General features: G+C 70.9%; 242 protein-coding genes, 2 tRNA genes and 1 riboswitch (2 of these 245 running past the window's edge). Of the genes, 85 read left to right on the forward strand and 159 right to left on the reverse strand.

Features of this window, described 5'->3' with window-relative positions; translation table 11 throughout:
- The 3 genes from O7624_RS13390 to O7624_RS13400 all read right to left on the reverse strand — a co-directional run.
- Positions 1-629, reverse strand: the 5' portion of a protein-coding gene (locus tag O7624_RS13390) for a GPP34 family phosphoprotein (protein WP_282240229.1). 73 nt of this gene lie to the left of the window's left edge; the window shows 629 of its 702 coding nt (coding positions 1-629); it begins with the start codon at positions 627-629; its stop codon lies beyond the left edge, outside the window.
- A gap of 131 nt (positions 630-760) precedes the next feature.
- Positions 761-1,480, reverse strand: a complete 720-nt coding sequence (locus O7624_RS13395; protein WP_093404089.1) for an ABC transporter permease — start codon at positions 1,478-1,480, stop codon at positions 761-763.
- Positions 1,481-1,506: 26 nt separating this feature from the next.
- The gene (locus O7624_RS13400; protein WP_093404087.1) at positions 1,507-2,388 is read right to left on the reverse strand and encodes an ABC transporter ATP-binding protein; all 882 of its coding nucleotides are present in this window, start codon (positions 2,386-2,388) and stop codon (positions 1,507-1,509) included.
- Between the two features lie 107 nt (positions 2,389-2,495).
- Between O7624_RS13400 and O7624_RS13405 the strand changes: the two genes are divergently transcribed.
- The 3 genes from O7624_RS13405 to O7624_RS13415 are packed head-to-tail and all read left to right on the forward strand — an operon-like array spanning position 2,496 to position 4,670.
- Positions 2,496-3,647, forward strand: a complete 1,152-nt coding sequence (locus O7624_RS13405; RefSeq protein ID WP_282240230.1) for a histidine kinase — start codon at positions 2,496-2,498, stop codon at positions 3,645-3,647.
- The gene (locus O7624_RS13410; protein WP_282240231.1) at positions 3,644-4,249 is read left to right on the forward strand and encodes a response regulator transcription factor; all 606 of its coding nucleotides are present in this window, start codon (positions 3,644-3,646) and stop codon (positions 4,247-4,249) included. The genes O7624_RS13405 and O7624_RS13410 overlap by 4 nt, the downstream gene beginning before the upstream one ends.
- 28 nt (positions 4,250-4,277) lie before the next feature.
- Positions 4,278-4,670, forward strand: coding sequence for a DUF4260 domain-containing protein (locus O7624_RS13415; protein ID WP_282240232.1), 393 nt, complete (start codon positions 4,278-4,280; stop codon positions 4,668-4,670).
- Between the two features lie 72 nt (positions 4,671-4,742).
- On the opposite strand, the gene O7624_RS13420 is transcribed toward O7624_RS13415, so the two are convergent.
- The 6 genes from O7624_RS13420 to O7624_RS13445 form a co-directional block, all read right to left on the reverse strand.
- Positions 4,743-5,384, reverse strand: a complete 642-nt coding sequence (locus tag O7624_RS13420) for a hypothetical protein (RefSeq protein WP_282240233.1) — start codon at positions 5,382-5,384, stop codon at positions 4,743-4,745.
- Positions 5,381-5,896, reverse strand: a complete 516-nt coding sequence (locus O7624_RS13425) for a SigE family RNA polymerase sigma factor (protein WP_282240234.1) — start codon at positions 5,894-5,896, stop codon at positions 5,381-5,383. Before O7624_RS13425 ends, O7624_RS13420 begins: the two co-directional genes overlap by 4 nt.
- A 337-nt stretch (positions 5,897-6,233) precedes the next feature.
- A complete protein-coding gene (locus O7624_RS13430) occupies positions 6,234-6,581 on the reverse strand; it encodes a hypothetical protein (RefSeq protein WP_282240235.1) in 348 nt (115 codons plus the stop codon).
- Positions 6,582-6,712: 131 nt separating this feature from the next.
- Positions 6,713-7,672, reverse strand: coding sequence for a hypothetical protein (locus tag O7624_RS13435; protein ID WP_282240236.1), 960 nt, complete (start codon positions 7,670-7,672; stop codon positions 6,713-6,715).
- A 209-nt stretch (positions 7,673-7,881) separates the two neighbouring features.
- Complete coding sequence (locus O7624_RS13440; protein WP_282240237.1) at positions 7,882-8,286, reverse strand: GntR family transcriptional regulator; 405 nt, start codon at positions 8,284-8,286, stop codon at positions 7,882-7,884.
- 64 nt (positions 8,287-8,350) lie between these two features.
- Complete coding sequence (locus O7624_RS13445; protein WP_282240238.1) at positions 8,351-8,578, reverse strand: winged helix-turn-helix domain-containing protein; 228 nt, start codon at positions 8,576-8,578, stop codon at positions 8,351-8,353.
- A gap of 195 nt (positions 8,579-8,773) precedes the next feature.
- On the opposite strand from O7624_RS13445, the gene O7624_RS13450 reads away from it, so the two are divergent.
- Entirely contained in the window at positions 8,774-8,938 is a 165-nt protein-coding gene (locus O7624_RS13450) for a hypothetical protein (RefSeq protein ID WP_282240239.1), read from the forward strand.
- Positions 8,935-9,117 carry a hypothetical protein gene (locus O7624_RS13455; protein ID WP_282240240.1) on the forward strand — a complete coding sequence of 61 codons (183 nt, stop codon included), beginning with the start codon at positions 8,935-8,937 and terminating at the stop codon, positions 9,115-9,117. Before O7624_RS13450 ends, O7624_RS13455 begins: the two co-directional genes overlap by 4 nt.
- Before the next feature lie 52 nt (positions 9,118-9,169).
- On the opposite strand, the gene O7624_RS13460 is transcribed toward O7624_RS13455, so the two are convergent.
- A complete protein-coding gene (locus O7624_RS13460; protein WP_282240241.1) occupies positions 9,170-9,937 on the reverse strand; it encodes a GntR family transcriptional regulator in 768 nt (255 codons plus the stop codon).
- 111 nt (positions 9,938-10,048) lie between these two features.
- Between O7624_RS13460 and O7624_RS13465 the strand changes: the two genes are divergently transcribed.
- The 6 genes from O7624_RS13465 to O7624_RS13490 all read left to right on the forward strand — a co-directional run bounded on the left by O7624_RS13465 (position 10,049) and on the right by O7624_RS13490 (position 15,644).
- Positions 10,049-11,257, forward strand: a complete 1,209-nt coding sequence (locus O7624_RS13465; protein ID WP_282240242.1) for a hypothetical protein — start codon at positions 10,049-10,051, stop codon at positions 11,255-11,257.
- 70 nt (positions 11,258-11,327) lie between these two features.
- Positions 11,328-11,465 (forward strand): hypothetical protein, encoded by a 138-nt coding sequence (locus tag O7624_RS13470; RefSeq protein ID WP_282240243.1) that lies wholly within the window; start codon positions 11,328-11,330, stop codon positions 11,463-11,465.
- Between the two features lie 107 nt (positions 11,466-11,572).
- Positions 11,573-11,941, forward strand: coding sequence for a hypothetical protein (locus tag O7624_RS13475; protein ID WP_282240244.1), 369 nt, complete (start codon positions 11,573-11,575; stop codon positions 11,939-11,941).
- Positions 11,942-11,956: 15 nt separating this feature from the next.
- The gene (locus tag O7624_RS13480; RefSeq protein WP_282240245.1) at positions 11,957-12,430 is read left to right on the forward strand and encodes a hypothetical protein; all 474 of its coding nucleotides are present in this window, start codon (positions 11,957-11,959) and stop codon (positions 12,428-12,430) included.
- Between the two features lie 7 nt (positions 12,431-12,437).
- Positions 12,438-13,637, forward strand: a complete 1,200-nt coding sequence (locus tag O7624_RS13485; protein ID WP_282240246.1) for a hypothetical protein — start codon at positions 12,438-12,440, stop codon at positions 13,635-13,637.
- Positions 13,638-13,727: 90 nt separating this feature from the next.
- The gene (locus O7624_RS13490) at positions 13,728-15,644 is read left to right on the forward strand and encodes a hypothetical protein (RefSeq protein ID WP_282240247.1); all 1,917 of its coding nucleotides are present in this window, start codon (positions 13,728-13,730) and stop codon (positions 15,642-15,644) included.
- Between the two features lie 109 nt (positions 15,645-15,753).
- Here O7624_RS13490 and O7624_RS13495 read toward each other — a convergent pair whose 3' ends face one another.
- Positions 15,754-16,137: a hypothetical protein gene (locus O7624_RS13495; protein WP_282240248.1), complete on the reverse strand. Its 384-nt coding sequence runs from the start codon at positions 16,135-16,137 to the stop codon at positions 15,754-15,756.
- Between the two features lie 22 nt (positions 16,138-16,159).
- Between O7624_RS13495 and O7624_RS13500 the strand changes: the two genes are divergently transcribed.
- A complete protein-coding gene (locus O7624_RS13500; protein ID WP_282240249.1) occupies positions 16,160-16,420 on the forward strand; it encodes a hypothetical protein in 261 nt (86 codons plus the stop codon).
- 6 nt (positions 16,421-16,426) lie between these two features.
- Here the strand turns inward: O7624_RS13500 and O7624_RS13505 are convergent, their stop codons facing one another.
- The 3 genes from O7624_RS13505 to O7624_RS13515 all read right to left on the reverse strand — a co-directional run bounded on the left by O7624_RS13505 (position 16,427) and on the right by O7624_RS13515 (position 18,019).
- Entirely contained in the window at positions 16,427-16,735 is a 309-nt protein-coding gene (locus tag O7624_RS13505) for a hypothetical protein (protein WP_282240250.1), read from the reverse strand.
- Between the two features lie 183 nt (positions 16,736-16,918).
- Positions 16,919-17,212, reverse strand: a complete 294-nt coding sequence (locus O7624_RS13510) for a hypothetical protein (protein ID WP_282240251.1) — start codon at positions 17,210-17,212, stop codon at positions 16,919-16,921.
- Positions 17,213-17,218: 6 nt separating this feature from the next.
- The gene (locus tag O7624_RS13515; protein ID WP_282240252.1) at positions 17,219-18,019 is read right to left on the reverse strand and encodes a hypothetical protein; all 801 of its coding nucleotides are present in this window, start codon (positions 18,017-18,019) and stop codon (positions 17,219-17,221) included.
- A gap of 99 nt (positions 18,020-18,118) precedes the next feature.
- On the opposite strand from O7624_RS13515, the gene O7624_RS13520 reads away from it, so the two are divergent.
- Complete coding sequence (locus O7624_RS13520; protein ID WP_282240253.1) at positions 18,119-18,523, forward strand: hypothetical protein; 405 nt, start codon at positions 18,119-18,121, stop codon at positions 18,521-18,523.
- Here O7624_RS13520 and O7624_RS13525 read toward each other — a convergent pair.
- From O7624_RS13525 to O7624_RS13565, 9 genes are read right to left on the reverse strand one after another with little or no spacing between them, the layout of a single operon-like run.
- Entirely contained in the window at positions 18,520-19,269 is a 750-nt protein-coding gene (locus O7624_RS13525) for a hypothetical protein (protein WP_282240254.1), read from the reverse strand. The two genes, O7624_RS13520 and O7624_RS13525, sit on opposite strands and share 4 nt — an antisense overlap.
- Positions 19,269-21,704 carry an alkaline phosphatase D family protein gene (locus tag O7624_RS13530; RefSeq protein ID WP_282240255.1) on the reverse strand — a complete coding sequence of 812 codons (2,436 nt, stop codon included), beginning with the start codon at positions 21,702-21,704 and terminating at the stop codon, positions 19,269-19,271. Before O7624_RS13530 ends, O7624_RS13525 begins: the two co-directional genes overlap by 1 nt.
- Before the next feature lie 4 nt (positions 21,705-21,708).
- Positions 21,709-22,803: a hypothetical protein gene (locus O7624_RS13535; RefSeq protein WP_282240256.1), complete on the reverse strand. Its 1,095-nt coding sequence runs from the start codon at positions 22,801-22,803 to the stop codon at positions 21,709-21,711.
- A 1-nt stretch (position 22,804) separates the two neighbouring features.
- Complete coding sequence (locus tag O7624_RS13540) at positions 22,805-23,665, reverse strand: hypothetical protein (RefSeq protein ID WP_282240257.1); 861 nt, start codon at positions 23,663-23,665, stop codon at positions 22,805-22,807.
- A 2-nt stretch (positions 23,666-23,667) separates the two neighbouring features.
- Positions 23,668-26,409, reverse strand: coding sequence for a phage tail tape measure protein (locus O7624_RS13545; protein ID WP_282240258.1), 2,742 nt, complete (start codon positions 26,407-26,409; stop codon positions 23,668-23,670).
- Positions 26,410-26,418: 9 nt separating this feature from the next.
- Positions 26,419-26,667 (reverse strand): hypothetical protein, encoded by a 249-nt coding sequence (locus O7624_RS13550; RefSeq protein ID WP_282240259.1) that lies wholly within the window; start codon positions 26,665-26,667, stop codon positions 26,419-26,421.
- 44 nt (positions 26,668-26,711) lie between these two features.
- Positions 26,712-27,293 (reverse strand): hypothetical protein, encoded by a 582-nt coding sequence (locus tag O7624_RS13555; RefSeq protein ID WP_282240260.1) that lies wholly within the window; start codon positions 27,291-27,293, stop codon positions 26,712-26,714.
- Positions 27,294-27,295: 2 nt separating this feature from the next.
- Positions 27,296-27,796 carry a hypothetical protein gene (locus O7624_RS13560; protein ID WP_282240261.1) on the reverse strand — a complete coding sequence of 167 codons (501 nt, stop codon included), beginning with the start codon at positions 27,794-27,796 and terminating at the stop codon, positions 27,296-27,298.
- Positions 27,797-27,805: 9 nt separating this feature from the next.
- Positions 27,806-28,201 (reverse strand): hypothetical protein, encoded by a 396-nt coding sequence (locus tag O7624_RS13565; protein WP_282240262.1) that lies wholly within the window; start codon positions 28,199-28,201, stop codon positions 27,806-27,808.
- 76 nt (positions 28,202-28,277) lie between these two features.
- On the opposite strand from O7624_RS13565, the gene O7624_RS13570 reads away from it, so the two are divergent.
- On the forward strand, positions 28,278-28,598 hold the full coding sequence (locus O7624_RS13570; protein WP_282240263.1) for a hypothetical protein: 321 nt from the start codon (positions 28,278-28,280) through the stop codon (positions 28,596-28,598).
- Here the strand turns inward: O7624_RS13570 and O7624_RS13575 are convergent.
- The 16 genes from O7624_RS13575 to O7624_RS13650 form a co-directional block, all read right to left on the reverse strand.
- Positions 28,595-29,059 carry a hypothetical protein gene (locus tag O7624_RS13575; RefSeq protein ID WP_282240264.1) on the reverse strand — a complete coding sequence of 155 codons (465 nt, stop codon included), beginning with the start codon at positions 29,057-29,059 and terminating at the stop codon, positions 28,595-28,597. The genes O7624_RS13570 and O7624_RS13575 overlap by 4 nt on opposite strands.
- A gap of 6 nt (positions 29,060-29,065) precedes the next feature.
- On the reverse strand, positions 29,066-29,329 hold the full coding sequence (locus O7624_RS13580; protein ID WP_282240265.1) for a hypothetical protein: 264 nt from the start codon (positions 29,327-29,329) through the stop codon (positions 29,066-29,068).
- Positions 29,326-30,165: a hypothetical protein gene (locus O7624_RS13585; RefSeq protein WP_282240266.1), complete on the reverse strand. Its 840-nt coding sequence runs from the start codon at positions 30,163-30,165 to the stop codon at positions 29,326-29,328. Before O7624_RS13585 ends, O7624_RS13580 begins: the two co-directional genes overlap by 4 nt.
- The gene (locus O7624_RS13590; RefSeq protein ID WP_282240267.1) at positions 30,165-30,881 is read right to left on the reverse strand and encodes a hypothetical protein; all 717 of its coding nucleotides are present in this window, start codon (positions 30,879-30,881) and stop codon (positions 30,165-30,167) included. Before O7624_RS13590 ends, O7624_RS13585 begins: the two co-directional genes overlap by 1 nt.
- Positions 30,874-31,512, reverse strand: a complete 639-nt coding sequence (locus O7624_RS13595; protein ID WP_282240268.1) for a hypothetical protein — start codon at positions 31,510-31,512, stop codon at positions 30,874-30,876. The genes O7624_RS13590 and O7624_RS13595 overlap by 8 nt, the downstream gene beginning before the upstream one ends.
- The gene (locus tag O7624_RS13600; RefSeq protein ID WP_282240269.1) at positions 31,509-32,171 is read right to left on the reverse strand and encodes a glycosyltransferase family 2 protein; all 663 of its coding nucleotides are present in this window, start codon (positions 32,169-32,171) and stop codon (positions 31,509-31,511) included. Before O7624_RS13600 ends, O7624_RS13595 begins: the two co-directional genes overlap by 4 nt.
- Positions 32,164-32,529, reverse strand: a complete 366-nt coding sequence (locus O7624_RS13605) for a hypothetical protein (protein WP_282240270.1) — start codon at positions 32,527-32,529, stop codon at positions 32,164-32,166. Before O7624_RS13605 ends, O7624_RS13600 begins: the two co-directional genes overlap by 8 nt.
- Before the next feature lie 72 nt (positions 32,530-32,601).
- Positions 32,602-34,047 (reverse strand): phage major capsid protein, encoded by a 1,446-nt coding sequence (locus O7624_RS13610; RefSeq protein ID WP_282240271.1) that lies wholly within the window; start codon positions 34,045-34,047, stop codon positions 32,602-32,604.
- A 13-nt stretch (positions 34,048-34,060) separates the two neighbouring features.
- Positions 34,061-35,035 (reverse strand): HK97 family phage prohead protease, encoded by a 975-nt coding sequence (locus O7624_RS13615; RefSeq protein ID WP_282240272.1) that lies wholly within the window; start codon positions 35,033-35,035, stop codon positions 34,061-34,063.
- Positions 35,032-36,393 carry a phage portal protein gene (locus O7624_RS13620; protein WP_282240273.1) on the reverse strand — a complete coding sequence of 454 codons (1,362 nt, stop codon included), beginning with the start codon at positions 36,391-36,393 and terminating at the stop codon, positions 35,032-35,034. Before O7624_RS13620 ends, O7624_RS13615 begins: the two co-directional genes overlap by 4 nt.
- A 25-nt stretch (positions 36,394-36,418) precedes the next feature.
- Positions 36,419-37,948 (reverse strand): hypothetical protein, encoded by a 1,530-nt coding sequence (locus O7624_RS13625; RefSeq protein ID WP_282240274.1) that lies wholly within the window; start codon positions 37,946-37,948, stop codon positions 36,419-36,421.
- On the reverse strand, positions 37,893-38,336 hold the full coding sequence (locus O7624_RS13630; RefSeq protein ID WP_282240275.1) for a hypothetical protein: 444 nt from the start codon (positions 38,334-38,336) through the stop codon (positions 37,893-37,895). The genes O7624_RS13625 and O7624_RS13630 overlap by 56 nt, the downstream gene beginning before the upstream one ends.
- Positions 38,337-39,048: 712 nt before the next feature.
- Complete coding sequence (locus O7624_RS13635) at positions 39,049-39,327, reverse strand: hypothetical protein (protein ID WP_282240276.1); 279 nt, start codon at positions 39,325-39,327, stop codon at positions 39,049-39,051.
- A 120-nt stretch (positions 39,328-39,447) separates the two neighbouring features.
- Positions 39,448-39,789, reverse strand: coding sequence for a hypothetical protein (locus O7624_RS13640; RefSeq protein WP_282240277.1), 342 nt, complete (start codon positions 39,787-39,789; stop codon positions 39,448-39,450).
- Between the two features lie 16 nt (positions 39,790-39,805).
- Positions 39,806-40,465: a hypothetical protein gene (locus O7624_RS13645; protein ID WP_282240278.1), complete on the reverse strand. Its 660-nt coding sequence runs from the start codon at positions 40,463-40,465 to the stop codon at positions 39,806-39,808.
- Positions 40,466-40,474: 9 nt separating this feature from the next.
- Complete coding sequence (locus tag O7624_RS13650; protein ID WP_282240279.1) at positions 40,475-41,170, reverse strand: DNA cytosine methyltransferase; 696 nt, start codon at positions 41,168-41,170, stop codon at positions 40,475-40,477.
- On the opposite strand from O7624_RS13650, the gene O7624_RS13655 reads away from it, so the two are divergent.
- A complete protein-coding gene (locus tag O7624_RS13655; RefSeq protein ID WP_282240280.1) occupies positions 41,163-41,612 on the forward strand; it encodes a hypothetical protein in 450 nt (149 codons plus the stop codon). The genes O7624_RS13650 and O7624_RS13655 overlap by 8 nt on opposite strands.
- Here O7624_RS13655 and O7624_RS13660 read toward each other — a convergent pair.
- From O7624_RS13660 to O7624_RS13750, 19 genes are all read right to left on the reverse strand, one after another.
- A complete protein-coding gene (locus O7624_RS13660) occupies positions 41,515-42,018 on the reverse strand; it encodes a hypothetical protein (protein ID WP_282240281.1) in 504 nt (167 codons plus the stop codon). The two genes, O7624_RS13655 and O7624_RS13660, sit on opposite strands and share 98 nt — an antisense overlap.
- A gap of 312 nt (positions 42,019-42,330) precedes the next feature.
- Complete coding sequence (locus tag O7624_RS13665) at positions 42,331-43,914, reverse strand: hypothetical protein (protein WP_282240282.1); 1,584 nt, start codon at positions 43,912-43,914, stop codon at positions 42,331-42,333.
- Positions 43,911-44,261 carry a hypothetical protein gene (locus O7624_RS13670; RefSeq protein ID WP_282240283.1) on the reverse strand — a complete coding sequence of 117 codons (351 nt, stop codon included), beginning with the start codon at positions 44,259-44,261 and terminating at the stop codon, positions 43,911-43,913. Before O7624_RS13670 ends, O7624_RS13665 begins: the two co-directional genes overlap by 4 nt.
- Positions 44,262-44,362: 101 nt before the next feature.
- Positions 44,363-45,226, reverse strand: coding sequence for a hypothetical protein (locus tag O7624_RS13675; RefSeq protein ID WP_282240284.1), 864 nt, complete (start codon positions 45,224-45,226; stop codon positions 44,363-44,365).
- Positions 45,227-45,229: 3 nt separating this feature from the next.
- Positions 45,230-46,045: a hypothetical protein gene (locus O7624_RS13680; protein WP_282240285.1), complete on the reverse strand. Its 816-nt coding sequence runs from the start codon at positions 46,043-46,045 to the stop codon at positions 45,230-45,232.
- Positions 46,042-46,905 (reverse strand): PD-(D/E)XK nuclease-like domain-containing protein, encoded by an 864-nt coding sequence (locus O7624_RS13685; RefSeq protein ID WP_282240286.1) that lies wholly within the window; start codon positions 46,903-46,905, stop codon positions 46,042-46,044. Before O7624_RS13685 ends, O7624_RS13680 begins: the two co-directional genes overlap by 4 nt.
- The gene (locus O7624_RS13690; protein ID WP_282240287.1) at positions 46,902-47,168 is read right to left on the reverse strand and encodes a WhiB family transcriptional regulator; all 267 of its coding nucleotides are present in this window, start codon (positions 47,166-47,168) and stop codon (positions 46,902-46,904) included. The genes O7624_RS13685 and O7624_RS13690 overlap by 4 nt, the downstream gene beginning before the upstream one ends.
- Positions 47,165-47,536 carry a hypothetical protein gene (locus O7624_RS13695; protein ID WP_282240288.1) on the reverse strand — a complete coding sequence of 124 codons (372 nt, stop codon included), beginning with the start codon at positions 47,534-47,536 and terminating at the stop codon, positions 47,165-47,167. The genes O7624_RS13690 and O7624_RS13695 overlap by 4 nt, the downstream gene beginning before the upstream one ends.
- A complete protein-coding gene (locus O7624_RS13700) occupies positions 47,533-47,796 on the reverse strand; it encodes a hypothetical protein (RefSeq protein ID WP_282240289.1) in 264 nt (87 codons plus the stop codon). Before O7624_RS13700 ends, O7624_RS13695 begins: the two co-directional genes overlap by 4 nt.
- Positions 47,793-48,764 (reverse strand): phage Gp37/Gp68 family protein, encoded by a 972-nt coding sequence (locus O7624_RS13705; RefSeq protein ID WP_282240290.1) that lies wholly within the window; start codon positions 48,762-48,764, stop codon positions 47,793-47,795. Before O7624_RS13705 ends, O7624_RS13700 begins: the two co-directional genes overlap by 4 nt.
- On the reverse strand, positions 48,761-48,922 hold the full coding sequence (locus O7624_RS13710) for a hypothetical protein (protein ID WP_282240291.1): 162 nt from the start codon (positions 48,920-48,922) through the stop codon (positions 48,761-48,763). The genes O7624_RS13705 and O7624_RS13710 overlap by 4 nt, the downstream gene beginning before the upstream one ends.
- Positions 48,915-49,166, reverse strand: a complete 252-nt coding sequence (locus O7624_RS13715; protein WP_282240292.1) for a hypothetical protein — start codon at positions 49,164-49,166, stop codon at positions 48,915-48,917. Before O7624_RS13715 ends, O7624_RS13710 begins: the two co-directional genes overlap by 8 nt.
- Positions 49,159-49,440, reverse strand: coding sequence for a hypothetical protein (locus O7624_RS13720; RefSeq protein ID WP_282240293.1), 282 nt, complete (start codon positions 49,438-49,440; stop codon positions 49,159-49,161). Before O7624_RS13720 ends, O7624_RS13715 begins: the two co-directional genes overlap by 8 nt.
- A complete protein-coding gene (locus O7624_RS13725) occupies positions 49,437-50,042 on the reverse strand; it encodes a ParB/RepB/Spo0J family partition protein (RefSeq protein WP_282240294.1) in 606 nt (201 codons plus the stop codon). The genes O7624_RS13720 and O7624_RS13725 overlap by 4 nt, the downstream gene beginning before the upstream one ends.
- Position 50,043: 1 nt before the next feature.
- Complete coding sequence (locus O7624_RS13730) at positions 50,044-50,361, reverse strand: hypothetical protein (protein WP_282240295.1); 318 nt, start codon at positions 50,359-50,361, stop codon at positions 50,044-50,046.
- Positions 50,358-50,489 carry a hypothetical protein gene (locus tag O7624_RS13735; protein WP_282240296.1) on the reverse strand — a complete coding sequence of 44 codons (132 nt, stop codon included), beginning with the start codon at positions 50,487-50,489 and terminating at the stop codon, positions 50,358-50,360. The genes O7624_RS13730 and O7624_RS13735 overlap by 4 nt, the downstream gene beginning before the upstream one ends.
- Before the next feature lie 162 nt (positions 50,490-50,651).
- Positions 50,652-50,837, reverse strand: a complete 186-nt coding sequence (locus tag O7624_RS13740; RefSeq protein ID WP_282240297.1) for a hypothetical protein — start codon at positions 50,835-50,837, stop codon at positions 50,652-50,654.
- A 96-nt stretch (positions 50,838-50,933) separates the two neighbouring features.
- Positions 50,934-51,362 (reverse strand): hypothetical protein, encoded by a 429-nt coding sequence (locus O7624_RS13745; protein ID WP_282240298.1) that lies wholly within the window; start codon positions 51,360-51,362, stop codon positions 50,934-50,936.
- Positions 51,359-51,598 carry a helix-turn-helix domain-containing protein gene (locus O7624_RS13750; protein WP_282240299.1) on the reverse strand — a complete coding sequence of 80 codons (240 nt, stop codon included), beginning with the start codon at positions 51,596-51,598 and terminating at the stop codon, positions 51,359-51,361. Before O7624_RS13750 ends, O7624_RS13745 begins: the two co-directional genes overlap by 4 nt.
- A gap of 217 nt (positions 51,599-51,815) precedes the next feature.
- On the opposite strand from O7624_RS13750, the gene O7624_RS13755 reads away from it, so the two are divergent.
- On the forward strand, positions 51,816-52,238 hold the full coding sequence (locus O7624_RS13755) for an XRE family transcriptional regulator (RefSeq protein WP_282240300.1): 423 nt from the start codon (positions 51,816-51,818) through the stop codon (positions 52,236-52,238).
- Positions 52,239-52,240: 2 nt separating this feature from the next.
- Positions 52,241-53,485: a site-specific integrase gene (locus tag O7624_RS13760; protein WP_282240301.1), complete on the forward strand. Its 1,245-nt coding sequence runs from the start codon at positions 52,241-52,243 to the stop codon at positions 53,483-53,485.
- Positions 53,486-53,579: 94 nt separating this feature from the next.
- Here the strand turns inward: O7624_RS13760 and O7624_RS13765 are convergent.
- Positions 53,580-53,652: transfer RNA gene (locus O7624_RS13765), tRNA-Thr, on the reverse strand.
- Positions 53,653-53,780: 128 nt separating this feature from the next.
- Here O7624_RS13765 and O7624_RS13770 point away from each other — a divergent pair.
- Positions 53,781-55,568 (forward strand): metallophosphoesterase, encoded by a 1,788-nt coding sequence (locus O7624_RS13770; protein ID WP_282240302.1) that lies wholly within the window; start codon positions 53,781-53,783, stop codon positions 55,566-55,568.
- Positions 55,569-55,691: 123 nt separating this feature from the next.
- Here O7624_RS13770 and ricT read toward each other — a convergent pair whose 3' ends face one another.
- The 6 genes from ricT to tmk form a co-directional block, all read right to left on the reverse strand.
- Positions 55,692-56,531, reverse strand: a complete 840-nt coding sequence (ricT, locus tag O7624_RS13775) for a regulatory iron-sulfur-containing complex subunit RicT (RefSeq protein ID WP_282240303.1) — start codon at positions 56,529-56,531, stop codon at positions 55,692-55,694.
- Between the two features lie 368 nt (positions 56,532-56,899).
- Entirely contained in the window at positions 56,900-57,604 is a 705-nt protein-coding gene (locus O7624_RS13780) for a hypothetical protein (protein ID WP_093404213.1), read from the reverse strand.
- Positions 57,604-57,909: a hypothetical protein gene (locus tag O7624_RS13785; protein ID WP_093404079.1), complete on the reverse strand. Its 306-nt coding sequence runs from the start codon at positions 57,907-57,909 to the stop codon at positions 57,604-57,606. Before O7624_RS13785 ends, O7624_RS13780 begins: the two co-directional genes overlap by 1 nt.
- A gap of 1 nt (position 57,910) precedes the next feature.
- Positions 57,911-58,240, reverse strand: a complete 330-nt coding sequence (locus tag O7624_RS13790) for a YbaB/EbfC family nucleoid-associated protein (protein ID WP_282240304.1) — start codon at positions 58,238-58,240, stop codon at positions 57,911-57,913.
- 177 nt (positions 58,241-58,417) lie between these two features.
- Positions 58,418-59,632, reverse strand: coding sequence for a DNA polymerase III subunit delta' (locus O7624_RS13795; RefSeq protein WP_282240305.1), 1,215 nt, complete (start codon positions 59,630-59,632; stop codon positions 58,418-58,420).
- Positions 59,632-61,728, reverse strand: a complete 2,097-nt coding sequence (gene tmk, locus O7624_RS13800; RefSeq protein WP_282240622.1) for a dTMP kinase — start codon at positions 61,726-61,728, stop codon at positions 59,632-59,634. Before tmk ends, O7624_RS13795 begins: the two co-directional genes overlap by 1 nt.
- Positions 61,729-62,110: 382 nt before the next feature.
- On the opposite strand from tmk, the gene O7624_RS13805 reads away from it, so the two are divergent.
- Positions 62,111-63,319: an amino acid deaminase/aldolase gene (locus O7624_RS13805; RefSeq protein WP_282240306.1), complete on the forward strand. Its 1,209-nt coding sequence runs from the start codon at positions 62,111-62,113 to the stop codon at positions 63,317-63,319.
- Positions 63,320-63,390: 71 nt separating this feature from the next.
- Here the strand turns inward: O7624_RS13805 and O7624_RS13810 are convergent, their stop codons facing one another.
- The gene (locus O7624_RS13810) at positions 63,391-64,044 is read right to left on the reverse strand and encodes a TetR family transcriptional regulator (RefSeq protein ID WP_282240623.1); all 654 of its coding nucleotides are present in this window, start codon (positions 64,042-64,044) and stop codon (positions 63,391-63,393) included.
- Between the two features lie 224 nt (positions 64,045-64,268).
- On the opposite strand from O7624_RS13810, the gene O7624_RS13815 reads away from it, so the two are divergent.
- Together O7624_RS13815 and O7624_RS13820 are read left to right on the forward strand one after the other, a co-directional pair.
- The gene (locus O7624_RS13815; protein WP_282240307.1) at positions 64,269-65,585 is read left to right on the forward strand and encodes a D-arabinono-1,4-lactone oxidase; all 1,317 of its coding nucleotides are present in this window, start codon (positions 64,269-64,271) and stop codon (positions 65,583-65,585) included.
- Positions 65,586-65,935: 350 nt separating this feature from the next.
- Complete coding sequence (locus tag O7624_RS13820) at positions 65,936-66,823, forward strand: DUF559 domain-containing protein (protein ID WP_282240308.1); 888 nt, start codon at positions 65,936-65,938, stop codon at positions 66,821-66,823.
- Positions 66,824-66,886: 63 nt separating this feature from the next.
- On the opposite strand, the gene topA is transcribed toward O7624_RS13820, so the two are convergent.
- From topA to O7624_RS13850, 6 genes are all read right to left on the reverse strand, one after another.
- The gene (gene topA / locus O7624_RS13825) at positions 66,887-69,703 is read right to left on the reverse strand and encodes a type I DNA topoisomerase (RefSeq protein ID WP_282240309.1); all 2,817 of its coding nucleotides are present in this window, start codon (positions 69,701-69,703) and stop codon (positions 66,887-66,889) included.
- Between the two features lie 301 nt (positions 69,704-70,004).
- Complete coding sequence (locus O7624_RS13830; RefSeq protein WP_282240310.1) at positions 70,005-70,772, reverse strand: hypothetical protein; 768 nt, start codon at positions 70,770-70,772, stop codon at positions 70,005-70,007.
- Complete coding sequence (locus tag O7624_RS13835) at positions 70,763-71,305, reverse strand: hypothetical protein (RefSeq protein ID WP_093404071.1); 543 nt, start codon at positions 71,303-71,305, stop codon at positions 70,763-70,765. The genes O7624_RS13830 and O7624_RS13835 overlap by 10 nt, the downstream gene beginning before the upstream one ends.
- A 116-nt stretch (positions 71,306-71,421) precedes the next feature.
- Positions 71,422-73,800, reverse strand: a complete 2,379-nt coding sequence (locus O7624_RS13840; protein ID WP_282240311.1) for a sodium-translocating pyrophosphatase — start codon at positions 73,798-73,800, stop codon at positions 71,422-71,424.
- A 305-nt stretch (positions 73,801-74,105) separates the two neighbouring features.
- Positions 74,106-74,540 (reverse strand): ATP-binding protein, encoded by a 435-nt coding sequence (locus tag O7624_RS13845; RefSeq protein WP_282240312.1) that lies wholly within the window; start codon positions 74,538-74,540, stop codon positions 74,106-74,108.
- The gene (locus O7624_RS13850; RefSeq protein ID WP_093404068.1) at positions 74,540-74,881 is read right to left on the reverse strand and encodes an STAS domain-containing protein; all 342 of its coding nucleotides are present in this window, start codon (positions 74,879-74,881) and stop codon (positions 74,540-74,542) included. The genes O7624_RS13845 and O7624_RS13850 overlap by 1 nt, the downstream gene beginning before the upstream one ends.
- A 140-nt stretch (positions 74,882-75,021) precedes the next feature.
- On the opposite strand from O7624_RS13850, the gene O7624_RS13855 reads away from it, so the two are divergent.
- From O7624_RS13855 to O7624_RS13865, 3 genes are all read left to right on the forward strand, one after another.
- A complete protein-coding gene (locus O7624_RS13855) occupies positions 75,022-77,439 on the forward strand; it encodes a DEAD/DEAH box helicase (RefSeq protein WP_282240313.1) in 2,418 nt (805 codons plus the stop codon).
- Positions 77,440-77,545: 106 nt separating this feature from the next.
- On the forward strand, positions 77,546-77,752 hold the full coding sequence (locus O7624_RS13860; RefSeq protein ID WP_093404067.1) for a hypothetical protein: 207 nt from the start codon (positions 77,546-77,548) through the stop codon (positions 77,750-77,752).
- A 70-nt stretch (positions 77,753-77,822) separates the two neighbouring features.
- Positions 77,823-78,401 carry a hypothetical protein gene (locus tag O7624_RS13865; RefSeq protein WP_282240314.1) on the forward strand — a complete coding sequence of 193 codons (579 nt, stop codon included), beginning with the start codon at positions 77,823-77,825 and terminating at the stop codon, positions 78,399-78,401.
- 187 nt (positions 78,402-78,588) lie between these two features.
- Here O7624_RS13865 and O7624_RS13870 read toward each other — a convergent pair whose 3' ends face one another.
- The 7 genes from O7624_RS13870 to ssd all read right to left on the reverse strand — a co-directional run bounded on the left by O7624_RS13870 (position 78,589) and on the right by ssd (position 84,075).
- On the reverse strand, positions 78,589-78,975 hold the full coding sequence (locus O7624_RS13870; RefSeq protein ID WP_232511230.1) for an Rv3654c family TadE-like protein: 387 nt from the start codon (positions 78,973-78,975) through the stop codon (positions 78,589-78,591).
- 89 nt (positions 78,976-79,064) lie between these two features.
- On the reverse strand, positions 79,065-79,433 hold the full coding sequence (locus O7624_RS13875) for a TadE family type IV pilus minor pilin (RefSeq protein WP_093404065.1): 369 nt from the start codon (positions 79,431-79,433) through the stop codon (positions 79,065-79,067).
- A complete protein-coding gene (locus O7624_RS13880) occupies positions 79,430-79,558 on the reverse strand; it encodes a DUF4244 domain-containing protein (RefSeq protein ID WP_205808979.1) in 129 nt (42 codons plus the stop codon). The genes O7624_RS13875 and O7624_RS13880 overlap by 4 nt, the downstream gene beginning before the upstream one ends.
- Positions 79,559-79,620: 62 nt before the next feature.
- Positions 79,621-80,328 (reverse strand): type II secretion system F family protein, encoded by a 708-nt coding sequence (locus O7624_RS13885; protein ID WP_282240624.1) that lies wholly within the window; start codon positions 80,326-80,328, stop codon positions 79,621-79,623.
- Between the two features lie 149 nt (positions 80,329-80,477).
- Positions 80,478-81,359: a hypothetical protein gene (locus O7624_RS13890; RefSeq protein ID WP_282240315.1), complete on the reverse strand. Its 882-nt coding sequence runs from the start codon at positions 81,357-81,359 to the stop codon at positions 80,478-80,480.
- A 416-nt stretch (positions 81,360-81,775) separates the two neighbouring features.
- The gene (locus tag O7624_RS13895; protein WP_093404064.1) at positions 81,776-82,975 is read right to left on the reverse strand and encodes a TadA family conjugal transfer-associated ATPase; all 1,200 of its coding nucleotides are present in this window, start codon (positions 82,973-82,975) and stop codon (positions 81,776-81,778) included.
- Entirely contained in the window at positions 82,972-84,075 is a 1,104-nt protein-coding gene (gene ssd, locus O7624_RS13900) for a septum site-determining protein Ssd (RefSeq protein WP_282240316.1), read from the reverse strand. Before ssd ends, O7624_RS13895 begins: the two co-directional genes overlap by 4 nt.
- 487 nt (positions 84,076-84,562) lie before the next feature.
- Here ssd and O7624_RS13905 point away from each other — a divergent pair, with 487 nt between their 5' ends.
- From O7624_RS13905 to O7624_RS13915, 3 genes are all read left to right on the forward strand, one after another.
- Positions 84,563-85,216: a hypothetical protein gene (locus tag O7624_RS13905; RefSeq protein ID WP_282240317.1), complete on the forward strand. Its 654-nt coding sequence runs from the start codon at positions 84,563-84,565 to the stop codon at positions 85,214-85,216.
- Positions 85,213-85,734: a hypothetical protein gene (locus O7624_RS13910; RefSeq protein ID WP_282240318.1), complete on the forward strand. Its 522-nt coding sequence runs from the start codon at positions 85,213-85,215 to the stop codon at positions 85,732-85,734. Before O7624_RS13905 ends, O7624_RS13910 begins: the two co-directional genes overlap by 4 nt.
- Positions 85,735-86,193: 459 nt before the next feature.
- A complete protein-coding gene (locus O7624_RS13915) occupies positions 86,194-87,000 on the forward strand; it encodes an HAD-IB family hydrolase (RefSeq protein ID WP_282240319.1) in 807 nt (268 codons plus the stop codon).
- Between the two features lie 94 nt (positions 87,001-87,094).
- Here the strand turns inward: O7624_RS13915 and O7624_RS13920 are convergent, their stop codons facing one another.
- A complete protein-coding gene (locus O7624_RS13920) occupies positions 87,095-87,838 on the reverse strand; it encodes an oxidoreductase (RefSeq protein ID WP_282240320.1) in 744 nt (247 codons plus the stop codon).
- A gap of 432 nt (positions 87,839-88,270) precedes the next feature.
- On the opposite strand from O7624_RS13920, the gene acs reads away from it, so the two are divergent.
- The 4 genes from acs (at position 88,271) to O7624_RS13940 (ending at position 94,613) form a co-directional block, all read left to right on the forward strand.
- A complete protein-coding gene (gene acs, locus O7624_RS13925; RefSeq protein ID WP_282240321.1) occupies positions 88,271-90,265 on the forward strand; it encodes an acetate--CoA ligase in 1,995 nt (664 codons plus the stop codon).
- Between the two features lie 268 nt (positions 90,266-90,533).
- Complete coding sequence (locus O7624_RS13930; RefSeq protein ID WP_282240625.1) at positions 90,534-92,942, forward strand: immune inhibitor A domain-containing protein; 2,409 nt, start codon at positions 90,534-90,536, stop codon at positions 92,940-92,942.
- Positions 92,943-93,058: 116 nt separating this feature from the next.
- Complete coding sequence (locus tag O7624_RS13935) at positions 93,059-93,547, forward strand: DUF5818 domain-containing protein (protein WP_282240322.1); 489 nt, start codon at positions 93,059-93,061, stop codon at positions 93,545-93,547.
- Between the two features lie 133 nt (positions 93,548-93,680).
- On the forward strand, positions 93,681-94,613 hold the full coding sequence (locus O7624_RS13940) for an alpha/beta hydrolase (RefSeq protein WP_282240323.1): 933 nt from the start codon (positions 93,681-93,683) through the stop codon (positions 94,611-94,613).
- 16 nt (positions 94,614-94,629) lie between these two features.
- Here O7624_RS13940 and O7624_RS13945 read toward each other — a convergent pair whose 3' ends face one another.
- Positions 94,630-94,995: a hypothetical protein gene (locus O7624_RS13945; RefSeq protein WP_093404053.1), complete on the reverse strand. Its 366-nt coding sequence runs from the start codon at positions 94,993-94,995 to the stop codon at positions 94,630-94,632.
- The gene (locus tag O7624_RS13950) at positions 94,992-97,916 is read right to left on the reverse strand and encodes an SseB family protein (RefSeq protein WP_282240324.1); all 2,925 of its coding nucleotides are present in this window, start codon (positions 97,914-97,916) and stop codon (positions 94,992-94,994) included. The genes O7624_RS13945 and O7624_RS13950 overlap by 4 nt, the downstream gene beginning before the upstream one ends.
- A 152-nt stretch (positions 97,917-98,068) precedes the next feature.
- On the opposite strand from O7624_RS13950, the gene mycP reads away from it, so the two are divergent.
- On the forward strand, positions 98,069-99,322 hold the full coding sequence (gene mycP, locus O7624_RS13955) for a type VII secretion-associated serine protease mycosin (protein ID WP_282240325.1): 1,254 nt from the start codon (positions 98,069-98,071) through the stop codon (positions 99,320-99,322).
- A 38-nt stretch (positions 99,323-99,360) separates the two neighbouring features.
- Here mycP and O7624_RS13960 read toward each other — a convergent pair whose 3' ends face one another.
- Both O7624_RS13960 and O7624_RS13965 read right to left on the reverse strand, forming a co-directional pair.
- Positions 99,361-99,654: a WXG100 family type VII secretion target gene (locus O7624_RS13960; protein WP_093404050.1), complete on the reverse strand. Its 294-nt coding sequence runs from the start codon at positions 99,652-99,654 to the stop codon at positions 99,361-99,363.
- Positions 99,655-99,680: 26 nt separating this feature from the next.
- Positions 99,681-100,001: a WXG100 family type VII secretion target gene (locus O7624_RS13965; protein ID WP_093404200.1), complete on the reverse strand. Its 321-nt coding sequence runs from the start codon at positions 99,999-100,001 to the stop codon at positions 99,681-99,683.
- Between the two features lie 373 nt (positions 100,002-100,374).
- Between O7624_RS13965 and eccE the strand changes: the two genes are divergently transcribed.
- The 4 genes from eccE to rarD all read left to right on the forward strand — a co-directional run bounded on the left by eccE (position 100,375) and on the right by rarD (position 104,093).
- Entirely contained in the window at positions 100,375-102,174 is a 1,800-nt protein-coding gene (gene eccE, locus O7624_RS13970) for a type VII secretion protein EccE (protein WP_282240326.1), read from the forward strand.
- Positions 102,162-102,548, forward strand: a complete 387-nt coding sequence (locus O7624_RS13975; RefSeq protein WP_093404048.1) for a phage holin family protein — start codon at positions 102,162-102,164, stop codon at positions 102,546-102,548. Before eccE ends, O7624_RS13975 begins: the two co-directional genes overlap by 13 nt.
- 115 nt (positions 102,549-102,663) lie before the next feature.
- Positions 102,664-103,161 carry a GNAT family N-acetyltransferase gene (locus O7624_RS13980; RefSeq protein ID WP_282240327.1) on the forward strand — a complete coding sequence of 166 codons (498 nt, stop codon included), beginning with the start codon at positions 102,664-102,666 and terminating at the stop codon, positions 103,159-103,161.
- The gene (rarD, locus tag O7624_RS13985; protein ID WP_093404045.1) at positions 103,158-104,093 is read left to right on the forward strand and encodes an EamA family transporter RarD; all 936 of its coding nucleotides are present in this window, start codon (positions 103,158-103,160) and stop codon (positions 104,091-104,093) included. Before O7624_RS13980 ends, rarD begins: the two co-directional genes overlap by 4 nt.
- Before the next feature lie 14 nt (positions 104,094-104,107).
- On the opposite strand, the gene O7624_RS13990 is transcribed toward rarD, so the two are convergent.
- On the reverse strand, positions 104,108-104,800 hold the full coding sequence (locus O7624_RS13990; RefSeq protein WP_093404044.1) for a zf-HC2 domain-containing protein: 693 nt from the start codon (positions 104,798-104,800) through the stop codon (positions 104,108-104,110).
- On the reverse strand, positions 104,797-105,312 hold the full coding sequence (locus O7624_RS13995; RefSeq protein WP_093404197.1) for a sigma-70 family RNA polymerase sigma factor: 516 nt from the start codon (positions 105,310-105,312) through the stop codon (positions 104,797-104,799). Before O7624_RS13995 ends, O7624_RS13990 begins: the two co-directional genes overlap by 4 nt.
- 226 nt (positions 105,313-105,538) lie before the next feature.
- On the opposite strand from O7624_RS13995, the gene O7624_RS14000 reads away from it, so the two are divergent.
- The gene (locus O7624_RS14000; protein ID WP_282240328.1) at positions 105,539-107,662 is read left to right on the forward strand and encodes a PhoX family phosphatase; all 2,124 of its coding nucleotides are present in this window, start codon (positions 105,539-105,541) and stop codon (positions 107,660-107,662) included.
- Between the two features lie 82 nt (positions 107,663-107,744).
- Here the strand turns inward: O7624_RS14000 and O7624_RS14005 are convergent, their stop codons facing one another.
- Positions 107,745-108,527: an IclR family transcriptional regulator C-terminal domain-containing protein gene (locus tag O7624_RS14005; protein WP_093404196.1), complete on the reverse strand. Its 783-nt coding sequence runs from the start codon at positions 108,525-108,527 to the stop codon at positions 107,745-107,747.
- Between the two features lie 154 nt (positions 108,528-108,681).
- Here O7624_RS14005 and O7624_RS14010 point away from each other — a divergent pair, with 154 nt between their 5' ends.
- Positions 108,682-109,872: an MFS transporter gene (locus tag O7624_RS14010; protein WP_282240329.1), complete on the forward strand. Its 1,191-nt coding sequence runs from the start codon at positions 108,682-108,684 to the stop codon at positions 109,870-109,872.
- Between the two features lie 83 nt (positions 109,873-109,955).
- Here the strand turns inward: O7624_RS14010 and O7624_RS14015 are convergent, their stop codons facing one another.
- From O7624_RS14015 to paaA, 25 genes are all read right to left on the reverse strand, one after another.
- Positions 109,956-111,041 (reverse strand): polyprenyl synthetase family protein, encoded by a 1,086-nt coding sequence (locus O7624_RS14015; RefSeq protein ID WP_282240330.1) that lies wholly within the window; start codon positions 111,039-111,041, stop codon positions 109,956-109,958.
- Between the two features lie 91 nt (positions 111,042-111,132).
- Complete coding sequence (gene nuoN, locus O7624_RS14020) at positions 111,133-112,683, reverse strand: NADH-quinone oxidoreductase subunit NuoN (RefSeq protein ID WP_093404037.1); 1,551 nt, start codon at positions 112,681-112,683, stop codon at positions 111,133-111,135.
- Between the two features lie 87 nt (positions 112,684-112,770).
- Positions 112,771-114,303, reverse strand: a complete 1,533-nt coding sequence (locus tag O7624_RS14025) for an NADH-quinone oxidoreductase subunit M (protein ID WP_093404034.1) — start codon at positions 114,301-114,303, stop codon at positions 112,771-112,773.
- Positions 114,304-114,382: 79 nt separating this feature from the next.
- Entirely contained in the window at positions 114,383-116,329 is a 1,947-nt protein-coding gene (nuoL, locus tag O7624_RS14030) for an NADH-quinone oxidoreductase subunit L (protein WP_282240626.1), read from the reverse strand.
- A gap of 24 nt (positions 116,330-116,353) precedes the next feature.
- Positions 116,354-116,671 carry an NADH-quinone oxidoreductase subunit NuoK gene (nuoK, locus tag O7624_RS14035; protein WP_013731028.1) on the reverse strand — a complete coding sequence of 106 codons (318 nt, stop codon included), beginning with the start codon at positions 116,669-116,671 and terminating at the stop codon, positions 116,354-116,356.
- A complete protein-coding gene (locus O7624_RS14040) occupies positions 116,668-117,438 on the reverse strand; it encodes an NADH-quinone oxidoreductase subunit J (RefSeq protein ID WP_093404033.1) in 771 nt (256 codons plus the stop codon). Before O7624_RS14040 ends, nuoK begins: the two co-directional genes overlap by 4 nt.
- Positions 117,435-118,076, reverse strand: a complete 642-nt coding sequence (gene nuoI / locus O7624_RS14045; RefSeq protein ID WP_093404032.1) for an NADH-quinone oxidoreductase subunit NuoI — start codon at positions 118,074-118,076, stop codon at positions 117,435-117,437. The genes O7624_RS14040 and nuoI overlap by 4 nt, the downstream gene beginning before the upstream one ends.
- A gap of 1 nt (position 118,077) precedes the next feature.
- Positions 118,078-119,424 carry an NADH-quinone oxidoreductase subunit NuoH gene (nuoH, locus tag O7624_RS14050; RefSeq protein ID WP_282240331.1) on the reverse strand — a complete coding sequence of 449 codons (1,347 nt, stop codon included), beginning with the start codon at positions 119,422-119,424 and terminating at the stop codon, positions 118,078-118,080.
- Positions 119,421-121,916 (reverse strand): NADH-quinone oxidoreductase subunit G, encoded by a 2,496-nt coding sequence (locus O7624_RS14055; RefSeq protein WP_282240332.1) that lies wholly within the window; start codon positions 121,914-121,916, stop codon positions 119,421-119,423. Before O7624_RS14055 ends, nuoH begins: the two co-directional genes overlap by 4 nt.
- Complete coding sequence (gene nuoF / locus O7624_RS14060) at positions 121,916-123,232, reverse strand: NADH-quinone oxidoreductase subunit NuoF (RefSeq protein ID WP_282240333.1); 1,317 nt, start codon at positions 123,230-123,232, stop codon at positions 121,916-121,918. Before nuoF ends, O7624_RS14055 begins: the two co-directional genes overlap by 1 nt.
- Positions 123,229-124,269: an NADH-quinone oxidoreductase subunit NuoE gene (gene nuoE / locus O7624_RS14065; RefSeq protein ID WP_282240334.1), complete on the reverse strand. Its 1,041-nt coding sequence runs from the start codon at positions 124,267-124,269 to the stop codon at positions 123,229-123,231. The genes nuoF and nuoE overlap by 4 nt, the downstream gene beginning before the upstream one ends.
- Positions 124,266-125,591, reverse strand: coding sequence for an NADH-quinone oxidoreductase subunit D (locus O7624_RS14070; RefSeq protein ID WP_093404024.1), 1,326 nt, complete (start codon positions 125,589-125,591; stop codon positions 124,266-124,268). The genes nuoE and O7624_RS14070 overlap by 4 nt, the downstream gene beginning before the upstream one ends.
- Positions 125,588-126,319, reverse strand: a complete 732-nt coding sequence (locus O7624_RS14075; RefSeq protein ID WP_093404022.1) for an NADH-quinone oxidoreductase subunit C — start codon at positions 126,317-126,319, stop codon at positions 125,588-125,590. The genes O7624_RS14070 and O7624_RS14075 overlap by 4 nt, the downstream gene beginning before the upstream one ends.
- Complete coding sequence (locus O7624_RS14080) at positions 126,316-126,993, reverse strand: NADH-quinone oxidoreductase subunit B (RefSeq protein WP_093404021.1); 678 nt, start codon at positions 126,991-126,993, stop codon at positions 126,316-126,318. The genes O7624_RS14075 and O7624_RS14080 overlap by 4 nt, the downstream gene beginning before the upstream one ends.
- A 13-nt stretch (positions 126,994-127,006) precedes the next feature.
- Complete coding sequence (locus O7624_RS14085) at positions 127,007-127,372, reverse strand: NADH-quinone oxidoreductase subunit A (RefSeq protein ID WP_093404019.1); 366 nt, start codon at positions 127,370-127,372, stop codon at positions 127,007-127,009.
- A 108-nt stretch (positions 127,373-127,480) separates the two neighbouring features.
- Positions 127,481-128,755 carry a geranylgeranyl reductase family protein gene (locus O7624_RS14090; protein WP_282240335.1) on the reverse strand — a complete coding sequence of 425 codons (1,275 nt, stop codon included), beginning with the start codon at positions 128,753-128,755 and terminating at the stop codon, positions 127,481-127,483.
- Between the two features lie 169 nt (positions 128,756-128,924).
- Positions 128,925-129,134 carry a hypothetical protein gene (locus O7624_RS14095; protein ID WP_093404016.1) on the reverse strand — a complete coding sequence of 70 codons (210 nt, stop codon included), beginning with the start codon at positions 129,132-129,134 and terminating at the stop codon, positions 128,925-128,927.
- A gap of 93 nt (positions 129,135-129,227) precedes the next feature.
- The gene (locus tag O7624_RS14100) at positions 129,228-129,938 is read right to left on the reverse strand and encodes a demethylmenaquinone methyltransferase (protein WP_093404015.1); all 711 of its coding nucleotides are present in this window, start codon (positions 129,936-129,938) and stop codon (positions 129,228-129,230) included.
- Positions 129,939-130,074: 136 nt separating this feature from the next.
- A complete protein-coding gene (locus O7624_RS14105; RefSeq protein ID WP_282240336.1) occupies positions 130,075-131,256 on the reverse strand; it encodes a cell wall anchor protein in 1,182 nt (393 codons plus the stop codon).
- Positions 131,257-131,728: 472 nt separating this feature from the next.
- Positions 131,729-132,919 carry a cyclic dehypoxanthinyl futalosine synthase gene (mqnC, locus tag O7624_RS14110; protein WP_282240337.1) on the reverse strand — a complete coding sequence of 397 codons (1,191 nt, stop codon included), beginning with the start codon at positions 132,917-132,919 and terminating at the stop codon, positions 131,729-131,731.
- A gap of 369 nt (positions 132,920-133,288) precedes the next feature.
- Positions 133,289-134,416, reverse strand: a complete 1,128-nt coding sequence (paaE, locus tag O7624_RS14115; protein WP_282240338.1) for a 1,2-phenylacetyl-CoA epoxidase subunit PaaE — start codon at positions 134,414-134,416, stop codon at positions 133,289-133,291.
- The gene (paaD, locus tag O7624_RS14120) at positions 134,413-134,889 is read right to left on the reverse strand and encodes a 1,2-phenylacetyl-CoA epoxidase subunit PaaD (protein WP_093404007.1); all 477 of its coding nucleotides are present in this window, start codon (positions 134,887-134,889) and stop codon (positions 134,413-134,415) included. The genes paaE and paaD overlap by 4 nt, the downstream gene beginning before the upstream one ends.
- Before the next feature lie 4 nt (positions 134,890-134,893).
- A complete protein-coding gene (gene paaC, locus O7624_RS14125; protein ID WP_282240339.1) occupies positions 134,894-135,619 on the reverse strand; it encodes a 1,2-phenylacetyl-CoA epoxidase subunit PaaC in 726 nt (241 codons plus the stop codon).
- Positions 135,616-135,903: a 1,2-phenylacetyl-CoA epoxidase subunit PaaB gene (paaB, locus tag O7624_RS14130; protein WP_093404003.1), complete on the reverse strand. Its 288-nt coding sequence runs from the start codon at positions 135,901-135,903 to the stop codon at positions 135,616-135,618. Before paaB ends, paaC begins: the two co-directional genes overlap by 4 nt.
- On the reverse strand, positions 135,900-136,961 hold the full coding sequence (gene paaA, locus O7624_RS14135) for a 1,2-phenylacetyl-CoA epoxidase subunit PaaA (protein WP_093404001.1): 1,062 nt from the start codon (positions 136,959-136,961) through the stop codon (positions 135,900-135,902). The genes paaB and paaA overlap by 4 nt, the downstream gene beginning before the upstream one ends.
- A 356-nt stretch (positions 136,962-137,317) precedes the next feature.
- On the opposite strand from paaA, the gene O7624_RS14140 reads away from it, so the two are divergent.
- Together O7624_RS14140 and O7624_RS14145 are read left to right on the forward strand one after the other, a co-directional pair.
- On the forward strand, positions 137,318-138,295 hold the full coding sequence (locus O7624_RS14140) for a hypothetical protein (RefSeq protein WP_282240340.1): 978 nt from the start codon (positions 137,318-137,320) through the stop codon (positions 138,293-138,295).
- Complete coding sequence (locus O7624_RS14145) at positions 138,295-139,230, forward strand: serine hydrolase (protein WP_282240341.1); 936 nt, start codon at positions 138,295-138,297, stop codon at positions 139,228-139,230. The genes O7624_RS14140 and O7624_RS14145 overlap by 1 nt, the downstream gene beginning before the upstream one ends.
- Before the next feature lie 18 nt (positions 139,231-139,248).
- Here the strand turns inward: O7624_RS14145 and O7624_RS14150 are convergent, their stop codons facing one another.
- On the reverse strand, positions 139,249-140,100 hold the full coding sequence (locus O7624_RS14150) for a menaquinone biosynthesis protein (protein ID WP_210940005.1): 852 nt from the start codon (positions 140,098-140,100) through the stop codon (positions 139,249-139,251).
- Between the two features lie 239 nt (positions 140,101-140,339).
- Between O7624_RS14150 and O7624_RS14155 the strand changes: the two genes are divergently transcribed.
- A complete protein-coding gene (locus tag O7624_RS14155) occupies positions 140,340-142,415 on the forward strand; it encodes an AAA family ATPase (protein ID WP_282240342.1) in 2,076 nt (691 codons plus the stop codon).
- A gap of 82 nt (positions 142,416-142,497) precedes the next feature.
- Positions 142,498-143,343, forward strand: a complete 846-nt coding sequence (locus O7624_RS14160) for a VOC family protein (protein WP_282240343.1) — start codon at positions 142,498-142,500, stop codon at positions 143,341-143,343.
- 51 nt (positions 143,344-143,394) lie between these two features.
- Here O7624_RS14160 and O7624_RS14165 read toward each other — a convergent pair whose 3' ends face one another.
- The 7 genes from O7624_RS14165 to mqnE all read right to left on the reverse strand — a co-directional run bounded on the left by O7624_RS14165 (position 143,395) and on the right by mqnE (position 150,602).
- Positions 143,395-144,198 carry an ABC transporter ATP-binding protein gene (locus tag O7624_RS14165; RefSeq protein WP_282240344.1) on the reverse strand — a complete coding sequence of 268 codons (804 nt, stop codon included), beginning with the start codon at positions 144,196-144,198 and terminating at the stop codon, positions 143,395-143,397.
- Positions 144,195-145,298 (reverse strand): iron ABC transporter permease, encoded by a 1,104-nt coding sequence (locus O7624_RS14170; protein ID WP_282240345.1) that lies wholly within the window; start codon positions 145,296-145,298, stop codon positions 144,195-144,197. The genes O7624_RS14165 and O7624_RS14170 overlap by 4 nt, the downstream gene beginning before the upstream one ends.
- A 27-nt stretch (positions 145,299-145,325) precedes the next feature.
- On the reverse strand, positions 145,326-146,261 hold the full coding sequence (locus O7624_RS14175) for an ABC transporter substrate-binding protein (protein WP_093403988.1): 936 nt from the start codon (positions 146,259-146,261) through the stop codon (positions 145,326-145,328).
- A gap of 109 nt (positions 146,262-146,370) precedes the next feature.
- A riboswitch (cobalamin riboswitch) is annotated at positions 146,371-146,431 on the reverse strand.
- A gap of 170 nt (positions 146,432-146,601) precedes the next feature.
- Positions 146,602-148,482: a M14 family zinc carboxypeptidase gene (locus O7624_RS14180; RefSeq protein ID WP_282240346.1), complete on the reverse strand. Its 1,881-nt coding sequence runs from the start codon at positions 148,480-148,482 to the stop codon at positions 146,602-146,604.
- A gap of 175 nt (positions 148,483-148,657) precedes the next feature.
- Complete coding sequence (locus O7624_RS14185; protein ID WP_093403985.1) at positions 148,658-148,948, reverse strand: DUF4229 domain-containing protein; 291 nt, start codon at positions 148,946-148,948, stop codon at positions 148,658-148,660.
- A 37-nt stretch (positions 148,949-148,985) separates the two neighbouring features.
- Positions 148,986-149,408 carry a hypothetical protein gene (locus O7624_RS14190; protein WP_282240347.1) on the reverse strand — a complete coding sequence of 141 codons (423 nt, stop codon included), beginning with the start codon at positions 149,406-149,408 and terminating at the stop codon, positions 148,986-148,988.
- Between the two features lie 24 nt (positions 149,409-149,432).
- Complete coding sequence (gene mqnE / locus O7624_RS14195) at positions 149,433-150,602, reverse strand: aminofutalosine synthase MqnE (RefSeq protein WP_093403982.1); 1,170 nt, start codon at positions 150,600-150,602, stop codon at positions 149,433-149,435.
- Between the two features lie 248 nt (positions 150,603-150,850).
- Here mqnE and O7624_RS14200 point away from each other — a divergent pair, with 248 nt between their 5' ends.
- Complete coding sequence (locus O7624_RS14200; RefSeq protein ID WP_282240348.1) at positions 150,851-152,449, forward strand: C40 family peptidase; 1,599 nt, start codon at positions 150,851-150,853, stop codon at positions 152,447-152,449.
- A 1,172-nt stretch (positions 152,450-153,621) separates the two neighbouring features.
- Here the strand turns inward: O7624_RS14200 and O7624_RS14205 are convergent.
- Positions 153,622-153,822 carry a hypothetical protein gene (locus tag O7624_RS14205; RefSeq protein ID WP_282240349.1) on the reverse strand — a complete coding sequence of 67 codons (201 nt, stop codon included), beginning with the start codon at positions 153,820-153,822 and terminating at the stop codon, positions 153,622-153,624.
- An 8-nt stretch (positions 153,823-153,830) separates the two neighbouring features.
- Between O7624_RS14205 and O7624_RS14210 the strand changes: the two genes are divergently transcribed.
- From O7624_RS14210 to O7624_RS14220, 3 genes are all read left to right on the forward strand, one after another.
- Positions 153,831-154,640 (forward strand): hypothetical protein, encoded by an 810-nt coding sequence (locus tag O7624_RS14210; protein WP_282240350.1) that lies wholly within the window; start codon positions 153,831-153,833, stop codon positions 154,638-154,640.
- Between the two features lie 197 nt (positions 154,641-154,837).
- Complete coding sequence (locus tag O7624_RS14215; RefSeq protein WP_282240627.1) at positions 154,838-156,370, forward strand: DEAD/DEAH box helicase; 1,533 nt, start codon at positions 154,838-154,840, stop codon at positions 156,368-156,370.
- Positions 156,371-156,447: 77 nt separating this feature from the next.
- Positions 156,448-157,077 (forward strand): putative glycolipid-binding domain-containing protein, encoded by a 630-nt coding sequence (locus tag O7624_RS14220; protein WP_093403976.1) that lies wholly within the window; start codon positions 156,448-156,450, stop codon positions 157,075-157,077.
- Between the two features lie 61 nt (positions 157,078-157,138).
- Here O7624_RS14220 and O7624_RS14225 read toward each other — a convergent pair whose 3' ends face one another.
- Positions 157,139-158,230, reverse strand: a complete 1,092-nt coding sequence (locus O7624_RS14225; RefSeq protein WP_282240351.1) for a PLP-dependent cysteine synthase family protein — start codon at positions 158,228-158,230, stop codon at positions 157,139-157,141.
- A 38-nt stretch (positions 158,231-158,268) separates the two neighbouring features.
- Complete coding sequence (locus tag O7624_RS14230; protein WP_093403973.1) at positions 158,269-158,727, reverse strand: Lrp/AsnC family transcriptional regulator; 459 nt, start codon at positions 158,725-158,727, stop codon at positions 158,269-158,271.
- Positions 158,728-158,995: 268 nt separating this feature from the next.
- Between O7624_RS14230 and O7624_RS14235 the strand changes: the two genes are divergently transcribed.
- Positions 158,996-159,265 (forward strand): BldC family transcriptional regulator, encoded by a 270-nt coding sequence (locus O7624_RS14235; protein WP_093403972.1) that lies wholly within the window; start codon positions 158,996-158,998, stop codon positions 159,263-159,265.
- A 27-nt stretch (positions 159,266-159,292) separates the two neighbouring features.
- On the opposite strand, the gene O7624_RS14240 is transcribed toward O7624_RS14235, so the two are convergent.
- Positions 159,293-159,922, reverse strand: a complete 630-nt coding sequence (locus O7624_RS14240) for a UbiX family flavin prenyltransferase (RefSeq protein WP_282240628.1) — start codon at positions 159,920-159,922, stop codon at positions 159,293-159,295.
- A gap of 179 nt (positions 159,923-160,101) precedes the next feature.
- On the opposite strand from O7624_RS14240, the gene O7624_RS14245 reads away from it, so the two are divergent.
- Entirely contained in the window at positions 160,102-161,073 is a 972-nt protein-coding gene (locus O7624_RS14245; RefSeq protein ID WP_282240352.1) for a terpene synthase family protein, read from the forward strand.
- On the opposite strand, the gene mqnP is transcribed toward O7624_RS14245, so the two are convergent.
- The 3 genes from mqnP to O7624_RS14260 all read right to left on the reverse strand — a co-directional run bounded on the left by mqnP (position 161,074) and on the right by O7624_RS14260 (position 164,171).
- On the reverse strand, positions 161,074-161,991 hold the full coding sequence (gene mqnP, locus O7624_RS14250) for a menaquinone biosynthesis prenyltransferase MqnP (protein ID WP_282240353.1): 918 nt from the start codon (positions 161,989-161,991) through the stop codon (positions 161,074-161,076).
- On the reverse strand, positions 161,991-163,451 hold the full coding sequence (locus tag O7624_RS14255) for a menaquinone biosynthesis decarboxylase (protein WP_210940027.1): 1,461 nt from the start codon (positions 163,449-163,451) through the stop codon (positions 161,991-161,993). The genes mqnP and O7624_RS14255 overlap by 1 nt, the downstream gene beginning before the upstream one ends.
- 174 nt (positions 163,452-163,625) lie before the next feature.
- Positions 163,626-164,171 carry a carboxymuconolactone decarboxylase family protein gene (locus O7624_RS14260; RefSeq protein WP_282240354.1) on the reverse strand — a complete coding sequence of 182 codons (546 nt, stop codon included), beginning with the start codon at positions 164,169-164,171 and terminating at the stop codon, positions 163,626-163,628.
- A 64-nt stretch (positions 164,172-164,235) separates the two neighbouring features.
- Between O7624_RS14260 and O7624_RS14265 the strand changes: the two genes are divergently transcribed.
- Positions 164,236-164,712, forward strand: coding sequence for a MarR family winged helix-turn-helix transcriptional regulator (locus O7624_RS14265; protein ID WP_282240355.1), 477 nt, complete (start codon positions 164,236-164,238; stop codon positions 164,710-164,712).
- Here O7624_RS14265 and O7624_RS14270 read toward each other — a convergent pair.
- Positions 164,702-164,896, reverse strand: coding sequence for a DUF397 domain-containing protein (locus O7624_RS14270; protein ID WP_282240356.1), 195 nt, complete (start codon positions 164,894-164,896; stop codon positions 164,702-164,704). The two genes, O7624_RS14265 and O7624_RS14270, sit on opposite strands and share 11 nt — an antisense overlap.
- Positions 164,884-165,675: a helix-turn-helix transcriptional regulator gene (locus tag O7624_RS14275; RefSeq protein WP_348774983.1), complete on the reverse strand. Its 792-nt coding sequence runs from the start codon at positions 165,673-165,675 to the stop codon at positions 164,884-164,886. Before O7624_RS14275 ends, O7624_RS14270 begins: the two co-directional genes overlap by 13 nt.
- A gap of 233 nt (positions 165,676-165,908) precedes the next feature.
- Here O7624_RS14275 and O7624_RS14280 point away from each other — a divergent pair, with 233 nt between their 5' ends.
- From O7624_RS14280 to O7624_RS14290, 3 genes are all read left to right on the forward strand, one after another.
- Entirely contained in the window at positions 165,909-166,181 is a 273-nt protein-coding gene (locus O7624_RS14280) for a hypothetical protein (RefSeq protein WP_093403960.1), read from the forward strand.
- Positions 166,182-166,327: 146 nt separating this feature from the next.
- The gene (locus O7624_RS14285) at positions 166,328-166,963 is read left to right on the forward strand and encodes an endonuclease V (RefSeq protein ID WP_282240630.1); all 636 of its coding nucleotides are present in this window, start codon (positions 166,328-166,330) and stop codon (positions 166,961-166,963) included.
- Positions 166,964-167,101: 138 nt separating this feature from the next.
- Positions 167,102-167,317 (forward strand): hypothetical protein, encoded by a 216-nt coding sequence (locus O7624_RS14290; protein ID WP_282240357.1) that lies wholly within the window; start codon positions 167,102-167,104, stop codon positions 167,315-167,317.
- Between the two features lie 32 nt (positions 167,318-167,349).
- On the opposite strand, the gene ccsB is transcribed toward O7624_RS14290, so the two are convergent.
- From ccsB to hemL, 6 genes are read right to left on the reverse strand one after another with little or no spacing between them, the layout of a single operon-like run.
- Positions 167,350-168,420 carry a c-type cytochrome biogenesis protein CcsB gene (ccsB, locus tag O7624_RS14295; protein WP_282240358.1) on the reverse strand — a complete coding sequence of 357 codons (1,071 nt, stop codon included), beginning with the start codon at positions 168,418-168,420 and terminating at the stop codon, positions 167,350-167,352.
- Complete coding sequence (locus tag O7624_RS14300) at positions 168,420-170,084, reverse strand: cytochrome c biogenesis protein ResB (protein WP_282240359.1); 1,665 nt, start codon at positions 170,082-170,084, stop codon at positions 168,420-168,422. Before O7624_RS14300 ends, ccsB begins: the two co-directional genes overlap by 1 nt.
- Positions 170,084-170,917, reverse strand: a complete 834-nt coding sequence (locus O7624_RS14305; protein WP_282240360.1) for a cytochrome c biogenesis protein CcdA — start codon at positions 170,915-170,917, stop codon at positions 170,084-170,086. Before O7624_RS14305 ends, O7624_RS14300 begins: the two co-directional genes overlap by 1 nt.
- A complete protein-coding gene (locus tag O7624_RS14310; protein ID WP_282240361.1) occupies positions 170,917-171,492 on the reverse strand; it encodes a TlpA disulfide reductase family protein in 576 nt (191 codons plus the stop codon). The genes O7624_RS14305 and O7624_RS14310 overlap by 1 nt, the downstream gene beginning before the upstream one ends.
- 1 nt (position 171,493) lies before the next feature.
- Positions 171,494-172,141, reverse strand: a complete 648-nt coding sequence (locus tag O7624_RS14315) for a histidine phosphatase family protein (protein ID WP_282240362.1) — start codon at positions 172,139-172,141, stop codon at positions 171,494-171,496.
- Positions 172,142-172,143: 2 nt separating this feature from the next.
- A complete protein-coding gene (gene hemL / locus O7624_RS14320) occupies positions 172,144-173,481 on the reverse strand; it encodes a glutamate-1-semialdehyde 2,1-aminomutase (RefSeq protein WP_282240363.1) in 1,338 nt (445 codons plus the stop codon).
- A gap of 139 nt (positions 173,482-173,620) precedes the next feature.
- Between hemL and O7624_RS14325 the strand changes: the two genes are divergently transcribed.
- Together O7624_RS14325 and O7624_RS14330 are read left to right on the forward strand one after the other, a co-directional pair.
- Positions 173,621-173,956, forward strand: a complete 336-nt coding sequence (locus O7624_RS14325) for an STAS domain-containing protein (protein WP_093403944.1) — start codon at positions 173,621-173,623, stop codon at positions 173,954-173,956.
- A gap of 186 nt (positions 173,957-174,142) precedes the next feature.
- The gene (locus tag O7624_RS14330) at positions 174,143-175,393 is read left to right on the forward strand and encodes an ISL3 family transposase (RefSeq protein ID WP_282240364.1); all 1,251 of its coding nucleotides are present in this window, start codon (positions 174,143-174,145) and stop codon (positions 175,391-175,393) included.
- Positions 175,394-175,528: 135 nt separating this feature from the next.
- Here the strand turns inward: O7624_RS14330 and O7624_RS14335 are convergent, their stop codons facing one another.
- Complete coding sequence (locus O7624_RS14335; protein ID WP_093403943.1) at positions 175,529-176,089, reverse strand: response regulator; 561 nt, start codon at positions 176,087-176,089, stop codon at positions 175,529-175,531.
- On the reverse strand, positions 176,086-180,456 hold the full coding sequence (locus O7624_RS14340; protein WP_093404188.1) for a HAMP domain-containing protein: 4,371 nt from the start codon (positions 180,454-180,456) through the stop codon (positions 176,086-176,088). Before O7624_RS14340 ends, O7624_RS14335 begins: the two co-directional genes overlap by 4 nt.
- A 154-nt stretch (positions 180,457-180,610) precedes the next feature.
- On the opposite strand from O7624_RS14340, the gene O7624_RS14345 reads away from it, so the two are divergent.
- Entirely contained in the window at positions 180,611-182,689 is a 2,079-nt protein-coding gene (locus tag O7624_RS14345; RefSeq protein ID WP_282240365.1) for a SpoIIE family protein phosphatase, read from the forward strand.
- A gap of 49 nt (positions 182,690-182,738) precedes the next feature.
- Here O7624_RS14345 and O7624_RS14350 read toward each other — a convergent pair whose 3' ends face one another.
- Positions 182,739-184,085, reverse strand: coding sequence for an FAD-binding oxidoreductase (locus O7624_RS14350; RefSeq protein ID WP_282240366.1), 1,347 nt, complete (start codon positions 184,083-184,085; stop codon positions 182,739-182,741).
- An 82-nt stretch (positions 184,086-184,167) separates the two neighbouring features.
- Between O7624_RS14350 and O7624_RS14355 the strand changes: the two genes are divergently transcribed.
- The gene (locus tag O7624_RS14355) at positions 184,168-186,264 is read left to right on the forward strand and encodes a S9 family peptidase (protein WP_282240367.1); all 2,097 of its coding nucleotides are present in this window, start codon (positions 184,168-184,170) and stop codon (positions 186,262-186,264) included.
- Between the two features lie 102 nt (positions 186,265-186,366).
- Here the strand turns inward: O7624_RS14355 and O7624_RS14360 are convergent, their stop codons facing one another.
- The 4 genes from O7624_RS14360 to O7624_RS14375 are packed head-to-tail and all read right to left on the reverse strand — an operon-like array spanning position 186,367 to position 189,637.
- A complete protein-coding gene (locus O7624_RS14360; RefSeq protein WP_282240368.1) occupies positions 186,367-187,791 on the reverse strand; it encodes an FtsX-like permease family protein in 1,425 nt (474 codons plus the stop codon).
- On the reverse strand, positions 187,788-188,489 hold the full coding sequence (locus O7624_RS14365; RefSeq protein WP_282240369.1) for an ABC transporter ATP-binding protein: 702 nt from the start codon (positions 188,487-188,489) through the stop codon (positions 187,788-187,790). Before O7624_RS14365 ends, O7624_RS14360 begins: the two co-directional genes overlap by 4 nt.
- Positions 188,486-189,022, reverse strand: a complete 537-nt coding sequence (locus O7624_RS14370) for a PadR family transcriptional regulator (protein ID WP_093403933.1) — start codon at positions 189,020-189,022, stop codon at positions 188,486-188,488. Before O7624_RS14370 ends, O7624_RS14365 begins: the two co-directional genes overlap by 4 nt.
- Positions 189,023-189,067: 45 nt before the next feature.
- Positions 189,068-189,637: a TIGR03086 family metal-binding protein gene (locus O7624_RS14375; RefSeq protein ID WP_282240370.1), complete on the reverse strand. Its 570-nt coding sequence runs from the start codon at positions 189,635-189,637 to the stop codon at positions 189,068-189,070.
- Between the two features lie 31 nt (positions 189,638-189,668).
- On the opposite strand from O7624_RS14375, the gene O7624_RS14380 reads away from it, so the two are divergent.
- Positions 189,669-190,454: an AraC family transcriptional regulator gene (locus tag O7624_RS14380; protein WP_282240371.1), complete on the forward strand. Its 786-nt coding sequence runs from the start codon at positions 189,669-189,671 to the stop codon at positions 190,452-190,454.
- 33 nt (positions 190,455-190,487) lie between these two features.
- Here the strand turns inward: O7624_RS14380 and O7624_RS14385 are convergent, their stop codons facing one another.
- The 6 genes from O7624_RS14385 to O7624_RS14410 are packed head-to-tail and all read right to left on the reverse strand — an operon-like array spanning position 190,488 to position 196,070.
- Positions 190,488-192,023, reverse strand: a complete 1,536-nt coding sequence (locus tag O7624_RS14385; protein WP_282240372.1) for a SpoIIE family protein phosphatase — start codon at positions 192,021-192,023, stop codon at positions 190,488-190,490.
- A 1-nt stretch (position 192,024) separates the two neighbouring features.
- Positions 192,025-193,374, reverse strand: a complete 1,350-nt coding sequence (locus O7624_RS14390; protein ID WP_282240373.1) for a sensor histidine kinase — start codon at positions 193,372-193,374, stop codon at positions 192,025-192,027.
- Positions 193,371-194,393, reverse strand: coding sequence for a SpoIIE family protein phosphatase (locus O7624_RS14395; RefSeq protein WP_282240374.1), 1,023 nt, complete (start codon positions 194,391-194,393; stop codon positions 193,371-193,373). Before O7624_RS14395 ends, O7624_RS14390 begins: the two co-directional genes overlap by 4 nt.
- Positions 194,381-194,800 carry an ATP-binding protein gene (locus O7624_RS14400; protein ID WP_093403926.1) on the reverse strand — a complete coding sequence of 140 codons (420 nt, stop codon included), beginning with the start codon at positions 194,798-194,800 and terminating at the stop codon, positions 194,381-194,383. Before O7624_RS14400 ends, O7624_RS14395 begins: the two co-directional genes overlap by 13 nt.
- The gene (locus tag O7624_RS14405; RefSeq protein WP_093403924.1) at positions 194,797-195,210 is read right to left on the reverse strand and encodes an STAS domain-containing protein; all 414 of its coding nucleotides are present in this window, start codon (positions 195,208-195,210) and stop codon (positions 194,797-194,799) included. Before O7624_RS14405 ends, O7624_RS14400 begins: the two co-directional genes overlap by 4 nt.
- Positions 195,210-196,070 (reverse strand): STAS domain-containing protein, encoded by an 861-nt coding sequence (locus O7624_RS14410; protein WP_282240375.1) that lies wholly within the window; start codon positions 196,068-196,070, stop codon positions 195,210-195,212. Before O7624_RS14410 ends, O7624_RS14405 begins: the two co-directional genes overlap by 1 nt.
- Before the next feature lie 164 nt (positions 196,071-196,234).
- Between O7624_RS14410 and O7624_RS14415 the strand changes: the two genes are divergently transcribed.
- Positions 196,235-196,591 (forward strand): STAS domain-containing protein, encoded by a 357-nt coding sequence (locus tag O7624_RS14415; RefSeq protein WP_093403921.1) that lies wholly within the window; start codon positions 196,235-196,237, stop codon positions 196,589-196,591.
- A 10-nt stretch (positions 196,592-196,601) separates the two neighbouring features.
- Here O7624_RS14415 and O7624_RS14420 read toward each other — a convergent pair whose 3' ends face one another.
- Complete coding sequence (locus O7624_RS14420) at positions 196,602-197,918, reverse strand: MFS transporter (protein WP_282240376.1); 1,317 nt, start codon at positions 197,916-197,918, stop codon at positions 196,602-196,604.
- A 50-nt stretch (positions 197,919-197,968) separates the two neighbouring features.
- On the opposite strand from O7624_RS14420, the gene O7624_RS14425 reads away from it, so the two are divergent.
- The 4 genes from O7624_RS14425 to O7624_RS14440 all read left to right on the forward strand — a co-directional run bounded on the left by O7624_RS14425 (position 197,969) and on the right by O7624_RS14440 (position 199,996).
- Positions 197,969-198,652 carry an FCD domain-containing protein gene (locus tag O7624_RS14425; protein WP_282240377.1) on the forward strand — a complete coding sequence of 228 codons (684 nt, stop codon included), beginning with the start codon at positions 197,969-197,971 and terminating at the stop codon, positions 198,650-198,652.
- A 38-nt stretch (positions 198,653-198,690) separates the two neighbouring features.
- Positions 198,691-199,164 carry a large conductance mechanosensitive channel protein MscL gene (mscL, locus tag O7624_RS14430; protein ID WP_282240378.1) on the forward strand — a complete coding sequence of 158 codons (474 nt, stop codon included), beginning with the start codon at positions 198,691-198,693 and terminating at the stop codon, positions 199,162-199,164.
- An 81-nt stretch (positions 199,165-199,245) separates the two neighbouring features.
- A complete protein-coding gene (locus tag O7624_RS14435) occupies positions 199,246-199,509 on the forward strand; it encodes a hypothetical protein (protein WP_282240379.1) in 264 nt (87 codons plus the stop codon).
- A gap of 127 nt (positions 199,510-199,636) precedes the next feature.
- Positions 199,637-199,996, forward strand: coding sequence for a hypothetical protein (locus O7624_RS14440; RefSeq protein ID WP_282240631.1), 360 nt, complete (start codon positions 199,637-199,639; stop codon positions 199,994-199,996).
- Between the two features lie 34 nt (positions 199,997-200,030).
- Here O7624_RS14440 and O7624_RS14445 read toward each other — a convergent pair whose 3' ends face one another.
- On the reverse strand, positions 200,031-201,131 hold the full coding sequence (locus O7624_RS14445; protein ID WP_282240380.1) for a LuxR C-terminal-related transcriptional regulator: 1,101 nt from the start codon (positions 201,129-201,131) through the stop codon (positions 200,031-200,033).
- Between the two features lie 62 nt (positions 201,132-201,193).
- Here O7624_RS14445 and O7624_RS14450 point away from each other — a divergent pair, with 62 nt between their 5' ends.
- The 5 genes from O7624_RS14450 to O7624_RS14470 all read left to right on the forward strand — a co-directional run bounded on the left by O7624_RS14450 (position 201,194) and on the right by O7624_RS14470 (position 205,107).
- Positions 201,194-201,913, forward strand: a complete 720-nt coding sequence (locus O7624_RS14450; protein ID WP_093403912.1) for a PP2C family serine/threonine-protein phosphatase — start codon at positions 201,194-201,196, stop codon at positions 201,911-201,913.
- 82 nt (positions 201,914-201,995) lie between these two features.
- Positions 201,996-202,334 carry a PadR family transcriptional regulator gene (locus tag O7624_RS14455; RefSeq protein WP_093403911.1) on the forward strand — a complete coding sequence of 113 codons (339 nt, stop codon included), beginning with the start codon at positions 201,996-201,998 and terminating at the stop codon, positions 202,332-202,334.
- Positions 202,331-203,149, forward strand: coding sequence for an ATP-binding cassette domain-containing protein (locus tag O7624_RS14460; RefSeq protein ID WP_282240381.1), 819 nt, complete (start codon positions 202,331-202,333; stop codon positions 203,147-203,149). Before O7624_RS14455 ends, O7624_RS14460 begins: the two co-directional genes overlap by 4 nt.
- Entirely contained in the window at positions 203,146-203,838 is a 693-nt protein-coding gene (locus O7624_RS14465) for an ABC transporter permease (protein WP_093403907.1), read from the forward strand. Before O7624_RS14460 ends, O7624_RS14465 begins: the two co-directional genes overlap by 4 nt.
- A 54-nt stretch (positions 203,839-203,892) precedes the next feature.
- Positions 203,893-205,107, forward strand: a complete 1,215-nt coding sequence (locus O7624_RS14470) for a hypothetical protein (RefSeq protein ID WP_282240382.1) — start codon at positions 203,893-203,895, stop codon at positions 205,105-205,107.
- A 96-nt stretch (positions 205,108-205,203) separates the two neighbouring features.
- Here O7624_RS14470 and O7624_RS14475 read toward each other — a convergent pair whose 3' ends face one another.
- On the reverse strand, positions 205,204-206,253 hold the full coding sequence (locus O7624_RS14475) for an NAD-dependent epimerase/dehydratase family protein (protein ID WP_282240383.1): 1,050 nt from the start codon (positions 206,251-206,253) through the stop codon (positions 205,204-205,206).
- Positions 206,254-206,343: 90 nt separating this feature from the next.
- Entirely contained in the window at positions 206,344-206,829 is a 486-nt protein-coding gene (locus O7624_RS14480; protein WP_282240384.1) for an anthrone oxygenase family protein, read from the reverse strand.
- 193 nt (positions 206,830-207,022) lie between these two features.
- Here O7624_RS14480 and O7624_RS14485 point away from each other — a divergent pair.
- The 6 genes from O7624_RS14485 to O7624_RS14510 all read left to right on the forward strand — a co-directional run bounded on the left by O7624_RS14485 (position 207,023) and on the right by O7624_RS14510 (position 209,720).
- Positions 207,023-207,094 (forward strand) — tRNA-Lys (locus O7624_RS14485).
- Positions 207,095-207,241: 147 nt separating this feature from the next.
- The gene (locus O7624_RS14490) at positions 207,242-207,517 is read left to right on the forward strand and encodes a type II toxin-antitoxin system prevent-host-death family antitoxin (RefSeq protein ID WP_131306469.1); all 276 of its coding nucleotides are present in this window, start codon (positions 207,242-207,244) and stop codon (positions 207,515-207,517) included.
- The gene (locus O7624_RS14495) at positions 207,514-207,771 is read left to right on the forward strand and encodes a Txe/YoeB family addiction module toxin (RefSeq protein WP_282240385.1); all 258 of its coding nucleotides are present in this window, start codon (positions 207,514-207,516) and stop codon (positions 207,769-207,771) included. The genes O7624_RS14490 and O7624_RS14495 overlap by 4 nt, the downstream gene beginning before the upstream one ends.
- Before the next feature lie 458 nt (positions 207,772-208,229).
- Positions 208,230-208,931 carry a hypothetical protein gene (locus O7624_RS14500; RefSeq protein ID WP_282240386.1) on the forward strand — a complete coding sequence of 234 codons (702 nt, stop codon included), beginning with the start codon at positions 208,230-208,232 and terminating at the stop codon, positions 208,929-208,931.
- A 193-nt stretch (positions 208,932-209,124) separates the two neighbouring features.
- Positions 209,125-209,409 (forward strand): type II toxin-antitoxin system Phd/YefM family antitoxin, encoded by a 285-nt coding sequence (locus O7624_RS14505; RefSeq protein WP_282240387.1) that lies wholly within the window; start codon positions 209,125-209,127, stop codon positions 209,407-209,409.
- A complete protein-coding gene (locus O7624_RS14510) occupies positions 209,409-209,720 on the forward strand; it encodes a type II toxin-antitoxin system RelE/ParE family toxin (RefSeq protein WP_282240388.1) in 312 nt (103 codons plus the stop codon). The genes O7624_RS14505 and O7624_RS14510 overlap by 1 nt, the downstream gene beginning before the upstream one ends.
- Here O7624_RS14510 and O7624_RS14515 read toward each other — a convergent pair.
- Positions 209,653-210,024, reverse strand: a complete 372-nt coding sequence (locus O7624_RS14515; RefSeq protein WP_348774988.1) for a type II toxin-antitoxin system YoeB family toxin — start codon at positions 210,022-210,024, stop codon at positions 209,653-209,655. The two genes, O7624_RS14510 and O7624_RS14515, sit on opposite strands and share 68 nt — an antisense overlap.
- A 115-nt stretch (positions 210,025-210,139) precedes the next feature.
- Here O7624_RS14515 and O7624_RS14520 point away from each other — a divergent pair, with 115 nt between their 5' ends.
- Genes O7624_RS14520 through O7624_RS14530 form a run of 3 tightly spaced genes read left to right on the forward strand, consistent with a single transcriptional unit; the run spans position 210,140 to position 211,574 of the window.
- The gene (locus O7624_RS14520; protein ID WP_093403899.1) at positions 210,140-210,478 is read left to right on the forward strand and encodes a helix-turn-helix transcriptional regulator; all 339 of its coding nucleotides are present in this window, start codon (positions 210,140-210,142) and stop codon (positions 210,476-210,478) included.
- Positions 210,475-210,951, forward strand: a complete 477-nt coding sequence (locus O7624_RS14525; protein WP_282240389.1) for an SRPBCC domain-containing protein — start codon at positions 210,475-210,477, stop codon at positions 210,949-210,951. Before O7624_RS14520 ends, O7624_RS14525 begins: the two co-directional genes overlap by 4 nt.
- Positions 210,948-211,574, forward strand: a complete 627-nt coding sequence (locus O7624_RS14530) for a dihydrofolate reductase family protein (protein WP_282240390.1) — start codon at positions 210,948-210,950, stop codon at positions 211,572-211,574. Before O7624_RS14525 ends, O7624_RS14530 begins: the two co-directional genes overlap by 4 nt.
- Before the next feature lie 10 nt (positions 211,575-211,584).
- Here the strand turns inward: O7624_RS14530 and O7624_RS14535 are convergent, their stop codons facing one another.
- Positions 211,585-212,610 carry a sodium:calcium symporter gene (locus O7624_RS14535; RefSeq protein ID WP_282240391.1) on the reverse strand — a complete coding sequence of 342 codons (1,026 nt, stop codon included), beginning with the start codon at positions 212,608-212,610 and terminating at the stop codon, positions 211,585-211,587.
- A gap of 141 nt (positions 212,611-212,751) precedes the next feature.
- Between O7624_RS14535 and O7624_RS14540 the strand changes: the two genes are divergently transcribed.
- Positions 212,752-213,522 (forward strand): hypothetical protein, encoded by a 771-nt coding sequence (locus tag O7624_RS14540; RefSeq protein WP_282240392.1) that lies wholly within the window; start codon positions 212,752-212,754, stop codon positions 213,520-213,522.
- Here the strand turns inward: O7624_RS14540 and O7624_RS14545 are convergent.
- Both O7624_RS14545 and O7624_RS14550 read right to left on the reverse strand, forming a co-directional pair.
- The gene (locus tag O7624_RS14545) at positions 213,503-213,949 is read right to left on the reverse strand and encodes a DUF4345 domain-containing protein (RefSeq protein WP_282240393.1); all 447 of its coding nucleotides are present in this window, start codon (positions 213,947-213,949) and stop codon (positions 213,503-213,505) included. The genes O7624_RS14540 and O7624_RS14545 overlap by 20 nt on opposite strands.
- Positions 213,946-214,767, reverse strand: a complete 822-nt coding sequence (locus O7624_RS14550) for an NAD(P)H-binding protein (protein ID WP_282240394.1) — start codon at positions 214,765-214,767, stop codon at positions 213,946-213,948. Before O7624_RS14550 ends, O7624_RS14545 begins: the two co-directional genes overlap by 4 nt.
- Before the next feature lie 147 nt (positions 214,768-214,914).
- Between O7624_RS14550 and O7624_RS14555 the strand changes: the two genes are divergently transcribed.
- A complete protein-coding gene (locus tag O7624_RS14555; RefSeq protein WP_282240395.1) occupies positions 214,915-215,898 on the forward strand; it encodes an AraC family transcriptional regulator in 984 nt (327 codons plus the stop codon).
- On the opposite strand, the gene O7624_RS14560 is transcribed toward O7624_RS14555, so the two are convergent.
- On the reverse strand, positions 215,819-216,538 hold the full coding sequence (locus tag O7624_RS14560; RefSeq protein ID WP_282240396.1) for a TetR/AcrR family transcriptional regulator C-terminal domain-containing protein: 720 nt from the start codon (positions 216,536-216,538) through the stop codon (positions 215,819-215,821). The two genes, O7624_RS14555 and O7624_RS14560, sit on opposite strands and share 80 nt — an antisense overlap.
- 95 nt (positions 216,539-216,633) lie before the next feature.
- Between O7624_RS14560 and O7624_RS14565 the strand changes: the two genes are divergently transcribed.
- Together O7624_RS14565 and O7624_RS14570 are read left to right on the forward strand one after the other, a co-directional pair.
- Positions 216,634-217,347: a DUF4386 domain-containing protein gene (locus tag O7624_RS14565; protein ID WP_282240397.1), complete on the forward strand. Its 714-nt coding sequence runs from the start codon at positions 216,634-216,636 to the stop codon at positions 217,345-217,347.
- Positions 217,348-217,493: 146 nt separating this feature from the next.
- Entirely contained in the window at positions 217,494-217,979 is a 486-nt protein-coding gene (locus O7624_RS14570) for a hypothetical protein (RefSeq protein WP_210939004.1), read from the forward strand.
- Between the two features lie 11 nt (positions 217,980-217,990).
- On the opposite strand, the gene O7624_RS14575 is transcribed toward O7624_RS14570, so the two are convergent.
- A complete protein-coding gene (locus O7624_RS14575) occupies positions 217,991-220,369 on the reverse strand; it encodes a glycosyl hydrolase family 65 protein (RefSeq protein ID WP_282240398.1) in 2,379 nt (792 codons plus the stop codon).
- 78 nt (positions 220,370-220,447) lie between these two features.
- Positions 220,448-221,245, reverse strand: a complete 798-nt coding sequence (locus O7624_RS14580) for an A24 family peptidase (RefSeq protein ID WP_282240399.1) — start codon at positions 221,243-221,245, stop codon at positions 220,448-220,450.
- A gap of 583 nt (positions 221,246-221,828) precedes the next feature.
- Between O7624_RS14580 and O7624_RS14585 the strand changes: the two genes are divergently transcribed.
- The 5 genes from O7624_RS14585 to O7624_RS14605 all read left to right on the forward strand — a co-directional run.
- Positions 221,829-222,398: a hypothetical protein gene (locus O7624_RS14585; protein ID WP_282240400.1), complete on the forward strand. Its 570-nt coding sequence runs from the start codon at positions 221,829-221,831 to the stop codon at positions 222,396-222,398.
- A gap of 89 nt (positions 222,399-222,487) precedes the next feature.
- The gene (locus O7624_RS14590) at positions 222,488-223,360 is read left to right on the forward strand and encodes a hypothetical protein (RefSeq protein WP_282240633.1); all 873 of its coding nucleotides are present in this window, start codon (positions 222,488-222,490) and stop codon (positions 223,358-223,360) included.
- 119 nt (positions 223,361-223,479) lie between these two features.
- A complete protein-coding gene (locus tag O7624_RS14595; RefSeq protein WP_282240401.1) occupies positions 223,480-224,142 on the forward strand; it encodes an SAF domain-containing protein in 663 nt (220 codons plus the stop codon).
- Between the two features lie 2 nt (positions 224,143-224,144).
- Positions 224,145-224,945, forward strand: coding sequence for a ParA family protein (locus tag O7624_RS14600; RefSeq protein ID WP_093403879.1), 801 nt, complete (start codon positions 224,145-224,147; stop codon positions 224,943-224,945).
- A protein-coding gene (locus O7624_RS14605) for a CpaF/VirB11 family protein (RefSeq protein ID WP_093403877.1) crosses the window boundary here: on the forward strand, positions 224,935-224,992 show its 5' portion. The gene runs 1,475 nt beyond the window's last position; only the first 58 of its 1,533 coding nucleotides appear in the window; it begins with the start codon at positions 224,935-224,937; its stop codon lies beyond the right edge, outside the window. The genes O7624_RS14600 and O7624_RS14605 overlap by 11 nt, the downstream gene beginning before the upstream one ends.

Below are 224,992 nucleotides of genomic sequence, written 5' to 3' on the forward strand. Positions count from 1 at the left end.
GCTTCCGCTGCGGCACCGGCCCCCCAGTTGCCCTGCTCAAGTTCCTTCGCTCGTTTGATCACGGGTGTGGTCCACGGGATGTCGCGGTAGAACTGGGGAAGAGTCCCGCTGCCCGACAGCAGTGCCGCCAGCGCAGCTACCCGGGCCGACGGTTCCGCGCCGTCCACGAGGACCTGCCTGACCTCCTCCAGCAGACGCGCGCGGCGTCCGGTGCCACCGTCGCGCAGCGCAGTCGTACGGAACAGGCCGAGCATCTTCCGATCCTCCCGGGTGATGTCGCCGCGTTCGACGAGCCGTTCCAACACCGGCTTGCGCAGCTCCGGGCCGATCGCGGCGAGCACCGTCTGAACGCCGCGGGGTTTCTCGGAGAGGTAGTCCCACGCCGACCGGAGAAGATCATCCGACGGTGCCTGACCCTCGACGATCTTCACCTTGCGTCGGTCCGCCATCGTCACCCGATCGGCAAGGGCGAGATCTGCGAGTACGGCCCCGGCGAGGACGTAGAAGAGGATGTTCTCTCCGGCGATGGTGCCCGACCTTGGTTGGAACAGCAGGAGTAGCAGATCCTCGACCAGAGTCGGCGCCGTCTCGGCAGGCGTGCCTGAGGAATTGTCGGGTTGCCGGGTCATCGGTCAGACCTCTCTTGAGATGGCTGGAGGAGTCAAGGTCACTCCTTCGGCGTACGTCTTTCTCGGCGGTGTGCGGTCTGGTCGGATCGGCGTTCGGGGAATCGCCAGGGCGCCTCACAGGGCTTGGCACCTCAGCGGCGGGGCTCCCAGTTGAAGAGACGGGTGGCCAGCACGACGGCGACGACGACCCAGCCCAACGTCGGGGCCAGCAGGAGCAGGGAGTCGGTCACCGCGACGCCACCGTTCCAGGCGTTCATCACCATCTCGGTCGCGGAACCACCGGGCAGCAGCCGCTTGAGCAGGGCGAGGTCCTCGGTGCCGCTGATGCCCACCCAGCTGGCGACACCGATCACACCGAGCATGACGGGCAGGGTGGTGACCTGGGCGTGCTCGGGTGAATTCGTCAGGCCGGCGGTGGCCAGTCCCAGGCCGATCAGCATGGCCACGGTCGCGACGATCGCTACCACCAGCAAGGGAATGTTGGCCGGCCCGCCGGCGACCATGGCCAGCGCGGTCAGGATCGCAGCCACCTGCACCACGGCGATCAACGTGGCGGGCAGCAGGAGGCCGGCGAGAATGCCGGCGTCCCCGATGGCCGTGGAGCGCAGCCGTTTGAGGAAGAGATTCTGCCGCCGGGACGCCAGGGTGGTCACAGTCGTGGCGTAGAGCCCGAACGCGGCAACTGTGAACAGCACGATCGCCGCGATGTAGCCGAGACTGCCGAGGGCGGCGAAGGTTTCGTGCTGACGGACGAAGTACGCGGAGACGACCACCGGAATGATGAAGCTGGTGACCAGCACCAGCCGGTTCCGGAAGATCTGGATCAGCTCACTGAAGGCGATGGGGAGCACGGAAAGGTTTCCTCTCGGGAAGCGAGTCAGCCACTTATGGCGCGGAAGACGTTGTCGAGGCGGGTCGGCCCGGCCTCCAGGTCCCGCAGCTCCACGGCGTTGTCCTGCGCCCAGGAGAGCAGGATGTGCAGGTCCTTCTGCAGGCCGAAGGTCTCGATCACGACCTTGCCGTCACCGTCCCTGGTCGCCTGCAACGGCAGCGCCGGGACCGTCGGTGGCAGCGAGAAGCGGATGACCGCCGGCAGGGTCCGGGTCAGTTCGGAGACGGTTCCCTCCCGGTGGAAGGTGCCCTCGTGCATGAGCCCGATCCGGTCGGCGCGCTCCTGTGCCTCCTCCAGGTAGTGCGTGGTGAGCACGATTGTCGCGCCGTTCTCCCGGAGCCGGTCCACGGTCGTCCACAGGTGGTCGCGCGACTGGACGTCCAGGCCGGTGGTCGGCTCGTCCAGAAAGATCAGCTCCGGGGTGCCGTAGACGGCGGTGGCGAAGTCCAGCCGCCGCTTCTCCCCGCCGGAGAGCTGGGAGACCTTCCGGCCGGCCTTGCTGGTGAGATCGACGACGTCGAGCACCCGGTCGACGTCGTCGGTCCGCCGGGTGAGGGTGCCGATCAGCCGGACCGATTCGCGGACCGTGAGGTCCGGGGAGAAACCACTCTCCTGGAGCATGACACCCATCCGGGGACGTACCAGCCGGCGGTCACCCGGTTGGTGCCCGAAGACGCGCACGCTGCCGGAGGTCGGCGTCCGGTGCCCCTCGATGGTCTCCAGGGTCGAGGTCTTCCCCGCCCCGTTCGTGCCGAGCAGCGCGTACAGTTCCCCACGCCGGACCTCGAAGGACAGGTCCTTCACGGCGTGGAAGTCGCCGTACCTGACGTTGAGCCGTTCGACTTCGATGACTGGTGTCGTGGACATGCCCCAATGACAGCAGCGGTCGCTCCGATCCATCAGTGGTGCCACGTCACGGGTACATGTGACGTGGTGTCACTGCCGCCGAGCAGGATCGGCAGAATACTGGGCAGGTGACCGCGAGATCGCCGGCCTTCACCAAGACGACGCAGAGGCGGCTGCGCCGGATCAATCTCCTCACGTCACTTCCGCCGGTCGTGTTCGCCGCGGTGATTCTCCTGGCCATCGACGCGCACACCTGGTGGCATCTCATCGTTCTGGCCCCGGGTGCCGTGGCTGCGGTGGTGGCCTTCGAACGCTGGACGGCGGACGACCTCGCCCGGGTCGCCCTGCCCTGCACGATCGTCGGGGCTGTGGTGTGGCCGCTCGGGGTGCTGCTGACCGGCAGCCCCAACGCCTACTGGGGCGTCTGCGCCGTGGGGTCTCTCGCCCTCCGCCAGGTACGACGCCGGGCCCTGGCAGCGGTCGGGCTGTTCAGCTACGTCGCCGCCGTCGGCGCGATGCGGTTCCTGGTCGATCAGGACGACGTCCGCGGCGTCCTGATCACCTACGTCCTCGTCCCGACGGGCCTCACCATCCTGGTGACCGTCCTGACGATCGTCGGCGAGCGGTTCTACGACCTAATCCGGGAACTCGATCACGCCCGGGAACGTGAAGCGGAACTGGCGGTCATCCGCGAACGCGTCCGCTTCGCCAGCGATCTGCACGACATCCAGGGCCACACCCTGCACGTGGTCAAGCTGAAGATCGCGCTGGCCCGGAAGCTGATGCTCCGCGACACCGATCGCGCCGAGAAGGAGCTGCGGGAGACGTACGCTCTGGTCAGCGACACCATCGCCCAGACCAAGGAGCTGGCGTACGCCCAACGCCGGCTCAACCTCTCGGCGGAACTCGAAAATGCGAAGAACCTGTTCGAGGCGGCGGGCATCCGGGTCCGGGTGACCCGGGAGGCCGAGGTGGGCCCGCGCAGCAGCGAACTGCTCGGTCAGGTACTGCGCGAGACCACCACCAACATCCTGCGACACGCACAGGCCACCCAGGTGCAGATCACGCTCTCCGAAGCCGGCATCGCGATCGTCAACGACGGCGTGAGCAGCGATACGCTGCCTGAACTCCGAGGACTGTCCAGCCTCCGACAACGGTTGGCGGCCGACGGCGGCGAACTGACCGTGCAACAGCAGGACGGGCGCTTCCTGACCGCCGCGAGCTTCCCGCCCGCTCGTGCCGATGCCGCCGCCGGCGGCGCTGCGGAGGAGGACCGATGACCACCGCCATCGTGCTCGCTGACGACGAGGCCCTGCTGCGTAAGGCGCTGGCCGCGCTGCTGCCGCTCGAAGGCGACATCGACATCGTTGCCGAGGCGACCGACGGCGAAACCGCCGTCGAGGCCACCCTGCGGCACCGGCCCGACGTGCTCGTCATCGACCTGGAGATGCCGGGCGTGGACGGCCTCGGCGCCATCACGCAGATCCGCCGCGTCCGACCGGAGCAGGTGGTTCTCATGCTGACCCGGCATGCTCGGCCCGGCGTGCTGCGAAAGGCACTGAAGCTCGGCGTCCAGGGCTTCGTCAGCAAGTCGGCCGAGCCGGCCCACATCGCCGCCGTCATCACCGACTTGCACGCGGGCAAACGGTGGATCGACCCGGACGTCTCCGCGCTCGCCATCGTCGACGACTGCCCACTCACCGAGCGCGAACTCGACGTGTTGCGGGTCACCAGCGAGGGCTACTCGGTCGCTGACATCGCCGCCCGGCTCCACCTCGCTCAGGGCACCGTCCGCAACTACCTCTCCAACGCCATGCAGAAGACCCAGACCCACACCCGTCATGAGGCCGCGCGCTACGCCCGCGAGCACGACTGGCTGTGACCCGGCAAGCCACATTAGGAGATATCGGATGTTGAACCCGGTCCAGACGCAGCGCATCGAAAGCGTTGTCGTGGCAGCCTTCGCCGTCGTGGTCATCGTCGCCGTCGGGTACGCCTGGTGGTGGTTGCTCGCCCTCTTCCTCATCTTCGACCTGTCGATGGTCGGTTATCTGCGCGGTCCGCGGGTGGGTGCCGTCTGCTACAACCTGGTGCACTCGTACGCGCTGCCGGCGCTGCTCGGCGCGGTCGCGGTGGCCTTCGCGGCGTTCCGTGACCCGATCGACTGGCTCGGCATCCTCGCCATCGCGTGGGCGTTCCACATCGCCGTCGATCGCGCCCTCGGTTACGGCCTCAAGACGACCGAGGGGTTCGAGCACACCCACCTCGGCCGGATCGGAAAGGCCAAGCGGCCCGCCCCCTGAGCCGCGCCAGCTCGGCGGTCGTCCCGCCTCACCCGCCGCGCACCTTGCGGAGTGCGCGGCGGATGACGGACGTCAACCAGCGATGCGTTCGGCCCCCGGCTGGACGTGGATGCCGTCGGCGAACTCGATGATGTCCTGCTGGGTCCACCCGCGGGCGTCCCAGATCTGCACCAGCAGCCAGACGCCGTCGGGCTGCTTGACCCACAGGTTCTTGCCGCCTTGAGTGCCATCGGCGGTATTGAGCACGCCAGGCTTGCCGCCGACCTCAAGTTGCGTACCGGTCGGGGTGGAGCGGTCGCTCGCCGACTGCAGCATGATGGCGATCTTGCCGATGAACGACAGTGGGTTCTTGTCCGCCGCGTTCTTCGGAGCGATCGTCAGCTCGCTGGTGGTGCCGCCCTGGATCTCCCAGCCCGCTGGGACTTTGTCGATCGTGAAGCCTTGAGGCTGCTCGCCCTCGTAGGCCACGAGGCGGGTAGCCACGGCTTCGGCCGGCGCGTCGTCGGGAGTGGTGGCGGTCGGGCCGGCCTGGGTGCCGATGGTGACGGCGACGGCCAGCGCGATGACCGCGAAGGCTGAGGTACCGAGCGCGCGGGCGGACCGGCGGCGGCGCAGCGCCCGGCGGCCCCGGGCCAGGTCGGCGTCGGCCTCGGCGGCCGACGGCTCGGCGACTGGGCCGGCGATCCGGTCGAGCCGGTCGTGCAGATCCATCATCGGGTGACTCCTGTCAGGGAAGATTCGTCAAGGGCGGCCCGCAACCGGTCCAGGGCGCGGGCGGTCTGGCTTTTCACCGTTCCCTCGGAGCAGCCGAGGGCGTCGGCGGTGTCGGCTACGGAAAGGTCGTAGAAGTAGCGGAAAACCACTGCGGCGCGCATCTTCGGTGGCAGGTCGCGGAGGGCCGCCCGCAGGCCGTCGTCGAGGTCGCCGCCGCTGCCCGGGTTGGCTCGGGAACGGTCCGGAGGTTCCGCGACCGAGCGTTCGTGGCGGCGCCACCACCGCCGGCGTTCGTCGGTGAGCGCGTTGACCAGGGTCCGGCGCAGGTAGCCCTCGATGTTGTCCGCCCGCTGGACCGCCGGCCAGGCGACGTACAGCTTGGTCAGCGTGGACTGGACCAGATCCTCGGCCAGATGTGCGTCACCACCGGTCAGCAGCGTCGCCGTTCGTACCAGCCCGGAGCGCCGGCTGAGCACGAAGCTGTGGAACTGCTCGTCACGGTCACATTTCACACAGTCTCTCCTTCACTCTCACAGCCCCCTGACGATTCGCGAGCGAACGGGGTTGCATGGCGGAGAGTGAATGCCCCAATGCCTCGGCCGCGCCGAACAGGTCCCCTTCGCGGGTTGTCGACCTGAGAAACGGCGAAGCCCAGGTCGTTGACCTGGGCTTCTTTACCGAGCCGCCTGACGGAATCGAACCGTCGACCTACGCATTACGAGCGTGTTGGATCTGACTGACCTTCTCTGATTGTCCCTGCTCACGGCCTTGATCCGAAGACGATTCAGGGCCAGTCAGAGAAGGTCAGTACACCGTCCGGTACACATTCTGTAGCTTACTCTCCGTGTCCTAACTGGTGGAGCGTACGACCGTCGGCGTCGCGGCGCGTCCCCGGAGGTCGCTGATCTGAATGACGTCAGCGCCGGGCTCGTCGCCGGCCACAAAACCGTCCCACCAGGCGGCGCGGCGGTGGCGCTGAATCAGGTAGCGCCCCGTCAGCCAGCAGCTGGTGGCGATGCCACAGAAGCCGATCGCTGAGTAGAGGGCGAGGCGCTCGGGAGGGATGCCGGAGAAGACGAAGTGCCCCATGCCGATCATGCCCCACACGCCGATCGTGATACCGGCGACGAGTGCGGCGGCGAGCAACAGGATCTTGCTGGGTGGCTTCGGTGCGATGTTGCAGGTGGTGGTGCCCATCGGTATGTCAGCTCCGATCAAAGGCTGATTTCTGGGGAGGGTGATCGGAGAACGGGGGTAGGTCCCGCCTCCCGCCGGTCGGATTCTCCGGCGTGTGGCTTGCTGATCATTCTGCCGCAGTCAGGCGGTGATCAGGCGGGACCTGGGTCGATGTGCTCGGCGCGTCCGGTGGCGGTGTCTGAGCGGGGCCGTAGCCGGTCGATCAGTCGCAGCACCGGGTCGACGGCGGTGCTGGTGATGGCCAGGTCGGCGGCGCCGGGTGGTGCGGTGGTGTCGCGGTCTGGGCTGCTGGGGCAGGGCGGGCCGGCGCGGTCGACGGTGGCGGGTGGGTTGGTGTGGCGGTCGCGGATGCGGCGTACGTGGCCGCGCGGGTAGCGCCGGTTGTCGCAGTCGGGTTCGTTGTCACTGGCGCGGCTGGGTGTCGTCCAGGCGACCATCCAGGCGGGTGGCGGCACAGGGGCCGGGACAGCGGTGTGGGGTGCTGTGGTGACCGGCAGCTGCATGTCGGGCGGTGTGGTGGGCTGCGGCGTGGCGAGGACGGGTGTCAGCGGCACGCCGGGGGCGAGGTCGGGTGTCGGTTGCGGCTCTTCGACGACGGGCGTCTCGGGCGGGGCGGTGATGGGTGGTACGTCGATGACGATCGGCTCGTCGGGGACCGGCAGTGGCGCCGGGAGCGGCGGCAGGATCTCCGGCAGCGGCGGGACCTCGATTTCCGGCACGTCGATGACGGGTAGCTCGACGGCTGGTGGTGCAGGCTCGGGGTTGGCCGGGGTGTCTGGTTTGGGTGCGGGCCGGTCGCGGGGCCGCTCGGGTTTGGGCTCGGGTGCGGGCTTGTCGCGGGGCTGCTCGCGCTCCGGATTGTCCGCGGGGGCTGGCTTGTCCCGCTCCGGCTTCTCGGGGCGCTCGGGCTTGGGCTCGCGCCGGCCGCCGCCAGCCTGCTCGGGTGGGTCGACCACCCGGTCGACGATGTCGACGGCGGGCCGGGGCCGGTCGTCGGCGTGGGCGGTGTCGGTGGCGGTCCAGGCGGCCCATGCGAGGCTGGCGGCGGCTGTGGTGAGTGCCGCGCGGATCGCGATCTGCCGTGCCTGCAAGACGCCTCCCCATGGCGGCCTGTGCTGCTGGAAGGGCTCATGATTGTCTACACGCAAGATTTGCGCACCCCGCCGGATGCAACTTGCATGACCGTATGGCCTTCATATGTCGGCATTGCCTTTTATGAATTCCGCAACTTTGCGTCATGTGCAAATCGCGCGTGGTGCCCGTATCCGATCGGGGTGGCCCCACCGGTCAAGATCGCCGATCAGGCGGTGGACAACAGCACCCGATCAGCCGGATACACACCCCTCACCCGGCCACCCACGCTGACCACCAGGACGTGCACACCCTCCGGGATGGCGAGGCTGGCTCGCTCGTCCGGCGTAGGCGGCCTGGCGCTGATCAGCGCCCCCCGGGGCACCGCAACCCGCTCCACCTCCACCGGCTCCCGCACCTGGGTACCCCGACCGGACGCGGCGTCCACCAGACCCTCCGCCCGCAGCAGGCTCACCGCGCGGCGGACCGTACCGCGGCCGACCTCGTACTCCTGGCTGAGTCGGGTCTCCGACGGCAGCAGGTCACCGGGGGCGTACTCGCCGCGTGCGATCCGGGCGCGCAGCACGTCGGCGAGCTGCCGGTGCCGGGGCACGCCGGAGTGCGGATCGATCACGCCCGGACGCTATGGACGCCCAGGCGGACGTTCGGCGGGCGCAACGTTCGAACGTTCACCCTGGCTACTCGGGCGGGTTGGCCGCCACGAACGATCCCTTGCCCTGGTGTGTCTCGATCCAGCCGGTGGTGTCGAGCTGCCACAACGCCCGCTTGATCGGCGTATCTGACGCTGCGTACTGCTCGCACAGTTGGGCGATCGACGGCAGCTTGTCACCCGGCTTGAGGGTGCCGGCGCGGATGGATGCGGTGATGTCGTCTATGACCTGCTGGTACACAGGCTTGCGGGGCATGGTGAGGCCACCTCTCGTCAGCCTGGTCAGCCTCGCACCAGCGGAAACGCACCGTGGGCACACCGTTGACTGTGGGTACTTAGGGTCTTAGGTTCACCCGTGAGGGCTCGTCAGCAGCGTGGCCCGTGCCGGCCAGGTGCTCCCCCCGTGGCGCCTGGCCGGACCCGTTCCTCCTACTGCTGGGGAGGTCCCGCGATGGAGCACCGTGACCCGCATGGCCGGCCGCCGATCCCGGACGGCGACCGCTACCCGGTGACGTCCGCCCCGCCGGTGCCGCGCCGGCAGCTGGTGTCGGGCTGGCTGGTCGCCGGCCTCGTCTTGGCGGTGATGGTGGCCGGGATCGCGGGGTGGCTGTCGTGAGCCGCATCGACGAGCCGGTGGATCCGGCGACGCTGTGGGAGGTCGCGAACCGGGTGCTCGACCACCACGCGGGCGGCGGCACCTGCCAGGCGTGTGGGCCGGACGACTGCCCGCAGACGCAGTGGGCGCTCGCCGAGGTCGCGGCGGCGTACGGACGGTGGGACACCGCCAGCAGGTAGAGACAGTGATGCGCCCCCGGCCACAGCGGTCGGGGGCGCAGTCCTGTGCGGGCTACAGGTCGATTACGTAGTCGAGCTCCACCCGGTCACCTGGCAGCACGATGTCGACGGCGGCCTCGACTGGGCGCCCGGCAGCCAGCATCGTTCGGGTGATGGTGAGCACCGGCACCGAGTCACCGATACCGAGGATCCGCGACTCGTCGGGTGTGGGCATGCGGGTTCGGACCTGCTCGCGGACCTGATCCACGGTGATGCCGAGGGTGGCGAGCTGGGCGATGTTGCCACCGGGCCACGGCTCGTTGGCGGGGTCGGCCACCGGGGTGCCGCCGACCATGTCGAGCAGCAGGTAAGAGGTGGAGATCTGCTGCGGCACGCCGTGGCTGCGGAACACGAAGTGCCGGCGCAGCAGGGGCGTACCCGGGTCGACGTTGAGCAAGTCGCCGAGCTGCTCATTGGCACCGACCTCGGCGTACTCCTTGTCCATGGTGTACGCGGACCAGTCGATGCCCTGGTCCTTCGTGAAGCTGGTCGCCTTTTCGGTTGGCTGCTCGTCGCGTTGCCGGGTTTCAACCCGGTAGCGGTCCATGCCGAGCCGGCGCACGGGCCAGCGGGGGCGGACGAAGCTGCCCCGCGCCTTTGCGGTGGAGATGAGGCCCTCGGCGCGGAGGGTGGCCATGGCCTTGCGGACGGTTTCTCGGGCTGCTCTGTACTCGGCGACCATCTCGGTCTCGCTGGCCAGCGGAGCGCCGGCCGGGAGGACGCCGGCTTCGATCCGACGCCTGATGTCGTCGGCTATCTGCTGGTAGCGGGGTTGAGCCATGGCGATCACGGTACCGCCTGAACGTGAGGTGGTCTGGGTTGCCGCTCAGCACATCATGTCTAGCGTTTCTTGTCTAGACAAGCGCTCCCCATAGGGGCTACGGTTGCCGGCATGAAGCCGACGACCGAGAACGCCGAGCAGCTCGCCGCTCGGCTGGCCGCTGAGCGCGCCGTCATCGACGTGCAGCGCACCGACCAGCTGGAGCGCCGCCGGCTCGACGCCAAGTACAAGGCCGACCTCGCGGACCTCGCCGAGCAGACCGGATCCCGCCGCCGCGGCCGGCGCGAGCGCGTCCTCGACGAAACCGAAGGCACCGAACTCGCCTCCCTGTACCGCCGGGCAGCCCGCTCCGGCACCCGCGCTCGGATCCGGGCCGACATCCAGCGATCCGCAGAAGTTCGCGCCCTGCGCGTGGCCGGTGTTCGCCGGTACACGCTGCTGCTCGGCTTGCCCCTGGTTGCCGGGTTCGCCGCCTACTCCACCCCGGGTGTGCAGAAGGGCATGGTGACGCTGCTGGGCTTGGAGTCGGGTTCGGCCGGCTGGTGGACCGCGTGGGCGGTGGAGCCGCTGCTGATCTCGGTGGCCGTCGGGATCATCCTGGTCAAGTCGACGCTGCGCATGTCCGGCGGAGACACCGACTGGCGGGCGACCCTGGCCAAGTGGGGCGCGCTGTCCTTCTCGGTGCTGCTGAACCTGCTCGGCGGATGGAACGGCGCCCACGGTCCGGCCGCGGTCGGTGAGGCGCTGGCGCACTCGGTGGGCGCGATCGGCGCAGCCGTAGTCGCGTGGCTGATCGGCGTGATCGTCGATTACGCCAGCAAGGCCCGCCCGTGGGATGACGCACCGCGCCTGTCCGAGCTCGACCTGACCGCGCCGCTCGTGACGCAGCCTGCGTCGGTCGCCGTTGACACACCGGTTGACGCGTCCTCGGCCTTGCCCGTGGCGCAGCCGACGACGCGGGCCGTGGCGCACGAGCCGGCGCGCACCGACGCGCCCGTGACGCAGCCCGGCGACGCATCCGCCACTAACACCACCCAGCCCGCGCAGCCTGCGGTGGCGCGCTCGCTGACGCGGGTTGACGCGCCGCAGCGACGCACCCGCGAGGTGGTGATGCGGCGCCCGGTGAGCGCCCCGCCTGCCGACCGTGACGCGGCTTTGCGCCAGGCTGCCGACGCGGTGCTGACGCAGAAGGTGTCGATGCGCGGCGCGGCCCGTGACGCGGGGGTGCCTGAGGCGACGTTGCGTCGGCACCTCGACAAGCTGCGCACAGTGGCGCAGCCGGAGACGGTCAACGGTCACTCGTTCGAGTCGGCCAACTAACAAGCCGCGGGGCCGGCCCCACCTCCTACAGCCGGACCGGCCCCGCCCACTCTCCCGAAGGAGGAGACCAGTGTCCCAGTCCACCAGCGAGCGTCAGCGCAGCGGCGACACGCCGACCGGCCGTCTGCTGCTCGTGATCCTCATCCTGATGGTGATCGCCGGCCTGTTTGGCGGTGCGCTCGGCGCCATGTCTGCGGGGTCGCTGTGACCCTGTCCGTGACTCCCCGTAACTCTGCACCCTGCAATGCAGAGTCCGCAGGGCCGGCCGCTGAGCGCGAAACCCGCGTTTCGGCCCCGGAAACTCTGCACTCTGCAATGACGGACAGTGACCGACGTCCGTGGACGTCGGCGGACTGGATCAACAAGTTCCGCGACCACTTCACCCCTCCGTCGATGCTCACCGAGCGGCGGCCGGCGGTGGAGACGATGCGGGACTACGCCCGCCGGGGCCGGTTCGCCGCCTCGAAGGGCCTGCTGCGCAACTGCGGGATCGCCTGGTGCCGGTTCATCGCCGTGCCGTCCCTGATCGGTGCCCGCGTCTGGGAGTGGCTGACGGAGCGTCCGGCCCGGTTCCTGGTCGTCGCCGCCACCGTCAAGGCGCTCACGTTCATTCCCCCGGTCGGCTGGCTGGTCGACCACGTCATCACCCCCAGCGTCAACGCGGCGCTGTGGCTGTTCCTCTGAAAGGAGGTGCCACTCGTGGCAAAGTTCCGAAGCGCCGTCCAGCCGAAGGGCGTCAAGGCGCTCGCCTGGGTGTCGTTCGGTGCGGCGATCATCGCCGGGCCGCTGGTCGCCGGCATGTTCGTCGGCGACGTCATCGACACCATCCTGGAGGCCATCCCGGGTGACTGGCTGCCGCCCGTAATGCTGTTCCTGCTCGCGGTGCTGTTCATCCGGGACCTGGTCGTCGACTGGGAGCCGAACCGGCTGGCGATCTGGTCTCTGCTGCTGGCCCCGTCGGTGGCTCGGGCTACGAACGGTGACCTCGGCGACTGGGTTGAGGAGGCGACCGGCACGGCGCTCAACGCGGTGGCGACGCCTCTTCAGGATGCCCTCGGTACCGGCGCTCCGATCGCGATGGCCCTGGCTGTTGGCGGGGCGGCGATCCTGCTGGCGCAGCGGTCCATCAAGTCGAAGGTCGGCGGCCAGGCCGCCACCGTGGACGTGTGGTGAGGCGCTGATGGAGCCGATCAGCATCATGCTCCTGGCGGCGGTGCTCACCAAGATGGTGACGACGCACCGCGAGGACCTGGAGTATGCGCGGCGGGGCCAGGAGTCGCCGCGCCACAAGATGAAGATGGCCCGGTTCCGGGCCGCGCAGCAGGCAGGGCAGGCCGGGGTGCGCGCCCCGGCCCGTCCGGGCGCGTCGGGCTACCTCGCTGAGCTGTGGTACGACGCGTGGGAGGACCTCGGCGAGTACCGCCGCCGTAAGCGTCAGGAGCGTAAGGACGGCGAGCAGGCGCAGCGGGCCGAGGAGCAGCGACAGCGTGAGGAGTCGCTGCGGCAGTGGTCGCGGCGCACCCTCAACACGCGCCGCGACGGTCGGCCGGTCGACGACATGGTTGACGTCGCCGGCGTCCGTCCCACGCCAGGACCCGGGCTTTGCCCCGTCTGCCTGATCACGGCGGTTCCGTCGGGCGAAGACTGCCCTACCTGCAAGTTCTGGCGGGAGTCGAACGAGGCGACCGACCGGAAGCTGGCCGAGGCGGAGCGTCAGCCCGGCGGACCCGCAGCCGCAGCCCAGGACGAACCGGCACCGGAGCCCCGGCGCGCATGGCGCAGCCCCGAGGAGCAAGACGAAGCAATCCGCCGCCTCCAGCAGGTGGCCAGTCAGACGCTCAAAGACGACGACCCCGAGATGTGGAAGCGGACCCACGTCGCCGACGACCTGACCGCCGACGACGTACTACCCAACCTGCTCAACGGACCCGCCGGTGCCGGCCACCCCAACTGCGACCGGTGCCTGAAGTTCTACCGCGTCGAGGACGGCCGCATGGTCTGCGACTGCACCAGCGAGCCCGCCGACACCCGGCCCCTCGCCCCCGTCATCCCCCTGTTTCCGAGTTCGAAGCACGTAGAGGAGATCGCCATGTCCAACGAGGTCACCGGCCTGTCTACCGCCCTGGCGTTCGCCGAGGCCGCCAGCAACGCCCACCAGTCGTTCGCCACCACCGGCGCTGAGGGCTACGTCGGCGCCCTGGAGAGCGGCGGCAACTCCGGCGAGGTTCTCACCTCCGCCCGGGAGGCCATGGAGGCGTCGGGTATCGCCGCCGACAAGTGGGCCGCCCACCAGGCGGTCCTGGCGAAGCAGATGAACCTGAAGGAGGGCTACGCCGACAACCCGGACGCCGCCGACAAGGGTTTCCTGCTCAACGGCTGAACCCCCGGCTCCCGCCGTCGGGCAGCGCGTCGAGGGGCGCGCTGCCCGCGCGGTGGAAGCCGGGACCACCGGACAGCACCAAGGAGAGTCATGGACACCACCGAGACGCCAACCGAGGGTGGTCTGCGCCCGCAGCTGGCCCCGCACGCCGCCGTCGGGGCCCTGGTCGTCGCGGCCGGGGCGTGCCGCCTGGCCGCCACCGTGGTCGGTGACGAGCAGACCGTCGCCGTGTGGGTGGCTGGCAGCGCCTTCGTCATCGCCGTGGTCGCCGCCACCCGCATTCGCCGCAGGGTGTTCGACAAGAAGGCCCGCCGCCGGGCACTCGCGTTCTTGACGGTCGCCGTGGGCTGGCTGACCGGGGTCACCGTCGCCGGCGTGTCGCTGGGCGCGGTCGGCCTGCTGATGGCCCTCGGGTACGGGCTGTCGATGCACTGGTGGCGGCAGCACCCCGTCGGGCTCATCGCATCGAAGGTCACCCGCACCGACTACCAGCGCCGCTGGTCGGAGAACATCGGCTGCACCGGCGGCGTACTGCCCGGCTCCCGGCTCACCAACCCGGAGCAGATCGGCGCCGGGATGCGGTACACGCTACGGTTGCGGCCCGGCAAGCAGCACCTCGGCATGGTCGACGACAAGATGAAGACCGTCCGAGGCGGCCTCAAGCTGCTCGCCGACCAGCAGCTCATCGTCGAGCAGCACCCCGACGAGCCGGAGCCCACCGCCCGGCTCACCATCATCACCAACTCGCCCGTCCGCAAGGGTGTCCTCTGGCCCGGGCCGTCCGCGTTCGACTCGACCACCGGCCGGGTCAGTCTCGGCCCGTACGCCGACGGTGAGGGCACCGCCACTTGGCGGGCGTACACCGAGAACCGTCTGTGGGGCGGCTTCATTCAGGGCGGCACCGGATCCGGCAAGTCGCGGCTCATCGACTCCCTGGCCATGTCGCTGGCATCCAGTGCCAGCCACCCGACGGTGATCTTCTACGCCGACGGGCAGGGCGGCGCGTCGTCGCCGCTGCTCATGCGCCACGCTGACCTGTTCGCGGGCACGTTCGCGCGGATCCTCGCCATGGTGTCCGGGATGTACATGGTGATGCAGCTGCGGCAGCGCGAGAACGTCGACGCCGAACATGAGGGCTTCACGCCCACCGCGGACCGGCCTGGCCTGCTCGGCATCATCGACGAATGCCACAAGGCGCTGCTGGAGGCGGAGAACCCGGAGCACTGGAAGTTGACGCAGCAGTTGTGCGCCACCATCTCCCGGGAAGGCGGCAAGGTGGGTGTGGCGTTGATCCTGGCCAGCCAGGAGCCGACGCTGAACGCGTTCGGTGGCGCCGGGTCGCGGTACTGCGAGGCGCTGCGGTCGAGCCTGCTCACCGGCAACGGCATCATGCTGGCCGGCGACGACCCGAACGCGAAGACCATCTTCGGGGTGGCGGCGAACCCGAAGACGTTCCCGATCGGCGGCGGGTACGGGTTCGTGGCGAAGCCGGCCCCGGGTGACCGGGCGGCCCTGTTCCGCAGCTCGTACCTGGACGACCGGCTCAAGAAGGTGTGGCCGCCTCGGATCACCTGGCGGTCGCTGGATGGCACCCCCGCCAGTGCGGTGGTGCAGGGCTACGGGTCGCGGGAGCGCACGTTCGAGCAGCGTCGCGCGGTGGTGAACGGTGACCTGCTGGTGCCCGGTGAGCTTCCGCTGGTGCGCCCGGCGCCGCGGCCGACGTCTGGTGGTGACGGTGCGGCCCTGCAGGTGTTCGGCGAGGTGCGGGCGTTCCCGAGCTGGGCCGAGTTCGAGGCGACCGCCAGGAAGGAGGCCACCCGCAAGCTCGGGCCGAACCACGAGAAGATCCTTGCGGCGATCCGCTCCGGCTACCGGAAGCCGTCGACCATCAAGGAGGCCACCGGCTACTCGGAGCGGCAGGTCCACAACCTGCTCGGCGACCTGGCTGAGGCGGGCCGGGTAGCCAAGGCGGGCTACGGCCAGTACGAGGTCGCACAGGCCGCCTGATCCTCCGGGCACGCAGAAAGCGCCCCACCCGCCACAAGAGCAGGTGGGGCGCTTCGTTGCTTGGTCGGCGCTGGCGGCCCGGACCCGCCGGAGCGCCGCGCGAAACAGACTACCGGCGCGGTACGACACCGATCTGGTGCTCCACCACACCGGACTCCGGGCGGGGGTCCGCCGTCGGTGTCACCTGCGTACGCGTCAGCAACGCCAACGCCGCCACCACCGACAGCTGTACGGCGCCGACGGTCTCCTGCGACACGTCCAGGCCGTAAGCGGCCACCAGCACCGCCAGCGCGGTGACCAGACCGGTGAACGCGGCCGGCGCGATCGGCCGGACGAGCGCGGCGTTGATGGCGGCGAACACCGCGCTGGTCGCGGCGACGATCGCGGCGGCCTGCGTGGCGGACAGCCCGGGCACGCCGAACGTCACGGCGACACCGAGGAACGCGGACAGGGCCTGGATCCACAGCGTGGGCTCACGACCGAACAGCTTCATGACGATCTCCTAGAGTGAGGATGTGCCTGGCCAGCCGCAGCTCCGCGAATCCGCCCTGCTCTACCGCCCCGACGACCCGGACGTGCCGGTGACGATGGTGCGGCTGGAGCAGCAGACGGACGGCGCTGGACTGTGGGTGGTGCTGCTGAACAGCCCGGCCGCGGCGCCAACGCGACGGTCCGAGCACCCGGACGAGCAGTCGGCCCGGAACGAACTGGAGCGCCTGTACGCGGAGGGCCGCCAGTACGGGCAGTGGAAGATCCGGGCCGTCGACCCGTACTGACCCCAGCTATGAACGGCGGCCGGTTGGCTCCCGGTCATCCTGGGCGCGGTGTAGCAACACCGACCGCCACACCACCTGAGCCACCAGCAGACCGAACACCACCAGCGTGATCGTGTCCCGGCCCGGATAGTCGGGCCACAGTCGGGCCGCCACGATCAGCCCCAGCAGCACCCCGAGGGTGCCGGTGAACTCCATCAGATGCCGGCCGGCCGGATTGTGCCGCCAGTCCCCACCGGTCAGCCACTGGTAGGCGGCCACGAAGTACAGGCAGGCCACGAACCCGACCATGGCCAGCACGGTGCTGGCGTGTCTCATCTCGACCCCCGTAACGCTCGTGTGATCATCGGGCCGAAGTGGTTACGTCGCCGCATCTCGTCCACCCGTGCGGCGACCTGCTCGACTGCCTCACTGTCGGCGCGGGCTGCGGACAGGGAGCGGCGGGCCTGCTCCAGGCGGCGGCGGGCCGCCAACGTTTCCGGGGAGGGCCGCTGGTTGCGTCTACTCCACCACCGCATCGCTGCCCGCCTCCCGTGCTAGGGACTGGAGCACCTGCACCGACATGTCGCCCTGTCCGAGCAGCCGTGACACCTGCTCGCTGCGTACCCGAAGCTCATCGTCGCGAGTTTTCAGCGTCGCCTCCAGGTAGGCGATCCGCTCCGTCTTGTCGCGTATCCGGTCCTCGTGCACGGTGCGGGGGATGAGCCGGCCGAGCAGGATCAGCACCACGACGAGGCTGAGCAGCCCGACGGGGCCGCCCTGGGCGACGAGAGCAGCGAGGGGCGCATCCAGCACCTCGACCTACGCCCGGTCGACGGCGACAACCTCGCCGGTGATGGCGATGCGGGTCGGTGTCGCACCGGGCGGCCCGGCGGGGCCGGGCTCGCCACGCTCACCGCGCGGACCAGCTGGACCGGCGGGCCCCTGCGGACCGGCGGGACCGCGCTCGCCCTGCTTGCCGCTGCCCTGCTTGCGGGCCAGCAGCTGGAAAAGCTGCGCGTACGCGGCCGGGGTGTACTCGTCGCCGGAGGTGGCCTGCGTGCCGACCTCCTGCCGGGCCGCGAACAGCGCACGTGAGGTGGCCGGGCCGTAGTCGCCGTCGGCACCGCCCTCCGGCGGATGCCCGGCGACCGCGAGAAGCCGCTGCAGGGCCTCGACGGTGGGGCCCTTGTCGCCTCGCTTGCAGAACATCTCGATCCCCCCTGTGCTGGCCAGCCCCCACGGACTGGTGTCGTCGTACGGGCCGGTAGAGCGCCCGTCGGGCCCGACACCGACCGACACATGGACGTGGGTCGTGTGCGGATTCGAGCCGGTGTACGTGCGCCACGTCCAGCCATAGGCGGCGGAAGCGACCCTCCGGGCATGGATCACGTACTTCGCCGCCGGGTGCCCGCTCGTACGCACCACCTCGGCGAACCGCGCCAGGTCGAGGCCCCCGTCACCGAGGACGTCGATCGCACAGACGACCCCGGCCGCGTTGGGCCGGTGGTCCGACACGACATGCGCCTCGTCGCCGATCGTCCACACCGTGGTGCCCGGATGCAGTGCCCGGATCTCGTCGCGCAGCACCTCAAGGCTGCGGGCCAACCGCCAAGACGCCACGATCAGCTCCTATCTCTGGTCAGAACCGTGTCGTGCTGCGTGGACAGCGTGTGGCTTCGGCTTACAGTCGAGCCGTCGCCCACATCGAAAGGCTTGATCATGAAGCGTGGCAGTATCGCCATCGGCGCCGCACTCGTCGCCCTCGGACTGGCCGGCGGGGTAGGCGTCGCGCAGCTCACCGACCGGCCTGAACCGCAGCCGCGGGACGTCGTGGTGCGTACCGTGTCCGACGACGACGCGACGCCGACCGCCACCCCGGACGCTAGCCCCGACAGCACGACGGGTAGCCCGGCGGCGGAGAAGACCAGCAAGGAGAGGGACACCACCGTGACCGAGCAGCAGACCACCGAGGCGAAGCCGACTCCGGCCCCGACGGCGCGGCGTACCACCGGCACCGGCACCGCCGACATCGTGCCCGACCCGCTGCCCGAGCCGGCCGAAGACATCCGCCGCTGCTACAAAGACATCGACGGGCAAGGGCCGGCCGAGGTGCCCTGCGACTAGCCGTTGAGGAAACTCGACTCCAACCCGTGCAGCGTCATCACCCGCACCCCGATATCGCCGGACCCGGCTGTGCGGCGGCCCTGAACGGCGACCGGCCGCAGCGACCCGAACGGGTACACGCCCGGCACCGCGCCCGGTCCGATCACCCGGTAGGCGTACAAGCCGGCGGTCACCGGCACCACATCGCCGACCTGTTCTCCGTCTACGACGAGCCGCACCTCACCGGTCGTCGACCCGTCCGAGGATCGGACCAGCACGTAGGCGCGTAACACCGGATGCTGGGCCGGCCACAGACCGGCCGACAGATCAACAAAATCGGCGGAGGTGGTGGTGGCTGTCGGGGGCGTCACGTCGCCCATCGGTACCGGAATGTACGGGCGGGCCAGGCCGCGACCCGACGCCACATCATCCGTCACGATGTACTGGTCGGCGAGGTCGTACATGGCCACGAAACCGGTGTCGCCGGCCACGCCTGTGCCGTATGTGGCTATCGCCAGACCGCCACCAGCCCGCCGCATCACGGTGCCGCGCACCCCGTTGCTGAGCAGCCCCGTCCACAGCAGGTAGGTGCCGTCCTCGTCGACGACCCGGATCGCGCCGCCGTCCTTGACGGTGACACCGCCGCTGCCGATCGACGCGGCCTCAAGGCGGCGGCCTGCGGTCAACTGCTCGACCAGCTTCTCCAGCTCGCGCAGCCGCCGCATGATGTCGCCGGGCGAGATGGCGTTGTCGCCGACCACACCCATCAGTTCACCTCCCCGCCCGGTGACCACAGAACCGGTCGTACCCGGCCTGCCTGCATGTCCAGCTCCCAGCCGATGACCCTGCCCGAGCCGGTTGTCCCGTCGGGGTGCCGGTGGCCGCGCAGCTCCCAGCCGACATCGTCACCGAGCCGCCAGTCGACACCGAGACGCGGGTAGGCGTCCCAGCGGGCGTCGATCTGCCACGTCTGCGCCCCATCACGGCGCAACGCCAACTCGGCGACCGCATGCGCGTCCAGGGTTGAGATGTCGCTGATCGACGTGGATGGGGTCCAGCGGTGCTCGTAGCGGGGCCAGCCGGGCAGGATGTCCTCAGCCGGCGACGACTGTGGCCTCTCATCGCCCTCACCGCTGCTGGTGGCGACGATGTGGTTGGCGCCGCGCCCATCCGAGTAGTCCTCGACCAGCGTGTACCGCGCGTCTGACGCTCCCTGGCTGCTCCACCCGGAGGTCCAGATGGCGTTGGGGGAGGTCGATGCCGCTCCGATCCGTGGCCTCAACCGCAGGATCTTGGATATGGCGGTGCGGGTCTGATCCGACCAGTCCAAGTCGACAGTCCACTCCGGGCCGCCATCAACCGCCATCAGCTCCCGCAGCCGCGCGTACACGGTGGCATCCTCATCCTGATGGTAGGTGCGGTCCCGCAGCACCCCCGTCACCGGCGCGTCCACAGCCAGGCCGATGCCGTCGACCTGTGCGTCCGCGACCAGGCCGGCGACGATCACCGCCTCGTCCTGCTGCGTCCAGGCGTGCTCACCGACGTAACGGCGGTCCAGGTACGCCTCAAGGGTGGCACACGACAGTTGCAAGGTGCCGTCGGTGCCGCCGCGTCGGGTGACCACCATGCCCGCCCACTCCGGCACATCATTCACCACGGCGACGACCATGGTGGTGCCCGGCTGGGTGGCCTCGAAAGCGGTCGCGCCGATCGCCGCCGGCCCGCCGACCGGGATCGGCACCGACAGGGACGTGGTGGTGTACGCGCCGAGGACCCGCGACACCCGGCCGGTGACGTCGGGCAGCTCGGCGATGATCTGCCCGGTGACCAGGTCGCAGCCCAGCCAGCGGACCCGATCGCTGATCGATGACGGGGTTTGCGGTGGCACCGGCTCCCCGGGGTCCGGATCCGGGTCGGGATCGGGGTCCGGGTCGGGATCGGGGTCTGTCCCTGTCAATACCGTGAAGGAGTGCGTCCGCCACAGGACCGTGTTGATGTAGCCGCTGAGGGTGACGTCGATCTGCGAACCAGTGTCGGCGATCGTCACGATGCCGTGCGAGCCCCGCGTCGCCGTGTACCCGAGGTCGTAATACTGGCTCAGGTTGGCTGGCGACGGGGTCGCATCCACCGGCGCGACCAGAAATTGGGGAAAGCCGCCAAACACCGGGTCGTTGCCGGTGTCGATGCCCATGGCGTGGGTGTCCGCGCCGAGCATAACCATCCGGTCCAGCCACCCATGGTCGCCGAAAAGTTGGATCAGCTCGTTGCGCTCGTAGCTGTAGCCGCCCCACGATTCGGTGCCCGGCAGTTCGTTCTGCGCCCAGCGAGTGGGATTCAGGACGACGAGGAATTCGGCGTCGGAGGTGGCCAGTTGTTCGGCCAGCCAGCTTTTCTGGTCCGCGCCCAGCATGGTTTTGCTGGGGCCGTCCACGTCGGCGGGAGGGCTGCGGTAGTAGCGGGTGTCCCACACCGTAAACAGCGTCCGGCAGACGGTGAAACTGTGGTACGCCGCGCCGGCTTCGGGCAGCGGATAGTGCGGCACCCGCTCCCGATACACCTGCGCGTCGACCGTCTTACCGGCGAACGTGGTGTCCCAGTCGTTGGGGCCCCGGTCGTGGTCGTCCCCGATGTAGACGAGCGGCCGGTTGGCGTACAGCTGCGCCTGGTTGGGTTGCAGCATCACGTCGTCGAGGGCGCGCCGGTAGTTCGCTGCCGACGCGCCGCCGACGATGCCGTGCTTGTCGGTCCCCAGGTCGTAGTAGTACATGTCGCCGAGGTGGACCGTGAACAGCGGATCGCGGCTGTCGACGATCGCAAACGACGGGTGGTTGGACATTCGGCCGGGCACGAGGATCGGACCCACACCCGGACTCGCCGGGGTGGCTCCCGCGTCACCGATCGCGGCGAACGTGAATGTCGCTGGCTCGCCGAGCGGTGGGTGGGTGCGGAACTTTCCGATCGGCGCTTCCGGGTTGCCGTCGAGCTCCATCTGATACCAGTAGCGGGTGTCCGGGTCGAGGCCGGTGGCCGCGATCGAGGCGACACCCTCAGCGGTCGGTACGACCGGCCCGAAGAAGCTGGGGCCGACGAAACCGGCATTATCGGCCACCATCAGCCGCACCGACGTCGCACCAGACACGCGGGCCCGAACCCACACCGAGTCCGGTGCCGCAGCACCCGACCAGATGCTGATCACCGGCATGAGGTCACCACCTTGTGACGGCGATCCGCCGGTTGGAGATCGTCCCCGTCCCGCCAGTCACCCTGTGCATCAACTGCACGTTGTAGGTGGAGCCGGGAGTCAGGCCGCTGACCCGCATCGTCCAGGCCGCCTGGATTTCCTGCACAGACGACACGGTGGTGCTGAATTTGCGGCAGCGAATGGTGTCGTTGTCGCTGGCGGCGACCAGCACCGTGCCCGACCCGACGGTGCCGCCCGAGCGGAGTTGCGCTCCCACGTAGGCGGTCTCATTGCCGTCGGCGGTGATCCGCACGAGGCTGCCGAATGTGATCAAAACCGCCCCGGACAGCGGGGCGACGAATGTGGTGCCGATCGACGCCCCGGCCACAAAGGTCGTCGAGGTGACACCGGAGTCAGTGGTGTTGGAGGCGGTGTAGCCGAGCCCCAGCGGTTCCAGCGCCGCCGCGTACGCCGCCGCCGACGCCACGGCCGTCCACGCCGACCCGGACCACCGGTAGAGGGTGTCGTCGTCCCACTGGTCCGCGTACGCGCCCTCGTGCAGGCCGGTGGTGGGCAGGTCACCCGAGACGCGCACCGGCAGGATCCCACCCGTCGCCACGAAGAACGGGGCGCTGTAGGTGAGGGTCGGGTCGCCGCCGCCGGTAGCCGGCACGTCGATGGTGCCCATTTTGACCGTCCCGGCCGGCACGGACGGTTCGACCGGCGACGACGCCGCGGTGCCCGTCAGATACACCGTGTCCGCGTCACGTTCCCCGGAGCCGTCCTCGTCGTCGTCCCGCACCCTGAGCACGACGATGTCTTTGCGGGGCTGCGCCGACGCCGCCGGCACCGTGTGGGTGTGCGACGGCAACTGCACCAGGTAGGGGCCCTGCGTGGTCGACGCGGCCGGATACACGACCGCCTGGAGGTGCTGCACCGTCAGCGTCGTCCCCGACAGCGACAGCGCTGCCGCACCCGCCGGGTGCACACCGGAGCGGGCCCCAAACCGGTCGGCGGTGCCCGCCTTCGACCCGAAGATGCCCAGCGAGCGCCGCAGCTCGGCCGCGTTGTACGACGGAGCACCACCCGACTCGTTGATGTAGAGCGGATCGCTCGGCATGTCACCACCACCCGTCCCGCCACCGCACGCTCAGCGTGCCGGCAGCCTCTTCCGCAGCCGCGAATCTGATCACGCTCGTACCTGGTTGCAGCAGCGGGAACTCACCCACCGCCTGACCGCGCCTGCTGGCGGCCGGGTCGCCGTTGAGCAGCACCGTGCGGGCCTGCGTGTCGATGTCCAGCCACTGCTCGTCCGGCACCGTTAGATCGATCCGCAGCGTCGTCGTCACGTCGTCGGGGTCGGTGACGCTGATCCGTGGCTGCGGCACCGGCCCATCCACCCGCAGCAGCAGGCCCACCTCGGCCGTACCCGCGTTCTCGATGCCGTCGTTGATCCCGCCGGTCTGCACTGCTGGCACTGTGTGCGGCACCGTGTGCGGCACGGTGAGCCCGCCCAACCATGTCGGCAGGCTGATCGGCCCCACCACGTGCTCCACCGACGAATAGATCATCGGATCCAACGCCACGAAGCCGCAGCGCACGAACGCCCGGCCGGCGCCGATCAGGTCCATGCCCGGCTCCGCCATCCGCGGTCGCCCGAACAACACGTACTCCCGGCTACCGAGCCGGAAGGTCAGCGGCAAGTCAACGTGACTGGATCTGAACGCGGCGGCCAGGGCGTGCTGCGCGTCGACCACCTCGTCGACGTCGTCGACACCGACGTCGATCAGGACGGTGATAGGCACGACCCGTTCGGCCTGCCACTCCACGCCCGACCAACTGCCGTGCGCCCACGCACGCGCCCCGCCCTGATCGGCGCGCACCGTGGTGGCGAGCGGGTTGGTGTCGTCCATGACCCGGTACACCGTGCCGGGCCCGAGGACCAGGTCACGGATCTGCCACTGCCTGTCTGCCAGCGCCACCGTCACACCGCCCCATGCATGGCCAGCTCCTGCTCCACCTGACGCAGCGAGAACCGGTCCGTCCACGCCCGGACCTCGACACGTTCGATGTGCATGCCACGTCCGCCGGCGCCGCCGTAGTCGCCGCGCATACCGGGCGACCCGACCACGGCCAGCTTCGCGCCGGCGTTGGCTGCGGCGAGGGCTGCGGCGTTGCGTCGGGTGGCATCGACCGTGGACACCCATTCGCCGCGGGTGAGCCAGGCGGGTACGGCGTCGTAGCCGTGCGGGCCGTCTACCTCCCCACCCCCGGCGTACCTGGAGCCGGCCGGCCCACCGAGGGCGTTGAACTCGCGGTGACCGCCACGGGCGGTGCGCTGCTCGGCGATCAGCCGCGTCCGGACCTCGCGGGGGATCTGCCGTAGCCAGTCCACGTAGGTCCGCACCGACGCCATCGCCCCCGACAGCCCTGGTGTCTGGATGTGGGTCTCCGCCTCGGCGGGGATGCCGTCGTACGCCTGGGCGTAGTCGCGTACCTCCGACTTGGTGAGCCCTGCCTGGGTGGCCTGGCGGACGAACTGGGCCCGCAGCTCCTTGGTCTTCGCGGCCAGTTCATCGCTGGTTGCGCCGGTCTTGGCGTACTCGATGATCTGGTCGGTGTGCGCCCGGATCAGACTGCGGACGTTGTCGCGGTTGGTGAGCGCCGCCTCTGAGTTGCCCTGGAGGGATCCCCCGTTCTCCTTCGCCGCCTCAGTCATGCGACGCATGGCCCGCTGGGCGGCGTCCTCGGCCTCCTCCAGCCCGAACATGGTGTCGAGAGCGGCCCTGAGAGCCTTGTCCAGATCGTCGACTTCGGCGGCCAGGTCGACGGCGGCGTCGGCGGTGATGCCGAGCCCGGCGGCGAGTTGGCGGGTGGCGGGGTCGAGATCCTCGACGGAGCGGGTTTGCCCCTCGGTGGCTTCGGTGACCTGGCGGTGCAGTTCACTGGCGTTGGCCAGGTCGCCACCCATCTCCTGTAGCGACTTGCGGACCTTCTGCGCCGCGGCGTTGGTGTCGTCGGAGCGTTGCGCGTAGGCGGGCGCCACACCCCCGTTGTGCTTGTCGAGTTCGGCGTTGACGCGGGCGACTGCGTCGGCTTCGCCCATCAGGGCGGCGGTCAGGTCACCGGCGGAGATGCCGAGCAGTTCGGCCTGTTCGATCACGCCTTGCTGGGCAAGTTGGTGGGCGATCCACAGCCCGGTGTCGCGGGTGACGGCCCCGGACTGGTCATCCAGGGTGTCGGCGAGTTCCCGGGCTCGGCCGCGTGCTTCGGCGTTGGCCATGGCGAACGCGGACAGGGCGACGACCGCGCCGGCGATGGCGAGGCCCCACGGTCCGGCCAAGAATGACCCGACCCTGCCCAGCGCGCTGTTCGCCGCGACCGCCGTGGCGGCGAGCCGCCCCTGGCTGGTGGCGAGGGTGTCGATGGCCGCCTTGTACGCGGCGATCTGCGGCACCGCCAGCAGCGCCGTACCACCGACCAGCAGCAGCGCCGCCGAGGTGGCCGCCAGGATCGCCAACACCGCCTGGACCGGCCCGGGCAGGTCGGCCAGCAACCCAGCCAGGTCACCGACCAGATCGGCCGCCGAACCGAGGGCGGGCAGGAAAACGTTGCCGATGTCGATCGCGAAATCATTCAGCTGGTTGCGGGCGATCGCCATCCGCGACTCGACCGTCTGATAGCGGCGCTCCGCCTCCTCCAGCAGCGCCGTGTTGTCTTCCCAGCCCCGGTTGGCGACGTCCAGGGATCGGGTGACCAGGTCACCGGCACCAGCGAGACGCAGCAGGGCGTCACGGAGCAGGATCTCCGACATACCCAGGTCGGCGAGGGTCTTGAAAACGTCCCCTCCGGCGGCCTGCATCCGGCCAAGCCCCTGGATGAAGGCCGCGGTCGCGCCTGCCGCATCCTCGCGGTACGCCTGCGCGAACTGCTCAGCGGACATACCCGCCAACTCAGCGAAGGTTTCCAGCCGCTCGCCGCCGTTCCGCGCCGCCTCTTCGATGATGATGAACGCCCGGGAGATCGCGCTACCGCCGGCCTCGGCCTGGACACCCACCGAGGACAGGGCTGCGGCGTAGCCCAGCACATCCGCCTCGGACATGCGGACGGTCTGGCCAGCACCGGCGATCCGCAGGGACATGTCGACGATCTCTTGCTCCGTCGTCGCGCTGTTGTTGCCCAGCTCCACGATGGTGGCGCCCAACCGGCCGACGTCGTCGGGAGCGGTCTGCATGATGTTCATCATTCGGGCCAGCGCGAACGCGGCCTCTTCCGACGACAGGTTGGTGGCCACGCCCAGGTCGACCATGACCCTCGTAAAGTCGACGATGTCCTGCCGGGCGATACCAAGCTGGCCAGCAGCCGCCGCCACTCCGGCGATCTCCTCATGCGTCTGCGGCAGCGTGCGGGCCAGCTGCCGAAGTTCCCCCTCCAGCTCGGCGAGCTGCTCCGGGCTGCCGTCGATCACCTTCGCCACGCCGGTCCACGCGGACTCCCACGAGATCGCGGCGCGGGTGGCCATGACCAGTCCGGCGCCGATCGCCGCACCGGCCGCCAGGAATGTGGTGCCGACCTGATCCATGGCGGCCTCGACGCGAGCCTGCTCGGCTTCGAGCTTCGCCAGTTCCCGCTCCAGCGCCCGGGCCGACGACTCTGCTGACTTGAAGCCGCGCTCGAACTGTCGAGGGTCAGCGCTGAGGCGGTAGGAGAGATCCTTCTCTGCCACGGGCCCCCCTCAGTTGCGTCGCTCCAGGCGTACGTACGTGCCGCCGCCGAGCGGCTTGTCCTTGATCCGGTCCCGCTCCGCCTCCAGGACCTCGCAGCCCCGGCAGCGGGCCACCGCCGCCCCGTACGCGTGCTGGTGGCCGCCGGCATCGGTCGCCCATTCGTCCGGGCGGGTGCCGCACGACCGGCAGGTCTGCTTGTCCCGCACGTACTGCCAGATCGCCTTGTCCCGATCATCCTTCGACCAGCCCAGGAACACGGAGTGCGGAATCTGGTAGGCCCGTGCGACGTCCAGCTCCAGCGCTAGCTGGTGGTCGTCGTCGAGCCTTTTGGGAGCACCACCGGCTCGGCAGCGCGGCCCGTGAGGTTGATGGCCAGGCAGGCTGCCCACAGGCCGCGTACCTCGCCAGCGGACATCCGCGAGCCGAGCATCTCCGACCAGTCCTCGGCGGACATGCCGGCATCCGGGGCGGACGCGGACAGCAGCGCCGGCCGGAACGTGTCGTCGTTCCAGGCCGGCCACGGCGGCACCGGATCGCCCGCCGCACGGGCATCCTCGCGGGCCTTCTTGCCGGCAGCCATCTGCTCCGGAGTGGGGGGATGCTCCGCTGTCAACGTCTCCACCGTGACCTTGCCGGTGAGCGGCAGAGCCCGCAGCACGATCGTCTCGTAGCAGCCGTCCAGCTCGGCCTGCGCCGCCTCCACCTCAGCCAGCGCCTCGGCAACACCACGGTCGGCGAGGCGGGCCTGCCGGGCTGCCGCGTTCGCCACGTCCAGGCGCTGCCGGGCCCGGTCGGCGCCGTCCTCGTCGACGAGGATCCGGTAGGGAAGTTTCGGGCGGGAGCGGCCAAGCAGCCGCTCCCGCTGCGCCTTGCTCTTGCCCACGGTCAGGACGCCGGACCCGGCACGACCGCCGACTCCGCCCAGTCGTTGATCGCGAAGTCGACCATCACACGGGCGGCCTCGGAGCCGGCCACGTCGACCGTGGGTGTCACCGCGCTGACCTCGACGGCGAACACGCGCATCGACTGGCCATCGACGTCGCCGCCATCGAGGATGACGATGTTCGTACGGTCGCCGCGCTGGATGACCGTCCGCACGTCCTCGGTGTCATCCGACGCGTAGAAAGTGATCGACGCGTCGCCTGGGTTGATGCGACCGGAGATACGGCCGGTCTTGCGGGTGGCGAGGTCGGGCACGGCAACCCGGTCGGTGGAGACCTCCCACCCGGTCATCGCCGCGATCTCCGGCGTCAGGTCCACCGACTCGGCGTCGTCCAGCTCCGACCGTTCCGGCGCGTCCAGGTCCGCGATCTCGGGCACAAGGTAGACGGTGGTGACCTCGGGGTTGATGTAGCGCTGCGTCGTCGGCAAAGGCTGCGGGGCCATGCTCTCTCCTCAGTTGAATCCGTGGCGCCGGGCAGCCTGCTCGACGACCTTGACGATTTCCTCGCGGACCGCTGCCCGCTTGGCCTGTGCCGCCGGCTCCAGGAACGGCCTCGTTCTCTGCGCGTACCAGCGGTCTCGGTTGCCGAAGTACGGATGCCGGAAGCTGCCGCGGCCGGTGATGCCCTCGTATGGGCGTGCGTGTGGTGCCCGCCGGCTGTCCACGGTGATGATCACGCCCTGCTTGGCCTGACCGAACAACACCTTGACCTTGATGGCGCGAGGAATCCGCCTCGACCACGACGCCCGGCCCCGAGCATCCTGGGCCACCTTTTCGCCGACCGCCTTAAGCGCGGGACGCAGATCCCGGCGAACTTCGCGGGGGATCTGCCGCAGGTCCACGACCACGCGACCGAACGCATCTCGACCAGCAGCAGGCATGATCACCCCCAGTGGTTGACGGGTCGCTGTAAAGTGCGCGGGCATGGATGACGCCCTCAGGCCCGGCGTGTGGCAGCACCCTGCAGGCCCGCGTATCGAAGTCACCCGCCAGGTCGACGGATGGCACGTCGCCGCCTACTCCCACCGCGCAGGCGGGCGGCCCGGCGCAGATGCCGTTTTCGTCGACAGCAGCCAGGCCGCCGAGCGGATCCGTAATCTCGAAGCGCAGGGCTACGCCCACCAGCCCGGCCAGACACCCAACGGCCCAACCGATCCGCCGTCACAGTGGACGCCTGGCAACGTGCTTGGTGCTCTGTTGCTGTTCGTGGTGATCCTGGCCGTCGGGATGTGGCTCCTCGGCTAGCTCCGGTGCTGCCAGGCGATGACGAAACGGACCTCGCACACCCGGCCCTCGCCGGCCTGACGCACGTCGGCGGTCTGCGACACCGATGACCGGGCGATCCGGACCGGCATGCCCGGCACTACTGCACCGCCGAACCGCCGGTCGGATCGGATCAGCGTCTGGATGGCGTCGAAGAGCACGAACGCGTCACGTCGAGCATCAGACGCTGCGGTGCTGCCGGCGCGGCGTACCGCGATGATCGCCGGCACCTCGACGTTCTCGTACTCCTCGCGGGACAGCTCAGCCCAGGCGCGGACCGTGGTGGTGTCCTCGTCCTCGGGCAGCACACCGAGGGCGATCATCTGGTCGGTGCGTTCGGTGGGCCACCCGTCGGAGACGGCGGCTCGGGCATCCTTGACGGCGTCGAGGGCGCGGGTCTCGCGGGCCAGGTAGTCGAGTGCGCCCGGAATGCTGCTGCCCATCGCGAATCACCCGCCTCCCTCTGGATGTTCGTCCTCGGTCAGCCGGCAGCCCGGGTGTTGGCAGGTGTTGCCGTGCTCGTTGTACTCCTGCCACGGGTGCGCGCCCGGCTCTCGCGCCTCGGCGAGGCTGGCCATCACGGCATCGGTCAGCGCGTCGATGTGACCGGCGGGGGTGTCGGCGGTTTGCTCAGCAATACGCCGATGCCACTCAACGTCGATCGCTTCACGAATCAGAGCACGCACGGCGTCTTGCTCCATCTCCTGCTTCACAGGACCACCGGACCGCGCTGGTCAGGTTGGAGTCGTTGGATCACCGTGTTGGGTACGAAGAACCCGAGCCGCAGGTTTCCCTGCAACGATGCTTCCAGGCCAGCGTTGCCGAAGTCGTCCCCGCGCCCCCCGTCGAAGCTGCTGTAGTTGCCGCCGGCCTGCGGACGCCAGTTGATCCGGATCAACTCCAACGTCGCATCCACGATGTTGTGCGGCACGACCGTCTTCCCCGCTACGTACATGATCTCGACGTTGCGCAGGCCCGACGGCCACGACCCCGACCGGCGGGCCAGCAGCCCAGACGGCGACCACGTGTAGTCGCCCGCGTCGACCGCCTGCCCGTCGGCGAGCACCTCAGCCACCTCAAGCACAGGCGGACGCTCCAAGATGATGTGCCGACTGCCACCCGACGCAGTCTCGGTGACGGTCCGCCGGGCCACGACCCCCACGACGTCCTCCACCACCGCACTCGCGGACAGGATGAAACCGCGCAACTCCTCATCGTCAGTGGTATCCGTGGCCGGAATGTTCAGATGCCGCTTCACCTCGGCCAGGCCGACGATCGCCGACCACTCCGAGTCGACCGCGTTGACCACGTCCGCGTACGCCGTAGCCGGGACGGTGGTCGACCAGGTCACCACATGCCGGCCCGGCACCGTCGCCACGAAGTCGTGCACCAGCAGCCCGGAGCCGTCCGTCGGTAGGGTCACCGGCGGCTCCGCCACCGTGCCGTCCGGCAGGCGGACTTGCAGCGTCGCCGTCGCCGGGTCGGCTGGCTCACCGGCGGCATCGCGGACGGTGTGCTGGAGGCGGACTGTGCCGCCCACGTCGACCATCAGCCCTGCCTCCTCAGCTCCCGGATTCGCCGGGCGTCATCGCGCAGCCCGTCACGCCGCCACCGGTGGTAGGCGGACCGGTCCCGGCCGTACTGCTCACGGGAGTTGACCCGCCGGTACTGGTCGTCTTGCTCGGCTTTGCCGGCCACCGGATGCATGTGCTCGATCAGCACGTCCGGCAGGTACTTGATGCAGCGTGCGGCCTGACCGAGGGCCAGGATGCTGTTGTCGCAGTACAGGTGCTCGACGGGTGCCGGCACCATGCGGTCGAGCGCCTGGACAATGTCCGACGTCATCGCCCATTGGGTGGGGAGCCCGCCGCCCTGGTAGCCGTCGTCGCCGTACACGATGCCGGTCCGCAGCCGGCGCAGCTCGTCGAGGTAGCGCTTGGCCCAACCGTGCGTGCGCGGCAGGTGATCGTCACCCATGAAGGCGACAGCGGACCAGTGGTGCACCCCGATGGCAGCCATCGCGCACTCGTTCAGCTTGTGCACCATCGGCTTCCATGCGGGTAGCTCGTGGAAGAACACCACCTCGTCCACGCCGCCCAGGGGCAAGTCCGTCACGTAGTAGTCGTCGCGTCGCGGGTCGTCGGCGTCGATGGCGAAGACGAGCTGCGCGTGTTCGTGCGCGCCCGTCTCTCGCCACGCCTTCGCCATCCGGGCCACCGACTCCGGGCGGCCCCGCGACGGCACGATCACCAGCAGGTCAGACATCGGGCACCTCATCAGGGTCGACACCAACATCCACCGCCAGCCGACGCGCTGCGTCGGCCAGCTCCGGGCGATGCACCGCCCATGCCGGCTGGTGACGCAGGCCCGTCCGTTGCCGCATCTCCTCGTGCCGGTTCATCCGCGGCGGCACCGACCGGACCGCCTCCCGAGCTGGACGACTTCGGGCGCCCGCCCACCGCAGCAGCCGGTACGCCCGCCGGGCGTCGAGGTGCTCGATCCGGACCACCCGGGTGGCGTGGGGCAGCGCCGCCCGGGTGAGGTGCAGCCACATCGACAGCGCCGCGTCAGCCGGCGTCGTCTCCTCGTACACCTGCGGAGCGAAACGGCGCAGCGGCCCGTGCGTCGGGTTGCCGGCGTCGTGGGTGAAGAAGCCGATCTCCACCCACGACCGGACCACCGCCAGAGGATGCCGCACCAGCAACACCACCGGGCACGACAGCGGCAGATGCGGCACCGCCATCCACGACGAATCAGCCCGCAGCCCCGCCGGCCACACCGGCGGCCCGTCGGCGTTGAACACCTGCTCGTGGCCGCATGGCACACCAGCAGCCGTCAGCAGCGCCGACAGGTATTTGGTGCCGCAGCGACCCGACCCGGTGACCACCAGCCTCACGACGACTCCGGATGCCACGCGAAGAACGGATGCTCGACCGTTGGCCGGGAGCCGCCCTGCTGGAGCCGCTCGGGGTGCTGCCACGCCGACCCGGCAGGCGAGTACAGGTAGTGGTACAGCACCCGGGGGATGTACTCCTCGGTCCGCAGATGGCGGCGGACCTGCGCCACCCACACCCGGTCCTCAGCCCAGCCCTTCCGCGTCTTCCGGAAGTCGCCCCGCAGCGCAACATCCCGGCGGATCGGGTCGAGGTGCGTCACATCCCGAAGCAACAGACCCTTGGCCCGGTCCCGGTACCAGCGGCGATGCCGCAGGCTGTGATCGCACACCTCCCGCAGATCTCCGTCAACGTGGTACGCCACCTGGAACCCGACGTGATCGGGCCGGGACGCGAGTGCGGCCACGATGGCGTCGACGAAGTCCGGCTCGACCAGGTCGTCGTCGTCGACGAACGACACGTAGTCGGTGCCGGCGTCCCGCATCAGCGTCTGCCGGATGTCGGTCAGCCGAGGTGTGCCGTTGTTCCACCAAGCCAGCACCCGCACCCGGCCGGCATGGGCGTCGAGCTGCGGCAGCAGCACGTCCAGCAGGCGGGCGAACAGGTCGGCGCGTTGACCGATGGTCGGGATCAGGATCGACCACGAAGGGCCGTCAGTCACCGAGCGCCTTCATGATCTCGTCCCGGCTTTTGCCCGCCCATTGCTCTGCCGGGGTGCCAGTGACCTCGGCGGCATGCTTCCGCCACGCTTCCACCCCGGAACCCGGACCCGACGTCGGCGGACGCTGCGGGCCGGCCGGCACCGGCGGCAGGTCGCGCAGTTCACCAGGGGCGGCCGTCGCCTGCTCCACGCCCTCACCTGGGAGGTCGTAGTGCACCCGCAGCGGCTCCCACAGGCGCGGATGGCCATCGACCACCGGATGCCCCTTCCGTCCGATCGTCTGCCCGCGGCGGATCGTGTGCCGCCGACCCTTGTGCATGATCACGCCCGATGTGCGGGCCACCATCAGGTCACCCACGGCGACCCTCCCTCGGAGATTGGCCCGGCCGGCATCCCCTGGGGGTGGAATGCCGGCCGGGGCGAGTGTGGGTCAGGACCCGGCGACCGCGACCCGGAACGCTTCCGGGACGAGGATCTTCGTGCTGTTGCGCCAGCGGGCGTAGATGCCCCGCTGGCCGGTCGGCATCCGGCGCGACGCGCCGAACACGTGCGGCACCAGCTCGACGTTCATGCCGACCCGGTCGACGATCAGGAACTCGGAGAAGTCCCCGAACACCAGGTACCGGCCGGTCGGCGTCGCCGACATCCGCGACGCCTCGTGCGCCGGGTAGCCGATCAGCTCCGACGGCTGCCCCGCCGCGAGCCGCACCCACAGGTCCGCGCCGTCGGTGTCACCGAACTGCCGCACCAGGTTGTAGATGGCCTTGTTCGCCAGCCAGCGGGCGTTGGCCCGCCACCCGGGGTCCAGGCCGTCCTCGCCGGCCTCCATCTCGTACAGCGTCTCGCTGGTGAAGCTGCCGCCGTCGTCGACCTCCGACCCGGCCGGCAGGCCCGCCACGATGCCCTCCGGGTTGTGGCCACCGCCGGAGATCAGCTCACCGTCGCCGTTGATGAACGACTCGGCTTCCTCGTTCTCCTTCGCCCGCTCCAGCATCCGCCGCAGCTCCGTCCGCAGCCGCGGCCAGTCGGCGTCGAGGTCCATCGAGAACGGCACGAACGCGTGCACGGCACTGGGCCGGACGGTCGGCTGGTCGAAGTCCGGCGCGTCGTCGGTGGCCTCCTGGACCTCCGGCGTACGGGTCGCCACCACGCCCTCGGACGTGATGCCCTGCCACTCCTTGCCGACGATCCGCTCCACCCGGGCGATCTGCCGCAGCGGGTTGGTGCTGCCGCCGTCGGTCAGGATGACCGTCGGGTCCAGCTGGAACGGCACCGCGTACCCGCCGTCCGCGTCCGACCCGAGCGACAGCGCCCGCTGCTCCTCACCGGACAGACCGCTCGTGGACCGGGCGATCACCGCCTTGCCGAACGCCCGCTCGTACACCGGGCTGCCGGTGGCGATGATCCGCCGGGCCAGGGTGCCCCGCTCGTCGTCGACCGTGTCGAGCAGCTCCGCCGCACGGGCCTGCGCCGCCTCCCGCTTCGACCCCGGGAACGCGCTGCGCTCGATGACCCGGCGCGCGTTGTCGTGCAGCCGGTCCCGGTACTCCTCGTCCGACCGGGACGCGAACCGGGCCGCCGTCAGGTCGAAAATCTCGTCCTCGCCGCGGCGACGGACGAACTCCGGCGTATCCACGACGCTGCGCTCCACGCCGCGCTCGGCGGCGGCCAGCCGACCCAGCCGCTCCCGGCGGGCCCGCAGCTCCGTCACCGTCGCGGCGTGCTCGTCCCGCTCGGCGTTCAGATCGTTCCACTCCTGCCGGGTGCTCTCCGGCATGAGTTCGTTGGCGTACTCCTCGTCGATCTCCGCCAAGCGCTGGTCGATCTCCTTGATGCGCGCCTCGCGGTCCTCGATGCTGCGGATCTCCTCCGGCATCGTCAGCTCCTGTTCAGTGTCGGGGTGCGAGGTACCAGCTGGCCTCTCGCAGTGGTCGGCCCGAGTGGCGCGCTACCGGCTCGGTGGAACGCTGCCGAGTGGCCGGGGCCGGCTCGGCGGTGGTCTTGCTCTGCCCAGTGACCTCGGCGGCCGGCTCGGCAGTGGTCTCGGTGTCGCCCTCAGCGGGCGGGGTAACGGCGCGGGCCGCCAGCACTTCCAGCAGCTCCGGGAAGGTGCCCGCGATCTCCTCAGCCAAGGCCCGTCGGGCGTCGGCGTCGAACACGCCCAGGTGCCGCTTGATGCAGCGGGCGTCGAGGCCGAACTGGGCGATCACGCCACGCAGCGCGAGAGCGTTCGGGTTGAACGGCGACCCAGCCGGCAGTGACGACCGCACACCGACAGAGGTCTGCTCGTAGGCGGGGAACACCACCGGCCCCAACTCGAACAGCTGCACCTCGGTGATCTCCCGCCGGATCGGGCCACGCTCGCCCGGATCCTCCAGCAGGTCGGCCAGCTCGTCGTCGCGGATCTTCTTGCCGTTGCGGTCGATCCACCGGTCCTGCATCACCCGGAACTTGAACGACATGCCGCGGATCGCGCCGACCTCGATGGCCTGCCGGATGTCCTCCACCCGGGGCGTGTCGAGCAGCCGGCCCCGCACGAACAGGCCAGCATCGTCTTCGTACAGCTCGTCGATGCTGCCGATGGGGGCGGTACCGACCCGCTTGTCGTTGCCGTGGTCGAACTGCATGACCGGCTTACGCTCCCGCAGCGTCTTACGGAACGCGCCCCGCGCCACGGTCTCCTCAAAGGTCCCGGCGTACGACTCGATGACCGTCGGCTGGTCGAAGACGGCCGCGTAGCCCTCCAACGTCCGCCCGTCGGCGCGCTCGCCGTCGCCGGGCTCAACGGCCCGGAACTCGAAGAAATGCGCCCGCACCTGCGAACGCAGCACCTGACGCGGATCCACCGCGACGTCCGTAGTCATGTCGCGCTTCCTCCCTGAGGCGCCTCCCCGGCGCTGTCGTCCCCCTCGCCGGGGGTTTGCAGCTGCACGCTGACCCGGCCGGTGTGCACGAGCCGCGACCAGTCCGAGGTCTGCACCGCCTGGATCGCGCTCTGCGCGGTGAAGCCGTCCCGAACCAACGCAGTGATGGTCAACGCCTCGGTGGACTGCACCTTCGCGGCGTCCTGGGCGTCCATGTGAAGGAACGGGATGCCCTTCGTGGCCACCCACAGGCTCGCCCCGTCGTCCGGCCGGTCGAGCAGCACCTCCAGCGACGCCGCAGCGTGCGCCCACAGGTGCTGGAGCGTGCCGTCCGACAGCCGCCGCCGTGCCGCGGTGAAGTTGCCGGCGTTCAGCGCGCTGCCCTGCAAACCCTCGCTGAATCCGACCCAGGACGGCGGCACACCGGCGGCCGACGCCAGCCGGGACTCGGCCTTGCCCTGGACGACCGCGAAGTCGAGCTGCTTCATGTCGGCGCCCACAGCCTTGGCGTCCGCGCCACCGCCCAGGTAGAGCGTCTTGTACGCGTTCCAGGCACCCTTGTGCTCGGCCTCGAAGACCTCCTTGAAGTCCTTCACGGCCTGCACCGAAATGCCCGGGTCGAACCGAACGACCATGTTCGGTGTCGCCGCGTTGCGCAGGAAAGCCCGCTTGTGGTCGGTCATCAGGTTGTCGCCGGAGATGTCGCGGATCACCGGTGTCAACCAGCTCATGCCCAGGTAGACGCCGTCCGGGTCGGGCAGGGGCGCATAGTGCGCCACCTCGTCCGGCAGCAGCACCGTCATCTGCCCGTTCGGCGGCCGGTAGGCGTAGCCGAGCAACTCGACGTCCGCCGCTTCCTCCGGCCGGTTGGCGTCCTCCTCGGAGCCGAGGATGATGTACATCCACTCCGGGCGCAGCCGCACCAACCGCGACTGCCGATTGCGGCGTAGCCGGCGGGTGTACGAGTTGCCGGCCGTCGTGATGTCCAGCTCCATGCGCGCCAGCAGATCCGCTGTCGTCGCACCCGGCCACGGCCGCTCCAGCACCGTCAGCTCCTGCGAGCCGAACAGGTCCGTCGGCGCCCCGCGCTCCCACCTCGTCCACTGGAAGCGGCCCTGAGCGAACAACTGCATCCGGGCCAACGTCAGGGCGAACACCGGCCCGTTAGACCGTGCCACCTGGCTGAGCGTCGCCCCGATCGCCTCTTCGTTGAGCGTGCCCATCGACGTCTGCAAGAGCGGGTACGCGGTGCCGCCGAAGCTGAACATGTCGGCGAAGTCCTGCATCGACAGGCTGCTCCGCACCGACTCCTCACCCTCCGGCAACCACAACCCGCGCTGATGCGAGTAGGAGGTCACGACAGATGGCCCTCCCTCTCCCTCATCAGGTCAGCGCGAACGGCGTAAACGACGGCGCATGAAGGCGCACCGTGCCCAGAGCCCACACAGCCAGCGACACAGCCACCAGCGGGCAGATGTCCACCGTGATCGACCGGCGATTCCAACCCCAGCCGTCACCGATCGGCCGCTGCGTCGCACCCGCCACCGCCGTCGACAGCGCCGGCTGACCCAGATGCCACAGATCCGGGGCCGTGCCAGCGACCGCGTCGTAGAGCGCCGCAGCAGCGGCGGCCATGTCCGCCGCCCCCGCCCGAACCACCTTGAGCTTCGTGCCGTCAGGCAGCTCGGCACCCTCCGCCTGATCGGCGACCGCCTTGTCCGAACACACGATCACCAGCGGGCCGTGCCGTGCGGCCAGCTCCACCAGCCGCGGCACCACCCAGCCGGTCCCCGGCCGGTGGTCGATCACATCGGCCACCCGGCCGCCAGCCAGGCGCGGACCAGCAGCTGCAATCGCCGCCCACGTCCGATCCGGCGTCACATCCACGGCCAGGGTGATCGGGTCACCCATCACCGCCTGCGCGTCCTGGCGGGCCAGCCAGGCGTTCTCGGCAATGACCTGCCAACCAGTGTCACCACCGGCCCGACGCGGCCAGATACCGAGCCGCTCCCGGGCGAAGTCCTCCGGCGGCATCGACCGCCGCTCCCGGCGCACATGCTCGACGCTGATCCGGATCCCCAACGACGGATTCGCCGCAGCCCACAGCAGCAGATCGTCCAGGTCGACGCCATCGAGCAAGTCGAGGCCGCCGCCCAGACCCCAGTCGCGGTAGCCGAGCGCCGGATCCTGCTCCCACGGCTCATCGTCGGCGCCGCGCGGCGCGGTCGGATCGCCGCGGTGTCGCAGCAGGTACATGACCTCGCCGGTGTCACCGGTCAGCGGCGGCGACGAGGTGTAGACGATCTGCGGGTTCGGCCGCGCGCTCATGGTGGGCATCAGCGCGGACTGCTGCACGAATGTGTACGCGAAGGTCTCGTCGATCAGGTTGACGTCACCACTGAACCCTCGGCCGCTACCCTTCGACCGCGCCACGAACTTGATCCGGGCACCCGTGTCCAACCTCTCGATGGACTCCTCGCCGTTGGTGTTGATCACCTTGAGGAGCACACCGTCCAGGTCGTACAGGTTGTCGTTGAGCTTCGTGCCGAGCCGGCCCACCAGCCAGATCACCCGACGGAACGACTCCATGGCGGTCTTGTACTCGTGCGCCGACCACATGATCAGCCGCTCACCGATCAGCAGCAGACCAGCCAGCGCCCGCGCCTCCAACAGGCAGCCCTTGCCGTTCTGCCTGCTGACCCACTCGCAGAACTCGAAGCACGCCCACCGGCCGTCCTCACGGACCGCCAGCATCGCCGTGATGGAGTCCTCCTGCCAGGTATCCAGCGGCATGCCGGCCCGGCGCATCAGCTCGATAGTCTCCGGGCCGTACGAGTCGACCGAGGCCGGCTGCGTGTCAACCCGTGGCCTGCGTCCGCCGAGCAATCCGAGCGGTGAGGTCCGTGATTCCACCGCCACCGACACCTCCCGGCTGCTCCGGCGGCTTCCTGCCGCCCTGCGGCTGCTTACTGGCCGCCCGGCCCTGCCGCAGCTCCGCCAGCAGCTGCTTGAGCGCCACCGCCTGCTGCCGGGACTCCGCCAACGCGTTGTTCAGCACCACCTTGACGATCGACCCGTCCTCGTTCGCCGAGTGCAGACGCATCCACGCGTCCTCATCGCCCCGGAGGATCCGGTCGAGCACGTCCAAGCGGTCCGCGATCCGGCACGCCTCCTCCAGCAGCACCGCCTCAGCCGGCCGCAGCTCCCCGACCTCGCCGCTGACCTGCTGCCACAGCCTGCGGCCCCGCGTTCCCAACTCCGGCACCGACGTAACGGCGTTACGCCCCTCCGCGACCGTCACGGCCGACGTAACGCCACCCTGTTTCTGCCGCTCAGCACGCCTACGCTCGCGATACCGGCGTTGCCGCTCGGCATTGGTCAGAGCCACCAGGCCGCCTCCAAGATCGAACGCGGGGGGAGATTTCCCTGAGGCGGGGGCGGGTCAGGGCCTGGTCATGATCCGTGCCGACCCCCTCCCCCTGGCCCTCCCGCTCCTGCTCACCAACGTCGCGAGTGACGCTGCGTTGGTGTGTCGCGTCGCGCTCTGCGTAGCTGCGTGCCGAGCCGCGACCCAAGCGAGCGGTTGCAATGAGCATGGAGGAAGCGGCGTGGGCCGTGGTGTCCGCCGAGCGCGCGGGGGATCTCGTGGTCGTAGTCGAGGTCTTGTCCTCGCAGCATCGGCTTGCCGCAGTGGGGGCAGGGGGTGCCGTACGCCTTGGGTAGGTCCCGGGCCCGTGCCTGCTGGTGCTCCCAGCCGAGTCCTTGCTGGGTGGTGGTGGGTTGGCTGCGGTGGGGTTTGCGTGGCGGCATTGGCTGTCACCTCGCGCTGCGTCTGGCGTGGTGGTGTGCGGGCAGGCCGTCACCGACAACAGCCTGCCCGCTTCCCACCCCGCACCCTGCACTGTCCTCGCCCTGGACGTGCGTCAGCCCGGCGGGGACCTGGGTGGTCGACCTCTACCGGGCTGTGGGCATAGTCCACCTGAGCAGTGGATGTGTGAAAGATGATCGCGCGGTCAGGCGGCCTGCGTCAACTCGACCTGCCGGGTGCGTTGCCGTCCGCGTCGTTCGAGGCGGGTGGCGCGTTCCACCTGGGCGGCGTGGTCGAGTCGGTACCAGGTGGTGCCGCGTCCTTGGCCGGGGAGGTGGTGGCCGGGCAGCATGCCAGCGAGCTTGCCCTTTCCCTTGCGGGAGCGGCGTGCCCAGTCGCGGACCCGTTCGGCGGTGATGTCGGCGCCGAGGGCTGCGGCGATGTCGGCTGCCTGGCCGTAGTCGTGCCCGTCGTGATGGATCATGATCTGCCTCCGGCCGCGCACAATAATGGTCATTATGATGCTCGTTTCCTGGTCATTTCCTGTGAATGGTTGACCTTGAAACCCGTTAATGACTGGTATCGGGTGCCATCAGACCGGCACTTACGAGGGCGTCAGTCCGTGCCGCTTCTCGATCTCCTTCGACTGCGCGAGCACCGATTCGGCGGTCCAGCCGTTGACGACAACGGTCGGCGCAGCCTCGCGTGCTAGCCGGAGCGCGGTCTCCTCGTCGAAGCGGTTCGCGGCCTTCCACTCGTCGGTGCGCTCCGACGGGATGGGCTCCCACCACCAGGTGCCGCCAGCGTCAAGGCAGCGCTTTCCGCGTAGGACGGCCCAGAGTCCGTGGCCCCGGTACGCCACGGTGATGGCGAAGATGTCCGCGTCGATGTGGTCTTCGGGGAGCGCGCAGACGGTGTACTCGGTGACTCGCGTGGTGATCTCCACGTTCGGTCCTCTCGGGTCAGTTGGTCGGGGTCGGCGTGGCTGTCGCGGCCGCGCCGATGACGTCTGCGCGCCGCCAGATGTGCGGGGCACCCTCCACCGCCGCCGCCATCCCGCACCCACAGCCGGCACCGACGCACAGCTGTCCGGTGGCGCAGACGACCGTCCACACGTCGACCGGGCCGGCGCACTGCACCTGGAGCTGCCGCTGCCCGCAGTGGGGGCAGGGCACGCCGGGCAGTGGGCGGCGGTTGGTGGGCCAGTCGCCGGGCAGGGCGCGCACCCACGCGTCTTCGTCGGCCAGGTGGCGGGCGACGATGCGGGCGGTGCCGGGCAGCAGGCGGGGGATGGTGTCGCGGATGCGGCCGACGGGGGTGGGGCCGCTGCCGGCGTGAATGGTGTCGGCGAGCCAGCTCAGTTTGCCGTCAAGCCGGCGTAGAAGTTCCAGCCACGTCGTCTCATGCGCCGAGGCCCGGGAGAGCGTCAGCGTGGCGATGACCGGGTCGGCGTGACCGCCCACGGCGTGACGTGACCCGTAGGTCGGGGACGAGATGGGCCCGGCGGCGATGAGGGCTTCGCCGCGCTGCCGGGCCTCGGCGGTGGCGCGGCGGGCGAGGACCCGTTGGGCGTCGCGGAGAGACTCGGCGGCGGCGGCGGCGGTGAGGTGGTGCGGGGTCACGGTGCTCCCTCAGGCTGTGCGGGTGGTGGCTGTGGTGGTGATGCCGGCGGCGACGGCGAGGACCGCGGCGGCGAGGCCGGGCGGGACGGCATTGCTGATCTGGCGGAACCGAGACGTCTTGTTGCCGCGCCACGGATAGTCCGGCGGGAAGCCCTGAAGGATCCCGGCCTCGCGGTAGCCGACCTGCCGGGTTTCCTCGCCGACCCAGCGGAGGTTGCCCGGCCGGGAGCACATGATCGTGGCGGCGGGCTCGTCGAGGGTGCGGGTGGTGGCGTTGGGCCGGGCGTCGTGGGCGAGCGTCCAGCCGGTGGCGTAGCTGTTCGCCTGGCCGTACGCCCAGCGCGGTGCCCGGTTGCCGGAGACGGTGCGGGCGGGCCTGTCGACACCATCCCAGCCGAGGGCCTCGCCGATGGTCACCCATGGCCGGCGAACGCCGAACAGCACGCTGGCCGGTGGGTTTGCTTCGTGGGTGGTCTCCGGCTGGTGGACGGGCCGGAGGCGGGAGGCGATGAGGATGGCCCGTTCGCGGGTCTGCGGCACCCCGTAGTCGGCGGCGTTGAGCACCCCGGTCCAGGTGGAGTAGCCCCAGCCGCGGAGGCTCTCCTGCGCGCACCGTGGGAACCGGGGCGGTGTCGAGCCGGGCCATGATCCGGTCGCGTTGCTCGTCGAGGTGCCGCAGCTCCGCCAGGGTGTCGGCGTGCCCACCGAGCCGCTGCCGGAGTCGGGCGTTCTCGGCGGTGAGCAGTTCGAGGCGGTGGCGGAGGACGTCGCGGGCTTCGCGCATCTCGTCGAGCTGCTTGGCGAGCTGGCCGGCGGTCTGTTCCCACTGGTCGCGGTCGGCGCGGGCCTGCTCCAGCTCGGTCCAGCGGGTGGCGAGGCGGCGGGCGAGGCTGTCGCGTTCCCGCTCGGCTTTCTCGGCGCGGGCGCGCTGTTGGTTGCGGTCTTCGATTGCGTCGTCTCGTTCGCCTTCGGCGGTGGCGGCTCGGGCGTCGAGCTGGGCGCGTTCGGTCTGGGTGAGGTAGGTGGCGAAGTCGGTCATGGTGGTCTCCTCAGGCGGGCAGGTGGACGGTGGTGGCGTCGATTGCCCCGGCCGGCCGGTAGGGGGCGACGGCGGGGCGGCCGTAGCCGGCGGCGCGGAGCAGGGTGATGGCGTCGGCGAGCAGCATCCGAACGGGGAAGCCGTTGGGAACGGCCGGTTCGTTACCGGCAGCCAGGCTGGCGAGCTGGAAGGCGGGCATGACCGCCCACCACCGGTGCGCGTTCTGTTCGCCGACTGCCCGGCGCTGCACCACCAGGACTCCGGCGTCGGCCTTGGCGTTGACGGTCTGGGTGGCCAGTTCGGCGAGCCAGCGTTCGATCTGGAGGTCGCTGGCGGCGCGGGCCTGTTCGCCGCCTTTCACGGACCAGCAGATGCCGGGGGTGCCGGTGAGGTCTCCGGCGTCGTGGGTGCCGCGGAGTGCTCGGCGTTCGCATTGGGGGAAGCCGTTGGCGGTGAGGATCTTGACGACTGCGGTTTCGGCGGCGGTGCCGATGTCGCGTGGGCGGCGCTTCATGGCTGCGTCTCCTTGCGGGTGCGGATGGCGGGCTTTTGGCGGCGGAGTCGGTCGAGGGCTTCGCGTTGCCGGGTGGCGAGGTCGGGGAGGCCCTGTTGCGCTGCGAGCTGGTCGAGGTATTTGGCAGCGATGGGGCCGACGGGCTCGGGCTCGGAGGGGTGGACATCGGGGGTGGGGGGTGGACAGGTGGACACGTCCACCCCCCACCCCTGGCGGGGTTGCCTCGCGCGCGTCGTGTAGTCAGGGGTTTTTTTGTTAGTTGATCTTTCTTTTATATGGTCAGGGCCGTTATGACGCTCTGTAGTCATTTCGTCACTCATCCCCCGGACCCCCGTTTTCGGCCCCCAGGGGTGGACACGTGTCCACCTGTCCACCCCCCCTGTCCACGCGCGCCGGACCCGGCGTCAGGTAGCGGTCGTCATCAATGCGGACCCACCTCAGGGCCTCGGCGTGCGCCAGGCCCGGCTCGAACCAATCCCGGTCCCGAGCAGCCAGCAGCTTGCGCAACTTGCCCTTCGCGATCCGCTCCCGCTCGCGGACCTTGTCGCAGATCCACGCCGCCACCCGCTCCGTCGACGAGTCGACACCGCGCTCCGCCAGCCGAACCGCTACGGCCTCCTGGCGGCGCCGCTCGATCTGAGCCAGCCGGTTCCGCTCCGCCTCCTGCCGACCGAACTCGATCAGCCGGTCCCGGACCGCACACGACGTCGCCCAGATCAGCCCGCCGAGCTCCCAGTCGTCCCAGGTGACCTCGAACCGCTCGTCGAGCAGCGCCAGAAGGGCGGCGAGCTTGCACCGCATCAGCGGCACATGCGAGTCCAGTTCGTCGACGACGACCTCGCCGCGCTGTCGGGCCAACTGCTCACGCCGCAGCTGCGCTCGCAGGTCCGGCGGGAACGACACCACTGCCGCGCCGGCCGGGCCGGGCTCGCCGAGAGTGATCCGGACCGGATCCGGAAGCGGCACCGGCTCGTCGGGGATGTTCGGGTCGATCGCCGACAGCCACAGGAAGCGCTGCGGGGTGCCCGGCCCACCGTCGGCGAGCAGATCCTGGGCGATGTTCGGCTGGTAGCCGATCAACAGACCCATCGAGTAGGAGCCGTCCGGCAGGAACCGGGTGTTCTCCTCGCGGGCGTTGGCCTGCCCGAGCGCACCACCGGTCCAGGCGGTGCGGATCGCCATGCCGACGGTGGTGCCCTGGCGTTCCTTCATCATCTTCGTGAGGGTCTGACCCTCGTCGGCGTAGAAGAACGCGTTGTGGCGGACCTGGGCGCGGACCTTCTCCGTCTTCGGTTCGCCCTTGCGGTCGAGTTCGCCGGTTTCCCGCTGGATCCAGCCCATGTACGCCTCGGCCATGCCTTCGCCGGTGCCGAGACCGATGCCGTCGCGGAACAACTCCGGGTCGCTGCTGCCGTCGAGGCGGGCCAGGTAGCGGGGCGGCAGCAGCAGTCGGGTGGCGGTGCGCATCGCTTCGGTCTTGCCGGCACCGGACGGGCCGATCAGGTTGACGAACGTGTTGAGCGAGCCGGTCGGGCCGCGGCCGGAGTCGAACTTGATCCGGTGGTCGACCATGGCCCCGGCCCGGGCGAGCATCGACCCGAGGACGGCGTCGGCCGAGGTGATCGACGCCCAGGCGGCCTCCCGCACGGCCTTGAACAGCGGCCGGGCGGACCAGAAGTCGTCGGGTAGGTTGACCAGCGGCACGGTGGTGGCGCCGGCGTTGAGTGCCTGGGTGGCGACGTCGGCGGCGGGTTCGTACCGCTCCCAGCCTTCGGGCCACAGTTCGGAGTCGTAGGCGGTGCCGACGATGGTCTCCTGTGCCTCGGCGGCGGCGAACGCAGCGTGGTGTGGGTCATCAGGTGGGAAGGGGTTGAACCCTTCGGCGGTAGTGGTCATGCCGCCGCCTTGAGGTGCCGCACCGGCTCGCCGGTTTCCCAGTCGACGGCGCCGCCGGGATAGATCCGGTACGGGCGGCGTTCCCGCTTGGCCCGTGCCCGGGCGGCCTGGTCCATTGCGGCCAGTTCGTCGGCGACCCGCTGCTCGAAGGTGCGGCGCAGGGTGTCGGCGTCGAGGGCGGTGCAGTGGGCACGGGCCACGTCGTCAAGGACGGTGGCGGTGCGCCCGGCGTCGTACGCCAGGTGCATCAGGTAGGCGACCTGCTCGCGGGTGAAGGTCTGTTGAGGGCCCTGTAGGGCGGCGCTGGCGGCGAGGATGCCGCCGGCGCTCGGGGCGGTGCTGGTCATCAGGTCCCCCCTGGGTGGTCGTGTGCTGGTGGTGGTGTGGCGCCCTGCCGCGACGTGAGCGCGGGTGTCCCGGCCGGTTCCGGTGTCAGGGCGGGCCGTCATCAGGCGCCCTGGTTGCGGATGCGGTTGGCGATGTGGTTGGCGGTGCTGCCGGAGATGTGCAGCCGGTCGGCGATGGCGGCGGAGGTGAGGCCGCGGGCGAGTCCGACGGCGATGGCCCGGTCACGTTCGGCGCGGGTGAGCCGCACCTGCTGGCCGGTGAGGGCCAGGTCGACGGCGATCTCGTCGATCAGGTCGTCGTCGGCGCTGCTGTTGCCGAGGTCGGGTTGCGCGGTCGGGTCGTCGATGGTGTCGTCGTCCCACACCAGCGGCCCGTGCCATCCGTTGCGGGTCGCCTCGTCGCGGGTGCGCTGGCAGGTGCCGGGGATGTGTGACAGCCGGTCGTACAGGTCACGGATGGCTTGGGCGCGGACCGCGCTGATGTCCGGGTAGCGGCGCCGCCGCCACCGGCGGACGGACTGTCCGCTGACGCCCAGCTCGGCGGCGAGCTTGACGACGGGGTGCCCGAGGGCGGTGAGCGCCTGCAACCGGCGGGCGACACCGGTGCCGTCGATGCGGTCGTATCCGGTGGGCTGGCGGGGTGCGACGGCCAGGCGCAGGATTTTGTCGCTGGTGTGGGCGTACATCTGGGTGACCAGCCCGGCGGCGAGGTTGTCGACGACGGAGCGGCCGACTCCGGCGGTGGCGGCGATGCGGCGTTGGCTCCATCCGGCGAAGAGCAGGTCGGTGACGCGTTGCCGGGCGGGTTGGGCGTCGACCATGCCGCGCCAGGTGCCGTAGGCGACGAGTCGGTGGCGGACGCGGCGGCGGTGGGCGGAGCGTTGCCGGCATCCGGTGCAGCCGCGGGTGTATCTGCTGTGCTGGTCGCAGGTTTGGCGCAGGCTGCGCTGGGCGGTGGCGGTCATGGGTCAGCCCTGCTCGGACGGGACGGTCAGGCTGCCGGCGGTGACCCGGACAGGCGGGAACGCCTCGTCCTGGCTGATCTCGCCCCGCCGCAGCGAACCGAACAGGATGTCGAGCTGGGCGTACTCTTCGCCGCCCCACTCGGGCCGGCGTACGCCGAGCTTGTCCTCCAGCTGCTGGACGGTGATGCCCCGCTTGGCGTACGCACCGACGGCGGCGTCGATCTTCTTGTCGAGGTCGGGTGCCGGGCCGGCGAGGGTGGCCCGGCACAGGTCCTGTGCTTCCTGGGTGAACCAGCCGGGCAGTACGGCGAAGATGGCCTCACGGACTCGCCGGGCGCCCTGGTTGGCGTTGTTCTCGTAGATGTCGCGCAGGTCGGTGATGTCCTTGGTGCCGCGCTGGGTGTCCTTGCGGTGCGGCACGATGAAGATCGACGCACTGCGGGTGTTGGTTTCGACGTCCCACGCGAATGCCTGCATCTCGCTGATGCCGGCGGCGTCGTCGCGGCGCAGCTCGGCGACCCCGTACTGGATGTTGCCCCAGCATCGGGCCAGCTCCCGGGCGAGGTGGATCGACGGACCGGACACTGCCTGCCCGGCGCGGGGGAAGGAGAAGAACGCGCGGCCGGCGAGGGCGGGCTGAGCGCAGGACCGGCGCATGTCGGTGATCGCCCGGTCGACGTCGCGGGGCATCTGCTTGGCGGCGACGACGGCGGCCTGGACTTCGGCGATGGCGCGGGACTGTTCGATGGCGGTGGCCTGGCCGAGATGCGCCGGGGTGGGCAGGTTCGGGGTGGTGATGCGGTCGATGGCGTTGGTCACCAGATCTCCTTGGTGTGCTGCCGCTCCACCCATGCGGGCAGGGCGATGGATTCGATGTCGTTGGAGAAGCCGGGCCAGGTGTCGGTGCGCTGGCATGCGGCGAACAGGTCGATGGCCTGCCGGTTGAGGTCGCGGCCGACACGCTCGGCGACCGGGTTGAGCTGCACGGCCCGTACGAGGTGCGGCGGGTCCTTCTCGACGAACACGAAGACGAACGCCGGGTCGGGGGCGATGCCGAGCGCCTTGACGCCGTCCAGGTAGAGGGCTCCCTGCTGGTGGTAGCCGTACCGGTCGATGGCCCGCTGCAACGGCTCGTCTTCGGCCGACTCGCAGCTCTTGAGGTCGACGACGATGACGCGCCCGGTGACCCGGTTGCGAAGGAAGTCGAGACGTCCCCGCAGCCAGGTTCCGGTTGCCTGGTCGACCCAGAACAGGGACTGCTCCGGGTCGCCCGCGCCGGGGTGGAGCAGGTTGACGGCGGCGTCGTGGTTGCGGACGGCGGCGGCCATGTTCTGGGCGGTCTGGTAGTCGGCTTCGAGCAGCGGCACCTTGCCGGCTGCGGTGAGGGCGTCGCGTTCCTCGCGTGCGGCCTTGGTGCGCCAGTTGTCGGCGGCGACGGCGACGGGTTCGGCGCCGCGGCCGAGGACGAGGGTGTGGAACGCCTTGCCGAGTTCGAACTCGGGTCGGCTGGGTGGCGGGTTGAGCTGCTGGTATCGGAATTTGGCGGGCCGGGTGCGGAGGATCTTCCGTGCGCCGGTGGACGAGAGGCTGCCGGCGGGCACCGGATCGGCGTGATAGGCAGCCTCGGGCATGTCGGGCCAAATGCCGGGTTCGGTGACGGTGATGGTCGCGGTGCTCATGCCGCCGCCCCCTGTCCGGCCTTGCGGGCGCGCAGGATCTTGTTCCGCTCCTGCTTCGTGGTGCCGCCCCAGACGCCTTCCTCGCGGTTGGTGAGCGCGTACTGGAGGCATACGGTCTTGACTTCGCAGCGCCGGCAGATGCGCTTGGCCTGCTCGGGTGAGCCGCCTTTCTCTGGGTGGAAGGCGTCGGGGTCGGTCTGGTTGCAGAGGCCGCGGTCCTGCCAGGCGAGGTCGCGGCTGCCGAGGATGAGTCGCAGGCTCACCGCACACCTCCGCGGCGGGCCGGCTTGCAGTCGCCGGTGTGGCACCAGTGGTGCAGGAGGGTGCACTTGTCGGCGATGGTTTCGTCGGCGCGTTCGGCGGCGTGCGTGGCCGGGTCTGCGTCCAGTTGATCGAGGGGGCGGGTCCAGTCGATGTGGGTGAGGTGGGTGAGGTTTTCGCGGCGGCAGGTGATGCACAGGGGGTTGCCGAAGGTGTTGCCGGTGGCGGCGTGGACGGTGATGACGAGGGGGGTGAGCTGGTTGTGTTCGTCGAGGTAGGGGACGGCGGCGAGTCCGTCGAGTAGGTGTTCGCCGAGGATGGGTGGGATGGCGGGGTCGCGGTTGAGGGTGATGGTGGTGAGGGTGCTCATCGGACACCTGCCAGGGCTTCGTAGATGCGGGCGGGCTCGGAGACGGCGATCCGCAGCACGCCGAGGTGCGGGTCGTGGACCTCGACGTGCGGGGCGGAGGCGATGGCGGGTCGCTCGGCCTGCTCGGGCTGGTTGGTCGCGCGGAGGGCGGTGATCCAGCCGGTGTCGGCGCCGGGGTGGTCGGGGCCGAACAGCCTGGTTTGCCAGTCGGCGGCGAGGTAGCGGAGGGTGCCGATCCGGGCGGGAGTCGTGGTGGTCATCGGGTCACCTCGGCGAGGTTGCGGGTCGGGTACTGGTCCCAGGTGCGGCCGTCCAGCTCGCGGCCGGCGGCCTTCTTGCCGTACCGCCGGATGGCCTCGGACTGCTCGTGCCCGGCCTGCACCTTCCAGCCGCGCCAGGGCCGACCGGCCAGCGCGCCGCCGATGCTGAGTACCTGGCACCGGTTGTCGTCGGTGACGTAGTCGAAGGGCCGCTGGATCGGCGCCCACTCGCCCCACTGCTTGAAGAAGAACGGCACCTCGGCGTTGACGCACTCGTCGCGGAGGTCACGCGCCCACTGCGGATGCATCGGCCGCGATCGGGGGCCGGACTCACCGCCGACGACAACCCAATCGATGCCGCCGTCGACGAGCGCGTCCTTGTCGGTGCGGTCGAGCTGGACCGGCCCGAGCAGCGGCTCGCAGGACAGCCAGCGGACGGCGGCCGGGGTGTCGATGAGTGCGGGGATGCGGAGGTTGGCGCGCTGCTGGTCCTCGACTGAGACACCCAGCCAGACGTTCGGCAGAGGCCAGGTAGGCAGATCGCGGGCCGGCCCGTTCAGGTCGAGGACGCTCTCCCGCAGGAGCACGGACGAACGCCACTCGGCGTTGTTGAGCAGCGAACGCATCCGGCCGTGCCGCTTCGTCAGCACCTGGTAGGTGTGCTGCGGGGTGGCGGCCATGACGGCGAACACCTTGGCGATGAACTCGTCGGGCACGTCGGCGTGGAACAGGTCCGACATGGAGTTGACGAAGATTCGCCGGCCGCGCTTCCACCGCAGCGGCTGGTCGAGGCGCTCGGGGCGCAGGACCAGGTCGAAGCCGCGCTCGAAGTGGTGGCCGGGGATGCCACGCCACCGCTCGGCGAACGTCTCGGCGTAGCAGTTGTCGCAGCCGGGGCTGACCTTGGTGCAGCCGGTGACGGGGTTCCAGGTGGCTTCGGTCCATTCGATGGCGCTGTTGTCGCTCACGGCTTGTCCTTCCGGGCTTCGGTGATGCGCAGTTCGGCGTGCCGCTCGACGTCGCGGCGTGCGGTGGCGCGGCGGCGGGCGGGTGGGGTGAGGAGTGCGGCGGCCAGGGCGGTGACGGCCTGGACGGCCATGTGGAGGCGGGTGGGCCGGTCAGCCATGGCGCACCCGCTCGAACAGCAGGTCCAGTTCGTGGCGGGCGCGGGCGGCGAGGTTCTCTGCCGGGTCGTGCCAGGTGCCGGCGGGCGCTGAGGGGCAGCGCAGTCGGCGTTGGAGTTGGCTGCCGCGCATCCAGGTGAACGGGTTGAGGGCGAGCCATTGGCGGCGTTTGCGGGACCAGGCGATGCGCCGGCCGCAGTAGTCGCATTGGGCGAGGTGGATGCTGGGGCGGTGGCGGTCAGCCATGGCGGACCGTCCGGCGCATGTCGAGGTAGTAGGCGGTCAGCCGGTCCACGGCCGCCTGGTAGCGGCGCTTGTGGTCGGCGGCAACCTGCTGCCGGTGTTCGATGGCGTCCGGTGGGATGGCGGTCAGTGATGCCTGCTGGGCGTCGAGGGCCTGCCGCAGCCGCCGGAAGTCGGCGTGGGTGCGGTGGATGGCCCGCCGGTAGCCGGCCGCGTAGGCGGCGAACAGCAGCAGGGCGGCGGCGAGTCCGACGACGACGGCGGTCAGGTACGTCACGACGCACCGCCGCAGGAGCAGGTGGAGCAGTGACGGCGGGGCCTCGTCTCGACGACTGGTGCGCCGTCGCGCTTGCGGCGGTGCTCCCGCACCGCGCCGGCCGCCTCACCGAGCGACATTCCGCCGCGAGCGACCGCCGCCTGCTCGTCGTCGGACAGTTGGAGCAGGGCGATCCGGTTGCGCACCCATGCCGGGGACTTGCCGATGAGGCGGGCGATCTGCTCCCGGCCCATGTTCATGTCCCACATCAGGTGGTGCAGCGCCTGCGCTTCGGCGATGGGGTCGAAGCTGCGAGCTTGGGTGTGCATGGCGAGCTGGCGGACGATCCGCTCGGCGTTGCCGGGTGTGCGGCGCAGCACCGCGTCGACGGTGGGCAGCCCGGCGAGCTTCACCGCCGACAGCCGGCGGTGGCCGTCGATGACCCGGTACCGGTCGGGGCCAATCTGCTCGACGATGAGCGGGATCTGCTGGCCGAGGGCGGAGATAGAGACGGCGAGTTCGGAGACGTCGCCGACCTGCCCGCGGGCGTTGGGCCCGGGGTGTACCTGCTCAGTGGGGATGCGCAGTAGCGCACCGTCGAGGATCTGGGCGTGGACGGCCATCTCAAGCCACCTCCCTCAGTGCCGGGTCGACCAGCGGCAGCAGGCCGGGCAGGTGCGGCGGCAGGGCGACAACCGGCCGGGTCGGGCGGTAGTAGCGGAGGACCTCGAGGACGTCCTCCGACTCCAGCTCGTCGCGGCGCGACCACGATCCGAGGGCCTGTGCGGCGGCTGCCGGGGTCAGGTCGCCGTAGGGGCTGAGGTGGTGGAGTGCGTGGGCGACGATGTCGCTGTCGAGGCCCAGGTCGGCGGGGGTGAGTGGGGCGACCAGCCGGGCGGTGGGGTGCCAGGGGCCTTGGGGGACGCCGTCGGGCATCGTCATGACGCACCGCCCGTGAGGATGTGGGCGGGCAGGACGTCGAGGGCGACGAGCCGCTGCACGGCCTGGCGGACGGTCGCCGCCCGCACGGTGGTCGGGTAGAAGCTGTGTCCGTCGCTGGAGCGACGCACCGTGATGGTGCTGGCGTCCCATGTGACGTTGATTCGGGCGTCGTCGAGGTCGTGGGCGTTGACCCAGCCCCAGCACTCCTTGTGCGTCCAGCCGGTGGCGCGTGCCCAGCGGCGGATGCTGACGAGCAGGTGCCGGTCGTCGGCGGGGGCTGATCGGGGCGCTCACCGGGCACCGTCCTGGGTGCGCACGGCGTCGATCGCGGCCTGCGTCTCGGCCTGTCGGGCGCGGATCCGGGCGAGGGCCTGCTCGGCGGTCATCTCACCCGCGTCGACGAGCTGACCGATCGCGACGATGGAGCCGTGTAGGGCGTTGTTCAGGGCGCGGGTGAGATCGTTGGTCCCGTTCATCGGGTACCTTCTTCCTGATCTGGCGCTCCGCTGCTTCCTTGCCGGGATGGCGGGGCGCTAGGTGTTTCCGGGGCCGGATGGCCGCCGGGGTGGTGCTCAGGCGGCGAGGTCGTGCGCCGGGTCGTACTTCCGCTGGGCGGCTACGCGGCTCGTCGTCCACTCCCACCTGTGGCGGTGAATCCAGAGCTGCACGCCGGGCAGGCGGTCGCGGACGAACAGGTAGATGCGCAGGTAGTCCGCCCGGCCAAACAGGGCGATTGCCGGTGTGAGCCGGGTCTGCCCGGCGTAGCCGAGCACCTGCCGAACCGCGGTTCGCCACTGCTTGGCTGGCTCGACCTCGAAGACGATGCGTTCGGCAACGACGTCCGCTCGGCCCACCGGCAGCTTTACCTCGCACGCACCGCGGGTCTGGTCAGCGAGGGCGGCGATGTAGGGCCCCTCCCCCGTGGTTGGCATGTTCTGCGGCCATCGGCCGTAGAGGAGCAGCCCGGTTGACGTCCTGATGGGCTTGCGGAGGGTGTTCATGCTGCGACCTCGGCCGGCTCGCCGCTGGCGGAGGCGAAGGCGGCGAGGTGGTCTCGGTGGACCAGCCGACGGCGGCCGACCTTGCGGCTCTTGAGTTGGCCCGTATCGATGAGCCGCCACACCTCGCGCTCGGAGAGACTCAAGAGTTGAGCCACCTCAGGCACCGGGTAGAGCAGTCGATACGGGATGGAGGACTCCCCGTTCTCGGGGATCTGAGGGTCTTCATTCCCGAACATGGGGACAGACTACGACTGCCAGCGTTCCCCGAACAAGGGGACACGTCAGATTTTCGGTCATCATTCGGCTAGGCATATCTGCCGTATCGTGTGACCCATGCATGCCAGTTCAGCCAGTGTCATCGACGAGCAGACTCGTCCTGAGCACCGTCGCCGAACTCGGGCATCTGCCCGATCTCGGGAGAGTCGTCCCGACTTCGGGACCTATCTTGCACCCATGGCTTCCCTCGAAGCGCGTCGTGCTGCCTTCGGCCGCTTCGTCGCCAAGGCCCTCGAAGACGCCAAGCACCGGCGTCTCAGCATCAAGGAGATCGAACGTCGCACCGGCGTGGGCTCGACCACCTTCTACCGGTGGCGCGACGGCGAATGGTCGAAGGACCCACGCCCCAGCCAGGTCGACTCCTTCTGCGAGGGCCTGGAGATTCCGTCGCGGGCTGCGTACCGGGCGCTCGGGTGGGGTGTCGACGGCAAGCCCAGCACCGAGCCGGACACCGCCTTCGAGCCGGAGCTGCGGGCCATTCAGCGGGAGCTGATGAACCCGGGAGTGCCGGACAGCCGTAAGGAGTCGATCCGGAACATGCTGCGGCTCATCATCGGCCAGGGCGGGACTAACGGCCGGAAGGCCGCAGGCCAGGACTGACCGTGCCGCGCCTCCCCTATCCCACGATCAAGCAGGGCGACGACGGCTGGTGGCACGCCTACGTCACCGTCGGCACCAAGCCGAACGGCCGGGCCGATCAGCGGCACGTACGCCGCAAGACGAAAGACGAGGCGGTCGCACGCGTCGACGAGCTGCTCGCGCAGCGGCGATCCGGAGCGGTGACGAAAGCGGGACGGGCGCCGACCGTTCAGTCGTGGATGGAGACGTACCTCGCCGACGTCGCGCCGCGCCGGTGCAACCCGGAAACCCTCTACGACTACCGGTCGAAGTGCCGCAACTGGATCTACCCGCACCTGGGCAAGACACGGCTGGACAAGTTGAAGCCGGAGCAGCTCGACGCCATGTATCTGGCGATGGAGCGGCAGGGCAAAGCCCCGAGTCACGCGTTGAAGGTGCACCGCATCATGACCCGGGCCCTGGAGGTTGCGCTGCGGCGCGGCATGGTGACCCGGAACGTGGCGAAGCTGATCGACGCCCCGTCGGGCAAGTCGCCGAAGATGTCCTACCTGACCGAGCCAGAGGCGTTGAGGGTTCTAGCGGCGACCGCAGGGGTGAGGAATTCGGCGCGCTGGTCGGTGGCCCTCGCCCTCGGGCTGAGGCAGGGAGAGGCGCTCGGGCTGCGGTGGGCGCACGTCGACCTGAAAACCGGCGAGATGGAGATCCCGAAGCAGCTGCGGCGGCGAATCTACGAGCACGGCTGTGATGGCACCTGCGGCAAGAAGCGAGGGGCTGACTGCCCGAAGCGGTCGAAGGGTGGCCTGGTGCTGGTCGACCCGAAGGGCAAGAGCGAGCGGACGCTGCCGATCCCGAAGCCGTTGATCGCCAAGTTGAAGCAGCACCGCAAGGAGCAGCGCTCGGAAAAGGAGGCGGCGGCGGAGTGGTGGCAGGACGGCGATTATGTCTTTACTCAGACTGATGGCCGGCCGCTGGATCCCCGCCAGGACTACCAGGCGTGGGTGGATCTGCTCGCCGCCGCTGGCGTGAAGAGGGTCCGCCTACACGACGCCAGGGGCACCGCGGCGACGCTGATGATTGCCCAGGGCGTACCGATCGAGGTGGTCCAGGTGGTGCTGGGGCACACGGAACTGCGCACCACGCAGGTCTACGCGAAGGTCGTCGACGAGCTGACCCGTGATGCCACGGACCGGATGGGCACCCTTCTGATGGGTGACGAGGGGGCCGATGCCACGGATGGTGACGATGACGATGAGGAAGATGAGGCGTAGTACACCACCCCGTACACTGTTGATCGTGAAGCCATAGAAAAGGGCCTCTGGCCCTCGGGCTTCCACCCGAGGCCAGAGGCCCTTTTCGTTGCCGAGCCGCCTGACGGAATCGAACCGTCGACCTACGCATTACGAGTGCGTCGCTCTGCCGACTGAGCTAAGGCGGCAACGGTGGTCAAGTGTACGGCACGCTCCGCTGTGGGGCCGAGCGGGATTGCTGCCGGGTCGAATGAACCGGGCGTCCGGGGCGTTTCCGGGGTCGTCGGGTCAGCCGGGCCGCACTACGCTGCGGCGAATGACCGACGATCACACCTCTCGCGACGAACCGGGCGATGTCGGGCCCTCGCCCGGCGATCGGATTCAGCCGCAGGGGCCGTACGCCGGGGAGGCCGCCGGAGGTCGGGCGGCGCGGCGACCCCGCAGCACCGATCCGCTGGAGCTGGGTTTCACGCCCCGCAAGCCGGTGCCGTGGCTCGCGCCGTTCCTGCTGATCAGCACCGGCCTGCGTACGCTGCTGGCGATGCTGTTCGGGGCCTACCTGGACAAGCGGGAGCTGCAGAAGGCGCTGGACGCGGAGATCTCCCGGCAGGTGGGGCCGGACGGGGGGCTCTGGCTCGACTACGTGGCCGACCTGGGTGACGGGTTCAACGCCACCTACTCGGTGGCCTACCTGCTCGCCCAGCGGGAGATCATCGTGGACGGGCACCGGCTGCCCAGGGCACAGACCCTGGTCATGGGTGGCGACCAGGTCTACCCGTCGGCGGAGTACGCGGCGTACGAGGACCGGTGCAAGGGGCCGTACCAGGCGGCACTGCCGGCCACCCCGGCGGAGCAGCCGACGATCTTCGCAGTGCCCGGCAATCACGACTGGTACGACGGGCTGACCGCTTTCCTGCGGCTGTTCGTCCGTACCCGGGACCGGCACTTCGGCGGCTGGCGTACCGGCCAGTCCCGGTCGTACTTCGCCGCCGAACTGCCGGCGGACTGGTGGCTGCTCGGACTCGACGACCAGTCCGGCTCGTACGTCGACGACCCGCAGCTCACCTACTTCGACGCGGTCGCGAAGCGGCTGGGGCCGCAGAGCCGGGTGATCCTGGCGGTGCCGGCTCCGGCCTGGGTGAAGGCCGTCGACCAGCCGACCGCGTACGACTCGATCGACTACTTCATCCGGACCATCGTCGCGCCCACCGGCGCCCAGGTCCGGCTGCTGATCTCCGGCGACCTGCACCACTACGCGCGGTACACCGGGCCGGACGGGCGGCAGCTGGTCACCTCCGGCAGCGGTGGCGCCTACCTGTACCCGACGCACAAGCTGCCCGAGCGCATCGAGGTGCCACCGCCCGACACCCTGGCCCGCCGGTCCAGCCCGTCGCAGGCGTACGAGTTGGCGGGCCGCTACCCCGACGCTGCCCGCTCCCGCCGGTACGGCTGGGGGATCTTCGCCCGGCTGCCGCGCCGCAACCCGGGCTTCTCGACGTTGCTGGGCGTGCTGCAAACCCTGCTGATGCTCTCCATGGCCGGCGTGACCGACTTCCGGTCCGAAGCCTCCGAGCAGCGGCTGTTCAGCGTGCCGTTGGTGCTGATGGTGCTGGTGACGGTGCTCGCGGCGGCGATGTTCGCGAAGCCGCCCAGTTCCAGCGGCAAGCGGCACGCCCGGCACTGGATCCTCGGCGTCGGGCACGGGTTGGCGCACGTCGGGTTGGCCGCCGTCGGCACCTGGGCCTGGCTCGCCCTGCCGTTCCACGACTGGTCCTGGCCGCTGCCGGCGGTAGCCGCGGCAGTGGTCTACCTGCCGGTGATCGGTCTGGTGGCCAGCCAACTTGTGGCCGCGTACCTGCTGCTCGCGAGCGCTTTCGGGGTGAACGTCAATGAGCTGTTCGCCGGGCAGGGAATCGAGGACGCCAAGGGCTTCGTCAGGATGCGCATCGATCCGGACGGCACCCTCACCCTCTACCCGATCGCCGTCGACCGGGTAGCCCGCGACTGGCAGGTCACCCCCGACCAGTCCCCCGACTCCTCCTGGCTGACCCCCACCACCCCCCTGACCCCCCGCCTAGCCGAACCCCCCGTAACCCTCACCTGACCACCCCGACCCGTCGAGGTGATCAAGAAGTTTGCGCCCTCCGCAGTGCCGTTCCAGGGCCAAAACTTCTTGATCACCGCGGCTGGGGGCGGGGTCAGCGTGCCGGGGTCGCGGGGGGGGTGGTCAGGGGGTGGGGGGTTGGTCGTAGGCGCGGCGGGAGCCGCAGACGTCGGCGCGGGAGCACCTGGAGCGCGAGCCGTCGGCGTCCAGACGGACGGTGACCGCGTCCCTCGGGACGCTGTGACCGACCACTCGGCCCTCCCCCTCCGGCGTGGTGACGCGGGCGCCGATCGCCGGGGCGGATTCGGCGAAGTTGGCGTACAGGGGATGTTCGTACTTCAGGCAGCACATCAGCCGACCGCACGCGCCGGAGATGCGCAGCGGGTTGAGAGGAAGATCCTGGTCCTTGGCCATCCGGATGGTGACCGGCTCGAAGTCGTTGAGGAAGGTGGCGCAGCACAGATCCCGGCCGCAGGAGCCGATCCCACCCTGCACCCGTGCGGAATCGCGGGCTGACAGCTGGCGCAGCTCCACCCGGCAGTGCAGGGTCGCGCCGAGATCGCGGACCAGGGAGCGGAAGTCCACCCGGTGCGGGGCGGTGAAGTAGATGGTGCTGCGCTCACCGCCACCCTCACCGTTGCCGAGCACGTGGTCGACCGCCACCACCTTCATCGGCAGGCCGTGCTCGCGGATCAGCCGTTTGGCCGCGACCTTCGCCTCGGCCTTGCGCCGCCGCAGTTCCTCGTCGCGGCGCAGGTCCTCCTCCTGAGCGATCCCGGCCAGCCGGGGAAAACCCGCCGTGTCGTCGGTGACCCACTGCGCCGCCCACACGCACTCCGCCACCTCGGGGCCGTCGTCGGTGGGCACCAGCACCTTGTCGCCGACCTGCGGACTCAGCTCGCCGGGGTCGAGGTAGTAGAGACGCCCGTACCGCTGAAAGCTGACCGCGCAGAGCATGCCCATCCCCTCACCCTACGTCGCGCGGGCGGGAACGCGCCGGGTCGATCGGCGGCAGCGTTCCACCAGAGCCCGCGCCGCCGGCACGCCGCGCAGCCATCCACGATTGTCGACTCGACCGACCCCCATCCCAACCACCGGTACGACGATGCCGCCCGGACGGCTGAAACCTGCGTCACGGGCGGGACAAGACCGACCCGAACGCGTTGAGTGGAGAGCAGACCTGCGGGGGGTGCAGGGAAGGTCACGGCGTCGCTGACGGGCCACTCGCAAGGGTGCCCGCGAGCGGCGCCGTGCACCCTGTGCACGCGCGAGCCCCGGCATCGGCGACGGTGTTGACGACGCCCGACGACGACCGGATGGTCTCGTCGGCCTCACCAGCCGACGCGGGTCGTCCGACCGCCAGCCGGGCCGTTACCGGTGTCCGGGCGGAACCGCCCGCCCCCCGGCCGCCACGGCGACTCGGCGAGGCTCGGTGACCACTGCCGCAACAGGGTCTCCGCGCCGTCGTACGCGACGCAGAGCACCGCCAGCAGCCGGGCGCCGATCTCGGCGGCGGCCACCCCACCCGACCCGGACGCCCCGGAGCCCGCCGCCGTCCGGTGGACCGAGGTGGCGGCGACGACGGCTACCGCCTCGGCCGAGCCGATCGCCTCGGCCAGGGCCCGGGCCACGGCGAGCCGGCTGCCTTCCACCCAGTCGGCGAGCGCGTCGGCGTAGCCGGCGGTGGCTTCCAGCCGCCCGACCAGGCTCTCGGGGCCCTCGTCAAGGTGCCGCAGGAGCGCCGCCCGGGACTGGCCGTACGCCATGGCGGCCGAGCCGGACCAGAGCAACGGGTCGGTCAGCGCGGCGCAGGCGTGGTCGTAGCCGTGCACGTGCCGGCGGACGGCGTGCCCGGCGGTGGCCAGCGGCCCCGGCCGCAGGTCGAGGAAGCCGCGCAGCGCGTCACCGGGCAGCACCTGCATCCGGCGCAGCAGCGGCCAGACCCGGTGCCCCTCGGGAGCACCCGCCGCGAGCAGCGTGTCCACCCGCCCCAGCAGGTCAAGGCCGGGCTCGGCGAGCCGGTCGAGGAAATCCATCACGCCTCACCGGCGAGCCGGCGGGAGACGGCGGAATCGATGTCAGAGTAGCGGTCGGCGGCCTCGCGCAGCGCGGCGGCCACGGACGCCACCTGCGCGGCAGCGGTGTGCGCCTCCCGGGCCCGATCACCGGTGGCGGCCACCCACTGCCTGTGCAACGCCCGACCAATCTCGCCCGGTCGGCCGGGGGCGTCGGCGCCGAACGCCACCTGCGCCGGGTCCCCGGCGGTGACCGATCGGGAGAGCGCGGTAAGCGTGGCGCTGGCCTCGTCGAGGCGGCCAGCCAGGATGCGAAGGCTGTCCATCTCAGGCCCCCGTCAGCGGTCGGTAGGCGGTAAAGGTCTCGTTGTGCAGCTTTTCCCTCGCCCACTCGGCAGCGTCGGTGGCGGCGGTGACCGCGGCCCGCACCGAGTCGGCGACGTCACGCGGTGCCCGGGTGTGCAGGGGGCCGAGGAAGCGCACGTCGGTGATCCGGCCGCCGGCGGTGACCACCACCTCGACCAGGCCGTCCGGTGAGCGGACGGTGACTTCGACCGTCGCCACGGCCTGGTCGAACTCGGCCTGGAGGGACTCGATGCGGCGGTAGCGCCGGACCGCCTCCTCGATCCACGCCTCGTCGATCTCACCCCGCGGCATCGCCGGACTCCTCCCGGTTTCATCACTGTGCGTGCCGCCACCGTCACCGCGGCACACCGGACCGTACCGCACGTGAATTGCGCCTGTCGATGCCTGTGGACAACGGTCCAGCCACGGGCTGGCCGGGGGCGCGAGGGCACGGCCGTTCGCCGAGGTGTTGCACCGGGCCGGCGGCGGTCAGCCCTTCCAGAGGGCGAGCATCATCGCCTCGACGGCGATCCGGGGCTTGACGTTGGCCTCGATCGCGGCGCGACAGGTGAGCACCGCCTCCAGGCGCCGCAGCGCCCCCTCCGCCTGCCAGCTACGAGCGCCCGCCTCGGCCAGCTCGGCGGTGTCGGAGTGCACGGGCGACACCGGCGCACCCAGCGCCATGGTCAGCGCGTCGCGGTAGAAGGCGGCGAGGTCCACCAGAGCCCGGTCCAGCGCGTCCCGCTGGGCCCGGGTCGCCCGTGACTTCTGGCGTCGTTCCAGTTCCTTCAGTTGCCCGGCGGCTCCCCGGGCGGCACCGGCCGCACCTCGACCGGTGCCGCCAGCGCCGAGCGCCGTCTCCAGCGCCGCGCGCTCCGCGGTATCGATCTCCGCGACCGACGCCTCGGCCTCCGCCTCGGCGGCCTCGATCAGCGCGGACGCCGCGTCGAAGGCGGCACCCACGCCGGTGAGCCGACGCGGCACCGCGAGCACCGCCTCCCGCCGGGCCCGGGCCTGCGGATCACGCGCCAGCCGGCGGGCCCGCCCCACATGGCCCTGGGTGGCGGCCGCCGTCCAACGCGCCACGTCGGGGGCGATCCCGTCCCGACGGACGAGTACGTCGGCCACCGCCTCGGCCGCTGGCTGCCGCAACGGCACCACCCGGCACCGCGACCGGATGGTCACCGAGATGTCGTCCGGGTGGGTGGACGGCGTGCAGAGCAGGAAGACCGTACGCGGCGGCGGCTCCTCCACCGCCTTGAGCAGTGCGTTGCCGGCCGCCTCGGTCAACCGGTCGGCGTCTTCGATGATGACGACCTGCCAGCGCCCACCGGACGGCGTACTGGCCGCGCGGAGCACCAGGGCCCGCATCTCGTTCACCCCGATGGAGAGCCCATCGGGCACCACCAGCCGGACGTCGGCGTGGGTGCCGGCGAGGGTGGTGTGGCAGCCGGGGCACTCGCCGCAGCCGATGCCGTGCACGCACTGCAACGCGGCGGCGAAGGCCCGTGCCGCGACCGACCGGCCCGAGCCGGGCGGTCCGGTGAAGATCCAGGCGTGGGTCATCCCCCCGCCCGGGTCAGCGCCGGCGGCCGCCTCGGGTTCGCCGGTTTCGCGCAGCGCGGCGGCGGCGGCCGAGGCAGCCCGGCGCAGCGTCTGCACCGCCTCGTCCTGCCCGACCAGGTCGGCGAAGGCGTCCGGCATCAGGTCCGCTCCGTCGTCACCAGCTCCGACGGGGATAACTCGGGCTGCACCGAGGTGTCCGGACCGTGCGCCCGACCCGGGTGGTCGATCCCGGCGGCGCTGCCGAGCAGTTCCTCCACCCGGCGGGCGACCCGCTCGGCGATCTCCTCGACCGAGCGGGCGGCGTCGAGGACCAGGTAACGCTTCGGGTCGGCGGCAGCGAGATCGAGGAAGGCGTACCGGACCCGGTCGTGGAAGGTGATCGACTCGGCCTCCAGGCGGTCGGCGCTCTCCGCGCGCGCCGCGACCCGGGACAGCCCGGTACGCGGGTCGACGTCGAGCAGCACCACCAGATCGGGCTTGAGCCCGCCGGTGGCCCAGGAGGAGAGCCAGGACACCTCGTCGACCGGCAGCGTCCGGCCGGCACCCTGGTAGGCCAGGGACGAGTCGACGTACCGGTCGCTGATCACGACCGCGCCCCGGGTCAGCGCGGGCCGGACCACGGTGGCCACATGATGCGCCCGGTCGGCGGCGTAGAGCAGCGCCTCGGCGCGCGGGGAGGGCGCCTCGTCGGGCGTGGTGTCCAGCACCAGTGACCTGATCCGGGAACCGACGCCGGTGGCGCCCGGTTCCCGGGTGACCACCACGTCCCGTCCCTGGCCGCGCAGCAGCTCAGCCAGCTTGCCGAGCTGGGTCGACTTGCCGGCGCCCTCGCCGCCCTCGAACACCACGAAGAGTCCGGCCGAGACGAACGGCTCGGCCGGCATCAGCGGACGGCCCCGGATCGACCCCCACAGGTCGGCCAGGACCGGCACGCCCTTCTTGTCGTCCATCTGCCCGAAGGCGCTGATCCCGGCGAAGATGCCGGCCGCGCCGGCAGCGAGCAGCAGCAGGCGGGTGGAGGAGACGGAGATGCCGAGGTCGGCGATGGTAAGCGTGCGGGAGCCACCGACACCGGCCAGCAGGCTCCCGAGCGCGATCGCCAGGATCAGCACGAGCCGGGTACCGATCTGCACCACGGCGAAGACCCGTCCGCGTACCTCGTCGGCGACCTCGCCGCCGAGCAGGGTGGTGCCGGAGAGGAAGGCCATTCCGGCGCCGGCCCCGACGAAGACCGCACCCACCAGCGCCATGGACAGGTGGATGGCGAAGGCCAGCGTCATCACCGAGGCGCTGGCCAGCACGATGCTCATGCCGAACCAGCGGCGCCGGGACATCTCCCGCACGATCATCGGCCCGAGCCCGATACCGATCGCCAGGCCGATGAAGATCGCGCCGAACAGCAGGTAGAACGCGGCGTCACCGGCGCCGAGCGAGTCGGCGAAGAACCGGGCCGTGCCGATGACGATGCCGCCGCCGGCGAAGGCACCGAGGATGCCGAGGACCAGTCCGCGCACCAGCGGGGTCTGCCCGATGAACCGCCAGCCCTCGGTGAACTGGCGCATCATGCTCTGCTCGGTGCGCTCCCGTTCGTCGGTCTGCCCCTGGCTGATCTCCTTGATGCCGAAGGCCACCACGACGGCGGTGGCGAGCCGGGAGAGCGCGTTGAACCAGAGCGCGAGTTGGGCCGGCTGCGCCCAGTCCGGCATCTCGCCGCCGGTGGCACCCCGGATGATGCCGTCGAGCGACGAGAGCACGATCGCGGCGAAGACCGGGGTCAGGCCGTACGTGGTGATCAGGGTGAGCTGGTTGGCCGTCTCCAGCCGGGCCCGCGGGATGAGATTCGGTACCGCGGCTTCCTTGGCCGGGATCCAGAGCAGGGTGACCGTCTCGATCAGGAAGGTGGCGATCGCCGCCCAACTGACCACCCGCGCGCCGCTGGCCCCGGTCAGCGCGTAGAGCGGGATGGAGGCGAAGAGCACGAACCGCAGCAGGTCGCAGATGACCATCGTCCAGCGCCTGTCGAACCGGTCGGCGAGCACTCCGGCGACCGGGCCGAGCAGCAGGGCTGGTAACAGCCGAATCGCGATCACGCCACCGAAGGCCGCGCCCTTGGCGGTGCTCCCCTCCACCTGGGCGGCGGCGAAGACGCTTGTGGCGAGCAGGCCGAGCCAGTCGCCGAAGGAGGCTGCGCCGAGCACGATCCAGAGCCGTCGGAACGGCCGGATGCGCAGCACCGAGCGGATCGCGCCGTACCCGGTCAGGTCGGGTTGGCCGCCGGAGCCGCCCGACGGGCTCGACGTCCCCGCCTTGCCGGACTGGTTCGGGGCACCGCCGGACTGGCCGGTCGCACCGGTGGGCTGCCCGGCTGTGCCGGCAGGTTGGTCCGTGGACGGCGACACGCCGGACGACTCGCCGTTGAACTCGCTTTCGATGGCCGTACCTCCACGTGCCGGCCCATCGCTGGGCACCCCCGGTGGAACACTCTAGACCCGGCAAGGACGTCCTCCCGTCCTGCACCGCCTGCTCGCCGAGCCTAGGCCGCCGTGGCCAGCCCGACCCGGGCAACGCGGACGCGAGGGTATTTCGCATTCACCGTTTCACAGTTAGCGTGCACACGTGGCTACCGACAGCGAGAATCTGCGCCACCGGCTGGACCGGGCGACCGCGCACCTCGACCCGCCGTACGCGGTGGTCGACCTCGGCGCCTTCGACGCCAACGCCGCCGCCCTCGTCGACCTGGCCGGCGGCAAGCCGCTGCGGGTCGCCAGCAAATCGGTGCGCAGCCGCGACCTGATCGCCCGCACGCTGGCCGGGCCGGGCTGGCACGCGGTGATGGCGTTCACCCTGCCCGAGGCGATCTGGCTGGTCCGCACCGGGATCAGCGCCGACGTGCTGGTGGCGTACCCCACCGCCGACCGAGGTGCGCTTACCGAACTCGGTGCCGATCCGGTGCTGGCCGCCGCGATCACCCTCATGGTCGACGACCCGGACCAACTGGACTTCTGTGACGCGGTGTCGCCCCCGGGGCGCCGGTCCGAGCTGCGCATCTGCCTGGACCTGGACGCCTCGTGGCGGCTGCTCGGCGGGCGGCTGCACGTCGGCGTCCGCCGGTCACCCGTGCACAGCGCCCGGGCGGCCGGCCGGTTGGCCGCCACCGTCGCCGGCCGCCCGGGCTTCCGCCTGGTCGGGCTGATGTCGTACGAGGCGCAGATCGCCGGCCTGGGCGACGCACCGCCCGGGCGGGCGGCGCTCGGCAGCGCGATCCGGTTGGCCCAACGCGGTTCGTACCGGGAGCTGCTGGTCCGCCGGAGCGCGGCGGTGGCCGCCGTACGCGAGCACGCCGACCTGGAGTTCGTCAATGGCGGCGGCACCGGCAGCGTGGCCGCGACCCGCGCCGATCCCGCGGTGACCGAGATCACCGCGGGATCGGGCCTGTACGGGCCGACGCTGTTCGACGCCTACCGCGCCTGGCGCCCCACCCCGGCGGCCTTCTTCGCCTGCGGGGTGGTCCGGCGCCCGACGCCCGACCTGGCCACCGTGCTGGGCGGTGGCTGGATCGCCTCCGGCTCGGCCGACCGCAGCCGGCTGCCCCGCCCGTGGTTGCCCGCCGGGCTCAGCCTGCTCGGCGCCGAAGGTGCCGGCGAGGTGCAGACCCCGCTGACCGGCGCACCCGCCGCCCACCTGCGCGTCGGCGACCGGGTCTGGTTCCGGCACGCGAAGTCGGGCGAACTGTGCGAACGGGTGAACGAGCTGCACCTGGTGGACGGCGACCAGGTGGTGGCGACGGTGCCGACCTACCGGGGCGAGGGTCGGGCCTTTCTCTGACCGTCTGGCCGGTGGCCGTCTCGGCCCGGCTTGGCCGGCCCAGGTGGGTCGGTGTCAGGCGCGGGTCGGTGTCAGGCGGGTTGGGCCGCCGGCTGCGCGGGCTCGGTGTCGGCGACGATCTGGTCGTCGGCCGGCTTCGCCGGCTGCACCACCGGCCGGCGACCGGCGTCACCCCGAGCGTTGACCTGCCGGTGCAGGTACTCCCGGATCAGCGCCTTCGCCTCGGTCAGCACCCGGTCGTCCCCGTCCGGCTTGCGCCGGAACGCCAGCTTGATCAGGGCGTCGGCCGCCTCCACCGCGATCTCCAGATGGAAACGCAGGTCCGGCACGTCGGCCAGCCCGAATCGCTCGGTGAGCACCCGGGCCAGCTGGTCGGCGATCACCCCGTTGTTGTCCCGCTGCTCATCGAGCAGATGCAGGTCGACCACGTCGCCGAAGTGCAGGGTACGGAACCCGGGAACGGTGCGGTGCATCGTGATGTATTCATCGATCCCCGCGTCGACCCCGTCCCACCAGTGGGTCAGGTCGTCCGAGGCGAAGCGTTCATCGAGCCGCTGGAGGTAGGACTCCATCGTGCGCAGCGTCAGCGCCTGCACGATCGCCCGCTTGTCCGGAAAGAACTGGTAGACCGACCCGATCGCCACCTCGGCCCGCTCGGCGAGCAGGGTGGTGGTCAGCCCCTCGTACCCCACCTCGTCGACGAGTTCGGCGCAGGCGTCCAGCATCCGCTGGACCCGCGCGACACTACGACCCTGCACTGGTACTCGACGCAGTGGCCCGGTCGTGGCGGCTGAAGTGGACACTCGCCACCCCCTCTCGACGGATGAACATATCTGCACGTCACGAGTCCGTGACTACCGGTACAACGAGCGGACCTCGATTGCGGTGTTTACCAGGGACAACGTTCCTGATATGAATTCGGTTCATATTCACCTTGAGGAGCGGGCCCATGGCCGAGAGCACCGCCACCAGGACCGCCGCCTGGTCGAACTGGGCAGGCAACCAACGCGGCGTGGCCACCGCCGTACTACGGCCGTCCTCGGTTGACGAGGCCGCCGAGCAGATCCGACGTGCCGCCGAAACCGGTGAGCGGATCCGCCCGGTCGGCAGCGGCCACTCCTTCACCCCCGTCGCGGTCAGCGACGGGCAGCGGATGGACCTGACCCGACTCGCCATCGACGTACGTGTGGACGTCGATCGACGCCTCGTCACCGTACCGGCCGCGATGACGCTGCGGGAGGTGAATGCGCTACTCGCCGGCCACCGACTGGCGCTGCCCAACCTCGGTGACATCGACGCGCAGACCGTGGCCGGCGCCATCTCCACCGGCACCCACGGCACGGGTGCGACCTACGGCGGCCTGGCCACCTTCGTCGAGGCGTTGACCCTGCTCACCGCAACCGGCGAGTTGCTGCGCTGTTCCGCCGAGGAGCACCCGGAGGTGTTCGACGCCGCCCGGGTCGCGCTCGGCTCGCTCGGCGTACTGGTCGAGGTGACGCTGCGCTGTGTGGACGCCTTCGTCCTGCTGGCTCACGAACGGCCGGCATCGCTGGATGCGGTGCTGGCGCAACTGCCCGACCTGGTCGACGCGCACGATCATCTGGAATTCTTCTGGTTTCCCTACACAGACCGGGTGCAGCTCAAGACCAATGACCGGGTACCCGTCGACGACCGCCCGCTGTCCCGCTGGCGCGGTTGGTTGGACGACGACTTCCTGGCCAACACCGTCTTTGCCGGAGCCTGCCGGCTCGGCCGCGCCGTGCCGGGCCTGGCGCCGGGCATCAGCGCGATCTCCGCGCGGGCGCTCAGCGAGCGTCGCTACACCGGTCGCTCCGACGCCGTCTTCTGCAGCCCACGCCGGGTCCGCTTCCTGGAGATGGAGTACGCGCTGCCACGCGAGGCGCTGGCCGAGGCGCTGGCGGCGGTGCGCCGCATCATCGACGGGTTGCCGTTCAAGGTGCTCTTCCCGGTCGAGGTTCGCTTCAGCGCGGGTGACGGCATCTGGTTGTCACCCGCCTACGGCCGTGATTCGGCGTACCTCGCCCTGCACCAGTACGTCGGCATGCCGTTCGAGCCGTACTTCCGAGCCTTCGAGGCGGTGGCGACCGGGCTGGGCGGCCGACCGCACTGGGGCAAGCTGCACTGGCGCGACGCCGCCTCGCTCGCCACCGCCTATCCCCGCTGGCCCGACTTCCAGCGCATCCGCGCCCACCTCGACCCCCACCGCACCTTCACCACCCCCTACCTCACCAGCCTCCTCGGCTGAACCCACCCCGGATCTTGGTCCGAATCCGCCCCCTGAGGGGCGTTCTCGGACCAAGATCTGCCGGCTATCCACAGGGGCAGCGCGGGGAGAAGGTGCCCGGGCAGGGTGGTCGCATGGGAAGTCGGGGTGCGGGACCAGTGGAGGGGCCATCCGTTCAAGGCGGATCAGCGGGGCACGGGGTGGGACCGGGGCACCGACGAGACGAGCGAGCGGTCCAGCGGGCACACCAACGCCGGCGTGGACGGAATCCGAGGGCTGGCTGGCGAGACGGTTGGGTCCGTGACCCGAGGGCGGCGTTCCGCGGCCGGGGGTCAGGGCTTCCGAGGGACGACGCGGATGAGCTGACCTGGTTGCTGTTCCACCAGGAGCAGGTGCTCAGCCTCGATCAGGCCCGCCGGCACCTGTCACCGAAGGCCATCCGGCACCGGGTCACGTCCGGTCGTTGGCGGCAGGTGCATCGAGCCGTTTACGTGACGCACAACGGTCCTTTGACACCTACGCAACTGCCGTGGATCGCCGTTCTGTCCGCCGGCCCGGCGGCGATGCTCGGTGGGTTGAGCGCCGCCCGGGCGTGGGGCCTGCGCAGACATGACGACGGATTCGTGCACCTGCTCATACCGGCCGGGCACCGGCCGCGTGCGATGCCACCCGGTGTCCGGGTGCACCGCACCACCATTCTGGCCGACGAGGACGTTCTCCACGTCGGGCAACCGCGTCGGACTATGCCGGCTCGGTCGATCGTGGACGCAGCGCAATGGGCGGCCGATGACCATGAGGCGTGTGCCATCATCGCGGCCGGATTTCAGCAGCGCCTCGTTGGCGGCGACGATGTCCAGCGCGTACTCGATCGCCTGCCCCGCGCCCGACGGCGCAGCCTGATCCGGCGGACGGCCGTCGACGCGGCCGGTGGCGCTCACTCCCTGCCGGAGTTGGAGTTCCTCGCCCTCGTCCGGCGCGCCGGGTTGCCCGAGCCGACCCGGCAGGCGGTCCGGCGGGATGCCGCCGGCCGGCGCCGCTACCTGGACGCGCTGTTCGAGGAGTGGGGAGTGCTCGTGGAGATCGACGGCGGCCAGCATCTCCATCCGGCCGCGGCGTGGGCGGACATGCGCCGGCAGAACGACCTGTGGCAGCGCGGCGACCGGGTGCTCCGCTTCCCGGCCTGGGCCATCCGCCAAGCGCCCACCCAGGTCATCACCCAACTCCGCACCGCCCTGACAGCGGCGGGTTGGCACCCCTGACGACGCCGATCTTGGTCCGCGAGCGCCCTTCAGGGGGCGGTTTCGGACCATGATCCGGCGAGGTCAGTCGGTGGTGCGGGCCTTGGCCGGGGTGGACTTGGTGGCGGGGGTCTTCTTTGCCGCTGCCTTGGTGGCGGTGGTCTTCGTGGCCTTGGTGGCGGTGGACTTGGTCGCCTTCTTCGCCGTCGCCTTCTTGGCCGGGGCCTTCTTCGCCGCGGCCTTCTTCTTCGGGGCCGGACCCTTTGCCCGCTTCTCGGCGAGCATCTCGGAGGCCTCCTCAAGGCTCAACGCCTCGGGGGTCTGGCCGCGTCGCAATGAGGCGTTGGTCTCCCCGTCGGTGACGTACGGGCCGAACCGACCGTCCTTGATGACCAGGGGCTTCTCGGTCAGCGGGTCGTTGCCCATCTCCCGCAGCGGCGGGGCGGCGGCCCGCCGCTGGCGGGTCTTCGGTGCGGCCAGCAACGCCAGGGCCTCGTCCAGCGTGACGGTGAACATCTTGTCTTCCGAGTCCAGCGACCGGAACTCGTCACCGCGCTTGACGTACGGGCCGTAGCGGCCGTTGTTGGCGAACACCTCCGCGCCATCCGGGCCGACCCCGACCAGCCGGGGCAGGCTGAGCAGCTTGAGTGCCTGATCGAGGGTGAGCGAGTCGGGCGACTGGGAGCGCAGCAGTGAGGACTTGCGCTCGCCGCTGGCCACGTACGGACCGAACCGGCCGGACTTGAGCAGGATCGGCTCGCCGGTCGCCGGGTCGTCGCCCAGCTTGCGTTCGCCCCCGCCGCCGAGGAACAGCTCGTGCACCTTCTCCGGGGTCAGTTCGTCCGGCGCGAGCCCTTCCGGGATCGGCGCCCGGTCGCCCGGGGTGGTCGCCTCCTCGCCCTCCGCGGCGGGCGCCTGCTCCTCGCCGGGCACCGAGCGTTGCAGGTACGGCCCGTACCGGCCGACCCGCACCACCACCTCACGCCCGTCGTCGTCGGTGAACAGCGGGATCGAGTTGACGCTGCGCGCGTCGATCTCGCTGAGGTTCTCGGTGACCAGCTTCTTCAGCCCGCCCGCGTGCGCGATGGCCTGGTCGCCGGTGCCGTTGCTGCTGCCGAAGTAGAACGCGGTGAGGAAATCGACGGCGGCGTGGTCGCCACCGGCGATCTCGTCCAGCTCGTTCTCCATGCTGGCGGTGAAGTCGTAGTCGATCAGACGCGGGTAGTGCCGCTCCATCAGCCCGATCACCGCGAAGGCCAGGAACGACGGGATCATCGCCTGGCCGCGCTTGAAGACGTACCCGCGGTCCTGGATCGTCTGCATGATCGACGCGTAGGTCGACGGGCGGCCGATGCCCAGCTCCTCCAGGGCCTTCACCAGCGACGCCTCGGTGTAGCGGGCCGGCGGCTGGGTGTGGTGGCCCTGCGCGGCCAGTTGGTCGGCGGTCAGCGGCTGGTCCTTGACCAGGTTCGGCAGCCGACGCTCGGCGTCCTCGGCCTCGGCGTTCTCGTCGTCGCTGGACTCGACGTACGCCCGCAGGAAGCCCGGGTCGGTGATGGTCTTGCCGGTGGCGCCGAAGTCGGCCTCCTCGCCGCCGGAGGTGGTCGCCCGGATCCGCACCGAGACACTGGAGCCGACGGCGTCGGTCATCTGCGAGGCGATGGTGCGCCGCCAGATCAGCTCGTAGAGCTTGAACTCCTCGGCCGACAGCTCCTTGGCCACATCGCCCGGGGTGCGGAAGTTGTCGCCCGCCGGACGGATCGCCTCGTGGGCCTCCTGCGCGTTCTTCACCTTGCCGGTGTAGCGGCGCGGCTCCGGCGGCACGCTGCGCTCGCCGTACAGCTCGACGATCTGCCGGCGGGCCGCGGCGATGGCGGTGTCCGACATGTTCACCGAGTCGGTACGCATGTAGGTGATGTAGCCGTTCTCGTAGAGCCGCTGCGCGGTGCGCATCGTCTGCTGCGACGAGAACCGCAACTTCCGGGCCGCCTCCTGCTGGAGCGTGGAGGTGATGAAGGGGGCGTACGGGCGGCGTCGGTACGGCTTCTCCTCGACCCGGGTGACGGCGAACGGCCGCCCCTCCAGGCGGGCGGCGAGCCCTCGGGCGCCGCCCTCGTCGAGGTGGACCACACCGGCACCGGGCCGGACCCGGCCGGTGGTCGGCTCGAAGTCCTTGCCGGTGGCGATCCGGTCGCCGTTCAGCGCGACCAGGGTGGCGTTGAAGCTGCGCGGCCCCTCGCCCGGGTTGGTCACGGCGAGCGTGGCCAGGATGTCCCAGTACTCGGCGGTGCGGAAGGCCATCCGCTGCCGTTCCCGCTCGACCACGATCCGGGTGGCCACGGACTGCACCCGGCCCGCCGAGAGCTTCGGCATGACCTTCTTCCACAGCACCGGGGAGACCTCGTAGCCGTAGAGCCGGTCGAGGATGCGCCGGGCCTCCTGGGCGTCGACCAGATCCCGGTCGATCTCCCGGGGGTTGGCCACCGCCGCCTGGATCGCCGGCTTGGTGATCTCGTGGAACACCATCCGCCGGACCGGCACCTTGGGCTTGAGCGTCTCCACCAGGTGCCAGGCGATCGCCTCGCCCTCGCGGTCCTCGTCCGTGGCCAGGAAGATCTCGTCGACCTCCTTGGCCAGCTTGGTCAGCTTGCTGATCTGCTGCTTGCGGTCGGCGGAGACGACGTAGAGGGCGTGGAAGCCGTTGTCGACGTCGACGCCGAGCCGCGCCCACGACTCGCCCTTGTAGCGGGCTGGCACGTCGGCGGCGTTGCGGGGCAGGTCACGGACGTGCCCGAAGCTGGCCTCCACGACATACCCCGGGCCCAGGTAGCCCGAGATCGTCTTGGCCTTCGCCGGAGACTCGACGATGACCAGACGGGTGGTTCCAGCGTTGCTCGGCACGTCTGTATCGACCTCATTCCCACTCAATGGCCGCGCCTGGCCGGCTTGGGGCGCACTCGGCCCACCGGTGCCCGGCGGTCCGGATGTCCAACGTAACGCGCCGTCCGTGTTTCGGGTTTCGCGGGCGGCAATCCGCCCCGGACGATCCGTGGTCACGCCAGACGGCGTCACCGTACACCCTGGGTAGGGTGACGAGCGGGCCGCTGTGACCATGGCAGCCCCTCAGTGGAGGTCAAACCCGGCCGATTCTCCCTGTGTTCCCCGACACCTGGCTGTCTCCGATCGGACAGCCGCCCGACCGTCAGGCCCGGGTCGGCCAGGCCGACGGCGGGCTCGCGGGCGGGCGCTCACCGACCAGCTCGGCCAGCCGCTGCGTCCCGCGACGGCCCGCGATCCGGTACGCGGGGCCGCCCGGTCCGGCCTCGACCAGCTCACCGGTCAGCCCGGCCGTGGCCAGGGCCGCACCGACCGCGGCCCACCGCGTCGGGTCACTACCGCCGAGGTGGAGCAGAAAATCGGGCGGATCGGCCACGCCAGCCGCGGCGAGCCAGAGACGCAGCCGCCGGCCGTCGAGCTGGAACCCGGGCGGCGGATGCTGCGTCGGGCCGCGCAGCCAGGCCGCCGCGAGCGGCACGATCGTCCGGGTGTACGCGGTCCGCACCGCGTAACGCTGGTCCTCGGTGGGTGCCCAACTGCTCCGGACACCCCGCTGGGCCAGCTCAGCGATGAGCACGTGCACCCGCCACGCCGCCTCCACCACCACCGACAACCGGGCCGTGCCGCCCATCCGGTGCACCTCGCCCGGGCCGGCGAGCAGCCCGGCCAGGTCGGCCACGGAGGGCTCACCGGTCTCCGCGCCGAAGAAGACCAGTTGCCGATCGGCACCGGTGACACCGCCCGGCACCGGTGTCGGCCGGTCCGCAGCGTCGTGGTCGGCCGGCGGGTCGACGGGGGCGGATCGACGGCCGGTCGGCCGACGACGGCGCACCGGTGAGGTCTCGTCGGGCGGTGGGAAGGACACCGGCAGCGGTTGCGCCGCCGGTGTCTCGCCGGAACCGCTCAGCGGCATTCGGGTACCTCGTCGAAGGCGCGCTTCAACTCCTCGGAGTCGAGCCGGCTGGTGTCCAGCGCGCTCGCGTCGTACTCCTGCTGGAGGGTTTCCACGGCGGCCTGGACACCTTCGTAGAAGGTGCTGGCCTCACCGGTGCCCAGGCCGTCGATGGTGGTCCGGGCCCGGCCGTAGGCGTCCCGCATCGACGCGAGCGAGGCGCGGAAGCCGGCGGAGACCTCCTCGCCATGCTCGACCTCGGGCACCCCGGCCTGCTCCACCTTGCGCCGGGCGGTCTCGCTGGCCTGCTCGGCGCCGCCGAAGAGCCGGACCAGGTTCTCCTTGGCCTGCGCCGGGGTGGTCTGCGCGGTCATCTGCTGGTCGGTGCTGTTGGTCAGCTTGCTGATCTCGGCCCGCCAGGGAGTGAGCGCCGAACAGACCGAGGCGGCCCAGGCCCGCGGACTGGGGCCATCGGAGCCGCAGGCGACCAACATCATCAGCGTGGCCAGGACCACCGTGAACTTTCCGGCGGCTGCCGCCCGGCACGTACGCATGCGTTGCAGCGTACGGCTTCTCTCCCCGGTCGGCACCGGTCATCGGTACCGGGTCCGGACAGGCGACGGCCCCGGCCGGCAGACAGCTGCCGACCGGGGACCGTTTGTGCCACGCGTCAGGCCTTGATCTCCTCCGGACGCGGGTCCGCGCTGCCGGAACCGCTGTCGGCGTCGTCGCCCATCGCGATGCTCTTGCGCTTGCTGAACACCACCGCCGCGACGACGATCAACGTCGCCACCACCGCGATGGTGACCCGCAGGCCGACGTTGCGGTCGTCGCCCACGCTCCACGCCACCACGGCCGGCGCGATCAGCAGCGCCACCAGGTTCATCACCTTGATCAGCGGGTTGATCGCGGGGCCGGCGGTGTCCTTGAACGGGTCGCCGACGGTGTCACCGATGACGGTCGCGGAGTGCGACTCGGAACCCTTGCCGCCGTACGCGCCGTCCTCGACCATCTTCTTGGCGTTGTCCCAGGCACCACCGGAGTTGGCCAGGAAGACCGCCATCAGGGTGCCGGCACCGATCGCACCGGCCAGATACGACGCCAGCGCGCCAGGCCCGAGGCCGAAGCCGACCGCGATCGGTGCCAGGATCGCCAGCAGGCCGGGGGTGAGCAGCTCACGCTGCGCGTCGCGGGTGCAGATGTCGACGACCTTGCCGTACTCCGGACGCTGGGTGCGGTCCATGATCCCGGGCAGCTCGCGGAACTGCCGACGGACCTCCATCACCACGGCACCCGCCGAACGGGAGACCGCGTTGATGGCCAGACCGGAGAAGAGGAACACCACCGCCGCGCCGATGATCAGGCCGACCAGGTTCTGCGGGTTCGACACGTTCAACGCGTTGAGGATCTCGGCACCCACGTCGGTCACCCCGGCGTCGGCGTACGCGGTTCGCAGCGTGTCGGTGTAGGAGCCGAAGAGCGCGGTCGCGGCCAGCACCGCGGTGGCGATCGCGATGCCCTTGGTGATCGCCTTGGTGGTGTTGCCGACGGCGTCCAGCTCGGTGAGCGTACGGGCGCCGTGCTCGTCGATGTCGCCGGACATCTCGGCCACACCCTGGGCGTTGTCGGAGATCGGGCCGAACGTGTCCATCGCGACGATCACGCCGACGGTGGTGAGCAGTCCGGTACCGGCCAGCGCCACGGCGAACAGCGACAGGGTGATGGAGCCGCCACCCAGCAGGAAGGCGCCGAAGACACCGGCACCGATGAGCAGCGCCGAGTAGACCGCCGACTCCAGGCCGACGCTGATGCCGGCCAGGATGACGGTGGCCGGACCGGTCTGCGAGCTCTTGCCGATGTCCTGCACCGGGCGCCGGTTGGTCTCGGTGAAGTAACCGGTCAGCGCCTGGATGGCGGCGGCCAGCACGATACCGATGATCACCGCACCGATGACCACGCCACGGGGGCCGAAGAGCGGGTCGCCGCCGTTGACGCCGAGGGTGGTCCGCCAGTCGTCGCCGAGCTGCGCCGTCCAGGACGGCTGGAGGTAGGCGAACGAGGCCACCGCGACCAGCACCGCAGAGATCAGCGCGGAGAGGTAGAAGGCCCGGTTGATCGCGGTCAGGCCGTTGCGGTCGGAGGCGCGCAGCCGGGTGATGAAGACGCCGATGATGGCGACCAGCACACCGATCGTGGAGATGATCAGCGGCAGCACCAGGCCGTCAGTGCCGAACGCGGCCCGGCCCAGGATGAGCGCGGCGACCAGGGTGACCGCGTACGACTCGAAGAGGTCGGCGGCCATGCCGGCGCAGTCGCCGACGTTGTCGCCCACGTTGTCGGCGATGGTGGCGGCGTTGCGCGGGTCGTCCTCGGGGATACCCTGCTCGACCTTGCCGACCAGGTCGGCGCCGACGTCGGCGGCCTTGGTGAAGATGCCGCCACCGACCCGCATGAACATGGCCAGCAGCGCGGCGCCGAAGCCGAAGCCCTCCAGCACCGTCGGCGCGTCACCCCGGAAGATCAGGACGACGAGCGCGGCGCCGAAGAGGCCGAGACCGACGGTGAGGAAGCCGACCACGCCACCGGTCCGGAAGGCGATCTTCATGGCCGACTCCCGGCCGCCTTCCCGCTCCCGGGCGGCGGCCGCCACCCGCAGGTTGGCCCGGGTCGCCAGCCACATGCCCGCGCCACCGATGAAGGCGCTGAACAGGGCACCGACCACGAAGAAGAGCGAGCGACCGATCTTCACCGCGACTTCGCTGCCGTCGGTGTCGTGCACCGGCAGCAGGAACAGCAGCACCACGGCGATCACCACGAAGATCGCCAGGGTCCGGAACTGCCGGAACAGGTAGGCCGAGGCGCCCTCCTGCACGGCCCCGGAGATCTCCTGCATGTTTGTGGTGCCCTTGCCGGCGGCCAGCACCGTTTTCGTCAAGGCGGCGGCGAAGGCGAGCGCGACCAGCGCGATCACCGCGGCGATGACGACGTACGTGACATTGGCTCCGGTGAGGGAGATCCCGCCGCCCTCGGCGGCCAAGGTGTCGGACATCTGTGTCCTCCTGTGCCGAACAACGCGCCGGCCGGTGGAGACGCACCGTCCGGCGCCTGGATGCGAATTCGCAAGCGCGCGCCGATCCACCCGACGAACCAGCGCTCCACGCCCATCTGCGCTGGGTGCCGGGTGGATCACTTGCTGACAACCCGCGTACTCTAGCCGCCCCCAGTGTTCGAGGTCACATCGAGGTGGCGGCGGGTCTGGATGATCTCCGTCGCTGTGTTATGAACCGAAATCTGATATAGGAAGCGGTCCATGGTGATCCGGCAGCGGTCGTCCGGGGCGGCCAGGCCCTCGGTTCAGTGGTTGACCGGCCAGACCATCCGCACCTCGGTGCCGACGCCCTCGTCGACCGGACGGACCTGAAGATCCTCGACGAATCCGGCGAGCAGAGCGAAGCCGACACCGGTGGTCAGGTCGTCCTCGTTCAGCGACTCGTTGGCCAACTGGTCGGCATCGAGCGCGGCCAGACCGATGCTCGCCTCGATCGGCGCCCGATCCACCACCCGCACCGAGTACGCCCCCGAGTCGGACATCTCCACCAGCACCGGCGCGGCGACCCCGTACTGGCGGTGCAGGGCGACCGCCCGGGTGCACGCCTCGCCGATGGCCAGGCGGACCTCGTCGAGCAGATCCTCGCGAACGCCCGCCCGCCGGGCCACCGCGACGCCGACCAGGCGGGCGGTACGCACGTGCACCGGCGCGGGCGAGAAGGAGAGCCGGACCGTGGCCATCACTGGTTGGCGCCGGTCGCTGCTTCGACCGTCGGATAAAGCGGAAACACCTGATCCAGCGCGGTGATCCGGAAGATCTTGAGCAGCGGCTCCTTGTCACAGACCAGGGCGAAGGTGCCGTCCGCGGTACGCAGCCGCTTGAGCGCGCCGACCAGCACACCCAGCCCGGTGGAGTCGAGGAAATCCACCCTGCCCAGGTCGACGACCACGTGCCGGGCCCCGGCGTCGATCAGTTCCAGGAGCCGTTCGCGCAGCCGGGGGGCGGTGTAGACGTCCACCTCACCGCCGACCTCGAGCACCGTGTGCTCACCCACGGTCCGGGTCGCCAGTGACAGCTCCATCCGTCCTCCTCAGGCAGCCGTAAACTCTCTTGGCATCTAACCACTACCCCAGGGTCCGGCCGACGACTCACCGGGGCAGGTCCATCCGTACCCGGCACGCCGATTTCCCATTTCCGAACACCAGTGCGAGAGTGCAGGACGTGACCTCGGCAGCCACCGTATCCGCCGGCAGCGGCCCCGAGCGACCGACCGGTGCGGTCCCGACCGGTGCGGTCCCGCCCGGCGCGGTCCCGGTCGTGTCGCCGGGGGAACTGCTGCGCCGGCTACGCCAGCGACACCCCGCCGATCCGGTCACCCACGTCGAGCGGGTACCGCCCCGGGCCGGAGCGCCGGCACCGTGGCCGTCCTGGGTTCCGGAGGACCTACGCGCGGCGTACGCCCGACACGGAGTGGCGACACCGTGGCGGCACCAGGCCGAGGCGGCCGACCTGGCGTACGACAGCCGGCATGTCGTGGTGGCCACCGGCACCGCGTCCGGCAAGTCCCTGGCGTACCAGCTGCCGGCGCTGGCCACGCTGCTCACCGACCCGCGCGCCACCGTGCTCTACCTGGCACCGACCAAGGCGCTCGCCGCCGACCAGCTACGCGCCGTCGCCGCGTTGGAGATCGAGGGCGTACGCCCGGCCTGCTACGACGGCGACACCCCGCGCGCCGAGCGGGAGTGGATCCGGCGGCACTCCCGGTTCGTGCTGACCAATCCCGACATGCTGCACCACGGCATCCTGCCCGGGCACGCCCAGTGGTCCGGTTTCCTGCGTCGACTGGCCTACGTGGTGGTCGACGAGTGCCACGTCTACCGGGGCGTGTTCGGCTCGCACGTCGCCCACGTGCTGCGCCGGCTGCGGCGGCAGTGTGCCCGGTACGGTCGCGCCGCCGGACCGACGTTCGTGCTGGCCTCGGCGACGTCGGGCGATCCGGCCGCGGCGGCCGGCCGGTTGACCGGCCTCCCGGTGACGGCCGTCACCGAGGACACCTCGCCCCGGGCAGGGGTCACCTTCGCCCTCTGGGAGCCGCCGCTGCTCCCGCCGGACCCGTCGGCCGCCGGGTCCGACGAGCCCGCTGCGGCGTCCGATCTGACCCAGGTACGCCGATCGGCGCTGCGGGAGACCGCCGACCTGCTCGCCGACACCGTCGCCGCCGGGGTACGCACGCTGGCCTTCGTCCGCTCCCGCCGGGGCGCCGAGGTGGTGGCGACAAGCGCCCGGCGCAGCCTCGACGAGGCGGTGCCGGGGCTCGGCGACCGGGTGGCCGCCTACCGGGCCGGCTACCTGCGCGAGGAGCGTCGCGAGCTGGAGCGGGCGCTGCTGCACGGCGAGCTGCTGGGGCTGGCCTCGACCAACGCTCTGGAGCTGGGGGTCGACCTGATCGGGCTGGACGCGGTCATGATCTGCGGCTATCCGGGCACCCGGGCGTCGCTGTGGCAGCAGGCAGGCCGGGCCGGACGCTCAGGTCAGGAGGCCCTCGCGGTGCTGGTGGCCCGGGACGACCCGCTGGACACCTACCTGGTGCACCATCCGGAGGCGGTCTTCGGTGCGCCGGTGGAGGCGACCGTGCTCGACCCGGCCAACCCGTACGTGCTCGGCCCGCAGCTGGCCTGTGCGGCGGCGGAGGCTCCGTTGACCACGGCCGACCTGGAGCTTTTCGGTGACGGCGCCAAGGAGGCCGTGGCGGCGCTTGTCGAAGCGGGTGCGCTGCGCCAACGGCCGACCGGCTGGTACTGGCGGCACCGGGAACGGCCCGAGGTGGATCTGCGCGGCGAGGGCGGCGCCCCGGTGTGCGTGGTGGAGGCGGCGACCGGCCGGCTGCTCGGTACGGTCGACGGCGGCTCCGCGCACTTCCTGCTGCACACCGGCGCGGTCTACCTGCATCAGGGCGTGTCGTACGTGGTCGACTCACTCGACCTGGACGACGGATGCGCGCTGGTGCGCCCCGAGGAGCCGGACTGGTCGACCCATGCCCGCGACGTCACCTCACTGTCGGTGGTCTCGGTGCGCTCCTACGTCGACGCCGGCCCGGTCGGGCTCTTCCTCGGCGAGGTGGACGTCACCAGTCAGGTGGTCTCCTACCAGCGGCGACGGATCGCCACCGGCGAGGTGATCGACACTCGTCCGCTGGACCTGCCGGCGCGTGAGCTGCGTACCGTCGCGGTCTGGTTCACCCTCTCCCCCGAGTCGCTGATCGCCGCCGGGGTGGATCCGGCCGACGTGCCGGGGGCGCTGCACGCGGCCGAGCATGCCGCGATCGGGCTGCTGCCGCTCGTCGCCACCTGCGACCGGTGGGACATCGGCGGGCTCTCTACGGCGGTGCACCCGGACACCGAGGCCCCGACCGTTTTCGTCTATGACGGCCATCCGGGGGGAGCGGGCTTCGCCGAGCGGGCCTACGGCATGGCGGCGTCCTGGCTACGGGCCACCCGTGACGCGATCGCCGAGTGCGGCTGCGAGGCCGGCTGCCCGTCCTGCGTGCAGTCACCCAAGTGCGGCAACGGCAACAATCCGCTGTCCAAACCGGATGCGATTCGGGTGCTCGACGTGGTGCTCACCAACCTGCCGGAATGACCGGGTCGGGTATGAAAACCGGGGCGGCCGGGCAATGATGGTGGGAGCGCTTCCATAGAGCGCCGTCCTTGCCGTTCACCGTCCTTGCCAGCATGGAGGAGAGGCCGTGGCCGACACCATCGCCGAGACCGTCGACCTGCTCTACACCATCGACCAGGAGAAGCTCGACATCAACCAGCAGATCGCGCTGGGGACCGCGCTCGCCACCCTGGCCCAGGCCGAACGGCTGGATCAGATCAACGAACGTCTGCGCACCATCCATCTGCTGTTGACCACCATGACCCACCGTTCGGGCGTCGACGGCGTCCGCTGACCGGCGGACCCTGGACGGAGCCGTTGTCCGACTGTGCGACACTCCGGCGCACCACAATCGAGGAGTTCTCATGCAGCTCGACAGCTTGCAGGCGCAGCATCAGTTCCACATCCGCCAACGAGTGCGGTTCATGGTCAACCAGTACGAGGTGCACAGCGTCGCACCGGACGGATCCGAGGGCGGGGTGTTGGCGTTCGCCCAGCAGAAGCGTCTCGCCTTCAAGGAGCAGGTGACGATCTACACCGACGAGTCCAAGCAGCAGCCGCTGCTCGGCTTCAAGGCGCGCCAACGCCTCGACCTCGGTGCCACGTACGACGTCACCGACGACGCCGGCAACCCGATCGGCCTGTTCCGGAAGGACTTCGCGCAGTCCCTGCTCCGCTCGACGTGGCACGTCGAGCAGGCCGGCCTGCCCAACGTCACCGGTCAGGAGCGCAGCATGCCGGTGGCGCTGCTGCGCCGTTTCGTCGACTCGCTGTCCTGGTTGCCGTACCACTTCGACTTCGTCGCGGACGGCCAGCCCGTCTTCTCCGTGGTCAAGAAGTGGGGTCTGCGCGACCGGTACATCGTCGAAATCCAGCACCCGCAGATCGACCGCCGCCTGGTGATCGCCATGGCCGTCGCCCTCGACGCCCTCCAGGGCCGCTGACGCCGGCCCCGACCTGCGATCCACCTGGCCCCCGGGTCGGCCCGCTCGACCACCACGCCGAGCGAGCCGGCCCACCGGGACAGGTGGGGTCGCAATGCGAGGCGGCCGGGACAGCGCCAGGTTCGCGTCCGGCCGCCCGCTTCACGCCACGCAGCCACCGCACCGACCGCCATCTGCCGGTACCCGGTCAGCCGCGCAGCGGACCGGCCCGGCTGGTTGCCCTGGCGGACCGGGTCATCCCCGGCAAGGGGCTCACGATCACCTCAGCGGTGACCAGCACGTCCAGCCCATCGATCCGACACTGCACCATCCGGGCAGCGTTCGCGGCCACCAACTCAGCTGCCCGCGCGCACGTCACCGGCTCGTCCTGAAGGACCCGAGCCGCACCCGCGAGAGCGCCGAGATCGGCGGCCACCCGGGCCTGCTGTCGCGCCACCCGGGCCGCGCCCGCCCCCGCGCCGAAAAGACCCGCCACGACGAACAGCAGCCCCACGCCGAGCAGGCAGATCGTGGCGCCACCCCGCTCACCCCCTCCGGTCGCCCGCCGGGTCAGCCAGCTCAGCTTCCACCCCAGCCAAAGCTGCCACCGGGTAGGACGGCGCAGCCGGCGGGTGTCAAGGCAGCGTCCGGGGGCGGTGCCGGCGGGACGAGCTGCGACGACGCTCACGGTTGCGGCTCCGGCGCACCCGGTTCGACCGCGGCGACGACCGTCGCCACGACGTTGATCGTGGGCAGATCGGTACCGAGGGCGCGGACGGAGGCCCGGACCGTCGCCCGGACGTGCTCACCGTCCGACGCGACGACCACCTCCGCACCGGCCGGTGCGTGCCGGCTGCCGGCGGCGGTGCCCGGCTCTCCCCGGGAGGCGGCCAGCGCCGCCTCCCGGGCCGCATCCAGGCACGCCGCCTTGGTGCTCACCGCGTTGATCGTGGTCAGCCCGGTGAGTAGGAGCAGCACCAGCGCCGGCAGGCCGGCCGCCATCTCGGCCGTGAACGATCCCCGGTCGTGGCCGGCCGGCCGGCGCCCGGTCACTTCAGTGCCCGGTCGATGACGGCGGTCAGCGCGGACTGCACTCCGTCGGAGGTCAGCACCTTGAGCAGGACTCCGCCGAAGGCCACCGCGGCGAGCGTTCCGACCGCGTACTCCGCCGTGTTCATCCCAGCGTCCCCGCGAAGGCGGGCGAGGATTCTGCGCACGTGTTCGTCCTTTCTCGATGGATTCACAGCACGTCGCCAAGGACAGCGACGATCACCGGCACCAGACCGGCGAGAATGAAGGCGGGCAGGAAGCAGAGCCCCAGCGGCAACACGATCAGCACGCCCGAACGGCGAGCGGCCGCCTCAAGTGCGACGGCCCGGTCTGCCCTCAGGTCGTCGGCGAGCCGGGTGAGCGCCCCGGCCAGGGCAGCGCCACTGCTCGCCGAGCGGATCGCGGCCGTGGCCACGCGGTGCGCTCCCGGAACCGCCGCCAGATGTCCCCACGCCTCCTGGGGACCACCTCCGAGTTGCAGGGTCCGACCGACCCGGGCAAGTTGCCGGCCCAGCGGCCCGCCGAGCGCGTCAGCTACGGCGAGCAGCGAGCGTTCCACGGGTGCCCCGGCCCGCAGCGCCGCCGCCAACAGGTCAGCGGCGAGTGGTAGGTCGGCTGCGGCCCGCAGTCGGCGACGGCGTACGGCCGGCGGCTCGATCCGCCGGAGCAGCCGGTCGAGCAGCACCGCCGTGGGCAGTGCCGCCACCGTGCCGGCCCAGCCTTCGACCACTACCGCCACCGCCAGCCCGGACAGCCCAGCGGTCAGCCGGACCAGGTCAGGCCGCCACTGGCTCGAACCTCGTGACTCGGCTGCCGAAGCCTGCGCCGGGTGCTCGCCAGCTGACCCGTACCGCTGGACGGCCGCTGGCACCCGGCGTGACCTGGCCGGTCGGGGCATCGAAGGCCAGAACCGCTGACCTGTCCGGCTGGCCGTCACGTGGCTGGACAGCCGGCGCAACCGACGCCGGGGCCGGTACCGGCCGACCGCGAGCGCGGCGACCAGGGTTGCACCGGCCAGACCACAGACGACCAGTGGCGTCCCGGACATCAGCTGTCTCCGGACGAGGTGACCGCGAGACGCTCCGCCCAGAGCAGCCCGATCACCTGAAGGCCCACGGCAGCGATCGCGCAAGCGCCGCCGACCGGGGTGTGCAGCAGCACGTGAAGTGGGTCCGCCCCGATTCCGTAGCCCAGGCCGATCCCGCCCAGCGGCAAGGCAGCCAGCAACCAGGCGGTGGCGCGGGCACCGGAAGCCTGGGCCGTGGCCGCAGCCAACCCTCGGTCCGTCGATCGGGCATCGGCCTCGATCCGCTCCACCAGATCGGCCAGCGGCGCTCCCGTACGCTCGGCCAGCCGTACCGCAGCCCCGGCCAGTCGCCCGAGGCGGTCTCCCGCCGAACCGGGCACGGCGCTGTCGGAGAGACGCTGCTCGGGCCCGACCGGCTGGCCTACGTCGCTGACGGCCTCGTCCGGCTGGCTCAGTTGCGCCACACCTGCGACGGCACTGGGTGCCGAATTGGTAAGCACCTGCGCGGCCACCGGCACCGGCAGACCCACCCGCAGGTCCCCGGCCAGGGCACACAGTTGATCCAACCGCTCCCGGTGCTCCCGGTCGGCCCGACCCACGGTTGCCCGACGGAGCATCGCCCGCACACCAAGGGTGCCGTAACCGGCAAGCGCCGTCGCGGCCACCGGACCGGCGAGCAGCGCCCCGACCCCCGCACCAAGCAGGCAGGTCAGCACCAGGATGCGCCGCGGCGTCGCGAGCAGCGCCGGCGGTCGGCTCAGCCTCGGTGGGCGCTGGTCGGGCTGTTCACGGTGATCCGTCTGCTCGCGATGGTCGGCCGGCACCCGGTGATCGAGGCCCCCGGCGGCGATCTGCTCCTCGTCGAGCACCGCCGTGCCGAGCGGCCGTGCCGTCAGCTTCACGGCGGGGGTTGTTCTCCGTACGACCACACCGGGCACGCCACCAGGCCGATTCGGCCGCCGGCTGCCATGCGGCCCCGGCGGACGGGACGCGGCCGGTGCTGTCGGCGGCCCCGACGTGGGCCAGGCGATCGGGGAAGCAGCCGGCCTGACCGGGTGGACCACCACCGAGGACGGCCGCGCCCCCGTCGTCGGCCAACCGACACCGGTCGGCTCCGGACTGCTCCGGGGCGGGCCCTGCGGCTCCTCACCGGCACGCCAACCGCCCGCCTCCCGCAGGGCAACGACCCAAGCGACCAGCGCATCGTCGGCTGCCTTCCCGCCGTCCCCGGACCACCTCGGAACACGCCGCCCACGCATCCGGTGGGCGAGTGCCAGCAGGACCGGCACCACCGACACCGCCCACCACCACGCGCTGCTCACGACGACACCGCCGACGCTGGCCACGGCTCGCACAGGATCGGCGGCACCGGCACATCGCGGTTGCGGATCAGCGTGCCGAGTGCCCGGGCCGCCAGACCGAGCCCTCGACTGCGGATCCACGCGGGAACGGCGGTGACCAGCCGGTCGGGCCCTTCCGGCAGCAGCAGGCAGATGGACTCCAGCACGCGGCCCTGCGGCGTACGGCGGATCTGAAACACCACCTGAAGCGCCGCCGCCACCTGGGCGTGCAGCGCCGGGCGTGGCAGCCCACCGAGCAGACCGAGGGCCTCCAGCCGGGCCGGCACGTCCGACGGGGTGTTGGCGTGCAGCGTCCCCGCCCCGCCCTCGTGCCCGGTGTTGAGGGCAGCCAGCAGGTCGACCACCTCCGCACCCCGACACTCGCCGACCACCAGGCGATCCGGCCGCATCCGCAGCGCCTGCCGGACCAGCTCGCTCAGGCCGACCGCGCCCGATCCCTCCACGTTGGCCGTACGCGTTTGCAGACCCACCACGTGCGGGTGCACCGGCCGTAACTCGGAGGCGTCCTCGACCAGCACGATCCGCTCGGTGGTCGGCACCAGGCCGAGCAGCGTGTTCAACAGAGTTGTCTTGCCGGAGCCGGTGCCACCGATCACCAGATAGGCGAGCCGGGCCGCCACCACGGCGGCCAGCACGGGTGCCACCGGCCGGGCCACCGCGCCCTGTGCGACCAGTTCGTCCAACGTGAACGGCCGCTGCCGGAAGGTACGCAGGGACAGGTACGGCCCCTCGGTCGCCACCGGCGGTAGCACCGCATGCAGCCGCGTACCGTCGGCCAACCTGGCGTCGGCGCACGGCGAACCGTCATCCAGCCGGCGACCGGCCCCAGCCGCGAGCCGCTGCGCGAGTCGGCGGACGTCGTCCGGGGTGCCCACCGGCACCGGCACCTGGTGCAGCCCCTGCCCACGGTCGACCCACACCCGCGCCCCGTTGACAAGTACGTCCGTCACCTCGGGGTCGGCCAGCAGCACGGCCAGCGGGCCCGCGCCCACCAGGTCGTCGCGTACCCGGTCGGCCATCCGCAGCAGGGCATTGTCACCGAGTACGGCGGCGTCGGGTTCGGCGCGCACCGCGGAAACGATCGCGGCCGGGGTGACCGGCGTGGTGGTGGCGGCGATCCGCTGCCGTACCCGGGCCGCGAGGTTCTCCCCGGTCATGCCACACCCGCCGCGGGCTGGCCGCTGAGTTCGCCGACGATCCGCTGGCAGAGCTCGGCCAGGGGGCCGCGCCCGCCGGCCGCCGGGGCTTCGCCCCGTTCCAGTGCCCGGCACAACCCCGGCTCAGGCCGTAGCGAACCAGCCAGTGGTAGACCGAGCGCTTTGGCGACCTCGGTGGCGCGCAGCCGGCCGGGAGCGGGACCCCGGACGATGACGGACAGGTCGGAACAGTGCGGTGCGACCGCAGTGACCACTCGGGCCGCCGCGGCGGTCGCCCGCAGTTCGGCGGGTACCACCACGAACGCCCGGTCGGCCGCCTGAAGTGCGGTCACCGCGGCGTCGTCCAGGTGGCGGGGCAGGTCGACGACCACGAAGTCCCGGCCCCGCCGGGCAGCATCCAGGGTGGCGGCCACCGCCTCGGCCGGCACGGCGATCAGGTCGCCACGGTCCCAGGAAAGGACCACCAGATCGCCCCGGCTGGGCAACGCTCGCACCAGGGCCGGCGCGTCGACCCGCCCGTCGGCCCCGGTCAGCGCCGGCCACCGCAGCCCATCAATCTGTTCCCAGCCGAGCACCAGATCCAGACCACCGCCGAGCGGATCGGCGTCGAGCAGGAGGGTACGCAGCCGTGCCCGAGCGGCGGTGACGGCGAGGCCACCGGCGAGAATGCTGGCACCGGCTCCGCCCCGGCCACCGACCAGCGCGACCATCCGGGCCGAGACGGTGACCGCGCCCTCGATGCCGCATTCGGCGAACCGGTCCACCAGCCACGGCTCGGCCGCCGGCAACACGGCGACGTGTTCGGCACCGAGCAGGTCGGCCACCTGCCAACCGGACTCGACGTCGCCGGCTCGTCCCACCAGGACCAGCCCGGGACGCCGGGGAAGCCGCGCCCGCAGGCAGGGCTGCGCCTGGTCGCTGCCGACGAGAACCAGCGGGGATGGCCGCCAGCGGGTGCGGGCGGCCCCCGGATCGGCGGCGACCTCCACCTCGACTCCGCCTGCGGCAGCGAGCCGGAGCAGGTCGTCGAGCAGGTCACCGTCCGAGGTGACGACCAGCGGCAGGCGTCGGTCCGGTGGGACGGAGGTACGGGATGGCATCGCGGCCTCCAAGCGGTCGGCGCGGGTTCACTGGGTCGAACCCTGCCGCCGCTGCCGCCCCGAGCGCCGCCCCTGCCGGCCGGCCTGTGGACAACGAACCGCTCTGTGGACAACGCCCACAAGGGGCGTTGATCTGTTATGGGGACGGGCCGCACATCGCGCCTATCTCGACCGTCGCCAACCGTGGCGGAACGTGACGCGCAACACGCATAATCGACGTCCTGTGCCGTCGGCAGAGAACGGCATCCCTCGCCGGATCGAGGTCATGACGCAGTCCCCAGATCACGAACATGCCCGTGTCGAGCCGAGGCTGCGGGTCGGCCCCTGGCTGTTCGACCCACGTTCCCGCGCCCGGCAGTTGGCGGCGCGCCCGGTTCCGCGGGCACTTCCGCCAGCGCCCGAGCCACCTGGCGGGCCGGCCGTTCCGCCCCCGCCCATACGGTCAGCTGCCGTCTCCGTCGAACCTGCCCACCGCGCTCCCGGTCGCATGTCGCACCGACTGGTGCTGGCCGGCCTCGCGGCCGCCACGCTCGGGCTCATGCTCACCGTGCTGTGGCCGGCGACCGAGCCACCGACGGTCGCGGCCCCCAATGTGCCGTCGGACTGGGTACCTCCTCCTCCCGGCAGCCCCGGGTCCAACCTGGACGAGATTGCGTCCGCCGACGTGCCATCGCCGTCGGCCGCGTCGTCCGTCGGTGGGGTCTCGTCCTCCCGACCACAGCTCAGCCGCAGGGCGACGCCGGCTCCTTCACCCAGCCGGCCCGACTCGTCGACCGTGCCCGCCACACCAAGCACCCGCCCGAACCCCTCACCGAGCCGGCCGGCGAAACCGCCATCGACCACTCGGCCGCCCCAGCCGGAGCACCTGACCCCGTTACCGGCATGGCGGGAGCGCGGGCTGCGATCGGTCAGCGGCGGCAGCGAAACCAGCATCGAGTTCGTCAACCATCGCTCGCGATCGGTGATCGTGTACTGGTTGGACCACCATGGGCAGCGGAGGCAGTACGCCGTGCTGCACCCGAGCGAGTCATACCGGCAGCACACGTACGTCGGTCATCCCTGGGTGGTGACCGACCGGCGAGGTCGCGCGCTGGTCTGCTTCGAACCGAAGCGCACACCCGCCCGCGCCGTGATCGGATGACCGGGGTCTTTCCGGCCGTCCAACTGACCCGCTGCTTTCCCGAAGCCCACGGGTTCGTGCTGCTCAACCCCGCGCGCCTGGACCAGCATCTCGGCGCGAGCAGCACGGGGCGCGACCTGCTGGAGCTGTTCAGTACCACCGAGGCCGGTGACACCGTCGCCCGGGCGGGAATAGCGCTACCGCTGACGGGTGTGACTGCGGGGTACTACACCGTGCTGGTGCGACACGCCGCAGACCGTTCACCATGGTCCACTGCGGCCCTCTCCTCGCCGGGCTGGGTCCTGGGGTCGGAGACCGGCTCGCTGTTGCTCTGCGGCCTCGGCCACCTCCGCCGCTGGAGGCCCGATCATTCGCAACACCGCCGCGTGGCAGTGCCACCCGGCTGGTACGAAATTGAAGTCCGAGCACACCCACACGCCGAGGGGTCCGACGACGGCACGTACGAGTTCGTGCTGACCCCCACCCCGACCCAACCCACCTTCCGCGCCGATCCGACCCGACAGCTCGCGATCCTCTGACGCACGATCGGCCGGCCGAACCCAAGCCCGAGAGCAAACGACCGGGTAGCTGAGGAGCATCCTCGGGCGGAACGACCGCGCCTTGCACGTCGACCCCTCGGGCGGCTCCGCTACCGGAGCACTCACGGCGCAAAGGGACGACCCCCGTCGGGGGGAGACGGGGGTCGTCGGAGGTTCGGCTCCGGGGGGGTCGAGCCGAACCCGCTCAGCGGTCACGGGGGGTGCAACCGCCGAGGGTCTGCGGGTGTACGAGATATGAATGCTCGTGCTGCGAACAAGTCTGCCTGAGCGGACCTGTGTACGTCGAGTGGTGTAGCCTCCACTCCCTGCGAAATCCTGTTCGCAGCGTGTGACCGCGGTCACTGTTCGCAGGCGGGTGGGGGCGGGCCCGCAGGTCCGAGTGCACTTCAGCCCCCGGGCACCCGCCGACCATAGACCATCGGGCTAGACTTTCGCGCCGTGGGCCGAAGTGCCGCTTTCTTCGATCTGGACAAGACCGTCATCGCCAAGTCGAGCGCCTTGGCGTTCGGCAGGCCGTTCTACCGGGACGGCCTGATCACTCGGCGTGACGTGGTCAAGTCGGCGTACGCGCAGCTGATGTTCCGGCTGGGCGGCACCGACGAGCAGACCATGGCCCGGACCCGCGACTATCTCGCCACGCTCTGCAAGGGGTGGCCGGTGGAGCAGGTCCGTCAGATCGTCGCGGAGACGCTGCACGAGCTGATCAACCCTTATGTGTACGCGGAGGCTGCCGCGCTGATCGAGGAGCATCAGGCCGCCGGTCGGGACGTGGTGCTGGTCTCCGCCTCGGGCGAGGAGATGGTGCGCCCCATCGGTGCGTTGCTCGGGGTGACCGACGTGATCGCCACCCGGATGGGCGTGGTCGACGGTCGGTACAGCGGCGAGGTCGAGTTCTACGCCGCCGGTCCCAGCAAGGTCGAGGCGGTAAGCGAACTCGCCACCGCCCGCGGCTACGACCTGTCCGACTCGTACGCCTACTCCGACTCGTACAGCGATCGTCCACTGCTGGAGTGCGTGGGTCATCCGTCGGTGGTCAACCCGGACCGGCAGCTACGCCGCCTGGCGGTCGAGAACGCCTGGCCGGTGCTTGAGTTCCGGCACCCGGTACCGCTGGGCCGGCGACTGCGCGAGCGGCCCGCCGTTCCGGTCGCCGCGGCGGCGCTCGGCGTCGGCGTCGGGGTGGCGATCGGTATCGCCTGGTACGGCCGGCACCGCCGCACCCGTGCCGCCGCCTCGCCTGCCTGACCTGGTCGCAGAGGCACCGCCGCAGGCGGACTCGGTCGCCGCTCCACCGCAGGCCCGGCCCGTCGGCGCCAATCGGACGAGCAGCCGGTACCGGTCAGGCGGCCAGGATCTCGTCGCCGATCGCGGTGAGCTGGTCGGCGCCCACCTCGACGGCGGACATGTAGTGGCGGAGCCAGGAGCGCAGGCCGTCCGGGGTGCCGGTGGCGAAGGCGCCGGCCGCACCGACGTACTCCGGCTCGCGTTCCCGGTGCCCGACATCGACGGCGAGCAGGCCACGGGGGTCGAATCCGGTGGAGAGCAACACGAGACGGGCCGCGCCCCGGGCCACCACGCCCGACGGGCCGGCGAAGGGCCGCAGGTTGAGCAGTTCACCGTGCACGACGGCGGCCAGCACCAGTGGGGTGACCTGGGTGCCGCCGGCCACCAGCGTGGCCAGGGCGTCTAGCCGGGCGGCGACCACCGGGTCGTTGACCGGGCGGCCCAGCTCGGCCTCGGTGACCACCTCGCGGGCGGCGAGCACGTGCAGCTTCGCCAACGCCTGCCGGGGCGCCTTCGGCCAGAGTTCACTGAGCCCGGGCAGGACGCCGGCCACCCGCAGCGCACCCTGGAGCACCGGTTCGGTGACGGTGCCGGCGCGTACCGTCTCCCGCTCGTGGTGGTGGCCCTCCAGCCCGGCGCTGGCCACCGCGGAGCGCAGGCTCACCTCGGCGGCGACCTGGCCGCCGTGGCGCCGCAGCGCCCGGTGGCCCAGTGCCCGGTCGAACCGGTCGCGGGCATGTTCCACGGCGGCGGCGATGTCGGCGAGGTCGAGCAGCGGCGCGAGCGGATCGGCGGTCACCCCGACACGTTAGCGACGATGCCGATGGCACCGGGCGGGAGTCACCGGCAACGCGATCCCCGCCACCCACCCGGCCCGGCAGGGACCACCCGCCCGACCGGGGCCGCGCCGACCGGGGGGCCGCGCCGGGGGGCCGCAGTCGCGACATGCGGCATGTCGGGCTTTCACGTTGGCGGGAAGGCCCGACATGCCGCAACCCGGGACAGCGCACGCGACGGATCTGCCCTGCACCTCGGCGCGTGGGAGGGGCCGTTGAGCGACGGGCGCGTCGGGGATCGGTCGCCTCGCTCGGCCGCCGCGACTAACCTGCCCGGGAGAGACCCAGGTCACCCGAGCAACGAGGAGTCACCGCATGAGCGAGCGGCAGCGAGCGAATCATCAATGCAGCGCGCTGGTGCCTCAGGGCGGCACGAAGCGAAGCGGAGTGCCGGCATGAGCGAGGCATTGGCCAACCTGCTGAACGAGACGCGCCAGTTCCCGCCGCCGGCCGAACTCGCCGCTGACGCCAACGTCACCGCGGACGCGTACGCCGAGGCGGAGGCCGACCGGCTCGCCTTCTGGGAGCGTCAGGCGGCCCGGCTGGCCTGGACCAAGCAGTGGGACCAGGTGCTGGACTGGTCCCGGCCGCCGTTCGCGAAGTGGTTCGTCGGCGGGCAGTTGAACGTGGCCTACAACTGTCTCGACCGGCATGTGGAGGCCGGCCGGGGCGACAAGGTGGCGATCCACTGGGAGGGCGAGCCCGGCGACAGCCGCACGATCACCTACGCCGACCTGCACAGGATGACCTGCCAGGCGGCGAACGCGCTCGCCGACCTCGGGGTGACGGCCGGTGACCGGGTGGCGATCTACCTGCCGATGATCCCGGAGGCCGCGGTCGCGATGCTGGCCTGCGCCCGGATCGGCGCCACGCACAGCGTGGTCTTCGGCGGCTTCTCCGCGGACGCGCTCACCAACCGGATCCAGGACGCCTCGGCGAAGGTGGTCATCACCGCCGACGGCGGGTATCGGCGCGGCAAGCCCTCCGCGCTCAAGCCGACCGTCGACGAGGCGGTGGCGAACTGTCCGTCGGTCGAACACGTCCTGGTGGTCCGGCGTACCGGCGAGGACGTCGGCTGGTCCGAGCGGGACCACTGGTGGCACGAGACGGTGGAGCAGGCGTCGGCCGAGCACACCGCGCAGTCGTTCGACTCAGAGCACCCGCTGTTCATTCTCTACACCAGCGGCACCACCGCCCGCCCGAAGGGCATCCTGCACACCACCGGCGGTTACCTGACCCAGGCGGCATACACCTCGTACGCGGTCTTCGACCTGAAGCCGGACTCCGACGTCTACTGGTGCACGGCGGACATCGGCTGGGTGACAGGTCACTCCTACATCGTCTACGGCCCGCTCTCCAACGGCGCGACCCAGGTGATGTACGAGGGCACCCCGGACACTCCGCACAAGGGCCGTTTCTGGGAGATCGTCGACCGGTACCGGGTGACCATTCTCTACACCGCGCCGACGCTGATCCGCACGATGATGAAGTGGGGTGAGGAGATTCCGGCCGAGTACAACCTCTCCTCGCTGCGGCTGCTCGGTAGTGTCGGCGAGCCCATCAACCCCGAGGCCTGGATGTGGTACAGGCAGCACGTCGGGCGAGGTGAGCTGCCCATCGTGGACACCTGGTGGCAGACCGAGACCGGCAGCATGATGATCTCGCCGCTGCCGGGCGTGACCGCCGCCAAGCCGGGTTCGGCGATGACGCCGCTGCCGGGTGTCGTCGCGGACGTGGTGGACGACCAGGGTCAGTCGGTGCCCAATGGCGGCGGCGGTTACCTCGTGCTGCGCGAGCCGTGGCCGTCGATGCTGCGCACCATCTGGGGTGACGACAACCGGTTCATCGAGACGTACTGGTCGCGGTTCGGCGCCGGTGCCAGTGGCGACGCCAACGACCCGTGGATCTACTTCGCCGGTGACGGCGCGAAGAAGGACGACGACGGCCACGTCTGGCTGCTCGGCCGGGTCGACGACGTGATGCTGGTGTCGGGGCACAACATCTCCACCACGGAGGTGGAGTCGGCCCTGGTCTCGCACCCGTCGGTGGCGGAGGCGGCGGTGGTCGGCGCGACCGACCCGACCACCGGGCAGGCGATCGTCGCGTTCGCCATCCCCCGGGGCAGCACCGAGATCTCCGGCGAGGCCGGCGAGCAGCTCATCGCCGAGCTGCGCAACCACGTGGCGAAGACGCTCGGCCCGATCGCCAAGCCCCGGCAGATCATGCTGGTGCCGGAGTTGCCGAAGACCCGCTCCGGCAAGATCATGCGGCGGTTGCTGCGGGACGTGGCGGAGAACCGCTCGCTGGGCGACGTGACCACGTTGCAGGATTCGTCGGTGATGGACCTGATCGCCTCCGGCATGAGCGGCGGCAAGTCCGACGAGGACTGACGACAGGCGTACGACCTGAAGGGTGGCGGTCCGGCATCGGGCCGCCACCCTTCGTCATGTCGCGGTACGCCACAACCGGATCGGGATGTGACAGTGAAAACGCCTGCCAACAAAAAGGTGCAACAAATTTTGGCCACAACTCTTCTCACCAGCCCCAGGAGTGCCTAGGTTCACCACTGGCCCCATTCACGGGGGCCATTTTCACCGACCCGCAACCCCCGACGGGTCGGTTCCCTCAATCCGGAGGTACCACGTGCGGAAAGTCGCAGTGGGTCTGCTCGGGCTCTCGTTGACGGCGACAGGACTGACGGTCGGCTCATCCGCCGCCGCAGCCGCGCCGCAGCCGGAGACCCCGGCGGCCGCCCCGTCCATCGCGGAGCCCGCCCACGCCGAACACGACCTACCGAACCCGCTGGAGGCCAAGCGCCGCGCCCTGCGTCAGGAGGGCCTCAGCGAGGTGCTGTCGGGCCGAGCCAAGGCCGAACGGATCAACGGCAGCACGGTGGTCAAGGTCGGCGAGCGGGCAGCCCGTGGCGGTGAGGCCGGTCGCAACGCCAAGGCCACCAAGCGCGGCCGGGGCCCCACCGAGAAGCAGTACGTCGAGCTGTCCCGGGAGAAGACCGACCAGATCTTCGTGATCCTCGCCGAGTTCGGCAACGACCGGCACCCGGACTACCCGGACCAGGACACCGACCCGGAGATCCCCGGGCCGACGAAGTTCGACGGGCCACTGCACAACGAGATCCCCGAGCCGGACCGGTCGGTGGACAACTCCACCGTCTGGCAGGCGGACTACGACGCCGACCACTACCGGAAGCTCTACTTCGGCACCGAGCCCGGTGACGAGTCGGTGAAGCAGTACTACGAGGCCCAGTCCTCGGGCCGGTACAGCGTCGACGGCGTGGTCACCGACTGGGTCAAGGTCCAGTACAACGAGGCTCGGTACGGCCGCTCCAGCGGCTACCCGTGCGACGGGATCGTCTGCAACAACGTCTGGGCGCTGGTGCGCGACGCCGCCAACCAGTGGGTCGGCGACCAGAAGGCCGCCGGGCGGACCGACGAGGAGATCGCCGCTGACGTGCGGGCGATGGACGAGTGGGACCGCTACGACCACGACGGTGACGGCGACTTCAACGAGCCGGACGGCTACATCGACCACTTCCAGATCGTGCACGCCGGTGGTGACATGGCCGACGGCGACCCGATCCAGGGCGAGGACGCCATCTGGAGCCACCGCTGGTACGCGTACGCCTCCGACCAGGGCCGCACCGGGCCGTCGAACTTCCCGGCGGGCGGTACCCAGATCGGCGACACCGGCGTCTGGATCGGTGACTACACCATCCAGCCGGAGAACGGCGGTCGCAGCGTCTTCTACCACGAGTACGCCCACGACCTCGGCCTGCCGGACGACTACAACGTCATCAGCGGCGGCGACAACAACAACGAGCACTGGACGCTGATGGCCCAGAGCCGGCTCGGCGCCAAGAACGACGGCGGCATCGGCGAGCGCGGCGGCGACCTCGGCGCCTGGAACAAGCTCCAGCTCGGCTGGCTCGACTACGAGGTGATCGTGGCCGGGCAGAAGCGGACGCTGACCCTGGGCCCGCAGGAGTACAACACCAAGGAGGCCCAGGCCGCCGTGGTGGTGCTGCCCGAGCGGGAGTACACCTTCGACAACGGCGCGCCGTTCGAGGGTGAAAAGCAGTTCTTCTCCGGCAACGCGGACGACCTCAACAGCACCATGACCCGGACGTTCGACCTGACCGGGAAGTCGTCGGCGACCCTGTCGATGAAGGGCCGTTACAGCATCGAGGCGGACTACGACTACCTCTTCTTCGAGACCTCGGTCGACGGTGGACAGACCTGGACGTCGCAGCCCGGCACTGTCGACGGCGAGCCGCTGAAGGAGATCTCCCCCGGCCGCTTCGCGCTGGACGGCAGTTCCGACGACGAGTGGGTCGACATCGCGATCCCGCTGGACCAGGTGGCGGGGAACAGCGTCGGATTCCGTTTGCGCTACCAGACCGACGGCGGTGTCTCCGAGGGCGGCTTCTTCGGTGACGCGGTGACGCTGACCGCCGACGGCGAGACCGTCTTCACCGACGGTGCGGAGTCCGACGCGGACGGCTGGACGTTGGCCGGCGGGTTCGAGGTGGTTGAGGCAACGTACACGCGGAGCTTCGCGAACTACTACATCGCCGGCACCCGGCAGTACATCTCGTACGACAGGTACCTCAAGACCGGCCCGTACTTCTTCGGGTACGAGAACACCAAGCCGGACTACGTGGACCACTACGCGTACCAGGAGGGGTTGCTGATCTCGTACTGGAACACCCGGTGGGCGGACAACGACACGTTCGCGCACCCGGGCGAGGGCCGGAACATGATCATCGATGCCCATCCGCGGCCGATCTACAACCTGACCGGGCAGCCCTGGCGGGCCCGCATCCAGGTCTACGACGCGCCGTTCAGCCTGAAGAAGGCGGACTCGTTCACGCTGCACCTGAACAGCCAGCCGCAGTACATCCGTGGGCAGGCCGCGCAGCCGCTGTTCGACGACACCAAGAAGTACTGGTTCCCGGAGCTGCCGAACCACGGCGTGAAGCTCCCGGCCACCGGCACCAAGATCAAGGTGCTGGAGCACAAGGGGATCTACACCAAGGTCCGCTTCTCCTGATCCGCTGGACCGATGACGTGCTGCCCCGGGCGGACCACCCGCCCGGGGCAGCACGCTTCTCGGCACCGGCCCCGACCGGCAGGGAACCGCCGCGAGCCTGCTCACGTCGTACCTCGGTGCCCACCATCAACCGCATCCGAGTGCCGGCAGCCTGTCTCGCCATGCTGCTGGCCCTGGCCGGTTGCGGCGAGTCGGACGGAGGCACCGTGACCGCCGACCAGGGCCCCACCGCAACCGGCAGCTCACCGGCCGGCAGCCCCGACCGCCCGGCCGGTGATGCCGGCGCGCAGCCTCCCGTCGGGCGTACCGGCAGCCCCCCGTCACCCACCGAACCGCCGCTGATCGGCACCCCGACGGCACCGCCGCGCCATCCCACCGAGCTGCGCAAGTCAAACGTCCTGGCCGGCCGGCTCAGCCGGGGCGGCAGCGGCCCCTGCTACACCCTGGTCACCGACGACGGCCGGGAGTACGCGTTGCACGGCACCGACAAGGGAACCTTCGCCACCGGAACCTGGGTACGGGTGACCACCGCTCCGGCCGCGGCCGGTGTGGACTGCGGCCCGGGGATCCCGCTCAGCATCCTCAAGATGAGCCCGGTCGGTTGACCGTCCGCGCCGTTCGCTCGGACCGACCGGGCATCCACGCCGACGGCACGAACCGGCGGACGCACCGACAACGCCGCCGGGGCCCGTCGCAGCCCGGTGATGATCGACAGGACGGGGCCCTAGGCTGTCGGACATGACCGAGCAGCGTGACGAGGCCGTCGACGAGTCCTGCGTACTCACCGAGGGGCCGTGGACGCACCGGTTCGTGGGTGCCAACGGCAGCCGCTTCCACGTCGTGGAGGCGGGTACCGGGCCGATGGTGCTCTTCCTGCACGGCTTCCCCGAGCACTGGTGGGCCTGGCACCGGATGCTGCCGGCGGTCGCCGACGCCGGATTCCGCGCCGTCGCCATGGATCTGCGGGGCTACGGCGCCAGCGACAAACCACCCCGGGGGTACGACGGCTACACCCTCGCGGCCGACGTCGCCGGGCTGATCCGGGCGCTGGGCGAGCGCTCGGCCACCCTGATCGGCACCGGCGCCGGTGGCATGATCGCCTGGACCGCGGCGTCGTTCCACCCCAACCTGGTGCGCCGCCTGGTGGTGCTCGGCGCCCCGCACCCACTGCGGCTGCGGGCCGCCATCTTCGCCGATCCACGCGGTCAGTTCGCCGCGTCGACCCCCGCGCTGAGGTTCCAGCTGCCCCGGTACGAACATCTCCTCACCCGTGACAACGGCCGCGCGGTGGAGGAGATGCTGCGCCGCTGGGGCGGCCACCGCTGGGTCACCGGCCCGGACTTCGCCGACTACGCGCGGCGCTACCGGGAGGCCATGCGGATCCCGCAAGCCGCCTTCTGCGCGCTGGAGGGCTACCGGTGGGCGTTCCGATCGGTACTGCGGCTGCACGGCTACCGGTTCGTGAAGCTGATGCAACGACCGATTACCGCTCCCACGCTGCAACTGCACGGCGCGCGGGACGTGGCCTCGTTGCCGCGTACCGCCCAGGGCTCCGGGCGCTACGTCAGCGCACCGTACGAGTGGCGACTGCTCGACGAGGTCGGGCACTTCCCCCACCTGGAGGCACCGGAACTGGTGCTCGGCGAGATCCTGCGCTGGGCGAAGTCCTGACCCGCGCGGACGCGCCTCAGACCCGCTGCTCGCGTACGTCGGTGACCTCGCCGACGGGAGCCCAACCCTGGTAGACGCCGAAGTCGAACGCCTCCAGCCGCATCGCCTGCGCCACCGGCCAGCGTCCACCGGTGTACTCGACTCGCAGCCAACCGTCGTGCTCGGCCAGCACGATGAACGGCTGCCCCTTCCAGGTGCAGGTGGTGCGGACGTACGCCAGTTCCTCGATCTCGTTGGCCGGCACGACCCGGACGTGCCGGCCGGGGCGCACCTCGGTGAAACCCTCGGTCGCCTCCGGCTGGTACAGCCGAACCTCGCCGCCGTCCGGGCTGGCCTGGAACTCCCGCCCGCGCCAGCGCGCCACGTAGCCGTCGCGCATCACCGCTCGCCGACCTCCTGCCAGGAGAGCGTGTCGGCGTCGAGCACGGCGATCAGCCGCTCGGCGCCCGAGGCATCGATGCACACCAGTTGGGCACCGTGCGGCAGCCGGACGCTGTCCACCTTGAACTCGGCAAGCACCTCACTGCCGGAGCCGGGGGCGAAGCCGTTGCCCCGGAACGGGGGCCGTTCGATCACCCAACCCTCCATCGCCCGCATGGCCGCCTCGTTCTGCCCGCCGTAGGGGATGCGGTACAGGCTCGGCCGGTACGCGGGCCACCGGAGCACGTAGATCTGTTCGGCGTCCGCTGCGAAGGGCGACTCGGGATGGTTGAGGCCGAGCGCCTGGTAAAGGGCGGTCGGGGTGGTGAGGTGCGCCAACTCGCTCGCCCGGTGGACGAATCCGGAAACCCGGTCGTAGCCCCGTTCCAGGTAGTAGCCGAGCTGGCTCGGGGCGATCGCCTTCTGCATCACGATCGGCCGGGCCAGGTCACCCGAGGGGGCCGCCTGCCGTGGACTGCTCGCCGGTGCGGGGGCCTCGACGGTCGGCTCGGGCTCGCCCTCAGCGTCGTCGCCGAGGCCGAGTTCGGCCGCCCAGTTGGCCAGCCCGACGATCTGCTCACCGGGCAGCTTCGCGCCCACCGGAGTGCCGGGGTTGACCGCGAACGACCACGAAGGGTCGGGCCACCTCCGGATCAGCTGGACGAAGCGGACCTGGACCGTCTCGGCCGCCGGATCGGTGTGGTCGGCGAGGCGCTGCGGAGAGGTGTAGGCCACCACGAAGGTCTGCCCGTCCAACTGCACGGCCGGCCAGACGAAACCCGGGTCGCCGGGGCGGCTACCAGGGGCGGAGTCGGCCGCGACCGGCATGAGGACCCGGGCCAGCAGGAGCGTGGAGAGGAAGGTGTCGGTGCTGCCGGCCTCGGCGGCGGCGTACAGGTCGTCCTCCACCTCGTTGGCGGGCCGGAAGGGCGGACCGACGACGGGCGCGGTGACCGGGCCGGACGCGGGGTCGGGAACCGGGGATTCGGCAGCCGCGGGCACTTCCGTGGCCGGCGCGGTTGACGCGGGTGCCGGAGTGTGCGACGCCGCTGACGGCGGTGCGGACACCGGGGTGAACAGCGAGGGCGTCTCCGTGACCGGGGCGGCCGCCGGGTGGGCGTCGGCCGGCGGTGCCGCAGCAGCGTCGGCGTCCGTCCGGGCCTGGCTGGGCGGTGCCGGGGCGGCCGTCGGAGCTGCGGTCGCCGGTTCGGGCGTAACCGGCCGCGCCGGAACGGTCGGATCGGGCGTCACCGTCCGGACCGGAACGGGCGGCTCGGGCGTCGCTGTCGGCGCGGCCACGGTCGGCTCAGCTCCCGACGCTGTCGGCTCCGGGCGGGGCGTCGGGAAGCGTACCGTCGGCTCCGGCTCGACGGCTGTCGGCTCCGGTGCCGGCACGGGCGGAGTCGCCACCTCGGTGTCTTCAGGTGCCGGACGAGCGGACGGTGTCTCCGCCTGGGGCACGGGCCCGCTGCCGCCGTGCGGTGCCCCGCCGGTCTGACCCGGCCGACCGTTGGTCGAGGTGAGGTCCCGAGCCTCGATGATGGTGCCTTCTATGACGATCGGAGTGAATCCGCGGCGCGGCGCGGGCGGCGCGGAGATCGGCTCGGCCGCCGAGGTCGGCTCTTCCTCGACCGGCTGGCGCTGGGGCAGCGCCTGGGTCGGGTCACCGCCGCCGGCGGTCGGATCACCGCCGCCCGGTGCCGCCCAGCCCGCGGGAGTGCTCACCCGCAGCGGCCGGACCGGCCCGTCGGGCGGCGGCAGCGGTTGGGGCGCCTCCTCGTTCGCTACGGGTTGCGGCCGGGCGGTGGCCTGGTCGTTCTCGCTGAACACGAAGGCACGCGTCGGCCCGTCGGAGGGTGGCTCGCCGGCTGATCCGCGCCGGGGAAACGGCTGACCGCCCCGAAACCGGGACGGTGGCGCGGCCCGCTCGGCAAGGCGGTCACCGCGATGCGTCGAGCGACCGTTCGCGGGCTCGAAGAAGGAACGCTGGGCCGGCGGCTCGGAACCGGCCGGACGTCCGTTGCTGGGCGTTCCGGGCCGCTCCGGCGCCACGGGCCATCCCGGCCCGGCGGAGGTCGGCTCCTCGTTCCGGCCCGGCGACGGCCGCCGCGGCGGCATGCCGTCTCTGCTGGGGCCATCCGGCCGGACACCGCCGAGATCACCGGGCAGCCGGGGGCCGCCCGCACCGGCACGGCCCGTCCCGCTGCTGTCCGGCCGGGCCGGGCGGGGCGGGGCGGGTGCCCGCTCGGCGGGCTCCGGTCGGTGCGGACCGGCGACCGTGCCCGACGCCACCGACGGCACCTCGGGAACATGGAAGGCCGCCGGCACCACCGGCGGCGCCGGGGAGAGCTGTGTCGGCCGGACCGGGCCCGGTTGTCGCGGTGGGGACGGCGGGTTCAGCGGTGCCGGAGGGGGTGCCGCCGAGGCGACGTCGCGAGCCCGATTCAGCGCCTCCACCCGTTCCAACCGGGCGCGAGCGCCCACCGTACGGCCGGGTAGCCGGACGTCACCTCGGGAGAGCTGGGAGACGTACCAGGCGGGCAGGTAGCCCTCGATGGGCAGGCCCGGGTTCACCGCCAACCACCACTCGTGGTTCGGCCAGCTCGCGGCGAGTTCGGCGTAGCCGGTGCGTCGGCTGGGGCCGGCGTGCTCACCGAGACAGGCCCGCATCGCCTCGGCCGAGGTGAACGCCAGCACGTGCGTCCGGCCGCCGGTCGTCCAGGTGCCCCAGCCCACCGGTGTGTGCCCTGCGGCCGCTTGGGCGGAGACCGGCAGCAGCAGCTCGACACCGGACAGGATGCGGAAGTAAAGCTGCTGGTCATTGCCGTGCAGCGCGTCGCGCATCGCCGCCTCGGCCCCGGTGGCCGGCTCCCAGTCGGTCACGGCCACCCCTCCTCCCGGGCACAGGCCATAGGTATCGGGTACAACCTACAAGGTGATCACAAGATCACAATGCCAGGCTGGCGCTGGCCCGCCCGGTTCACCAGCTACCGATAACATCCCGTTCCGGTGTCGACACGATACGGAGGCGGTCGATGTACCGGGTACCCGGGGCGCGGTGGCACCGGCGGGGTGCTCGGCGCCTGCCGTACCTGCTCCTGGCGGGACTGGTCGCTGCCCTGCTGGCCGGCCCGATGACGCCGGGCGCGGTGACGCCGGCCCGCGCCGCGCCGGGATGTGCGTCGCCACCGGCACCGGCCAGGCCGGTGCCGGTGGCGACGCCGTGGGCCCAGCAACGGTACGCCCCGGAGCGCCTCGCCCGGCTGGCCACCGGAGCCGGAGTGACTGTGGCGGTGGTCGATTCGGGCGTGGACCTACGGCATCCCCAACTGGCCGGGCGGGTGCTCGCCGGCACCGACCTGCTCGATGTCGGCGGCGACGGTGGCCTCGACTGTGTCGGTCACGGCACCGGCGTGGCGAGCATCATCGCCGCCACACCACGCGACGGGACCAGCTTCCGTGGGCTGGCACCGGAGGCCCGGATCCTGCCGGTCCGGGTCAGTGAGCAGCAGGTGGTGGACGGGCGCGGGACGGGCCGCACGGCAGCGCCCGGCGACCTCGGCCGGGCCATCCGCTGGGCGGTCGACCAGGGCGCCACCGTGGTCAACCTCTCCGTGGTGCTCTACGCCGACCATCCCACGGTTCGCGCGGCGGTCGGGTACGCGCTCAGCCGGGACGTGGTCGTGGTGGCCGCCGCCGGCAACCTGTCCGATGGCGGCGAACGCCGCCCGTATCCGGCCAGGTATGACGGGGTGCTCGGAGTCGGTGCAATCGGCGTGGACGGGGCGCGGGCCGACTTCTCGCAGACCGGCGACCACGTGGATCTCGTCGCTCCCGGTGTCGATGTGCTTATCGCCGCCCCCGGACGCGGTCACCGCAGCGCCGACGGAACCAGCTACGCGGTGCCCTTCGTCGCCGCCACCGCCGCCCTGCTGCGCCAGTACCGCCCGGACCTCAGCGCGGTCGAGGTGGCTCGGCGGATCATCGCCACCGCCGATCCGGCACCCGGCGGCGGGTACGGCGCGGGGGTGCTCAATCCGTACCGGGCGGTGACCGAGGCCGGATCGGTGCCGGGGCACGCGCGGCCGGTGGCCGGGCTGGCCGAGGATCGGCCCGATCCGACGTTGCTGGCGCGGCAGGACCGTCGGAGCGACGCATGGCGCCGCGCACTGCTGCTTGCCGGGGTGGGGGTGCCGATGGCGGCTGCCGTCGTGCTGGCCGCGGCGGTGTTGCCCCGGGGGGCACGCCGACGATGGCGTCCGGCCCACCATGACCACGACGCGGGGTGACGCCGAGCCGCGCCACCCCGCGATCCGTGCGGAGCGGTTTACTGGAAGAGGCTGGTGTTCCGCTTCTCGGTGTCGAGATAGTCGGCCGCGGACTCGTCCACCGCGAGCTTGATGTCGCGCAGCATCACCTGGAGATCCTGCGAGGCGTTACGCCACCGAGCCTGCCGCTGTTCGTAGGCCTGCTGGGCCGCGCCGGACCAGCTGGCGACCAGTGGCGCCGCGTCGCGCTCCAACTGGCCGAGTTGGGCGTCCAGTGTGTTCAACGCCCGTTGGATGTCCGCGCTGGCCTGTTGCAGCGCAGCGAAATTGACGACCAGCACACCGTGCTCCATCGGATTCTTCTCCCTGGGGTCGTGGGCTAGAGCGGCAGTTGGATTCCGCCTCGGTTGGTGGCGGTCACCCGGGCGGCCGCCTCGGCGTCCGACGCGTCGTACCGCGTGCCGGCGGCACGGATCGCACCCGCCGTCTCCCGCAGCGCCTGTTGCAACCCGGCCTGGTCCTCCGCCCACTTCCGTTTGACCTGCTCGAACGACCGGCCACCAGCCCCGCGCCAGGCCTGCTGAAGGATCTCCAGCTGGACCAGCAGTCCACTGAGCATCGACTGCAACGACTGGTCGGTCTGCTCGAACTTCGCCGCGGTCTGCTGCATCACCGCGGCCTCTGCCTGGGTCTGGGACACCTTGGACGTCACCTCGTCTCCTCGATCGTGGCTGGCCCGACGGCGGATACGCACCACCCACGACGCCGGAGGATGAGCACGACGCGGGATGGGCCAACGAGAACTCGTCGCTGAGAGTAGCGACACGATCGCGGTTCTGCTACCCCGGCGCGTTCCCCTGTGGACAACGCGATCGTTCGCCGGTAATTACGATGGGCGGTGACAATATCGCGATGGGTGACCGGTTTCGGGGGGAGGTGTGGTGGCGGTGACACTCACTCCCACCCACCCGGATGCGGCCGTCCTCCGTCGTCCGGACGATCCGCCTGCCGGCCCCGGGCCTCGGTTCCGCTCCACCGGAGCACGGCGACGCACCGGCCGCCGGAGGCGGGCGGTGCGTCTTCGGTCGGGGCAGATCGTCGCGACCCAGGTGGTGGCGGCGACGATCGTCGCCGTACCGGGCCGGGGTTCCCTGGCGACTGTTGCCACGACACTGGTGGCGGCCGCGCTGCTCGCCGTGACGTGGTGCCGGGTTCGCCGGCGGTGGTTGCACGAGTGGCTTGTCATCGGCGTCGGCTATCTGGCCCGACGGCGGGCGACCAGAGTCCGCTCCGGTCCGACCGAGCTGCTCGACCTGGTGGACCCGCACGCCGTGATCCGTCCCGTCGAGCTGGGCGACGGTACGGCCGCGGTGTTGGACGACCCGGCCGGCCTGGTGGCGCTGCTGGAGATCGGCGACCCGGCCGACCTGCTCGGTGACGGCGAACTGGCACTACCGTCACCCGCGTCGCTGCTCCCGGTCGAGACCGACCAGGCACCACCCGTACGCGTACAACTTCTCCTGACCGGCACGCCGGCACCGGCGGTCGGTGCCGGGGGCGGCGCGGCGGCCGTCTCCTACCGTCAGCTCACCGACGGGCAGCTGGCCGGCCGGGAGCGGGCGGTGCTGGCGGTGCGGGTGTCGCGGACGCGGGGCTGGCCGGAGGAGGCACTGCGGCACGCCCTCGCGGGTACCGTCCGGCGCATCGTCCGGCGGCTCCGGCCGGTGACCGTGCGACCGATGGGCGAGCAGCCGATCCGGCGGGTGCTCGCCGAGTTCGCCCACCACGACGGACGTCCGGTGCGGGAGTCCTGGCAGGCGGTCCGATGCGGCGGCCTGCTGCAGACCACCTTCCGGTTGAGCCGGTGGCCGGGCGGGGACGCGGCCACGCTCGTGCCCCGGCTGTGGAAACTGCCGGCGACGGCGATCACCGTGTCGCTGCGCACCGGGACGGAGCGGCCGGCGGCCGCCGGGCTGCTCGTCCGGCTGGCCGCGGCGACGCCCGCCGAGCTTTCCGCGGCGGCCCGGCAGTTGCGGCGGGCGGTGGCCACCGACGGCGCAACGATGGAGCGGCTCGACGGCGGCCAGTTGGGCGGGCTCGCCGAAACGCTGCCGTTGGCCCTGCCCGGGGTGTCGCCGCTGACCGGGAAACCGGAGCGGGAGGTGCCGATCGGCAGCGAGGACCTGGCGCGCGAGCTGCCGTTCGGTGCTGCCGGGCTGATGCTCGGCGTCAACCGGCGCGGCCACGCCGTCACCGTCCGGCTGTTCCGGCCGGAGAGCACCCGACTGATGCTCGTCGGCGGGGTACCCGCCGCCCAACTGGTCGTGGCACGCGCGATGGCACTCGGTGCCCGGGTCATCGTCCAGACCGCCCGGCCATCCGCCTGGGAGCGGTTCGTCCGGGGCGTCGGCTGGCCGGGCGGGCCGGTTCGGCTGACACCACCGGACCGCCCGGTGGCCGGGGAACCCGGCACACCACTGACCCCGGTGCTCGTGGTGCTGGACGAGCCAGCGCCGGCCGGTCCCCGGCCGGGCACCGCCTGGCACACCACGCTGCTGGTCCGCGACGTGCTGACCCCGGCCGACGCGGACGCGTTGGGCCGGGCCGATCTGGCGGTGTTCCAGCCGCTCAGCCCGGCGGAAGCGACCGTCGCGGGCAACGCGCTGGGGCTCGGCGACGCGGCGAAGCTGCTGACCCGGATCCGGCACGACATGGTCGCCGTGGTCAACCGACGGGCCCTGCGTTGGGCTCTGCTCGCCTGCACCGCGATCGAGGCACAGCTCATCGGAGCCCGACCCGCCGCCCGGTTGGATGATCTCGCGGGTTCCGCCCACGCGCCCGCCGTGGCACCATGCCCGCCATGGGTTTTCTGAAAGGTCTACTGATCCGGGTCGGCGCCACGGCGGTGGCCTTCTGGCTGGCCACACTGCTTATCCCCGGTATCTCGCTCGACACGGAATCGGTCTCCGAGACGATCCTGACCCTGATCCTCGTCGCGGTCATCTTCGGGGTCGTCAACGGGGTGCTCCAGCCGATCATCAAGACCGTCGGCTGTGGTTTCTACCTGCTCACCCTCGGCCTGATCGCACTTGTGGTCAACGGCCTGCTCTTCCTGCTCACCGGCTGGATCGCGGATCAGGCCGGGCTGCCCTTCGACGTCGACGGCTTCTGGCCGGCCGCGGTGCTGGGGGCGCTCTTCGTCGGTGTCGTCACGTGGATCCTCGGCGCCATCCTCGACCGCGACTGACCGCCTCTGGAAACCGCTCGCGCCCGGCCGGCAGCCACCGGCCCGGCGCGAGCGGCGGCCATATCCCGGGAATTGGCTGCCGAAACGCCCAGGTTGAGGCACTAGCTTCGGCGGAGTGTTCACTCTCGCCCGCGATGACGGCTACACGATCAGCACCGATCCCGCCCGGCTCGACCTGGATCTCGTGCACACCTGGCTCAGCCGGGACGCGTACTGGGCGCTCGGGCGGGACCGGGAGACGGTGACGCGGGCGTTCGCCGGATCCGTCGGGTTCGGCGTGTACCGGCCGACGGACGGCCAGCAGGTCGCCGTCGCCCGGGTCATCACCGACCGGGCCACCTTCGCCTACCTCTGCGACGTCTACGTCGACCGGGTCGAACGGGGCCGAGGGCTGGGCACCTGGCTGGCCGGCGCGGTCCGTGACCACCTGGCCGAGCTTGGCGTACGCCGGATCCTGCTGGCCACCAACGACGCCCACGGGGTGTACGCGAAGGTCGGCTTCAGCGACGTACGCGCCGACCGGTGGATGGAGTTCGACCAGCGCGACCAGGTCGTGAGCCCGCTCACCAGCAAGGATCGACAGCCCAGTACGCCCCTTACGGTGGAGCCGTGACGTCGCTCCGCCTCGGATACCTCTACGGATTGGGTGCGTACCTGCTGTGGGGGTTCTTCCCGCTCTACTTCAAGCTGCTGCGCCCGGCCGGTCCGCTGGAGATCCTGGCCCACCGGGTGGTGTGGTCCGTCGCCTTCGTCGCCCTGCTGCTCGTCGCGCTGCGCAACATCGGCTTCCTGCGGGCGTTGCTACGCCGGCCCCGGACCCTCGCGGGTATCGGCGCCGCAGCCACGCTTATCGCGGTCAACTGGTTCACCTACATCTACGGCGTCAACTCCGACCGGGTGGTGGAGACCGCCCTCGGCTACTTCATCAACCCGCTGGTGGTGGTCCTGCTCGGGGTGCTGGTGCTCCGCGAGCGACTGCGCCCGGCGCAGTGGTCGGCCCTCGGCGTCGGTGCCCTGGCCGTGGCCGTGCTCACCGTCGACTACGGCCGGCTGCCGTACCTCGCGCTCATTCTGGCGTTCAGCTTCGGCGGGTACAGCCTGGTGAAGAAGCGCCTGGGCCTGCCTGCGGCGGAGGGCCTGTTCGTCGAGTCGGCCGTGCTGTCGCTGCCTGCGCTGGGCTACCTCGGCTGGCTCGCCGCCACCGGTGACGCCGCGTTCGGCCACGTCTCGGCCGGGCACACGGCCCTGTTGGTGCTCGCCGGAGCGCTGACCGCCATTCCGCTGCTGCTCTTCGCCGGTGCCGCCAACCGGCTGCCACTGTCCGCCCTCGGCATGCTCCAGTACGTGGCGCCGATCCTCCAGCTCGGCTGCGGTGTACTGATCTTCCACGAGCCGATGCCGCCGGCCCGGCTGGCCGGTTTCGCCCTGGTTTGGCTCGCGCTGATCGTCTTCACCGCCGACGCCGTACGCCAGGCGCGGCACACCCGCCGCCTGCGCCTGGACGGCACCGTGCCACCCACGCCAGCGGTCGCCACCAGCCGCTGACGCTCAGGCCCGATTCAGCGGACCTCGTAGGCGAGCACGGGAGTGCCGTCGGCACGGATCAGTTCCAGCCGGACCAGTTGGGCGTTTGTGAACCGGGTCGCCCCGGTGATCCGCAGGTCGTCGCCGGGCGCCGCCAGCCAGGAGCCGATCTGCTCCTGCGAACCGTCCCCGGCGTGCGCCACCAGTCGGAAGGCGTTCGCCTTTCCGTACCCGGCCCGCTCGTCGTAGCCGCAGTGCATGGTGACCTCGGTGCCCCAGTTGGTGCCGGTCAGGCCGATCTCGGCGTGCACCGGCACCGTGCCGGCCACCGGTTGCATCTGCACCATCCGGACCTGGGCCGCCGGCCCGTTCGGCCCCTGCCCGGGCAGGACCGTGGCCACCCCGAGGCCGACCACCAGAGCGAACGCGGCGGCGGCCAGCCCGATGACCGCGTACCGCAGCCGGCTGGCCTGCCGCTCACGGCGTCGGCGCTCCCGCGCGGCATTGAGCAGCTCGGGCACCCGGGGGTTCTCCGGCGGCGGCAGGAACTGTTCGAGGCTGGCCGGGTCCAGCCGGCCGAGCAGGCCGGGCAGTACGGCGATCTCGGAGACCGACTGCTGGCAGGCCGGGCAGTCGACGAGATGCCGTTCGTAGGCCACCCGGTCGGCGGGAGAGAGCGCGCCCAGCACGTACGCCCCGTCGTCGTACGCGAACTCGCAACGGCTCATCCGGTCACCCCCATCTCGGCCAGGACCAGCCGTAGGGAGCGCAGCGCGTAATGGGTGCGGGACTTCACCGTGCCCGGCGGCACGCCCAGCCGGGAGGCCGCCTCGGAAACCGACCGTCCCTGGTAGAAGCACTCCACCAGGACATCGCGGTGCGAGGGACTGAGCCGGTTGAGCGCCTCCGCGACCGTCCACGCCTCGACGGCCCGCTCGGTTTCGTCGACGACCTCCGGCGGCTCGGGAAGTTCATCGGTGTAGACCTCGCCGACCCGGGTGGAACGCCGCCGCCAGGCGTCGATCGCGAGGTTGCGGGCGGTGGTGAAGAGCCAGGCCCGTACCGAACCGCGCCGGGGGTCGAGCGACTCCGGATGCCGCCAGGCCCGCAGCAGCGTCTCCTGCACCAGGTCCTCGGCCCGCTGCCGGTCACCGTTGACCAGCCGCAGCGCGTGCGCGTACAGCGCCTCGGCATGCTCGTCATGCAGGGCGCGCAGCAGGTGGGCGTCGTGGTCGCTGATGGTCTTCTCCTCGCTCTCGGCGCGAGCGGGCGCGGTGTTACGACCAGAGATACGTGCTGTCACGCCGAACGGTTCATTCCCAGCTCAACCTGGGATTCCCGGGGAGGGGAGTTCATCGCTGGTTCACATCGACGCTGACCCGCGCTCACCACGCCGCCCTAGCGTCCGGCGGGTACGCGTCGGTGACCTGCACCGACGTGCACCGACCCTCAGGAGGATCCTCCCCATGAGCGACCGTCCTCGGCTGCTTCCGCTGCTGGGCACCCCCCGCCACGGCAGCCGCGACGCCATGACCTGCCTATACCGCTGCGGCAACGCCTGTGACCACCCGGTACCCAACACCTCCGACAACGCGTACTTCGGTGACGTGGTGAACGCCGAGGTCAGCCGCCGCGGCGTGGTCCGCGCCGGGGCGGTCGGCGCCCTGGTGCTCGGTTTCAGCGGCGCTGCGACCGGCGCGCTGGCCGGCGCGGCGCCCGCCGCCGCGGCCCCGGTCCCGCCGGTGCCCCCGGCCGGTCAGCCGGCGGCGGCCGGCCGTCGTCCGGGCAGCGGTGCCCTGAGCTTCAAGCCGATCCCGCCGAACACCCTCGACACCTTCGTCGTCCCGAACGGCTACGACCACGCCGTAATCATCCGCTGGGGCGACCCGGTGGTGCCCGGTGCGCCGGAGTTCAACCTGCGCCGGCAGACCGCCGCCGCGCAGGCCAAGCAGTTCGGCTACAACAACGACTTCGTCGGTGTGCTGCCGTTGGACAAGCGCGGTAAGCGGGCGCTGCTCGTGGTCAACCACGAGTACACCAACGAGGACCTGATGTTCCCCGGCTTCACCAGCCAGGACGCCCTCAGCGTCGAGCAGGTGAAGGTGGCGATGGCCGCACACGGCATGTCCGTGGTGGAGATCGAGCGGGTCGCCGGCACCGGCCAGTGGCAGGTCGTCGACTCCGGCCGCCGGCCGTACAACCGCCGCGTCGACGCGCTGAGCAGCAAGTTCGAGCTGACCGGCCCGGCCGCCGGCTCGTCGTTCCTGAAGACGGCCGCCGATCCGAAGGGGCGTACGGTCATCGGCACGCTCAACAACTGCGCCGGTGGGGTCACCCCCTGGGGCACGGTGCTCTCCGGTGAGGAGAACTTCAACCAGTACTTCGTCGGCGGCGACGCGGCGCCGGAGTCGGAGAAGGCCCGGCTGGCGCGCTACGGGATCAGCACCACCGCCCGCTACCCCAGCGGCAGCCGCAAGTGGGACCGGGCCGCCGAACGCTTCGACCTCGCCAAGCACCCCAACGAGGCCAACCGGCACGGCTGGGTCGTGGAGATCGACCCGTTCGACCCGGAGAGCCGCCCGCGCAAGCACACCGCACTGGGCCGGTTCAAGCACGAGGGCGCGAACGTCATCGTCGCGCGCAGCGGGCACGTGGTCGCCTACATGGGCGACGACGAGCGCTTCGACTACCTCTACAAGTTCGTCTCGGACAAGAAGTTCATGAAGGGTGACTCCTGGGTCGCCCGCAAGCACAACCTGACGCTGCTGGAGTCGGGCACCCTCTACGTCGCCAGGCTCGACCAGACCAGCGCCGAGGAGATCGACGGCTCCGGCACCCTGCCCAGCGACGGCGCCTTCAACGGCCGGGGCCGCTGGATCAAGCTGGTCAGCGGCAACCGCTCCTACGTGGACGGCATGACCGCCGCCGAGGTGCTGACCTTCACCCGGTTCGCCGGTGACAAGGTCGGCGCGACCAAGATGGACCGTCCGGAGGACGTCGAGCCGAGCCTGCTCACCGGCAAGGTGTACGTGGCGCTGACCAACAACTCCGCCCGTGGAGTCGGCAGCAACCCGGCGCCGGACGAGGCCAACCCCCGTGCCGCGAACCGGCACGGGCAGATCCTGGAGCTGGTCGAGGACCGGGGGGACAACACCTCCGACACGTTCCGGTGGTCGCTGCCGATCGTCTGCGGCGACCCGGCGGACCCGTCGACCTACTTCGCCGGGTACGACAAGACCAAGGTCTCGCCGATCTCCTGCCCGGACAACGTGGCCTTCGACGCCACCGGCAACCTCTGGATCTCCACCGACGGCAACGCGTTGGGCAGCAACGATGGCCTCTTCGCCACCGCGACCGAAGGCCCGGAGCGCGGCCACCTGAAGCAGTTCCTGACCGTGCCGGTCGGTGCGGAGACCTGCGGTCCGTTCATCACCGAGGACAACCGCTCGGTCTTCGTCGCCGTGCAGCACCCGGGTGAGATCACCGGTGCCACGGTGGACAACCCGGCCTCCACCTGGCCGGACGGCGACTACGCCAAGCCGGGCGTGGTGGTGACCTGGCGGCTGGACGGCGGACCGGTCGGTAGCTGACCCCGCTCCGGCATCGCGCCGGCCGCCCATCCGACGGCCCTCTCCCCACCAGGGAGGGGGCCGTCTCGGCAGGCGCCGAGGGTCAGTTGTCGGCGGCCAGGCCGTCGGCGATGGCGCGCGCGGCGGTGAGCAGTTTCGTCCGCACCACCCGGGCGGAGGTCATCATCTCGCTGGCGGGCAGCGCGCAGGCCAGCACCGTCCGCCGTTCCATGTCCTTGTCCGGGCACACCAGTACGGCGGCGCAGGCCACGCCCTGCCGGAACTGGCCCAACTCCAGCTGCATCCCGCGTCGGTCCCCCGCCGACAGGTCGGCCTCGAAGGCCTCCGGGGTGGTGAGGGTGGCGCTGGTGAACGGACGCATGCCGTACTCGCGCAGGTAACGGTGGCGCTGCTCGGCGGTGAGCGTGGCGAGCAGCGCCTTGCCGAGCGCGGTCGCATGCGCGCCCTCGTCGAACCCGGGGACGAGATCCTCCAGGTACGGCGAGCGGTGCCCCTCCGCCACTGCGGTGATCGCCACCTGGCCACCCACGAACCGGCCCAGGAAGTGGCTCCAGCCGGTCTCCAGGGCCGCCCGCCGCAGGCTCTCCCCGATGGCCGGTGAGCCACGGAAAGCGGCGACCAGCTCCCGGTACCGGTCGGCCACCTCCAGACCCACGATGTACGTGCCGTCCTCCCGACGGATCACATAGCCCTCGTAGGCGAGGGTGCGGACCAGGTGGTACGTGGTGGCCACGGTCAGCTCACAGCGGCGGGCGATCTGTTTGACCGTCAGGCCCCGCGGGGCACGACCGACCGACTCGAGCACTCGAAGCGCGCGGGAGACACTTCGGATCAGGTCCGAAGGTTCCGCCAGGGGGTCACGCACAACCACCTCCGCCACCGGGGACTTACACCATATGAAAAAGCGGCCCGGCGCGAAACGCCTGATCGGGTGGATGATCCAAGGGAATCGAATACGCGATGTGACGTACGCCCCACTTTCCGTCGCCGAGATGCGGCTGGCGTAGGTTGGCCGCACCATGACCCGCATCGCCCCTCCACACACCTCGGCGGCCGCCGCACGACCCGTCCGGGCCAGTGCGGTCGCGGTCACCGTCACGATCGTCTGTGTCCTGCCGGTCTTCCTGGTCGGCGGGCTCGCCGTACAACTGCGGGAGGAGTTGGGCTTCTCCCCCGCCGGTCTGGGACTCGTCGTGGCGGTCTACTTCGCTGTCGGTGCCCTCGCCTCGGTGCCGTCCGGTGCGCTGGTGGAGCGGTGGGGTGCCGCCGTGGTGGCTCGGACCGGCATCGTGGTGTCCGCCGGCGCCCTGCTGGCCGTGGCGGTGGCTGCCCGGTCGTATCCGGTGCTGGTCGGTCTGCTCGCCGTGGCCGGCACCGCGAACGCGCTCGGTCAACTGTCCAGCAACGCCCTGCTCGCCCGGCACGTCCCGCCCCGTCGGCAGGGGCTCTCGTTCGGCGTCAAGCAGGCGGCCATCCCGGTCTCCACCCTGCTGGCCGGTGTGGCGGTACCCACCCTCGCGTTGACCGTCGGTTGGCGTTGGGCCTTCGTGGCGGCCGCCGGTGCGGCGCTGGCCGCGCTGCCGGCCGTACCCGCGCAGGGCGCTCCGCCGGCACGGCGGCGCACTGGACGGGCCGGCGGCGCGAGCCCGGGCCTGGTCCTCGTCGGGGTGGCCGCGACGCTGGCCGCGGGCGCGGCGAACGCGCTCGGCACCTTCGTGGTCGACGCCTCGGTCGACCGGGGCCTAGGTCCGGGCATGGCCGGGCTGACCCTGACTCTCGGCAGCGCGGTCTGCGTAGCGGCCCGGGTCGGGGTCGGCTGGTTGGCCGACCGACGCACCGGCGGACACATCGCGGTGATCGCTGGTCTGCTGGTGGCCGGCGCGGTGGGGCTGGGCCTGCTCGCGGTGGCCGGCCCCGGGCCGTTGGTGGCCGGCGTGGTGCTCGGCTTCGGTCTCGGCTGGTCCTGGCCCGGGCTGATGAACTTCGCGGTGGTGCAACTGCATCCGCAGGCACCGGCCGCCGCCACCTCGATCACCCAGACCGGGGTGTACGCGGGCGGCTGTCTCGGCCCGCTCGCCCTCGGCCCGCTCGCCGCCGCAGCCGGCTATCCAACGATGTGGCTGACGGCCGCCGCAGCCATGCTCGCCGCCGCCATCCTCATGCTCACCACCACCCACCTCCTCCCCACCCCCCACCTCCCGGAAGGTTGATCAAGAAGTTTGCGTCGGGATTCGCGCGGACAGCGACCAAAACTTCTTGATCACCCCGTTGGGGTAGGGCCCGGTGGGGTGGGTTAGCTGGTGCGGTCGGCTATGTGGTCGCAGAGGGATTCGAGGGCGCGGCGGGCCGGGCCGGGTGGGAGGGGTGCGAGGTGGGCGCGGGCGTCCTCGGCGAAGCTACGGACGGTTTCGCGGGCGCGCTTGAGCGCCGGACTCTCCCGGAGCAGACCGAGCGCCTCGGCGTGCAGGGTGTCGTCGGTCAGCGGACCGGTGGCCAGGATCTCCCGCAGGCGCACGGAGGCGGCGTCCGCGTCGTCGGAGGCGAGAGCGTAGAGCACCGGCAGGGTGGGCACGCCCTCCCGCAGATCCGTGCCGGGCGTCTTGCCTGACTCCGTCGACTCGCTGGCGATGTCGAGCAGGTCGTCGGAGAGCTGGAAGGCCACCCCGATGGTCTCGCCGTACCCGGCCAGCGCCGCCACCTGGTCCGGGGCGGCCCCGCTGAACTGGGCGCCGAAATGAACGCTGGTGGCGATCAGGGAACCGGTCTTCTCGGCGATCACCCGCAGATAGTGTGCCACCGGATCATCACCGGCCCGTGGGCCGATGGTCTCGGCGATCTGCCCGTGGACCAGCCGGGCGAAGGTTCGCGCCTGCAAGCGCACCGCTTCGGGGCCCAGCTCGGCCGCGACGTCCGCAGCCCGAGCGAAGAGGTAGTCACCGACCAGAATGGCCACCGAATTGGTCCATCGGGAGTTTGCGCTGGGTGCGCCCCGGCGCACCGACGCCTCGTCCATGACGTCGTCGTGGTAGAGCGTGGCCAGGTGGGTCAGCTCCACCACCACGGCCGCCGAGACGACCTCGGCTCGCGTCGGGTCGCCGAACTGGGCGCCCAGGGCCACCAGCAGCGGCCGGAACCGCTTGCCGCCGGCCTCCACCAGGTGCCGGGCCGCCTCGGTGACGAACGGGTCGGCGCTGGCGATGCTCGCCAACAGCTCCGCCTCGACCGCCGCCAACACGCCGAGCACGGACTCCTCAGTGCGCGGATCGGCGAGGTGAAGGCCGAGCGCGCCGAACTGAGCCGCGCCGGACCGGCTCCGGCGACCACCGGAGCCGGTGACGCCTGAACCCTCGCCACCCCTAATCACCACGCCTCCAACCATGCCACACAAGTTCTACCTGCAACGGACCGGGGATACGCGGCGAGGGCCGGCCCACAGCGCGTGGACCGGCCCTCGTTCGGCAGGTCAGCCGTTACCTGACGAAGTCGGCGGCTGAGGACGCGAGGTCGAGCAGCGGCGACGGCGCGACGCCGAGAACCAGCGTGGCGAGCACCCCGATCACCAGGGCGGCCGAGGTGAGCCCGCCGGGAACGGCCACCGTCGGCGTGGAGTCACCCGGTTCGGAGAGCCACATCAGCACCACGACCCGCAGGTACGGGAAGGCCAGCACCATGCTGGTCAACACGCCCGCGATGACCAGCCACACCTGCCCGCCGTCCAACGCCGGGCCGAAGACGGCGAACTTGCTGGTGAAGCCACTGGTCATCGGGATACCCGCGAAGGCGAGCAGGACGAAGGTGAAGACCGAGGCGTAGACCGGCGACCGCCGGCCCAGCCCGGCCCAGCGGGACAGGTGAGTCGCTTCGCCGTCGGCGTCGCGTACCAACGTCACCACCGCGAACGCGGCAAGCACCGTGAAGCCGTACGCGACCAGGTAGAACATGGTGCCGGAAAGGCCCTCGCTGCCCGGTGCGAGCACACCGACCAGCAGATAGCCGGCGTTGGCGATCGACGAGTACGCAAGCAGCCGCTTGATGTCGGTCTGCGTCACCGCGAACAGCGCGCCGACCAGCATGGTGAGCACCGCCACAGCGCCCAGCACCGGAGTGAAGTCCCAGCGGGCCCCCTCGAAGGCCACGTGGAACACCCGCAGCAGGGCACCGAACGCGGCGACCTTGGTGCAGGCCGCCATGAAACCGGTCAGCGGCGTCGGCGCGCCCTGGTAGACGTCCGGCGTCCAGACGTGGAACGGCGCAGCGGCCGCCTTGAACAGCAGCCCGATGGCGACAAGCGCCATACCGGCGAAGAGCAGCACCGGGCTGGCCGTCGAGTTCGCCACGGCCGCGTTGACGGTGGCGAAGTCCACCCCGGCCGCCCGGTCGCCCAGGCCGGCGGTGAAGCCGTAGATCAGCGCCAGGCCGAACAGGAAGAAGGCCGAGGCGTACGCGCCAAGCAGGAAGTACTTCATCGCCGCCTCCTGGCTAAGCAGCCGCCGGCGACGGGCCAGGGCGCAGAGCAGGTAGAGCGGCAGCGAGAAGACTTCCAGCGCGATGAACATGGTCAGCAGGTCGTTCGCCGACACGAAGATCAGCATGCCGCCGATGGCGAACGTGGTGAGTGGGTACACCTCGCCCGCGCCACCGGCGTTCTCCGCCTGCTGGCGGTCCTCCGGCGAGTCGGCGGTCACCGCGGCCTGCGCGACGAACGCGCCGCCGCGCTCGACAACCCGCTCGCCGAGCAGCAACAGCGCCACCGCCGACAGGGCGAGGATCGCGCCCTGAAGGAACAGCGTCGGCCCGTCGACGGCGATCACCCCGATGGTGATCACCCGCTTGTCGGCGTTGACCACCACCATGGTCAACGCTGCCAGCACCGCCAGCAGCGCCAGGGGCAACTGCACTGGGTGCCGCAGTCGCCGGGGCACGAACGCCTCGACCAGCACCCCGACCACCGCCGCGCCCAACATGATCAGGATCGGCGCGATCGCCGCGTAGTCGATCGGCGGCAGTTCAAGCTCGGTCACTGGACCAGCCTTTCGTTCGCGACTGCGGGGCTCGCAAGCTCACTCCTCGCGCTCACCCAACCAGCCTTTCGTTCGCGACTGCGGGGCTCACCGACTCGCCTCCTGGACGGTGTCTGCCGACGGGGCCGGGTCGGTCCGGCCGACGTCCTCCATGGTCGCCTGGATGGCGGGGTTGATCACGTCCGTCACCGGCTTCGGATAGAAGCCGAGCAGCACGATCAGCGCGATCAGCGGCGCCACGACGACCTTCTCGCGGAGGTTGAGGTCGCGCTTCATACCGTCGATCTCGGTCAGCGCCGGGTTCAGCGTGCCCTGCGTGGTGCGCTGCACCATCCACAGCACGTACGCCGCCGCCAGGATGATGCCCAGCGTGGCGATCACCGCGACCGGCTTGTTGACCGTGAACGTGCCGATCAGCACCAGGAACTCGGAGACGAACGGCGCGGTACCGGGCAGCGCCAGCGACGCGAGACCAGCGAAGAAGAGCACCCCGGCCAGCACCGGCACCAGCTTGCCCGCACCCCCGAAGTCACTTACCAGCGCCGAGCCCCGACGCGCGATCAGCATGCCCACCACCAGGAAGAGCAGGCCGGTGGCGAGGCCGTGGTTGACCATGTACAGCACGGCTCCGGTGCCCGCCTGCGTGGTGAAGGCGAAGATGCCCACGCCGATGAAGCCGAAGTGGGCGATCGAGGTGTACGACACCAACCGCTTGAGGTCGTTCTGCCCGACGGCCAACAGCGCCGCGTAGATGATCCCGATGACCGCCAGAGCCAACGCCCACGGCGCGAACCACTGGGCCGCGTCCGGGAACAGCGGCAGGCAGTAGCGCAGGATGCCGAAGGTGCCGACCTTGTCCAGGACGCCGACCAGGAGTGCGGCGGCACCGGCGGGTGCCGCGCCACCGGCGTCCGGCAGCCAGGTGTGGAAGGGGAAGAACGGTGCCTTGATCGCGAAGGCGATGAAGAAGCCGAGGAAGAGCCAGCGCTCGGCACCGGTGGAGATGTCCACCTCCGACAGCGCCACCCAGTCGAAGGTCTTGCCGCCGACCACCCACAGGCCGATCACGGCGGCCAGCATGAACAGGCCGCCGACAAGCGAGTAGAGGAAGAACTTCACCGCCGCGTACTGCCGCTGGTGGCCGCCGTAGCTGCCGATCAGGAAGTACATCGGCACCAGCATGACCTCGAAGAACACGTAGAACAGGAAGACGTCGGCGGCGGCGAAGACGCCGAGCATCGTGCATTCGAGAACGAGCAGCAGCGCGAAGTAGACCGGCACCGACCGCTTGGACGACTCCGCGTCGTGCCAGGAGGCGAGGATCACCAGCGGCACCAGCACCGCGATCAGCATCAGCATCACCAGCGCGATGCCGTCGGCGGCGAAGGTGAAGTTGACGCCCCAGGTCGGGATCCACGGGTACGACTCGCGGAACTGGAAGCGCTGGCCATCCACCTGCCAGGTCACCCACATGACCACCGACAGCGCCAGCACCAGCAGCGACCAGCCGAGCGCGACCTGCTTCGCCAGCGTCGGCCGGCTGCGCGGCAGGAGGGCGACGACCACGGCGCCGACCAGCGGCGCCACGGTGAGCACCGAGAGGAACGGGAAGTCGGACATTATGCGGTCTTACCTCCGTCGTCACTGTGCGGTCCGCCGGCGACGGCCGCCTGTGAGGCCGACAGCCTCAAGAGGTCGATCACGCGAACCACCCCGCCTGTACGGCCAGGAAGGCGGCTACCACCAGGAGCGCACCGGTCAGGATCGAGGTGGCGTACGACCGGACGAAGCCGGTCTGCAACCGCCGGAGCCGGCCCGATCCACCGCCGACGCCTGCGGCCAGGCCGTTGATCAGCCCGTCGATGCCACGGTTGTCGAGGTAGACAAGCGCCCGGGTGAGGAAGATGCCCGGCTTTTCGAAGACCGCCTCGTTGACCGCGTCGGTGTAGAGGTTCTTGCGGGCCGCGGTGACCAGCACCCCGGCCGGCTGCGGCGAGGTCGCCGTCCCGTTGCGGAACAGGAACCAGCCCAGCGCCGCACCGAGCACGGTGACTCCCAGCGACAGGACCACGATCGCCCAGTGCGGCAGCACCGCGTCGTGGTGCGCCTCGGCCGTGCCGAGCCCGGCGGTGGTGGTCAGCCAGTCCGGCACGGACGTGGCCAGCAGCCAACCCGCACCCAGCGAGCCGATGCCGAGCAGGACCAGCGGGATCGTCATCAGCGCCGGCGACTCGTGCGGGTGCTCGATGTCCTCGGTCCACCGCTTCGGCCCGTGGAAGGTCAGCACGAAGAGCCGGGTCATGTAGAAGGCGGTCAACGCGGCGCCGAGCACCGCCGCACCACCGAACAGCCAGGCCGTCCATCCCTCCCGCTCGAAGGCGGCGGCGATGATCGGCTCCTTCGAGAAGTAGCCGGAGAAGGGGAACATGCCGATGATGGCCAGCCATCCCGCGCCGAAGGTCAGCCAGGTGATCCTCATGTACTTCGACAGACCGCCGAAGCGACGGATGTCGACCTGGTCCTTCATGCCGTGCATGACCGAGCCGGCGCCGAGGAACATGTTGGCCTTGAAGAAGCCGTGCGCCAGCAGGTGCACGATGGCCAGCGCGTACGCCGCGCCGCCCAGCCCGACACCGAGGAACATGTAGCCGATCTGGCTGACCGTGGACCAGGCCAGCACCCGCTTGATGTCGTCCTTGGCGCACCCGATGACGGCGCCGATCAGCAGGGTCAGCGCGCCGACGCTGACCACCACCAGCTGCAACGTGGCGTTGGCCGAAAAGATGATGTTGGAGCGGGCGATCAGGTACACACCGGCGGTGACCATCGTCGCGGCGTGGATCAGCGCCGACACCGGGGTCGGGCCCTCCATCGCGTCCGGCAACCACGCCTGGAGCGGGAACTGACCGGACTTGCCGGCCGCGCCGAGCAGCAGCAGCAGGCCGAGCACCAGCACGGTGCCGCCAGCCAGCGCGCCGATCCCGTTGAACACCTCGTCGTACTGCGTGGTGCCGAGGGTGGCGAACATGATGAAGATCGCGATGGCCAGGCCGGCGTCGCCGACCCGGTTCATCAGGAACGCCTTCTTACCGGCGGTGGCGGCGGCCGGCTTGGTGTACCAGAAGGAGATCAGCAGGTACGACGCCAGACCGACGCCCTCCCAGCCGAAGTAGAGCATCACGTAGTTGTTGCCGAGCACCAGCAGCAACATCGCCGCGATGAACAGGTTGAAGTACGCGAAGAAGCGACGCCGGCCGGCGTCGTGCGCCATGTACTCGACGGCGTACAGGTGGATCAGGAAGCCCACACCGGTGATCAGCAGGACGAAGACCCCGGCCAACGGGTCGAACAGCAGGCCGAAGTCCACGTGCAGGCCGCCGACCGCGATGAAGTCCCAGAGGCTCAGTTGGACCGACCTGTTCTCCAGGCCGCGCAGGCCGAGGAAGTAGCTCAGGCCGAGCAGGAAGGCGGCACCGACGGCGGCCACCCCGAGCCAGTGTCCCCACCTGTCGGCCCGCCGGCCGAGCAGCAGCAGGATCGTCGCGCTGACCAGCGGGATGGCCACCAGCAGCCAGACGCTGCTCAGCAGCCCGTCCGCCGTCGCGTACGAGACGGTCTCGGCCGGAGCAGCCTGGGCGTACGTCATGATTTCGTCCACCGGTGGGCCCCTCTAGTACTTCAGCAGGTTGGCGTCGTCGACGCTGGCGGAGCGTCGGGTGCGGAAGATCGCCATGATGATGGCCAACCCGACCACGACCTCGGCCGCCGCCACCACCATCACGAAGAACGCCATGATCTGGCCGTTGAGGTCACCGTTCATCCGGCTGAAGGTGACCAACGCCAGGTTGGCCGCGTTGAGCATCAGCTCGACACACATGAACAGCACGATCGCGTTGCGCCGGACCAGCACCCCAGCGGCGCCGATGGTGAACAGCACCGCGGCGAGGACCAGGTAGTAGTTCGGCTCGACCGAGAAGAAGTCACTCATTTCTCAGTGCCCTTCAGCGTGGTCTCCTCGGCGGTCAGCTCCCGTACCGGCAGGATGTCCGGCGTGCTGCGGTCGCTCAGCCGCCCGTCCGGCAGGCGGGCCGGGGTGGCGACCGACGAGGAGGTGGCGAAGACACCCGGGCCGGGCTTCGGGCCGGGGTAGTTGCCGGGCGCGAAGCGGGCCTTCATGGTGGCCACCTGGTCGCGCTTGTCCTCCTTGCGCCGCTCGACGTGCGCGAGGATCATGCCGCCGATGGTGGCGGTGATCAGCAGCGCCGCGGTGAGTTCGAAGGCGAAGATGTAGTCGGTGAAGAGCAACCGGGCGATGCCCTCCACGTTGCCGCCCGCGTTGGCCTGCTCCAGGCCGAGCGGGGTGCTGCCCTGCGTGGCCCGGTAGACCCCGCTGCCGAGCAGGCCGGCGAAGCCGAGCCCCAGCCCGATCGCCGCGATCCGCTGGCCGCGCAGCACCTCGATCAGCGAGTCGGACGCCTCCCGGCCGACGAGCATCAGCACGAACAGGAAGAGCATCATGATCGCGCCGGTGTAGACGATGATCTGCACCATGCCGATGAACGGTCCCGCCTGGAGCACGTAGAACACCCCGAGGCTGAGCATGGTCAGCACCAGCCACAGCGCCGAGTGCACCGCGTTGCGGGCGACGACCATGCCGATCGCACCGGCCAGTGCGAGCGGAGCGAGGATCCAGAAGGTCACCGCCTCGCCGCCGGAGACCGCACCGGAGGCGGCGAGCAGCGTCGAGGTGTTCATGCCGACTCCCCCTTCTCCGCCTCGGCCCGCGCGGCGGCCTGCTCGGCACCGGGGAAGGTGACGCCCGGGTGCTCGTCGACCTGGTAGCGGCCCGGTCCCATCGGGGAGCGCTCCGCCCCGGCGGAGGTGCCCGGGTTCGTCAGGCTCCCGACGTAGTAGTCCTTCTCGCTGTCGCCCAGCCGCATCGGGTGGGGCGGCTGCTCCATCCCCGGCAGCAGCGGCGCCAGCAACTGCTCCTTGGTGAAGATCAGGTCCTGGCGGTTGTCCCGGGCCAGCTCGTACTCGTTGCTCATGGTCAACGAGCGGGTGGGGCAGGCCTCGATGCAGAGTCCGCAGAAGATGCACCGGGCGTAGTTGATCTGGTAGACGCTGGCGTACCGCTCACCCGGTGAGAACCGCTGCTCGTCGGTGTTGTCGCCACCCTCGACGTAGATCGCGTCCGCCGGGCAGGCCCAGGCGCACAATTCACAGCCGATGCACTTCTCCAGCCCGTCCGGGTGCCGGTTGAGGATGTGCCGCCCGTGGTAGCGGGGGGCCGGCGTCGGTGGGGTGAACGGGTAGTCGGTGGTGACGACCTTCTTGAACATGTGCGAGAAGGTGACCCCGAAGCCCTTGAACGTTCCGGTGATCGCGCCCACGTCACACCTCCTCAGAGTCCTGGCCGGCGGGGGCGTTGGCCGGCTCCCGCTCGGCGACCATGCGCCGGGTACGCGGGCTCGGTGGTACCTGCAGATCCAGCGGGGGCAGCGGGAAGCTGCCCGGGGGCCGGTTGTCGACCTGCTCGGCGAGGGTCGGCTTCGGTGCCGCCTTGCGGCTCGGCCAGAACAGCGCGGCGAGCAGCACGATGCCGGCCGGGATGCCGATGGCGTACATCCGGCTCTGGGTGTCCCAGTCGTCGATGGTGCGCAGGCCGGCGAGGATCACGATCCAGACCAGGCTGATCGGGATGAGCACCTTCCAGCCGAAGCGCATCAGCTGGTCGTACCGCAGCCGGGGCAGCGTGCCGCGCAGCCAGACGAAGACGAAGACCAGCAGGATGACCTTGCCGAAGAACCAGAGCATCGGCCACCAACCGGAGTTGGCCCCGGACCATATGGTGATCGGCCACGGTGCGTGCCAGCCGCCCAGGAAGAGCGTCACGGTGAAGGCCGACATGGTCACCATCGCGACGTACTCGCTGAGCATGATCAGCGCGAACTTGAGCGAGCTGTACTCGGTCATGAAGCCGGCCACCAGCTCCGACTCCGCCTCCGGCAGGTCGAACGGCGGCCGGTTGGTCTCACCGACGATGGAGATGAAGAAGACGATGAAGCTCGGGAAGAGCAGCAGCGCGTACCAGCCCGGCGTCTGGATGTCGGCGCCGAACAGGGTCAGCTCGGTCGTGCTGCCCTGGGCGGCCACGATCTCGCTCGTGGACATCGTGCCGGCGAGCATGAACACCGCCACGATGGACAGCCCCAGCGCCACCTCGTACGAGATCAGCTGGGCGGCGGACCGCAGGCCGCCGAGCAGCGGGTAGGTCGAGCCGGACGCCCAGCCGGCGAGCACGATGCCGTAGACCGCCATCGAGGAGAGAGCGAGCACCACGAGCACCGCCACCGGCACGTCGGTGACCTGCAACGGCGTCTGGTGGCCGAAGATGCTCACCATCGGGCCGAACGGGATCACCGACAGCGCGGTGACCGCGCAGATCACCGAGATGGCCGGGGCGAAGAAGTAGATGACCTTGTCCGCCGACTTCGGGAGGATGTCCTCCTTGAAGGCCATCTTCAGGCCGTCGGCGAGGGTCTGCAGCAGACCGAACGGACCGAGCTGGTTGGGGCCGGGGCGGACGGCCATCCGCCCCACCACCCGCCGCTCGAACCAGACGCCGAGCAGGGTGCCGAGCAGAGCCACCACGAAGGCGAAGACGATCTTGCCGAGGACCAGCCACCACGGGTCGTGGCCGAAGTCGCTCAGCGACGGCGCCTGGGCGATGACGTTCATGCGACACCCCCGGAGGAGTTGAGGAGCGGGCCCGGACGGTCGGCCGCGTCGGCGGCGACCGGCTCCGTCACGCCGGGCGCGGAGATCCGCACCATCGCGCCGGAGGTCGCGCCGAGGCTGCGCCGCACCGTCGAGCCGGGCGAGTTGGTGGGTAGCCAGACCACACCGTCCGGCATCTCGGTGATCGCCGCCGGCAGGGTCACCGCACCCCGGTCGGTACCCACCGTCACCGGGTCACCGTCGGCCACACCGAGCGCCTCCGCGCTGCCCTTGCCCAGCCGGATCACCGGCGGGCGGGCGGTGCCACCCAGGTGCTCGTCGCCGTCGGTGAGGCTGCCCAGGTCGATCAGCTGATGCCAGGTCGCCAGCACCGCCTCACCGGCGCCCGGCTGCGGCACCGAGCCCGGCTGCATCGTGGGCGCGGCCGGGCGCTCAGCACGGGTCACCGGCAGGCTGCCCAGCTCACGCCGGACGGTCAGCACGTCCCCGGTGCCCAGCCGTACGTCCAGCTGGGCGGCGAGCGCGTCGAGCACCCGACCGTCGGTCATCGCGGCGGTGTCCAGCACCGCGTCGAACGGACGCAGCCGGCCCTCCCAGTCCAGGAAGCTGCCGGCCTTCTCGACCACCGGTGCGACCGGCAGGACCACGTTCGCCCGACGGGTGACCGCGCTGGCCCGCAGCTCCAGGCTGACCAGGAACGGCACCGCGTCCAGGGCCTGCTCGGCCAGGCGCGGATCGGCCAGGTCGGCCGGATCCACCCCGGCCACCACCAGCGCGCTGACCTGGCCTCCGGCGGCGGCAGCGAGGATGCCGTCGGTGTCCCGGCCGGCCTGACTCGGGATCACCCCGGCGGGGATGTCCCACGCCTCGCCCAGCTCGGCACGCGCGCCCGGCTCGGTGACCAGGCGACCGCCGGGCAGCAGGTTGGGCAGGCAACCGGTGTCGACGGCACCGCGGTCACCCGCGCGTCGCGGCACCCAGGCCAGCTTCGCCCCGGTGCGCGCGGCCACCTCGGCGGCGGCGGAGAGTCCACCCGGAACGGTGGCCAGCCGCTCGCCGACGATCAGGATCGCCCCTTCGGCGCTGAGCGCCTCGGCGACGGTGGCGTGCTCGGCGAGCACCCCGGCCTCCTCGCCCGGCACCACCCGGGCCAGCTTGGCGCCGAGCTTCTCCAGGCCACGGGTCGCGAACGGGGCGATCGCGTACACCTTCAGCTTGTTCTTCAGGTACGCCTTGCGCAGCCGCAGGAAGAGGATCGGGCACTCCTCCTCCGGCTCCAAGCCGACCAGCACCACCGCCGGTGCGTTCTCGACGTCGGCGTAGGTGACCTCGGTGCTGCCGGCGACCGTGCTGGCCAGGAAGTCGGCCTCCTCGCGGGAGACCGGGCGGGCCCGGAAGTCGATGTCGTTGGTGTGCAACGCGACCCGGGCGAACTTGGCGTACGCGTACGCGTCCTCGACGGTCAGCCGACCACCGGTGAGCACCGCGGCGCCCTGGCCGGTGTCCCGGGCGGCCCGCAGCCCTTCGGCGGCCACGCTGAGCGCCTCACTCCAGGACGCCTCCCGCAGCTCGCCGGTGTGCTCGTCGCGCACCAGCGGGGTGGTGAGCCGGTCGGCGGCGCGGGCGTACTGGAAGCCCCAGCGCCCCTTGTCGCAGTTCCACTCCTCGTTGACCTGCGGGTCGTCCCCGGCCAGTCGGCGCTGCACCTTGCCCCGCCGCCAGTCGGTGCGCTGGGCACAGCCGGCTGAGCAGTGCTCGCACACGCTCGGGCTGGAGACCAGGTCGAACGGGCGGGCGCGGAAGCGGTACTGGGTGCCGGTGAGCGCGCCGACCGGGCAGATCTGCACGGTGTTGCCGGAGAAGTACGAGTTGAACGGGACGTCGCCGTCCTCGCCCTCGGTCCCGTAGTCCTCGTCCCGGTAGATGTTGATTTCCTCGGCGGAGGAGCGGTTCATCAGGTCGATGAACTTGTCGCCCGCGATCTCCTCGGAGAACCGGGTGCACCGCTGGCAGAGCACGCACCGCTCGCGGTCGAGCAGGACCTGGGTGCTGATCGGCAGCGGCTTCGGGTACTCCCGCTTGTGCTCGTGGAACCGGGAGTCGGTGCGACCTGTCGACATCGCCTGGTTCTGCAGCGGGCACTCGCCGCCCTTGTCACACATCGGGCAGTCGAGCGGGTGATTCACCAGCAGCAGCTCCATGATCCCCTCCTGCGCCTTCTTGGCGACCGGAGAGGTGAGCTGGGTGCGGACCACCATGCCGTCGGCGACCGTCTGGGTGCAGGAGGCGACGGGCTTGCGCTGCCCCTCCACCTCCACCAGGCACTGCCGGCAGGCGCCGGCCGGAGCCAGCAGCGGGTGGTCGCAGAACCGGGGGATCTCGGTGCCCATCTGCTCGGCGACCCGGATCAGCAGCGCTCCCTTGGGGGCGGTGACCTCGACGCCGTCGATGGTGAGGGTGACCGTCTCGGTCGGCTTGGCAACGTCCGTCATTAGTGGGCTCCCACCAACTGCTTGTCGGACAACTTCGGCGCGGTACGTCCCTCGATGTAGTCGAGGTAGTCCTGCTTGAAGTACTTCAGCGACGAGGTCACCGGGCTGGTGGCACCGTCACCCAGACCGCAGAACGAGCGGCCGAGGATGTTGTCACAGGTGTCGAGCAGGGTGTCCAGGTCGTCCTGGGTGCCCTGACCGGCGAGGATGCGCCGGTAGACCCGGACCATCCAGTAGTTGCCCTCCCGGCACGGGGTGCACTTTCCGCACGACTCGTGGTGGTAGAACTCCAGCCACCGGTAGGTCGCGTAGACCGGGCAGTCCTGGTCGGAGAAGATCTGCGTGGCGGTGGTGCCGAGGATCGACCCGGCGGCGGCCACCCCCTCGAAGTCCAGCGGCACGTCCAGGTGCTCGGCGGTGAGCAGCGGCGTCGACGACCCGCCCGGCGTCCAGAACTTCAGGTTGTGGCCCGGCTGCATCCCGCCGGCCAGCTCGATCAGCTCCCGCAGCGTGATGCCGAGGCCGCACTCGTACTGGCCGGGGTTGGCGATCCGGCCGGAGAGCGAGTAGATCATCGGGCCGGCCGACTTCTCGGTGCCCATCGACTTCCACCAGTCCGCGCCGCCGAGCACGATGTGCGGCACGCTGGCGATGGTGCCCACGTTGTTGACCACGGTGGGGCTGGCGTACAACCCGTGGGTGGCCGGGAACGGCGGACGCAACCGGGGCTGACCACGGAAGCCCTCCAGGGAGTCCAGCAGCGCCGTCTCCTCCCCGCAGATGTACGCGCCGGCACCCGAGTGGACCACCAGGTCCAGGTCGAAGCCGGAGCCGAGGATGTCGCGACCCAGGTAACCCTTGGCGTACGCCTCGTTCACCGCGTTGCGCAGCCGGCGGGCGGCGTGCACCGCCTCGCCCCGGATGTAGATGTAGGCGCGGTTGGCCCGGATCGCGTACGAGGCGATGATGACCCCCTCGACCAGCGAGTGCGGGTCGTGCGTCATCAACGGCAGGTCCTTGCAGGTGCCGGGCTCACCCTCGTCGGCGTTGACCACGAGGTAGTGCGGCTTACCGTCGCCCTGCGGGATGAAGCCCCACTTGAGACCGGTGGGGAAGCCGGCGCCGCCGCGACCGCGCAGCCCGGAATCCTTCACCAACTGGATCAGGTCGTCCGGGTGCGCCTTGATCGCCTTACGCAGCGCCGCGTAGCCGTCCAGCTTCTCGTAGGTGTCGAGCCGCCAGGCGTCCGGGGACAGCCAGCGCTTGGTGAGCACGGGCGTCAACTTGGCCAGGGTCTCCGGCGCAGGCGTGGTCACTTCTGAGCCCCCTTGTCGTGCGCGGAGTCCTGGCTGTCGCCGGTGGACTCCGCTTCCCTGAGGTTGCGCTCCTGCGCCCCGGTGTCGTCACCGGCCGGCTTGCCGTCGCCCGCCGGCTTGTTGGCCGCCGCACCGGCGGCCTCCGCAGCCCGGGCGTCGCCCGCCGCAGGCGGCTGCCCGTCGACGGGGACCTTGGTGCCGGGCGCGTCCGGCACCGCGGTCTTGGCGTCCGGCTGCCGGGTCTCGGCGGTACGCACCTGCGGCGACTTGCGGTCCGGCGCCGGTACGTCGGGCGCGGTGCTGCCGGTCGGGGCGGCCTTCGCCGGGGTGGCCGGGGCGGGCTTGTCGCCCGCCTTGCCGCTGCGGATCGGGGTGTTCGGGTCGAAGCCCGGTGCCGAGATGCCGTGCTGCTGGGCCAGGCGCAGACCGCGCAGGGTCGGCTCGCCCGGCACCCCGTCGGCGACGGCGCCCTCCCGCTCGTCGGCGAAGCCGGCGAGCTGGACCGCCATCTCCTTCAACGTGCACAGCCGGGCACCCCGGCTCGGCGTGGGCCGCCCACCGGCGCGCAGCTCGTCGACCACCCCGACCGCGGTCTGCGGGTCGACGCCGTCGAAGAAGTCATAGTTGACGGTCATCACCGGGCCGTAGTCGCAGGCGGCGAGGCACTCGGCGTGCTCCAGGGTGATCTTGCCGTCGGCGGTGGTCTCGTCGTGCCCGACGCCCAGGTGCTCGGTGAGCGTGTCGTAGACCTCCTGGCCACCGAGCACGTTGCACATGGTGTTGGTGCAGACGCTGACCAGCCAGTCACCGGTGGGCCGGCGCTTGTACATCGTGTAGAAGCTGGCCACCGCGCCGACCTGGGCCTTGTTCAGGCCGAGCACCTCGGCGCAGAACGCCACGCCGGCCGGGGAGACGTAACCCTCCTCGGCCTGCACGAGGTGCAGCAGCGGCAGCAGGGCCGAGCGGGACCGGTCCGCCGGGTAGCGGGCGATGATCTCCCGAGCCCTGGTCCGCGTCTCGTCAGTGAAGACAGTCACCGGTCACAACCTCCCATGACGGGGTCCAGCGAGGCACCGCCGGCGATCACGTCGGCGATAAGGCCGCCTTCGGCCATCGCCGGCAGCGCCTGGAGGTTGACGAAGCTCGGCTCCCGGTAGTGCACCCGGTACGGCCGGGTCCCGCCGTCGGAGACCGCGTGCACGCCCAACTCGCCGCGCGGCGACTCGACGCCGACGTACACCTGACCCGGAGGCACCCGGAAGCCCTCCGTCACCAGCTTGAAGTGGTGGATGAGGGACTCCATCGACTGGCCCATGATCTTCGCGACGTGCTCCAGCGAGTTGCCCATGCCGTCGACGCCGATGGCCAGCTGCGCCGGCCAGGCGATCTTCTTGTCGGCCACCATCACCGGCCCCGGCTTGAGCCGGTCGAGCGCCTGCTCCACCAGCTTGAGCGACTCGCGGATCTCCGCGTTCCGAACCAGGTAGCGGCCCCACACGTCGCCGTCGGAGTGGGTCGGCACGTCGAACTCGTACGTCTCGTAGCCGCAGTACGGCATCGTCTTGCGCAGGTCCCAGGCCAGCCCGGCCGAGCGCAGCACCGGCCCGGTGACGCCGAGCGCCACACAGCCGGTCACGTCCAGCACCGCGACGTTCTGCGTCCGCTCCAGCCAGATCGGCTGCCCGGAGAGCAGGTCCTCGTACTCCTTGAGCCGCTTCGGCATGAGCTTGAGGAAGTCGCGGATCTTGACGATCGCCTCGTCCGGCACGTCCTGGGCGACGCCGCCCGGCCGGACGTACGCGTGGTTCATCCGCAGACCAGTGATCAGCTCGAAGATCTCCAGGATGTACTCGCGCTCCCGGAAGCCGTAGAGCATCATGTTGATCGCGCCCAGCTCCATCGCCGTGGTGGCCAGCCAGACCAGGTGCGAGGAGATCCGGTTCAGCTCCATCATGAGCACCCGGATGGTGGTGGCCCGCTCGGTGATCTGCTCCTCGATGCCGAGCAGCTTCTCCACGGCCAGCGAGTACGCCGTCTCGTTGAACAGCGGGGAGAGGTAGTCCATCCGGGTCACGAAGGTCGAACCCTGCACCCAGTTGCGGTACTCCAGGTTCTTCTCGATGCCGGTGTGCAGGTAGCCGACGACCGAGCGGGCCTCCCGGACCGTCTCGCCCTCCAGCTCCAGGATCAACCGGAGCACACCGTGCGTGGACGGGTGCTGGGGGCCCATGTTGACGACGATCCGACCCTCGTTGATCGGGTCGACGCCGGAGACGACGTCGTCCCAGTCCCCGCCGGTGACCGTGAAGACGCGGCCCTCGGTCGTCTCGCGCTCGGTGGCGTAGTTCGACGTGGTCATTGGTAAGACCTCCGCTTGTCGGGCGGCGGGATCTCGGCACCCTTGTACTCCACGGGCACGCCGCCGAGGGGGTAGTCCTTGCGCTGCGGGTGACCCTCCCAGTCGTCCGGCATGAGAATGCGGGTCAGCGCCGGGTGGCCGTCGAAGACGACGCCGAACATGTCGTACGTCTCCCGCTCCTGCCAGTCGGCGGTCGGGTAGACGGCTGTGACGCTGGGCAGGTGGGGCTCCTCGACGCTGACGGCGGCCTCCAGCCGGACCCGCCGCCGGTAGGTCATCGAGGTGAGCTGGTAGACGACGTGCAGCCGGCGGGCATCGGCACCCAGGTAGTCCACGCCGGACACCGACGAGCACAGCTCGAAACGCAGCGCCGGATCGTCCCGCATCACCTGGCAGACCTCGGCGATCCGCTCCGGGCGGATGTGCAGGGTCAGCTCGCCCCGGTCGACCACGACCTTCTCGATCGCCTCGCCGAACGCCGGGTACGCCTCCTCCAGCGCGTCCCGGACCTCGTCGAAGTAGCCGCCGTACGGCCGCGGTGAGTCCTCGACCGTGTGGTGCTGCCGGACCAGTCCGCCGAACCCGGAGACGTCGCCGCTGCCCTGGTTGCCGAACATGCCCCGGCCGGCGGGTGCGGCCGGCGGGAACTCGGCGGGGGCGCCACTCGTCGCGCCGGCCGGCGGCACCGGAACCGGAACACCGCCGGTGGTGGGCTTGTCGTCAGTCACTTGATCCCCCCGTACGGGTGGAGGTGGTTCTGGGCCTTCATCCAGTTCTCGATCCGCAGCTGCTCCTCGCGGCCCTCGCGGACGGCCTTCGTCCACTCGGCCCGCCGGGCCTTGTCGCTGCGGTACGACGACGGCATCGAGCCGTACGGCACCACCGGCACGTCACCGCGCGCCTCGCGGGCCGCCAGCATCTTGCGGCCGTTCGGGCCGAGCGGCTCGTGGCCGATCTTCTCGCGCAGCTTGAGGATCGCGTCGATGAGCATCTCCGGCCGGGGCGGACAGCCCGGGAGGTACATGTCGACAGGTACGACGTGGTCGACGCCCTGCACGATGGCGTAGTTGTTGAACATGCCGCCGCTGCTGGCGCAGACGCCCATGGAGAGCACCCAGCGGGGCTCGGCCATCTGGTCGTAGATCTGGCGCAGCACCGGGGCCATCTTCTGACTGACCCGGCCGGCGACGATCATCAGGTCGGCCTGCCGGGGCGAGGCCCGGAAGACCTCCATGCCCCACCGGCCCATGTCGTAGTGCGGACCACCGGCGGCCATCATCTCGATCGCGCAGCAGGCCAGGCCGAACGTGGCGCCCCAGACCGACGACTTGCGCGACCAGTTGACCAGCTTCTCCACCGAGGTGAGCAGGACGCCAGCGGGAAGTTTCTCCTCGATACCCATAGCCGTTCCTCCCTCAGTCCCAGTCCAGGCCGCCGCGTCGCCACTCGTAGGCGTACGCGACGAAGACGGCACCGATGAACACCAACATGGCGACGAACCCGAAGACCGGCAGGATGTCGAAGGAGACAGCCCACGGGTACAGGAAGATCATCTCCACGTCGAAGACGATGAAGAGCATCGCCGTCAGGTAGAACTTGACCGGAAACCGGCTACCGCCGATCGGCTGCGGGCTAGGCTCGATGCCACACTCGTAGGCTTCGAGCTTGGCCTTGTTGTAGCGGTGGGGGCCGGCGAACCGGGCGGCGGCTATCGAGAACAGCGCGAAACCCGCAGCGAGGGCGAACAGCCCGATGATGGGTACGTAAGGCGAGAGCGACATGTTTTCTCCTGCTCGTCCTTCCCTGCCCTCGGTGGTTGGCGAAATTCACACTATTCACATCCCACCCCGCGCCCTTCGGCGGGGGTGGACCTTGCCTGCTCCGCGCCCCTACACGGCGGGCGCGACCCGGGTCATCGCATTGATCACCCGGTCCATTGCGTCACCGCCGCGCGGGTCGGTGAGGTTGGCCAGCAGCTTGAGCACGAAACGCATGAGCGTGGGGTGGGGCATGCCGTGCTTGGTCGCCACCCGCATGATCTCCGGACGGCCGATCAGCTTCACGAAGACCCCGCCCAGCCGGTAGTAGCCGCCGAACCGGGTCTTCAGCTCCTGCGGGTACGCCATCAGGGCCCGCTCCCGCTCGGCACCGGCCGGCCGGGCGAGCGCCTGGACCGCGACCTCCGCGGCCAGTTCACCGGACTCCATCGCGTACGCGATGCCCTCGCCGTTGAACGGGTTCACCATGCCGCCCGAGTCGCCGACGAGCATGACCCCCCGGGTGTAGTGCGGCACCCGGTTGAAACCCATCGGCAGCGCGGCACCGAGGATCGAACCCTCGGCGTTTGCCTCGTCGGTCATCCCCCACTCCGGCGGCGTGTTGGCCAGCCAGTCGGTGAGCAGCCGCCGGTAGTTCGTCTTGCCGAACGCCGAGGACGAGTTGAGGATGCCGAGCCCCACGTTGACCCGGCCGTCACCGAGGCCGAAGATCCAGCCGTACCCGGGCAGCAGTTCGTTGGTGCCCTTGGCCCGCAACTCCAGCCAGGACTCCAGGTAGTCGTCGTCGTGGCGGGCCTCGGACCGGTAGTAGCGCCGGACGGCGACACCGATCGGGCGGTCCTCCCGCTTGGCCAGCCCGAGGGCGAGCGGGAACCGGCCCGAGACACCGTCCGCAGCCACCACCAGCGGGGCGTGGAAGGTGACGGGTGCCTTGTCCGGCCCGTCCTCGCCCTGCACCCCGATCACCCGGCCGTCGCCGTCCAACACCGGGCCGATGACGTTCACGCTGGTACGCAGCTTGGCACCGGCCGACACCGCGCGCTGGGCGAGCAGGTCGTCGAAGTCGAGTCGGGTACGCACCAGGCCGTAGTTCGGGAAGCTGGCCAGATCCGGCCAGTCCAGTTCCAGCCGGACGCCGCCGCCGATCACTCGCAGGCCGCGGTTGTGCAGCCAGCCGGCCTCGGGGGAGGTGTCCACCCCCATCCGGATCAACTGCCGCACGGCACGCGGGGTCAGCCCGTCGCCGCAGACCTTCTCCCGGGGGAACTCGGTCTTCTCCAGCAGCAGCACGCGTACGCCGTGCCGAGCCAGGTGGTACGCGGTCGCCGAACCACCGGGACCGGCGCCCACGACGATCACGTCGGCGTCGTTCTCCACCGCGGTCATTAGCGCCTCCTCCCCGCCCTGCTCGTGAAATGCTTCACAAGCCAGCCGGGACGAGTCTATGACCGGCACCGTAAGCTCGCCTTGTTAGGTCGACCTAACCTGCTGGACGCGGGAAAGGGCCCCGGTCACCAGAGCGGGCTCCTGCCGGTCAGCTCGCGCTGCGCAGCACTCAGGGACGCGCCGATGCGGCGCCGTCCAGGCTGGCGCGGATGGTCTCCGGCAGTTGCTCACGCAAGGTGCCACCGGCGGCCCGGTCCAGGGCCGCGAGCACCTCGGTCACCACCTGGCGGACGTCGGCGGGATCCGCTCCGGCCAGGCCCCTGAGCTGCTCGACCAGCTCCGCGGCATCTCCTATGGCCACATTCTTCGGATCCGTCATGTCGGCCAGCCTAAGCCGCAAAGGCAACATAATCGCCTTATTTCCCTAAATGGCGGTATTACCCTGGCGCGACAGGCACAGGGTAAGTAGCGCTCACGTCCGGACCGCGCGGTGCAGGGCCACCACGCCGCCGGTCAGGTTGCGCCACGCCACCCGGCCCCAGCCCGCGGCGGCCACCCGCGCCGCCAGCGCCGGCTGGTCCGGCCAGGCCCGGATCGACTCGGCAAGATAGACGTACGCGTCAGGGTTGCTGGAGACCGTCCGGGCCACGGCCGGCAGGGAACGCATCAGGTACGACAGGTACACGGTGCGGAACGCGGGATTGACCGGGGTGCTGAACTCGCAGATCACCAGCCGGCCGCCCGGACGGGTCACCCGGGCCAGCTCAGCCAGCGCGGCGTCGGTGTCGTTGACGTTGCGCAGGGCGAAGGAGATGGTCACCGCGTCGAAGCTGGCGTCGGCGAAGGGCAACCGCAGCGCATCTCCGGCCAGCAACGGCACCTGCGGGCGGGTGCGCTTGCCGGCGTACAGCATGCCGAGGGACAGGTCCGCCCCGACCGCGTACGCCCCGGACTGGGCGAGTTCCTCGGTGGAGACACCGGTGCCCGCGCCCACGTCCAGCACCCGGTCGCCGGGTCGCAGGTCGAGCGCGGCACGGGTGGCCCGTCGCCAGAACCGGTCCTGACCGAACGACAGGACGGTGTTGGTCAGGTCGTAACGGGCCGCGACACCGTCGAACATCGCGGCGACCTCGTGCGGCTGCTTGTCCAGACTGGCGCGCTGGCCCTGCGGGGTACGGCTCACCCCTTCACTCTGCCAGCCCGGTGGACGGCGGCCCGCCCAGGGTCGAGCGACACAGTGAGGGCGGGATGGTCACCCATCCCGCCCTCACTGCCGTGCGTTATGTGAACGGCCCGCGCGGGCCGATAGAGGACGAACCTCAGGCGTTCGTCTTCTCGTCACCCGGGGTCACCAGGACCACCCGGCGACGGCGGGAAACCAGGAACATGGCCACACCGGCGGCCAGCACGGCCGCGCCGACGCCGCCGATCAGGCCAACCTGCACACCGGTGACCGGCAGGCCGGGGCCGTCACCGTCGCCACCACCGGTGCCGCCCTTGGCGGCCACGACAACCGCGAAGTCGTCGGTGTTGTCGCTCGGGTCGACGTCGTTGCCCGCGACGCCGGTGGCGTTCTCCGGCAGAGCCGAGGTGGCGGCGGTCCGGAGGGCGCTGGGGGCCTCCTGCGCGCCCAGCGATTCGATGGTGACCTTGCCACCGGTCAGGCTGCTCGGCTTCACACCGTCGGCGACCTTCACCAGGTTGTAGAAGCGAGCACCGGAGTAGAGGTCGTCACCGTCCTTGTCCTGCGCGGTCGGGATGAGGACAGCCTTGGTGTACTCGCAGGTCAGCGAGGTCATCGCGGCGTTGTAGGTGCAGTCCGGCTCCTTCTCGGCGAAGGTTGCGCCCTTGGGCAGCTGCACCTCGATGCGGAGACCCCTGGCAGCCTGGTCACCCTGGTTGAAGGCACCGTAGATCAGCTGACCGGTGTTGCCCGCGTACAGGTCGCCGACCTCGGTGATCGTGCCGCCCTCGACCTTGACGGCCTTGCGGACGTCGTCGGCGACGACGGTCAGGTCCGGCCCGGTGCCCTCGACCTTGACGTCCACGGTCACGGCGTTGTCGGACTCGTCCGGGTCCGGGCCGCCGTGCAGGATCACCGCGGTGATGGAGCCGGCCGAGCCGACCTCGGCGCCTTTGCGGGTCAGCGGGAAGAACCAGTCGACGTCCTCGCCGGCACGGATGGTGTCACCCTCGATGCCACAGAGGATCCAGCCGTCCTCGCGCGGGTTGCAGCCGCTCTCGTCGATGTCGACGAGGTCGGTCTTCAGCTTGCTGATGTCGAGGGCGACGAGCACGTTCTTGGCGTCGACCTTGCTCTTGTTGAGCAGCGAGACGCTGGCGTCCTTGCCCGGTGCGCCGACCGCGATGGTGGTGCCGGTCGCCTTGATGGCGAGATCCGCGGTGTCGTCCGCCAGAGCCGGCGCGGCGAAGCTGCCGGCCGCGAGGACACCGGCGGCACCGGCACCCAGGTACGCGGCAGCCCGGTTACGGAAAATCATCTGAGGTGTCTCCCCCGTGGGGTAAAGGAAACGTACGGGCGGGGACGTTAGCGGTCAGCGATCACCCGCGCCACCCTGCATCACACCCGCCACAAGCTGCTCAGCTAATGGCAACTTAAGGATTGTCCGGATTGATGGGCCTTGCTACCTGGTCACGCCTGGGTGCATGGCCGGAGCGGCCCGACGCTTCAAACCGGATGGATGATCCACCTGAGCCGTTCGGCTGACAACCAATCGAGCCACCACTGTGACGCAACGCCCGAACCACAGTGACCCATAGTGATCCCTCGCCCGCTGGGCACCCCACCCGACGACGCCGCCCGCCCGACGAGGGCCCGGGATGCCGCAACTCGCGCCATCCCCTCGACCGGAAGGGCCAACATGCCGCAAGTCGCGCGTCCCGTCGAGCGGAAGGGGCGGGCGGTGCAGGGTGCCGATCGGCGTCGGTTCGACTGGTCGGGTTGGGCGTCGGTCAGGTTGCCTGGACCAGGGGCAGCGAACGGCCGGCACCGCCACCGGGCAGGGCGATCGACGAGAAGTGCGAGACCACCCGGTCGTCGCTCGGGTCGTCGTCGGGCGTGTGGTGCACGGCCAGTCTGTTGTAGAGCGTGTCGCGCTGAGCGGGGATCCGGCCGGCGGAACGGATCATCCCGATCAGCTCGTGCAGGTTGGACCGGTGTCGGGCGCCCGCCGAGGAGATGACGTTCTCTTCCAGCATGATCGAGCCGAGGTCGTCCACACCCATGTGCAGCGCCAGCTGACCGACGTCCTTGCCGGTGGTCAGCCAGGACGCTTGCAGGTGCGGCACGGTTTCGAAGAACAGCCGGGCCACCGCCACCAGCCGCAGGTACTCCAGGGTCGTCGCCTGGGTGCGGCCCTTGAGGTGGTTGTTCTCCGGCTGGTACGTCCACGGGATGAAGGCCCGGAAGCCCTGCGTACGATCCTGCACCTCGCGGATCATCCGCAGGTGCTCGATCCGCTCGGCGGCCGTCTCGCCGGTCCCCATCATCATCGTGGCGGTCGACTCGACGCCCTGCCGGTGCGCGAGTTCCATGACCTCCAGCCAGCGCTCGCCCGACTCCTTGAGCGGCGCGATCGCCTTGCGGGGTCGCTGCGGCAGCATCTCGGCGCCCGCACCGGCGATCGAGTCGAGCCCGGCGGCCTTGATCCGGGCGATGGCCTCGTCGAGGCTCACCCCGGAGACCTTCGCCATGTGCAGGATCTCACTCGGCCCGATCGAGTGGATGGCCAGCTGCGGGTACGCCTTCTTCACCGAGGAGAACAGCTCCTCGTAGTACTCCACGCCGTAGTCCGGGTGGTGGCCGCCCTGGAGCATGACCTGGGTGGCGCCCAGCTCGACCGCCTCGCCGCAGCGACGCAGGATCTCCTCGGTCGGGTGGGTCCACCCTTCCTTGTGCTTCGGTGCCCGGTAGAAGGCACAGAACTTGCACGCCGTCACGCAGACGTTCGTGTAGTTGATGTTGCGGTCGATCAGGTACGTGACGATGTTGTCCGGGTACCGCCGCCGACGGACCGCGTCCGCCGCCTCGCCGAGGGCGTGGAAGGGGGCGTCGGTGTAAAGCAGCAGGGCCTCCTCGGGCGTGACCCGCCCGCCGTCGGCACCGCGCTGCAGGATGTCGTCGATCTCCCGATTCACCGTCACGTACCCGAGGGTACGCCGACCACCCGCTCAGCTCTCAGCGGCGCACTTGACCTGTGATCCATCCCCCTGCCCAACCAGGAATCATGTTCGCAAGATCCTCATAAGATATGTCGTGGTCCGTTGACAATTTGCACAGGCGTGGTGCTGGGCGAAGCGGGGACGATGGCGGACGGCCGTGCAACGCATGGTCGATGAGGCACACGAGGTGTGAGTACGCGAAACCCGGCCCACCCACCGTCCGGAAGGCTGCCGGGTCCACTTCCAAGAGCTACTGCTCCTGGCAGCCACCAAGATACCGCCCCGGGTCGGATCACAATCAGTCCGGGGTTCCCGGCGGAGCAGCTTGATGACGGCCGCCGAGTCGAAGCGTCACGCGTCGTAGTCGATGGTGAGGGTGTCGGTCAGCGGGCTGGACTGGCAGGTCAGCACATAACCGGCGGCCACCTCGTCGGGCTCCAGGGCGTAGTTGCGGGCCATCTCCACCTCACCGGAGACGACCTTGGCCCGGCAGGTCGAGCAGACCCCGCCCTTGCAGGCGTACGGCAGCTCGCCGCGGACCTTCAGCGCCGCGTCCAACACGCGTTCGTCGCGGCGCATGGTGAAGCTCGACGATCGTCCGTCGAGCATGATCGTCACGTCGGTACCGCCGGACGCGTCGTCCGTCCGGCGCACCGGCTCGGGCGGCGCGTCGACGTGGAACAGCTCGGTGTGCACCGCCGGCTCCGCGACACCCCGCGCGGTGAGCACCGCACGAGCGTCCACCACCAGTCCGTACGGGCCGCAGAGGAACCACTCCTCGATCGCCTCGCCGGGCACGATGGTCTCCAGCAGCCGACCCAGCCGCTCCGCGTCGATCCGCCCCGACAGCAGCGGCGAATCGCCCTGTTCGCGGGAGAGCACATGCACCAGGTGCAGCCGGGTCGGGTAGCGGTCCTTCAGGTCTGCCAGTTCCTCGGCGAACATCACGCTGCCGGCCGTGCGGTTGCCGTACACCAGCGTGAAGGTGCTGGCCGGTTCGACGGCCAGCGCGGTGGCGACCAGCGACAGCACCGGGGTGATGCCCGAGCCGGCGACCACCGCACCGTAGCGACGAGCCCGGTCCGGTGCGAAGGCGGTGGTGAAGTGCCCCAGCGGCGGCAGCACCTCGATGGTGTCGCCGTGCCGCAGCGCCCCGCAGGCGTAGCCGGAGAAGGCCCCGCCCGGGATCTCCCGCACGCCGATCCGCAACCGCCCGTGCCGCGCCAGGTCCGCCGGGGTGGAGCAGATCGAGTACGAGCGACGCACGTCCCCGCCGCCGTCACTCTCCGCCGTACCGGCTGCCGCCGGCAGGCGTACGGTCAGGTGCTGGCCGGCGCGGAAGGCGAAGGTCTCGCGCAGTTCCTCCGGAACCGCAAAAGTGATCGCGACGGCGTCGGCGGTGAGCCGGTCCACGGCGACGACGGGCAGCGGGTGGAACACCGGCCGGCGGCGGACCGGGCGGGTGATGGTGACAGTCACAGGGCCTTCACATGGTCGAAGGGTTCGGCGCAGGAGCGGCAACGCCACAGCGCCTTGCACGCGGTCGAGCCGAAGCGGCTGAGCTGCTCGGTCTCCGGCGACCCGCAGCGTGGGCAGCGCACCGCCAGGGTGAGCGGAACGACGCCGTCGCGCCGGACCGGGGCGGGCGGGGCGATGCCGGCAGCGGCCAGCTTGGCCCGTCCGGCGTCACTGATCCAGTCGGTGCTCCAGGCCGGGCTGTGCACCGTACGCACCTCGGCGTCCGGATGACCGGCGGCGACCAGTGCGCGCCGGATGTCGGCGCGGATGACGTCCATCGCCGGGCAGCCGGTGTAGGTGGGGGTGATCGTCACCACCACCCGGCCGGTGGCCGGGTCCTCCTGGACCGACCGGAGGATGCCGAGATCGTCGATGGTGACCACCCGGATCTCCGGATCCACCACCGCCGCCACGGCCTGCCGTGCTCTGCTCATCGCGTCACCAGCGTGCCCCGGGGTGGGCGCGATGCACCACCTGCATCTCCGCGAGCAGGTACGACAGGTGTTCGGTGTGCACCCCGTCGCGCCCGCCGGCCGGCGTCCAGCCGACCTCCGGGACGGTGAGCGTCGCCTCGGCTAGCACGGCGGTGACGGTGTCGTCGAACTCGGACCGCAGGGTCGCCGGGTCGACCGGCGCGTCCGGCCGTGCGGCGAACAACTCGTCGGCGTACGGCCAGACCTGGTCGATCCCGGCCTGCATCCGGCGGTGCGACTCCTCGGTCCCGTCGCCCAGCCGCCTCACCCACAGCGCGGCGTGGTCCAGGTGGTACGCGGACTCCTTGCGGGCCTTGCCGCCGATGGCGGCCAACCGCTCGTCCGGGCAGCCGGCCAGGGCGGTGTAGAGCGGCACCTGGTACGCCGACAGGACGAGTAGCTTCGCCATTGTCACCGCGAAGTCACCGTTCGGCAGCTCGACCAGCAGGCAGTTGCGGAACTCCCGGTCGTCGCGCAGGTACGCCAACGCGTCCTCGTCCCGGCCGGCGCCCTCCATCTCGCCCGCGTACGACAGCAGGAGCCGGGCGGCACCGAGCTGGTCCAGGGCGATGTTGGACAGCGCGATGTCCTCCTCCATCTCCGGCGCCCGGGTGCTCCACTCGGCCAGCCGCTGCGCCGCGATGAGCGCATCGTCACCGAGGGCGAGGGTGAAGGGGAAGAGCTCGCTCACAGGTGTGCCACCCCGTCGGGTACCTCGTAGAAGGTGGGGTGGCGGTAGACCTTGTCGGCGGCCGGGTCGAAGAAGGCGTCCTTCTCGTCCGGGCTGGAGGCGGTGATGGCGCTCGCCGGCACCACCCAGATCGACACGCCCTCCTGCCGTCGGGTGTAGAGGTCACGGGCGTTACGCAGGGCCAGTTCCGCGTCGGGCGCGTGCAGGCTGCCGACGTGGGTGTGCGCCAGCCCGCGCCGGGCCCGGACGAAGACCTCCCAGAGCGGGGTGTGTTGCCGGCTCACGCTGCCACCTTCTCCTTTTCCTTCACCGCACGCTTGGCGGCGTACGCGGCGGCCGCCTCACGCACCCAGGCGCCCTCGCTGTGCGCGCGGCGCCGGTGCTCCATCCGCTGCCGGTTGCACGGCCCGTTGCCCTTGATCACCCGCATCAGCTCGTCGTAGTCGGGCTGGGTGAAGTCGTACGCCTGGCGCTCGTCGTTCCAGCGCAGCTCCGGATCGGGAAGGCGCAACCCGAGCGCTTCGGCCTGGCCGACGCACATGTCCACGAAGCGCTGGCGCAGCTCGTCGTTGGAGAAACGCTTGATCTTCCAGGCCATCGACTGCGCGGAGTGGGTGGAATCGCCGTCGGGTGGGCCGAACATGGCCAGGGAGGGGTACCACCAGCGGTCCACCGAGTCCTGGGCCATCGCCTTCTGCGCCGCGGTGCCGTGCGCCAGGGTGTGCAGGATCTCGTAGCCCTGACGCTGATGGAAGGACTCTTCCTTGCAGACCCGGATCATGGCCCGGGCGTACGGGCCGTACGAACAGCGGCACAGCGGCACCTGGTTGACGATCGCGGCACCGTCCACCAACCAACCGATCGCGCCGACGTCGGCCCAGCTCAGCGTGGGGTAGTTGAAGATCGAGCTGTACTTCTGCCGGCCGTCGAGCAGCAGGTCGACCAGCTCGTCCCGGCTCACGCCGAGAGTCTCGGCGGCGGCGTAGAGGTAGAGACCGTGTCCGGCCTCATCCTGCACCTTGGCCAGCAGGATCGCCTTGCGCTTGAGGGAGGGAGCGCGACTGATCCAGTTGCCCTCCGGCTGCATGCCGATGATCTCCGAGTGGGCGTGCTGGGCGATCTGCCGGATCAACGTCCGCCGGTACGCCTCCGGCATCCAGTCACGGGGCTCGATCTTCTGGTCGGCGTCGACGACCTCGGCGAAGTAGGCGGCCAGGTCGCTGCCCGGCTCGGCGGCGGCACGGCCGCGTTCCGCGGCCGCACGCAACGCCGCCTCTGCGGCCTCGACCTCACCGAGCAGGCCGCCGGGCGCGTCCTCGCCCGGGAAGTCATTGCCATACATGTCCTCAGTGTTACAGCTGAGGGTAGAAGACGCCAGGGGGTGTCATACAAATTCGAGGCACCCCACTGTTACTCCCTGTTCGCCGTCCGTGGCGCAGGTAACTATGAATTAGGTCACGAATCAGCGACAAATCCTCGCAACGACCGCATAGCGGTTCGTTATCCCGCCTTCACGGCGAGTTGCCCGGTGTCGAGTCCTGGCATAACGCCGATCCGCACGTAGACTTCCCCCGTCACACCGATCGGCTGACGACGATCGCCAGCTCAGGCCGCTTCCCCCGGCCCAGGTGATCCGCACCGGTCAGTCCTGGCAACAAGCCGGTCCCCCCGGCCCCGACATCTGGAGCTCACCCGCTCATGCGACCTCGCGTGACCATGGTGCTCGCCGCGACGGCGGTACTGCTCGGCGGCGTCATGCTGGTGCCGGCCGCCTACGCCCGACTCTCGGCCGGCGAGGCGGAGGCCAGCCCGGAGAGCGTCGCCGCGCCCACACCCGCGCCACCGCCGCCGCCGACCCTTGCCGCCGGCAAGGTCTCGGTGAACTTCAAGGGCGAGTTCTTCTCCTGGGCACTGCTGGACCGGGAGACCGACCAACTCTCCGGCTCCAAGAACATGGCCGCGACAAGCTCGACCGAGTCGATGCTCAAGGCCTGGATCGTCGCCGACTACCTGCGCCAGCTCGGCGACAAGGAGCCGCCCGCGTCGATGAAGAAGGCTGCCAGCCTGGCCATCCGGGACAGCAACGACGACGCGGCCAACAAGGTCTACGCCGCCGCGGGCGGTTCCTACCGCGCGCCCGGGAACGGGCAGCCCGGTCCGGTGCTCAAGGCGGCGATCAAGCTGTGCGGCCTCACCGATACCAAACCCGGCAACGTCAAGGGCTACGAGGGTTGGTGGAGCTTCACCCGGATGTCCCCGCGCGACGCGGTACGGCTCGGCGACTGCATCGCCGACGGCACCGCCGCCGGACCCAAGTGGACGAAGTGGCTGCTCACCGAGATGAGCAAGGTTCGCGGCAGCACCGCCGCCAAGGACCAGAAGCCCCGAGAGGGCGGCGGCCGATGGGGCATCATCGACGGCCTGCCCGAGTCGATCACCAGTCAGGGTCCGGTCAGCATCAAGAACGGCTGGACCGTCCTCAACTACGACGGCAACTGGCACGTCAACTGCCTGGCCGTGACTGAGAAATGGAGCCTCGCGGTGATGCTGCGCTACCCCCGGCAGAGCGGGCTCGACTACGGGGCGGACGTCTGCGCGAGCGTCGCGAGCCAGTTGGTGACGCCGCAGCCCGGCGGTGCCCTCAAGGTGCCCCAGCAGCCGATCGGAAAGCTCTGATGGCCGGCCGCAGCCGCAACGGCGAGACATCGCCGCTGCGTCTGATCGCCATCGCCGCCGTACTGATCGGGCTGGTGCTGGTGTCGCTGCGCCTGCTGCCCGGGTCGCCCTTCGAGTCCACGGCCGCCGCCCAGTGGGGACGCGGCGAGTCACCGGCGGCCCGGGACGGCGCGCTGACCGACCGGAGCGCACGGCCGTCGCCGTCGCCCAGTCCCTCGCCGGAGCCCGAGCCGCTGCCGTTCGAGGCGAAGGAGATCGACCTGGACATCGACGGCTGGTACGCGTGGAGCGTGCTGGACCGCCGTTCGGGGGAGATCATCGGCTCGGACGACATGGACGAGACCAGCACCACCGCCTCTCTGATCAAGGCCTGGATCGTCGCGGACTACCTGCGCCGTACCGCCGACGCCGGGCAGACCCCGAGCGACGCGAAGCTGGCCGACCTGACCCGGATCATCCGGGACAGCGACAACACCCGCACCGAGCAGCTCTACACCCAGATCGGCCGGTCGGCCTCGATCAAGCGGCTGTTGTCCACCTGCGAGCTGACCGACAGCAAGGTGTCCAGTGATCTCGGCTGGAGCCGTACCGAACTCTCCCCCCGGGACACCGCCCGCCTCGGCAACTGCATCGCCGACGGCACCGCCGCCGGCCCGAAGTGGACCAAGTGGCTGCTCAGCGAGATGCGTCAGGTACGCGGTGCCGGCGACTTCGGCATCCGTAAGGCGTTCCCGGCCGCCGAGGCGAAGAAGATCGCCATCAAGAACGGCTGGGTCGACCGCACCCGCGAGCAGGAGATGCACGTCAACTGCCTGGCGATCGGCGACACCTGGACGATGGGCGTGATGCTCCAGTACCCGATCAACAAGGGCTACGAGTACGGCATGAAGAACTGCGAGAAGATCACCGAGGCCCTGCTCACCAGCAGCCCGTGAGCCTGCCGCACCTGCGGCTCAGCGGGTGAAGAAGGCGGGACCGGTGGGGGGCAGGGGCGGGGTTTCGCCGTGGGCGGCGGCGCGGCGGGCGAACTCGCGGATGCCGGCGACCTGACGTTCGCCGAGGGAGAAGTCCAGGGCGCGGAAGTACTCCGCGAGCGTGCTCGCGTCGAACGGCTCCCACCGGGCGGCCGACTCGGCGACCTGGTCCAGCTCGGCCAGGCACAGGTCGCGCGAGCGCAGGAACGCCTCGTGCACCTCCTTGACCAACCCGGGATGCGCTGCGGCGAAGTCACGGCGGACCGCCCAGACGGCGAAGACCATCGGCAGCCCGGTCCACTCCCGCCACGCCTGACCCAGGTCGGTCACGGTCAGCCCCTGCCGGGGTGCCTCGTACATCGCCCGCAGCGCCACGTCGCCGATCAACACCGCGGCGTCGGCCTCCAGCAGCATCTGGGTCAGGTCCGGCGGGCACCTGAAGTACTCCGGGCGGACCCCGTACCGCTCGCGCAGCAGCAACTGGGCGAGCAGCACTCCGGTGCGCGAGGTGGAGCCCAGCGCCACCCGTGCGCCGTCGAGGTCGGCCAACGGCCGTGTGCTCACCAGATTGACCGACAGCACCGGCCCGTCGCTGCCCACGGCCAGGTCGGGCAGGAGCAGCAGTTCGTCGGCGTGCTTCAGGTACTCGACGAAGGTGATCGGCCCGATGTCCAGGTCTCCGGCGACGAGTTGGGCGCTGAGCCGGTCCGGCGAGTCCTTGCGCAGATCGACATCGAGCAGGGCACCGGAGCGCATCAGCCCCCAGTAGATGGGCAGGCAGTTGAGGAACTGGATGTGCCCCACGCGGGGGCGGGCGAGGCGCTCGACCATGCCCCGACCGTATCCCCACCGCCCGTGACCTGCTCAGCCGGACGTCGCGGAAGTGGCCAACCCCGCACCCGCCGCTGCCTGGGCCGGGAAGAAAACCGGTTGTCCACGGCACGCCCTCCAGTAGGCTGTTCGTTCCGCCCGACGGCCGCGGTGAGTAGCACCGCAGCGGACGTCCCCGCGCCGACCCACGAGTCGGAAACGCGAGCGGCAGCCTTCTTCCCGTGTCGAGGAGTCCGTGGATGAGCCTGCACGCCGAAAAAATCCCCCAGCCACCCGCGCTGGACGACGAACTGGCCGCCGAACGGGCGCACCTGACCCGCTCGCGGGCGGCGCTGCACCGGATGCGGGAACGCGCCGAGGCGCTCTTCGCCACCGGCGACAAGGTGGCCGGGGACGCGTACACCGCCGAGCAGCTCGGCCGGCACCTTGCCCGGCGGGTCGCCGAACTGGCCGACGACCCGCGCACGCCGCTCTTCTTCGGCCGGCTCGACTTCGGCGACGCGGATGCCGAACACGCCGGCCGCCGCTACCACGTCGGCCGCCGGCACGTCACCGACGAGCAGGGCGAACCGTTGGTGCTGGACTGGCGGGCACCGGTCTCGCGCGCGTTCTACCGGGCAAGTGCCCGCGATCCGCAGGGCCTGGCGGTACGCCGCCGGTTCGGTTTCAACGACGGCAAGCTGACCAGCTTCGAGGACGAGCACCTGGACCGGGGCGAGGAACTCGGCACGGCCAGCCGGATCCTCACCGCCGAGATCGAGCGTCCCCGGGTCGGGCCGATGCGGGACATCGTCGCCACCATCCAACCCGAGCAGGACGAACTCGTCCGGGCCGACCTGGCCGACTCGATCTGCGTGCAGGGTGCCCCGGGCACCGGCAAGACCGCCGTCGGGTTGCACCGGGCGGCGTACCTGCTCTACCTGCACCGGGAACGGCTACGACGGTCGAAGGTGCTGGTCGTGGGCCCGAACCGGGCGTTCCTCGGCTACATCGCGGCGGTGCTGCCCGCGCTCGGTGAGGTCGAGGTGGAGCAGGCCACCGTGGAGGACCTGGTCGGCCGGGTGCCGGTACGCGCGGTGGACCCGCCGGTCGTGGCCACGCTCAAGCACGACGCCCGAATGGCCGAGGTGCTGCGCCGGGCCGTCGACGCGTACGTCGGCGAGCCGACGGAACCGGTGCTCGTCTCCGACGGCTCGTTCCGCTGGCGGATCGGACTGGAGCCGCTGCACCGGCTGGTCCAGGACACCCGCGCGGAGCGTCTGCCGTACGCCGTCGGGCGGGACCGGGTCCGGGCCCGGGTGGTCGGACTGCTGCAACGGCAGGCCGAGGCGCGGCGCGCGGAGTCGCCGAGTGATGCGTGGCTGCGCCGGATGAGCCGGTCGAAGCCGGTCGCCGGGTTCCTGGACGCCGTGTGGCCCGCGCTCACGCCGGACGGCCTGCTGCACGCGCTGTACACCGAGCCGGACCGGCTCGCCCAGGCCGCTGACGGCCTGCTCAGTGCCGACGAGCAGCGGCTGCTGACCAGTGCCGGGTCCGGCCGTACCACCACCGGAACCGGATTGGGGCGGACGGCGAAGGCGACCCGGTGGACGGCCGCCGACGCCGTGCTGGTCGACGAGGCGGCCGGCCTGCTCGAACGACCGGCCGGCTACGGACATGTCGTGGTGGACGAGGCCCAGGACCTCTCAGCGATGCAGTGCCGGGTCATCGCCCGACGCAGTGAGCACGGCTCGCTCACGCTCCTCGGCGACCTGGCGCAGGCCACCGCGCCGTGGGCCGCCAGCGACTGGCGGGACAGCCTGCGCCATCTGGGCAAGCCGGACGCGACGGTGGTGCCGTTGACAATCGGTTTCCGGGTGCCCGCCGCCGTGCTGGCCTTCGCCAACCGGCTGCTTCCGGCGCTGGCTGTCGACGTGCCGCCGGCCGAGTCGCTGCGCAGCGACGGCGCGCTCGCGGTGCGTACCGTCAGCGATCTGGCGGCCGCGACGGTGGCCGAGGTGCGGACGGCGCTCACGCACGAAGGGTCGATCGCCGTCATCGCCGCCGACGACACCGTGGACGGGCTGCGGGCGGCGCTGGCCGAGGCGGGGGTGGAGACCGCGACCGCCGACGGGCCGGCAGCCGGGGCGCGCGTCACGGTGATGCCCGCGACCCTGGTCAAGGGTCTGGAGTACGACCACGTCATCGCGGTCGAACCGGCCGCCATCGCGACCGCCGAGTCACGCGGCCTGAACCGGCTGTACGTGGTGCTCACCCGGGCGGTGTCCCGGCTGTCCGTGCTGCACGCCGCGCCGCTGCCCGCACCGCTCGGCTGACCTCGACCGGCGGGAGCGGAGTCGCCGGTTCAGTTGACGTTCCCCCGGTTTCCACCCCGAACAGCGGCGGGCCGGTGCCACCATGCCGAGAAGGGCGGCCGGCCGGTGGTCGCCAGGTCGGAAAGGGGTGGCCGTGGTCAGCGTCGCACCGGGTACGCCCTGTTGGGCCGACCTGGCGACGCCGGAGCTCGACGCGGCCCGAAGGTTCTACCCGGAACTGTTCGGCTGGACCGGCCGGATCGACCCCGAGCCGGAGGCCGGCGGGTACACGGTCTTCCTGCTGGGTGGCCGGGCGGTGGCCGGGGCAGGCCCACCGGCGGTGCCGGATCAGGTGCCGATCTGGTCGACGTACGTGGCCACCGACGACGCCGATCTGGTCGCCGGCCGGGTGGAGCGGGCCGGCGGACAGGTCGTGGTGCCTCCGTTCGAGGTCTTCGACCGGGGTCGGATGGCGGTCTTCACCGATCCCGCAGGAGCCGCCTTCAGTGTCTGGCAGCCGATGGCCTTCGCCGGGGCCGAGGTGTTCGACGTGCCCGGTGCGATGAGCTGGACCGAACTGGTGACCCCCGATCCGGACGGGGCACGGATCTTCTACGAGCTGGTCTTCGGTTGGCAGCCGGAGGAGGAGCCGATGGGTCAGGTCGCGTACACCGGGTGGCGGCTGGGCGATCGGCTGGTGGCGGGCATGATACCGCCGCTGGGCGAGGAGTTCCCGACCGACTCGCCGGCCTACTGGACGCTGTACTTCTCCGTCGCCGACGCCGACGCCACCGCCGCCCGCGCCGCCGAACTGGGTGGCACCATCCTGGTACCACCGCGCGACATCCCCGCCGGCCGCGTTACCGCCCTCCGCGACCCCCACGGAGCCCTCTTCTCCCTAATCTCCCTAACCACCCCCACACCCCCACCCCCACGCCCCACGCGTTGATCAAGAAGTTTGCGTCTGGATCCGCGTCCTCCCGCGACCAAAACTTCTTGATCAACGCGACTTGAGGGTGGGGCGGGTGGGGAGGACGAGGGGGCCGTGGGGGCCGGGGATGACGCGGACGTGGGCGCGGTAGTGGCGGGCGAGCAGGTCCTCGGTGAGGACCTCGTCGGGGGGGCCGGAGGCGACGACGCGGCCGTCGGCCAGCAGCACCATGCGGTCGGCGTACTCGCCGGCGATGGAGAGGTCGTGCATGGTGGCCAGCACCGTCAGGCCGTGCGTCCGACGTAGCTGGTCGACCAGTTCGAGAACCTCCTGCTGATGGCCGATGTCGAGGGCGCTGGTCGGCTCGTCGAGCAGCAGCAGGGTGGCGCCCTGGGCCAGCGCCCGGGCCAGGAAGACCCGCTGCCGCTCACCGCCGGAGAGGGTGGCCAACTCCCGGGCGTGGAAGCCGGCGAGGTCCAGCCGGTCGAGCACCTCGTGCACCACGGCCAGGTCGGCGGCGGACTCCCGGCCCAACGGCGGGATGTACGGGTTACGACCGAGCAGCACGTAGTCCAGCACCGCCATGCCGGGCGGTACGACAGGCGACTGGGCGACCGTGGCCACCACCCGGGCCCGTTCCCGGCGACGCAGCTCGCCCAGTGGCGTACCGAAGAGGCGGACGGCGTCCGGTGCGGGGAGCAGGCCGCCGACGGCGCGCAGCAACGTCGACTTGCCCGCGCCGTTGGGGCCGATCACCGTGACCCACTCGCCGGTGGCGACGGTCAGGTCGACGCCCGCGAGGATCGGCGTACCGTCCAGGCTGATCCGCAGGTCGCGTAGGTCGACGGCGGGGGCGGCCGACGAGCCGCTCACGTCAGCACCCGCCGGGCGGAGCGCAGCACCACCACGAAGAACGGGCCGCCCAGCAGCGCGGTCACCACCCCGATCGGGATCTCCTGCGGTGCGGCGGCGGTCCGCGCCACCACGTCGGTCAGGGCGAGGAAGGCCCCCCCGAACAGCAGCGACAGCGGCAGGATCACCCGGTAACTCGCCCCGGCGAGCATCCGTACGGTGTGCGGCACGATGATGCCGACGAAGCCGATCAGGCCGGAGGCGGAGACGGCGGCGGCGGTGCCCAGCGAGGCGGCGGCGATCAGCAGGTACCGGGACCGCTGCGGATGCAGGCCGAGGCTGGCCGCCTCGTCGTCGCCGACCGACAGCACGTCCAGCTCCCGCCGGTGCAGCAGGATGATCAGGCTGGTCAGCAGGAAGTACGGCAGCACCAGCCGGACGTCCTGCCAGCCAGCGGTGGCCAGCCGCCCGAGCAGCCAGGAGTACACCTGCTGGATGCTCTCCGCGTTTCGTTGCAGCAGGTACGTCTGCCCGGCGCTGAGGAACGCGGAGACGGCCACCCCGGCCAGGATCAGGGTGGCCGGGGAGCGGCTGCGTCCGCCGGCAGAGCCGAGCAGGTAGGTCATCGCCACCGCGCCGAGGGAGCCGACGAAGGCGGCCAGCGGGATGGTGACCGGCAGCCCGCTCAACGCGCCGCCCACGCCCACTCCCAAGGTCAGCACCACGGTGACCGCCAGCCCGGCCCCGGCCGCTACGCCGAGCAGGTACGGGTCGGCCAACGGGTTGCGGAACACCCCCTGGTACGCGCCGCCGGCCAGGGCGAGCAGCCCACCGACCAGCAGACCCAGCACCGCCCGGGGCAGCCGTAGCTCGGTGACGATGGCGATCTCCCGCTCGGTCAATCCGCTGTCCAGGCTTACCCCGGGCAGCAGATTGAGCAGTTCGATCGCGACGCTGCCGGGCGGCAGGCTGACCGGGCCGAGCGAGACCCCGGCCACCAGCGCGACGAGCACGGCGAGCACTCCGGCGGCGAGCCAGCGTTTCCGCAGGCCCGCCGGCCGGGGCGGGGTGGCCGCCCCGGCCGGCGCGACGGGGCGGCCGCGCTTCAGCACGTCGTGCATGACCCGGTCAGCGCCCAGCGGCCAGCGTCACTGGGACACCTTGGCGGTGGCGTCCACGATGGTCCGCAGCAGGTCCACCACGCGCGGCCCCCAGCGGGACGCGATGTCGTCGTCGAGTTCCACGACCTGGTCCTGCTGCACCGCGGTGAGCGAACTCCAGCCGCTGCGCGCCTTGACCGTCGCGGCGCTCTGCTGGCAGCACTTGACGTCGGAGAGGAAGACGAAGTCCGGGTTGGCCTTGACGATCACTTCCTGGGACAGCTGCGGGTAGCCGCCGTTCTTTCCGTCGGCGTCGGACGCGTCGGCGATGTTCTCCAGCCCGGCGAGGCTGTAGATCGAGCCGATGAAGGTCTTGCTGGTCGCGGTGTACAGCTCCGGACCCAGCTCGTGGAAGTAGGTGGGCGCCTCGGCGCGCTGCGGCACCTCGGCCACGATCTTCGTGATGTCGTCCTTCATCCGCTGGACCACGTCGGCCGCCGCGTCGGCGTTGCCGGTGAGCGTGCCCAGCTCGGTGAGCTGCCGGTACGAGTCGTCGAGGGTCTGCGCCGCCGGAGTCAGGTAGACCGGGATCTTGAGCGTGGTGAGCTGCTCGACGATCTTGTTGCGGTCGTCGCTGAGCACCACCAGGTCGGGGTCCTTGGCGGCGACCGCCTCGGCGTTCGGCTGGTAGCCGGAGAGGTCCGTCTTCGGCGCGTCGGCCGGGAAGTTGGACTGGTCGTCCACCGCGGCGACCTGCGGACCGGCGCCGATCGCGAAGAGCATCTCGGTGGCCGTCGCCGACAGCGAGACGATCTTCTCCGGTCGCTGTTCCAAGGTCAGCGAACCGACGGTGACGGGGAAGGTGGCGGCGCTGGGGCTGCCGCTGGCGGCGGGGGTGTCGGGGGTCTGCTCGGCGCAGGCGCCGAGCGCGAGCGCAGCCGCCGCCAGGCTGGCGGCGAAGACCACGGGGGTACGTCTGAACATCGGTCCTCCTGTCGGTCGAGGATGTGCTGCTTCGCCGACAGGGAGCCGAGGCACCCGTCCGCGAGGCGCCCTTCCTCGAGAGCGCGAATCGCGACCGCGCCCCAGGCGACCTGGCTCGTCCCCGGTAACGGGGCATCACAGTTGCGGGACAGCGCCGGTGTCGCACCGGCTTCGCTGGAACGGGTCGGTAAGACCGTAGCGCACGTCGCTTCTGCGCCCCGTTGAGCTGGCGGGTCGCGCTGCCAGAGGCCCGGCGGTGAGCGCCGGGAGAAAGCCGGTCTGCCCGTTTGGTCCCTGGAACGGGGCCCCGCGCGAGGGGATGGCGGGGCCCCGTCCGATTTCAGGAGGAGGTGATGGTGACGTTGTCCACAGCCGCTTCGACGAGGCTGGCGGTCGAGGTGTCCGCGGCCTCCACCAGGATCCGGATGGACTGGCCGGCGTACGGAGTGAGGTTGAGGTTCGACACCGTCCAGGCACCGTTGCGGTTGCTGGCCGCGCCGGCCTGGGTGAGCAGCGCCGTGGTGCCGCCGCTGTGCACCACGCTGACCCGGAAGTAGTCCGCCGACGACGAGTTGGAGCCGTGCGCCAGGTACCACGCCAGCGACAAGGTCAACGTGCCGCTGGCTGGCAGCGCGACAGCCGGCGAGCGGGCGCTTGTCACCCCGCCGTCGATGTCGTAGTCACCCGCGCCGCTGCCGGCCAGGCGGCCGGTCACCAGGTCGTTGCTGCCCGCGTACGGGGTGAGCTGCTTGGCCCCACTGGAGCTGGTGGCCTGCGCGGCGCCCCGTTCCCACTGCCCGGTGGTCGCGGTGTCGGTGCCGTTGGGGTTTGTCGTCCAGCCGGTCGAGGTCTCGAAGGTGTCCGACCAGACCGTGGTCCCTCCGCCACCGCTGCCGCAGTACTGGGCCTGCTTGCCGATGGCCCGGTACGGGCAGTCGGCGTACTCGGAGAGGATCAGCACCGCCTCGCGGTTGCGCGAGGTCTGCTGCGGGATGACCTCGTCGGGCGGGTAGAAGCCGCCACCGGAGGCCGAGCCCGGATACAGCTCGAAGGTGTACGCCCAGATGCCGTGGGTCGCCCACATCCAGTCGATGCTGCTGCCGTCGGTGACGTACAGGTCGCTTGACTGCTGCGGGGTGAAGCCGTTTGTCGCCGCCATCTGCTGGCCGATGGTGGCGAAGGTGTTGTACTGGTCGGCGCTCATCCCCGGGGCGGTGTTGTTGTACGTGTAGCCGTACGGCCAGAGCACCAACTCGGAGTAGGTGTGGAAGTCGATGTTCGCCTTGATCTGCTGCACTCCGCCGACGACCCGGCTGTTGACGAAGTTGCGCAGCGCCTGCGTCTCGGGGGCGGAGAACGCCGACGGACCCCGGTAGGTGTCCGAGGAGGTGGAGCCGGACGAGCCGCCGCAGCAGCCCCAGTTGTAGCTCCAGTTCCGGTTCAGGTCGGTGCCGACGTACGACGATCCGCTGTTGGGTTGGCGGTTCTTGCGCCACGACCGGTAGGAGCCGGTGGCGATGTCGTACTCGCTGCCGTCCGGGTTGACCGAGGGCACGACCCAGATCTCCCGGTTGTTGACCAGGCTGGTGATGCGGGAGTCGGAGCCGTAGTTGTCGGTGAAGAGGTTGAGCAGGTAGAGCGCCATCTCGACGGTCAGGTGCTCCCGGGCGTGCTGCTGGGCGTTGAACAGGATCTCCGGCTCGTTCTCGTCGGTGGCGACGTTGTCGGAGATCTTCACCGCGACCAGGTCGCGGCCCTCGTACGAGCTGCCGATGCTGACCTTCCGCGCGAGCGTCGGATGATCGGCCACCACCTTGTTCACCGCCGCGATCATCTCCGGATAGTCGTGGTAGTTGGAGTCGGCCGACGGGAAGCCGAGGAGCCCGACGTCGCCTTCCGCCTGTCCCCGTTCGGTCGGCAGCGCGGCGATCGCCTCCAGCCGGAACCCGAGCCGGGTGATGGCGGCGGCTTCGGCTCGGGTGGCCGAGACGTGCAGCACCCCGTGCTCGGAGTAGTCGATGGCGGCACCCGTACGGGCGACCGCGGTGCGATCGGCGAGCGTCTTCGGGCCGAGTACCCGGTAGGGCACGGCGGCCGGTTGTTGGTCCCGGTTGGGCGCCGGTTCGGCGGAGACCGGTGGCGCGGCGATGGTGAGCAGGCCGAGCCCGGCGGCGACGATGAGCGCCAGGGCACGGCGGACGGGGATGGAACGGAAGGCCATGGACAACCTCCTGGAGGCGCGGGGATCCCCCGCTCGGTAGCGGACAGCCCACCACCTGTCACATGGTCATATCAATATTGATCGCTGTTTGGCCCATCCCAACCGGATACTCATGTCCGCGACATGTTCCCGTCGACCGCACGCCACGTAACCGGAGACCACGTCGCCGGGGCGCTCAGCCCTTCTCGTCGGTGGGCCGGTCACCCGTCGCGCCGTCGGCCTGGTCGTCGCCGGCCAGGGCGGACCGCAGCCGCTCCTTCTCCACGCGACGACGCTCGGCGGCGGCGGCCATCTCCTCGGCCATCTCGTCACGCCAGCCTTTGAGCAGGAAGAACGAGAGCGCTGCGGAGAACAGCAGCGCCAGGATCAACTTGAGGAAGATGTCCATGTCGACCGGCCAGAGGGCCGCCACCACGACCACGAACAGACCGATCCGGCCGAGTGTGTACTTGACCGCCGCACTCACGTTCGTTCGCTCCGCTCGCTCACGTCGTCACTCTGCCTCAGCCGGTCCGGTTGGCCAGCCAGCGCACGCCGGGAAACCAGATCATCGCGTACACCACGGTGAACGTGGTCGCGGCGAGCACGCCGGACAGCAGCGGCGGCAGCGTCGTGGCCACACCGGCCACCAGCAGCCCGGAGACCACCGCCATCGCCACGGCCACCAGCGCGGCCACCACCCGGGGCGCCCCGAAATCCCAGGCCCGGAAGTCCTCCCAGAACAGCCAGGCGGGCAGGATCACGGCGAGCCAACCGTTGGCCTGGCCGAACTCACCGGCACCGAACCAGGCGAAGGCCGCGTCGAAGATCACCAACACCAGCAGCCCGATGACCACCCCGGCCAGACCGACACCCACCAGGTCACCCAGGGTCCGGATCCGCCCCTCGGCGTCCCGGCGGGGAAACGCGCTCTGCTGCTCGGTCATCGTCGTGCCAGGGTACGCGTCGGATCAGGCCCAGACCTGCTGCGGCTCGGCCCGACGCTCGGCCAGCGTGGGTGCGGCGTCGTACTCGCGGACCACCTCGTAGCGGGTGTTGCGCTCGACCGGGCGGAACCCGGCGTCCCAGATGAGGTGCAGCAGGTCGTCGCGGTGCATGGTGTTCGGCGTCCCGTACGAGTCGGCGTCGTGGGTGATCTTGTATTCCACGACCGAGCCGTCCAGGTCGTCGACACCGAAGTTGAGCGAGAGCTGGGCCACCGACAGGCCGTGCATGACCCAGAAGCACTTGACGTGCGGGACGTTGTCGAACAGCAGCCGAGAGACCGCGAAGGTCTTCAGTGACTCGGCCGGCGAGGCCATGGTGGTGCGGGCCTGGATCCGGTTACGGATCTTCCCGTCCGCCGAGTCGACGAAATCGTGCTGGTAGCGCAGCGGGATGAAGACCAGGAAGCCGCCGGTCTCGTCCTGCAACTCACGCAGCCGCAACACGTGGTCGACCCGGTGCCGGGGCTCCTCGATGTGGCCGTAGAGCATGGTCGACGGGGTCTTCATCCCCTTGCTGTGCGCCAGCCGGTGGATCCGGGACCAGTCCTCCCAGTGGCAGGCGTGGTCGACGATGTGCTGGCGGATCTCCCAGTCGAAGATCTCCGCGCCGCCACCGGTCAGCGACTCCAGGCCCGCGTCCATCAACTCGTCGAGGATCTCGTCGGCGCCCAGCCCGCTGATCTTCTCGAACCACTGCACCTCGGTCGCGGTGAACGCCTTCAGCTTGACGTTCGGCAGCGCGGCCTTCAGCTCGCGCAGGACCTTGGGGTAGTAACGCCAGGGCAGGGTCGGGTGCAGGCCGTTGACGATGTGCAGCTCGGTGAGCTGCTCGTCCTCCATCTCCTTGGCCTTGCGGACCGCCTCGTCGATGCGCATGGTGTACGCGTCCTTCTCGCCCGGCTTGCGCTGGAAGGAGCAGTACGCGCAGCTCGCGCTGCACACGTTGGTGAGGTTCAGGTGCCGGTTGACGTTGAACATCACCCGGTCACCGTTCATCTCGGTGCGCCTGTGGTGGGCCAGTCGCCCCAACCAGGTCAGGTCGTCGCTGGAGTAGAGGGCGATCCCGTCCTCACGAGTCAGCCGCTCCCCCGCGTACACCTTCGCTTCGAGCTCGCGCTTGAGTCCGGCGTCCATCGAAAGCCCCGTCCCCTTCCACCTGCGGTCGCGACCGGAACACGGTCGCCACCCGAGCCTACGTCGGCCGCGTCGGCAACTCACACCGTGGTGGTCAGCAGCGAACTCTCAGCCTCCCGTTATCCGGCCAGACATCGACATCAGTGCACCGCGTGAGGTAAGACAGGGTGGGGCACGACACACACTGGTAGCGTCCCGAACCGCCGCGCCGACCGAGCGTGGCAAAGCAGCGCCGGACGGGGAGCGGAATGATCGACAGCGCGGACGGACGGCAGCGGCGACGAGGTCCGGTGGTCTCACCGGTGCTCCGGCCGGCGCTCTGGTCCGCCCTGCTCGCCGCGGTCGCCAGCACGGTCCTCGCCGCACCGGCGTACGCCGAGCCCGGCATACCCGTCACGGTGCCCGACACCGGTTCCCGGCCCACGGCCACCGGGCCTCTCCAACTACCCGGCATGCCCGCCGGAACGACCCCGGGCCTGACGCCACCGGCGCTCGGCACTCCGGGTGCCAGCGCGTTGGAAACCAGGATCACCGCCGCAGAGGCGCGGGTCGCCGAGTTGGGCACCCGACTGCTCGAACTCGAACAGCAGCGCAACGAGGTGCAGACCCAGTTCCTCACCGCCGAGCGTGATCTGGAGTTCGCCCGGGGCGCGGTCCAGCAGGCGCAGCAGCGCGCCGACCAGGTCGCCGCCGAGGCCATCAAGGCTGCCGCCGCGCTACCACCCGGTGGTTTCGCCACCGACCTGCGTGACCTGGATCTGCTCAGCCGGGCGAACCGCGGCGAGAAGGTCGGGCACGACACCGGCCCGGCCGCTGGCGAGATGGCGCGTGCCCGCGCCGACGAGCAGGTGGCGACGCAGGCGCACGCCGCCGCCCTGTCGCGACTTCAGGGCGTTCAGCAGCAGTACACCGCCACCAAGCAGGCACTGCGCGACGCCGAGGCGGAACTGATCAAGCTGCGCGACGAGAACTCGGCGCAGTTGGTCGAATTGGCCCGCCAGCAGGAGGCCGCCGAGCAGCAACTCGGCGCCGACTACGTCGACCAGTCCGCCGGTGGGCTGGCCGCGCACCCCATCGCAAAGGCCGCCGTCGCGTACGCCCGCAAGCAGCTCGGCGACCCGTACGTCTGGGCGGCCGAGGGCCCGGACACGTTCGACTGCTCGGGCCTGATGTGGGCGGCATACCGCTCGGCGGGTTACCGCCAGCTGCCGCGAGTCTCCCGGGACCAGTACCGCGCAACCAGCTCGCGGACGGTGCCGCGCACCGCTCTGCTCCCTGGCGACCTGCTCTTCTTCGCCTCGGGTAGCAATTGGCAGAGCATCCACCACGTGGGGATGTACGTCGGCGGCGGCAAGATGATCCACGCGCCGACCACAGGTGACGTGGTCAAGATCTCCACGGTTCGCTGGTCCCGGCTCTACGCCGCGACCCGGGTGGTGGGTGCGGTTCCGGCACCGACGTCCTCGCCGACCCCGTCGCAGCCACCCAAGCCCAAGCCCAAGCCGACGCCGAAGCCGACCAAGACGACGAAGCCGACGCCGAAGCCCACCAAGACGACGACTCCCTCGCCCACCCCCTCGGGCTCGACCACGCCGTCGCCGACCCCGACGGGCTCCACCACGCCGTCGGCAACTCCGTCGGCGACCGCCACCCCGTCGGCAACCCGGTCTGCGACCACCACCCCGTCGGCGACGACCTCGGCCTCCGAGGCCACCTCGCCGACCCTCGGGGCCAGCAGCGTCGCTCCGACCACGGCCGCCAGCAAGGCCGACCCGACCACGGCGGCGAGCAGCGCGGCACCGGACGAGAGCGCTTCGGCCAGCCCGTCCACGGCCAGCGGACGGTGAGCTGAGCCCGCACCCGCCGCCCGCCCGCGCCGCGCACGCCTGCCGGTCACCGGTAGTGACAGTGCAGGGTGCAGATTGCACTTGGACCGTCATGTCTCTGCGGCATTTTCATGTCTCCCTGACATGACGCTCGTGGGACAGGTGTCCGTCCGCGCAGGGCAGCCACGCCAAAGCCACGGCATAGCATCTGATCGCGGCTGGTCGATGTGTGTGCTGCCGGGCGGCCGATGACACCCGCGACGCGGTACGCACTCCGGGTGTGCCGCACGGGTGGAATATGGCACGGTGTCACTCAGGCACTCCCGGTCCGGCGACACGGTCCGGTTGCGAGCGTGGCGCGGAGGCGACGATGAGGGAGCAAGAGGTTCCGGCGGGGCTGGCGGGTCCGCCCCCCACGCCCACCGCCGAGCGAGAATCCACCGCCACCGCCCAGCCGGAACCCGCCCCCACCAGTGAGCCGGGTGCCGGTGGTTCCGCAGACCCGACGGTCGATGAGCCCGCCCAACCACCCACCGAGCGGCCCAGCGCAGACGCCGTCCAGCCAAGCGCAGACGCCGCCACCCCGCCGAGCGCGGACGCCGCCCCGTCGAACGCGGACATCCCCACCGGGCCGAGCGCGGATATCGCCGCACGGTCCAGCGCAGACGCCGCCACCCGGCCGGCGGGACCGGCCCGGGGCCGGGCAGGCGTCGCCAAGGTGACGGCACCCGGCGGCGTGAGTCACGGTCAGCCACCGGCCGGTGCCGGGCTGACCGGGGGCGGAGGGGGCACCACGTACCGGGCCACCGCCGGACCGGTGGGCACGAGCGGAGGTGTCGCCCTCGGCGGATCGACCTCGGCGGCCGGCACGGCCGGTGTACCCGGTCAGCGGGAGGCCGTCCAGCCGTACCGGAAGCCGACGGCATTGAAACCGGCGCGGGCCAGTGTCCGGGTGCCTGGGCTCAGCCGGGTGAGCGTGGACGAGGCGGAGTCCGCCGGAGGCGGCGGCAAGACGCCCGGTGTCTACCGGTCCGCTCCGGCCCAACCGGGAGCGGCCAGGCCGGCCGGACCGGAACCGGTCGAGCCACCGGAGCCCGCTCGGCCGCCGGAGCCGGCCGAACCGCCGACGCCACCCGCACCCGGGCCGGAACCGGCACCCCATCCCCCGGTGCCTGGACCGGTCCCACCTGGGCCTACCCCACCGTCGCCGTCGCCGGCACCGCCCTCCCCAGCACCGGTGCCGCCGACGCCCGGTCCGTACCCGCCGGGACCAGCCCCCGTTCCGCCGCCCGCCCCCCGGCCCGCGCCGCCGGTTCCGGGCCCGCCGACGCCGCCTCCCGGGCCACCCGTACCGCCGCCGACGCCGCCTCCCGGGCCACCCGTACCGCCACCACCGGGCCCGATGCCGGCGCCGCCGTTCCCGCCGCCACCGGCCAACGCCGACACCATCCGGCCCACACCGTCCACCGCCGTGTCCCACACCGGCTCGCCCGCCAGCCCTGGCGAGGCTGACGTGGCTCCGGTCGTGCCGGCGCCGGCGCTGCCGGTCTGGCCGCCACCGACCAACCCCGGCGGCCGCCGGGACGAGCCCGCGCCCATCTCCCCGGCGCTCGCGCCCCGGCCCTCGTCCCGTCCGGGACTGCGTCCGGGCTCCGCCGGGTCACTCGCGGGCTCCGCCGGGTCACTCGCGGGCTCCGCCGGGTCGCTCGCGGCGGTGGACGGGCCGGGCGGTGATCCAGGCGCGACGCGAACCCAGAGCAGCACGGCCGAACCGCCTGCCTGGGTCGGGACGTCCGCGACCGGATCCACGCCGGGCGTCCGGTCCCCCGGAGAGAAGGAGCAGACGGACCGCCCGGCCAAGACGGACCGCCCGGCCAAGACGGAGCGCCCGGCTGAGGTAACGCCTGCTCAGCGTCCCGGCGGCTCTGACCTGAGCGCGTACTACGCCGGGTTGGAAAGCTCGGCGACGGTGGCCTTCCCGGCCGGTGAGCAGGAGACCTCCGGCTCGTTGACCGGGCACATCCTGGCTCAGGGCTGGGCGGACACGGCGGCCGAGAGGTCGCGCAGCACGCTCCGGGTCGTGATCCTGATGGCGGTCGCACTGGGGGTGCTGGTGGCGATCAGCGTGATGGTGGTGCTCTTCGCAAACGACGCGCTGCCCAGCGCGAGCAGTGGGCTGCCGGGCGACCGCCAGCTCCCGGATCGTTGGTGAGTCCGCCCACTACCCGACTCCGGCGCGGGTGGGCACGCGCCGACCGCCGTACACTGGTCGCTGATCATTGACCTGGCGCGTGCACAAGCGCCCATGGGCGATCTTGCGGAAGATCCGGCGGCCACGGCCGCAGCGGGACATCGCGAAGATGCGCCCCGCTCGAAAGGCATTTCTTGACCACCTCCGCTGAACTCGGCATGCCCCCGTTCTCCCCCGACCTTCCCGCCACGCCGCAGCCGGCCGGCACGACCACCCCGGTCACCTTCGACTCGCTCGGGCTTCCCCGGCAGTTGGTCCGCGCCTTGGACCGACAGGGCATCACCACTCCGTTCGAGATCCAACAAGCCACCGTGCCGGACGCGCTGGCCGGACGCGACGTGCTGGGCCGTGGGCAGACCGGCTCCGGCAAGACCCTCGCGTTCGGGCTGCCGCTGTTGGCCCGGATCGCCGCCGGTGAGCGGGCCCGGCCCCGGCATCCACGGGCTCTCGTCCTGGTGCCCACCCGCGAACTGGCCATGCAGGTAAACGACGCGCTGCTGCCGCTGGGCAAGGCCGTCGGCGTGTTCCTCAAGACCGCCGTCGGCGGGGTGCCGTACGACCGGCAGATCGATGCCCTGCGGCGCGGCGTCGAGGTGGTGGTGGCCACCCCGGGTCGGCTCGCCGACCTGATCGACCGGGGCGTGTGCCAGCTCGACGACGTCGAGGTCACCGTGCTCGACGAGGCCGACCAGATGGCCGACATGGGTTTCCTGCCCGAGGTCACCGAGTTGCTGGCGAAGACGCCTGCGGATGCGCAGCGACTGCTCTTCTCGGCCACTCTGGACGGTGACGTCGACGCGCTCGTGCGGCGGTTCATGACCGACCCGGTCACCCACTCGACCGCCCCGCCCACCGCAGCCGTGTCCACGATGGACCACCACCTGCTGCTCATTCCGCCGCAGGAGAAGTTCCCGGTGACCGCGTCGATCGCCGCGCGGCAGGGCCGGACCATCGTGTTCGCCCGTACCCAGTTGGGCGTGGACCGGCTGGTCACGCAGCTCGCCGCCGTCGGCGTACGGGCCGGCGGGCTGCACGGCGGCAAGACGCAGCGGATGCGCACCCGCACGCTGGCGGAGTTCCGCGAGGGACGGACAAACGTCCTGGTCGCCACCGACGTCGCGGCGCGGGGCATCCACGTCGACGGGGTCTCCCTCGTGCTGCACGTCGACCCGCCGAAGGACCCGAAGGACTACCTGCACCGTGCGGGGCGTACCGCCCGGGCCGGTGAGGCCGGTGCGGTGGCCACTCTGGTGCTGCCGAAGCAGCGCCGCACCACCCTGGCCATGCTGGAGAAGGCCGGCGTGGAGCCGGCTCAGTCCCGGGTACGCGTCGGCGACCCGGTGCTGGCTGAGCTGACCGGGGCGCGGGAGCCGAGCGGGGTGCCGGTACGCGAGGAGCCGGAGCAGCAGCCCCGGCGCGGCAGCCGGCCGGGCGGCCCCCGTCGCTTCGGCGACCGGCCTGGCGGCGAGCGCCGCTACGCCGACCACGGTCACCGGGGCGAGCGCCGCTTCACGGAGCAGGCACCGGGCGACCGCCGGTACCACGACAACCCGCGCGGCGACCGCCGCTTCGGCAGTGACCGGGGCGGTCGGTCGGAGGGCTGGAATCGGTCGGAGGGCTGGAACACGCACGATCGGCCACGCGACGACCGGCGTGGGACGGGCGGCCGACCGCGGGCTCGCAGCTACTGACCACCGCGCTCCGCTCGCGGTGCTGATCTTCGGCGCATACGCTGCCCGGCTCCGCCGGGTGGCGTAACGTCCGGCTCATGCCGACCACGCCGAAGTCACTGCTGTGGACCCGTACGGACACCGCCGGTGCCGAGCACGCCCTGGTCGACGACGGCCACGGCTTGGCGGCGCAGGGCACCCAGTTGGCCGTCGACCCGGTTCCCTACACGTGTCGTTACCAGGTGACCACCGACACCGACTGGGCCAGTGTCCGCCTTGAGGTCGAGGTCGAGGGAGCCGGGTGGCGGCGCAGCGTACGGCTGGAACGGGCGACGCAGCGGTGGCGGGTGACCGCCGCCGAGCAGGGTGACCTCGACGCGGTCCTGACCGCCGCCGGGCACGCCCCGGCCGGGCTGCCCGGCGTGGAGGACCCGGATCGGCTGGCCGACGCCCTCGATGTGGATCTCGGTGGTTCGCCGCTGTTCAACACGCTGCCGCTGCGTCGGCTCGGCCTGAACACCGCGCCCCCGGACACCGCGCACTCGATAAGCGTGGCCTGGGTGCTGCTGCCCAGCCTCACCGTGCTTCCCGCCGAGCAGGTCTACACCGGGCTGGGCCCGAACCGGTTCCGGTACGCCAGCGGCGGCTTCAGCGCCGAGGTCGAGGTGGACGCCGACGGCTACGTGCTGCGTTACCCAGGGCTGGCCGAGCGCGCCGCCACCCGCTGACGGTCCGGCCGGGCGGTCAGGCCGGCCATGGCACTCCGGTTCAGGGACGCCGGCCGGGCGGTCAGGCCGGCCAGGAGCCGTCGGTCAGGAAGCGGTCGACGGTGGCCAGGTGCGGTGCCAGGTCGAGGCCCTGCCCGGCCACCCATTCGTCGGCGTAGTAGGTGTCGGCGTACCTGTCGCCCGCGTCGCAGATCAGGGTGACCACCGAGCCCGTCCGGCCGGCGGCCAGCAGCTCGGCGATCAGGCCGAAGGCACCCCACAGGTTGGTGCCGGTCGAGCCGCCCACCCGCCGGCCCAACACCGCCGAGGCGGCCCGCATGGCCGCCAGGGAGGCGGCATCGGGCACCTGCACCATCCGGTCCACCACCGAGGGCAGGAAGGACGCCTCCACGGTCGGGCGGCCGATGCCCTCGATCCGGGAGCCCCGGCCGGTGCGTACCGACCAGTCGGTCGCCTGCCAGGCGGGGTAGAACGCGGAGTTCTCCGGGTCGACCACGCAGAGCTTGGTGGGCAGCCGCCGGTAGCGGGCGTACCGGCCGATTGTGGCGCTGGTGCCACCGGTACCCGCGCCGACCACGATCCACGCCGGGATCGGATGCCGCTCCAGGGCGAGCTGCGCGTAGATCGACTCGGCGATGTTGTTGTTGCCCCGCCAGTCGGTGGCGCGCTCCGCGTAGGTGAACTGGTCCATGTAGTGCCCGCCGGAGTCCTCGGCGAGCCAGCGTGCCTCGATGACCACCTTCGCCGGGTCCTGGACGAGATGGCACCGGCCGCCCTGGAACTCGATCTGGGCGATCTTCTCGGGCGAGGTGGAGGCGGGCATCACCGCGATGAAGGGCAACCCGAGCATCCGGGCGAAGTACGCCTCGGAGACCGCCGTGGAGCCGGACGACGCCTCGATGATCGTGGTACCCGGCCCGATCCAGCCGTTGCAGAGCCCGTACAGGAACAGGGAGCGGGCCAGCCGGTGCTTCAGCGACCCGGTCGGGTGGACCGACTCGTCCTTGAGGTAGAGGTCGATCCCCCAGTGCCGGGGCAGCGGGAACGGCAGCAGGTGGGTGTCGGCGGACCGGTTCGCGTCAGCCTCGACCGCCGCGATCGCCTCGGTCACCCACCGCCGGCTGGCCTCGTCGCACCGGTCGAGATGAGTCACGCCCGGAAACCTAGCAAGCCGACAGGCGGTGCTCGGGCTCAGGCCGTCGGCGGAGCGACCGACTGCGGGCGGTTCTCCCACTTGGTCGACAGCGCGATGCCGGTACGGGTGGAGGCGACCCCGGGTGTCCGGTTCAGCCGTACGATCAGCTGCTCCAACTCCGCGATGGTGCCTACCCGGGCCTTGAGCAGGAAGGACTCGACGCCGGCCATGAAGTAGCAGGATTCGATCTCGGGCATGACCCGGAACGCCTCAAGCACGTCGTCGGTGTCCGCCCCGGAGTCCTCCACGATGCCGATCAGGGCGGTCACACCCAGCCCGATGGTCTCCGGCTCGACCTCCGCGCGGTACGCCCGGATGACGCCCCCGGACTCCAGCTTCCCGACCCTTTCGTGCACCGCCGGAGCGGAAAGGCCGACCTGGCGGGCCAGCTCGGCGTACGACAGGCGGGCGTTGCCGCGGAGCAGGTCCACGAGGTTGAGGTCGATGGCGTCCACGGACTGTGACCCTAGTCGGCGTGGCGTTACACCCGGACTCCGGTATCCGTTTGACCTGGCAGCGGGTGACAGTTCGCATACCCGGGGTTCGGAGGGCGCGACGCCGGTACCATTTACTAACTTCCCACTCAGTGCGTTTTTCGCGTTTGGCGGACACGCCAGGTCGCTGGTGCTGTAATTGCCATACGTCCCTCATGACGGCTCTGGGCTCGCACCGGCCGGGGGCAGTGTGTTCAGCCGGGGGCTTCGTCGACGCGAGGAGGGGGCTGTGGACACTGGAGATCGCCTGCTGACACCGGGTGAAGTCGCCGCACTGTTTCGGGTGGACCCGAAAACCGTGACGCGATGGGCGGCGGCGGGCCGGATCGGGAGCATCCGGACTCCAGGAGGGCATCGCCGGTTTCGGGAATCCGAGGTGCGAGCCCTGCTTGAAGGGGAGGGCATGCTGGACGAGGCGGACGAGATGGGTAGACCGCAAAACGCGGGCCCGGCCGCTTCGACCGGCACTGCGGGCCCGGCGAATGCCGGAATGTACTGAAGTACGGGTCGGGACGCGGGCCGGCCGTCAGGTCCGGTCCGCGTTCAACTTTCCGGCCCACCGCTTGAACAGCGTGTGCGGCACATCGAGGGCGTCGAGCACCTTGCCCGCCACGAAGTCCACCAACTGGGCCCCGGAGGCGGCGGCGCCCGCACCGTAGAAGCCGGGACTGGCCGGCAGCACCACCGCGCCGGCGTCGTGCAGCGCGATCAGGTGTTCCAGGTGGCTTCGGGTCACCGGCGTCTCCCGGGGCACCACGACCACCCGCCGACGCTCCTTGAGATTCACCTCGGCGGCACGCTGCAACAGGTCCTTGGACAGGCCGATGGCGATGCCGGCGCAGGCCGCCGTGCTGGCGGGCACCACCACCATCCCGCGTACCGGGTAGGAGCCGCTGCTCGGTCCGGCGGCGAGGTCACCGGCGGGCCAGTGGCGCAGATCCGCGGCGGCGATGTCCCGCCCGAGCCAGGCAGCCAGATCCTGAGCCCAGTGAGCGTCCCGGAACGGCCGTCCAGTCTCGTCGAGGACGGTCAGCCGGGCAGCCCGGGAAACGATCAGGTCCACCGGCTCCCCGGCGTCGAGCAGCCCACGTACGACTGCGGCCGCGTACGGCGTGCCGGACGCCCCGGACACCCCGACCACCCATGGTTCGCGCATGCCCTCAGCCTGCCTGGTCACCGCCGGCTCCGGTCGGGCACCCCGGGAAGGCGTCCGAGGTGCCCATGATCGCCGCAGGCTGAGCCGTTACGCCACCGACGCCCGGCGGGTCTGCGGGGGTCACCGCAAGCTGGCATGCTGCCGGGGACGAAAGCACAGTGGGGGCCGACCGGAAGGATGTGGGGACCATCTCGTCGTCGGCCGACTCCGCCCACCACATCCTGCCGTCGCTGCGTGCCGCCTGCCCCATCGCGCCACAGCTCTCCCGGTACGCCGACGATGTGCAGGCGTGGCTGGTGTCCGAGCTGCCGTTGGACGCGCCGACGCGGGAGCGGCTGGGGCGGGCCGGTTTCGCCCGCTACGCGGGGCGGCTCTACCCCGATGCCAGCGAGACCGACCTGCGTACCCTGACCGCGCTGTTCACCTGGTTCTTCCTGGTCGACGACGCCTGCGACGGGCCCGAACGGACCGGCCTCGACGACATCCGTGCCCTACGGGACGGCGCGGTCGCGCTGCTGCGCTTCCGGCTGCGGCACCCGGGTCTGGCCGGTCCGCTACGTCGGCTGCTGGTCAGCGCCTGGCGGGAGCCGCACCGCCGGATGCCCGCCCGCTGGCGGCAGCGCTTCGCCGACGCGGTCGCCCATCACCTCGACGGCACGTGGCAGGAGGCGGTCAACAAGGCGACCGGGTACGCGCCCGGCGTCGAGGAGTACGTCGAGCTGCGCCGGGCGACCTCGGCGGCGTACGTGTCGTATCCGCTTGTGGAGTTCGTCCACGGCCGGTCGCTGCCGGACCCGGTCTACCACCACCCACGGCTGGGCCAGTTCCGCGACATCGGCAACGACCTGCTCTCCTGGTACAACGACATCGCCTCGCTGGACCGGGACGCGGCCATCTCCGGCGGCCACAACCTGGTGCTGGCGTTGGCCACCGCACACCGCGTGCCGGTGCCCGCCGCCGTCGAGCTGGCGGCGCAGCGTTGGCACGAGTCGATGCGCCGCTTCGTCGCCCTGCGCGCCACGATGCCCTCGTTCGGTCCGGCCTTGGACCCGGCCGTCACCGCCCACCTCGACGGGGTGGCCCGAGCCGTCCGCGGCACCATCGACTGGACCATGGAGAGCGCCCGCTACGCCGTGCCGTCCAACAGATGATCAGGCGCGCAGGCCGAGCCGGACGACCAGGTCGAGCAGGGCGAAGGCGAACAGTGCGATGCCGACGAAACCGTTGGCGGTGAAGAAGGCCCGGTTGACCCGGCTCAGGTCGGTAGGCGTGACCACCAGATGCTGGTAGCCGAAGGCGACCGCCGTGAGGGCCAGCCCGATCCACCAGAGCCAGCCGAAGCCGATCAGCACGCCGAACCAGCCGAACAACGCGAAGGTGACCACGTGCGCGACCGTGGAGGCGTGCAGGGCGAAGCGCAGCCCGTAGCGGGCCGGCACGCTGTGCACGCCGATCTCCCGGTCCACCTCGGCGTCCTGGCAGGCGTAGATCAGGTCGAACCCACCGATCCACAGGCCGACGGCGGCACCGAGCAGCCAGGCCGGTCCGGAGCCGGCAAAGGTGCCGGTCACCGCGAGCCAGGCACCGACCGGGCCGACCATCTGCGCGACGGCCAGGATGGCGTGCGGCCAGTTGGTGAACCGCTTGCCGTACGGGTAGAGCACCAGCGGCACCACGGCCAGCGGCGCGAGCGCCAGAACGAGCGGGTTGAGCAGGGCGGCGGCGGCCAGGAAGACCACCAGGGCGACGCCCGCGCCGGTCCAGGCCGTCCGCAGGCTCACCGCCCCGGTCACCAGTTCCCGATTGGCGGTACGCGGGTTACGCGCGTCGATCCGGCGATCCAGGATCCGGTTCGCCGCCATCGCGAACGTCCGCGCCCCCACCATCGCCACAGTGATCAGCAGCAGGTCCACCCACCGAACCCGCCCCCCGTCCACCTGCATCGCGACCAAGGCCGACAGATACGCGAACGGCAGCGCGAACACCGAGTGCTCAATCGCCACGAGCTTGAGGAAGGACTTCACGCGCCCGGGGCGCTCGGTCGGCTGCACAGCGGCGGTGGTCGCCATCAGATGCCGTACTCCTTCCAGCGCTTGTCGACAAGCGAGACGACCTCGGGAGCCATGGTCATCTCCTCGGGCCAGCCCCGGTGGTAGCCCTCCTCGGGGAGCTTGCGGGTGGCGTCGATGCCGGCCTTGCCGCCCCAGAACTGCTGGTACGAGGAATGGTCGAGGTGGTCCACCGGGCCCTCGGTGAGCAGCAGGTCCCGGGCGTAGTCGACGTTGCCGAACGCGCGGAAGGCGACCTCGCGGTAGTCGTGCACGTCGCAGTCCTCGTCCACGATCACGATCAGCTTGGTGAGCGACATCATGTGCGCGCCCCAGATCGCGTTCATCACCTTCTGGGCGTGCTTCGGGTAGCGCTTGCGGATCGACACGATCGCACAGTTGTGGAAGACACCGGCGGCCGGCAGGTCGTAGTCGACGATGTCCGGAATCAGGAAACGCAGCAGCGGCGCGAAGATCCGCTCGGTGGCCTTGCCGAGGCCATGGTCCTCCTGCGGCGGCTTCGAGGTGACGATCGAGTGGTAGACCGGGTCGCGCTGCATGGTCATCGCCTCGACGTGCAGCACCGGGAACGGCTCGACCGGGGTGTAGAAGCCGGTGTGGTCGCCGAACGGCCCCTCCGGCAGCCGCTCACCCGGCTCCAGGTAGCCCTCCAGCACCACCTGCGCGTGCGCCGGCACCTGCAACGGCACGGTCAGGCAGTCGACCATCTCCACCCGTTCGCCGCGCAGGAAGCCGGCGAACAGGTACTCGTCGATGTCGGCGGGCAGCGGCGCGCTCGACGCGTAGCTGACCACCGGGTCGCAGCCGATGGCGATGGCGACCGGCAGCCGCTGGCCGAGTCGCTCGGCGACGGCGTGGTGCGCGGTGGAGTTCTTGTGGATCTGCCAGTGCATCCCGAGGGTGTTGTGGCTGTGCTGCTGGAGCCGGTAGAGGCCGAGGTTCCGCTTGCCGGTCTCCGGGTGCTTGGTGTGGGTCAGTCCGAAGTTGTGGAAGATCCCGCCGTCACCCGGCCAGACCTGGAGCCCGGGCAGCCGGTTCAGGTCGACGTCGTCACCCCGGTAGACCACCTGCTGGCAGGGGGCGGTCTTGACCTTCTTCGGCGGCATCGACTTGAGCTGCATGACCTTGCCCAGGCCGCCCATCATGCCGGAGAAGCCCACCGGCAGCTCCGGCTTGAGCATCTCGCCGATCCGGTTGCCGATCTCGTCAAGCGACTCGACGCCGAGCGCCATCGCGGTGCGCTTCTCGGTGCCGAACAGGTTGATCGCCAGCGGCATCTCACCCCGGGTGGGCTGCTCGAACAGCAGCGCCGGCCCGTCGGCCCGCACCGTCCGGGTGACGATCTCGCTGATCTCAAGCGTCGGGTCGACCGGGACGCTGACGCGCCGCAGTTCGCCCGCGCGCTCCAGCGCCGCGAGAAAATCCTTCAGATCGGTGTACGGGAAGCCACGAGCCGCCATGCCCGCAAGTCTGTCCTACGCTCTCTGGTCCTGCCCACGCCGGGTGGCCGTACGCCCTGTGGCGCGCCCCACCCCCGCCTGTCACGGGACACCGCGGTCGGGCGAATCCTGCGCCTGCGCCTGCGCCTGCGCCTGCGCCTGCGCGACCGTGCCTCTTCGGCGAGCTGGCTCGGCTTACGCGTACGCGGCCAGGGGCGGGTCGATCGGTGCCCGGGTGAGCCGGTTGGCGAAGGTGGAGATGGTGTACGTGCCGACGCCGAGCACCACGTCCAGGGCGTGCCGGGGCTGGTAGCCGCTGGCCAGGAAGGCAGCCAACTCCTCGTCGGGCACCGCGCCCTGATTGTCGAGCACGGCCAGGGTGAAGCGGCGCAACGCCTGAAGCCGCTCGTCGGGCAGGTCGGTGCCGGTGCGCAGCGCGTCGATCAGCTCGGCGGCAGCGCCGTGCCGGACGAGGGTGGCGGTGTGCATGGCGACGCAGAGGTGGCATTCGTTGCGGCCGGCGACCGTGAGCACCACGACCTCCCGCTGGATCGGGTCCAGCCCGCAGCCCTCGAAGTTGGCGTTCGCGGTCAGGAAACCCTTGAGCAGTTCGGGGGACTCGGCCATCAGGCCGACCGCCCCGGGCAGGTGACCGATCTTGCGGCGTACGCCGGTCATGGTGGCGCGGGCAGCCTCCGGCGCGGTGTCGATGGTGTGGGTGGTGAATACGTGCGTGGACATGGCGGCGCCCCTTGCCGTAGATTAGTCAACGTGGTTGACCAAACCGTAAACCAGGTTGTCGAAATTGCCAACACCTGAACCGCAGCGACCCGGCTTCGTGCTGCCGCTGCTGTTGCTTGCCGGCTTCCGGACGCTCATCGACGACCTGCACGCCGAGCTGGCCCGGCAGGGTCACGCGGAGCTGCGCCCGCTGCACGGCTTCGTGCTCCAGGCCGTCGGCGCCGACGGCACCACCGCCTCCGAGCTGGGCAACCGGCTGGGCGTCTCCAAGCAGGCCGCCAGCAAGACCGTGGACCGGCTGGTCGCCCTCGGCTACCTGGAACGCGCCGACGACAGCCGCGACGCCCGCCGCAAGCTGGTCCGGCTGACCCCGCACGGGCTCGACGGGCTACGCCGGTCGGCTGTCATCTTCGACGCGCTGCGACAGCGCTGGACGGAAATGCTCGGCGCGGACCGGGTGGCCGCCATCGAGGACGACCTGCGGGCCGTCACCCCCGCCAACTGGTTCCGCCTCGACATCCCCGGCTGGTTCACCGGCTGATCGGGAGCACCGCCACGAACGTCCGCCAGGCCGCCGGGCCGAAGACCAGCACCGCGCCGTCGCGGTCCTTGCTGTCCCGGACCGCGACCAGACCGGGCAGGTTGTCGGCCACCTCGACGCAGTTGCCGCCGTTGGTGCTGCTCCGGGTGCTTGTGCGCCACCGGGCGTCGGTCAGCTCCGCCATGACTCCGCCACCTCCGTCAACAACTCGATCGACTGCCGGGGCGGCAACGCCTCGCCCTGGATCGCCTCCCAGGAGGCCCGGATCGCCAGCACGTCCTCGGTGTGGTCGATCACCTGGCCCTTGAGCTGATCGTCCAGATAGGCCACATCCTCCCCACCGGGAAGGGTAGCCAGCACGAAGGCCCCGGCGACACCCGGATACGCGCCGACCGAGGCGGGCACCACGTGCAGCCGTACCCGGGCGTGCTCGGTGGCCAGCTTGACCAGCCGCCACAGTTGCTCGCGCATCACCACCGGCCCACCGACCGGCCGGCGCAGCACGTGCTCGTCCAGCACCGTGACCAGCTGCGGCGGTCGCTCGCCGGTGAGCACCGCCTGCCGGGCCAGTCGCGCCTCCACCCGCCGCTCCACCTCCGCGTCGTCGTAGAGGCCGACGCTGCGGAACAGCGCGCGGGCGTACGCCGAGGTCTGCAGCAGACCCGGCACCACCGTGTTCTCGAACGACCGAAGCACCGTGGCCTGCCGCTCGTTGGCCTCCCACTCCCGCATCCACTGCGGCGCACCGAGCCGGGCCAGCATCCGGACGAACGCGCCGCCGGTGTCGAGTGCCGCGTCCGCCAGCTCCCAGAAGTCGGGCGGCGGCTTACGCGCCTCGGTCTCCACCATGGCCACCGTCGACGGCGAATAGTTGATCGCCCGGGCCAGATCCTCCTGCGTCACCTTGCGTGCCGCCCGCATGTGTCGCAGTTCCTCGATGAGCACTCGCGACCGCTCGTCCACCCACACCACTCCTCACCAGCACGACAGGCGTTTCTCACCGCCCTCACCGGGGGACAGACCAGGCACACAGGGCGACGGGATGCCTTCCGAGCGTAGTCGGCGGCGCACCAGACTGTCCCCATCGGAACCGCCCGGATCCGGCAGAAAGGACGGGCGCAACCGAGGCGGGGCCGTCCGGCACGTCGGCGACGGACGGCCCCGCCGCCAACCGGCTGGCAGACAGGAGTACGCAGATGACGTCGCAGATCCACGTCGCGCTCCGGCCGCTCTGGCTGTGCCGGGCCTGCGCCGCACCGTGGCCCTGCGCCAACGCCCGGCTCACCCTCCTCGCCGAGTACCGGGACAGTCACGTGGCCCTGTCGATCTACCTCGCCGGGCTGCTGTACGACGCGGTCGAGGATCTGTACCGCCTCGACCCCCACAACGCGCCGAAGCCCGCCGCGCTGCACGAGCGGTTCCTCGGCTGGGCCGCCCCACGAGCCCCTCGCCCACACCCCACCGACTGACCGCCGCTTTGGTCGTACGCTCGCACCTCATGACGATCGTCCCTGCCGACCGGCCGCACTCCGACGACGAGCCGGCGGTAGTCGAGGAGCCGGGCGCGGCGGCCACCGCCGAGGAGCCGGGCGCGGCGGCCATCTCGCCGGCCTCCGTGGCCGAGGCGGAGCGGATCCAGCAGGAGCTGCGGCGGCACCTCGACCTGGAGGAATGCCTGGACGGCGCGCCGAGGCTGGTCGCCGGCGTGGACGTGTCGTACCACAAGGATTCGCCGCGGATCGTCGCCGCCGCCGTGGTCATCGACCTGACCACCGGCGCCGAGGTGGAGTCGGCCGTGGTACCCGGCACGGTGAGCTTCCCGTACGTGCCGGGGCTGCTGGCCTTCCGGGAGGTGCCGATCCTGATGGCGGCGCTGGGCCGGCTCGGCCATCGCCCCGAGGTGGTGGTCTGCGACGGGTACGGCATCGCCCATCCCCGGCGGTTCGGGCTCGCCTGCCACCTGGGCGTGCTGACCGGGCTGCCCACCTTCGGGGTGGCCAAGACGCCCTTCGTCGGTGCGTACGACGAGCCGGGCACCCGTCGGGGCGAGTGGTCGGCACTGCGCGACGGCGACGAGGTGCTGGGTCGGGTGCTGCGTACGCAGACCGACGTCAAGCCGGTGTTCGTCTCGGTCGGCCACCGCACCAGCCTCGACCAGGCGACCACGATCACGCTCGACCTGAGCCGGCGCTACCGCCTGCCGGAGGTGATCCGCCGCGCCGATTTCCTCTCCCGCGAAGCCCTCCGCTGACCGTCGACGCCTATTACATCGAGTAATTCTTGGACAGTTCCCGTTAGCGAAGAACGGGAACTGTCCAAGATCTCGACGGATTTGGGGAACATCTCACCGACCGTGGACCGGGATGCCGGGCGACGACACCATTGAGGCATGTCGGATGCGTACGTCGTCGGCGAGCCGGACGGGCTGTCGCCGCTACAGGTCGAGCTGCGCGACGCCATCGCCCGTGAGTTGCACGCGCAGCTCGGGTTGCGGTCCGAACGGATCGAGCTGGCCGACATACCGGAGGTCGCCTACCAGGTCACCCTGCGGGTGAGCGAAACGCTGCGGCGGGACCGGCCGCTGTCGGCCTCGCCTCGGAGCTGAGCTCGACACCTTGCCGGCGGTCGTCTTGCGGGTCAGAGGCCGCCGTAGGAGTGCAGGCCCTCGAAGAAGATGTTCACGCCGAAGAGGTTCATCAGCACGGTCAGGAAGCCGAGGATGGCCAGCCAGGTGGCCGTGTTCCGCCGCACGCTCGGCGTGGCGCGGGCGTGCAGGTAGCCGGCGTACACCACCCAGGAGATGAACGCCCAGGTCTCCTTCGGGTCCCAGCCCCACGGGCGACCCCAGGCCGCCTCGGCCCAGATCGCCCCGGCGATCACCGCGAAGGTGAAGATCGGGAACGAGAAGGCGTGCAGCACGAAGGTGAGCCGTTCCAGCCCGGCCGCTGCCGGCAGCCGCTTCGCCAGGGTGTACGGGAAGCTGCGCTTGCCGTTCTCGTACCCGGCCCGCATCAGGTACGCCGCAGCCGGCACCACGCCCAGCAGGAACAGGCCCGAGGCGAAGACGATCGTCGACACGTGCACGATGAACCAGTACGAGTTGAGCGCCGGCACCAGCGGCACGATCGGGGTGTAGAGCACCAGCTCGGCGGTGGCCACCAGCAGCACCATCACCAGCGTCAGGAACAGCCCGAGGCGGCGCAGGAACGGCCACTTCACCAGCACGGTCAGCCAGGCGGCGACCCCGATGAACGAGACCGTGAGCACGAACTCGTACATGTTGCCCCACGGCATCCGGTCAGCGGCCAGGCCCCGGGTGACGAGTGCCGCCAGGTGCAGCGCGGCGGCGACGGCGGTCAGCCCGACCGCGATCCGGCCGCCCAGCTCCGCCCGCCGCGCGGTCCGATCGGCCCGACCCGATGTCGCCGGGTCCACCACAGCGCCACCGACCGCCGACGACCCGTCGGCGAGATCGCCCGCGCTCCGGCCATCCATGGCGATGCCGTCCGTCGCCAGGCCGTCCCCGGCCGGACCGACAGTCACCTCGACGGTCGACGCGCCCACCCCCGCGCCGACCAGCTCGCGGGCCGGTGCCACGACGACCCTGGCGCGCGAGTTGCCGAGGGCGTACTCGACGGCGTGACTGATCATCGCCAGCAGATACACAAGCGTGGCGATCGACACCAGCTGATCGGAGAGTGCGGACATCACTCGGCTCCTTCCCGCGCCCGGGCCGACGCGCCCGGGTCGGTGCCGGCGTCACCGGATCGTCCACCGATCGCGGCGACCAGTTGGGCGAACTCGGCGGCGAACCCGGGATGCTCGGTACGCGTCAGACCAGCCACCTCGACCAAACTACTACCGCCTGTCGGAGATCCACCGTCGGGGTCACCCGGACCGGCCGGCAGACCTGGACCCGCCGGCAGCAGTCGGACGAACACCCGTCGACGCCTGACGAACAGCGATCCCATCAGCCCCAGCACCAGCCCGATCGAGCTGACCAGCAGCAGCATCGTGCCCGGGTCGTGCCGTACCGACAGCACGATGTACCGCTCCGTGCCCACGAACTCGACTGTGGTGCCGTCGTCAAGCGTCCAGCTCTCGCCTTTCCGCAGCTGCTTCGCACCGACCTCGGTGAGCCGACCGTTGCGTACCTGACGCTGATCGAGCTGGTAGACCGAGCCGGGGATACCGGCGTCGAGCCCCAGATTGCCCCGGTACGCCACCAGGTCGAGCAGCGGATTCTGCTCGGTCGGATGCTCCGAGCGGACGAACGGCGGCTGCTGCGGCGCGGTCGGCAGGTAGAGCCCGGAGAAGGCCACCTGGAGATCCGGGTTCCGCTCACCGGTCTCCGGGTCGACGTTGGCATCCGGGAAGGCGGCCAGCCCCTCGCTGGTCAGCCCGATGTCGCCGGTGGTGAGGAACGGAAGGTTGCTGGTCTGGGCCTTACCGAACCGATCGGTGTACCGGATCAACGGGACGTAGCCGTGCCCGAGCAGGTAGACGTTCGCACCGTCGAGACGCAACGGCGCGTTGACCGAGAACTCGGCCTGGCGCGGAGCGCCGCCGTCCTCGTCGACTGTCACCTTCGCGTTGAACGAGGACGCCTGACCGTTCGGCAGGAACCGCGCGTCGAACTCGTCCAACTGCATGCAGAACCGGGGCAGGTCGTCACCGACGCGCGGACCGAGCTTGGCCTCGGCGTACTGCTGGCGGGTGTTGCAGAAGACCTGGTCGGCACCGGCGACGAGCAGCCGGTTGCCGTGCCAGCCGTACCAGGAACCGAGCGCGACGCCGACCAGCACCAGCACCATCGAGCTGTGGAAGATCAGGTTGCCGGTCTCCTTGAGGTAGCCCTTCTCGGCGGAGACCTCGTCGCCGCGTACCGCCACCCGCCACCGCCGTCGGCGCAGCGTCTCGGCGACCGCCGCCGCGCCGCCCTCGGGCGCGGGCACCACCGCGTGCTGCGGCAGCCGCTCCAGCCGTTTCGGTACGGCCGGCGGGCGGGCCCACAGCGCCCGGACGTGGTCGCGCAGCCGGGGCGTGATGCACCCGATCAGCGAGGTGAACAGCAGCAGGTAGATCGCGGAGAACCAGACCGAGCTGAACGCCTCGAACGCGCCCACCCGGTCGAGCACCGGGGCCAGGTCGGGGTTGGCGGTGTAGAAGTCGCGTACATCCTCGGGGTTGACCCCGCGCTGCGGCAGCACCGACCCCGGGATCGCGGCGATCGCGAGCAGGAAGAGCAACACCAGCGCGGTACGCATGCTGGTCAGCTGCCGCCACGAGTTGCGCAGCAGCGCGAGCAGCGGGTTGGGCCGGCGCCGGGGCGCCTCGGCCGATGTGGCGGGACGGTCGTCCACGGCGGTCATCAGATGCCCACCTCGAAGTTGCCCACCCCGACCGTGGTCTGCAACCAGATCACCACGTTGGTCCAGCCACCGGTGACCAGCGCCAGCCCGATCAGGATCAGTAGCGCCCCGCCGATCCGGGTGACCCAACGGCTGTGCCGGCGCACCGCGCGGAACACCCCGAGCAGCCGGTTGAAGCCCAACCCGAAGACGACGAACGGAAGACCCAGCCCGAGGCAGTACGCCACCGCCAGCACCACCGCCCGGTCGGTCTGCCCGCTGGTGGTGGCCATCCCGAGCACCGCGGCCAGCGTGGGCCCGGTGCAGGGCACCCAGCTCAGCGCGAACACGGCACCGAGCACGGGCGCGCCGAGCAGGCCGGCGGCGGGCAACCTGTTGATCCGGAACTCACGCTGGAACCCGGGCAGCGCACCGAGATAGCCCAGACCGAGCACGACGATGAGCCCGCCGACGATGATCTCCAGCGTCCGTTCGTGGTCGAAGAAGACCCGGCCGACGCCGCTGAACAGGACCGCGGTGGCGGTGAACACGACGGTGAAGCCGGCGATGAACAGCAACGTCCCGGCCAGCACCCGGCCCTTCACCGCCGGGGCGACCCGGGTGCGCTCCCGTACGGCCGTGCCGACGCCACCGCCACCTGGTGACTCTGCGGGCGTCGGCTCCTGCCGACCTTCGAGGTCCGCGCCGGCCAGCCCGGTGACGTACGAGAGGTAGCCGGGCATCAGCGGCAGCACGCACGGAGACAGGAAGCTGACCAGACCGGCCAGCGCCGCCGCGCCCAACGCCAACAGCAACGGGCCGGACTCGGCGAGCTGACCGAAGGTCCCGCCCATCAGCGCTGACCGGCCGGCGCGGGCGCCTCGGCGGCGATCCGCTCGACGATGGGTTGCAGCCCCTCCTGCCGGACCGCCGCCCGGATCACCGTGGCGATGCGTCCCTCCCGGTCCAGCACGACGGTGGCCGGGATGGTGTTCGGCGGGATGTCCATGTCGAGGGCGAGTCGGCTGCCCGGGTCGAAGATGCTCGGGTAGCTGACCCGGCCCTCCTCGAAGGCGATGGCCTTGTCCCGGCTGTCCTGCACGTTGATGCCGAGGAAGGTCACTCCGGAGTCCTTCGTGGCCTGGTAGGTGTTCTCCAGGTCGTCGGCCTCGGCCCGGCACGGCGCGCACCAGGAGCCCCAGAAGTTGACCACCACGACCTTGCCCCGCTGGTCGACCACGTCGTAGGACCCGCCGGCCAGCAGCTCACCGGCGATCTTCGGGGCGGCGGACCGCTGCTCCGGGGCACACTCGACGATGCCGCCGGCACTGTCGCAGTCGGACTCCCGGCCGTCGCCCGTACAACCGCTCAGGAGCATCGCGGTGGTCGCGGCGGCGAGCAGGCCGACAGCCAGCCTCCGGACGCCCATCTCAGGCCCCCTTGGCCGTCCGCGCCGTCGGCGACATCGCCACCAGGTGTGCGGCCGGTTCGGAGTAGCCGATGCCGACGATCTTGGCACCGTCGAAGTGGAAGGTGGTGAGGGAAGCCAGTGCACACTGCCGGCGACGCGGGTCGTGCCACAGCCGCTTGCGCTCCACGTAGCGGCGCAGCGTCCAGATCGGTAGCTGGTGCGAGACCAGGACGGCCTCCCGGCCCTCGGCGGCGATCCGGGCGGCGTGCAACGCGGCGAACATCCGCTCGGCGATGACCCGGTACGCCTCGCCCCAGGACGGGGTGACCGGGTCACGCAGCACCCACCAGTTGCGCGGGTCGCGGAAGGAGCCGTCGCCGGGCGAGACCTTCTTGCCCTCGAACCAGTTGGCGCTCTCGATCAGCCGCTCGTCCACTCCGACGGGCAGCCGGAACTGGGCGGCGATCGGCTCCGCGGTCTGCTGGGCGCGTTCCAGCGGGCTGGCCGCCACGTGCACGACCTCGCGTTCGGCGAGCCCCTGCGCGGCGGCCTTGGCCATCTGGACGCCCAGTTCGCTGAGGCGGAAACCGGGCAGCCGGCCGTACAGGATGCCGTCCGGGTTGTACACCTCGCCGTGCCGGAGCACGTGGACCACCGTCTTACTCACCGCTACCCCCCGTGACCTGCCGCTGCCGCCGCGTTGGCCGCCGTCGGCAGCGCGCCGGCGATCTGTTCCAGGGCGGCATCGTCGATCGCCGCCGAGACGAACCAGGACTCGAACGCGCTCGGCGGCAGATAGACCCCGGCAGCGAGCATCGCGTGGAAGAACGCCTTGAACGCCGGCACCTGCTGGGTGCGGGCGCTGTCGTAGTCCACCACGTCGGCATCGGTAAAGAAGATCGAGAACATGCTGCCCGCGTACGACAGCCGGTGCGGGACTCCGGCGGCGGACAGCGCGTCGGCGGCCAGCTTGCCCACGACGGCGGCGGTGTCGTCCAGCCGGCGGTAGAGCGCGTCGTCGGCGAGCCGCAGCGTGGTCAGCCCGGCCGCGCAGGCGAGCGGGTTCCCGGAGAGGGTGCCGGCCTGGTAGACCGGACCAGCGGGAGCCAGTCGCGACATGATCTCCGCGCGCCCGCCGAACGCCGCGGCGGGCAGGCCGCCACCCATGACCTTGCCGTACGTCCACAGGTCCGCCTCGACCGGATCGAGACCGTGCCAGCCGGCGCGGGAGACCCGGAACCCGGTCATCACCTCGTCGACGATCAGCAGTGCGCCGTGCGCGTGCGCGATCCGGGCCAGTTGCGCGTTGAACCCGTCACGGGGGGCGACCACGCCCATGTTGCCCGGTGCGGCCTCGGTGATCACCGCAGCGATGTGCTGGCCCTCGGCGGCGAAGGCGGCCTCGACGGCGGTCACGTCGTTGTAGGGCAGCACGATGGTCTCGCTGGCCGCCGCGCCGGTGACCCCCGGCGAATCGGGCAGGCCGAGGGTGGCCACGCCGGAGCCGGCGGCGGCCAGCAGCGCGTCGACGTGCCCGTGGTAGCAACCGGCGAACTTGATGACCTTTGAGCGACCGGTGTAGCCGCGCGCCAGGCGGATCGCCGACATCGTCGCCTCGGTGCCCGAGTTGACCAACCGGACCTGCTCGACCGGGGTACGCGCGACGATCTCGTCGGCCAGTTCGACCTCGCCGGGGGTGGGCGTACCGAAACTGGTGCCGTTCGCGGCGGCGGCCTGCACGGCCGCGACCACCTCTGGGTGGGCGTGCCCCAGGATCAGCGGCCCCCAGGAGCAGACCAGGTCGACGTAACGGCGACCGTCCGCGTCGTGGAGCCAGGACCCCTCACCTCGAACCATGAAGCGTGGGGTGCCGCCGACCGCCCGGAAGGCGCGCACAGGGGAGTTCACCCCGCCCGGCACGATGGCGCAGGCGCGGTCGAACAGGGCCGCTGAGGCCGGCGCGTCGACCGGGTAGCGGTCGGATCCGGCGGTAAACACCTCGGTCACGATGCCGCCATTGTGTCAGCGCCCGGCTGCGGATCGGCAGCCACCCCGGCCGGGGGTTACCGGGCTCACCCCCGGCACGCTGCGCGGGGACGGCACGCCTCGACAGGCCGGTCGACGGAGATCGCGATAGGCTGACCCGGTGGATCGTGCCGAACTGTCCATCACCGTACACCGAACGGGCGACGAAGCAGTCCTCCGCCTTGCCGGTGAGATCGACATGCAAACGGCCGCCCAGCTATCGACCGTCGTCAACGAGGTTCTCACCGAGCCCCCGCCCCGGATCGTCCTCGATCTCGGCGGCGTGACGTTCTGCGACTCGCAGGGGCTGGGCACCCTGGTCGTCCTCAGCCGCAAGGCCAGTCACGCGCAGAGCCTGCTCGTCCTGACCAACGTCGGCGAGTTCCTGCTGCGCGTCCTGGACATCACCGGCCTACGCAGCGCCCTGATGATCCGCAACGACACCCCCACCCCCTAACCCATCCCCACCCGGCCCGCCGCCCGCGCCCGCCCGCCGCCCGCGCCCGCCGCCGCGATCTTGCCCTTTCGGTCGGCTCTTCTGCTTGATGTGTGGGTGGTTGGTGGGTCGTTGACGGGCGCACGCCGTTGCTGGGCCTAGGTTCCGAGCTGTCTGAAGGCTTCGGTTCTAGGTGGTGGCAACGGCGTGCGTTCGGTCAGGTTATGGGGTCGGCTGCTGGGCGTCGAGCAGGTGGTGGTCGAGTCGGTGTGTCTTGATGCGGCGGGTGTGGTGGTGGTGTCGGTGCGTCCGTTGCGGCGGGCGCGGGGTCGGTGCGGGGTGTGCCAGCGGCGGTGTCCGGGTTATGACGCGGGTCGTGGGCGTCGGCGGTGGCGGAGCTTGGACGTGGGTGTGTGGCAGGTGTTCCTGGAGGCCGATGCGCCCCGGGTGCGGTGCCCGGTCCACGGGGTGGTGGTGGTGGCGGCGGTGCCGTGGGCGCGGCACGGTGCCGGGCATACTCGCCAGTTCGATGCGCTGGTGGGCTGGTTGGTGCGGCGGATGTCGAAGACCGCGGTGTGTCATCTGGTGCGGGTGGGGTGGCGCACGGTCGGGCAGATCGTGACCCGGGTGGTCGCCGACGCTGACGCCGCGGCCGGGGATCGCCTCGCGGGGGTGAGGCGCATCGGTATCGATGAGGTGTCGTATCGGCGGGGTCACAAGTATCTGACCGTGGTTGTTGACCATGACACCCGGCGGCTGCTGTGGATCGCTGAGGGCCGTGACAGTGCCACCCTGAGCCAGTTCTTCGACCTGCTCGGATCCGACCGGTGCGCCCAGATCAGCCTCGTCACCGCTGACGGCGCCGAATGGATCTTCTCGGCGGTCAGCCGATACTGCCCCCAGGCCCGCATCTGCCTGGACCCGTTCCACGTGGTCATGTGGGCCGGCAAAGCCCTGGACGCGGTCCGCGCCCAGGTCTACACCGCCGCCCGCAAAGCCGGGCAGAAAGCCCTGGCCCAGGGCATCAAAGGCGCCCGCTACGCGTTGTGGAAGAACCCGGCCGACCTGACCGCCTCCCAACAGGCGAAACTCGCGACCATCGAACACACCAACCAGCCGCTGTATCGGGCCTACCTGCTCAACCAGCAACTACGGCAGGTCTTCGCCGCCCCCGGAGGCGCCGACCGCATCACCCTGCTCGACGCCTGGCTCGACTGGGCCACCACCAGCCAACTCACCCCGTTCGTGGAACTGGCCTACCGCATCCGCCGCTACTGGCGCGACGACATCGCCAACACCCTGACCTACCGCCTGTCCAATGGACTCATCGAATCCACCAACACCAAGATCCGACTCCTCACCCGCATCGCCTTCGGCTTCAAGAACCCCCACGCCCTCATCGCCATGGTCAGACTCCACCTCTGCGGCTACGACCTACCCCTGCCCGGCCGAACATGACCCACACACCCGACCGGAGAGCCTTTCGGTCGTCCAAATGCCCCGGATTGCACCTTTCGTCGGGACAAAAACTGCAAGATCGCGGGGGCGGGCGGCGGGGTTGGGGGGTGTTGAGGGGTGGGGGTGGGTTGGGGGTTAGTCGGGGGTGGTGCCCCAGCGGGCTTGTTCGAGGAGGGCTACGGCGCGGGCGTGGGCCTCCGGGTCGTCGGCGTTGCGGAGCAGGGTGGTGGCTTCGTCGACGGCGTCGGTGAGCAGCCGCCACTGGGCGTCGCGTTCGCGCACCATCTCGGACTGCGCCGCCAGCTGGCGGGTCTTGGTCCACAACTCGACGAAGACGGAGACCTTGGCCCGCAGCACCCACGGATCGAACGGCTTGGTGAGATAGTCGACCGCGCCCGCCGCGTAGCCGCGCAGGGCCAGTTGAGCGTCCCGATCGGCAGCGGTCAGGAAGATGATCGGCACGTGCCGGGTACGCTCCCGCCGCTTGATGTGGCTCGCCGTCTCGAACCCGTCCATGTCCGGCATCTGGGCGTCCAGCAGGATCACCGCGAAGTCGTCCACCAGCAACTGCTTCAGCGCCGCCTCACCGCTCTCCACGGCGACCGACTGCACCGGCAGCCCCTGGAGGATCGCCTCCAGGGCCATCAGGTTCTCCCGGCGATCATCGACCAGCAGCGCCTTCGCCACCTGCGTCACGAGCCCTCCTCGGTACGGCTGCCACTGATCCAGGTGCCCATCAGCTCGATCAACTGGTCCAGGTCGACCGGCTTGGTGATGTAGTCGCTGGCTCCGGCCGCTATCGCTGACTCACGATCCCCCGGCATGGCCTTCGCCGTCAGGAACACGATCGGCAGGTCCGCGAACCGGTGATTACGCCTGATCTGTCGGGTTGTCTCGTATCCGTCCTGATCGGGCATCATTGCATCCATCAGGACGATATCGACCTCCGGGTGTTCGGCCAACAGGCGGACCCCGTCGGCGCCGTTGTCGGCGTACAGCACGGTCATTCCGTGCAGTTCGAGCGCGCTGGTCAGCGCGAAGACGTTACGCACGTCGTCGTCGACGATCAGCACGGTGGCACCGTCGAGCTGGCGGGTCTTCGGCGCCTCGGGCGCCTCCGACAGCAACTCCATCGGCGGCATCAACAACGACGACGGCAGACCCGCCCGCTGCGGTGACGGTGGCGCGGGTGCCACCACCGCGTCCGGCGCCAGTACGTCGGGCAGGTAGAGCGTGAACGTCGAGCCCTGGCCGGGTGCCGAGGCGACCGTGATCGTGCCCCCGATCAGCCGGGCCAGGTCACGGCTGATCGACAGGCCCAGCCCGGTACCGCCGTACCGGCGGCTGGTCGTCCCGTCCGCCTGCTGGAACGCCTCGAAGATCAGCGACAGCTTGTCGTCGGAGATCCCGATACCGGTGTCGATCACCGTGAAGGCGATCACCTGCCGGGCGTTTGTCAGCGCCGGTACGTCGAACACCGCGTGCTCCGGCGCCCGGGAGATCCGCAGGGTCACCGCACCGTTGTCGGTGAACTTGACCGCGTTCGACAACAGGTTGCGCAGCACCTGCTGAAGCCGCTGCGCGTCGGTCACCACGGCCGGCGGCAGGTCCTTGCCGATGCGTACCTGGAAGTCCAGGCCCTTCTCCTCGGCCTGCGGGGAGAACGCCTGTTCCACGTAGTTGCAGATCTCGGTGAACCGGACCTCGGTCGGCTCGACGTCCATCCGCCCAGCCTCGATCTTGGAAAGATCCAGGATGTCGTCGATCAGACGCAGCAGGTCCGACCCGGAGCCGTGGATCGTGCGGGCGAACTCTATCTGCTTCGGCGTGAGGTTCTGCTCGGAGTTCTCCATCAGCAACCGGGCCAGCAGCAGCAGCGAGTTCAGCGGCGTACGCAGCTCGTGGCTCATGTTCGCCAGGAACTCCGACTTGTACGCCGAGGCCCGGGTGAGCTGCTGCGCCTTGTCCTCCAGGCCCAGCCGGGCCAGTTCGATCTCCCGGTTCTGGGTCTCGATGTTCGCCTTCTGCTCCGACAGCAGCTTGGCCTTGTCCTCAAGTTCGGCGTTGGTCCGCTGCAACTCCGCCGACTGCTCCTGCAACTCGTGTGCCAGCCGCTGCGACTGCGCGAGCAGTTCCTCCGTACGCCGGTTCGCCTGAATGGTGTTGACCGCGATGCCGATGGTGGAGACCAGCCGTTCCAGGAACGACAGGTGCAGCTCGGAGAAGGGTGTGACGGTGGCGAACTCGATCACGCCGAGCAGCTCGCCCTCGAAGAGGACCGGCAGGACGACCAGGTCGGCCGGGGGCGTGTCGGCCAACCCGGACCGCAGGGTGATCCGGCCGTCCGGTACGGCTCCGACCCGGATGGTGCGCCGGGACAGGGCGGCCTGGCCGACCAGCCCCTCGCCCGGCCCGAAGGTCACGTCGTGCCCCCGGGAGACGTAGCCGTACGAGGCGGTCAACCGCAGCCGCATCACGCCCTCGGAGTTGTCCACCAGGAAGAAGGCACCCAGCTGCGCGTCGACAAGCGGAGTGACCTCCTGCATGATCATCCGGCAGACCTCGCCGAGATCACGCTGGCCCTGGAGCAGGCCGCCGATACGGGCGAGGTTGGAGTCGAGCCACCCCTGCTCGGCGTTCTTGTGGGTCGTCTCCCGCAGAGTGACGATCATCTGGTTGATGTTGTCCTTCAGCTCGGCGACCTCGCCCTGCGCCTTCACCGCGATCCGCTGGGTGAGGTCGCCCCGGGTCACCGAGGTCGAGACGCGGGCGATCGCGCGTAGCTGGGTGGTGAGCGTCGAGGCGAGCTGGTTGACGTTCTCGGTGAGGTCCCGCCAGGTGCCGCTGACGCCCTTGACCTGAGCCTGACCGCCCAGCTTGCCCTCGGTGCCCACCTCACGGGCCACCCGGGTCACCTCGTCGGCGAACGACGACAACTGGTCCACCATCGTGTTGACCGTGTTCTTCAGCTCCAGGATCTCGCCCTGCGCGTCGACAGTGATCTTCTGCGACAGGTCACCGTTGGCCACCGCGGTGGTGACCGAGGCGATGTTGCGGACCTGGCTGGTCAGGTTCGACGCCATCGAGTTCACGTTGTCGGTCAGGTCCCGCCAGGTGCCGGCAACACCGCGCACCTGGGCCTGACCGCCCAGCTTGCCCTCGGTACCCACCTCACGGGCCACCCGCGTCACCTCGTCGGCGAACGACGACAGCTGATCCACCATCGTGTTCACCGTCGACTTCAGCTCCAGGATCTCGCCCCGGGCGTCGACCGTGATCTTCTGGCTCAGGTCACCCTTGGCGACCGCCGTGGAGACCTGGGCGATGTTCCGCACCTGGGCGGTCAGGTTCGACGCCATCGAGTTCACGTTGTCGGTCAGATCCCGCCAGGTGCCGGAGACGCCCTTGACCTGAGCCTGACCGCCGAGGTTGCCCTCGGTGCCCACCTCACGGGCCACCCGCGTCACCTCGTCGGCGAACGACGACAGCTGATCCACCATCGTGTTCACCGTCGACTTCAGCTCCAGGATCTCGCCCCGGGCATCCACCGTGATCTTCTGCGACAGGTCGCCCCGCGCCACCGCCGTGGTCACCGAGGCGATGTTCCGTACCTGGCTGGTCAGGTTCGACGCCATCGAGTTCACGTTGTCGGTCAGGTCCCGCCAGGTGCCGCTGACACCCTTGACCTGAGCCTGACCGCCCAGCTTGCCCTCGGTGCCCACCTCACGGGCCACCCGCGTCACCTCGTCGGCGAACGACGACAACTGGTCCACCATCGTGTTGACCGTGTTCTTCAGCTCCAGGATCTCGCCCCGGGCGTCGACCGTGATCTTCTGGCTCAGGTCACCCTTGGCGACGGCCGTGGAGACCTGGGAGATGTTGCGGACCTGGCTGGTCAGGTTCCCGGCGAGCTGGTTGACGTTCTCGGTCAGGTCACGCCAGGTGCCGGAGACGCCGCGCACCTGGGCCTGACCGCCCAGCTTGCCCTCGGTACCCACCTCACGGGCCACCCGGGTCACCTCGTCGGCGAACGACGACAACTGGTCCACCATCGTGTTGACGGTGTCCTTGAGTTCCAGGATCTCGCCCTGCGCGGCCACGGTGATCTTCTGCGACAGGTCACCCCGGGCCACAGCCGTGGAGACCTGAGCGATGTTCCGCACCTGGGCGGTCAGGTTCGACGCCATCGAGTTGACGCTGTCGGTCAGGTCCTTCCAGGTGCCCGCTACGCCCGGCACCTCCGCCTGACCGCCCAGCTTGCCCTCGGTACCCACCTCCCGGGCCACCCGCGTCACCTGCTCGGCGAAGAGGCGCAGCGTGTCGGTGAGCGAGTTCATCGTGTCGGCCAGCTCGGCGACCTCGCCGCGCGCGCTGACGGTGATCTTCTGCGAGAGGTCACCCTTGGCCACCGCGGTCGCCACCTGGGAGATCGACCGGACCTGGCCGGTCAGGTTCGACGCCATGGTGTTCACCGAGTCGGTGAGGTCCTTCCAGGTGCCGGCGACGCCGCGGACGTCGGCCTGGCCGCCCAGCTTGCCCTCGGTGCCCACCTCCCGGGCCACCCGGGTCACCTCGTTGGAGAAGGACGAGAGCTGGTCGACCATGGTGTTGACCGTCCGACCGATCCGCAGGTACTCACCCCGCAGCGGGCGGCCGTCGATCTCCAGCGCCATGTGCTGGGTGAGGTCACCGTCGGCGACCGCCACGATGACCCGGGCGATCTCGGTGGTGGGTCGACCCAGGTCGTCGATCAGCGAGTTGACCGCCCGCTGCCCCTCCGCCCAGGAGCCGTCCAGCCCTTCCTCGTCCAGCCGCTCGGTCAGCCGGCCGTCGCGGCCCACGACCCGACTGATCCGGCGCAGATCCAGGTGCTGCCGCTCCTGGAGCGACACCACGTCGTTGAAGGCGTCCGCCACCTCACCGGCCGCGCCCGACCGCCGGGGCAACCGCACCTTGAGATCACCGCCACGGACCCGCCGTAGCGCCTCCGCCAGCTCGGTGAGGACCGCCTCGTGGTCGGCGGCGGAGGTCTCCGCGGTCACCGACTGTTTCGCCGTGGTCATCATTCCTCGCTCACCTCGGGGTACACCGGCTCCCACCGGCCACCCCATCATTGTCCCCGTGACCTCGAAAACGCCACGGCACGGCACGGTCCGACGGCAAAGCCCCGGTGGTGATCGGCTTGGCACTTCAGAGGTGTCGGTGGAGGATACGAGGGTGTCAGCGGAGGCGGGGCCCGCGGCGAAGACGGGCCCAGACGAGCACGCGCGGCGCGTCCGGCTTCCCGCCGACCGCCGTACACCGGCGGCCGCGCGCGCGGTCGTCCGGTCCGTGCTCGCGGAGGCGGACCTGGACGAACTGCTCAACGAGGCACTTCTGTTGACCACCGAGCTGTCCACGAACGCGGTCGAGCACGCCCGCACCGAACTGGACATCGAGGTCACCGCCGACCAGGCGGGGCTGACCGTCACGGTCTCCGACTTCGCCGCCGGCCCGGTCGACGAGCTGACCGTCGGCGTACGCAACCAGGCGACCGACATCGCCGAGGTCGCCGAACGGGGGCGTGGGCTGCTGCTGGTCGACCACTTCGCCAGCCGCTGGGGCACCACCTACCTGCGCACCGGCAAGGGCGTGTGGTTCCGGCTGGACCGGTCCGATCGGAAGGGCAAGGGACCGGCCACACCCGCGCCACCGGCGAGCGCCGCCCAACCGGACAGCGCCGGACAGACCGCCGTGCCCAGCCCCGGTGCGATGAACGCGCTGATGCAGACCACCCCCGACCCGTACGCCGAGGATCCGCTGCCGGACTTCGCCGCCGGCCTGCTGACCCGGGTGGCGGAGATGGTCGGCGCCGCCGGCGGGGTGGTCCGGCTGGACCGCGGCGACGGCCAGGGCACCCAGGTCCTCGCCCGGTACGGCCGCCAGCCCCGGGCCGGTAACGACCTGCTCCGGGTGCCGCTGGCCGTGCACCGCCCGTACGCCGGTGAGCTGGAACTGGACGCCGCGCCCACCGCGTACGCCCAGCCGCTGGCGGTGCTGACCGCCGAGCGGCTCTCGCTGCACCTGGAGAACGACCGGCTGCGCCGCGCGGACGTACGCCGGCAGGCCTGGCTGACCTTCCTCGCCGAGGCCAGCGAGCTGCTCGCCCAGTCGCTGGACGTGGAACTGACCATGGCACTCATCCCGCAGCTGGTGGTGCCCCGGCTCGGCCAGTGGTGCGCGGTGCACACCACCGACGAGTGGGGCCGGCTCCGGCTCGCGGCGGCCAGCCACGCCGACGAGTCGGTGCTGCCGCAGCTGCACGCCACGCTCCGCGAGGCCGGCCCTGATTCCATTTTGGCTCGGCTACGGGAGGCCAGCCGCAACGGCACCCGGACCCCGCTCGGCGCGCCGATGGAGGGCTTCGCCGTACCGTTGATCGCCCGAGGGCAGCGCCTCGGCACCCTGGCCGTCGGACGGCACCAGCGGCACCGGCAGGATCCGGACGAGATCGCGGTGCTGGAGGACGTGGCCCGACGGGCCGCCCTCGCCATCGAGAACGCCCGCATCCATGCCGAGCGCCGCCGGGTGGCCCAGACCCTGCAACAGTCGTTGCTGCCGCCGGTCCTGCCGGTGGTGGAGGGCATCGGCTTCGCCGCCGAGTACGTGCCGACCGGCGGGGACGTCGACGTCGGCGGCGACTTCTACGACGTGGTGCCGCTGCCGGACGGGCGCTGGCTGGTGGTGATCGGCGACGTCTCCGGCAAGGGAGTGCAGGCGGCGGCGGTCACCGGGCTGGTGCGGGACGTCATCCGGGTGCTGGCCGGCGACGGCAAGCCGCTGCCCGAGGTGCTGGCCCGGCTCAACGAGACACTTGTGGATCGGGGTGCCGGCCGCTACTGCACGCTGGCGTTGGCGGCGGTCGGGCCGGGTGAGGGCGACCGGCTCGACGTCGGGCTGCACCTGGCTGGGCACGACCGGCCGGTGCTGCTGCGATCCAGCGGCGGACCGGCCGCCTTCGTCGGCACCGGTGGTACCGCGCTCGGGCTGCTCGACACGATCGCCTCCCCCACCGCGCAACTCGCCCTCGCCCCGGGTGACTGCCTGGTCTTCTACACCGACGGGGTGACCGAGCGTCGCCGGGGCCGGGAACTGTTCGGCACCGGGCGACTGCGCGACGCCGCCGCGCCGCTGGCCGGTTACTCGGCGGACGTGGTGGCGGCCCGGTTACGCTCCACCGCGATCAACTTCTCGGTCGAGGAGCCCCGCGACGACATCGCCATCCTCGTCCTCCGCAACGACGCGCTGCCGGACTAGCGCGCGCCGGCCAAGGATCTCGACACCGCCAACGATCCTGGACACCGGCCTAGAGGCCGCCGGGCAGGCGGCCGGGGGCGAGGCGGTGGGTCGGGTCCAGGTGCTGCTTGACGGCGCGTAGCTGGGCCAGATCGGCCCGCTCGCCCCACAGGTCGACGGTACGGCGGACGGCCGGCGGGGCGGCGAGCACCACGCACCGGCCCTGTCGGGCGAGCAGCACGCCACGCACCGCGGCCAGGATCGACGCGACCCGGCTCGGTGCCATCGCCCCGGGGAGGGCGGCGTGCACCACGCCGAGCCCGGCCGAGCCGCGTACCGGCACCGGCCCACCGGCCGCGTCGCGCAGGGCGTAGACGGCGGCGTGCAGATCGGTCATCGGCACCTCCAGCCGCAAGGCCGTGTCGCCGGGGGCGAAGGGGTAGCTGCGCCACCACGGTGGCGCCGTCCGGGCGACCCCGGTGCTGGAGCCGAAGAGACCGATCAACCGGTCGGTGCGCTCCGCCACCTCCGCGGGGCCGCCCTCCAGGAGCACCACCAGCGAACCGGTGCCCGCCGGGCCGGTCGACGCGCGCCCGGTCATCGACGGGTGCAATGCCATCGACTCGGCACGGCGGTCCCTTCGTGGGCGACAGCCGGCGTCGACCGGCAGATCGAGCTCGATCGCGGCCGGGTCGAGCCGGGCCGCGAGCACCGCCCGGATCAGGTCGTGCACCTCCAGCGGGGTCCACACCGGCCGGGTCACCCAGACCCGGGCGGCCGGCACCGCCTGCACCCGCAGCGTCGCGCTGACCAGCACGCCGAGTGCTCCCTCCGAGCCGCACAGCAGTCGCGCCTCGGCCAGCCCGGCCGCCCCGCCGCCCGCCTCGGCCAGCTCACCGTCGGCAGCCAGGTAACGCAGGCCGACGAGCTGATCGCAGGCGGTGCCGTGCCGGTGACGCAGCGGACCGGCCTCGTCCGCCGCCAGCACTCCGCCGAGCGTGGCACCGGGTGAGGGAGCGTCCAACGCGAGCCGCCGGCCGGTGCGCTCCAGGGTGGCTTGTACCGCACGCAGCGGCGTACCGGCGCCGATCTCGGCAGTGCCCCGGTCCGGCGACTGGTGGCCGATGCCGGCCAGTCTCCCGGTGTCGAGCATGATGTCGACCCGTTCGGGCGGCGCACCCCAGTCGATCTTGGTGCCGGCCCCTCGGGGCACCACGCTCAGGTCGTGCCGGGCGGCCAGTCGCAACACCTGCGCAGCCGCGTGCGGACCACCGGGCACCGCCACCCAGCGGGCCGTGCTCCCGGCCACCTCGTCGGCGGGACCGGCGCGGCGCGCGAAGCGCGGACCGCAGATCTCGCTCAGTCGGCGGGTGATGTCGCGGACACCGGACGTACCGGCGGGAGGGGGTGACACCATGCCGGTGATCGTACATGTGTTCGAACGATTGGAGGTGGAATTGCACCGCGCCACATGTCGCTACGGCCGGTAACGTGGCGCCGTGACCACCGAGACCCCCGTTCCCGCGGCCAGGCGGGTGCCGACCGAACGTGTCCACCACGGCGACACCGTCGTCGACGAGTACGCCTGGCTCGCCACCAAGGACGATCCGGAAACGATCAACTATCTGAACGCCGAGAACGCCTGGACCGAGGCCCGGACGGCGCACCTGTCCGGGCTGCGTACGACATTGTTCGAGGAGATCCGGCGGCGTACCCAGGAGACCGACCTGTCCGTGCCGACCCGCAAGGGCCAGCACTGGTACTACACCCGCACGGTCGAGGGCCAGCAGTACGGCGTGCACTGCCGTCGGGCGGTCCGCCCCGACGAGACCACCCCGCCGATCAGCACCGATGGCGCCCCGCTCGACGGGGAGCAGATCCTGCTGGACGGCAACAAGTTGGCCGAGGGGCACGACTTTTTCTCGCTCGGCGCCTTCGACGTCAGCCCCGACGGGCGCTACCTGGCCTACTCCACCGACTTCTCCGGTGACGAGCGGTTCACCCTGCGGGTGAAGGACCTCAGCACCGGTGAGCTGCTGCCCGACGAGATTCCCGGCACCTTCTACGGCACCGCGTGGTCCGGCGACGCCTCGGTGCTGTTCTACGTGACCGTTGACGAGGCGTGGCGGCCCAACCGGGTCTGGCGACACGTCATCGGCACCGCCGCCACCGAGGACGTGGTGGTGCACACCGAGGACGACGAGCGGTTCTGGGTCGGTGTCGAGCTGACCCGCTCGGAGCGGTTCGTCCTCATCGACATCGCCAGCAAGCTCACCAGCGAGGTACGGGTGATCCCGGCCGGCAACCCGACGGGCGAGCCGGCGGTGATCGCACCCCGCCGGCAGGGGGTCGAGTACTCGGTGGAGCACCACGGTCACCGGTTCCTGATCCTGCACAACGACGACGCCGAGGATTTCGCCCTCGCGTACACCTCGGCCGACGCCCCGGGCGACTGGGTGCCGTTGATCGAGCACTCCCCGGGTACCCGGCTGGAGTCGGTCGACGCCTTCGCCGACCACCTGGTCGTCACGGTACGCAGCAACGGCCTGACCGGGCTGCGGGTGCTGCCCGTGGGCGGCGGTGACGCCCACGACATCGAGTTCCCGGAGCCGCTGCACACCGTCGGCCTGGACGCCAACCCCGAGTACCGCACCGGCCGGCTGCGGCTGCGCTACACCTCGCTTGTCACGCCCGACTCGGTGTACGACTACGACCTGGTCACCCGGGAGATGACGCTGCTGCGCCAACGGCCGGTGCTGCCCGGGCCGGACGGTCAGGTGTACCGCTCGGAGGACTACGAGCAGCAGCGTGACTGGGCGCTCGCCGACGACGGCACCAAGGTGCCGATCTCCCTGGTGTACCGGCGGGGCACCCCCCGGGACGGATCGGCGCCCTGCGTCATCTACGGCTACGGCTCGTACGAGGCGAGCATGGACCCGTGGTTCTCGGTCGGCCGGCTGTCCCTGCTGGACCGTGGGGTGATCTTCGCGGTGGCGCACATCCGGGGCGGTGGCGAGCTGGGCCGCCGGTGGTACGACCACGGCAAGATGCTCGCCAAGAAGAACACCTTCACCGACTTCGTGGCCTGCGCCCGACACCTGGCCAAGGCGGGCTGGACGGCGCCGGACCGGCTGGTCGCCCGAGGTGGCTCGGCCGGCGGGCTGCTGATGGGCGCGGTGGCCAACCTGGCGCCGGACGCCTTCGCCGGCATCGTCGCGCAGGTGCCGTTCGTGGACGCGCTCAACACGATCCTCGACCCGTCGCTGCCGCTTACCGTCACCGAGTGGGAGGAGTGGGGCAACCCGCTCGCCGACCCCGAGGTGTACGCGTACATGAAGTCGTACACGCCGTACGAGAACGTCGCCGCCCTCGACTACCCGGCGATCCTGGCGATGACAAGCCTCAACGACACCCGGGTTCTCTACCACGAGCCGGCGAAGTGGATCGCGCGGCTGCGGGCGGTCGCACCGCAGGGTGACTACCTGCTCAAGACCGAGATGGATGCGGGTCACGGCGGGCCGAGCGGGCGTTACGACGCCTGGCGGGAGGAGGCGTTCATAAACGCCTGGACCCTGGACCGCTTCGGCCGCGCCTGATCCGGCTGGCCAGCCGGGGTCGGCTCGCGGGATGCGGCATCTCGCGGCTTCCTGGAGACAGGAAAGCCCGACATGCCGCATCCCGCGAGCGCCGACGGCTGCTCAGGTGGCGCGTAGCTCCTCCACCGCCGTGGTGGACCGCAGGAAGAGGACTCCCAGCCCGACCACGACCAGCACCGCGACGATCGCGCCGGCACCCTGCACCGCCAGCTGCTCAAGCGGTACGTCCGGCCGGCGCGCGCCCGGGCTGAGGTCGCCGGTGAGCAGTCGGCCGATGGCGTACCCGACGCCGAGCGCGATCAGCACGGCGGGCACCACCGGGGTCAGCACCTGCCAGGCGATCGAGGTGCCGATGGTGGCCCGGGGCACGCCGGTCGCCACCAGGGCGGCGTACGTCCGGCGGCGGGAGACGATCCCCTCCACAAGTGTGACGAGCAGGCCGGCGGCGGCGATGGCCACCGCTGCGGCCACGGCGAGGTCGACCAGATCCATGGTGTTCAGGTAGAAGGAGTCGTGGAAGGCGTCGCCGCCGAAACCGGCCAGCCGGTTCTGCTCCTGTTCCAGCTCCGCCCTGAGCTGGAACGAGGCTCGGAAGGCCGCCGCGCCGCCAGCGATGATGAGGGCGGCCAGCAGGGCGGCGAAGGTGCGGCTGCTGGCCCAGGGGTCGTCGGTCAACCGGCGGGCTGCCAGCAGCGCGGCCGGACGCCTGGCGAGACGGTGCAGCGTCCGCCCGGCCAGGTGCGCGATCCAGCCGGCTCCGAAGATCACCCCCATCACCGCGCCGAAGATGCCGACCATGGCGATCAGGGCCAGCCATTCGAGGGCGGCCCCTCGTAGGGCCCACTGGATCGGTTCGACAACCGCCGCCGCCAGCACTCCGAGCCCGATCAGCAGCGCCGGCCATGGCTGGGGGGACCCGGTGCGTCCGGCCCGGCGGACCACCCCCAGCGGGGTGGTGGCGACCGCACGGAGCAGGACGGCGGTGGCCGCCGCGGCGAGCACCGGGAGCCCGAGCACCACCGCCGCCATCGCCGGCACCGGCGGCAGCACGTCGGTGGGCAGGGCCAACTGGCCGTTGTCGTCCGGCCGGTGCAGCACCTCGCGCCCGCCGAGGTAGCAGGCCAGCCCGAGAACGGTTCCGGCGAGGCCGGCGAGCCCGGTCTCCAGCATGGCGACCCGGGTCACCTGGCCGGGGGTCGCGCCGGCCAGCCGCAACGCGGCGAGCCGTCGGTCCCGCGACGGCGCGCCCAGCCGGGCGCTCTGGCCGGCCAGGGCCAGCACCGGGATGGTCAGCATCACAAGCGCGAACGCCGTCCCGCCGCGCAGCCCCGGCTCGCGCAGCAACGCGTTCACGTACTGCTCGGACTGCTGCCACGCGTCACCCGGCGGTTTCTCGATGGCCAGCACCGTCAGGGCTGCGAGCCCGGCGAGCGTGGCCAGCAGGGCGCTCAGCGCGGTCAGCGCCACCCGGGCGGCGTCGGTGCGGTTGCCGGCGAGGGCCAGCCTGGTCAGGGTCGCGAGGCTCACCGGGAGCCGCCGGCGAGCGGCGCGTCGAGGCCCAGACCGGTGTGGTCGATCACGCCGTCGCGCAGGACGACCTCACGATCGGCGTACGCGGCGATCCGTGGCTCGTGGGTGACCAGGACGACGCTGGTGCGGTGCTCCCGGGCCAGCCGGACCAGTTGCGTCAGCACCTGCTCCCCGGCGAGGGTGTCCAGTGCACCGGTCGGCTCGTCGGCGAAGAGCACCCGTGGTTCGGTGACCAGTGCCCGGGCGGTGGCGCAGCGCTGTTGCTGACCGCCGGACATCTCGCCGGGACGCACGTCGGCGCACTCCGCCACACTCAGCCGCGCCAACCAGGTAAGCGCCGCCGTCCGTGCCGCTCGCCGCCCCGTGCCGGCGAGCAACAACGGAAGGGCGACGTTCTCCGCCGCGGTCAGCTCGGGGACGAGCTGACCGAACTGGAACAAGACCCCGAAATCGGTACGCCGCAGCCGGGAGCGGGCCGCCTCGGACCAGGTGTCCAGCCGGTGCCCACGCCAACTCACCTCGCCCGCGTCGGGCCGCAGGATGCCGGCGAGGCAGTGCAGCAGGGTGGACTTGCCGCAGCCGCTCGGCCCGGTCACCGCGACGATCTCCCCCTCGTCGATGTCGAGGGTGATGCCCCGCAGCGCGGGTGTCGGTCCGTACGACTTCACCAGACCGCGAGCCTGAAGTTGCGTCACGGGTGCACCTCCCGGTGCCAGTCGGCGACCCGGTCCAGGGTGGTGTGCAACCACCGCAGGTCGGCGTCGAGATGAGCGATGGCGTAGTCGGCCGCCACGATGTCGTCGACGGTGACCGACGGGGCCGTCTTCAGTGCGGTCAGCTCACGCAACCGCTCGGTGTGCGCGCGCCGCTGCGCGACGAGGTATGCCCGCGCCCGGTCCACGTCGGCCACCAGCAACGCCACCACGACCTTTGCGAACAGCGGACTGTTCACGTACGGCATCGGTGGCTCGACGCTGCTCAGCCACTGGTCCAGCGTGGCCCGCCCCTGCTCGGTCAGCGTGTACGCCGTCCGATCCGGCCCGGCGAGGCGCTCCGGCCCGGTCGAGGCCACCAAGCCGTCCCGCAGCAGCCGCCCCAGCGTGGCGTAGACCTGCCCGAACGCCAACGGGCGGGCCTGCGGCAGCCGGGTGTCGTGGGCCCGCTTCAGCTCGTACCCGTGCATGGTGCCGGTGGCGAGCAGCCCCAGCAGCAGGTGCGGTGTGGACACCAGGCCACTATTCACTCAGTGAATAGTGGCCGTCAAGTCACTGGGTCAGCGCGGTGTCCAGGCCGGGTCGCGGCCGGTCATGCCAAGCAGCCGGGGCAACTCCGGCAGGGTGCCGTCGACCGGCACCGCCTCGCCGAACACACCCATCTGCCGGGCGGTCGGAGCGAGCTGAGCGGCCAACTCGTGCAGCGCGGGCAGCACCTCGGGCGCCGGCTCATACGGCTGACCGGTGGCGACCGCGAGATCCCACCCGTGCACGGTCAGGTCGAGCAGCGCCATCGCACCCACCACCGGCTGCGGCATGCCCATTCCCGGCGAGACACCCTCCTCGCTGGCCGGGTCCGACCACGCCTCGACCAACCGGCCGGTCTCGGTCTCGAACCGGTCCCGCCAGCCGTCGGTGAGATGGTCAGGCTTGTCGGCCCAGGTCACCGACGAGCGTCGGGCGAGCGCCTGGAAGTTGACCACGACCTCGTACAGGTGGTTCAGCAGGTCACGGACCCGATAGTCCTGGCAGGGGGTAGGTAGGTCGAGCTGGTCGTCGCTGATCTGCCGGATCACCGCCACGGTTCGCGGCGCGGCAGCCGCCAGCAGGTCGCTAGTCTGAGTGGCCATAGGGCCAGCTTATGAGGGCGGTCTTGAACAAATGCGACAGCCGCGCGGCGACAGCCGCGGCATCCTCGACCCGGCCGGGTTGAAGCGGCGGGTGCGGTTCCGACGGCACCTGCCCGCGGTTCCGCTACGCCACTGGGTGGAGCACTACTGGCTGATCGACTGGAACCTCAGCGAACCGTTCGAGCAGCGGATCGTTCCGCATCCGGCGGTCAATGTGGTGTTCCAGCGCGACGGCGACGAACCGGAACGCGCGGAGCTGGCCGGCGTCGGTCAGGAACTCTTTTCGATCACCCTCACCGGTTCCGGGCGGGTCAGCGGCGTGCAGTTCCGGCCCGGCGGCTTCCATCCGTTCTGGCGGCGGTCGGTCGCCGAGCTGACCGGCCGCCGGCAGCCGCTCCCCGGTGCCGTACCCGATCATGTGGTCTGCGCCGGTACGGACACCGAACGTTGCCAGGCGCTGAACGTACTGCTGACCGGCTGGGCACCCCGAGCAGATCCCGTCAACGACGAGGTGATGCGCCTGGTCGAGACGATCCGGACCGACCGGAACGTACGCCGGGTCGACGAGTTCGCCAGCGAACACGGCGTGTCCGTCCGCCGGTTGCAGCGACTCTTCCTCACCCACGTCGGGGTCGGTCCCAAGTGGGTGATCCGCCGCTACCGGCTACACGAGGCGATCGAGCGGGCGACGGACGGGCCGCTCGACTGGGCCGGGCTCGCCGCCGAACTCGGCTACAGCGATCAGGCCCACCTGGTACGCGACTTCACCGCGACGACCGGCGTCTCCCCCGCCGCGTACGCCCAGGGTCGGCGTTAGGAAGGAGCCTGCTCGCCACCGAGGCGTCGCACCTCAGCGACGGCGCAGGGCGACCACGGCGACGTCGTCCTGGATCTCGTCCGGGGCCAGTTCGACGAGCAGCCGTTCGCAGTACCGGTCGAGGTCGTCGTCGACCTGGGCGGCGCAGGCCGCGAGGGCGGCCAGCCCCTCGTCGATCGTCGCGTCCCGCCGTTCGATCAGGCCGTCGGTGTAGAAGACCATCGTCGCCCCGGCCGGCAGCACGAACTCCAGGTCGGCGGGGCGGGGCGCACGCACCCCGAGCAGGGGCGCGGCATGCTGCACGTACTCCACCTTGCCGTCCTGAATGATCAACGGGGGCAGGTGGCCGGCGCTGGCCAGCCGGATGTGACCGGTGGTCGGCTCCAGCAGCAGCACACAGATCGTCGCCAGCTCGCTGGGCAGCAACGTACGCATCAGCTCGTTGACCCGGTGCAGGATCTCGCCCGGCTGGTGCCCCTCCACCGCGTACGCCCGCAGCGCGTGCCGCAGCTCGGCCATGATGGTGGCGGCGTGCAGGGAGTGGCCGGCCACGTCCCCGATGGCCAGCAACAGGTGACCGTCGAGCATCACCAGCTCGTAGAAGTCGCCGCCCACCTCGGTCTGGGCGCTGGCCGGCTCGTAGCGTACGGCGAGGTCGAGGCCGGTGATCTGCGGGATCTGACGCGGCAACAGGCTGCGTTGCAGCGTCACCGCGATCCGGTGTTCCTCGTCGAAGGAGCGTTGCGCCTCCACGGCGGAGGCCACCGCCTGGGCGAGCTGGACCAGCACCGGGGTACGGGCGGTCTGCGTCGCGGTGGGCACCACGACGTAGAGCGGCGCGCGGTCCTCGCGCAGCCGGGCGGCGGCGACGGTGACCGTGTCGCCGGCCGGCCAGTCGACAAGCGACCAACCGTCCGGCTCCTGCACCGTGACGGTGGCGCCGGTCGGCACCCCGGTGTCATCGACGACCCAGGTCACCACGCGGGGCTCGGCACCTGGTCCGGCGCAGATGCCGGCGAGGCAGTCCCCGTCGAAGGTTTCGGCGACCACCGCGGCGGGGCTCTTGAAGATCTCCGCTGCGCCGGCCGCCGCCAGCTGTAGCAGTCTGGTGAAGCTCGGCGCGGCGTGCACCGCGACGGTGGTGTCCGCCAGCCCGGTGAGCCGCTCGGCGAGCACCTCCGCGCGTTGCCGGGCCTGGTAGTACCGCAACACCGACTGGGCGGTGGCGACAAGTTCCTCCGGCTCGATCGGCTCGGCCAGGTACGCGTCCGCCCCTCGGTTCAGGCCCTGGGTCCGGTCGTTCGTGTCGACCGCGTGCGCGGACACGTGGATCACCGGCAACGCCGGATGCGCCAGTTTGATCCGCTCGCACACCTCGAAGCCGCTCATGTCCGGCAACCGGACGTCGAGCACGACCAGGTCGACCGGATCCACCCCGACCCGGCTCAGCGCCTCGCCACCCGTCTCCGCCTCCAACACGGTGAAGCCGGCTCGGGTCAGCCAGTTCACCAGGAGGTAGCGCTTGGTCCGACTGTCGTCGACCACCAGCACTGTCGCCGCGCCGTCCACGTCACGTCCCGTCCGCGGGCAGCCAGACCGTGAACGTGCTGCCTCGACCCGGCTCGCTGGCCAGGTCCAGAGTGCCGCCGAGCAGATTCACCAACCGTCGGGCGTACGGCAGGCCGAGGCCGGTGCCGCCGAACCGGGTCGGGCCGGGGGCCTGGTAGAACTCCTCGAACACCCGATCGTGCAGCTCCGGTGGGATGCCCGGACCGGTGTCGGAGACGGTCAGCCGCCAACCGTCGCCATGCCGTTCGGCCCGCAGCCGGACCTCGCCCTCGGTGGTGAACTTCAGAGCGTTGTGCAGCAGGTTGCGCAGCACCTGGGCGAGCAGCACCTCGTCGGTGCGTACCGTGGCCGGCGTGACCGGGTCCTCCACCACCAGTTCGACCCCGTCAGCGGCGGGCAACGCCCGCAGCGTGCCGCGCAGCTGACCGAAGACGGCCCGCAGGTCCACCTCGGACCACTCCGGCTCGATCCGGCCCGACTCCGCCTTGGCCAGGTCGAGCAGCTCGTTGACCAACGTGAGCAGATCCGACGCCGAGGAACGGATCAGCCCGACCTGGCGTTCCTGCTCGGTGGTCAGCGGATCGGACGCGGAGTCGCCGAGCAGCCGGGCCAGCCCGATGATGGCGGTCACCGGTGCCCGCAGCTCGTGGCTGACGTTGGCCAGGAAACGGCTCTTGGACTCGCTCGCCGCGCGCAGCTGCGCCGACTTCTCGTCCAGCTCCGCGTAGAGGGCCACCACGCCCTGGTTGGTCGCCTCCAACTCGTCGGTGAGCTGTTGGTAGAGCGCCATCACGCCCTGGTTGGTCTGCTCCAGCTCCTCGTTGAGCCGGGCCAGCTCGTCGCGCTGGTTGCGTACCTCGTCCAGGGCGTTGATAAGTTGGCGGTTCTGGGTGGCGAGTTCCTCCTCGGCGGTGCCCGGGGCGCTCTCGCCGAGCTGGGCGCGCAACTCCGCCAGACGCTCGGTGGTGAGCGTCCGGGCGGTGGCCGGAACCCGTCGGGACATCCTGACGACCGTATCCCGCTGAACCGTCAGGACGCTCAATGTGTCCACCAGGCGTGCCACCGCGCCCGACTCCGGTTCGTACCGCCCACCTGGCAGGGGCGCCACCGGGGTGAGATCGACCCGCAGGTGACAACGCCCGTCCGGCGACTCGACGACGGCGAACACCACGTCGGCACCGCCGACCGCCCGCAGCAGGTCCCGGCCGACCTCACTCAACGCGGTGGCGATCCGGACCTGGTCCTGATGCTCCAGTCCGACCGCTGCGGCGACCTCCCGGCCGCGCTGGCGGACCACGAAGATGTCCTGCTCCACCCGCAGTGTCATCTGTAGCAACGGCGTGGTGGTCATGACCAGGACCTCGCCACCAGCACCCCGGCGTCGTCGCGCCGGATGCCGGCGTCGCGCAGCAGGGTGGCGGCCACCACCAGGGGTGCCCGCCCGGTCAGACCCGGGTAGTCGGCGAGCTGCCACCGGTCGACCACGCCGTCGGTGTGCATGACCAGCAGGCTGCCCACCTCGAAGGGATAGTCGTACTGCCGGATCACCGGTCGTTGGTGCCCGGCGATGCCCGGCAGCGAGACCAGACCGCGACGGCGACCGTCACCGGTGGCCACGACGCCGGTGATGTTGCCGAGCCCGGCGTAGCGCAGCACGCCGGCCGCTGGGTCCGGCTCGGCCACCGCGAGGGCCGCACCCCGGGTGTGCGACATCGACCGGTGCAGGTGACCGACCACCTCAGCCGGCGACGCCGCCGGGGCGTCCCGAAAGGCGGCGAGCGCCGCATCGGTGGCCGCCGCGGCCAGCGGCCCGTGCCCCAGACCGTCGCTGACCATCACCTGACGGCGATCGTCCACGATGCGGACCGCGTAACCGTCCCCGCTGACCGTCTCCCCGGTCAACGGTCGGGTCAGCCCGCCGACCCAGGACACTGCGGTGTCCGGGGCGGCGAAGACCCGCACGGCGATGACCGTTCCCCGGCCCGGCCGCGAGTACGCGTCGAACCAGCTCGCCTGCCGGACGATCGCGCCCAGACCGATGCCCAGGGTGCCGGCGGTGGAGTGCCCGTCGCGGGCGGAGTCGGCGAGGTCGACCATGCCCGGGCCGGTGTCGACCGCGATCATCTCCACCCCGGCGTCCAGCTCACGGCGTACCGGCCGGAGCAGCAGCAACCCGTCGTCGGCGTGCTTGATGAGGTTGCTGGTCAGCTCGGCGGCCACGATGGCCAGGTCGGCGATCCGCCCGACGGGCAGACCCAACTGGCCGCCCAGCCGCTCGGCGGCCCGCCGCACGGCGCTGCCGGCGCTGCCGTTCTCCACCCGGAACCAGGTGCCCCGGTCGGCGACCGGTTCGACGGTCACCGGGACCACTTGGTGATCGTGATCCGGGTGCCCTGACCGGGCGCGGTCTGGATGTCGAACTCGTCGACAAGTCGGCGGGCACCACTGAGGCCGAGGCCGAGGCCACCACCTGTGGTGTAGCCGTCGGTCAGCGCGAGATCCAGGTCGGCGATGCCGGGGCCGGAGTCGGCGAAGACGATCCGGATGCCCGGTCGCCGGCCGTTGTCGATGGCGGTCACCTCGACCGTTCCGCCGCCGCCGTAGACGAGCGTGTTGCGGGCGAGCTCACTGGCCGCGGTGACCACCTTCGTCTGGTCGACCAGGGAGAGCCGGACCGCCACGGCCGCGGTGCGTACCAGCTGGCGGACGCGTACGACGTCCTCGTCGCTGCCGACCGACTGCGTCTGGGGGCGGCCCAGGTCGACCCCGCTGGTCACGGTGACGCCGTCGGCTCTGGGACAGGATCGTCGTCCGGCTCGTCGTGGTCGTCGTCAGCCCGCTCGATCGCGATGAGTTCCATCCCCCGCTCGACGTTCAGTGCGGTACGGATGCCGTTGAGTGACAGCCCCAGCTCGACCAGGGTGATGGCGACGGCCGGGCGCATCCCCACGACCACCGTCTCCGCGTCGAGCACCCGCGAGATCGAGGCGATGGTGGAGAGCATCCGACCGACGAAGGAGTCGACGATGTCCAGTGCGGTGATGTCGATGATCACCCCGTGACAGCCGGTCGCGACGATCCGCTCGGCCAGGTCCTCCTGGAGCGCGACCGCCGTCTGGTCGGACATGTCCACCTGGATGGAGACCAGCAGGATGTCGCCGATCTTGAGGATCGGCACCCGCTCCATCACGCCTCCCGACGCGACTGGCGGCGGGAGGTCTCCACCCCGGTGAGCCGCAGCACGTGCCGGAGCGCGTCGGCGAGACTCGCCTTGGTGGCGATGTCACCGAACTCGATGCCGAGCGCGACGATGGTCTGCGCGATCTGCGGCCGGATGCCGGAGATGATGCAGTCGGCGCCCATCAGCCGGGCGGCCACCACCGTCTTCAGGATGTGCTGGGCCACCTGCGTGTCCACCGCTGGCACGCCGGTGATGTCGATGATCGCGTACGGCGAGCCGGTGTCGACCAGGGTCTGCAACAGCCGTTCCATCACCACCTGGGCACGGGCCGAGTCGAGCGTGCCGACCAGAGGCACCGCCACCACGCCCTCCCAGAGCTTGACCACCGGGGTGGAGAGCTCCAGCAGTTGCTCGGCCTGGTCGGCGATCAGGCTCTCCCGGGTGCGGACGAAGGTCTCGAAGGTGAACAGACCCATCTGGTCGACAAGCGCGGAGAAGGCGACGTAGTCGCGCAGCGTCTCGACGCTCTGGTCGGTCTCCAGGGCGGCGAGCAGCGCCTCCTTGAGGGCGAACACGCCGGTGGCGGTCTCGGTGGCGGAGAAGCCCTGCCGGGCCTGCCCGCGGGAGAACTCGGCGAGCACTGCCCGCAACTCGGTGGCCTCCTCGGCGTTCAGGTCGGCTGCGCCCTTGCCGAGGGCGTCGACCAGGGCGCGGTGCAGCTCCTGCACCTGCCGGACCAGCTCGGCCTGGCTGAGCCGGCCCCGCAGCTGCCCGGCGATGGTCTCGGTCCACCGCTGGATGACCGGCTCGGCCCGGCTGGTCAGCAGCTCACCCAACCGGACGCTCTCGTCAGCGCTGAGCGCCATGGCAATACCCCCTAGACCTGGACCGGCCGGACTCTATCACCGGGGCCCGACCAACTACTTGTCGCAGAGCAACGGAATGACAGTGGCCACCTGATCCTGCTCCCGTTCTGCGTATCGCGGTCCGGGTGGGATACCGTTCCACCGATAAACAGGAGGTCTGGCAAATGTCCTTGACGGTGCACACGGAGCAGCGCGGTGACGTGGTCGTCGTGTCGGTCGCTGGCGAGCTGGACATGGCCACCGCACCGCAGTTGCAGGACCAGATCACCGACCTGCTCGACAAGGGGCGCAGCCGCCTCGTGTTCGACCTGTCGGACGTCTCGTTCTGCGACTCTACCGGTCTGTCGGTGTTCGTCCGCGCGAAGAACAGCTGCGACGAGGCCGGCGGAGTGGTCCGACTCGCCGCGCCACAGCGCGGCGTACTGCGGATCCTGGAGGTGAGTGGCCTGGTTGAGGTGCTGCACACGTATCCCACCGTCGAGCAGGCGGTCGCCGGCGATCCGACGCCGGCCTCCTCCTGACCCCGACGGCTCAACGCTCGTCCTCGATGTAGCGGGGGCGAGCGATCAGCACGCCCGCGCAGGTCTGCACGGCCAGGGCGACCAGCAGGAAACCGATCGGTGCCAGCCAGCCCCCGGTCGCGTCGTGGAGGATCCCGACCAGCAGCGGACCCGACGCGGCGATGACGTAGCCCGTGCTCTGCGCGAAGGCCGACAGCGCGACCGTGCCGTCGGCGGTGCGGGCCCGCAGCCCGATGGTGGCCAGGATCAGCGGAAACGCGCCCTGCCCGAAGGCCAGCAGCACCACCCACACCAGTGCCCCGCCGCGCGGCGCGAACGCCAGACCCAGGTACGCCAGGCTGGAGGCAGTGGTCAGCGCGAAGACCAACGGCCGCAGGCTGCCCAGTCGGCCGGCCAGCGTCGGCATCAGCAGCGCGATCGGCACCCCGAGTGCGGTCACTCCGGCAAGCAGCAGCCCGGCGTCCTGCGGGCGGAAATCCGCGTCCCGGAACATCTGGGCCAACCAGCCCATGATCGCGTACCCGCTCAGCGACTGCGCCCCGAAGTAGACCGCCATCGCCCAGCCGAGCCGGGTACGTCCGGGCCGCACTCCCGAGCGGAGCGTGGCGCCACTGCGTCGTGCGGCGGCCCGGCCGCGCAGCGCCGCCGGCAACCATGGGAGTACGGCCACCGCCGCCAGCCCGGCCCAGACGCCCAGTCCGGCCCGCCAACTGCCGAAGGCGTGCGCCACCGGCACCGCTGAGGCGGCGGCCACCGTCGTGCCCACGGTCAGCGCCATCGTGTACGCCCCGGTGACCAGCCCGGTGCGATGCGGGAAGTGCTGCTTGACCAGCATCGGCAGCAGGATGTTCGCCACCGCGATGCCGGACAGCGCGAGCGCGCTGGTGAACAGGAACACCACGGCGGAACCGGTGACCGCCCGCAGCACCTGCCCGACGGTGAGGGCCAGCATCGCCAGCACCAGCAGCCTGGCCGGGGAGAACCGGCGGACCAGCCACGGGGTGGCCGCCCCGAGTCCGGCGAACGCGATTGTGGGCAGGGTGGTGACGAATCCGGCCATCGTCCCGGAGAGGGCCAGGCCGACGCGTACCTCGTCGAGCAGCGCACCGAGGCTGGTGACGGCGGCCCGCAGGTTGAGCGCCACCAGCAGCATCCCGGCCAGCACCAGCCATCCCGCGTTGACGCGGGACGCGGTCGAAGCCGCGCCGCCGGCCGGGCTGACCGCGCCCGCTTCGACGGTCGGGACGCCCTGACCGGTGACCGCACCCGTCGAGACGGCCTGGCGGGTGATCTCGTCCGTCGGGACGGCGGGGGGTGACGGGGGCATGACCTCGAACCTACAATCATGGGATGAATTCCGGCGAGAGGTTGTAACCAGTGCCACCCGCAGTCGATTCCACCCCGGTTCCGCCGCGCGGACGGCGGGTCCGGGAGACGATCGTCCAGCTCCGGCAACGGATCATGGACGGCGAGTGGCCGGTGGGCGGACGGATCCCGACCGAGCCGCAACTGGTCGAGACGCTCGGCGTGGGGCGCAACACGGTGCGCGAGGCGGTCCGCGCCCTGGCCCACGCCGGGGTGCTGGAATGCCGCCAGGGCTCCGGCACCTACGTGCTCTCCACCGACGAACTCGCCCCGGTGGTGGCCCGCCGACTCACCGACGACCGGATGACCGAGGTGATCGAGGTACGCCGCGCCTTCGAGGTGGAGGCCGCGCGGCTCGCCGCGCGGCGGCGTACCCCCGAGGACCTGGCCACCCTCGACGACGCGCTCGCCGCCCGGGAGGCGGCCTGGCGCGGTGGCCGGGTCGCCGAGTTCGTGGCGGCCGACGCCGCGCTGCACACCGCCGTGGTCGCGGCGGCGCACAACACCATGCTCGCCGAGCTGTACGCCTCGATCGGCACCGCGATGCGCAGCACGCTCACCCAGGCCATGGGCGACGCGCTGACGCCGGACCGGCACGTCGACCACGCCCGGCTGGTGGCGGCGATCAGGGTTGGCGATTCGGAGCTGGCCGCCCGGGAAGCCGGCGCTTTTCTGGAGCCCCCACCCGGGGCATAGGTTGTCCCCGACAAAAACGGGACACCTCGGGAGTATGGATGATCAAGGGATTCAAAGACTTCATCATGCGCGGCAACGTCGTCGACCTCGCGGTCGGCGTCGTCATCGGCGCCGCGTTCACCGGCGTGGTCACCCAGCTGACCAAGTCCTTCCTGGAGCCACTGATCCGGGTCTTCGTGCTGCTCATCACCGGCAGCGACAAGGGCATCGCCGGCACCGCGCCCGAGTTCCGGGGCATCGCCTTCGACTGGATCGCCTTCGTCAACGCGACGATCACCTTCCTGCTCACCGCCGCCGCGCTGTACTTCCTGGTGGTGTTTCCGATGAACCGGCTGGCCGAGCGCCGCCAGCGGGGCGAGGAGCCGCCGCCGGCCGCGCCGAGCGAGGAGGTCAAGCTGCTCACCGAGATCCGGGACGCCCTCGTCGCCGCCGGCCGGACCACCCCGGCTCAGCAGCGCGGCGCCCTGGACGACGTGCTCGGCCGCCGGGACGAACCGCCCGCCGCGCGCTGAATCCGGCAAGTGCACACCGGCTCCTGCGGGAATCCCGCAGGGGCCGACTTGTGTCGAACAGATGTTCGATAGAGTCCCGCCATGGAGCAGCGAAAGCACTGGTGGAACGGGAAATGGGGGCGACTGGCCCGGCGGGACGTCTTCCTCCGGGTGGATGCCGACCGATGGTTCGTCGAGCAGCGCGCCGGCGGCGCCGAGGGCGTCTCCCGGTTCTACGAGTACGACACCGTCGACGCGGCCGAGGACACCATCCGCGCCCTGCTCCAAGGCACCGACACCTGGCGCGAACTAACCCCCCGCCCCCACCCCCACCCCGACCCGCACCCCCACCCCGACCCGCGTTGATCAAGAAGTTTTGGTCGGAGTTCGCCGCGGATCCCGACCAAAACTTCTTGATCAACGGGAGCGGCGAGGTGGGGTGGGTTTAGGGGGTGGGGTGGGTGGGAACCGCGCGGGGATGGAGCAGCAGGGCATCGATCAACGGACAACCCTCTCGCGGGTCACCACCGGCATGCGGGTGGTCGACTCGGCCGGCGTCGACGTGGGCACCGTGGACCTCGTGCAACGCGGCGACCCGAACGCGGTGACCGTGCAGGCACCGACCACCGACCCCGGCAGCAGCCTGGACGAACTGATCGAATCCGCGACCGTGGAGGAGCCGGACGTGCCGGCGGACCTCGCCGCCCGACTGCTGCGTACCGGTTACCTGAAGGTCTCCACCGACCTGGTGCCCACCGGCGCCGTCTACGTCCTCGCCGATCAGATCTCCACAGTCACCCCCACCGAGGTCACCCTCAACACCCCCGCCACCGCCCTCCCCTCAGAGGCATAACCCCACCCCACACCCAGCTCTGTCGATCATGAAGTTACTGCTGCGGGTAAGCGCTCGCCCGGGCAACAACTTCATGATCGACGCTCTGGGTCTGGGTGGGTCGCTGGCGGACCGACCAGAGCGCCACCTCGGTACGGGAGGCGGTGCCGGTCTTCCGCAGCAGGTTCGACACGTGCACGGTGACCGTGCGTACCGAGATGCCCAGGGCGCGAGCCACCTGCTTGTTGGACATGCCGGCGACCAGGCAGTCGAGCACCTCCGCCTCCCGGCCGGTCAGGCAGGCCGGGGACGGGGACTCGGGCACGGCCCGGCGGGACGTCGGCACGGCCGGACTCGACTCGGGCGGGAGACGCGAGCCCGACGGAGGTGCCGCCGGTGCCAGCAGGGCGTCGAGACCCTGCCCGGCGTGCGCGGCGAGCAGCTCGGTGAGCGCGTACGGGTTGCCGTCGGTGCGCCGCCAGACCTCGTGCACCAGTTCGGGGCGCGGGTCCGGGTACACCTGGGTCAGCACCTCGGCGACCTCGGCCGGACGCAGCGGGCCGAGGTGCTGGCGCACCACTCCGCGTACCCCGCACAGGCGCGCCAGGGTGCGGCCGGCGAGTTCCGGTGAGACCGCGCGCGCGGCGGGCCTGGTCGCCACCACCAGCAGGGCCGGCAGCCCGTCGGCGGTGGCCAGTTCGCCGACCAGGTTGAGGCTGGCCGGGTCGAGGGCGTGCAGGTCCTCCACCACGAGCACCGCCGGACCGGCACCGACCAGCACCCGGACGGTACGCACGGCCAGCCGGAGCAGGGTGCCGGGGGCGTAGCGCTCACGCGGCGCGGTGGGCTGCTGAGCGAGCCAGGCAAGCGCGTCGGCCGGCAGGTCGAGCCGGGTGGTGTCCCGGCCGCTCAACACCGCCGCCAACCAGTCGTACGGTGCGGGACTGTGCACCCGGGCGGTGCCGCTGAGCACCACCTCCGGTCGCGGAGTGAAGGCGTCCAGCGCGGCGGCGACCAGCAGGCTCTTGCCCACGCCCGGTCCCCCGGTGACGACCGCGACGGCCGGGGAGCGGCGGCGGCCCAGGACCACGCTGGACCAGGCCCGGTCCAGCTCAGCCAGCTCACCGGCGCGCCCGACCATGGACACCGGCAACATTCCTCAACCCTACGCAGTAGTGCGTAGAGACGCGGGAAGGGTCTTCTTGGCAAGCTTGTCCCATGACGCTGATCCTCCGCTCGGCCATCCTCAACGACATCGGTCTGGTCCGGACCAACAACGAGGACTCCGCCCTCGCCGGCGAGCGCCTCGTCGCGGTGGCCGACGGCATGGGTGGACTGCCCGCCGGCGAGGTGGCCAGCGAGATCGTCATCCGGATCCTCGACGAGCTGGTTCCGCCGACCGCACCGGAGGCCGCCACCGAGGCGCTGCGTGCCGTGGTGAGCACCGCCAACCAGCGCATCCACGCCGCGATCGCCGCCGACCCCGCCCGCGACGGCATGGGTACGACGCTGACCGCGGCTCTGCTGGCCGGGGAGACGCTGGTGCTGGCGCAGGTCGGCGACTCCCGCTGTTACCTGCTCCGCGACGGCCAGCTGCGCCAGCTGACCCGGGACGACACGTTCGTGCAGGCGCTTGTCGACCAGGGTGCCCTCTCCCCCGAGCAGGCCCGCCACCACCCGCAGCGCTCGCTGGTGACCCGGGCGGTGCAGGGCGCCGACGCGCCGCCGACGATGGGCGCGGTGACCCTGGCCGCCGGTGACCGGCTGCTGCTGTGCAGCGACGGGCTCTCCGACTACGTGGCCGACGACGCGATCGCCGCCACGCTGGGCATGCACGCCGACCGCCACCAGTGCGGCGAGCAGTTGGTGAAGCTCGCCCACCAGGCCGGCGCGCCGGACAACGTCACCGTGGTGATCTCCGATGTCGTGACCGGCTGAGGTACGCCGGCACCGGCCGATCGGGCCGCCGTACCGCACTAGGTAGTTGTGCCATCTAGATAGCGGCACTAGGGTTCGGCGAGTGGATTCCGACCGTCGGGGGCAGTGGTTGCGCGGGGTGCTCGATCTCTGCGTGCTCGCCCTGCTGCGCGACGGCGAGTCCTACGGCTACCAGCTCGCCCAGTCGCTCGACGCCGCGGGCGTCGGACCGATCCAGGGCGGCACGCTCTACCCGGTGCTGCTGCGGCTGCAACGCACCGGGCTGGTCACCGCGCGGTGGCGGGAGGGCGATTCCGGTCCCGCCCGCAAGTACTACCAACTCACCGACGACGGGCGAGCGGCGCTGCGGCACGGCGGCAACGCCTGGTTGGCGTTCGTGGCCCCGGTGACCGGCATCGTCACGAAGGGGGTCGACGGGTGAACGCCGACGACTGGCTGCGCGCATTCGCGGCCGAGCTGTACCAGCGCCGGGTGGGCGGAGACGCCAGCCGGCACGTGGTCGCCGAGGCGGCCACCCACCTGCGCGAGGGCGGCGGTGATCCATGGCTGGTCTTCGGCTCGCCGCAGGCGTACGCGGCCGCCATCGTGGAGAGCATCGGCACCACGCCCGGCCCGCGTCCGGGCCCCGTCCGGCTGCACGCCCGGGGCATCACCAAGCGGTACGGCCGGCAGGTGGTGCTCCGCGACGCGACGCTGACCGTACGGGCCGGGCAGATCGCCGCGGTGGTCGGCGCGAACGGCTGCGGCAAGAGCACGTTCCTGCGGATCTGCGCCGGTCTGGTCTCGCCGGACGCCGGGGAGGTGACCGTCTCGGGCCGGCTGGGCTACTGCCCGCAGCAGGGCGGCACCGCCGACTTCCTGCTGCCCGACGAGCATTTCGTGCTGGTGGGTGCCGGTCAGGGCGTGCCACGGGGGCCCGCCCGGCAGGCCGGCCGGGCGGCGGCCAGGCAGCTCGGCTGGGACGCCGAGAACGCCGTGCTCGCCCGCCACCTCTCCGGGGGTACGCGGCAGAAGCTGAACCTCACCATGTCCACCCTGGCGCAGCCGGACGTGCTGTTGCTCGACGAGCCGTACCAGGGCTTCGACCAGGGTAGTTACGTCAACCTCTGGGACCAGCTGACCCGGCTACGCGACGAGGGACGGGCCATCGTCGTGGTGACCCACCTGCTCAACCAGCTCGACCGGGTCGACGTGGTGCTCGACCTGACCCCCGCTCACCAGGGAGGCCGATCGTGAACCGGCTGGTCACCGTGGCCGAGATGACGCTGCGGGAACTGGCGCGCCGCCGGGGCGTACTCCTGCTCCTGCTGTTGATGCCGTTGACCTTCTGGCTGATCCGGCGCGACTCCTACGTCGGGCAGTCGGTGCGCGCGCTGCTGCTCGGCATCAGCTGGGCGGTCAGCACCGCGGCCCTCTTCGCCACCAGCGCGGCCCGCGAGTTGGAGCCCCGGCTCCGGCTCACCGGCTACCGGCCGCACCACCTCTACCTCGGTCGGATGCTCGGCCTGTGGGGGCTCGGATTGGCGATCTCGGTGCCGTTCTTCCTGCTCACCGTCGTCGACGCGAACAACCTGCGGTACGGCGGGATCGCCGTGGCGATGCTCTGCTGCGTGGCCGTGGCCGCGCCGTTCGGCATGTTGATCGGCGCCCTGCTGCCCCGCGAGTTGGAGGGCACGCTGCTGCTGCTCACCGTGGTGGCGATGCAGATGCTGCTCGACCCGGCCGACGCGGGGGCGAAGCTGACGCCGTTCTGGTCCAGCCGGGAGATCGCCACCTGGGCGGTGGACCACACCGACGACGGTTACCTGACCCGAGGTTTTCTGCACGGGCTGGTGGTCACGGTGCTGCTGATCGTGACGGTGGCCGGCGTCTTCGCCGTCCGGCTGCGTCGGCGGCGGCACCTGCACCACGTGCCGATCGCCTGATCTTGCGCCCACGACGGGGCACAGGTTCGTTGACACAGGACCTAGCATCACGGGGTGCGCCTCAGATCCTCAATTGCCGCGGTCGCGTTCGGCGTCGCCATCGCCAACCTGGCCGCGTGCAGCCCGTCCGTGCCGAGCGCCGACCCGCGCGGCGCGCAGGCCCCGGCGAGCGGCGCTTCCGCGACGCCGAGCACGGGGCAGGCACCGGGCGCGCAGGCCACCCCGGCGGCCCAGACCGGCTTGGGCAGCAGCCCGGCCAGCAGTCCCAGCCCCACCCCGCCTGGTGCGTCCAAGGGTGCACGCGGCACCGGCAACCCGACCGGACGGGTGACCGTACCGGCGGCCGGGAAGGCGGTCGACACGTCGAAGCCGACCCGTACCGTCGGCAACGGCACCGCCGACAGCTGCACCTCCGCCGCTGTCATCCGGGCGGTCGCGGCCGGCGGGATCATCACCTTCGACTGTGGCCCCGACCCGGTGACCATCCGGATGACCGCCACCGCCAAGGTGCGCAACGCCAACGGCCCGCAGGTGGTGCTCGACGGCGGCGGCAAGGTCACCCTGAGCGGGCAGGGTAAGCGGCGCATCCTCTACATGAACACCTGCGACGCGTTGCAGGGCTGGACCACGTCGCACTGCGACGACCAGGACCACCCGCAGCTGACCGTGCAGAACCTCACCTTCGCCGACGGCGACTCCACCGGGCAGCGCACCGACGGCGGCGGCGGTGGGGCGATCTTCGTCCGGGGCGGCCGCTTCAAGGTGGTCAACTCGCGCTTCGTCGACAACCGCTGCGACCGCACCGGCCCGGACCTGGGCGGTGCCGCGATCCGGGTCCTCGACCAGCACGACGACCAGCCGGTGTACGTGGTCAACAGCACCTTCACCGGCGGATCCTGCGCCAACGGCGGCGCGTTGAGCAGCATCGGCGTGTCCTGGGTGGTCCTCAACAGCGTGCTGCGGGACAACGAGGCGGTAGGTGAGGGTGCCAACCCGGCCCGCTCCGGCACGCCTGGCGGCGGCAGTGGCGGGGCGATCTACTGCGACGGCAACAAGTTCTCCGTACGCCTCGCCGGCACGGTCGTCGAGGACAACGACGCCCGGGAGGGCGGTGGGGCCGTCTTCTTCGTCAGCAACGACCGCACCGGCACCCTGCGCATCGAGAACTCGACCCTGCGCCGCAACCCCAGCCACGGCTTCCAGACCTACCCCGGCATCTTCTACCAGGGCTCCGGCAAGCCCACCTTCACCGCCTCCACCATCCGCTGACCCGTCCATCATTCTTGGTTGATCAAGAAGTTTGCGTCACCGTCGAGGTGGTTTTTCGACTCGAAGCTCTTGGTCAACAGCGGCGGCGGAGGCGGGTCAGTAGGGGTTGCCCTCGCCTGCGGGGAGGGTGGGGGAGATGGACAGGGGTGGGCTGGCGGTTCCGGCGCGCTCGGCCAGGCCGGTGAAGAGTTCCCGCAGCGCGGTGACCGCGTCGACGCTCGGGCGCCAGCCAAGCTCGGTCTCGGCCCGCTCGCTGGACATCAGCGGCACGTTGAGGGCCAACTCGACCCAGCCGGCGTCGACCGGTTGCAGCCGCGCCCGCCAGGTGAGCGCCGCAGCGGCCCGCAGCACCGGGGCGGCCACCGGCACCGTCCAGCCGTGAAAATGCCGGGCCACCAGCTCGGGAGTCAGCACCGGGTCCGCGGCGACGTTGAAGGCGCCGCGGGCGTCGCCCATGACCGCGCGGGCGTACGCGTCAGCCACGTCGTCGGCGTGTACCACCTGCATCCGCAGCCGCCGGTTGGTCGGCACCAGTGGCAGCCGGCCGAACCGCAGCAGCCGCACCGGTGCCAGCGGGCCGAGGAAGTACCGGCTGATCTCGGTGCCGGCGTCCCGCTGAAAAATCAACCCAGGACGCAGCCGGACCAGCCGTAGCGCCGGATGGCTCCGCTCGATCCCGTCGAGCATCTCCTCCACCGTCGCCTTGTCCCGGCTGTACGACGACCCGGGCACCCCGGTGGCCGGCCAGCGCTCGCTGACCGGCATGTCCTTCGGACCGGGTGCGTAGGTGCCGACCGACGAGGCGTACACCAGGGCCGGCACCCGGGCGCGCAGCACCGCGTCGACCACCGCCCGGCTGCCCCCGACATTGGTACGGCGCAACACGTGCTGGTCGTGACTGGGCTGGATCTGCCAGGCCAGGTGCACCACCGCATCGGCACCGGCGAAGACACCGGCCAGCTCATCCGCCGCACCGGCCAGGCCGATGTCGCAGGAGTGCCACCGCACCGCGTCGTACGGCTCACCCGCCCCCGCCGGCGGCAGCCGCCGCGCCACCCCGACGATCTCCACACCGGGCTCGCGCCGCAACCGGCGCAGCACCGCCGAACCGACGTTCCCGCTCGCTCCCACGACCACGATCCGCATGCCCGGTCCGTACCCGGTCAGCCGCTTTCCAAGCGCAGCAGCCAGCCCGCCGTCGCCCGCCGATCCCGGGGTGCCGCTGACACCGGTCGCTCAGCGGGCGAGCAGCGCGCCGATCAGGCACGCGAAGGCAGCGGCCGAGCTGACCGTCCGGACCAGGTTCCACCGCACCCACGGCCCCTCGAACCACCGCCGTGCCCCCGCCAGGTCGTCGATCCCGTCGACCGGCCCGGCGGCTTCCAACCGGTTGTTGAGCGGCACGTTGCACCGGCCGGTGACACCGAGGGTGACCAGATGGCTGACCAGCGCGGCGACGAGCCAGCCGAGCACCGCACCGCCGGTGCCGAGATACCCGACGACGGCCACCGCCACGAGCAGCGGCCCACCGAGGAACGCCGACAGGAACCAGCCGTTGATGATCTTCCGATTGATCGACTGCATGGTGCCGACCAGGGTCCGACCGTCGGTCGCGGCCAGACCCGGCATCACCGAGCAGGCGTACGCGAAGAACAGCCCCGCCACCAGCCCGGTGGTCAGGGTGGCCCCGGCCAGGACGGCGAGGCGGATCGGCTCCGACATCTGCGGCACCTCCAGGACGCAGGGCGGCCGGCAGGACGCGAGGCAGCCTGGCCAACGACGAGTCCGAGCGTCGACCCAGCCGATCCTGCCAGCCGACGTCCACCCCGATCTCACTGGAGCCGCCACCAGGCATCGACGGCGGGCCGGAAGCCGCGAGCCCGCTCCCGTCGGTGTCCGGTAACCTGAGCGGCGCGGGCCGCTAGCTCAATGGCAGAGCTGTGGACTTTTAATCCATAGGTTCAGGGTTCGAGTCCCTGGCGGCCCACTCTTACGCAGCTCAGCGGCCTTCGCGGGGCCTTCGGCCGCGATCTTGGCTCGCACAGCAGCACCCGTGGATCCATCGCCAGCTGAACCAGGGACGAGAACCGCGCCGCCCGAGGTACAATTTTCTGTACCTACCCCGGAGGTGGTCGTGCGGACTGTGAACTTCACCCAGCTACGCCAGAACCTGGCCGCTGAACTCGACAGCGTCATCAACGACGCCGAGGAAGTGGTGGTTACCCGGTCTGGCCACGAGCCGGTGGTGATCGTGTCGCTGGCCGAGTACGAGTCGATGAAGGAAACCGAATACCTCCTACGCAGCCCCAGCAATGCCGCAGCCCTACGCCGGTCGATCGCCGAGCTTGAGCAGGGCGACACGGCCGAGCGGGAGCTGACCGACCCGGACACCGCGCGGGACGTCGCGTGAGGCTGGTCTTCACCGCGACAGCCTGGAGCCAGTACCTCAGCCACACCGACCGCAAGCTGATCAAGCGCATCAACGACCTGATCGCGGACGTGATGCGCAACGGGTACGAGGGCATCGGCAAGCCGGAACCCCTGCGGGGAGAGCTGTCCGGCTTCTGGTCCCGCCGGATCGACCGCGAACACCGGCTGGTCTACCGCATCACCAAGGACGACGTCGAGATCATCGCCTGCCGATACCACTACGGCGACCGGTAGCGGACCGGCCGGAAGCGGGAGCGTCGGCCGTCCCGACCGAGTCCGCACGTCCTACCGGTCCAGCGCGCTGTGAGGATCGAGGCTCTCCGGAGCACCCAGGGGCCACACGACAGCGTGAAACGTCGGCAACCACGGACGAACGACGTGAGCCGACGAGCAGGCGCGACCAGGATGCGAAGCGGGCAACCGCAGGTCATGCGACCGCCCATCGGAGTTCCGCTGCAACGTCTGACACTCGGGCTGGGTAACGACGGGCGCGGGCAGCGCCGGACATCCATCGACTCCGGTGCACCGCTGATACAGCTCAGCCCCGCATGGCGCAACCCGCCGGGCGGCCACGTGCAGCAAGCCGGTCGATCACCCGACAAAGACTGACCACTGGGATGAGGCGGTGCCAGCCGCTTATATCCAACATGTAATCATGCCCTGACGATGTTCGTAAAACACCCTCTAAATTCGTGGAACTACCTGAAACCCTTGCAATAGGGGACGTGTCGATTGAAGGTCAAGCATTGCGCCAGAATGACCGCCGCCGAACAACGAACAGTATTGGCTGGGCCGAACGGGCAAGTCTCGCCTTCGCCATTCTTGGTATAATAGCTGCCATTGCCAGCGCCTTTACGGCGAGCGATCGAAAAGGTCAACCAGAGCCAACTCCCCCATCCCAATGGCTCACTCCCGTGCTTATCGCGTTCCTCATTGCAGTCGCCATAGCGGTAGTGGCCGTTGCTTGGCTCGCGGCGCATTCTGCCATCCGACGGAGGGAGCGCAGAAAAGATGTCGTAGAGTTACTGATCTCCAAGGGGGGCGAAGTCGAAGAGACGGGCTTTAGTACTCCTGCTCAACAGCTATACGTGAACATGGTGGAGCAGTACTCCAAGTCGCTCGTCGATGCGGCGCGGCAGGCATTCGAACGAGATGGCTCTGACGTCGTCTCGCAGAGACATGTCCAACGGGCCGCTGAATTTTTGGGGACTGGGTCCGTGTCCCGCCGAGGGCGTCACATCGGCGCAATTGGTGGCGTTCTGCTGGGCACAGGCCTTTCCGTCTGGAGCGACATCCTCATCGACAAGAAGTACAATCCCGCAGCTCTTGTGATATCACTAACGGTATCCTTAATCGGGGTAGCCTTTGTTGTCTATAACTGGCTTAAGGACTAGGCGTTAGAACTTTACGTCTTAAATGACAGGCAAGGCGGCGTGAGTGGCCAAGGTGGACAGAGCCCGTCGAGGTGCACTGCGGCATCGCACGCGTCTCGTGTGGCTGGGACCCAGCAGTGAGGCAGCAAGAAGGCAGCACGAGCTCCGATGCAGCAAGTGGTCATAATTCTGACCAGTTGCTAGAGTGGTCGCTATGGAGACCATTCCGATCACCGAAGCCAAGGCCCGGATCGCCGAGCTGGCCGACCGGGTCGCTCGGGAGCACGACCACTTCACGATCACCCGCAACGGCCGTGCCGATGTGATGCTGATCTCGGTCGCGGAGTACGAGTCGATGCGGGAGACGCTCGACCTGCTCTCCGACGACGAGGCCCTCGCGGATCTGCGCCAGTCGCGGGAGGATTTCGCCGCCGGCGACACGTTCTCGATGGACGAGGTTCGCGCCGAGCTGGAACGGCGCCGCGGTAAGGCGGCCTGATGCCTCCGCAAAGCGGGCGGCGGGACGACGCCCGGGAGGCAGCCAGCCCGTACACGGTGGTGTTCTCCCGGCAGGCCCGCCGCAACCTGCACGAGGACCTACCGCTGGAGGTCGCGGTCGCGGCAACGGAGACCATCCAGCACGCGATCGCGGTCAACCCCTATCGGGCTGGCAAACCACTCGACGAGCCCTTCGACGGCTTCCACTCCGCCCGCCGTGGCACGTACCGGGTCATCTACCGGATCAACGAAGCCAAACGCGTCGTGCAGATCCACTCAATCCGCCACCGGCGAGACGCCTACCGCTTCTAGGGGCCACGCCTGGAAACCGCGCTTCATTGGGCTGACCCGCCCATCGGCAAGGGTAGCGGGCCACCGGCGACGGTGACGACTGGTTCGAGCGGCGAGGCCTCCGACCCACGTACTCTCTGACCTGCGGTTCTTGGTCCGTGCCGCAGCCGTCATGCGAAACCGGTTGATCGACGATCCGGTACACCAGGCGGCGCTCCTGATCGATGCGCCTCGACCAGAAGCCTGACCAGTTGCCCCGAACTCGCTCCGGTTCCCGATGCCTGACGGCTGTCGCGCCGGATGTCCTCGTACAGGGTATTTGTATAACCGAGCCGTCGGCGCAGCGCGCAGATTCTTCACCTGGCGCGGCGCGGACGCCGCGTGCGCACCTGAATACTTAGCCGTTGCGCTAAGTATCGTCGTAGGGGATACTTAGCCACATGGCTCAGTATTCGGCGCAGCTCGACGGCGTGTTCGGGGCTCTCGCCGATCCGACGAGACGTGGAGTCCTCCGCCGCCTCGGCCGTGGGCCGACGACCGTCGGTGAACTCGCCAGCGAGTTCCCGATGACCCTTCCTTCGTTCATGAAGCACGTACGGGTCCTCGAGTCCAGCGGGCTGATCCAGACGGCCAAGGCCGGTCGGGTACGCACCTGTGTGCTCAACCGGGAGCGCCTCGCCGTCATCGACCACTGGCTCGCCGAGCAGCGCCAGATCTGGGAAGAGCGCACCGATCGCCTCGAACGCTTCGTCACCGACCTTGAGGAGCACCAAGAGTGAAACCCGACCTGGACCTGACCGTGGAGCGGGTCATCCGCGCACCCCGCGTCACCGTCTGGAAGGCGTGGACCGACCAGTCCCGGCTGGCGAAGTGGTGGGTTCCGGCCCCTGCTCTCTGCCGCGTCGACCGCCTGGACGTCCGGCCCGGCGGCGGGTTCGTGACCCGGCTGAGCGACGACGGCGGTGAGTTCGTCCCGCACATGGACGCGACCTTCCTGGTCGTCGACGAATACGAGCGGATCGTGTTCACGAACGCCGTCGACAGCGCCTGGCGGCCCGCGAGCCCTGTCCCGGTCGCCATGACCGCCGAGGTCACTTTCAACGACCATCCGGACGGCACGGACTACCGGGTCGTCGTCCGCCATGGTGATCCCGCCGCTCGCGCCCGTCATCAGGAACTCGGCTTCGCCGACGGCTGGGGCTCGGTGACCGCCCAGCTCGCCGGATTCGCCGAAAGTGAGGAGACACGATGAAGATCGCCCTGACCGAGTTCGTGACCCTCGACGGGGTCAGCCAGGGGCCCGGCTCGCCGACCGAGGATCCGAGTGGCGACTTCACCCGGGGCGGTTGGCTCGTGCCCTACCTGGACCCGCTCTTCGTCAAGCGCACCTCCGAATGGCTTGATCTTGCCGACGGTCTGCTGCTGGGGCGACGGACGTACCAGGCGTTCGCCCGCGACTGGCCGCAGATCACCGACCCGAACGACCCGTTCACGGAACGGATGAACTCGCTACCGAAGTACGTCGTCACCAACACCCTCACCGAGGGCAGTTGGCGTCCCGTGACGCTGCTCCACGGCGACCCGGTCCAGACCGTCGGGCAGCTCAGGACGCAGCCGGGACGGGAGCTTCAGATTCACGGGAGTGCGCGGCTCGGCAAGGCCCTGTTGGCGGCCGGTCTGGTCGACACGCTCCGGCTCGTCGTCGCTCCCACCGTGGCCGGTTCCGGACGGCGTCTACTGGACCACCCGAGCGCTCCCGTCGGCCTGCGACTCGTTCACCACGAGGCGACGCCGAACGGTCTGCTGCTTGTCGAGTACGCGCAGGTCGGCGTCGCGCCGGTGGCCGAATACGACGGCGTAACGGCGTTCGTCTAGATTCCGGCCCTCAGCCGGGCCGCAGAAGCAGCAGCGCGACGGTGGCCAGGTAGATGATCGGGATGGCGGCCCCTTCGAAGCCGATGCCCCGGCGTTCCCTGATCAGCAGCCCGGCGGTCAGCGTGGCCGTCATCAGGGTGGTCATGCCGGTGAACAGCAGCCCCGACAGGTTCGCCTCCGAGTAGATCGACCCGGGCCGGTAGGCGGCGTCGGCGAGGAAGATCATCAGAGAGTCGAACGCGTTGCCGCCGAGGATGTTGCCGATGCCGAGAGTCAGCGCCCCGATGCGGACCGCCGCGATGAGCGTGATCAGCTCCGGCAGCGAGGTGATCGCCGTGGTGATGGTGAAACCCACGAATCCGCTGGGCAGGCCGGAGGCGGCGACCACGCCGAGCCCACCCTGACCGATCAGGTAGCCGGTGGCGGCCACGACAGCCGCCAGCGCGGCCAGTCGGAGCCACAGCCGACGCAGGCTCATCCCGGACGTCTCGGCAGCCGGCTCGTCCTGACGGGTGTCCGTGGTACGCCGGGCGAACCACATCGGTTCCCGGCGGAGCCGGCGCAGCAGCACCAGACCGTACAGGTAGATGACGGGGATCAGCAGGCTCGCCGGGTGCACCCAGAGCACTGTGAGTTCCGGCGTGGCGTACGCCACCACGGGCAGGCAGAGCAGCGCCACCAGCACGACCGCCTGCAAGACGTTCTCCAGGGACGCCGCCGCGTGCTCGATGTTCGAACGGCGGTAGAGCAGGTCGGCGATGGCCAGCCACACCGTCTGCACCGCGATGCCACCGATCGGGTTGGCGAGCGCGAACTCGGCGTCCTGCCGAACCGACCCGATGATCGTGGTGGCGATGCCGGGCAACGAGGTCACCGCGCCGAGCAGAAGGGCGCCGGCCACCGCCTCGCCCATCCCGGTCCGGTCGGCCAATTCGTCGGCCGTCCGGACCAACGCCCGGCCGGCGGACAGGATCGCCGCGAGGGCGGCGACCAACGCGACCACGCTGGGCAGGAGCGGCCAGGTACCGGTGATCACGAGGGGTCGCCTGAAGGTTGTTCGAGAGCCATGCCTTCCCCCGTACCCATCTGGCGGGATTTTGCGCAGCAGCGGGTCGGGTGCAGGTCTGCCGTCGACGCGTCGGTGACGAGGTGCGAACGTCTGTCAGACTCGCTCGGCGTGAGGCATCAGCAGATTCTGGACAAGCTCGCCGCACCGGTCCTCGTCCGCGCGTTGAACGATGATCTGGCCCGGTGGGTGGGCTGGCAGTTGGTGGCCGTACCGGACGATCACCGCGAGCTGGCGCGACGGGTCGTTCCACCGATCCTCACCCGCTGGCGGTGCCTGCTCGACGCCGACGACACCGCTGCGGCGACCCGGCACCGTGGCTGGGTGGCGATGGCGGTTCTGCTGCACCGGTACGGCCTCGCCGATGAGGCTGTCACGGCCCACGCGTCGGCTGCCATCGACTCACTCAATCGCGACGTCGTGCTCTCCGACGCCTTCGCCCGGCAGTCTCCGGCCATCAAGGACTTCCTCGCCACGCCGCCGACTCCGCCGACGCGCCGGCCGCGCCGGCCCAGGACGCTGACGCTCCTGCGCCCCGGAGACGTGGTGTCCATTCAGGTGGAGGCCGGCTTCCACGCAGCGTTCGTACGCGAGGTCGCGGGCGGCAACGAGTACCCGGTCGTCGAGTTCTACGCCGGCCGTTTCGACCGGCCACCGACGTTTGACGAGTTGTCCGGCCGGGCCGCCGCCCGCGACCGCGGCCAGGCCCGGTTCGGGGTGGTCGGGCTCACCTACCTGCCCGACCCCGCCAACCAGGTCCTGGCCCTTGCCTCCGGGCAGCAGCAGCCACCGCTGGGCACCGATCCCGGGCCGGGCGAGGGCCGGTACACGATGACCGACATCATCCGGCTGCAACACGCCATCACCCGCCTGTTCCAGTGAGCACGGGTCGTCGGTCGTACCGCAGGACGAGCCGGCCGCAGACGACGCCGAGGATCAACTCGACCACTGTGGCGGCCACGAGCCCGGCGGCCGGTGGCCCGTCGAGCGCCATGCCGAGCAGCCGGGACAGACCGTAGGCCAGATAGACCACGGCACCGACCAGGGCGGCGGGGTAGGTCAGCCGTCGGACGTACCCGCCGAGCATGACGAGTACGCCGGTGGCCAGCAGCGCCCCTCCGGCACCGCGGGCCTCGCTGAGCAGGCTGCTGTTGCCCGCGTACTCGATGCCGTTTCCGGCGTGGAACGTCGCCGGAACGGTCAGCAACGCTCCACCGATGACGATCGCGACCAGTCCGGCGACGGTCAGGCCGATCCGTCCGGGTGGAGGGGCGGGTGGTGCTCCGGTAGGTGTGTTCCGGCCGCTCACCGCTGCCACGTCCCGGCAGCGACGGCCCGTCGGCAGACCTCGGCGAAGTCAACCGGCTGCCGGTCGAGTGCCTGGTGGACGCCGTCGCCGAGGCTGGCGTTGCGCCCGTCGAAGACCTCCACACAGAGGTCGGTGAGCAGCCGGGCGTGCTCCGGCCCGACCTGTCCGACCAGGCCGTCGTGGAACTGCTCGGCGGTGACCGGCAGGTAGCGCACCTCCCTCCCGGTGGCCTCGGCGATCTCCGCTGCGGCCTGGTCGAAGGTCAGCAGGCGAGGGCCGGTGACCTCGTACGCCCGCCCGTCGTGCCGGTCGCCGGTGAGCGCGGCGACGGCGACGTCGGCGACGTCGTCCACGTCGACGAAGGGCTCGGCGACCTGGCCTGCCGGCAGCGCGAGCAGGCCGTCGTGGACGGCCTGCGCCAGCTGCCCCTCGGTGAAGTTCTGCGTGAACCAGCTGGCCCGCACGATGGTGTACCCGAGCCCGGAGCCGGCGACGATCGCCTCACAGCGCTGCGCACCCGCCTCCCCACGACCCGACAGCAGCACCAGCCGGCGCACGCCCGTCTTACGGGCGACGTCGACGAACGCCTCGACCACGTCGGACGCCTGCGGGGCGGCCAGATCCGGGAAGTAGCACAGGTACACGGCGTCGATGCCGCGCAGCGCGGCCGACCACGTCTCCGGCCTCGCCCAGTCGAAGGGCCGTTCGCCACGGCGGGAAGCCCGCCGCACCGGATGTCCGAGGCGGATGAGGCGGTCGGCGACGCGTCGGCCGGTCTTGCCGGTCGCGCCCGTGACGAGTACTGACGGTCGGGACATGGGTGGCTCCGTTCCGGAGAGGATTGCTTTTCGCTGCCAACCCAGCCTGGTGCGGATTCGGTGGTGGAACAATGATCGTGCTGCCGGCTTTCTTTGCCTGTCGTCCAGCTGTTTGGACGACAGGCACATCTGCGAGAGCCTTGAGCGATGTGGACGACACCGGCCTGCGAGGTCGCGGCCGCCAGTGACCCGCTCGGCGAGACACTGCATCTCCTCCGGCTCACCGGCACGCTGTACTGCCGCGCCGAGCTGACCGCACCGTGGGGCGTGGCGGTGCCGGCCCTGCCCGGTTGCATGACGTTGCAGGTGGTCACGGCTGGGCGGTGCTGGCTTGAGGCGGACGGCGTCGAACCGCGCCTGGTCGGGCCGGGCAGTCTGACGCTGATCCCGCACGGCATTCCGCACCGCTTCCGCAGTGATCCGCAGGCGTCGACCGAGCCACTCTTCTCGATTCCGGTGCAGCGGCTCAGCGAGCGTTACGAGATCATGCGGTACGGCGGTGGCGGCGAGCTGACCCAGGTCACGTACGCGGTGCTGCGGCTGGACCACGTCGCGGCGCAGCGGATGGTCGCCCAACTGCCGACCGTGCTGCACCTGGACCGGTTCGACGACGAGACGGGGTGGTTGCACAGCACGCTCCGATTCGTGGCCAGCGAGGCGCAGGCGTTGCGTCCGGGCGGCGAGACGATGCTCACCCGGCTGGCGGACGTGCTGGTCATCCAGACGATCCGTGCCTGGTTGGATGCCGCACCCGAAGCGCGCCAGGGCTGGCTGGCGGCGCTGCGTGATCCCCAGATCGGGCAGGCCCTCACCGCGCTGCACCGTACGCCCGAGCGGGACTGGCGCGTGACCGATCTGGCCCGGGAGGCGGGCATGTCCCGGTCGGCGTTCGCCGCACGCTTCACCGCGCTGGTCGGCGAACCCGTCATGCGGTACGTGGCCGCGTGGCGACTGCAACTCGCCCACGACCATCTCGGTCGTAGTGACGAACCACTGCCGGTGGTGGCGCGGCGGTTCGGCTACCAGTCGGAGGCGGCGTTCTGTCGTGCCTTCAAGCGGACGTACGGGGTGCCGCCGGGCCGGCTGCGCCGCGAGCCTGTTCCAGACCGTCGAAGAGCAGATCGAGGGTGAACTCGAACTCGGTCTGACTGTCACACCAGCCCAGGGTGGGGTCGGTGGCGTCGTGCAGCTCGGCGGCCACCATCGCGGCCAGGTGGGGCAGCTGTGCGGACAGCGCGGCCAGCTCCGCCTCCGCCGCGTCGGCGTCGACCTCCGCACCGGCGGCGGGTTGGAAGACCTCTTGAGCGAAGCCGAGAGCCAGGCTGCCGAACGCGTGCAGCGCCCGGTGGGCGATCCGGTACGGGAAGCCGCCGTCGATCAGGATGGCGAGGATGCCTTCGTAGTAGCCGTACACCCCGCCGGGAATGGCCGAGCGGGAAGTGAGCAGTGCGGGCGCCCACGGGTGCCGCAGCATGACCGCGCGTGCGGCGAGGAAACGTGACCGTAGCCGGGTACGCCAGTTTCCGCCGGCCGCCGCCGTCTCGGCCTGGTCGGCGGCCGTGACGATCTCGGCGACCACGGCATCGACGAGGCCGTCGAGCAGCCCTTCCTTGCCGGGCAGGTGGTGGTAGAGCGACATCGCCTCGACGCCGAGGTCGGCGGCGAGCCGGCGCATCGTCAGCGCCGCCATCCCCTCCGCGTCAACCAGCGCGATCGCGGCGACCAGCGCCCGGTCACGGCTCAGCGGCTCCCGGCGTCTTCTCGCTCCCATGCGGCTCCCATCTTCCCTTGACCTTACAACGTATGGTTGCCTTACGACGTAAGGCTGATCTCGCCACCAGAGCTGCCGCAACCGAAGGGGCCACCATGCATCCACTGATCCGCACCGCCCGGACGACCGGGCTTTTCTACCTTGGGCTCGGCATCGCCGGCGCACTGGGCTTCCTCACCATCCGACCCATGATCTTCGAGTCCGGTGACGCCGACGCGACCCTCGCCAACCTGGTCGCCAACGAGTCACTGGCGCGCCTCGGAGTGGCATTCGAACTGCTAGTCGTCCTCACCCAGACGCTGGCCGCCGTCTGGTTCTACCGGCTGTTCCGTGCCGTCAACAGCACCGCCGCCGGCAGCATCGCCGCCTTCGGCCTCGTCAACGCCGTCGCCATCCTCGGCAGCGCCGCCATGCTCGGGACCGCGGTCACGGTGGCCACCGGCGAGGCCGGTGGGGCCGCCGACACGGTCCAGTTGCTGTACCTCGTCAGCGAGAACCTGTGGGCGGTGGGCGGACTCTTCTTCGGCCTCTGGCTGATGCCGATGGGCTGGTGCGTGCTGCGTTCGGGTTGGCTGCCCCGAGCCCTCGGCTGGATCCTCGTCGCCGGTGGTGTGGGCTACGTGCTGATGACGTTCGTCGGGTACCTCGCCCCCGGCGCCGGGATCGTCGGCGACCTGCTGGTGGTTCCCGCGACCGTGGGCGAACTCTGGATTCTCGGCTACCTGGTCGTCTTCGGCGTCCGGAAGCGGGCACTCACCGAGACGCCGCGAACGACGCCGACCGCGCCGCTCGCCGCCTCGCCAGCCTGACCGTCCCGGCCGGCCCGGTTCGGGGTCGTGCTCCCACCCGGGTACGCCCTGACCGGGGCCGGCCGTCCCGCCGTGTCGTTGATCCGGTTGTGCCCGCCACCCGCCGGTGACCACGGTGGGGGCGCCGACAAGTCCGGAGGACGCCGATGACCAGCGAACGCGAGACCGTCGAGGTCGACCCCGCCCTGTTCCAAGCCGTCTACGACTCGCCCGCCGCACTGCCCGGCCGGCACCGCTGGACCACCCCGGAGTCCGACGTACGGCGGATCGAGAAGCTGCTCAACATGCCGCCCCGGACCATCGGCGCGCCCCTGTGGGTCAGCGGCGACCAGCCGGACTGCCCGAAGTGCGGTCGTCGGATCACCTGGTACGACATCGTCGCCTCGGCCCTGAAGGGCGTGCACGACCCGATGATGATCGCGACGGTCATCCTCGGCGACCGCCGCTACGTCAACACCGGTCTGCCCGCCGCCATCCCCGGCGTACGCTGCGCCGACTGTCGGTCACCGATCGAGGGGCTGCGCAGCTTCAAGTGCCACAACTGGGCGTACGCCTTCGAGGATCTGGCGGCCGTGCGGCAGCGGATGTCCGGCGGCCCGGTCCACGGTGACCAGGGTGAGCCGGTCCACTGACACCCGTGCGGTCAGCGGCGGGCCGGCCGACGGCCGGGTGGCGAGGGTGGTTCGGGGCCGAGATCGGGTAGTGGGGGCATGGGTCGGGTGGTCGGATGATCGGCGGTCACCCGCAGCCGCTCACCGTGGTGCCACAGCTCGATCGCCACGCCGGCGTCGGCGTCCGGCAGCTCGTAGCGGGCCTCGTCGGCGGTCAGCGTGACGTGCAGCCGGTGGCCGTGCCAGAGCAGGCTGAACGCGAGGCGGTCGATCCGGTCGGGCAGCCGCGGGTCGAACGACAACAGCTCCCGGTCGTCGCGGAGGCCGCCGAAGCCCTGCACCAGCGCCAGCCAGGCCCCGCCCAGCGAGGCCAGGTGCAGCCCGTCGCCCGTCTTGTCGCCGAGATCCTCCAGGTCCTGGAGCACCGACTCGGCGAACAGGTCGTACGCCAGGTCGAGGTGGCCCAGCTCGGCGGCGAGCACCCCCTGCGGCGCGGCGGACAGCGACGAGTCCCGCACCGTCCGCGCCTCGTAGTAGGCGAAGTTGGCAGCCTTCTCCTCGGCGGTGAACTCGCCCGGGCAGCGCAGCATCGCCAGCACCAGATCGGCCTGCTTGACCACCTGGTGCCGGTACAGCTCCAGGTAGGGAAAGTGCAGCAGCAGCGGGTAGTCGTCGTCGCCGGTGTCGGCGAAGTTCCACTCCGGCCGGTCGGTGAACCCGGCCGCCTGCTGGTGCACCCCGCGCTTCGGGTCGTACGGCACGGTCATCGCCTCGGCGGCGGCCCGCCAACCGGCCACCTCGGCCGGGTCCACGCCCAGCCGGCCGGCCGCCTCGGGGTGCCGCTCGACGGCGTCGGCCGCGCCGCGCAGGTTCCGCCGCGCCATCAGGTTGGTGAACAGGTTGTCGTCGACAAGTGCGGCGTACTCGTCCGGGCCGGTGACACCGACGATGTGGAAGCTGCCGTCGTCGGTGAAGTGCCCGAAACCGTGCCACAACCGGGCAGTGGCCACCAGCAGGTCCAGCCCGGGGCCGGTCAGGAAGTCCTCGTCGCCGGTGGCCGCGTCGTAGCGCAGGACCGCGTCGGCGATGTCGGCGTTGACGTGCAGCGCGGCGGTGCCGGCCGGCCAGTAGCCGGAGCACTCCCGGCCGCCGATGGTCCGCCAGGGAAAGGTGGCGCCGGTGAGCCGCAGTTCCGCCGCGCGGTCGTACGCCTGCGGCAGGTGCGCGTGCCGCCAGCGCAGCGCCGACCGGGCCACGGCCGGCGCGATGTAGGTCAGCACCGGCAGCACGTAACCCTCGGTGTCCCAGAGCACGTGACCGTCGTAGCCGTTGCCGGTCAACCCCTTGGCGGGGATGGTCCGGTCGCCGTCCGAGCGGCCCGCCTGAATCAGGTGGAACATGGCGAACCGGATCGCCAGTTGCAGCTCGTCGTCGCCGTCGAGCAGCACGTCGGCGGTACGCCAGGCGTCATCGAGGGCGGCACGCTGCTCGGCACGCAGATTCTCAAAGCCGACCGAACGCGCCGCGTCCGCCTCGGCCGTCACCTGCGCCCCCAGTTCCTCGACGGAGGGATCCGCGACGGACGCCCACTCGTACGCCGCGAACTTGGTCAGCCGCACCCGCTCGCCGGGTCGCAGCGGCCCGGCGAGGGTCAGCCGAATCCGATCCGGGCTGGCGTCGGCGTCGGTGGTCACGTGTGCCGGTGCCGCCGATCGATGGGCGACCGCGACGGCGACCCGCTGCTCGCTGCGCTCGGTCCGGTGCACCAACAGCGCGTCGACACCGTCGACGCGGTGCAGTTCGGCGGTCAGCGGGTCCTGGATCAGCGAGGCGGCCCGGGGGTCGTCGGCCCGCTCGGGGACATGCTCGTTGGCCAGCAGGTCCGCGCAGATCCGCAGGTCGACCGGCCCGTCCAGGGGTTCCACCGTCCAGTCGACGGCGGCGACGCGGCGGCGGGGCAGCGACACCAGCCGGGTGCTGCGTACCCGCACCCCGTAGCCGGCCGGCGAGATCCATTCGGTGAGCCGTTCGATCACCCCGGCCCGCAGGTCGAGCACCTGCTCGTGGGCGAGCACCGTGCCGGTGCGCAGGTCCAGCGGCTCGTCACCGACCCAGAGCCGTACCAGCGTGGCGTTCGGCGGGCTGATCACGGTGTCGCTGAGCTGCGGGAAGGCGTAGCCGTTCTCGGGGTAGGTCAGCTCACGGCGTTCGTGCAGCCCGTTGAGGTAGCTGCCCGGCATGTCGACCGGCAAGCCCTCGTCGAGGGTGCCGCGCCAGCCCAGCCATCCGTTGCTCAACGCGAAGACCGACTCGGTCTCGCCGAGCCGGTCCAGGTCGTCCCAGGTCCGCCGGATCCGCCACCGCTCGTCGGGCTGCGGCTCGTCCGTTCGCTGGTCAGGGGTGGGGTGCACAGTACCTCCAGGACGCTCCGACGGTCCCTGCGAGCTGACAATTCCCCACCGCCCGGTTCACCACACCAGCAGCGTCGTTCACCACACCAGCAGCAACGCGCCGAGCGTGCCGAGCACCAGGTACGGCCCGAACGGCAGGTGGCTCGACCAACGGGCCCGACGGCTCACCAGCAGGCCCAGGGCGACGAGTCCGGACAGGGTCAGCGCGAGCAGCAGCCCGAGCACCGGCACACTCCAGCCGTACCAGCCCAGGAGGGCACCCGCGCTCAGCGCGAGCTTGGCGTCGCCGATGCCGAAGCCTCGCGTACCGAGCAACAGGGTGGTGGTGGCGAAGAAGAGGGCCAGCCCGAGCCCGGCGGCGACGGCACGCAGCCATGGTGTCGCACCGGCCCCGGTCAGCGCGGCCAGCCCGAGCAGCAGCCAGGTGCCGACGGCGGCCGGCCAGGTCAGTCGGTTCGGCAGCCGGTGCACCGCGACGTCGATGAAGAGCAACGGCACCGCGAAGGCCAACCACCAGCCGGCGGCGGCCACCTCGACGGCGGGTGGGCGGGTCAGCAGCAGCGCGGCCAGGGCGGCCAGCGCGGCCAGCTCGACGGTGGCCGGCGGGGCACCGACCCGGGCACCGCAGCCGCCGCAGCGGGCGGTCGGGCCGAGCGCCGGCCAGGGGCGGTGCGGGCCGATCGGCGCGCCACAGGCGTCGCAGCCGGTCCGGCAGGCGGTTCCCGGGGGTACGGCGTGCCGGGCGACGGCGTACCGGAGCAGTGGGGTGATCGTCAGCAGAGCCGAGGCGCGCGGCCACGACCGGGTGACGTGCCCGGATGATGGATCATCCGGCGCGGCCGCCCGGGGCACCGGCGGAGCAGGTTGCCGGGTCATCTCGACCACCCCTTCACGGAGGGTAGTGTGCCCGGTCGGTTCGGGTGGCGATCCGAATGTCCGACGCCGTCCGCCGCGCCGCCGCACCGCCGTCGGATCAGATGCCCGGAACGGGCAGATGGAATTCCCATAGATCGCAACTGGCGGCCAATTGGCACCTTTTCTGCCGGGGACGGATCGGACCGATTGCCATTTCCCGTCTTATTGCGACCAGCCGGTGGGCCGCCCACCCGGCGGTGGGATCGCCCGCTTCGCCACCCGCACCCGCCCGAGCCGCACCCCGGGTCGATCAACGCCGGCAATCTACCGGTAACCATGCGGCGCCACCACCATTCATAACTCAGAGTGTTCGAATGAATTGCCTCTGTTGCATCGGCCAGCGTCAGCCTATGCTCGCCCCTTGGATGTGACGCAACCCACGTCCGTTACCGACGAGCAGCCAGGCCAATGCGTTAGCAGGAGATCCACAAGAGCAAATGCGGCTGGGCACGAAACAGGGCCGGAGAGATCCGTCCGATCGCGCCGCCGCACGCCCGGCGACGCTGATTCGACGTCCGCCGGTCGGCACCGAGGAGGGCACGAGGTGCGAGCACGGCAGCTGAGCCGCTGGACGGCCGGCCTGGTCGCGGTGGCCACGGTCGGCACGAGCACCGCCTGCGGCAACACCCAGGAGACGTCCACCACCGCGACACCCGAACGGCACAGACCAGCCGGCGCCGAGCGGGCCGCCGAGGAGGCGGCTGCGGAGAAGGCGGCGCTGGCGGCCTACTCCGGCTACCTCTCGGCGTCCCGCACGGCGAGCCGGCGCAGCGACCCACAGGAGCCGGCGCTGACCCGGTTCCTCGCGGACCCGCTGCTGACCAGGGTCCGGTTCAGCCTGCGGCAGGCCCGGCAGAACGGCGCGGTGAGCGCCGGCACGCTGCGCTCCGAAGGGCCCACCGTCATCTCGATGGACCTGGACGCCACACCCCCCACAGTGGAGATCCAGGACTGCGTCGACGCCAGCAACTACCGGCTGATCTACGTTGCCGACGACAAGGTCGTACCGGGCACCCGAGGCTCCCGCCACCTGGCCACCGCCACCGCGACCCGTTATCCCGACGGTCGCTGGCGGATCAGCACCGGCGCGGCCCACCAGGACCAGCCGTGCTGACCGGGCTGATTGGGCTGACCTACCGCCGCCGCCCGGCCGCTCCGCGTACCGGTGTCGTCCGGCGGGCGCTGCTCGGCGGCGCGTTGGCGGTGCTGCTGGCGACCGGCGGCGCGGTTCCGGCGACCGCCGCCGACCCCGGTGCCGAATGCCCGCCGGCCCAACCGAACTGCAACGTCTGGGACGACGACCCGGGCACCCCAGGTGGCGGCGGCAACGGTGGGGACAACGGCAGCGGCGGCGACAACGGCGGTGGGGGCGGTGGCGGCGTCTGCCAGTGGGAGGGCCGCACCATCCCCTGCTACGACGACGTGCTCGGCTGGTTCAACAGCGGCGACGGCTGCTACTACAAGCTGGCCGAGCCGCAGCCGGAGGCGCCCGAGGGCCAGCAGTGGTACGTGCGTACCTGCTACGGCGGGGCGGTCGGTGACCAGCGGACAGTGCTGCTGGACGCGCCGCCGCAGGGCTTCGGCGCTCCGCCGGACCCGGAGGAACTGGCCCGTCGGGCATTCGCCTCGATCACCCTGCGCGCGCCCCGCGCGTCGGTCGCGCCCCGCAAGTCCATCGGACCCGGGCTGGTCGGTCTGCCGGTCTGGATGTGGGCCGAATCGGGTGTCGAGCAATTCGGCCCGCAGAGCGCCTTCGCCGAGGACCGAGGCCTGCGCGTGACGATCCAGGCCAAGGTCGACCGGGTGGTCTGGGACATGGGCAACGGCGACACCGTCACCTGCACCGACGCCGGTACCGAGTACGAACGCCGGGGCCCGCACGCCGGACGACGCTCCCCCGACTGCGGCTACCACGACGGCTACGCCGAGGCCGGGACGTACACCGTCCGGGCGACCACGCACTGGTCGGTGACGTGGACCAGCAACGGCGGCGACAGCGGGAGCATCGGCGGTGTCACCCGCACCACGGGCCCGGTCGTCATCCAGATCAACGAGCTTCAGGTGGTGACCCGGTGAGCGCGAGGAGTGAGCCGGTCCTGCGAGCCCCGCAGTCGCGAACGAAAGGTGAGGTCCGTGAGCGCGAGGAGTGAGCCGGTCCTGCGAGCCCCGCAGTCGCGAACGAAAGGTGTGACCCGATGAGCGTGGCGACCCGCAACGGAAACACTCCGGTGGATGCGCCGGTCGCTCCGCCCCGGGTGGTCCGCCAACGCCGGGTCCGGCCCGGGCTGCTCGGCCTCGCCGTCCTGCTGATCGCCCTCGGCGGGTTGGGTTCGGCGTTCGCGGTGACCTCGGTCCGGGCGACCGGCAGCTACCTGGCGGTGGCCCGGGCGGTCGAGGTGGGCAGCGTGCTCCGCGCCGACGACCTGATCTCGGTGCAGGTGGCCGGCGGTCAGGGACTCGAACCGGTGCCCGCCTCCCGGCTCGCCGACGTGATCGGGATGCGCGCCGCCGTCTCGCTGGCCCCGGGTTCCCTGCTGACGATGGCCCAGCTCACCGACGATCCGCTGCTCGGCCCCGGGCAGCAGCAGCTCGCTCTCGGGCTGCGCGCGGCCCAGGTGCCGGCGCCGAAGCTGCGCCCAGGTGACCAGATACTGCTGGTCAGCACGCCGAGCAACGACAGCGGCGGAGGTTCGTCGTCGGGTGCCACCCGGTTCACCGCGACAGTCACCGACGCCGTCTCCACTGACGGGCGGGACGAGGTGGTCGTCTACCTGGCGCTCGCTGTCCGGGACGTACCGGCCGTGGTGGCACTGGCCGCCCAGGATCGGATCGCGGTCGTACTGACCAAGGCGGCCTGAGCATGGCGATCATCGCGCTGGTCTCGGCCAAGGGTTCGCCGGGGGTCACCACCACCGCGCTGGCCTGTGCGTTGAGCTGGCACCGGCGGCTGATCCTCGCCGAGTGTGACCCGGCCGGTGGCTCCGTCCTCGCCGGCTATCTCGGTGGGGCGCTCGACGGGCCGCGCGGCATCGGCGAGCTGGCCGTCGGCGAGCTGCGCGACGGCAGCCTGGAGAGCGCATTCTGGTCGCAGTTGGTCGACCTGGACGCGCCGCGCCGGGAACGGCTGCTGCTGCCGGGAGTGGTCGACCCGGCGCAGGCCGGCAGCGTCACGCCGCTCTGGCAGCGGTTCGCGGACTTCTTCACCGGGTTGGAGCGCGGCGACCCGCCGTACGACGTGCTTGTCGACTGTGGCCGGTTGCACGTCCTCGGTCCGCCCTGGCCGCTGCTGCGCGCCGCCTCGGTGGTGCTGGTGGTAAGTCGGGCGCAGCTGCCCGACCTGTCCGGCACCCGGGCCATGCTCCAGGCCATCGAGCGGGACTTCGCCGAGCATCGGGTGCCGTCGGGCACCCTGCGCCTGCTGTTGATCGGCGGCGGCCACGGCAGAAGCGAGGTCAGCAAGGCCCTTCAGCTTCCGGTGATCGCCCGGCTGCCGCACGATCCGCGTACCGCCGAGGTGTTGAGCCTGGGCGGGACCGTGCGGGCCACCCGACCGCTGTTGCGGGCGGCCCGCGAGCTGGAGGTGCCGATCGGCGCGCTGCTGGAACGGCGGCGGGCCCGGCTGGCGTGGCCCGTCTCCCAGGGAGTGCCGGATGCGATTTGAACCGGTCTCGTCCGACCCGCGCCGGCAACCACCGGGCGCCACCTCCA

The organism is Verrucosispora sp. WMMD1129 (assembly GCF_029581255.1).
GTDB classification, from domain to species: Bacteria; Actinomycetota; Actinomycetes; order Mycobacteriales; family Micromonosporaceae; genus Micromonospora; species Micromonospora sediminimaris.

Coding starts and splice junctions, on each gene's coding strand:
- O7624_RS14040 (WP_093404033.1), bottom strand. CDS start 117,438: ATGAACACCTCGACGCTGCTCGCCGCCTCCGGTGCGGTCTCCGGCGGC.
- O7624_RS14530 (WP_282240390.1), top strand. CDS start 210,948: ATGAAGATCGCCCTGACCGAGTTCGTGACCCTCGACGGGGTCAGCCAG.
- O7624_RS14270 (WP_282240356.1), bottom strand. CDS start 164,896: ATGGCGGAGCTGACCGACGCCCGGTGGCGCACAAGCACCCGGAGCAGC.
- O7624_RS14215 (WP_282240627.1), top strand. CDS start 154,838: ATGCCCCCGTTCTCCCCCGACCTTCCCGCCACGCCGCAGCCGGCCGGC.
- O7624_RS14340 (WP_093404188.1), bottom strand. CDS start 180,456: ATGACCACGGCGAAACAGTCGGTGACCGCGGAGACCTCCGCCGCCGAC.
- O7624_RS14570 (WP_210939004.1), top strand. CDS start 217,494: ATGACCAGCGAACGCGAGACCGTCGAGGTCGACCCCGCCCTGTTCCAA.
- O7624_RS14150 (WP_210940005.1), bottom strand. CDS start 140,100: ATGGTCGAGCGCCTCGCCCGCCCCCGCGTGGGGCACATCCAGTTCCTC.
- O7624_RS13715 (WP_282240292.1), bottom strand. CDS start 49,166: ATGGCTGACCGCCACCGCCCCAGCATCCACCTCGCCCAATGCGACTAC.
- O7624_RS14600 (WP_093403879.1), top strand. CDS start 224,145: ATGGCGATCATCGCGCTGGTCTCGGCCAAGGGTTCGCCGGGGGTCACC.
- O7624_RS14290 (WP_282240357.1), top strand. CDS start 167,102: ATGTCGGATGCGTACGTCGTCGGCGAGCCGGACGGGCTGTCGCCGCTA.
- O7624_RS13610 (WP_282240271.1), bottom strand. CDS start 34,047: ATGCCGGAGGAGATCCGCAGCATCGAGGACCGCGAGGCGCGCATCAAG.
- O7624_RS14175 (WP_093403988.1), bottom strand. CDS start 146,261: ATGTTCAGACGTACCCCCGTGGTCTTCGCCGCCAGCCTGGCGGCGGCT.
- O7624_RS14550 (WP_282240394.1), bottom strand. CDS start 214,767: ATGTCCCGACCGTCAGTACTCGTCACGGGCGCGACCGGCAAGACCGGC.
- O7624_RS14555 (WP_282240395.1), top strand. CDS start 214,915: ATGTGGACGACACCGGCCTGCGAGGTCGCGGCCGCCAGTGACCCGCTC.
- O7624_RS13845 (WP_282240312.1), bottom strand. CDS start 74,540: ATGGCCACGGTCCGGCTCTCCTTCTCGCCCGCGCCGGTGCACGTGCGT.
- O7624_RS14080 (WP_093404021.1), bottom strand. CDS start 126,993: ATGGGTATCGAGGAGAAACTTCCCGCTGGCGTCCTGCTCACCTCGGTG.
- O7624_RS14025 (WP_093404034.1), bottom strand. CDS start 114,303: ATGTCCGACTTCCCGTTCCTCTCGGTGCTCACCGTGGCGCCGCTGGTC.
- O7624_RS13685 (WP_282240286.1), bottom strand. CDS start 46,905: ATGAGCACCGCGACCATCACCGTCACCGAACCCGGCATTTGGCCCGAC.
- O7624_RS14560 (WP_282240396.1), bottom strand. CDS start 216,538: ATGGGAGCGAGAAGACGCCGGGAGCCGCTGAGCCGTGACCGGGCGCTG.
- O7624_RS14580 (WP_282240399.1), bottom strand. CDS start 221,245: ATGACCCGGCAACCTGCTCCGCCGGTGCCCCGGGCGGCCGCGCCGGAT.
- O7624_RS13885 (WP_282240624.1), bottom strand. CDS start 80,328: ATGCCCCGACCGGCCAGGTCACGCCGGGTGCCAGCGGCCGTCCAGCGG.
- O7624_RS13895 (WP_093404064.1), bottom strand. CDS start 82,975: ATGACCGGGGAGAACCTCGCGGCCCGGGTACGGCAGCGGATCGCCGCC.
- O7624_RS14305 (WP_282240360.1), bottom strand. CDS start 170,917: ATGGGCGGGACCTTCGGTCAGCTCGCCGAGTCCGGCCCGTTGCTGTTG.
- O7624_RS14145 (WP_282240341.1), top strand. CDS start 138,295: ATGGCCGGCCGCAGCCGCAACGGCGAGACATCGCCGCTGCGTCTGATC.
- O7624_RS13850 (WP_093404068.1), bottom strand. CDS start 74,881: ATGGAGCTGTCACTGGCGACCCGGACCGTGGGTGAGCACACGGTGCTC.
- O7624_RS13420 (WP_282240233.1), bottom strand. CDS start 5,384: ATGATGGATCTGCACGACCGGCTCGACCGGATCGCCGGCCCAGTCGCC.
- O7624_RS13910 (WP_282240318.1), top strand. CDS start 85,213: ATGACCGGGGTCTTTCCGGCCGTCCAACTGACCCGCTGCTTTCCCGAA.
- O7624_RS14350 (WP_282240366.1), bottom strand. CDS start 184,085: ATGGTGTCACCCCCTCCCGCCGGTACGTCCGGTGTCCGCGACATCACC.
- acs (WP_282240321.1), top strand. CDS start 88,271: ATGAGCGAGGCATTGGCCAACCTGCTGAACGAGACGCGCCAGTTCCCG.
- O7624_RS13670 (WP_282240283.1), bottom strand. CDS start 44,261: ATGACCAGCACCGCCCCGAGCGCCGGCGGCATCCTCGCCGCCAGCGCC.
- O7624_RS13450 (WP_282240239.1), top strand. CDS start 8,774: ATGGAGCACCGTGACCCGCATGGCCGGCCGCCGATCCCGGACGGCGAC.
- O7624_RS14450 (WP_093403912.1), top strand. CDS start 201,194: ATGACGCTGATCCTCCGCTCGGCCATCCTCAACGACATCGGTCTGGTC.
- O7624_RS13880 (WP_205808979.1), bottom strand. CDS start 79,558: ATGAACACGGCGGAGTACGCGGTCGGAACGCTCGCCGCGGTGGCCTTC.
- O7624_RS13615 (WP_282240272.1), bottom strand. CDS start 35,035: ATGACTACGGACGTCGCGGTGGATCCGCGTCAGGTGCTGCGTTCGCAG.
- O7624_RS14475 (WP_282240383.1), bottom strand. CDS start 206,253: ATGCGGATCGTGGTCGTGGGAGCGAGCGGGAACGTCGGTTCGGCGGTG.
- mqnE (WP_093403982.1), bottom strand. CDS start 150,602: ATGGACGCCGGACTCAAGCGCGAGCTCGAAGCGAAGGTGTACGCGGGG.
- O7624_RS13770 (WP_282240302.1), top strand. CDS start 53,781: ATGACCGACGATCACACCTCTCGCGACGAACCGGGCGATGTCGGGCCC.
- O7624_RS14200 (WP_282240348.1), top strand. CDS start 150,851: ATGATCGACAGCGCGGACGGACGGCAGCGGCGACGAGGTCCGGTGGTC.
- O7624_RS14055 (WP_282240332.1), bottom strand. CDS start 121,916: ATGACGGACGTTGCCAAGCCGACCGAGACGGTCACCCTCACCATCGAC.
- O7624_RS14070 (WP_093404024.1), bottom strand. CDS start 125,591: ATGACCACGTCGAACTACGCCACCGAGCGCGAGACGACCGAGGGCCGC.
- O7624_RS13430 (WP_282240235.1), bottom strand. CDS start 6,581: ATGGGCACCACCACCTGCAACATCGCACCGAAGCCACCCAGCAAGATC.
- O7624_RS13505 (WP_282240250.1), bottom strand. CDS start 16,735: ATGAGACACGCCAGCACCGTGCTGGCCATGGTCGGGTTCGTGGCCTGC.
- O7624_RS14240 (WP_282240628.1), bottom strand. CDS start 159,922: ATGCGCGAACCATGGGTGGTCGGGGTGTCCGGGGCGTCCGGCACGCCG.
- ssd (WP_282240316.1), bottom strand. CDS start 84,075: ATGCCATCCCGTACCTCCGTCCCACCGGACCGACGCCTGCCGCTGGTC.
- O7624_RS14160 (WP_282240343.1), top strand. CDS start 142,498: ATGCCGAGAAGGGCGGCCGGCCGGTGGTCGCCAGGTCGGAAAGGGGTG.
- O7624_RS13535 (WP_282240256.1), bottom strand. CDS start 22,803: ATGCCGAGCGATCCGCTCTACATCAACGAGTCGGGTGGTGCTCCGTCG.
- O7624_RS14140 (WP_282240340.1), top strand. CDS start 137,318: ATGCGACCTCGCGTGACCATGGTGCTCGCCGCGACGGCGGTACTGCTC.
- O7624_RS14190 (WP_282240347.1), bottom strand. CDS start 149,408: ATGACCGAGCAGCAGAGCGCGTTTCCCCGCCGGGACGCCGAGGGGCGG.
- O7624_RS14255 (WP_210940027.1), bottom strand. CDS start 163,451: ATGGCGGCTCGTGGCTTCCCGTACACCGATCTGAAGGATTTTCTCGCG.
- O7624_RS13975 (WP_093404048.1), top strand. CDS start 102,162: ATGGGTTTTCTGAAAGGTCTACTGATCCGGGTCGGCGCCACGGCGGTG.
- O7624_RS14015 (WP_282240330.1), bottom strand. CDS start 111,041: ATGGTTGGAGGCGTGGTGATTAGGGGTGGCGAGGGTTCAGGCGTCACC.
- O7624_RS13570 (WP_282240263.1), top strand. CDS start 28,278: ATGGATGACGCCCTCAGGCCCGGCGTGTGGCAGCACCCTGCAGGCCCG.
- O7624_RS13725 (WP_282240294.1), bottom strand. CDS start 50,042: ATGGCCGTCCACGCCCAGATCCTCGACGGTGCGCTACTGCGCATCCCC.
- ricT (WP_282240303.1), bottom strand. CDS start 56,531: ATGGGCATGCTCTGCGCGGTCAGCTTTCAGCGGTACGGGCGTCTCTAC.
- O7624_RS14000 (WP_282240328.1), top strand. CDS start 105,539: ATGAGCGACCGTCCTCGGCTGCTTCCGCTGCTGGGCACCCCCCGCCAC.
- nuoH (WP_282240331.1), bottom strand. CDS start 119,424: ATGAACGTCATCGCCCAGGCGCCGTCGCTGAGCGACTTCGGCCACGAC.
- O7624_RS14410 (WP_282240375.1), bottom strand. CDS start 196,070: ATGGCGCTCAGCGCTGACGAGAGCGTCCGGTTGGGTGAGCTGCTGACC.
- O7624_RS14300 (WP_282240359.1), bottom strand. CDS start 170,084: ATGACCGCCGTGGACGACCGTCCCGCCACATCGGCCGAGGCGCCCCGG.
- O7624_RS14445 (WP_282240380.1), bottom strand. CDS start 201,131: ATGTTGCCGGTGTCCATGGTCGGGCGCGCCGGTGAGCTGGCTGAGCTG.
- O7624_RS13865 (WP_282240314.1), top strand. CDS start 77,823: ATGCAGCTCGACAGCTTGCAGGCGCAGCATCAGTTCCACATCCGCCAA.
- O7624_RS14280 (WP_093403960.1), top strand. CDS start 165,909: ATGACGTCGCAGATCCACGTCGCGCTCCGGCCGCTCTGGCTGTGCCGG.
- O7624_RS13780 (WP_093404213.1), bottom strand. CDS start 57,604: ATGGATTTCCTCGACCGGCTCGCCGAGCCCGGCCTTGACCTGCTGGGG.
- O7624_RS13590 (WP_282240267.1), bottom strand. CDS start 30,881: ATGTCTGACCTGCTGGTGATCGTGCCGTCGCGGGGCCGCCCGGAGTCG.
- O7624_RS13905 (WP_282240317.1), top strand. CDS start 84,563: ATGTCGCACCGACTGGTGCTGGCCGGCCTCGCGGCCGCCACGCTCGGG.
- O7624_RS14595 (WP_282240401.1), top strand. CDS start 223,480: ATGAGCGTGGCGACCCGCAACGGAAACACTCCGGTGGATGCGCCGGTC.
- O7624_RS13755 (WP_282240300.1), top strand. CDS start 51,816: ATGGCTTCCCTCGAAGCGCGTCGTGCTGCCTTCGGCCGCTTCGTCGCC.
- O7624_RS13815 (WP_282240307.1), top strand. CDS start 64,269: ATGGCCGAGAGCACCGCCACCAGGACCGCCGCCTGGTCGAACTGGGCA.
- O7624_RS13665 (WP_282240282.1), bottom strand. CDS start 43,914: ATGACCACTACCGCCGAAGGGTTCAACCCCTTCCCACCTGATGACCCA.
- paaA (WP_093404001.1), bottom strand. CDS start 136,961: ATGTATGGCAATGACTTCCCGGGCGAGGACGCGCCCGGCGGCCTGCTC.
- O7624_RS14090 (WP_282240335.1), bottom strand. CDS start 128,755: ATGACCGCGGTGGAGAACGACGCCGACGTGATCGTCGTGGGCGCCGGT.
- O7624_RS13525 (WP_282240254.1), bottom strand. CDS start 19,269: ATGGGTGTGGTCGGCGACAACGCCATCTCGCCCGGCGACATCATGCGG.
- O7624_RS14210 (WP_282240350.1), top strand. CDS start 153,831: ATGCCGGCGCCGCCGTTCCCGCCGCCACCGGCCAACGCCGACACCATC.
- O7624_RS14435 (WP_282240379.1), top strand. CDS start 199,246: ATGGAGCAGCGAAAGCACTGGTGGAACGGGAAATGGGGGCGACTGGCC.
- O7624_RS13960 (WP_093404050.1), bottom strand. CDS start 99,654: ATGGAGCACGGTGTGCTGGTCGTCAATTTCGCTGCGCTGCAACAGGCC.
- O7624_RS14565 (WP_282240397.1), top strand. CDS start 216,634: ATGCATCCACTGATCCGCACCGCCCGGACGACCGGGCTTTTCTACCTT.
- O7624_RS14420 (WP_282240376.1), bottom strand. CDS start 197,918: ATGCCCCCGTCACCCCCCGCCGTCCCGACGGACGAGATCACCCGCCAG.
- O7624_RS13710 (WP_282240291.1), bottom strand. CDS start 48,922: ATGGCTGACCGGCCCACCCGCCTCCACATGGCCGTCCAGGCCGTCACC.
- O7624_RS13465 (WP_282240242.1), top strand. CDS start 10,049: ATGAAGCCGACGACCGAGAACGCCGAGCAGCTCGCCGCTCGGCTGGCC.
- O7624_RS14480 (WP_282240384.1), bottom strand. CDS start 206,829: ATGTCGGAGCCGATCCGCCTCGCCGTCCTGGCCGGGGCCACCCTGACC.
- O7624_RS14220 (WP_093403976.1), top strand. CDS start 156,448: ATGCCGACCACGCCGAAGTCACTGCTGTGGACCCGTACGGACACCGCC.
- O7624_RS13530 (WP_282240255.1), bottom strand. CDS start 21,704: ATGCCGGTGATCAGCATCTGGTCGGGTGCTGCGGCACCGGACTCGGTG.
- O7624_RS14520 (WP_093403899.1), top strand. CDS start 210,140: ATGGCTCAGTATTCGGCGCAGCTCGACGGCGTGTTCGGGGCTCTCGCC.
- O7624_RS13790 (WP_282240304.1), bottom strand. CDS start 58,240: ATGCCGCGGGGTGAGATCGACGAGGCGTGGATCGAGGAGGCGGTCCGG.
- O7624_RS13795 (WP_282240305.1), bottom strand. CDS start 59,632: ATGCCGGACGCCTTCGCCGACCTGGTCGGGCAGGACGAGGCGGTGCAG.
- O7624_RS13830 (WP_282240310.1), bottom strand. CDS start 70,772: ATGCCGCTGAGCGGTTCCGGCGAGACACCGGCGGCGCAACCGCTGCCG.
- O7624_RS13410 (WP_282240231.1), top strand. CDS start 3,644: ATGACCACCGCCATCGTGCTCGCTGACGACGAGGCCCTGCTGCGTAAG.
- ccsB (WP_282240358.1), bottom strand. CDS start 168,420: ATGTCCGCACTCTCCGATCAGCTGGTGTCGATCGCCACGCTTGTGTAT.
- O7624_RS13750 (WP_282240299.1), bottom strand. CDS start 51,598: ATGTTCGGGAATGAAGACCCTCAGATCCCCGAGAACGGGGAGTCCTCC.
- O7624_RS13700 (WP_282240289.1), bottom strand. CDS start 47,796: ATGACCACCACGACTCCCGCCCGGATCGGCACCCTCCGCTACCTCGCC.
- O7624_RS14380 (WP_282240371.1), top strand. CDS start 189,669: ATGCGACAGCCGCGCGGCGACAGCCGCGGCATCCTCGACCCGGCCGGG.
- O7624_RS13810 (WP_282240623.1), bottom strand. CDS start 64,044: ATGCTGGACGCCTGCGCCGAACTCGTCGACGAGGTGGGGTACGAGGGG.
- O7624_RS14095 (WP_093404016.1), bottom strand. CDS start 129,134: ATGACGGATCCGAAGAATGTGGCCATAGGAGATGCCGCGGAGCTGGTC.
- O7624_RS14180 (WP_282240346.1), bottom strand. CDS start 148,482: ATGGCCTTCCGTTCCATCCCCGTCCGCCGTGCCCTGGCGCTCATCGTC.
- O7624_RS13460 (WP_282240241.1), bottom strand. CDS start 9,937: ATGGCTCAACCCCGCTACCAGCAGATAGCCGACGACATCAGGCGTCGG.
- mycP (WP_282240325.1), top strand. CDS start 98,069: ATGTACCGGGTACCCGGGGCGCGGTGGCACCGGCGGGGTGCTCGGCGC.
- O7624_RS14390 (WP_282240373.1), bottom strand. CDS start 193,374: ATGACCACCACGCCGTTGCTACAGATGACACTGCGGGTGGAGCAGGAC.
- O7624_RS13490 (WP_282240247.1), top strand. CDS start 13,728: ATGGACACCACCGAGACGCCAACCGAGGGTGGTCTGCGCCCGCAGCTG.
- O7624_RS13475 (WP_282240244.1), top strand. CDS start 11,573: ATGACGGACAGTGACCGACGTCCGTGGACGTCGGCGGACTGGATCAAC.
- O7624_RS13495 (WP_282240248.1), bottom strand. CDS start 16,137: ATGAAGCTGTTCGGTCGTGAGCCCACGCTGTGGATCCAGGCCCTGTCC.
- O7624_RS13415 (WP_282240232.1), top strand. CDS start 4,278: ATGTTGAACCCGGTCCAGACGCAGCGCATCGAAAGCGTTGTCGTGGCA.
- paaD (WP_093404007.1), bottom strand. CDS start 134,889: ATGAGCAGAGCACGGCAGGCCGTGGCGGCGGTGGTGGATCCGGAGATC.
- O7624_RS14415 (WP_093403921.1), top strand. CDS start 196,235: ATGTCCTTGACGGTGCACACGGAGCAGCGCGGTGACGTGGTCGTCGTG.
- O7624_RS14105 (WP_282240336.1), bottom strand. CDS start 131,256: ATGATTTTCCGTAACCGGGCTGCCGCGTACCTGGGTGCCGGTGCCGCC.
- O7624_RS13445 (WP_282240238.1), bottom strand. CDS start 8,578: ATGCCCCGCAAGCCTGTGTACCAGCAGGTCATAGACGACATCACCGCA.
- O7624_RS13520 (WP_282240253.1), top strand. CDS start 18,119: ATGAAGCGTGGCAGTATCGCCATCGGCGCCGCACTCGTCGCCCTCGGA.
- O7624_RS14310 (WP_282240361.1), bottom strand. CDS start 171,492: ATGGGCGTCCGGAGGCTGGCTGTCGGCCTGCTCGCCGCCGCGACCACC.
- O7624_RS13695 (WP_282240288.1), bottom strand. CDS start 47,536: ATGAGCACCCTCACCACCATCACCCTCAACCGCGACCCCGCCATCCCA.
- O7624_RS14375 (WP_282240370.1), bottom strand. CDS start 189,637: ATGGCCACTCAGACTAGCGACCTGCTGGCGGCTGCCGCGCCGCGAACC.
- O7624_RS13635 (WP_282240276.1), bottom strand. CDS start 39,327: ATGATCCATCACGACGGGCACGACTACGGCCAGGCAGCCGACATCGCC.
- O7624_RS14010 (WP_282240329.1), top strand. CDS start 108,682: ATGACCCGCATCGCCCCTCCACACACCTCGGCGGCCGCCGCACGACCC.
- O7624_RS14260 (WP_282240354.1), bottom strand. CDS start 164,171: ATGTCCACGCACGTATTCACCACCCACACCATCGACACCGCGCCGGAG.
- O7624_RS13940 (WP_282240323.1), top strand. CDS start 93,681: ATGACCGAGCAGCGTGACGAGGCCGTCGACGAGTCCTGCGTACTCACC.
- O7624_RS13575 (WP_282240264.1), bottom strand. CDS start 29,059: ATGGGCAGCAGCATTCCGGGCGCACTCGACTACCTGGCCCGCGAGACC.
- O7624_RS13740 (WP_282240297.1), bottom strand. CDS start 50,837: ATGAACGGGACCAACGATCTCACCCGCGCCCTGAACAACGCCCTACAC.
- O7624_RS14405 (WP_093403924.1), bottom strand. CDS start 195,210: ATGGAGCGGGTGCCGATCCTCAAGATCGGCGACATCCTGCTGGTCTCC.
- O7624_RS14505 (WP_282240387.1), top strand. CDS start 209,125: ATGGAGACCATTCCGATCACCGAAGCCAAGGCCCGGATCGCCGAGCTG.
- O7624_RS14170 (WP_282240345.1), bottom strand. CDS start 145,298: ATGCACGACGTGCTGAAGCGCGGCCGCCCCGTCGCGCCGGCCGGGGCG.
- O7624_RS14085 (WP_093404019.1), bottom strand. CDS start 127,372: ATGTCGCTCTCGCCTTACGTACCCATCATCGGGCTGTTCGCCCTCGCT.
- mscL (WP_282240378.1), top strand. CDS start 198,691: ATGATCAAGGGATTCAAAGACTTCATCATGCGCGGCAACGTCGTCGAC.
- O7624_RS13400 (WP_093404087.1), bottom strand. CDS start 2,388: ATGTCCACGACACCAGTCATCGAAGTCGAACGGCTCAACGTCAGGTAC.
- O7624_RS13675 (WP_282240284.1), bottom strand. CDS start 45,226: ATGACCGCCACCGCCCAGCGCAGCCTGCGCCAAACCTGCGACCAGCAC.
- O7624_RS13730 (WP_282240295.1), bottom strand. CDS start 50,361: ATGACGATGCCCGACGGCGTCCCCCAAGGCCCCTGGCACCCCACCGCC.
- nuoL (WP_282240626.1), bottom strand. CDS start 116,329: ATGACGTACGCCCAGGCTGCTCCGGCCGAGACCGTCTCGTACGCGACG.
- O7624_RS13485 (WP_282240246.1), top strand. CDS start 12,438: ATGGAGCCGATCAGCATCATGCTCCTGGCGGCGGTGCTCACCAAGATG.
- O7624_RS13585 (WP_282240266.1), bottom strand. CDS start 30,165: ATGGTCGACGTGGGCGGCACAGTCCGCCTCCAGCACACCGTCCGCGAT.
- O7624_RS13835 (WP_093404071.1), bottom strand. CDS start 71,305: ATGCGTACGTGCCGGGCGGCAGCCGCCGGAAAGTTCACGGTGGTCCTG.
- O7624_RS13785 (WP_093404079.1), bottom strand. CDS start 57,909: ATGGACAGCCTTCGCATCCTGGCTGGCCGCCTCGACGAGGCCAGCGCC.
- O7624_RS13990 (WP_093404044.1), bottom strand. CDS start 104,800: ATGAGCCGTTGCGAGTTCGCGTACGACGACGGGGCGTACGTGCTGGGC.
- O7624_RS13840 (WP_282240311.1), bottom strand. CDS start 73,800: ATGTCCGACACCTTGGCCGCCGAGGGCGGCGGGATCTCCCTCACCGGA.
- O7624_RS14510 (WP_282240388.1), top strand. CDS start 209,409: ATGCCTCCGCAAAGCGGGCGGCGGGACGACGCCCGGGAGGCAGCCAGC.
- mqnP (WP_282240353.1), bottom strand. CDS start 161,991: ATGGCGACCACCGCCGCTGTGCAGCCGACCGAGCGCCCCGGGCGCGTG.
- O7624_RS13560 (WP_282240261.1), bottom strand. CDS start 27,796: ATGGCCCCGCAGCCTTTGCCGACGACGCAGCGCTACATCAACCCCGAG.
- O7624_RS13660 (WP_282240281.1), bottom strand. CDS start 42,018: ATGAAGCGCCGCCCACGCGACATCGGCACCGCCGCCGAAACCGCAGTC.
- O7624_RS13745 (WP_282240298.1), bottom strand. CDS start 51,362: ATGAACACCCTCCGCAAGCCCATCAGGACGTCAACCGGGCTGCTCCTC.
- nuoK (WP_013731028.1), bottom strand. CDS start 116,671: ATGAGTGACTTCTTCTCGGTCGAGCCGAACTACTACCTGGTCCTCGCC.
- O7624_RS14155 (WP_282240342.1), top strand. CDS start 140,340: ATGAGCCTGCACGCCGAAAAAATCCCCCAGCCACCCGCGCTGGACGAC.